The sequence below is a fragment of the Mesorhizobium sp. KR1-2 genome (assembly GCF_040045035.1).
Taxonomy (GTDB): domain Bacteria; phylum Pseudomonadota; class Alphaproteobacteria; order Rhizobiales; family Rhizobiaceae; genus Pseudaminobacter.
This window is the reverse complement of sequence record NZ_JBDZDS010000005.1, coordinates 168,603-330,962: the sequence shown is the minus strand read 5'-3', so window position 1 is coordinate 330,962 and position 162,360 is coordinate 168,603. Positions and strand designations below refer to the sequence as shown.

The 162,360-nt window shown below is 64.5% G+C and carries 166 protein-coding genes, 2 tRNA genes and 1 riboswitch (1 of these 169 cut by a window edge); of the genes, 82 read left to right on the top strand and 86 right to left on the bottom strand.

Going from position 1 to position 162,360, the window contains the following annotated elements:
* Positions 1–369: 369 nt before the first annotated feature.
* Complete coding sequence (locus tag ABLE85_RS13295) at positions 370–2,319, top strand: M23 family metallopeptidase (RefSeq protein WP_348793199.1); 1,950 nt, start codon at positions 370–372, stop codon at positions 2,317–2,319.
* Between the two features lie 58 nt (positions 2,320–2,377).
* Here ABLE85_RS13295 and ABLE85_RS13290 read toward each other — a convergent pair whose 3' ends face one another.
* From ABLE85_RS13290 to ABLE85_RS13255, 8 genes are all read right to left on the bottom strand, one after another.
* Complete coding sequence (locus tag ABLE85_RS13290; protein ID WP_348793198.1) at positions 2,378–3,817, bottom strand: MFS transporter; 1,440 nt, start codon at positions 3,815–3,817, stop codon at positions 2,378–2,380.
* Between the two features lie 164 nt (positions 3,818–3,981).
* A complete protein-coding gene (locus tag ABLE85_RS13285; protein ID WP_348793197.1) occupies positions 3,982–5,466 on the bottom strand; it encodes a L,D-transpeptidase in 1,485 nt (494 codons plus the stop codon).
* A 178-nt stretch (positions 5,467–5,644) separates the two neighbouring features.
* A complete protein-coding gene (gene clpB, locus ABLE85_RS13280; protein WP_348793196.1) occupies positions 5,645–8,260 on the bottom strand; it encodes an ATP-dependent chaperone ClpB in 2,616 nt (871 codons plus the stop codon).
* A 201-nt stretch (positions 8,261–8,461) separates the two neighbouring features.
* Entirely contained in the window at positions 8,462–9,259 is a 798-nt protein-coding gene (locus ABLE85_RS13275; RefSeq protein ID WP_348793195.1) for a DUF4167 domain-containing protein, read from the bottom strand.
* Positions 9,260–9,560: 301 nt separating this feature from the next.
* Entirely contained in the window at positions 9,561–10,448 is an 888-nt protein-coding gene (gene prmC / locus ABLE85_RS13270) for a peptide chain release factor N(5)-glutamine methyltransferase (RefSeq protein WP_348793194.1), read from the bottom strand.
* Positions 10,441–11,520, bottom strand: a complete 1,080-nt coding sequence (prfA, locus tag ABLE85_RS13265; protein WP_348793193.1) for a peptide chain release factor 1 — start codon at positions 11,518–11,520, stop codon at positions 10,441–10,443. The genes prmC and prfA overlap by 8 nt, the downstream gene beginning before the upstream one ends.
* Before the next feature lie 8 nt (positions 11,521–11,528).
* Positions 11,529–13,802 (bottom strand): phosphoenolpyruvate--protein phosphotransferase, encoded by a 2,274-nt coding sequence (gene ptsP, locus ABLE85_RS13260; protein ID WP_348793192.1) that lies wholly within the window; start codon positions 13,800–13,802, stop codon positions 11,529–11,531.
* 80 nt (positions 13,803–13,882) lie between these two features.
* Positions 13,883–15,136 carry an aspartate kinase gene (locus tag ABLE85_RS13255; RefSeq protein WP_348793191.1) on the bottom strand — a complete coding sequence of 418 codons (1,254 nt, stop codon included), beginning with the start codon at positions 15,134–15,136 and terminating at the stop codon, positions 13,883–13,885.
* Between the two features lie 340 nt (positions 15,137–15,476).
* Between ABLE85_RS13255 and ubiG the strand changes: the two genes are divergently transcribed.
* Entirely contained in the window at positions 15,477–16,226 is a 750-nt protein-coding gene (gene ubiG, locus ABLE85_RS13250) for a bifunctional 2-polyprenyl-6-hydroxyphenol methylase/3-demethylubiquinol 3-O-methyltransferase UbiG (RefSeq protein WP_348793190.1), read from the top strand.
* Between the two features lie 9 nt (positions 16,227–16,235).
* On the opposite strand, the gene ABLE85_RS13245 is transcribed toward ubiG, so the two are convergent.
* The 5 genes from ABLE85_RS13245 to ABLE85_RS13225 all read right to left on the bottom strand — a co-directional run bounded on the left by ABLE85_RS13245 (position 16,236) and on the right by ABLE85_RS13225 (position 19,750).
* Positions 16,236–17,126: a DMT family transporter gene (locus tag ABLE85_RS13245; protein WP_348793189.1), complete on the bottom strand. Its 891-nt coding sequence runs from the start codon at positions 17,124–17,126 to the stop codon at positions 16,236–16,238.
* Between the two features lie 136 nt (positions 17,127–17,262).
* A complete protein-coding gene (locus tag ABLE85_RS13240) occupies positions 17,263–17,688 on the bottom strand; it encodes a DUF1178 family protein (RefSeq protein WP_348793188.1) in 426 nt (141 codons plus the stop codon).
* Positions 17,685–18,554 (bottom strand): carbon-nitrogen hydrolase family protein, encoded by an 870-nt coding sequence (locus tag ABLE85_RS13235; RefSeq protein ID WP_348793187.1) that lies wholly within the window; start codon positions 18,552–18,554, stop codon positions 17,685–17,687. Before ABLE85_RS13235 ends, ABLE85_RS13240 begins: the two co-directional genes overlap by 4 nt.
* Positions 18,555–18,578: 24 nt before the next feature.
* Entirely contained in the window at positions 18,579–18,845 is a 267-nt protein-coding gene (gene grxC / locus ABLE85_RS13230; RefSeq protein ID WP_348793224.1) for a glutaredoxin 3, read from the bottom strand.
* Positions 18,846–18,976: 131 nt separating this feature from the next.
* A complete protein-coding gene (locus ABLE85_RS13225; protein ID WP_348793223.1) occupies positions 18,977–19,750 on the bottom strand; it encodes a ComF family protein in 774 nt (257 codons plus the stop codon).
* 74 nt (positions 19,751–19,824) lie between these two features.
* Here ABLE85_RS13225 and ABLE85_RS13220 point away from each other — a divergent pair, with 74 nt between their 5' ends.
* On the top strand, positions 19,825–20,697 hold the full coding sequence (locus ABLE85_RS13220; protein WP_348793186.1) for a methyltransferase domain-containing protein: 873 nt from the start codon (positions 19,825–19,827) through the stop codon (positions 20,695–20,697).
* Between the two features lie 10 nt (positions 20,698–20,707).
* Here the strand turns inward: ABLE85_RS13220 and ABLE85_RS13215 are convergent, their stop codons facing one another.
* The 6 genes from ABLE85_RS13215 to argJ all read right to left on the bottom strand — a co-directional run bounded on the left by ABLE85_RS13215 (position 20,708) and on the right by argJ (position 25,072).
* Entirely contained in the window at positions 20,708–20,896 is a 189-nt protein-coding gene (locus tag ABLE85_RS13215; protein ID WP_348793185.1) for a Flp family type IVb pilin, read from the bottom strand.
* 102 nt (positions 20,897–20,998) lie between these two features.
* On the bottom strand, positions 20,999–21,307 hold the full coding sequence (locus tag ABLE85_RS13210; RefSeq protein ID WP_348793184.1) for a hypothetical protein: 309 nt from the start codon (positions 21,305–21,307) through the stop codon (positions 20,999–21,001).
* Positions 21,308–21,388: 81 nt separating this feature from the next.
* Complete coding sequence (locus ABLE85_RS13205) at positions 21,389–22,642, bottom strand: multidrug efflux MFS transporter (RefSeq protein WP_348793183.1); 1,254 nt, start codon at positions 22,640–22,642, stop codon at positions 21,389–21,391.
* Entirely contained in the window at positions 22,643–23,047 is a 405-nt protein-coding gene (locus ABLE85_RS13200) for a (deoxy)nucleoside triphosphate pyrophosphohydrolase (RefSeq protein WP_348793182.1), read from the bottom strand.
* Positions 23,044–23,823: a GNAT family N-acetyltransferase gene (locus ABLE85_RS13195; protein ID WP_348793181.1), complete on the bottom strand. Its 780-nt coding sequence runs from the start codon at positions 23,821–23,823 to the stop codon at positions 23,044–23,046. Before ABLE85_RS13195 ends, ABLE85_RS13200 begins: the two co-directional genes overlap by 4 nt.
* Positions 23,824–23,830: 7 nt before the next feature.
* Positions 23,831–25,072, bottom strand: a complete 1,242-nt coding sequence (gene argJ / locus ABLE85_RS13190; protein ID WP_348793180.1) for a bifunctional glutamate N-acetyltransferase/amino-acid acetyltransferase ArgJ — start codon at positions 25,070–25,072, stop codon at positions 23,831–23,833.
* Between the two features lie 275 nt (positions 25,073–25,347).
* Here argJ and ABLE85_RS13185 point away from each other — a divergent pair, with 275 nt between their 5' ends.
* Entirely contained in the window at positions 25,348–26,751 is a 1,404-nt protein-coding gene (locus tag ABLE85_RS13185) for an MFS transporter (protein ID WP_348793179.1), read from the top strand.
* Between the two features lie 96 nt (positions 26,752–26,847).
* Here the strand turns inward: ABLE85_RS13185 and ABLE85_RS13180 are convergent, their stop codons facing one another.
* Positions 26,848–27,753 carry a peptidylprolyl isomerase gene (locus ABLE85_RS13180; protein ID WP_348793178.1) on the bottom strand — a complete coding sequence of 302 codons (906 nt, stop codon included), beginning with the start codon at positions 27,751–27,753 and terminating at the stop codon, positions 26,848–26,850.
* Positions 27,754–27,989: 236 nt separating this feature from the next.
* Here ABLE85_RS13180 and secA point away from each other — a divergent pair, with 236 nt between their 5' ends.
* Positions 27,990–30,716, top strand: coding sequence for a preprotein translocase subunit SecA (secA, locus tag ABLE85_RS13175; protein WP_348793177.1), 2,727 nt, complete (start codon positions 27,990–27,992; stop codon positions 30,714–30,716).
* A 67-nt stretch (positions 30,717–30,783) separates the two neighbouring features.
* Here the strand turns inward: secA and ABLE85_RS13170 are convergent, their stop codons facing one another.
* The gene (locus tag ABLE85_RS13170) at positions 30,784–31,122 is read right to left on the bottom strand and encodes an antibiotic biosynthesis monooxygenase family protein (RefSeq protein ID WP_348793176.1); all 339 of its coding nucleotides are present in this window, start codon (positions 31,120–31,122) and stop codon (positions 30,784–30,786) included.
* Positions 31,123–31,324: 202 nt separating this feature from the next.
* Here ABLE85_RS13170 and ABLE85_RS13165 point away from each other — a divergent pair, with 202 nt between their 5' ends.
* Together ABLE85_RS13165 and ABLE85_RS13160 are read left to right on the top strand one after the other, a co-directional pair.
* Complete coding sequence (locus ABLE85_RS13165) at positions 31,325–32,737, top strand: lipopolysaccharide biosynthesis protein (protein ID WP_348793175.1); 1,413 nt, start codon at positions 31,325–31,327, stop codon at positions 32,735–32,737.
* Positions 32,737–34,020 carry a GNAT family N-acetyltransferase gene (locus ABLE85_RS13160; protein WP_348793174.1) on the top strand — a complete coding sequence of 428 codons (1,284 nt, stop codon included), beginning with the start codon at positions 32,737–32,739 and terminating at the stop codon, positions 34,018–34,020. Before ABLE85_RS13165 ends, ABLE85_RS13160 begins: the two co-directional genes overlap by 1 nt.
* On the opposite strand, the gene ABLE85_RS13155 is transcribed toward ABLE85_RS13160, so the two are convergent.
* From ABLE85_RS13155 to ABLE85_RS13140, 4 genes are all read right to left on the bottom strand, one after another.
* Complete coding sequence (locus ABLE85_RS13155) at positions 34,007–35,668, bottom strand: AMP-binding protein (RefSeq protein WP_348793173.1); 1,662 nt, start codon at positions 35,666–35,668, stop codon at positions 34,007–34,009. The two genes, ABLE85_RS13160 and ABLE85_RS13155, sit on opposite strands and share 14 nt — an antisense overlap.
* Positions 35,669–35,937: 269 nt before the next feature.
* Positions 35,938–36,480, bottom strand: a complete 543-nt coding sequence (locus tag ABLE85_RS13150) for a hypothetical protein (protein WP_348793172.1) — start codon at positions 36,478–36,480, stop codon at positions 35,938–35,940.
* Between the two features lie 37 nt (positions 36,481–36,517).
* A complete protein-coding gene (locus ABLE85_RS13145) occupies positions 36,518–37,117 on the bottom strand; it encodes a hypothetical protein (RefSeq protein WP_348793171.1) in 600 nt (199 codons plus the stop codon).
* 46 nt (positions 37,118–37,163) lie between these two features.
* A complete protein-coding gene (locus ABLE85_RS13140) occupies positions 37,164–37,979 on the bottom strand; it encodes a hypothetical protein (protein WP_348793170.1) in 816 nt (271 codons plus the stop codon).
* A gap of 301 nt (positions 37,980–38,280) precedes the next feature.
* Between ABLE85_RS13140 and ABLE85_RS13135 the strand changes: the two genes are divergently transcribed.
* Both ABLE85_RS13135 and ABLE85_RS13130 read left to right on the top strand, forming a co-directional pair.
* Positions 38,281–39,768, top strand: a complete 1,488-nt coding sequence (locus tag ABLE85_RS13135) for an ATP-binding protein (RefSeq protein ID WP_348793169.1) — start codon at positions 38,281–38,283, stop codon at positions 39,766–39,768.
* A gap of 9 nt (positions 39,769–39,777) precedes the next feature.
* Positions 39,778–40,425 (top strand): response regulator transcription factor, encoded by a 648-nt coding sequence (locus tag ABLE85_RS13130; RefSeq protein WP_348793168.1) that lies wholly within the window; start codon positions 39,778–39,780, stop codon positions 40,423–40,425.
* Between the two features lie 36 nt (positions 40,426–40,461).
* Here the strand turns inward: ABLE85_RS13130 and ABLE85_RS13125 are convergent, their stop codons facing one another.
* The 3 genes from ABLE85_RS13125 to ABLE85_RS13115 all read right to left on the bottom strand — a co-directional run bounded on the left by ABLE85_RS13125 (position 40,462) and on the right by ABLE85_RS13115 (position 43,714).
* The gene (locus tag ABLE85_RS13125; protein WP_348793167.1) at positions 40,462–40,845 is read right to left on the bottom strand and encodes a low affinity iron permease family protein; all 384 of its coding nucleotides are present in this window, start codon (positions 40,843–40,845) and stop codon (positions 40,462–40,464) included.
* 205 nt (positions 40,846–41,050) lie between these two features.
* Complete coding sequence (locus ABLE85_RS13120) at positions 41,051–41,764, bottom strand: type 1 glutamine amidotransferase (protein ID WP_348793166.1); 714 nt, start codon at positions 41,762–41,764, stop codon at positions 41,051–41,053.
* Positions 41,765–41,902: 138 nt separating this feature from the next.
* Positions 41,903–43,714: an ABC transporter ATP-binding protein/permease gene (locus ABLE85_RS13115; RefSeq protein WP_348793165.1), complete on the bottom strand. Its 1,812-nt coding sequence runs from the start codon at positions 43,712–43,714 to the stop codon at positions 41,903–41,905.
* Positions 43,715–43,962: 248 nt separating this feature from the next.
* On the opposite strand from ABLE85_RS13115, the gene ABLE85_RS13110 reads away from it, so the two are divergent.
* From ABLE85_RS13110 to ABLE85_RS13100, 3 genes are all read left to right on the top strand, one after another.
* Positions 43,963–44,364, top strand: coding sequence for a hypothetical protein (locus tag ABLE85_RS13110; protein ID WP_348793164.1), 402 nt, complete (start codon positions 43,963–43,965; stop codon positions 44,362–44,364).
* 81 nt (positions 44,365–44,445) lie between these two features.
* The gene (locus ABLE85_RS13105) at positions 44,446–44,742 is read left to right on the top strand and encodes a YMGG-like glycine zipper-containing protein (protein ID WP_348793163.1); all 297 of its coding nucleotides are present in this window, start codon (positions 44,446–44,448) and stop codon (positions 44,740–44,742) included.
* Between the two features lie 227 nt (positions 44,743–44,969).
* Positions 44,970–45,350: an EF-hand domain-containing protein gene (locus ABLE85_RS13100; protein WP_348793162.1), complete on the top strand. Its 381-nt coding sequence runs from the start codon at positions 44,970–44,972 to the stop codon at positions 45,348–45,350.
* Between the two features lie 69 nt (positions 45,351–45,419).
* Here the strand turns inward: ABLE85_RS13100 and ABLE85_RS13095 are convergent, their stop codons facing one another.
* Complete coding sequence (locus ABLE85_RS13095) at positions 45,420–46,583, bottom strand: glycosyltransferase 87 family protein (RefSeq protein WP_348793161.1); 1,164 nt, start codon at positions 46,581–46,583, stop codon at positions 45,420–45,422.
* A 382-nt stretch (positions 46,584–46,965) separates the two neighbouring features.
* Between ABLE85_RS13095 and ABLE85_RS13090 the strand changes: the two genes are divergently transcribed.
* A complete protein-coding gene (locus tag ABLE85_RS13090; RefSeq protein WP_348793160.1) occupies positions 46,966–48,552 on the top strand; it encodes an HWE histidine kinase domain-containing protein in 1,587 nt (528 codons plus the stop codon).
* Positions 48,553–49,072: 520 nt separating this feature from the next.
* On the opposite strand, the gene ABLE85_RS13085 is transcribed toward ABLE85_RS13090, so the two are convergent.
* Positions 49,073–49,157 (bottom strand) — tRNA-Leu (locus ABLE85_RS13085).
* Between the two features lie 144 nt (positions 49,158–49,301).
* Between ABLE85_RS13085 and ABLE85_RS13080 the strand changes: the two genes are divergently transcribed.
* Positions 49,302–49,889 carry a YqaA family protein gene (locus ABLE85_RS13080; protein ID WP_348793159.1) on the top strand — a complete coding sequence of 196 codons (588 nt, stop codon included), beginning with the start codon at positions 49,302–49,304 and terminating at the stop codon, positions 49,887–49,889.
* Positions 49,890–49,924: 35 nt separating this feature from the next.
* On the top strand, positions 49,925–50,440 hold the full coding sequence (locus ABLE85_RS13075) for a disulfide bond formation protein B (RefSeq protein WP_348793158.1): 516 nt from the start codon (positions 49,925–49,927) through the stop codon (positions 50,438–50,440).
* 84 nt (positions 50,441–50,524) lie between these two features.
* Here the strand turns inward: ABLE85_RS13075 and ABLE85_RS13070 are convergent, their stop codons facing one another.
* Together ABLE85_RS13070 and ABLE85_RS13065 are read right to left on the bottom strand one after the other, a co-directional pair.
* Entirely contained in the window at positions 50,525–51,082 is a 558-nt protein-coding gene (locus ABLE85_RS13070) for an HNH endonuclease (RefSeq protein ID WP_348793157.1), read from the bottom strand.
* A 110-nt stretch (positions 51,083–51,192) separates the two neighbouring features.
* Positions 51,193–51,852, bottom strand: a complete 660-nt coding sequence (locus ABLE85_RS13065) for a DNA-3-methyladenine glycosylase (protein ID WP_348793156.1) — start codon at positions 51,850–51,852, stop codon at positions 51,193–51,195.
* A 73-nt stretch (positions 51,853–51,925) separates the two neighbouring features.
* Between ABLE85_RS13065 and gluQRS the strand changes: the two genes are divergently transcribed.
* On the top strand, positions 51,926–52,810 hold the full coding sequence (gene gluQRS / locus ABLE85_RS13060) for a tRNA glutamyl-Q(34) synthetase GluQRS (protein WP_348793155.1): 885 nt from the start codon (positions 51,926–51,928) through the stop codon (positions 52,808–52,810).
* Between the two features lie 9 nt (positions 52,811–52,819).
* Here the strand turns inward: gluQRS and ABLE85_RS13055 are convergent, their stop codons facing one another.
* Entirely contained in the window at positions 52,820–53,107 is a 288-nt protein-coding gene (locus tag ABLE85_RS13055) for a hypothetical protein (protein ID WP_348793154.1), read from the bottom strand.
* A gap of 174 nt (positions 53,108–53,281) precedes the next feature.
* Here ABLE85_RS13055 and ABLE85_RS13050 point away from each other — a divergent pair, with 174 nt between their 5' ends.
* Complete coding sequence (locus ABLE85_RS13050) at positions 53,282–54,181, top strand: DMT family transporter (protein WP_348793153.1); 900 nt, start codon at positions 53,282–53,284, stop codon at positions 54,179–54,181.
* A 5-nt stretch (positions 54,182–54,186) separates the two neighbouring features.
* On the opposite strand, the gene ABLE85_RS13045 is transcribed toward ABLE85_RS13050, so the two are convergent.
* Positions 54,187–55,038: a YihY/virulence factor BrkB family protein gene (locus ABLE85_RS13045; protein ID WP_348793152.1), complete on the bottom strand. Its 852-nt coding sequence runs from the start codon at positions 55,036–55,038 to the stop codon at positions 54,187–54,189.
* Between the two features lie 264 nt (positions 55,039–55,302).
* On the opposite strand from ABLE85_RS13045, the gene ABLE85_RS13040 reads away from it, so the two are divergent.
* From ABLE85_RS13040 to ABLE85_RS13015, 6 genes are all read left to right on the top strand, one after another.
* The gene (locus ABLE85_RS13040) at positions 55,303–55,500 is read left to right on the top strand and encodes a twin transmembrane helix small protein (RefSeq protein ID WP_348793151.1); all 198 of its coding nucleotides are present in this window, start codon (positions 55,303–55,305) and stop codon (positions 55,498–55,500) included.
* Between the two features lie 19 nt (positions 55,501–55,519).
* Entirely contained in the window at positions 55,520–56,098 is a 579-nt protein-coding gene (locus ABLE85_RS13035) for a cob(I)yrinic acid a,c-diamide adenosyltransferase (protein ID WP_348793150.1), read from the top strand.
* Between the two features lie 30 nt (positions 56,099–56,128).
* Entirely contained in the window at positions 56,129–56,899 is a 771-nt protein-coding gene (locus ABLE85_RS13030; RefSeq protein WP_348793149.1) for a rhomboid family intramembrane serine protease, read from the top strand.
* 243 nt (positions 56,900–57,142) lie between these two features.
* Entirely contained in the window at positions 57,143–57,892 is a 750-nt protein-coding gene (locus ABLE85_RS13025) for an electron transfer flavoprotein subunit beta/FixA family protein (RefSeq protein WP_348793148.1), read from the top strand.
* Between the two features lie 25 nt (positions 57,893–57,917).
* The gene (locus ABLE85_RS13020; RefSeq protein WP_348793147.1) at positions 57,918–58,847 is read left to right on the top strand and encodes an electron transfer flavoprotein subunit alpha/FixB family protein; all 930 of its coding nucleotides are present in this window, start codon (positions 57,918–57,920) and stop codon (positions 58,845–58,847) included.
* Positions 58,848–58,963: 116 nt separating this feature from the next.
* Positions 58,964–59,845, top strand: coding sequence for a 3-hydroxybutyryl-CoA dehydrogenase (locus ABLE85_RS13015; RefSeq protein ID WP_348793146.1), 882 nt, complete (start codon positions 58,964–58,966; stop codon positions 59,843–59,845).
* An 88-nt stretch (positions 59,846–59,933) separates the two neighbouring features.
* Here the strand turns inward: ABLE85_RS13015 and ABLE85_RS13010 are convergent, their stop codons facing one another.
* Together ABLE85_RS13010 and ABLE85_RS13005 are read right to left on the bottom strand one after the other, a co-directional pair.
* Positions 59,934–61,376 carry an FAD-binding oxidoreductase gene (locus ABLE85_RS13010; protein ID WP_348793145.1) on the bottom strand — a complete coding sequence of 481 codons (1,443 nt, stop codon included), beginning with the start codon at positions 61,374–61,376 and terminating at the stop codon, positions 59,934–59,936.
* Between the two features lie 106 nt (positions 61,377–61,482).
* Positions 61,483–62,190 carry a TlpA disulfide reductase family protein gene (locus ABLE85_RS13005; protein WP_348793144.1) on the bottom strand — a complete coding sequence of 236 codons (708 nt, stop codon included), beginning with the start codon at positions 62,188–62,190 and terminating at the stop codon, positions 61,483–61,485.
* 30 nt (positions 62,191–62,220) lie between these two features.
* Between ABLE85_RS13005 and argH the strand changes: the two genes are divergently transcribed.
* From argH to ABLE85_RS12985, 4 genes are all read left to right on the top strand, one after another.
* Complete coding sequence (argH, locus tag ABLE85_RS13000; RefSeq protein WP_348793143.1) at positions 62,221–63,621, top strand: argininosuccinate lyase; 1,401 nt, start codon at positions 62,221–62,223, stop codon at positions 63,619–63,621.
* Between the two features lie 114 nt (positions 63,622–63,735).
* Entirely contained in the window at positions 63,736–63,942 is a 207-nt protein-coding gene (locus ABLE85_RS12995) for a hypothetical protein (protein WP_348793142.1), read from the top strand.
* A gap of 16 nt (positions 63,943–63,958) precedes the next feature.
* Positions 63,959–65,224 carry a diaminopimelate decarboxylase gene (gene lysA, locus ABLE85_RS12990; protein WP_348793141.1) on the top strand — a complete coding sequence of 422 codons (1,266 nt, stop codon included), beginning with the start codon at positions 63,959–63,961 and terminating at the stop codon, positions 65,222–65,224.
* Between the two features lie 106 nt (positions 65,225–65,330).
* Positions 65,331–67,934, top strand: a complete 2,604-nt coding sequence (locus ABLE85_RS12985; RefSeq protein ID WP_348793140.1) for a TIGR02302 family protein — start codon at positions 65,331–65,333, stop codon at positions 67,932–67,934.
* A gap of 45 nt (positions 67,935–67,979) precedes the next feature.
* On the opposite strand, the gene ABLE85_RS12980 is transcribed toward ABLE85_RS12985, so the two are convergent.
* Positions 67,980–68,864, bottom strand: a complete 885-nt coding sequence (locus ABLE85_RS12980; protein WP_348793222.1) for a LysR substrate-binding domain-containing protein — start codon at positions 68,862–68,864, stop codon at positions 67,980–67,982.
* Between the two features lie 229 nt (positions 68,865–69,093).
* Between ABLE85_RS12980 and ABLE85_RS12975 the strand changes: the two genes are divergently transcribed.
* Positions 69,094–70,017, top strand: coding sequence for a DMT family transporter (locus ABLE85_RS12975; RefSeq protein WP_348793139.1), 924 nt, complete (start codon positions 69,094–69,096; stop codon positions 70,015–70,017).
* A gap of 45 nt (positions 70,018–70,062) precedes the next feature.
* Here ABLE85_RS12975 and hpt read toward each other — a convergent pair whose 3' ends face one another.
* Together hpt and ABLE85_RS12965 are read right to left on the bottom strand one after the other, a co-directional pair.
* Entirely contained in the window at positions 70,063–70,605 is a 543-nt protein-coding gene (hpt, locus tag ABLE85_RS12970; protein ID WP_348793138.1) for a hypoxanthine phosphoribosyltransferase, read from the bottom strand.
* Between the two features lie 4 nt (positions 70,606–70,609).
* On the bottom strand, positions 70,610–71,263 hold the full coding sequence (locus ABLE85_RS12965; protein WP_348793137.1) for a hypothetical protein: 654 nt from the start codon (positions 71,261–71,263) through the stop codon (positions 70,610–70,612).
* 191 nt (positions 71,264–71,454) lie between these two features.
* Here ABLE85_RS12965 and ftsE point away from each other — a divergent pair, with 191 nt between their 5' ends.
* The 4 genes from ftsE to ABLE85_RS12945 all read left to right on the top strand — a co-directional run bounded on the left by ftsE (position 71,455) and on the right by ABLE85_RS12945 (position 74,756).
* On the top strand, positions 71,455–72,114 hold the full coding sequence (gene ftsE / locus ABLE85_RS12960; RefSeq protein ID WP_348793136.1) for a cell division ATP-binding protein FtsE: 660 nt from the start codon (positions 71,455–71,457) through the stop codon (positions 72,112–72,114).
* The gene (locus ABLE85_RS12955) at positions 72,107–73,087 is read left to right on the top strand and encodes an ABC transporter permease (protein WP_348793135.1); all 981 of its coding nucleotides are present in this window, start codon (positions 72,107–72,109) and stop codon (positions 73,085–73,087) included. Before ftsE ends, ABLE85_RS12955 begins: the two co-directional genes overlap by 8 nt.
* A 182-nt stretch (positions 73,088–73,269) precedes the next feature.
* Positions 73,270–73,899, top strand: a complete 630-nt coding sequence (locus ABLE85_RS12950) for a YdcF family protein (protein WP_348793221.1) — start codon at positions 73,270–73,272, stop codon at positions 73,897–73,899.
* Positions 73,900–73,970: 71 nt separating this feature from the next.
* The gene (locus ABLE85_RS12945) at positions 73,971–74,756 is read left to right on the top strand and encodes a 1-acyl-sn-glycerol-3-phosphate acyltransferase (protein WP_348793134.1); all 786 of its coding nucleotides are present in this window, start codon (positions 73,971–73,973) and stop codon (positions 74,754–74,756) included.
* A 52-nt stretch (positions 74,757–74,808) separates the two neighbouring features.
* On the opposite strand, the gene ABLE85_RS12940 is transcribed toward ABLE85_RS12945, so the two are convergent.
* Both ABLE85_RS12940 and ABLE85_RS12935 read right to left on the bottom strand, forming a co-directional pair.
* Positions 74,809–75,756 (bottom strand): aldo/keto reductase, encoded by a 948-nt coding sequence (locus ABLE85_RS12940; protein ID WP_348793133.1) that lies wholly within the window; start codon positions 75,754–75,756, stop codon positions 74,809–74,811.
* Positions 75,757–75,879: 123 nt separating this feature from the next.
* Positions 75,880–76,401: a gamma-glutamylcyclotransferase gene (locus ABLE85_RS12935; RefSeq protein ID WP_348793220.1), complete on the bottom strand. Its 522-nt coding sequence runs from the start codon at positions 76,399–76,401 to the stop codon at positions 75,880–75,882.
* Between the two features lie 142 nt (positions 76,402–76,543).
* Between ABLE85_RS12935 and ABLE85_RS12930 the strand changes: the two genes are divergently transcribed.
* Positions 76,544–77,530, top strand: coding sequence for a DUF2125 domain-containing protein (locus ABLE85_RS12930; protein WP_348793132.1), 987 nt, complete (start codon positions 76,544–76,546; stop codon positions 77,528–77,530).
* Positions 77,531–77,609: 79 nt separating this feature from the next.
* Here ABLE85_RS12930 and ABLE85_RS12925 read toward each other — a convergent pair whose 3' ends face one another.
* Together ABLE85_RS12925 and hisC are read right to left on the bottom strand one after the other, a co-directional pair.
* Complete coding sequence (locus ABLE85_RS12925) at positions 77,610–78,554, bottom strand: prephenate/arogenate dehydrogenase family protein (protein ID WP_348793131.1); 945 nt, start codon at positions 78,552–78,554, stop codon at positions 77,610–77,612.
* A gap of 3 nt (positions 78,555–78,557) precedes the next feature.
* Positions 78,558–79,670: a histidinol-phosphate transaminase gene (gene hisC / locus ABLE85_RS12920; RefSeq protein ID WP_348793130.1), complete on the bottom strand. Its 1,113-nt coding sequence runs from the start codon at positions 79,668–79,670 to the stop codon at positions 78,558–78,560.
* 117 nt (positions 79,671–79,787) lie between these two features.
* Positions 79,788–79,866: riboswitch (SAM riboswitch) on the top strand.
* Positions 79,867–79,921: 55 nt separating this feature from the next.
* On the opposite strand from hisC, the gene metA reads away from it, so the two are divergent.
* On the top strand, positions 79,922–80,860 hold the full coding sequence (gene metA / locus ABLE85_RS12915; protein WP_348793129.1) for a homoserine O-succinyltransferase: 939 nt from the start codon (positions 79,922–79,924) through the stop codon (positions 80,858–80,860).
* Positions 80,861–81,131: 271 nt separating this feature from the next.
* A complete protein-coding gene (locus ABLE85_RS12910) occupies positions 81,132–82,292 on the top strand; it encodes an AI-2E family transporter (RefSeq protein WP_348793219.1) in 1,161 nt (386 codons plus the stop codon).
* A 25-nt stretch (positions 82,293–82,317) separates the two neighbouring features.
* Here the strand turns inward: ABLE85_RS12910 and ABLE85_RS12905 are convergent, their stop codons facing one another.
* Entirely contained in the window at positions 82,318–82,860 is a 543-nt protein-coding gene (locus ABLE85_RS12905) for a TetR/AcrR family transcriptional regulator (protein WP_348793218.1), read from the bottom strand.
* A gap of 160 nt (positions 82,861–83,020) precedes the next feature.
* Between ABLE85_RS12905 and ABLE85_RS12900 the strand changes: the two genes are divergently transcribed.
* The gene (locus ABLE85_RS12900) at positions 83,021–84,307 is read left to right on the top strand and encodes an MFS transporter (protein WP_348793128.1); all 1,287 of its coding nucleotides are present in this window, start codon (positions 83,021–83,023) and stop codon (positions 84,305–84,307) included.
* Positions 84,308–84,309: 2 nt separating this feature from the next.
* Here ABLE85_RS12900 and ABLE85_RS12895 read toward each other — a convergent pair whose 3' ends face one another.
* Complete coding sequence (locus tag ABLE85_RS12895) at positions 84,310–85,077, bottom strand: class I SAM-dependent methyltransferase (protein ID WP_348793217.1); 768 nt, start codon at positions 85,075–85,077, stop codon at positions 84,310–84,312.
* 155 nt (positions 85,078–85,232) lie between these two features.
* Here ABLE85_RS12895 and ABLE85_RS12890 point away from each other — a divergent pair, with 155 nt between their 5' ends.
* From ABLE85_RS12890 to ABLE85_RS12880, 3 genes are all read left to right on the top strand, one after another.
* Positions 85,233–85,733, top strand: a complete 501-nt coding sequence (locus ABLE85_RS12890; RefSeq protein ID WP_348793127.1) for a GNAT family N-acetyltransferase — start codon at positions 85,233–85,235, stop codon at positions 85,731–85,733.
* A gap of 90 nt (positions 85,734–85,823) precedes the next feature.
* Positions 85,824–86,591 (top strand): hydroxyacylglutathione hydrolase, encoded by a 768-nt coding sequence (gene gloB, locus ABLE85_RS12885; protein ID WP_348793126.1) that lies wholly within the window; start codon positions 85,824–85,826, stop codon positions 86,589–86,591.
* Complete coding sequence (locus ABLE85_RS12880) at positions 86,588–87,034, top strand: cupin domain-containing protein (RefSeq protein ID WP_348793216.1); 447 nt, start codon at positions 86,588–86,590, stop codon at positions 87,032–87,034. Before gloB ends, ABLE85_RS12880 begins: the two co-directional genes overlap by 4 nt.
* A gap of 19 nt (positions 87,035–87,053) precedes the next feature.
* Here the strand turns inward: ABLE85_RS12880 and ABLE85_RS12875 are convergent, their stop codons facing one another.
* The 3 genes from ABLE85_RS12875 to ABLE85_RS12865 are packed head-to-tail and all read right to left on the bottom strand — an operon-like array spanning position 87,054 to position 89,435.
* A complete protein-coding gene (locus ABLE85_RS12875; protein WP_348793125.1) occupies positions 87,054–87,725 on the bottom strand; it encodes a lysoplasmalogenase in 672 nt (223 codons plus the stop codon).
* Positions 87,722–88,609 carry an EamA family transporter gene (locus tag ABLE85_RS12870; protein WP_348793124.1) on the bottom strand — a complete coding sequence of 296 codons (888 nt, stop codon included), beginning with the start codon at positions 88,607–88,609 and terminating at the stop codon, positions 87,722–87,724. Before ABLE85_RS12870 ends, ABLE85_RS12875 begins: the two co-directional genes overlap by 4 nt.
* Before the next feature lie 31 nt (positions 88,610–88,640).
* Positions 88,641–89,435, bottom strand: a complete 795-nt coding sequence (locus ABLE85_RS12865) for a DUF3108 domain-containing protein (RefSeq protein ID WP_348793123.1) — start codon at positions 89,433–89,435, stop codon at positions 88,641–88,643.
* Between the two features lie 249 nt (positions 89,436–89,684).
* On the opposite strand from ABLE85_RS12865, the gene ABLE85_RS12860 reads away from it, so the two are divergent.
* The 5 genes from ABLE85_RS12860 to ABLE85_RS12840 all read left to right on the top strand — a co-directional run bounded on the left by ABLE85_RS12860 (position 89,685) and on the right by ABLE85_RS12840 (position 92,622).
* Positions 89,685–90,275, top strand: coding sequence for a biotin transporter BioY (locus ABLE85_RS12860; RefSeq protein WP_348793122.1), 591 nt, complete (start codon positions 89,685–89,687; stop codon positions 90,273–90,275).
* A 5-nt stretch (positions 90,276–90,280) separates the two neighbouring features.
* Positions 90,281–90,724 carry a DUF1284 domain-containing protein gene (locus ABLE85_RS12855; RefSeq protein WP_348793121.1) on the top strand — a complete coding sequence of 148 codons (444 nt, stop codon included), beginning with the start codon at positions 90,281–90,283 and terminating at the stop codon, positions 90,722–90,724.
* A 124-nt stretch (positions 90,725–90,848) separates the two neighbouring features.
* The gene (gene rpmB / locus ABLE85_RS12850; RefSeq protein WP_348793120.1) at positions 90,849–91,142 is read left to right on the top strand and encodes a 50S ribosomal protein L28; all 294 of its coding nucleotides are present in this window, start codon (positions 90,849–90,851) and stop codon (positions 91,140–91,142) included.
* 97 nt (positions 91,143–91,239) lie between these two features.
* Positions 91,240–91,923 carry a queuosine precursor transporter gene (locus tag ABLE85_RS12845; protein ID WP_348793119.1) on the top strand — a complete coding sequence of 228 codons (684 nt, stop codon included), beginning with the start codon at positions 91,240–91,242 and terminating at the stop codon, positions 91,921–91,923.
* A gap of 3 nt (positions 91,924–91,926) precedes the next feature.
* Complete coding sequence (locus tag ABLE85_RS12840; RefSeq protein ID WP_348793118.1) at positions 91,927–92,622, top strand: hypothetical protein; 696 nt, start codon at positions 91,927–91,929, stop codon at positions 92,620–92,622.
* Positions 92,623–92,654: 32 nt separating this feature from the next.
* Here ABLE85_RS12840 and ABLE85_RS12835 read toward each other — a convergent pair whose 3' ends face one another.
* The gene (locus tag ABLE85_RS12835; RefSeq protein ID WP_348793117.1) at positions 92,655–93,083 is read right to left on the bottom strand and encodes an Lrp/AsnC family transcriptional regulator; all 429 of its coding nucleotides are present in this window, start codon (positions 93,081–93,083) and stop codon (positions 92,655–92,657) included.
* A 127-nt stretch (positions 93,084–93,210) separates the two neighbouring features.
* On the opposite strand from ABLE85_RS12835, the gene ABLE85_RS12830 reads away from it, so the two are divergent.
* Positions 93,211–94,311, top strand: a complete 1,101-nt coding sequence (locus ABLE85_RS12830; RefSeq protein WP_348793116.1) for a saccharopine dehydrogenase family protein — start codon at positions 93,211–93,213, stop codon at positions 94,309–94,311.
* A gap of 173 nt (positions 94,312–94,484) precedes the next feature.
* Here the strand turns inward: ABLE85_RS12830 and ABLE85_RS12825 are convergent, their stop codons facing one another.
* The 4 genes from ABLE85_RS12825 to ABLE85_RS12810 form a co-directional block, all read right to left on the bottom strand.
* A complete protein-coding gene (locus tag ABLE85_RS12825; protein ID WP_348793115.1) occupies positions 94,485–95,504 on the bottom strand; it encodes an esterase-like activity of phytase family protein in 1,020 nt (339 codons plus the stop codon).
* Complete coding sequence (cobT, locus tag ABLE85_RS12820) at positions 95,501–97,402, bottom strand: cobaltochelatase subunit CobT (RefSeq protein WP_348793114.1); 1,902 nt, start codon at positions 97,400–97,402, stop codon at positions 95,501–95,503. The genes ABLE85_RS12825 and cobT overlap by 4 nt, the downstream gene beginning before the upstream one ends.
* A 5-nt stretch (positions 97,403–97,407) precedes the next feature.
* On the bottom strand, positions 97,408–98,394 hold the full coding sequence (gene cobS, locus ABLE85_RS12815; protein WP_348793113.1) for a cobaltochelatase subunit CobS: 987 nt from the start codon (positions 98,392–98,394) through the stop codon (positions 97,408–97,410).
* Positions 98,395–98,513: 119 nt separating this feature from the next.
* Positions 98,514–99,125, bottom strand: coding sequence for a J domain-containing protein (locus ABLE85_RS12810; protein ID WP_348793112.1), 612 nt, complete (start codon positions 99,123–99,125; stop codon positions 98,514–98,516).
* A gap of 155 nt (positions 99,126–99,280) precedes the next feature.
* On the opposite strand from ABLE85_RS12810, the gene ABLE85_RS12805 reads away from it, so the two are divergent.
* From ABLE85_RS12805 to ABLE85_RS12790, 4 genes are all read left to right on the top strand, one after another.
* A complete protein-coding gene (locus tag ABLE85_RS12805) occupies positions 99,281–99,583 on the top strand; it encodes a BolA family protein (RefSeq protein ID WP_348793111.1) in 303 nt (100 codons plus the stop codon).
* Positions 99,584–99,735: 152 nt separating this feature from the next.
* Positions 99,736–100,089 (top strand): metalloregulator ArsR/SmtB family transcription factor, encoded by a 354-nt coding sequence (locus tag ABLE85_RS12800; protein WP_348793110.1) that lies wholly within the window; start codon positions 99,736–99,738, stop codon positions 100,087–100,089.
* Positions 100,086–100,613 (top strand): arsenate reductase ArsC, encoded by a 528-nt coding sequence (locus ABLE85_RS12795; protein WP_348793109.1) that lies wholly within the window; start codon positions 100,086–100,088, stop codon positions 100,611–100,613. Before ABLE85_RS12800 ends, ABLE85_RS12795 begins: the two co-directional genes overlap by 4 nt.
* Entirely contained in the window at positions 100,613–101,326 is a 714-nt protein-coding gene (locus tag ABLE85_RS12790) for an MIP/aquaporin family protein (RefSeq protein ID WP_348793108.1), read from the top strand. Before ABLE85_RS12795 ends, ABLE85_RS12790 begins: the two co-directional genes overlap by 1 nt.
* Here ABLE85_RS12790 and ABLE85_RS12785 read toward each other — a convergent pair.
* Genes ABLE85_RS12785 through ABLE85_RS12775 form a run of 3 tightly spaced genes read right to left on the bottom strand, consistent with a single transcriptional unit; the run spans position 101,271 to position 104,292 of the window.
* Positions 101,271–102,569, bottom strand: coding sequence for an HlyC/CorC family transporter (locus ABLE85_RS12785; RefSeq protein WP_348793107.1), 1,299 nt, complete (start codon positions 102,567–102,569; stop codon positions 101,271–101,273). The genes ABLE85_RS12790 and ABLE85_RS12785 overlap by 56 nt on opposite strands.
* Complete coding sequence (gene aroB, locus ABLE85_RS12780; protein WP_348793106.1) at positions 102,566–103,687, bottom strand: 3-dehydroquinate synthase; 1,122 nt, start codon at positions 103,685–103,687, stop codon at positions 102,566–102,568. The genes ABLE85_RS12785 and aroB overlap by 4 nt, the downstream gene beginning before the upstream one ends.
* The gene (locus ABLE85_RS12775; RefSeq protein WP_348793105.1) at positions 103,684–104,292 is read right to left on the bottom strand and encodes a shikimate kinase; all 609 of its coding nucleotides are present in this window, start codon (positions 104,290–104,292) and stop codon (positions 103,684–103,686) included. The genes aroB and ABLE85_RS12775 overlap by 4 nt, the downstream gene beginning before the upstream one ends.
* A 116-nt stretch (positions 104,293–104,408) precedes the next feature.
* Here ABLE85_RS12775 and ABLE85_RS12770 point away from each other — a divergent pair, with 116 nt between their 5' ends.
* The 5 genes from ABLE85_RS12770 (at position 104,409) to ABLE85_RS12750 (ending at position 108,350) form a co-directional block, all read left to right on the top strand.
* A complete protein-coding gene (locus ABLE85_RS12770) occupies positions 104,409–104,558 on the top strand; it encodes a histidine kinase (protein ID WP_348793104.1) in 150 nt (49 codons plus the stop codon).
* Between the two features lie 7 nt (positions 104,559–104,565).
* The gene (locus ABLE85_RS12765; RefSeq protein WP_348793103.1) at positions 104,566–105,489 is read left to right on the top strand and encodes a site-specific tyrosine recombinase XerD; all 924 of its coding nucleotides are present in this window, start codon (positions 104,566–104,568) and stop codon (positions 105,487–105,489) included.
* Positions 105,490–105,579: 90 nt separating this feature from the next.
* The gene (locus ABLE85_RS12760) at positions 105,580–106,530 is read left to right on the top strand and encodes an acetyl-CoA carboxylase carboxyltransferase subunit alpha (protein ID WP_348793102.1); all 951 of its coding nucleotides are present in this window, start codon (positions 105,580–105,582) and stop codon (positions 106,528–106,530) included.
* 272 nt (positions 106,531–106,802) lie between these two features.
* On the top strand, positions 106,803–108,104 hold the full coding sequence (locus tag ABLE85_RS12755) for a murein L,D-transpeptidase family protein (protein WP_348793101.1): 1,302 nt from the start codon (positions 106,803–106,805) through the stop codon (positions 108,102–108,104).
* Between the two features lie 9 nt (positions 108,105–108,113).
* Positions 108,114–108,350, top strand: a complete 237-nt coding sequence (locus ABLE85_RS12750) for a sulfurtransferase TusA family protein (RefSeq protein WP_348793100.1) — start codon at positions 108,114–108,116, stop codon at positions 108,348–108,350.
* A 28-nt stretch (positions 108,351–108,378) separates the two neighbouring features.
* On the opposite strand, the gene ABLE85_RS12745 is transcribed toward ABLE85_RS12750, so the two are convergent.
* Complete coding sequence (locus tag ABLE85_RS12745; RefSeq protein ID WP_348793099.1) at positions 108,379–109,506, bottom strand: GTP-binding protein; 1,128 nt, start codon at positions 109,504–109,506, stop codon at positions 108,379–108,381.
* A 7-nt stretch (positions 109,507–109,513) separates the two neighbouring features.
* On the bottom strand, positions 109,514–110,662 hold the full coding sequence (locus tag ABLE85_RS12740) for a D-alanyl-D-alanine carboxypeptidase family protein (protein WP_348793098.1): 1,149 nt from the start codon (positions 110,660–110,662) through the stop codon (positions 109,514–109,516).
* 214 nt (positions 110,663–110,876) lie between these two features.
* Here ABLE85_RS12740 and ABLE85_RS12735 point away from each other — a divergent pair, with 214 nt between their 5' ends.
* Positions 110,877–112,040: a M20 aminoacylase family protein gene (locus ABLE85_RS12735; RefSeq protein WP_348793097.1), complete on the top strand. Its 1,164-nt coding sequence runs from the start codon at positions 110,877–110,879 to the stop codon at positions 112,038–112,040.
* Positions 112,041–112,320: 280 nt separating this feature from the next.
* Here the strand turns inward: ABLE85_RS12735 and ABLE85_RS12730 are convergent, their stop codons facing one another.
* The gene (locus tag ABLE85_RS12730; protein ID WP_348793096.1) at positions 112,321–112,800 is read right to left on the bottom strand and encodes a Spy/CpxP family protein refolding chaperone; all 480 of its coding nucleotides are present in this window, start codon (positions 112,798–112,800) and stop codon (positions 112,321–112,323) included.
* A gap of 337 nt (positions 112,801–113,137) precedes the next feature.
* Between ABLE85_RS12730 and ABLE85_RS12725 the strand changes: the two genes are divergently transcribed.
* The 3 genes from ABLE85_RS12725 to ABLE85_RS12715 all read left to right on the top strand — a co-directional run bounded on the left by ABLE85_RS12725 (position 113,138) and on the right by ABLE85_RS12715 (position 115,418).
* Positions 113,138–113,214 (top strand) — tRNA-Arg (locus tag ABLE85_RS12725).
* Between the two features lie 176 nt (positions 113,215–113,390).
* The gene (locus tag ABLE85_RS12720) at positions 113,391–113,732 is read left to right on the top strand and encodes a YciI family protein (protein ID WP_348793095.1); all 342 of its coding nucleotides are present in this window, start codon (positions 113,391–113,393) and stop codon (positions 113,730–113,732) included.
* 330 nt (positions 113,733–114,062) lie between these two features.
* Positions 114,063–115,418: a carbohydrate porin gene (locus tag ABLE85_RS12715; RefSeq protein WP_348793094.1), complete on the top strand. Its 1,356-nt coding sequence runs from the start codon at positions 114,063–114,065 to the stop codon at positions 115,416–115,418.
* Positions 115,419–115,536: 118 nt separating this feature from the next.
* On the opposite strand, the gene ABLE85_RS12710 is transcribed toward ABLE85_RS12715, so the two are convergent.
* Both ABLE85_RS12710 and ABLE85_RS12705 read right to left on the bottom strand, forming a co-directional pair.
* Positions 115,537–115,938 carry a diacylglycerol kinase gene (locus ABLE85_RS12710; protein WP_348793093.1) on the bottom strand — a complete coding sequence of 134 codons (402 nt, stop codon included), beginning with the start codon at positions 115,936–115,938 and terminating at the stop codon, positions 115,537–115,539.
* A 250-nt stretch (positions 115,939–116,188) separates the two neighbouring features.
* A complete protein-coding gene (locus ABLE85_RS12705; protein WP_348793092.1) occupies positions 116,189–116,356 on the bottom strand; it encodes a Thivi_2564 family membrane protein in 168 nt (55 codons plus the stop codon).
* A 520-nt stretch (positions 116,357–116,876) separates the two neighbouring features.
* Between ABLE85_RS12705 and ABLE85_RS12700 the strand changes: the two genes are divergently transcribed.
* Entirely contained in the window at positions 116,877–117,386 is a 510-nt protein-coding gene (locus ABLE85_RS12700; RefSeq protein WP_348793091.1) for a DUF1236 domain-containing protein, read from the top strand.
* A gap of 686 nt (positions 117,387–118,072) precedes the next feature.
* Here the strand turns inward: ABLE85_RS12700 and ABLE85_RS12695 are convergent.
* Positions 118,073–118,294: a hypothetical protein gene (locus tag ABLE85_RS12695; protein WP_348793090.1), complete on the bottom strand. Its 222-nt coding sequence runs from the start codon at positions 118,292–118,294 to the stop codon at positions 118,073–118,075.
* A gap of 326 nt (positions 118,295–118,620) precedes the next feature.
* Positions 118,621–119,124 carry a hypothetical protein gene (locus tag ABLE85_RS12690; RefSeq protein ID WP_348793089.1) on the bottom strand — a complete coding sequence of 168 codons (504 nt, stop codon included), beginning with the start codon at positions 119,122–119,124 and terminating at the stop codon, positions 118,621–118,623.
* 390 nt (positions 119,125–119,514) lie between these two features.
* On the opposite strand from ABLE85_RS12690, the gene ABLE85_RS12685 reads away from it, so the two are divergent.
* Positions 119,515–119,982: a YbhB/YbcL family Raf kinase inhibitor-like protein gene (locus ABLE85_RS12685; RefSeq protein WP_348793088.1), complete on the top strand. Its 468-nt coding sequence runs from the start codon at positions 119,515–119,517 to the stop codon at positions 119,980–119,982.
* A gap of 222 nt (positions 119,983–120,204) precedes the next feature.
* Entirely contained in the window at positions 120,205–120,927 is a 723-nt protein-coding gene (locus ABLE85_RS12680; RefSeq protein WP_348793087.1) for a DeoR/GlpR family DNA-binding transcription regulator, read from the top strand.
* Between the two features lie 11 nt (positions 120,928–120,938).
* Here the strand turns inward: ABLE85_RS12680 and ABLE85_RS12675 are convergent, their stop codons facing one another.
* Complete coding sequence (locus ABLE85_RS12675; RefSeq protein ID WP_348793086.1) at positions 120,939–121,475, bottom strand: cytochrome b; 537 nt, start codon at positions 121,473–121,475, stop codon at positions 120,939–120,941.
* Between the two features lie 168 nt (positions 121,476–121,643).
* Between ABLE85_RS12675 and ABLE85_RS12670 the strand changes: the two genes are divergently transcribed.
* Entirely contained in the window at positions 121,644–122,234 is a 591-nt protein-coding gene (locus ABLE85_RS12670; RefSeq protein ID WP_348793085.1) for a DNA-3-methyladenine glycosylase, read from the top strand.
* Here the strand turns inward: ABLE85_RS12670 and ABLE85_RS12665 are convergent.
* Genes ABLE85_RS12665 through ABLE85_RS12645 form a run of 5 tightly spaced genes read right to left on the bottom strand, consistent with a single transcriptional unit; the run spans position 122,198 to position 127,132 of the window.
* Positions 122,198–123,658, bottom strand: coding sequence for an aldo/keto reductase (locus tag ABLE85_RS12665; RefSeq protein ID WP_348793084.1), 1,461 nt, complete (start codon positions 123,656–123,658; stop codon positions 122,198–122,200). The genes ABLE85_RS12670 and ABLE85_RS12665 overlap by 37 nt on opposite strands.
* Positions 123,659–123,670: 12 nt before the next feature.
* Complete coding sequence (locus ABLE85_RS12660) at positions 123,671–124,669, bottom strand: branched-chain amino acid ABC transporter permease (RefSeq protein WP_348793083.1); 999 nt, start codon at positions 124,667–124,669, stop codon at positions 123,671–123,673.
* On the bottom strand, positions 124,666–125,577 hold the full coding sequence (locus ABLE85_RS12655) for a branched-chain amino acid ABC transporter permease (RefSeq protein WP_348793082.1): 912 nt from the start codon (positions 125,575–125,577) through the stop codon (positions 124,666–124,668). Before ABLE85_RS12655 ends, ABLE85_RS12660 begins: the two co-directional genes overlap by 4 nt.
* A complete protein-coding gene (locus ABLE85_RS12650; protein ID WP_348793081.1) occupies positions 125,574–126,323 on the bottom strand; it encodes an ABC transporter ATP-binding protein in 750 nt (249 codons plus the stop codon). The genes ABLE85_RS12655 and ABLE85_RS12650 overlap by 4 nt, the downstream gene beginning before the upstream one ends.
* Entirely contained in the window at positions 126,320–127,132 is an 813-nt protein-coding gene (locus ABLE85_RS12645) for an ABC transporter ATP-binding protein (RefSeq protein WP_348793080.1), read from the bottom strand. The genes ABLE85_RS12650 and ABLE85_RS12645 overlap by 4 nt, the downstream gene beginning before the upstream one ends.
* A gap of 181 nt (positions 127,133–127,313) precedes the next feature.
* On the opposite strand from ABLE85_RS12645, the gene ABLE85_RS12640 reads away from it, so the two are divergent.
* The 7 genes from ABLE85_RS12640 (at position 127,314) to ybaK (ending at position 133,692) form a co-directional block, all read left to right on the top strand.
* On the top strand, positions 127,314–128,036 hold the full coding sequence (locus ABLE85_RS12640; RefSeq protein ID WP_348793079.1) for a GntR family transcriptional regulator: 723 nt from the start codon (positions 127,314–127,316) through the stop codon (positions 128,034–128,036).
* Positions 128,029–128,379: a TIGR04076 family protein gene (locus ABLE85_RS12635; RefSeq protein ID WP_348793078.1), complete on the top strand. Its 351-nt coding sequence runs from the start codon at positions 128,029–128,031 to the stop codon at positions 128,377–128,379. The genes ABLE85_RS12640 and ABLE85_RS12635 overlap by 8 nt, the downstream gene beginning before the upstream one ends.
* A 9-nt stretch (positions 128,380–128,388) precedes the next feature.
* Complete coding sequence (locus tag ABLE85_RS12630) at positions 128,389–129,438, top strand: aldo/keto reductase (RefSeq protein ID WP_348793077.1); 1,050 nt, start codon at positions 128,389–128,391, stop codon at positions 129,436–129,438.
* An 86-nt stretch (positions 129,439–129,524) separates the two neighbouring features.
* A complete protein-coding gene (locus ABLE85_RS12625) occupies positions 129,525–130,790 on the top strand; it encodes an ABC transporter substrate-binding protein (protein ID WP_348793076.1) in 1,266 nt (421 codons plus the stop codon).
* A 253-nt stretch (positions 130,791–131,043) separates the two neighbouring features.
* Positions 131,044–132,243 carry an aromatic ring-hydroxylating dioxygenase subunit alpha gene (locus ABLE85_RS12620; RefSeq protein WP_348793075.1) on the top strand — a complete coding sequence of 400 codons (1,200 nt, stop codon included), beginning with the start codon at positions 131,044–131,046 and terminating at the stop codon, positions 132,241–132,243.
* 156 nt (positions 132,244–132,399) lie between these two features.
* A complete protein-coding gene (locus ABLE85_RS12615) occupies positions 132,400–133,122 on the top strand; it encodes a DUF1868 domain-containing protein (RefSeq protein WP_348793074.1) in 723 nt (240 codons plus the stop codon).
* Between the two features lie 96 nt (positions 133,123–133,218).
* A complete protein-coding gene (gene ybaK / locus ABLE85_RS12610; protein ID WP_348793073.1) occupies positions 133,219–133,692 on the top strand; it encodes a Cys-tRNA(Pro) deacylase in 474 nt (157 codons plus the stop codon).
* A gap of 49 nt (positions 133,693–133,741) precedes the next feature.
* Here the strand turns inward: ybaK and ABLE85_RS12605 are convergent, their stop codons facing one another.
* Positions 133,742–134,041, bottom strand: a complete 300-nt coding sequence (locus ABLE85_RS12605; RefSeq protein WP_348793072.1) for a putative quinol monooxygenase — start codon at positions 134,039–134,041, stop codon at positions 133,742–133,744.
* Between the two features lie 79 nt (positions 134,042–134,120).
* Positions 134,121–135,545 carry an aminotransferase gene (locus ABLE85_RS12600; protein WP_348793071.1) on the bottom strand — a complete coding sequence of 475 codons (1,425 nt, stop codon included), beginning with the start codon at positions 135,543–135,545 and terminating at the stop codon, positions 134,121–134,123.
* 249 nt (positions 135,546–135,794) lie between these two features.
* Between ABLE85_RS12600 and ABLE85_RS12595 the strand changes: the two genes are divergently transcribed.
* Genes ABLE85_RS12595 through ABLE85_RS12585 form a run of 3 tightly spaced genes read left to right on the top strand, consistent with a single transcriptional unit; the run spans position 135,795 to position 138,644 of the window.
* Complete coding sequence (locus ABLE85_RS12595) at positions 135,795–136,712, top strand: ABC transporter permease (protein ID WP_348793070.1); 918 nt, start codon at positions 135,795–135,797, stop codon at positions 136,710–136,712.
* Positions 136,709–137,530, top strand: a complete 822-nt coding sequence (locus ABLE85_RS12590) for an ABC transporter permease (RefSeq protein ID WP_348793069.1) — start codon at positions 136,709–136,711, stop codon at positions 137,528–137,530. Before ABLE85_RS12595 ends, ABLE85_RS12590 begins: the two co-directional genes overlap by 4 nt.
* Positions 137,531–137,570: 40 nt before the next feature.
* Positions 137,571–138,644 carry an ABC transporter ATP-binding protein gene (locus ABLE85_RS12585; protein WP_348793215.1) on the top strand — a complete coding sequence of 358 codons (1,074 nt, stop codon included), beginning with the start codon at positions 137,571–137,573 and terminating at the stop codon, positions 138,642–138,644.
* Between the two features lie 249 nt (positions 138,645–138,893).
* On the opposite strand, the gene ABLE85_RS12580 is transcribed toward ABLE85_RS12585, so the two are convergent.
* The 5 genes from ABLE85_RS12580 to ABLE85_RS12560 all read right to left on the bottom strand — a co-directional run bounded on the left by ABLE85_RS12580 (position 138,894) and on the right by ABLE85_RS12560 (position 143,994).
* A complete protein-coding gene (locus ABLE85_RS12580) occupies positions 138,894–140,183 on the bottom strand; it encodes a flavin monoamine oxidase family protein (RefSeq protein ID WP_348793068.1) in 1,290 nt (429 codons plus the stop codon).
* On the bottom strand, positions 140,180–141,253 hold the full coding sequence (locus ABLE85_RS12575; RefSeq protein WP_348793067.1) for an extracellular solute-binding protein: 1,074 nt from the start codon (positions 141,251–141,253) through the stop codon (positions 140,180–140,182). The genes ABLE85_RS12580 and ABLE85_RS12575 overlap by 4 nt, the downstream gene beginning before the upstream one ends.
* Positions 141,254–141,364: 111 nt before the next feature.
* Entirely contained in the window at positions 141,365–142,447 is a 1,083-nt protein-coding gene (locus tag ABLE85_RS12570) for a polyamine ABC transporter substrate-binding protein (RefSeq protein ID WP_348793066.1), read from the bottom strand.
* Positions 142,448–142,473: 26 nt separating this feature from the next.
* Positions 142,474–143,166, bottom strand: coding sequence for a transcriptional regulator BetI (gene betI / locus ABLE85_RS12565; RefSeq protein ID WP_348793065.1), 693 nt, complete (start codon positions 143,164–143,166; stop codon positions 142,474–142,476).
* 27 nt (positions 143,167–143,193) lie between these two features.
* Entirely contained in the window at positions 143,194–143,994 is an 801-nt protein-coding gene (locus ABLE85_RS12560; protein WP_348793064.1) for a methyltransferase domain-containing protein, read from the bottom strand.
* 170 nt (positions 143,995–144,164) lie between these two features.
* On the opposite strand from ABLE85_RS12560, the gene ABLE85_RS12555 reads away from it, so the two are divergent.
* From ABLE85_RS12555 to ABLE85_RS12540, 4 genes are read left to right on the top strand one after another with little or no spacing between them, the layout of a single operon-like run.
* Positions 144,165–145,784: an NAD(P)/FAD-dependent oxidoreductase gene (locus ABLE85_RS12555; protein ID WP_348793063.1), complete on the top strand. Its 1,620-nt coding sequence runs from the start codon at positions 144,165–144,167 to the stop codon at positions 145,782–145,784.
* Positions 145,771–147,342: an NAD(P)/FAD-dependent oxidoreductase gene (locus ABLE85_RS12550; RefSeq protein ID WP_348793062.1), complete on the top strand. Its 1,572-nt coding sequence runs from the start codon at positions 145,771–145,773 to the stop codon at positions 147,340–147,342. The genes ABLE85_RS12555 and ABLE85_RS12550 overlap by 14 nt, the downstream gene beginning before the upstream one ends.
* 2 nt (positions 147,343–147,344) lie before the next feature.
* Positions 147,345–148,598 (top strand): aminomethyltransferase family protein, encoded by a 1,254-nt coding sequence (locus tag ABLE85_RS12545; protein ID WP_348793061.1) that lies wholly within the window; start codon positions 147,345–147,347, stop codon positions 148,596–148,598.
* 2 nt (positions 148,599–148,600) lie between these two features.
* Positions 148,601–148,840, top strand: a complete 240-nt coding sequence (locus ABLE85_RS12540) for a hypothetical protein (RefSeq protein ID WP_348793060.1) — start codon at positions 148,601–148,603, stop codon at positions 148,838–148,840.
* Positions 148,841–148,867: 27 nt separating this feature from the next.
* Here ABLE85_RS12540 and ABLE85_RS12535 read toward each other — a convergent pair whose 3' ends face one another.
* The 3 genes from ABLE85_RS12535 to ABLE85_RS12525 all read right to left on the bottom strand — a co-directional run bounded on the left by ABLE85_RS12535 (position 148,868) and on the right by ABLE85_RS12525 (position 150,826).
* A complete protein-coding gene (locus ABLE85_RS12535) occupies positions 148,868–149,170 on the bottom strand; it encodes a GNAT family N-acetyltransferase (RefSeq protein ID WP_348793059.1) in 303 nt (100 codons plus the stop codon).
* Positions 149,167–149,805 (bottom strand): alpha/beta hydrolase, encoded by a 639-nt coding sequence (locus ABLE85_RS12530; protein ID WP_348793058.1) that lies wholly within the window; start codon positions 149,803–149,805, stop codon positions 149,167–149,169. Before ABLE85_RS12530 ends, ABLE85_RS12535 begins: the two co-directional genes overlap by 4 nt.
* A gap of 88 nt (positions 149,806–149,893) precedes the next feature.
* Positions 149,894–150,826, bottom strand: coding sequence for a VOC family protein (locus ABLE85_RS12525; RefSeq protein ID WP_348793057.1), 933 nt, complete (start codon positions 150,824–150,826; stop codon positions 149,894–149,896).
* A 215-nt stretch (positions 150,827–151,041) separates the two neighbouring features.
* Between ABLE85_RS12525 and ABLE85_RS12520 the strand changes: the two genes are divergently transcribed.
* Positions 151,042–152,589, top strand: a complete 1,548-nt coding sequence (locus ABLE85_RS12520) for an alkaline phosphatase family protein (RefSeq protein WP_348793056.1) — start codon at positions 151,042–151,044, stop codon at positions 152,587–152,589.
* Positions 152,590–153,098: 509 nt separating this feature from the next.
* Positions 153,099–154,640, top strand: a complete 1,542-nt coding sequence (locus tag ABLE85_RS12515) for an HWE histidine kinase domain-containing protein (RefSeq protein ID WP_348793055.1) — start codon at positions 153,099–153,101, stop codon at positions 154,638–154,640.
* Positions 154,641–154,702: 62 nt separating this feature from the next.
* On the opposite strand, the gene ABLE85_RS12510 is transcribed toward ABLE85_RS12515, so the two are convergent.
* The 4 genes from ABLE85_RS12510 to ABLE85_RS12495 form a co-directional block, all read right to left on the bottom strand.
* Positions 154,703–155,164 (bottom strand): hypothetical protein, encoded by a 462-nt coding sequence (locus tag ABLE85_RS12510; protein WP_348793054.1) that lies wholly within the window; start codon positions 155,162–155,164, stop codon positions 154,703–154,705.
* A 16-nt stretch (positions 155,165–155,180) separates the two neighbouring features.
* Positions 155,181–155,516 carry a hypothetical protein gene (locus tag ABLE85_RS12505; RefSeq protein ID WP_348793053.1) on the bottom strand — a complete coding sequence of 112 codons (336 nt, stop codon included), beginning with the start codon at positions 155,514–155,516 and terminating at the stop codon, positions 155,181–155,183.
* 157 nt (positions 155,517–155,673) lie between these two features.
* Positions 155,674–156,222 (bottom strand): RNA polymerase sigma factor, encoded by a 549-nt coding sequence (locus ABLE85_RS12500; protein ID WP_348793214.1) that lies wholly within the window; start codon positions 156,220–156,222, stop codon positions 155,674–155,676.
* A gap of 5 nt (positions 156,223–156,227) precedes the next feature.
* The gene (locus tag ABLE85_RS12495; RefSeq protein ID WP_348793052.1) at positions 156,228–156,425 is read right to left on the bottom strand and encodes a NepR family anti-sigma factor; all 198 of its coding nucleotides are present in this window, start codon (positions 156,423–156,425) and stop codon (positions 156,228–156,230) included.
* A gap of 211 nt (positions 156,426–156,636) precedes the next feature.
* On the opposite strand from ABLE85_RS12495, the gene ABLE85_RS12490 reads away from it, so the two are divergent.
* The 4 genes from ABLE85_RS12490 (at position 156,637) to ABLE85_RS12475 (ending at position 159,455) form a co-directional block, all read left to right on the top strand.
* Positions 156,637–157,431: a response regulator gene (locus tag ABLE85_RS12490; protein ID WP_348793051.1), complete on the top strand. Its 795-nt coding sequence runs from the start codon at positions 156,637–156,639 to the stop codon at positions 157,429–157,431.
* A gap of 130 nt (positions 157,432–157,561) precedes the next feature.
* Positions 157,562–157,729: a DUF1328 domain-containing protein gene (locus tag ABLE85_RS12485; RefSeq protein WP_348793050.1), complete on the top strand. Its 168-nt coding sequence runs from the start codon at positions 157,562–157,564 to the stop codon at positions 157,727–157,729.
* Positions 157,730–157,912: 183 nt separating this feature from the next.
* The gene (locus ABLE85_RS12480; RefSeq protein ID WP_348793049.1) at positions 157,913–158,965 is read left to right on the top strand and encodes an HWE histidine kinase domain-containing protein; all 1,053 of its coding nucleotides are present in this window, start codon (positions 157,913–157,915) and stop codon (positions 158,963–158,965) included.
* A gap of 172 nt (positions 158,966–159,137) precedes the next feature.
* Positions 159,138–159,455: a hypothetical protein gene (locus ABLE85_RS12475; protein ID WP_348793048.1), complete on the top strand. Its 318-nt coding sequence runs from the start codon at positions 159,138–159,140 to the stop codon at positions 159,453–159,455.
* A gap of 67 nt (positions 159,456–159,522) precedes the next feature.
* On the opposite strand, the gene ABLE85_RS12470 is transcribed toward ABLE85_RS12475, so the two are convergent.
* The 3 genes from ABLE85_RS12470 to ABLE85_RS12460 form a co-directional block, all read right to left on the bottom strand.
* Positions 159,523–161,169: a CHASE domain-containing protein gene (locus ABLE85_RS12470; RefSeq protein ID WP_348793047.1), complete on the bottom strand. Its 1,647-nt coding sequence runs from the start codon at positions 161,167–161,169 to the stop codon at positions 159,523–159,525.
* 90 nt (positions 161,170–161,259) lie between these two features.
* Positions 161,260–162,048, bottom strand: a complete 789-nt coding sequence (locus ABLE85_RS12465) for an ATP-binding cassette domain-containing protein (protein WP_348793046.1) — start codon at positions 162,046–162,048, stop codon at positions 161,260–161,262.
* A 14-nt stretch (positions 162,049–162,062) separates the two neighbouring features.
* Positions 162,063–162,360, bottom strand: partial view of a sugar ABC transporter permease gene (locus ABLE85_RS12460; protein WP_348793045.1) — the final stretch only. The gene runs 1,088 nt beyond the window's last position; 298 of the gene's 1,386 nt are visible here — the last part of the coding sequence; its start codon lies off the right edge, out of view; it ends in the stop codon at positions 162,063–162,065.

Sequence of the window (162,360 nt, the reverse complement as noted above, 5' to 3'; positions counted from 1 at the left end):
CGCGCCGCCCTCGTTGTTGAGGCGTATATAGGCCCCGCCCCCCAAAACTGTCAACGACCATTTTCGCCCTTTTTGAATTTTTTGCGACAAAAACAAACCAACCCTTGCAGACCCTGCGTAAGCGCCTCAGCGCCCTCACCCAACACCCCACCCGCCCCATTCGGGCCCTATTGCGGCCCCAATCGCGGTCGATCTCTTGCTCAACGCAGGTCAATTATCGGCCTCGCGCGCGTTCCTTGATTGGGGGACCGCTTCGACCAGGAGCGCCAACGGGGAGCTTTCGTTGACTTCGAGCGCCACGGCAGGCAATTGTCGCGGCCATAAGTTTGAACCGGGGCCGATCAGGGACGGGAAAAGCCACCGCTCTTCATGCAGGATGTGGATCAAGCCATAGCCGAACTCGGCAACGAGCCGCCGCTCATCGCGGACGGCCGCAGCGGTCCGCCCGATCGGCGCGAGGTCTCCGCTCGCTGGCTGTCGGGAACTTTCCTGACCGGCGTGACGTCGAGCGTCCTCATGGGGGTTGCCTTGTTTGCGGCTCTCGACGGCCGTGAGCAGCTGGCGACCCCGCCCGAGATCGCCGAACTGGCCACTATCCCCCAGAGCGACGATGGCGGCCAGAATGCCAAGGCCGACCGGCTGGTTCAGTCGCGCCAGATTGCCCGGGCAAAGGACCGCCGGCGCATGGAAGTGTCCATGTCCAGCCGCGTCGGCGATCGCGACGTGATCCGCACGGTCCCGTTCGTCGAGGTCAAGATGGCGCTGGCCGGCGGCTACAAGACAAACCGCAGCTATCCGCCCTTCGATCCGCTCGACGTCTTCGCCGAAGACGGCGCCGCCCAGACCGCCGCCGCACCGGCCGGCCAGGTCTACGGCGTCAAGGTGGAAAGCGAGATGAGCCTGAAGACGGTGGAGTTCCCCATGGACACCGCCGCCTTCGACGAGAAGAGCGATCTTTCCGCCGACGAGGTCGAGGAAGTGGTGCGGGTCACGGGGGCGATTCTCACCGATGGCGACGTCCAGGTCGCGGCCCTCCACTATGTCGACCCCGAACGATTCGGCGATTCGCTGGCCACCCAGGCGCTCACCGGCTCCTACGGTGTGCGGATCGTTCCCGAGAACGTCTCTGTCGCGACCAGGACTGCGAGCGATGATTCGGCCTTGGCCTATGCCGAGGAGATCATTCCGTTCTCGACCGAACAGGCAATCGCCGACGCCTTCGCCAATTCCGGATACACCGGCGAGGACGCGACAGGTATGGCCGAAGCGATCGGCAAGATGTTCAACGGTCCCTCCTTGAAGGCCGGCTCGGTGCTGCGGGTCGGGCTGGAAGTACGCGGCGAGGAAGCGCGGATCGTGCGCACCAGCGTCTACAATCGCACCCAGCACCTGCTGACCATCGCGCTCAACGACAAGAAACAATATGTCACCACGAACGAGCCGGAGCCGAATCCGGACCTGTTGACGGCGTTCGACGGTTCGCTGCCGGCGGTGTCGCGCGGCAACCTGCCCACCGTCTATGACGGCATCTACCGGGCCGCCTATTCCTATGACATGTCACGGGAGATGACCAAGCAGCTCATCAAGCTGCTGGCGTCGGACGTCGACTTCCAGTCCCGTCTCAACCCGTCTGACCGCCTTGAAGTGCTCTTCTCCGAGCCCGGCAGCGACGACCCTCAAGATTCGCAGCTCCTCTACGTCTCCGCAACCTTCAGCGGCACGACCCGCAATTTCTACCGCTTCCAGATGCACGACGGCGGCGTTGACTATTTCGACAGCGAGGGTCGTAGCGCCAAGCAGTTCCTGCTGCGCAACCCGCTGCCCAACGGCACCTTCCGCTCGGGCTTCGGCGCCCGCCGCCATCCGATTCTCGGCTACACGCGCATGCATACGGGAACCGACTGGGCAGCGCCGGTCGGGTCGCCCATCATTGCCACCGGCAATGGCGTGGTCGAAAAAGCCAGTTGGGCCGGCGGCTATGGCAAGCAGACCATCATTCGCCACCCCAACGGCTACGAAACCTCCTACAACCATCAGAACGGCTTCGCGGCGGGCATCGTGCCGGGCGCGAAGGTCCGCCAGGGCCAAGTCATCGGCTATCTCGGCTCCACCGGCCTCTCCACCGGACCCCACCTCCACTACGAATTGCTGGTCAACGGCACCAAGGTCGACCCGATGCGCGTGCGCCTGCCTGTCGGCCGCGTGCTGCAAGGCGACGATCTCGTCTCTTTCAAGCGCGAGCGCGAGCGAATCGACGATCTGCTGAAGGACGGCAATGGCGGCGCACTCAAGATGGCCAGCGCCAAGGCCAGCGGATAACGGGCAGCAACCGCCATCAGGCCCGCTTCAGGATTTTCCGGATATTACTCGCCGCGAATCAGCTCTTGCGGTCGGCCCATGAAGGCTGCGTGATCCACGCCACCACCACGGATGCCGCGCTGAGCGCCGCGGACGCCCAGGCGATTGCCTGGAAAGCCCGGTTCGTCGCCTCTACCCGCAAGGCCTCGATCACGGGGGCCAGAACCGATTGCGGCGCGGCGCCAAACTCCACGCCCGCTACCGGCGCGCCAAGCACGCCGGAAAAGACCAGCCCGGCAACGGCGCCGAGCGCGGCAACGGCCATCAGGCCCGCGGCGCGGGCCACCGCATTGTTCACGCCGGAGGCCAGCCCGGTATCATCGTCCGAAACCGCCAGCATGACGGCCGCCGAAAGCGGCGACACGACGATCGCCATGCCCAGCCCGTTGAGCAGAAGCACCGGAAAGGTCACCTCCCACAGGCGCATCAGCGGCATGGTCAGCGCCAGGAGCGCATAGGACACGGCCATGATTCCCGCTCCGACCGTCAACGGCAGGCGCGGGCCCCAGCGATCGGACAGCCGCCCCGAAAACCCCGAGAGCAGCGCGATGAACAGGGACAGCGGGATGAACAGAAGGCTCGCCTGCCATTCCTTCGCGCCCCAGGCGGTGATCACCGTCATAGGCAGGAAGAACAGCACCGCGTTGAACGCGAAGAACAGGAACAGCGTGTAGAGATTGGCGCCGGAGAAGATGCGCGAGCGGAAAAGCTGGAGCTTCACCATGGGCGTGCGCGTCTGGCTTTCCCAAAGGACGAAGCCGGCGAAGAGCAGCGCTCCGATCAGCAGCCATGTGCCCGGCCCGATGAGCTGTCCCTCGGACGGAAGGCCGAAGCTGGTCATCCCCCAGGCCAAGATGCCCAGGCTGACGGTTGCGAGGATGGCGCCCGGCATGTCGAGCCGGCGTTTCGCCGAGGGCCGGTCGGCCGGCACCCTCATCAGCAGCATCGCCAGGGCCACGATGCCGATCGGCACGTTGATGGCGAAGATCAGGCGCCACATCCATGGTTCGCCGAGCGAAAGCACGAGACCGCCGATGAACGGCCCCATCGCCGTGGTCAGCGAGGAATAGGCGGCCCATTTGCCGATCGCGGCGCCGCGAATGTCGGCCGGATAGGATTTGGCAATGATGGCGAGGCTGCCCGGAACCATGAAGGCCGCGCCGATGCCTTGCGCGGCGCGCATCACGACCAGCATCTCGGCGTCGATCGAGAGGGCGCAAAGCAGCGACGTGACCATGAAGACGGCGATGCCGCCGGCAAAGATGTTACGCACGCCGAACACGTCGCCGGCCACCCCGCCGAGCAGCACGAGCGCGGACAGGAAGAGCATGTAGCCGTTGCTGATCCACTGCGCATCGACCAGCGTCGCGCCGAGATCGGTGCGGATGATCGGCATGGCCAGCGAAACGACCGAGCTGTCGATGAAACCCATGCTCGAGGCAAGGATCGCCGACATCATCACGAATCGCCGCCCTTGCGGCGGGCAGAAGGTGCACCCGGCCGTCGGCACGCTATCGATGGTCGAATCGGATGTTTCCGGTGCAGACATCGCCGGAATCTATGTCGGCAGCGTTTTCCCGGCTAGCCCCGGTCTTCTTCGGCCGGACGCCGCGTTTCCGTGGCCTATTCGATGAACTCGACGGGAACGCCGGGGCTCACCAGTTTTGCCAGCTGCTCGGCATCCCAGTTGGTCAGGCGTACGCAGCCATGGCTTTCGGTCTTGCCGATCTTGGACGGATCGGGGGTGCCGTGGATACCGTAGGTCGGCTTGTCGAGCGCGATCCAGACCGTGCCCACCGGCCCGTTCGGACCGGGCGGAATGGTGAGGATCTTGTCGTTGTTGCCCTGCTTGAAATTGAGCTTGGGATTGTAGGTGTAGTTCGGGTTCAGCGCCACGCGCGACACGGCATGTGTACCGGTCGGCGACGGCGTGTCGGCCGAGCCGATGGTGGCCGGATAGGCGACGACCAGCTTGCCGGCCTCGTCATAGGCGCGGACCTGCTTGCGCCCCTTGTCGGCGATGATGCTTGCAACCTTGCTCGCAGCCTTCCGGTTGATATTTGCCACCCGGAGGATGGTGCCGGGGCGATTGAAATTCGCCTCTGGATTGAGCGACTTCAGGTAGCCCTCGTCCATGTGGAAGCGCGCGGCCAGCATTTGGAGCACCGAGGTGTAGCTCATGTGGTCGAGCTGCGCCTTCTCGCTGTAGTCGGCAGGCACCGACGCCACGAACGGGCCGGCGGCATCCTCGGGCGTGATCGTATAGGTGACGAACGGGTCGCCGCCCGTCGCGGCCAGAGCCGCTTTGATCTCGGCCGTGTCGGTCGACTTCAGATTCGTGCCGGTAATGTCGCGATAGGCGGCGAGCGCCTTGTCGACATTGCTGCCGAACTTGCCGTCGATGACGCCCGGCGAGGCGCCTGCCCGGTCCATCAGGATCTGGATCGAGGCAACGTCCTCGCGCGCCGTGAAGGAGGTCGGCGGCGCGACCGCCGTGCCGTCATCGACCTCCGGAACTTCGATGACCGTCGTCGGTTCCTGGCCCTCAGGCGCACGCGCGACAGGCACCTCCAGCGGCGCCCGCGTTATCGGGTCGCGCCGCACCACCTGCGGCTCGCTGTCGTAGCCGTCATCCGGATAGGGCTGCGCGCCCGGAAAGGCCTGCTGCGGCGCAGGCGGAAAATCGTTCGGCCCGCGGGTGTAGTCCCCGTAATCGTCGATCGGCGGCTCGGGATAGCGCTCCTGCTGCCACCGGCGCTCACGGGAATAGCGCGGCGCCTCCTCCGCATCGCCGTCATAGTAGCGCTCGCCACGGCGCGCATCGCGCAGGCGCGCGCCGCGCCATCCGTCCTGCCCGCCGATCACGCTGCGCGGCGGCTGGATGGCGATGATCTTGCCGGTGTAGGAATCCACGATGACACGGTTGCCGTTGCCGTCGAAATAGACCTCGATGTTGTCGGCCTGGGCAAGGCGCACGCCATCACCGGCCGTGCCGCTGATTCGCGGAGCGCTGCTCTGGCTGCTTATGTCCGAGACTGTGGCCGCTTGCGCGCCATATGCCCAAAATCCGGCTGCGATAGCCGCAAGAAGACTGATTTTTCCGACCATATTCGTCAAAAATTCCCCGGTCCGACACTGCCTCCGGCGGCAGCTTCCACCGCTTCAGTCGAGAAATATCGACTCGCCAATGCATTGTCAGGCTAGTGAGTTCCATATGAACCGGGCATGAAAATGGCCGCCCGTGGGCGGCCATTTTGTGATGGGGTTCGTGCTGCTGCTCGGACGCTCAGGCGGCCTTTTCGGCCTCGGCCGGCACAGCCGGCCTGGCGCGGAAGTTCAGCCTGTCGGAACCGGCGGTGATCTTCACCGTCGAACCGTCCAGGATCTCGCCGAGCAGGATCTTCTCGGCCAACGGGTCCTGCAGTTCCTTCTGCATCACCCGCTTCAGCGGCCGCGCGCCATAGGCCGGGTCGTAGCCCTTGTTGGCGAGCCATTCGATCGCCTCGCGGTCGAGGTCGAGCGTGATCTTGCGGTCGGCCAGCAGCTTCTCCAGCCGCTTGAGCTGGATCTCGACGATCTTGTCCATGTCCTGGCGGCGCAGGCGGTGGAACAGGATCACCTCGTCGACGCGGTTGAGGAACTCCGGCCGGAACGACGCCTTGACTACGGCCATGACCTCGTCGCGGACCTTGTCGACATCCTCGTGCTCGCCGAGGCCGACCAGATATTCGGCACCCAGGTTGGAGGTCATGATGATCAGCGTATTGCGGAAGTCAACCGTACGGCCCTGTCCATCGGTCAGGCGGCCATCGTCCAGAACCTGCAGCAGCACGTTGAAGACATCCGGATGCGCCTTCTCGATCTCGTCGAACAGGATCACCTGATAGGGCCGGCGCCGCACCGCTTCGGTCAGCGCGCCGCCCTCTTCATAGCCGACATAGCCGGGAGGCGCGCCGATCAGCCGGGCAACGGAGTGCTTCTCCATATATTCCGACATGTCGATGCGAACCATCGCGGTTTCGTCGTCGAACAGGAAGGAGGCAAGCGCCTTGGTCAGCTCGGTCTTGCCGACGCCCGTGGGGCCGAGGAACATGAACGAGCCGATCGGCCGGTTCGGATCCTGCAAGCCGGCGCGCGCGCGGCGCACCGCTTTCGACACCGCCTGCACCGCCTCCCCCTGGCCGACCACGCGCTTGCCGATCTCGTCTTCCATGCGCAGCAGCTTCTCGCGCTCGCCTTCCAGCATCTTGTCGACCGGAATGCCGGTCCAGCGAGAGACGATATGCGCGATGTTGTCCGGCGTCACCGTCTCCTGGACCATGCCGCCCTTGCCGTCCTTGTCCTGCGCCTCGGCCTCCTTCAGCTTGCGTTCAAGCTCGGGGATCTTGCCATAGGCCAGCTCGCCGGCGCGTTGGAACTCGCCCTTGCGCTGGGCGATCGCCAACTCGTTGCGCGCGTCGTCGATCTGCTTCTTGAGGTCGGCGGCCAGACCCAGCTTCTGCTTTTCGGCCTGCCACTTGGCCGTCAGCGCGTCGGATTCTTCCTCAAGCGAGGTCAGTTCCGTCTCGAGCCGGGCCAGGCGATCCTTCGAAGCCTCGTCCTTCTCGACCCGCAGCGCCTCGCGCTCGATCTTCAGCTGCATGATGCGGCGGTCGATCTCGTCCAGCGCCTCGGGCTTCGAATCGACCTGCATGCGCAGCCGCGAAGCGGCCTCGTCCACCAGGTCGATCGCCTTGTCGGGCAGGAAGCGGTCGGAGATGTAGCGGTTGGACAGCGTCGCCGCCGAAACCAGCGCCGAATCCGAGATGCGCACCTTGTGGTGCTGCTCGTACTTCTCCTTCAGGCCGCGCAGGATGGAGATCGTGTCCTCCACGGTCGGCTCGTCGACGAACACCGGCTGGAAGCGGCGGGCAAGGGCCGCGTCCTTCTCGATATATTTGCGGTATTCATCGAGCGTGGTGGCGCCCACGCAGTGCAGTTCGCCGCGCGCCAGAGCGGGCTTGAGCAGGTTCGACGCGTCCATCGCGCCGTCGGCCTTGCCGGCACCGACCAGCGTGTGCATCTCGTCGATGAACAGGATAATGCCGCCGGCAGCCGACGTGACTTCCGAAAGCACCGCCTTCAGGCGCTCCTCGAACTCGCCGCGATATTTCGCGCCGGCAATCAGCGCGCCCATGTCGAGCGCCATCAGCTGCTTGTCCTTCAGCGATTCGGGCACGTCGCCATTGACGATGCGCAGCGCCAGCCCTTCGGCGATCGCCGTCTTGCCGACGCCGGGCTCGCCGATCAGCACCGGATTGTTCTTGGTGCGCCGCGACAGCACCTGGATGGTGCGGCGGATTTCGTCGTCGCGGCCGATGACCGGGTCGAGCTTGCCCGCACGGGCGTCGGCGGTCAGGTCGCGCGCGTACTTCTTCAGCGCGTCATAGCCCTGTTCCGCGCTCGCCGAATCGGCGGTGCGTCCCTTGCGGATTTCATTGATCGCCTGGTTCAGCGCCTGCGGCGTCACCCCGGCCTTGGCGAGAATCTCGGAGGTCTTGGCCGACTTCTCCATGGCCAGCGCCTGCAGCAGACGCTCGACAGTGACAAAACTGTCCCCGGCCTTCTGGGCCAGTTCCTCGGCAGTGGAAAAAACCTTTGCCAGCGGCTGGGCCATGTAGAGCTGGCCGTTGCCGCCCTCGACCTTCGGCAGCGCATCGAGTGCTGCCTCGACACCGAGCTTGACGTCGCGGGCGCGGCCGCCGGCGCGCTCGATCAGCGACGCGGCAAGGCCCTCATCGTCATCGACGAGCACCTTAAGGATATGCTCGGGGGTGAACTGCTGGTTATTTCTGGACAGAGCAAGCGTCTGTGCCGACTGGATGAAGCCCCGAACGCGCTCGGAGTATTTTTCCAAGTTCATAATCGTCTCCTTGCATCACCGGCCCGCTTTGCGGCACCGGATCAGTTTGCGGTGACGGACCCGCCCTGTCGAGCCGGATCCAGTTTCCAGCCAGATATGGGTATGCGGGGGATTTCCTCAAGACGGCGCGAGGCGCTCGACAAACAAAAAACGACGGAGACTCGAGTCTCCGCCGCCTTGTATTTCGCAGTCGTCTGCCGGTCAGCCGTTTGCTGCCGCCAGGACGGTTTCCTCGGCCTGGCCTTCGGGAGCGGCCTCATCGGACGATCCGCCAGCGGCTTCACCGGCAGGCTGGCGCTCGCCACGGCGCGGACGACGGCCGCGACGCGGAGAGGCAGCCCTCTCCTCGGCTTCGGGCTGTTCGGACGCGGCATCAGCTGCCGGCGCCTGTTCGGCGGCCTGCTCTTGCGGCTGATGCGGCTGTGCCTGCGCCGGAGCCGGAGCCGGAGCCGGACGGCGGCCACGGCCGCGACCGCGGTTCTCGGCATTGCCGACGCTCGCCTCTGCGCTCAACGCCACCTCGACCGGCATGCCCTCGATGACGGGCTGGGGACCAGTGCCTTGGGCAGAAGCCTGCGCCTGAGGTTCCGGCTCGGCGTTGCCGGTCTGGACGTTGGCCGGCTGGGCATTGCCCTGATTGTCGAACTCGTCGCGCTCGGCGTCTCCGTCGTCATCGAGCTCGTCGCGGTGGCTCTGCATGTGCTGCGCCGGCATCTGAGCCTGCGCGGCTGCAATGATGCGATTGTAGTGCTCGGCATGCTGCAGATAGTTTTCCGCCATGACGCGGTCGCCGGCGCTCTGCGCGTCGCGGGCCAAGGTTGCGTATTTCTCGGCGATCTGCTGCGCGGAGCCGCGAATCTTCACGTCCGGGCCGTTGCTCTCATAGTTACGCGTGAGAGGGTTTGGCCCCTTGCGACCATTGTTGTTGTTGTTGTTGTTGCCGCCGCCGCCGCCATTGTTCCGGCCGCGCATACGCCTGTTCTGCTGTTGTGGCCTCATCAGACTCTCTTCATTTCGATAAAAACTCGCGAACGGGGCGCGTCAACGGCCAGCCGTTTCGTGTAGCTCCGACGATGTTCGCCCGCATGATTTGCGTTGGCGTCACGTACCAATCCCGTTCCGGTCTCATGTCACTTGCCGGGTGATCCCCGCACGAAGCAAACGCGTCGTCTACGCAAGGGGGCAGTCTGTTTCCAAGGGGACCGAATAGATAACAGCACTGCCTGCTTCGTCTCATCCGGTATCTCGAACGTAGCGGCATTCCCGAGACTTGCCAAGTATTTTTTCGGGGTCGTCCAACTTATTGCAACGCCTTGATTCGATTTCCGAAAAGCAGCACACGATCATTGCCGGCCAAGTCCTGTCCGGCAGCAATAAGGCCAAATCCGACCTTGTCGAAAATGTCCGTTACGCTCGCTTTTTGATCGAATCCGATTTCCAGGGCGACTGTTCCGCCGTCTTCCAGATACGCCGCCGCGCCGGCCGCAATGATGCGATAGGCCTCGAGACCATCGGCTCCGCCGTCAAGGGCACGACGCGGATCGAATCCGCGTACCTCCGGCTGAAGGGCTTCGATATCTTGGCTTCTTATATAGGGAGGGTTGGAGACGATTAAATGGAACCTCCCCGAAATTTTCGCGAACCAGCTGGATTCGAGTGCGACGAATCGCCCCCCCAGGCCGAGTTGCTCGGCGTTCCGGCGCGCTGTCGCCAGCGCGTCCTGCGAAACATCCACCCCCACCGCCGCGGCTTGCGGAACCTGACTCAGCAACGCCAAGGCGATCGCGCCGGTGCCGGTGCCGAGATCCAGGATGCGGCAGCCCCCTTCCCGCACGGCGGCCTCGCGCGCGAAGGGCAGCGCCATGTCGACCAGGGTTTCGGTGTCCGGCCGCGGCTCCAGCGTCTCGGGCGACAGGGAGAGTTTCAGCCCATAGAACTCGCGGAAGCCGAGGATGCGGTGCACCGGCTCGCCCGCCTCGCGCCGCCGAAGCGCGGCTTCGATCGCATTCGACGCCGCTTCACCGAGCAGCCGATCGGGAGACGCGATCGCATCGGTGCGGGTGGTGCCGGAAAAATGCTCGACGATTAGCCTGGCGTCCAGCGCCGGGTCCTCGATGCCGGCCTCGGCCAGCCGCGCCCGCGCCGCGCGCAGCGTCCGGCCCAGTGTGCGTTCGGCCGCGTCAGGCATCCAGCCCCATGTCGGCCAAAAGTTTGGACTGATGATCCGAGATCAGCGCGTCGATGATCTCGTCCATCTCGCCCATCATCACCCGGTCGAGCTTGTAGAGGGTCAGGTTGATGCGGTGGTCGGTCACGCGGCCCTGCGGAAAATTGTAGGTGCGGATACGCTCCGAGCGGTCGCCCGAGCCCACCTGCGCCTTGCGCGATTCGGAGCGTTCGGCATCAGCCTTGGAACGCTCCATGTCGAACAGGCGCGCGCGCAGGATCTGCATGGCGCGGGCCCGGTTCTGGTGCTGCGACTTCTCGGCCTGGACGACCATGATGCCGGTCGGGATATGCGTGATGCGCACCGCCGAATCGGTAGTGTTGACGTGCTGGCCGCCCGAGCCCGAGGCACGCATCGTGTCGATGCGGATGTCCTCCGCCCGGATCTCGATGTCGACCTCCTCGGCCTCCGGCAGCACGGCCACCGTCGCCGCCGAGGTGTGGATGCGGCCGCTGCCTTCCGTTTCCGGCACGCGCTGCACGCGATGCACGCCCGATTCGTATTTCAGCTTGGCGAACACGCCCCTGCCCGAGACGGTGGCGATGATTTCCTTGAAGCCGCCGACCTCGCCTTCACTGGCCGAGGCCACTTCCATGCGCCAGCCCTGCTCGGCCGCGTAGCGCTCGTACATGCGGAACAGGTCGCCGGCGAACAGGGCCGCCTCGTCGCCGCCGGTTCCGGCGCGGATTTCGAGGATGGCGTTCTTCTCGTCCGCTGCATCCTTGGGCAGCATCAGGATCTGGATGTCCTTCTGCAGCGCCTCGATCCGTTCCTCGACCTCCGGCAACTCGCCCTCGGCAAGCGCCCGCATCTCGGCGTCCGTGCCCTTGTCGGCCAGCATCGCCTCGAGGTCGGAGACTTCCTGCTCGGCCCCGCGCAATTCCCTGATTTTGGCCACCATGTCCTGGATGTCTGAATATTCCGAGGCCATCTTCACATAGGTTTCGGGGTCGGGGCCGGCCGCCATCTGCGCTTCGAGCATGTCGAAACGCTTGACTACCTGGTCCATTCGGTCGCGGGGCAGATTGATCATTACAGTCGTCAGAGTGGGATGGAGCGGTCGTCAGCGAAGGTTTGCAACAGCGCGCGCATCGGCAGGTCCACTTTCGGGCCGCCGAGATTGTCGTCAAGGAACGACTTCAGCTCGCTCACCGGCAATTCCGCCAGCATCGCCTTCACCGGGCCGATGGCGGCCGGCGACATAGAGATGGAGCGGTAGCCGAGCCCGATCAAGGCCATGGCCGAGATCGGCTTGCCGGCAAGCTCGCCGCACAGCGTCACCGGCGTGTGGTTGCGGCGGCCGGCGTCGGCGATGTGCTTGAGCACCCGCAGGAACGGCACCGACAGCGGGTCGAACCGGTCGGCAAGCTGGGTGTTGCCGCGGTCGGTCGCCATGACGAACTGGAACAGGTCGTTCGATCCGACGGAAACGAAATCCACCTCCTCCATCAGTTCGTCGAGCTGCCACAGCAGCGACGGCACTTCGAGCATCGCACCCAGCTTGAGGCTGGTCGGCAGGAGATGGGCGAAGCGCGACAGATGCCGCACCTCGCGGTCGATGATCTCGCGCGCCTGCGCGATCTCGCCCAGTTCGGTCACCATCGGCAGCATCAGCTTCAGCTCGCGGCCGCCTGCCGCCTTGAGCAGCGCCCGCACCTGCGAGCGCAGCAGCCCCGGACGATCCAGCGTCAGGCGAATCGCCCGCCAGCCGAGCGCCGGGTTTTCCTCATGCGCCGTGCCCTTGAAGTACGGCAGCACCTTGTCGCCGCCGATATCGATGGTGCGGAAGGTGACGGGCTTGCCCTGCGCGGCATCCAGCACGTCGCGATAAAGCACTTCCTGCGCCTCGGCGCGCGGGAAGGTCGAGGCCACCATGAACTGCAGCTCGGTGCGGAAAAGCCCGATGCCGCCCGCGCCCGCCTCGGCAAGCTGCGGCAGGTCGACCGCCAGACCGGCATTGATGAGAAGATCGATGTGGACACCGTCCTTGCTCTTGGACGGCTGGGTGCGCAATTCGCGATAGAGTTCCTGCCGACGCGCCCGGAAGCGAACCTTTTCCGCATAGGCCGCCTCCACATCGGCCTGCGGACGCAGGTGGATGGTACCGTCCTCGCCGTCGACGATCATGGCGTCGCCGTTCTCGGAGAGCGAAACGGCACCCTTGGCCTGGCCGACCACGGGAATGCCCATGGCGCGCGCGACAATCGCGACATGGCTGGTCGCCGCGCCGTCCTCCAGCACCAGGCCGCGCAGCTTGTCGCGCGGATAGTCGAGTAGCTCGGCTGCCCCCATCGAGCGGGCGACGATGATCGCATCCTTCGGCAGGCTTGCGGCCACGTCTTCGGGCGCGCGGCCCATCAGCTGGCGCAGCAGCCGGTTGGCCAGGTCGTCGAAGTCGTTCATCCGCTCGCGCAGGTAGGGGTCGGTCATGTGCAGCATGCGCGCCCGCATGTCGCTCTGCACCTTCTCCACTGCGGCTTCCGCCGTCAGGCCGTTGCGGATCGCCTCTTCCAGGCGGCGCACCCAGCCACGGTCATTGGCGAACATCCGGTAGGCTTCGAGCACGTCGCGATGCTCGCCCTCGAAGGCCACTTCGCGACGCGACAGCATGTCGTCGATCGACAGCCTGAGCGAGCCGAGGGAAGATTCGAGGCGGCGCAGCTCCTGCTCGCTGTTCTCGTTGAACAGGTTGGTGACGACGATGCGCGGCTCGTGCAGCACGACATGGCCGAGGCCGACGCCCTCGTTGAACGACATGCCCTTGAAGCTCGCCGGCCGGCGCAGGTCCAGCTCCAGGCCGCCATGGCGCGTCAGCCGCGCCAGGTCGCCGGTGGCGATCATCTCGGCGATGACCATGGCGGTGGTTTCCAGCGCCTCGACTTCGTCCTCGCGGTAGTGGCGCTTGGTGCGGTTCTGGACCACCAGCACGCCCAGCGTGCGCCCTGCGCGCAGAACCGGCACGCCGAGGAAGGAGTTGTAGATCTCTTCGCCCGTCTCCGGCAGGTAGGCGAAGGCCGGGTGCTCCTGCGCGTTGGAAAGGTTGAGCGGTCGCGCGCTCGCTGCGATCGTGCCGACCAGGCCCTGGCCGAGCCGCAGTTGCGCGAGGTGGACGGAGCCCGGGTTCAGACCTTCGGTGGCGTAGAGTTCGAGCACCGAATCGGCGCGCAGCACATAGAGCGAGCAGACCTCGGCCACCATGTTCTGGGCGATGTCGTGCACGATGCGGTCGAGTCGCTCCTGCGGCTCGAGCGGCTCTGCCATGAGCTCGCGCAGCCGTTTCAAGAGAACGCGGGGACCGCCAGCCGTGTCACGCATCAGGCGCCGTCTCCAAATGTCATTGGCCGGCGTGCATTCTGCCACACGCCGGTTAATGCGAGGACGAAAATTTCGTCTGTCTACTGCTTATCGAGGCCGTAGACGGAATGCAAAGTGCGAACGGCCAGTTCGGTGTAGGGGCCGTCGATCAGGATCGAAATCTTGATCTCGGAGGTGGTGATCGCACGGATATTGATGCCCTTCTCGGCGAGCGCCTTGAAGGCGGTGGCCGCGACGCCCGCGTGGCTGCGCATGCCGATGCCGATGACCGACACCTTGGACATGCCCTCGTCGTGCTGGACCGCATCGTAGCCGATGGTCGGGCGGATCTTTTCCAGCACCGCCAGCGCCTTGTCGACGTCGCCCGACGGCACGGTGAAGGTCATGTCGGTCGACTTGCCGTCCTCGGAGATGTTCTGAACGATCATGTCGACATTGATGTTGGACTCGGCCAGCGGGCCGAAGATGCCGGCTGCCACGCCCGGCCTGTCGGAGACGCGGCGCAGCGACACCTGGGCCTCGTCCTTGGCGTATGCGATTCCGGTTACGACCTGCTGTTCCACGATTTCATCCTCGTCGCAAATGAGCGTTCCGGGCGGATTGTCGAAATCCCCCATTCCGGGCGCGTCCGGATCCACAAAGGAAGACCGCACGAAGGTCCGCACCCGGTGCACCATGGCAAGCTCCACCGAGCGCACCTGCAGGACCTTGGCGCCGAGGGATGCCATTTCGAGCATCTCCTCGAAGGTGATCTTGCTCATGCGGCGCGCCTTCGGCTCGATGCGCGGATCGGTGGTGTAGACCCCGTCGACATCCGTGTAGATGTCGCAGCGATCCGCCTTCACGGCGGCGGCGATGGCCACCGCGCTGGTGTCGGAGCCGCCGCGTCCGAGCGTCGCGATGCGGTTGTCGGGGCCGAGCCCCTGGAAGCCGGCGATGACCGCCACCTGCCCCTGTTGGAAGCGCTCGATCAGGAACGAGCCGTCGATGTCGAGGATGCGGGCAGCTCCATGGGCGTTGTCGGTGCGAATCGGAATCTGCCAGCCCTGCCAGGAGCGGGCATTGACGCCGATGTTCTGCAAAGTGATCGCCAACAGGCCGGCGGTCACCTGCTCGCCCGAGGCGACGACGGCGTCATATTCGCGCGCATCGTGCATGGCTGAAGCCTCACGAGTCCAGCCGACCAGCTCGTTGGTCTTGCCTGCCATGGCGGAAACGACGACGGCCACCTCATGGCCCGCATCGACCTCGCGTTTGACATGGCGAGCCACATTGCGAATGCGGCTGATGTCGGCGACGGAAGTTCCGCCGAATTTCATCACGATACGCGCCATGGAAGCCGGTCGCCCTTTACACTGTCCCCAGGGCTGTCACGGCCACCGGAAAGTCCAAACGAAAGCGCTGCGGAATCCGGGCGCCAAGTCGCGGCCTCCATAGCCAAAAGCTTGTCATTTCGCAAGACGCGCAATGCCGCGTCCGACATGCGGCAAAGGATGGCAGGCGCTGGCCGCTGCCACCCCCCATCCTCGTCATCCTCGGGCCGGAGCACGAGCGACAGAGAAGTAGGTGCAGAACCCTCCCCTCAACGGGACGGGGGCCTCACCCCGTGATAAAATTGTTGCCTTGACATTCGCCGCCTCACCGCCGACTTCCTTGCGACGAAGGAGACGAGCCATGCCCGAAGCCACGCGATCGACGATCGATACCGCAGAGGTGGAACGCTTTTCGGCCCTCGCCGCCGAATGGTGGAATCCGAACGGGAAATTCCGTCCGCTGCACAAATTCAATCCTGTTCGCCTCGCCTATGTGCGCGACCAGGTGGCCGCGCGCTTCGGCCGTGATTCGCACCAGGCACGCCCGTTCGAAGGATTGCGCATCCTGGATATCGGCTGCGGCGGCGGCCTGTTGTGTGAGCCGATGGCCCGGCTTGGGGCCGAGGTCGTCGGCGCCGACGCCTCCGCGACCAATATCGAGGTGGCCAAGCTGCACGCCGCCGAATCCGGCGTGACCATCGACTATCGCGCCACCACGGCCGAAGCGCTGGCGGACGCCGGCGAAAAGTTCGACATCGTGCTCAACATGGAAGTCATCGAGCACGTGTCCGACCCGCAACTCTACATCACCAAATGCGCCGAACTGGTGAAGCCGGACGGCATCATGTTCGTGGCCACCATCAACCGCACGCTGAAGGCGCTAGGGCTGGCGATCCTCGGCGCGGAATACGTCCTGCGCTGGCTGCCACGCGGCACGCACCAATACGCCAAGCTTGTACGACCCGAGGAACTGGAGCAGTACCTGGCCAATGCCGGCATGATCATCACCGACCGCACCGGCGTCGTCTACAACCCGCTTGCCGACCGCTGGCAGCGCTCCAAGGACATGGACGTCAACTACATGGTGCTGACGGAGAAGCGGCGCGGTTGACGCGCAAGTTCAGGCTGTCCGCAACTGCGCCTTGGTGGTCATGGCCAGCCCGATGGAAATCAGCACGGCGCCCAGCCAGGTCTCGACCCGGTAGCTCTCGCCCAAGAACAACATGCCGGAGATCAGGCCGATGGCAGCGGCGACATAGCCGATCTGGCTGAGATAGACCGGCCCGCCCACCGCCTGCAGGCGAAAGAACACGGCAAACATCGCCGACGAGACGATCACCTGCGCCACGACCAGCCATGGCACGCCTGCAAGCGGGGCGAAGGGAACGCCCCCGGTAACTGATGCGGCTGCCACCAGCAGCATCACCGCCGCCGCCAGGTGACTTCCGGCGGCGAGCTGGATCGGCCCGCTGCCTTCGGGCCAGTCGACCGTGCGGTAGACATTGCCGACCGCGAGGCTGACAGGGATGAGCAGGCCGGCGGCAACCCAGATGGGGTCGGCGGGCTGGCTCGCTTCCCCGCGCGTCGTGGCAACCACCAGCGCACCGACAAAGCCCACACCGATGCCGGCAAGGCCCAGCATGCTCGGCCGGCGCAATTTCAGCATCAGCGAAAAGGCGAGCGTGAACAGTGGCGACATGGTGAACATGATGCCGGTGAAGCCGACGCCAAGGTGCGGGATCGAGGCGAACAGCAGCAGGTTCGGGATCGCATAGGACACGGCTGCCACGACGACGTAATAGCGAAGCCTGCGCCGGTCGAGACCGAGGCTTCCGCCGTTCATCAACAGCGCCGAAAGCAGCACCGCGCCCGCGCCGAAGGAGATGACAAAGGACCAGATTGCCGGCGGAACCCCGGCCGTTGCCGCCAGTTTGCCGAATGGCAAGGTGAGACCGAGCAACAGGCCGTTGACGAGCAGGAGGCCGATGGCCGAGTTCCACAAAGCTTTCATCGCGCGTCCTTGCCGAGTTCAACCTGACCTGAGCGGAAAAACGGCAAAGATGAATGCGCCAGCAGGGCGGAAATATGAGGGGCAACGAAAACGGCCTGCCTGGAACCTGGTGTCTGGCAGGCCAGCCGGCATCGGCTCAGTTCCGATCCTCTGGAAACACCGGGATCGGCATGAATTCCACGCCCTCCTCGACCAGGCTCTTCGCCTCCTCGGGCGTCGCCTCGCCATAGATGCCGCGCGCCTCCGTCTCGCCGAAATGGATCTTGCGCGCCTCTTCAGCAAACTTATCGCCGACATAGTCGGCGTTCTCGCGGATCTTTTCCGACAGCGCCTTGAGCTGCGCCAGCGCCTCGCGCTGCTGCGCGTTCATGGCCAGCGCCATCTTTTCCTGCTTGCGGCTGGTGGAAACGGCCGGCGCCATCAGCGCCTTTTCCACCTTGTGCGAGCCGCAGACCGGGCAGCCGACGAGCTTGCGCTTCTTCTGCGCCTCGAAGTCGTCATTGCTGCGGAACCACCCCTCGAACTCGTGGGCGCTCTCGCAGGTAAGCGAAAAACTGATCAAGAGGCTGCCCCCCGCAGCGGCTCTCCCTCGCTCGCCGTCACCGAACTGACGGAGAACTCGCGTGCATTCTTCAGGTTGGGGATTTTTCCACGCGCGGCGGTCGACAGCGAAGTGTCGATCTCGGCCACGATCACGCCCGGCTCGTCGTGGTCGGCCTCGGCAAGGACCTTGCCCCAAGGATCGACGATGATGGAATGGCCATAGGTTTCGCGGCCATCCTCATGCTTGCCGCCCTGCGCGGCGGAAATCATGAAGGCGCCGTTCTCGATGGCGCGGGCGCGCTGTAGCACGTGCCAGTGCGCCTCGCCGGTCTGTCGCGTGAAGGCGGCCGGGGCCGAGAGCACGTTCGCACCGGCCAGAGCCTCGGCGCGGAACAACTGCGGGAAACGCACGTCGTAGCAGATCCCAAAGCCCAGCTTTGCAAACGGCAGCTCGGCGACCACCGCCTGCGTGCCCGGCTCATAGGCCGAGGATTCGCGCCAGCTCTCGCCATTGTCGAGATCGACGTCGAACATATGGATCTTGTCGTAGGTAGCGATGGTCTTGCCCTCGGGCGACAGCAGCAGGGCGCGATTGGCCAGCTTGCCGTCCTCGCGCACGATCGCCGTGGAGCCCACGTGGATGTAGATGCCGAGCTCGCGCGCCAGCCGCGCGGCGGTTGCAGCGATGAGGTCCTTGTCCTCAGTGGTGAAGGCCGTCTGCCGGGCTTCAGCGTCGCGCACCATGGCCCCGGTCATTTCCGGTGACTGCACATAGGTCGCGCCCTTGGCTGCCGCTTCCCGCACCAGCGCTTCGAAGGTCTCGGCGTTCTTCTTCGGGTCGGTGCCCGTCCGCATCTGGATGGCGGCTGCCTTGAATTTGCTCATGATCGTCTCCTCGGGGGTCAGCGCCTATGCCAGCGTTCCGGTAGCGAGCAGCTCGTCGAGCCGCCCCTGCGAATCCAGGTTATGCAGATCGTCGCAGCCGCCGACATGAAAGCTACCGACAAAAATCTGCGGGAAGGTAAATCGTCCCGAGCGCTCGATCATCTCCTGCCGCAGGTCCGGCTCGGAGGTAGCGTCGCGCTCTTCATAGGCGACGCCTTTCTTGTCGAGCAGCCGCTTGGCGGCGCTGCAATAGCTGCACAAGGCACGGGTATAGATCGTTACATCGACCATCATCAGCGTTCCCGGCGCAATCCGTCCTGTTCGAGGCGTCCCTCCGACGAAACGAAAATGCGCAATCAAATCAAACTCCCGGCACCCAAGCTATCCTGAAGGCAGCCTTCGGTGCGCCGGCTATCATCCGCTTATATAGTCGTTGCCTCGTCGGGCCGGAAGTCCCCCGGCAGGACGCGTGCAAAGGTCAGCACGTCGACCGCGCTGGCCCCGCCTTTCTTCAGCGCCCTTGCGACAACCGAAACGGTGGCGCCGGTGGTGTAGACGTCGTCCACCACCAGCACCCGCCGGCCACGCACTTCGATTTCGCGCCCGGACGGCACGCGGAAGGCGGCACGCACATTGGCCTCGCGCTCGTTGCGCCGCAGCCCTACCTGCTGGCGCGTGACCTTGACGCGAGTAAGTGCCATCGGCGCGAAAGGCAGACCGGAAAGCTCGGCCACCACGCGGCCGAGCTCCGCCGACTGGTTGAAACGCCGCTGCAGGAAGCGGCGCCAGTGCAGCGGCACAGGCACCACGACATCGGCGTCGGCCACCAGTTCAGCGCCGGCGCGCAACATCCAGCGCGCCATCCATGGCGCCAGATGCGTGCGGTCCGAATATTTCAGGCCTTGCGCCATCTGCCGTGCTACGCCCGTGTAGGAAACAGCCGCGCGCGCTCGTTCGAAGGGCGGCGGATTGGCGATGGCCTCGGCAGAGAGGAAACCAGCCCCCATATCATGGGTGAAGGGCGTGCCCATCACCTCGCACCAGGGCTTTTCGAGGAAGCGCAGTTGCGGCCAGCATTGCGCACAGAGCGAGCCCGGCTGCGAGACATGCCGCCGGCAGCCGGCACAGACCGGCGGAAACAGCACGCGCGCCGGCCAATCCAGCGCGGCAAGGGCAAGGCTCTTGAATTGCGGCATCGGATCGGCCACGAGGTTCAGGCTGCTTGCCGACCATAGGCCGGGCGCAGCCACAACATCAAGGATTTCGGCACTTGCAGCCCCTGTTCGACACCAAGCTCCTCATCGCCCGCAAGCGCCGCGCCCTGGCGCGGCCGGTTGCAGGCGCCGATTTTCTTCTGACGCGCGTTGCGGAGGAGCTTTCCGACCGGCTGGCGACGGTGGAGCGCCGCTTCGAGAACGCTGTCGCCGCATTCTGCGTTACCCCTGCCGCGCGCGATGCCGTGCTCGCCAGCGGCAAGGCCGAGAAGGTCCAGCGCATCGAGGCCGACGAGGCTTTCCTCAACGGCGAGCCTGGACTTGTGTCCGTGCCTGAAATCCTGCCGCTGGAGCCAGAAAGCGTCGACCTCGTCGTATCGCTCCTGGCGCTTCAGGAGGTGAACGACATTCCCGGCATGCTGATCCAGACGCGCCGGGCGCTGAAGCCGGACGGCCTGTTCCTGGCCGTCATGGCCGGGGCCGATACGCTGACGGAACTGCGCGAGAGCCTGCTGGCGGCCGAGACCGAGCTTTTCGGCGGGGTCAGCCCCCGGGTCAGCCCCTTCACAGACGTGCGCGACGCCGGCGCGCTCCTGCAACGTTCAGGATTTGCATTGCCCGTCGCCGACATCGACACGGTGACGGTCCGCTACGACCACATGTTCGCGTTGATCCGGGATCTGCGCGCCATGGGCGCAACCAACGCTTTGATCGCCCGTTCGCGCCGGCCGGCGACGCGAGCCCTTTTTGCGCGCGCGGCCGAAATCTACGCGGAACGCTTTTCCGACCCGGACGGGCGCGTGCGCGCCACTTTCTCTTTTGTCTGGCTATCGGGATGGGCGCCGCATGCTTCGCAGCAGAAGCCGCTGAAGCCGGGCTCGGCGCAGGTTTCGCTGGCGAAGATCCTGAACGAACGGAAAGAAGGCTGAAGCCGCCGCGCTACTTGGGCGCGCCGGAGAAGGCTTGGACGAGCCGGCTGTTCGAATTGCTGAACAGGAATTCCAGAGCATCGGCGGCCTTGCCGACGCCCGCCACAATGGTGAGCGACAGAACCGCGGCAATGAGCCCATACTCGACGGCGGTTGCCCCGCGTTCGTCATGCAGGAACAGCTGGATCAATGATGGCATCGGTCTCTCATCCCTTTGCCACCAGCATAGCGACCACCTGTTAACAAAGGTTAACGGAACAGCCTTAACCAAGAATGAAATGCGCCGGAAGCCGAAGCGAGGCTAGCAATCCCCCCGCCGCGCGCCGTCGTTGCGGATAACGCAGACGGCACTCGGCGACGACTGCAGCACGCTACGCCGGATGGTGTAGCCGCCGCGGTCGATCGACCCGGTGATGGTCATGTCGAGATCGGCGCGCATGACCTGCGGGCGAGCCCGGGTGCGGGCATCGAGGATGGGCACCGCCAGCAGCGCGAAGGCAACGGCGGCGGAGCCGAACAGCAAGGTGATGCGCAAGGCTCCGATGCCGGCGCTCTCGATGCGGAAACCGCGTCCGCCGCGAACCAGTTCCCACTGCTCCTCAGGCTTCATCCGACCTTCCTTTCGCGACCAACGCCGACCTGGATGGCCGGCAATTTCCGCTTAACTTTTCACGATCGGTTAAAGGATTTATTAACGGCCGGAGAGGTGGTCCCGCGAGACCGGCCGCGCCAGCCAATTGCAGGCTGCGCCGACAGCCATCAGCACCGCCGTACCGAGAAACACGGCTCGCATGCCGACATGCCCGCCGATGAAACCGCCGGCGAGCGGGCCGATCACCTGGCCGGCATATTGAGCCGAAGTGGAAATACCGAGCACGTTGCCGGCGAAGCGGTCGGGGACGTTGTGGCGGATGACACTGGCGATGCAGGGCAGCAGTCCGCCCAGCGCCAATCCCATGAGGAAGCGCAAGCCGACCAGTTGCCAGCCAGCAGTGACGAAGGCCTGCGGCACCAGCAGCACTGCGGAAACGGACAGGCAACCGACGATGACTGTCCAATGGCCGATGCGGTCGGCGAGCTTGCCCAGCCGCGAGGCCGACAGGATCGCGCCAAGTGCGGCCGCCGACATTGCGAGACCGGAGACCATGGTCACGCGACTGGCGTCGGGCACCAGCTGGGCAACATAGACGGTGATGATCGGCTCGATCGACATGGTGGCCACCATCAGCAGCAGGCCGGTGGCGAACATGGCCAGGATCGGCCGCTTGTCGGGAATCGCCGCCCAGCCGCCCTCCCCCTTTCTCGGCTTTTCGCGCCGCGGGCGCGCCTCCTCGCGGATAAGAAAGGTAGTCGCCAGGAAAGCGATGAAGATCACGCCGCCGGCCAGCAGAAAGGTCTGGCGGATGCCAAAGAGCTGCGGCAGTGCGCCGCCAATCAGCGGTCCGACCAGATTACCGGCCATGACGCCCGACGACAGCATGCCGAGCGCCCAGCCGGAACGCTGCTTGGGCGTCTGCGTGGCGACAAGGATGACCGAGCCGGAGGCATAGCCGCCGGCGATGCCGGCGAAGAGGCGCAGACCCACCAGCTGCCACACATTCTGTGCCATGCCGATCAGCGACATGGACACGGCCATGCCGAGGCTGGCCCGGATCAGCATCGATTTCCGACCGTAGCGGTCGCCGAGCTGGCCCCAGAGCGGCGCGGTGAGCGCGGCGGAAAAGAAGGTCGCGCCATAGGCGACGCCCGACCATTGCACGATGGCCGCATGGTCGGTGACGCCGAGCTGCTCGACATAGAGCGGCAGGAACGGCAGCAGCAGCGTCATGGCGATGATGGTGGTGAAGGAGCCGAGCAGGCAGACGACCAGGTTCTGCCGCCAATGGACAGAGTGGCCCTCCTCGGCAACCTTAGCCTGAAACGCGTTGCCGGACAGCCGCGCCACCTAGAGCAGGTCGATCAGGAAGGGGATCAGCGGCTCGTCGGCCGGCGGCATCAAGTAGTCGCGCATCTGGCGCGGGCGCACCCATTTCAGCACCTGCCCTTCCTTGGGATGGGGCGTGCCCTCAAACCGTCGGCACACGTAGAGCGGCATCAGCAGGTGGAAATCGTCGTAGGTGTGGCTGGCGAAGGTCAGCGGCGCCAGGCAGGCCGCCTTGGTCTCGATGCCGATCTCCTCGTGCATCTCGCGGATCAGCGTTTCCTCGGGCGTCTCGCCGGGCTCGACCTTGCCGCCGGGAAATTCCCAAAGGCCGGCGAGCGCCTTGCCCTCGGGGCGCTGCGCCAGAAGCACGCGGCCGTCAGCGTCGACCAGCGCGCAGGCCGCGACCAGGAGAATGCGCTTGCTCATGCATCGGCTCCCGGCGGTCTGCGATAGTGATAGCGGTAGACCTCGGTGAAACCGAGCGACTCGTAGAGGTGGCGAGCGGCCTCGTTGGACGCCTCGACCTGCAGCCAGGCTTCGCGGGCGCCCCGCAGCCGCGCCCACTTCAGTGCCGAGCGGATGATGCGTCGGCCATGGCCCTTGCCGCGCTCGGCAGCCTCGGTGGCGACCTCGAACAGGCCGGCAAGGTCGCCGTCGTGGACGCATATGGCGGTTGCCAGCGGCTGGCTGGCGTCTTCCTGCACGAACAGCCCCGCCTCGGGCTTGATCGCGCCGATGATCTCGGACAGGCCGGGCCGCAGTTCGGCCGGCAGGTCATGGACCTTCAGCGCAGCCCCGATGAAGCGGCCGATGTCCTTCAGCGGAATCTGGTCCATGGCGTCTTCGACGCCGGCTTGCTCAAGCGGCAGCCGCATAACCAGCGACTCGTCAAAGACACCCCAACCCTCGGCATCGAGATAGGTTGCCAGCACCGGGCCGGACAGGGGCGAGAGCCGGAAGGTCAGCGGGCGGCCATAGGCGTCGAAGCGGCGGGCCGCGCGGGCAATGCGCTCCTCCAGATTGCCGACATCGCCCGGATCGAGCGGATTGACCGAGTTGAGCCGTTTGGCCGGATGGCCGGCTGTGAGCCGCACCACCCAGGTGCCGTCATAATGGACGGCGGCCGCCGGCCAGGCGCGGAAGGCCGCCGCCTCGAAGCGACGGACGCGCGCCAGTTCCGGAATCGGCGTTGTCTCGGTCACGCCGCCATCAGCTCCGGTAGTCGCCGTTGATGGCGACGTATTCCTTGGTGAGGTCGCAGGTCCACACCGTGGCCTTGCCGCGGCCGATGCCTATGTCGGCGCGGATGCGGATCTCGTCGCGCTTCATATAGGTCGAGGTCTGCTCCTCCGAGTAGTTCGGGTCGCGCTCGCCTTCGACCGCGAGGCGATTGTCGCCGAACCAGATCGAGAGCCGGTCGCGGTCGGCCGGCTCGCCGGACTTGCCGACGGCCATGACGACACGGCCCCAATTGGCGTCCTCGCCGGCCACCGCCGTCTTGACCAGCGGCGAATTGGCGATCGACAGCGCGATGCGCTTGGCCGAGCGCGCCGACTTGGCGCCTGTGACGGTGACTTCCACCTGCTTGCGCGCGCCCTCGCCATCGCGCACGACCTGCAGAGCAAGATTCTTCAGGATCTTGTTCAGCGCTCGCTTGAAAGGCGCCAGCCGCGCATCCTTGACATCGGAGACCTTAGCCGCGCCGCGCTTGGCCGCAGCGCCCGTGGCGAACAGAAGCAGCGTGTCGCTGGTCGAGGTGTCGCTGTCGACGGTGACCGAGTTGAAGGTCGGGGCAACACCCTTCGACAAGAGTGCCTGCAGCACCGGCGCCTCGATCGGCGCATCGGTGGCGACAAACGACAGCATCGTGGCCATGTCGGGCGCGATCATGCCTGCACCCTTGGCGATGCCGTTGATGGTCACGTCGACATCTCCGAGCTTCACCGTGGCGGTGGCGACCTTCGGATAGGTGTCGGTGGTCATGATCGCCTTGGCGGCTTCCGTCCACAATTCCGCCTTAGCGTCCTTGACCATGCCGGCCAGAAGGTGGCTGAAGCGGTTGGCGTCGAGCGGCTCGCCGATGACGCCGGTGGAGGCCTGGAACACCTCGGCCGGCGTGCAGCCGGCGGCTTCCGACGCTGCCTTGCCGGTCATGCTCGTGGTCTCGCGGCCCTTCTTGCCGGTGAAGGCATTGGCGTTGCCGGAATTGACCACCAGGATGCGCGCCTTGCCGCCGGCGAGATTTTCGCGGCAGAAGTCGACCGGCGCCGACGGGCACTTGGAACGGGTGAACACGCCAGCGACGGCAGTTCCCTCATCGAACACCATTGTCAGCAGATCGGTGCGGTTCTTGTACTTGATGCCGGCCTCGGCCGTGGCGATGCGCACGCCATCGACGGGCGGCATCTTGGGGTATTTCTTGGGTGCGAGGGGGGAAATCGTCTCGGACATGGGACCTCGTCGAGCATGAAGCGCAAACCGAGGCCCCGTTTGCCCGATAGAACGTGGCCGCGCAAGGCGTTTTCACGCGTAACTGCCTGGAAGCGCCGGGGATTGATAGAGCTGGAGAACAGGTTGGGCACGCGGGGATTGCGCCCGCGCCATCCAAGCTGTCATGACGCTACGACGAAGGATCCGCAAAACTGGACCGGCTCTTCCGCCCCTCTGAGGCATTGCGATCTGCTGCCCGACACCTCAGGCTTGGATTTCCCACGAAAGGATATCGCATGACGGAACTGTCGGAACGCGCCGAAACAGGATGGGCTGACCTGCTTGCGGAAGGCAGGCTGCCGCGTTTTGCGCTGATCTGCCTGGGCATCTGGCTGAATGCCGCCGACACGCTGGTTACCGCCACCATCATGCCAAGCGTAGGCGCGGAGCTGGGCGGCTATGCCTATTTCAGCTGGGCCGTCGCCGGCTTCCTGGTAGGCGCGATCCTGGCCGGCGCGAGTGCCGGCAGGCTTTCCGAAATCTTCGGCCTGCGGCTCGCAACCACCATCGCCGGCCTGGTGCTCACCGGGGGCTGCGTGCTCAGCGCGGCCGCGCCCGACATAGGTTCTTTCCTCGTCGGCCGGCTGCTGCAGGGCATAGGCTGCGGCTGGATCGCCGGCTTCGCCATGGTAGCCATCGCCGTGCTCTTTCCCGGGAGGCATCTGGCGCGGGTTTTCGCCGCTATCTCGGGCGTGTGGGGCATCGCCACCGTACTCGGCCCCCTGGTCGGCGGCCTGTTCGCCGAGACCGGCGGCTGGCGCTGGGTGTTCTGGCTGTTTGCCCTGCAGGCTCTCATTTTCGGTGCCGCCGCGCCCTTTCTGCTCAAAGGCACGAAGAAATCGGAGACGAGCACCGGCGTGCCCTGGCTCCAGCTTCTCACGCTGGGGCTCGGCGTCAGCGCCATTTCGTTGGCCGACACCATTGCCCAGCCGTCGATCACGATCGGCCTGGTGGTGGCCGGCCTTGCCATCCTCGCCCTTGTTCTCTGGCTCGATGGCCGGACGGGCGTTCGCCTGCTGCCGCACCGGGCCGGCGACATGCGGACCATCTGCGGCTCGGGCTATGCGGCAATCTTTGCGCTAACCGCCTCCTCGATGGGGCTCACCGTCTATGGCCCTGCGATCCTGCAGACGCTGCGTGGGCTCTCGCCGCTTGCGGCCGGCTATATCGTCGGCGTGCAAGCCCTCTCGTGGACACTGGCCGCATTCGTGGTGGCGGGGGTAGCCGACGGCGGCGAACAGCGCTGGATCCGGCGCGGCGCGACCGGCATTCTTGCCGGCGTAGCCCTGCTGGCATTGCTGCTGCAGAGCGCTCCGCTCGGCTTCGTCATCGCCTCGGCGGCAACCGTCGGCGCGGGGTTCGGCTTCTCCTCCAGCCTGATGAACCGGCGCATCCTGGGCGCACTTGCCGACGAAGATCGCGCCATCGGCGCCTCCGCCTTCATTGCCGTTCGCCAGTCGGGCGGCGCGGTCGGCGCAGCGATCGCCGGTGCGACCGCCAATCTCGTCGGCTTCGGCTCCGGGCTGACGGTCGCCAGCGCCGAGGCGACCGCGGTGTGGGTCTTCGTGACCGCGCTGCCCATGGCGTTCGCCGGCTTCCTGGCCGCCTGGCGGCTCAGCGGATCGGCGGTCCGCGCCTGAAAAGGCCGACGTGCAGCAGAGCTGACGCCAAGAAAAAAGGGCCGCGAATGCCGCGGCCCTTTTTCTATTCGTCGCTTCAAGATCAACCCGAAACGCTTACTTGTCCTGATCCATGTGGTCGACGGCCTTCTTCAGTTCAGGATCGGCCACGTCGATCTTGGCCGCGCCGCGCAGCGACTTGACCAGCTCGAAATACTTGTCGCGCAGGAGCAGCGAACGCACCTGGCCCTTGACCTGATCGAAGGCCGGCGGCTGCTGGGCGCGCTTGTCCTCGACCTTGATGACGTGCCAGCCGAACTGGGTCTGCACCGGCTCCTTGGTGTAGGCGCCCGGTTCTAGGGCGAAGGCGGCCTTCTCGAATTCCGGTACCATCTGGCCGGGGCCGAAATAGCCAAGGTCGCCGCCATTGGCGCCCGAGCCGGCATCGCTGGACTTCTCCTTGGCGATGTCCTCGAACTTCGCGCCGCCATCGAGCTGCTTGATGATGGCCTCGGCCTCTTCCTTGGTCTTCACCAGAATGTGACGAGCATGGACCTCATTGACGGGCGGTGCAGCGGCGATTTCCTTGTCGTAACGGGCGCGAACCTCGTCATCGGTGATCGCCTTCGACACTTCCTGCTCGACCACCTGGCTGTGCAGGGCGCGGTCCTGCAGGAACTGCATGCGGCGCTGGAATTCCGGGTCCTTGTCGAAGCCCTTGGCCTTGGCCTCGTCGGCCAGCAGGCGGATCTCGATGATCGCCGAAAGGGCGGCAGCGCGGCGCTGTTCGGCCGGAAGCTTCGAAAACTGCTGATCCAGGTCGCTTTCGGCGAGCGTCAGGTCAGCCTCGGTGATGGACTGGCCGTTAACGGTCGCCACAACAGCGGCAGGATCGACGGGCTTGGCAGGCGCCTCCGCGGCGGGCGGCGTTTCCTGCGCGAACGCCAGATTGGCGGCAGGAACTGCCAAAGCGAGCATCACGCCGAGGCCGGCTAGTGAGGCACGTCTGAACGAAAGGGGCATCGGAAGTCTCCGGTAGGAATGATGAAACCTTCTGATCAGCACAAATATGGCTGAATTAGGCGCGGGCAACAGGCACGCTGCCAAGTTGACATCGCTTCAGGCCCCTCTTATCTGTCCTTCGACTTCGCGTCCAGAACCGTTTTCCGGGCGCTTTTCGGTGTTACCTGCTCTATATGGACCTTGTGTGGGTTCCGCCGCCACCCGGTCGGCAAGAATTCGAACTGAAAGGCCTTTTGATGGTCAGTCTCGGCGGCATCGCCCGTAAGATTTTCGGCTCCTCCAACGATCGTCGCGTCAAGGCGACACGCCCACGCGTGGCGGCGGTCAATGCTCTCGAAAATGAAATCCGCGCTCTGTCGGACGACGAGTTGCGCGCCCGCACCGTGAAGTTCCGCGAGGAACTGGCCAACGGCGCCAATATCGACGACCTGCTGGTTCCCGCCTTCGCCACCGCGCGCGAGGGCGCCCGGCGTGCGCTGGGCTTGCGTCCCTTCGACGTCCAGCTCATCGGTGGCATGGTGCTGCATGACGGCGGCATCGCCGAGATGCGCACCGGCGAGGGCAAGACGCTGGTGGCCACCCTGCCCGTCTACCTCAACGCGCTGACCGGCAAGGGCGTCCACGTCGTTACCGTCAACGACTACCTCGCCAAGCGCGACTCGGACTGGATGGGTCGCATCTACAAGTTCCTCGGCCTCACCGTCGGCGTGATCGTGCACGGCATGAGCGACGACGAGCGCCGCGCGGCCTATGCCTGCGACGTGACCTACGCGACCAACAACGAGCTCGGCTTCGACTACCTGCGCGACAACATGAAGTATGAGCGCGCGCAGATGGTGCAGCGCCCGCACCATTACGCGATCGTCGACGAGGTGGACTCGATCCTGATCGACGAGGCGCGCACGCCGCTGATCATCTCGGGCCCGCTCGAAGACCGGTCCGAGATGTACAACACGGTCGACGCCTTCATCAAAACGCTGCTGCCGGTCGACTACGAAGTCGACGAGAAGCAGAAGACCGCCATCTTCACCGAAGAAGGCACCGAGAAGGTCGAGAACCTGCTGCGCGATGCCGGCCTGCTCAAGGGCGAGTCGCTCTACGACGTCGAGAACGTCGCCATGGTGCACCATGTGAACAACGCCCTGAAGGCGCACCAGCTGTTCCAGCGCGACAAGGACTACATCGTCAAGGACGGCGAGATCGTCATCATCGACGAGTTCACGGGCCGCATGATGCCCGGCCGCCGCTTCTCCGAAGGCCTGCACCAGGCGCTCGAGGCCAAGGAGCACGTGCAGATCCAGCCCGAGAACCAGACGCTGGCGTCGGTCACCTTCCAGAACTACTTCCGCATGTACGAGAAGCTGGCCGGCATGACCGGCACGGCGTCGACCGAGGCGGAGGAGTTCGGCAACATCTACGGCCTCGAGGTCACCGAGGTGCCGACCAACCTGCCCGTCCAGCGCATCGACGAGGACGACGAGGTCTACCGGACGGTCGAGGAAAAGTACAAGGCGATTGTCAAGGAGATCCGCGAAGCCAATTCGCGCGGCCAGCCGACGCTGGTCGGCACGACCTCGATCGAGAAGTCCGAGCACCTGGCCGCACGCCTGCGCAAGGAAGGCTTCGCCGATTTCGAGGTGCTGAACGCCCGCCATCACGAGCGCGAGGCTTCCATCGTCGCCCAGGCCGGCAAGCCCGGCGCCATCACGATTGCCACCAACATGGCCGGCCGCGGCACCGACATCCAGCTCGGCGGCAACGCCGAGATGCGCATCGCCGAGGAGCTTGGCGACATGCCGGAAGGCTCCGAGCGCACCGCCCGGGAGCAGGCGATCCGTGATGACATCGCCGTGCTCAAGGAAAAGGCGCTGGCCGCCGGCGGCCTCTATGTGCTTGCCACCGAACGCCATGAAAGCCGCCGCATCGACAACCAGCTTCGCGGCCGTTCCGGCCGTCAGGGCGACCCCGGCCGCTCGAAGTTCTTCCTGTCGCTGCAGGACGACCTGATGCGCATCTTCGGCTCCGAGCGCATGGACGGCATGCTCCAGAAGCTCGGCCTGAAGGAAGACGAGGCCATCATCCATCCCTGGATCAACAAGGCTCTCGAAAAGGCGCAGAAGAAGGTCGAGGCGCGCAACTTCGACATCCGCAAGAACCTGCTCAAGTACGACGACGTGATGAACGACCAGCGCAAGGTCGTATTCGCCCAGCGTCTCGAACTGATGGACGGCGAGAACCTGTCCGAGACCGTTGCCGAGATGCGCCAGGACGTCATCGACGACCTCGTCGCCAAGCATATCCCCGAGAACGCCTATGCCGAGCAGTGGGACTCGACCGGCCTCAAGGAGGAGGCGCTGCAGTTCCTCAACCTCAACCTGCCGGTCGAGGATTGGGTGCAGGAAGAAGGCATCGGCGAGGAGGTCATCCGCGAACGCGTCACCGAGCAGGCAGATTCTGCTGCTGCCGACCGCGCCGAGCGCTTCGGCCCCGAGGTGATGGCCTATGTGGAACGCACCGTCGTGCTGCAGACCCTCGACCATCTCTGGCGCGAACACCTGGTCAACCTCGACCACCTGCGCTCGGTCGTCGGCTTCCGTGGCTATGCCCAGCGCGACCCGCTGAACGAGTACAAGTCGGAAGGCTTCGAGCTGTTCCAGGCCATGCTCGGCAATCTGCGCCAGGCGGTGACCGCACAGCTGATGCGTGTCGAGCTGGTGCGCGAGGCAGCCGACGCCCCGCCGCCGCAGGCGCCGGTGGCGCATGGCCACCACGCCGACCCGCTGACCGGCGAGGACGATTTCGGCGAAGGCGCCGCCACTCTGGTTCTGGACGACACCCGCGTCGTTCCTGCCGAGGAGCGCGACCCGAAGAACCCGTCCACCTGGGGCAAGATCGGCCGCAACGAGGCCTGCCCCTGCGGCTCCGGCAAGAAGTACAAGCACTGCCACGGCGCTTTCGCCTGAGCGACAGCGAACAGCGAGCTCTAACGCCTCTTACAAAGGCCCGACCTTGAAGGGTCGGGCCTTTCTGTTATTGGCGGACATGGCCGTAGGTCGCGATGGCTGCCCTTATGCCAAGCCTTGCCATGAATTCCGGTGGGTTGAAACCAATCTGCCGGTGCATGTCCCGCACGGCGGACTTGGCGCGTTCCACGACAGCCTCGTCTTCCCACTCGACGATGGTGACGAGATTGTATTCGCCCTCGCCCGAAGACCGCTCCAACACGAAATCCTGCAGGAAGCCGGGCTGCGTTCGCAGCACTTCGTGCGTCTGGCGCACCCTCTGCAGAAATTCGTCGCGCGCCCGGTTGGGAACGGCGAACTGATCCATTCGGTAGACGCGTCCGTTTACAGTCTTGTCTTGAAGCATGATGTCCTCTCTGAGATGGGCTCTCTCCAGCAAGTTCATGCAAGCGAGGCCTGAGCGGACACAGCTATGCGACCTCAACCAAGGTTGAGGTCAAGACGGAATTTCACGCCGTGGAAACCGCCCGCCAGACACGACCCCGAACCGTTTCTTAAAGAGTCTCGCCTATGGCTCAGAGATCATGTGGAAGATCGGAGAATAGTGCGTGCGCTTTTCCGCAGCAATGACGGCCGAGCGTTTCCTGCCGGCGCCGCTGGCGCTTCGCCTGCGGCCGCTGCTTAGCCGGATCGACGCAATATTGTTCTCCGCCGACGAGCGCGGCGAAGCCGGCCGCATGTCGCTGATCGCCTTCGCCATCCGCATCGTCAGCGCCGTCATCGCCTTCGTCAGCCAGGTGCTTCTGGCGCGCTGGATGGGCGGTTTCGAATACGGCATCTTCGTGCTGGTCTGGGTGACGATGATCATCATCGGCAACCTGGCCTGCCTCGGCTTCCACACCTCCGTCATCCGCTTCATCCCCGAATACCGGGAAAAGGGCATGCTGGCGGAACTGCGCGGCATGCTGCTTGCCAGCCGCCTGTTCTCGCTCATCTCCGCCACGCTCATGGCCGGCCTCGGCGCGCTGGGCATCTGGCTGTGCTCCGACCTGATCGAGAGCTACTACGTCATACCCTTCATGCTCGGCGTCATCTGCATGCCGATGATCGCGCTGTCGGATGTGCTGCAGGGCATCTCGCGGGCGCACTCCTGGGCGATTTCGGCGCTGTCGCCGACCTACCTCACCCGCCCCGTCCTCATCCTGGTCTTCATGGCCGGCGCCCTGCTCGTCGGCTATCCGCCCACGGCGACGACGGCCGTGTTCGCCGCGATCCTGGCCACCTACGCCACGACGATCGTGCAACTCGTCAGCGTCACCGGCCGTGTCGACGCCAAGGTCGGCCCCGGGCCGCGCAAGACCTATCTGCGCAGCTGGTTCATAGTCTCGGTGCCGATCTTCCTGGTCGAAAGCTTCTTCTTCATCCTGACCAATGCCGACGTGCTGATGGTCGGCGCCTATATGGAGCCGCAGGACGTCGCTGTCTACTTCGCCACGGTGAAGACACTGGCTCTGGTCCACTTCGTCTATTTCGCGGTCAAGGCAGGCGTCGCTCAGCGCTATGCGCAATTCACCCATGGCGACCCCGACCGCCTCGCCGACTTCGCGCGCGAAACCGTGTCCTGGACGTTCTGGCCCTCGGTCGCGATGGCGCTCGCCGTTCTGGCGCTCGGCAAGCCGATGCTGATGCTGTTCGGCCCCGGCTTCGACACGGGCTATCCGCTGCTGTTCCTGCTGACGCTGGGGGTTGTCGCCCGGGCTGCTGTTGGCCCCTGCGAGAGCCTGCTGACCATGAGCGGCAACCAGAACATCTGCGCGCTGGTCTATGCGCTGACGCTGGCGATCAATATCGGCCTGAACGTGCTGTTCATTCCGCATTTCGGCCTGTGGGGCGCCGCGATCGCCACCACGGTTGCCATGGCCTTCGAGGCAAGCGCGCTTTCCTTCACCGTCTGGCGCAAGCTCGGCATCGTCATGGCGATCTTCATGCCTGCAACGCAAGCCCGAGAGGAGGCCCTCTGATGGCAGCCGTTCCGCTTGTCGAGGAAACCAGCGCCGGCCCGGCCGGCACGATGATCTCGGGCTTCGCCGACCTCGGCGGCAAGGCTGTCGACCCCGCCCATGTGGAGCTCGCGGCCAACAGTCGCCCGCCGCGCCGGCTGGCAATCTATCCCGCCTCGGCCGGGTTCGACCTGATCGAGGAACTCGACCATCTGAGCACGCGGACGGTGGAATCCAACGTCTTCTTCAACCCGCGCTTCCTGGCGCCAGCGATGCCGCGCCTGGAAGACCGCGAGGTGCGCCTGGCGGTCATCCGCGACGGCGACGAATATCGCAGCCGCCTGCGCCTGTTGGTGCCCTATTCGGTGGAGCGGCCGAGCATCCCGCTCGGCGTCCCGATCCTGCGCAGCTGGGCGAGCCCTTTCGGCCCGCGCGGCACGCCGCTGCTCGACCGCGACGACCCCGAAGGCGTGGTCGAGGACTTCTTCGCGATGCTGGCACGCCCGCATCTGAAGCTGCCTAAGGTCTTCGTCGTGCCAGATATGCTGCTTGACGGGCCCGTCGCCGGCGTTCTGCGGCGCGTGGCCGAGACACGCGGCCTGCCGATCGCCATCACCAACGAGGTGGAGCGACCCTTCCTCCAAAGCCAGCTCGAAGGAGACGACTATCTCAAGGCCTCACTGCGGCAACACCACTACCGCGAGTTCCGCCGGCTGAAGCGGCGGCTGGCCGAACACGGGCAGCTCGAGCATGTCGTGGCGCGCGGTGAGGACGAGATCCGCAACGCGCTCGAGACCTTCCTCACGCTCGAGGCTGCCGGCTGGAAGGGCCGCAGGCGCACCGCCATGGCCGCCGACCGCTACCGCGCCGCCTTCGCGCGCGAGGCCGTGCATTGCCTTGCCGAGCGCGATCTGTGCCGCATCCACCTGCTGACGCTGAATGGCGAGGCCGTCGCCTGCCTCGTCGTCTTCATCGAGGCGGGCGTGGCCTATACCTGGAAGACGGCCTATGACGAACGCTACAGCGCCTATTCCCCCGGCACGCTGCTGATGATCGAGGTGACCCGGCAGCATCTCGACGATCCCAACGTCGTCATGACCGACTCCTGCGCTGTGCCGGATCACCCGATGATGAGCCGGCTATGGTCTGAGCGGCGCACGTTCGGCACCGCGCTGATCGGGCTAACCCCCGACGCGGACCGCGCCACCCGCCAGGCGGCGTCGCAGCTTCACCTCTACACCGAAACGCGCAACCTGGCGCGCTTGCTGCGCAATCGGATGCGCGGCCTGCTCAAGCGGGACTGACGGTTTCGGGGGTCGAGAGCTTGGCCTCGCGCCTTGCCCGTTCGCGAAAGATGCGTCGGATGACCTTGCCGCTGGTGGTCAGCGGCATTGAATCCACGAACTCCACCTCGCGCGGATATTCATGCGCCGAAAGGCGCTCGCGCACCCACAGCCTGATTTCCTCGGCCAGCGCCGCGTCGCCGGCAAAACCGTCCTTCAACACGACATAGGCCTTGACGATCTCGGTGCGCAGCGCGTCGGGCTTGCCGACGGCGGCGGCCAGGGCCACTGCCGGATGGCCGGTCAGGCAATCCTCGATTTCACCGGGGCCGATGCGGAAGCCGGCAGAGGTGATGACGTCGTCGTCGCGGCCGAAGAAATGGATGTAGCCGGCTTCGTCCTCCACGCCCTGGTCGCCGGTGGTCATCCAGTCGCCGATGAATTTTTTCGCGGTGGCATCCGGGTTTTGCCAGTATTCGAGGAACATCACCGGGTCCGGGCGCCGCACCGCGATCTGGCCGATCTCGCCGGCGGGGAGGCGGCGTCCTTCGCCGTCGATGATCCCGACCGAATGCCCCGGCACGGCCTTGCCGATCGCACCCCCACGGGTCACGCCGAGCGCAGCGCAGGACGACAGCACGATGTTACACTCGGTCTGGCCATAGAATTCGTTGACCGTCAGGCCAAGCTCGGCCTGCGCCCACTCATAGGTTTCGCGCCCGAGCGCCTCGCCGGCCGAACCCACGCTGCGCAGGCCGAGCCGGAAACGCTTGCTTGCGCCGGAAACGCCCTTCAGCATCCTCAGCGCAGTCGGCGGGATGAAGGCGGTGCGCACCTGCATCTTCTCGATGAGGCCGAGGGCGGCCTCCGGATCGAACTTGTCGAAGCGGCTCGCCACCACCGGCACGCCGAAATAGAGCGCCGGCAAAAGAGCGTTGAGCAGGCCGCCGGCCCAGGCCCAGTCAGCCGGCGTCCACATCAGGTCGCCCGGCTGGGGCAAGAATTCATATGCCGTCTGCACGCCCGGCAGGTGGCCCAGCAACACGCGATGCCCATGCAACGCGCCCTTGGGCGGCCCGGTCGTGCCCGAGGTGAAGATCATCAGCGCCGGATCGTCCGGCGACGTGTCCTCGGCAGCGAACGACGCCGGCTGGCTGGCAAGGATACGGTGGAAATCCTGCGCGCCGCGCTCCGCTCCGTCGATGGAGACGATGTCTTCCAGCCCGCCAAGGCGGCCGGCGATGGCGGCGAGCTTGGCGCAGCCGGCCGAGTTGGTGACGACAAGCTTCACGCCGGCCGTTTGGAGGCGGTATTCCAGCGCCTCGACGCCGAACAGGAGCGCCAGCGGAACCGCGATGGCGCCGAGCTTGTAGATGGCGACGTGGGCGATGATCGTCTCGAAGCACTGCGGCAACAGCAGCGCGACGCGGTCGCCGCGCCGGACGCCGAGCCGGTGCAATCCATTGGCGAAGGCGTTGGAGCGGGCCGCAAGCTCACCGAACGTCAACCGGGCGGCCTTGCCTTCGGCGCCGTAGTCGAGCAGTGCGGGCCGGTCGGGCTCGCGAAATGCCCAATGGTCGGACACCGCGACGCCGATGTTGAAACGATGCGGAATCCTCCAGCGGAAATCGCGGTAAAGACTTTCGTAGTCGTCGCGCCGTTCGAGCAAGCGTAAACCCTGGTCTGCGCCCTGACGGCAGGAAGGCCGCCAGGCTGGACAGGACGTGGATAAGGCTGCGGAACGACGACGTCAACCAAACCCCTCGCCCGAGGCGTACCGGGGCGGAGCCCAGCGCCTCGCAAAGCCAAAGGCCTGGCACCAAAGAAACCTCTTCTTGTGAAAGAGGCTCCCTCAGCAGCCAGGCCTTCGCGCCGGCGCGGGGGACGGGCGCGGGCGGGAATAGGACCGTTAGCGGCCAGTCCTATTCCATAGGGAAATCAAAAGTGAAGGTTCGGCCAAAGTGGCTGGCCCGTGAAACCGCAGCCAAACCAGGTACCGGTGTAGTCCGAGTAACCCGTGATGCAGCCGCCGCCGCTACCGCCACCCCCGCCGGAAGCGTCAGTCCCGGCGATTGGCTTGACCGGATGCGGAGGCGTTGGCGGCTTGGGGGGCTTTGGGGGCTTGGGCGGCTTGGGGTGATGATGATGGCCGTTGCTATTGCCATTACCGTTGCCGTTGCCGTTTCCGTTACCGCCGTTACCGTTGCCGTTGTTGTTGCCATTGCCATTGCTGGCATTGCCATTGCCATTGTTGTTCCCATTATTGGAACCGGTATTGTCGTTGCCGTTGCCATTCCCGTTGTCGGAACCGACATTGCCGTTTCCGTTGCCATTGCCGTTGTGGCTGCCAGCATTGCCGCTGCCATTCGCGTTACCGTTTCTGTCGGCGGAATGGACGGCACTGAGGAATGGCGAAGACAAGAACAATGATGTTACCAGGATCAGCGGCAGACGCTGGATCGCTGTTGGAACCTTTGTCATCTTCGCCTCCTTTCTTTCGCTAAATGTTTATTTCCTGTTACTTATTGCGATTACCGTTTCCGTTATTGTTGCCGTTGTTTGAACCAATGTTGGAATTGCCGTTGCGATTCCCGCCATTGTAGTTGCCGTTCAACGAACCGATATTGTGGTTGCCGTTGTACGAACCCTTGTTCAGGTTGCCGTTCAGGGCACCAACGTTGCCGCTGCCGTTATGCGAACCCTTGTTCAGGTTGCCGTTGAGCGCACCAACGTTGCCGTTGCCGTTGTCCGTTCCCCTGTTCAGGTTGCCGTTGAAGGCGCCGACGTTGTTGTTGCCGCTCGTCGAAGAGGCATTTCCGTTACCGTTGAAAGCGCCGACATTGCCGGTGCCGCTATTGAAGGCGCCGATATTGCCGGTGCCGGTGTTGCCATAGCCGTAGTTGCCTGATGACGAATAATTGGCCGCGGCCGCGCTCATGCTGGCAATATCGGACATGGAAACCGGGCCGCTCGAGGCGGTTTCCGTTCCCAGAGAAAGACAGCACACGGCCGCAGCCGCGCCGGTGAGAAGCAATTTGAATTGGTTCATGGTTTTTCCCCATACTTGCGCAGGGCCAGACCACTGCGTCGAAAAATGGTGCTTGGTGATTGCCGGCATGGGGCCGCCGCGCAGAGCGGGCGACGACCCCTGATCGCTACGCGGATCAGTTCCAGTTGCCGTTCCAGTTACCGTTCCACGAGCCGCTGTTCAGCAGGCCGTTGATGTTGCCGTTGAGGTCGCTGCGGTTGTGGTTGCCGTTGTAGTTGCCGTTGTACCAGCCGCTATTCAGTATGCCGTTGGCGTTGCCGTTGGCGTTGCCGCGGTTGTAGTTGCCGTTGTAGTTGCCGTTGTACCGGCCGCTATTGGCAATGCCGTTGCCATTGCCGTTGCCGCCGCCGCGGTTGTGGTTGCCGTTGTAATTGCCGTTGTACCAGCCTTCATTGGAAATGCCGTTGCCATTGCCGTTGCCATTGCCGCGGTTATGGTTGCCGTTGTCGTTGCCGTTGTGCGAGCCTTTATTGTCGATGCCGTTGGCGTTGCCGTTGCCGCTGCCGCGGTTGTGGTTGCCGTTGTCGTTGCCGTTGTAGCTACCTTTGTTGCCGATACCGTTGGCGTTGCCGTTGCCGCTGCCGCGGTTGTGGTTGCCGTTCTGGTTGCCGTTTTGGCTGCCACGGTTGTCGTTGCCGTTCATGTTGCCGTTGTCACTGCCGCGATTGCCGTTGCCGTTTTCGTTGCCGTTGCGCGAGCCTTTATTGTTGTTCCCGTTTTCGTTGCCGTTGTTGCTGCCCCGATTGTCGTTACCGTTGTTGTTGCCATTGTCCTTCCCGGTATTATTATTGCCGTTGTTGTTGCCGTTGTTGTTGCCAACATTGCCGTTGCCATTGCCGTTGCCATTACCGCCGCTGCCACCGCTACCGTCAGCAGCCGCAAGCGCCGTCATTGCCAAAAGTGCAGTCGCGGCGAGGAAAACCTTCTTCATGTCACGTTCCCTTCGTTGCTAAGATAATTTGGATGTTTTTCAAAAGATAAATTGCTCTTAGAAACCTCACAAAAGAAGCTTCTCTTGCAACTTGCTCATCGTTGCTTTTGATGAGCTTAATAACAACTCGGGATAAATACCTTTATTTGTAGGGAGATGCAGAAAAAGCCTTCGTAATTTTACGAATGCGTGTCAGGGAAAAACCTGACGGGTACATTTCCCACAAATGAATTAGGTCATTATAGTTTAGTCTGCTTTCACATCCGGCATTTCGGAGGCGATGATAGGATCTACCCTGAAATTGCCGTGTTTCGGCAGTATCCTGACTGAGGGTAGAGGGTGCATGCAGTTCAAGCGGTCGTCGGGGATCGCCCAATTTTCCACGATCGACTTCAGCATTCAGCAATTGCCGCGCAACTCAGCGCTCAGGAATGGGGGTATCTCAGTGCCGGAATCTTTCCATTTCCCCGATTTTGCCGGAGCAACCGTAGTCAGAAACTTGGGAAATCGCCAAAAGCTTATCGCAAGCCTGACCCTCACAATCGGCTTCACTGTCCTGCTCACCAAGATCTTCTGGGTAGCCTTTCTCACTCCCACCTACCGTCCTTATGGCGAGGAAGACTGGCTGCTCATCTTCTCGCTTACGCTGATCACGATGCTGGTTTTCGCGCTGGTGCGCTCGGCGGGCCGCGTGGCGGCAGCCGAGGCGGAGTGGCAGGAGGTCCAGCAAGCCCTGCAGGAAAGCAGGGCGCAGCTGCATGCGGTGGTCAAGAACCTGCCCGTCGGCGTGGCTGTTGCCGAAGCGTCGAGCCGGCGGATCGTGCTCAGCAACGACCAGTTCCGGCATCTGTGGCGGTTTGCCGCCGCCGACTGCCAGAACGTAGCCGACATCGCGCCCTATATCGGCTACCGCCCCGACGGCAGCCGTTATGACCAACGAGAGTGGCCGCTGACGCGTGCGATCGAGACCGGCGAGGTCACTCACAACGAGGAAATCTGGATCAAACGCGGCGACGGCACGCGCGGCTGCCTGTCGGCAAATGCCGCCCCGATCCGAACCGAGGCAAACAATATCACCGCCGCCGTGGTGACGTTCACCGACATCACCGACCGCAAGGAGTCCGACGCCGAGCGCGACCGGCTGACCCGCAGGCTGCTCAAGGCGCAGGAGGAAGAGCGCCTGCGCATCGCTCGCGAACTGCATGACCAGCTTGGCCAGGATCTCACCGCCCTTTCGCTCGGCCTGAAAAATCTTGAACCGGCGCTGGAATCCCGAGGGAAGGAAGCCGAACTCGTCGAGTTGCGGGCGATCGTCGATCATATGAGCCTCGAGGTTCACAGCACCGCTTCCTCGCTGCGGCCGACCTCGCTGACCGATCTTGGCCTGCGCGAGGCGCTGAATTGCCTGGTGGCATCATGGGCCAGCCGTCTCGGCATATCGGCGGATGCCCACCTTGAGGTACTCGACGAACAGTTGAGCGAGGAAGACCAAGTGGTGATCTACCGCGTCGTGCAGGAAGCGCTTACCAATGTTGCTAAGCACTCCGGTGCCAATGCCGTCAGCGTCACTGTGCAATGGGTGGGCGGCGCCGTCAGGGTGGCCATCGAGGACAACGGCCGCGGCTTCGATCCCAACCCCGACGAGCTCAGGCGAGCCAACTCCCTCGGCCTGTCGGGAATGCGCGAGCGGCTTGCCCTGGTGGGTGGCGATCTCACTGTCGAGACCGCGCCCGGACAAGGCACGACTGTCTACGCTGCTTTGCCCCTGTCAAACGCGTGTCAACTTTGAGCTTGTGTCATGACCAAGGCTCCCTCGCCCCGACGTGTCTTCCTGGTTGACGACCACCCCGTGGTTCTGGCCGGGGTCAAGACCATGGTGGAAGCGCAACGCGACCTCAAGGTGGTCGGCGTGGCAGGAGACGCCGAAAGCGCGCTGCAAGGCATCAGCGAAACCGACCCTCATATCGCCGTCGTCGACGTCTCCCTGCCGGGGACCAACGGCGTGGCGCTGATCGACCGCCTTCGGAAGGACTTTCCGCAACTGGCCGCCCTGGCGCTTACGGTCCACGAGGATTCGGCCTATGTCCATCAGCTGCTGGAAGCGGGCGCTCGCGGCTTCATCCTCAAGCGCTCCGCGGCGGAGGAACTCATCCATGCAATCCGCTCGGTCCTGGCCGGCGGCATGTATATCGACCCGGTCATGGCGGCGAAGGTTTTGAGCGTACCCAAGCCTCAGGCCACCAGCGCCGAAGCGCTGAGCGAACGCGAGATCGCAGTGGTCAAGCTGGTGGCGAAGGGCTACAGCAACAAGGAAGTTTCCGCGCAGCTCTCGCTGAGCGTCAAGACGATCGAGACCTACCGCGCCAGGGCCGCCGAAAAGCTCGGCCTGCGCACGCGGGCCGCGCTGGTGCGCTATGCCACTCTCGAAGGGTGGATGGTCGAGTAGCAGACAGCCAGCGAAAGGCCTTTCAGACTGCTTCACTCAGGCAGCATCATTTCGCCGCGCGTCTCGCCTCCCGGCCGCCTTTTCACATAGCAGCCTGAACTCTTCCACCTCTTCCTCGGTCAAGTGTTCTATGCCGATGAAGCGGTTGCGCCCTTCGCTGACACGGATGAGCTCGTCGAGCTTGGCCTGGATCGCAGCACCGTCGCGATTCTGGGTGTTCTGAATCAGAAACACCATCAGGAAGGTGACGATGGTGGTTCCCGTATTGATGATGAGTTGCCACGTGTCGGAAAAGCCGAGAAATGGTCCTGTCACCGCCCACACCAAGATGATCAGGCAACAGACAATGAAGGTCACGGGCGTGCCCGCGGCATGCGCCACCTGATTGGCGATGCGGCTGAATATTTTGGACGAGGTCATTCGTTTTCTCGAAGGCGGCAAATGCACTCGTCGGCCAACCATGTCGGCAACCGGCGCCTGGAGAAACGTGAACCAGTGCCGATTGTTCCAGCTGACGACCTGAACCGCGACGCAGAAGACCGAAATCAAATGCAGCCGAGGGGAGGTACGCGACCGCCAAGCTTAGTCCGCGCATAGGGCACGAGGCCGGCAAAGGGACCGAGATTCAACGGGCCAGTGCCATGAGATTGTCGTTCAGTCGTCGCGCGGTCTGCCGGAAGCGCGGCAGATGCAGTGCCACCGTTTCGGCAAGCCGCGACGCCTGGACGGGACCCAGAGCCTGGTTGAGGCTCGCCCTGTATTCGGGGATGCGTTCCCAGTCCGCCACGGTTCGCTCGGTGATTTCCATGTGATACTGGAAACCATAGGCAAAACGGCCCCAGCGCATCGCCTGCACCGGGCAGGCGGCGTTGGCCGCCAGCGACACGCTGCCTTGCGGCAGGACCGATACTTCCGCGCCATGCCACTGCAACGTGTCGAGCGCTGGATCCACGCCGCCGAACAGGGGATCCTCCCTGCCGACCGCCGACAGCTCAACACTGGCAAGGCCGACCTCCGGCTGGCGCATCAACGAGACGGTACCGCCGAGCGCATCGGCAAGCAGCTGATGGCCGAGGCAGATGCCGAGATAGGGCCGCCCCAGTTCAGCCACCCAGCGTCGGATCGCCGCCTTCTCGGTCACCAGCCAGGGATGAACGTCCTCCTGCCAGACATCCATCGGCCCGCCCATGACGGCAAGAAGATCGAAATCCTGGAGGTCGGGGATGGGCTCGCCCGCATCGAGCTCTACGACGCGCTGGTCATGCCCCGCCTCTCGCCAGAACTCACCGAAAATGCCGGCGTGCTCCACCGCAAGATGCTGGAATATGAGAATGCGCATGCCGTTCCCCCAACTCCTCCGCGCCGGTCATGCATCGCCTGCCCGCTGGCAATAGCGTCCCGGCTCTCCTTGCGTCAGCTTCAACCGGTGCTCGAAGCTTCGCAAGATGCGGCCAGCAAAATATTCAGGCAGCCGGCGTCAGACGCTGGGGCTTGCCGCGGCCATGTCCGACGGCGCGCGGCTCCCCACGCGCATCGGCCGGAGCGCCTGGCCCTCCGGATCCTTGGCCAGATGCAGGACCCGCGTGAAGAAATGACCGTTCTGCCCGGCGGTGCCGACATTGATAATGGCGGAATCGGCCAGATCGCGTTCCAGGATGGTCAGGATCCGACGTCGCGTATCGCCCGGCATCGTGTCCAGCGCGGCGTCGATCACGACCCAGCGTGGCTTGTGCAGCCCCAGGCGGGCAAAGGCCAGCAGGCGCAGCTCATCCTCGCCCAGCTCGCGCTCCCAGCGAGCGTCGCGGTCGAGGGAATCGTTCAATCGTCCAAGGCCGACGTCACCCAGCACAGCAGAAAGGTCCGCCTGCGGGAACGCATCGCGGCCGCGAGGATAACACAGTGCCTCGCGCAAGGAGCCAGGCGGGATATAGGGTTGACGCGGCACGAAGACCGGCACTTCCCCCGCCGGCAGGCCGATGCGCCCGCTACCCCACGGCCAAAGGCCCGCAAGCGCCCGGAAGAACAGGGTCTTTCCCGCGCCGGGATCGCCGGTGAGCAGGACGTGATCGCCCGGGACGATCTCGACGTGCTTCTCGACAAGCTTGGTGCAGCCGATGGGAGAAACAACCTCCACGTCGTCGAAGGTCATGCGCTCGCCATCGACCTCATCGAGCGTGATGCGCTTTTCCACCTCGTGGAGTTCGTCCGTCTGGAGCACGGCCGTGCGGAAGGTCGCCACGCGCTGCAAAGTGGCCCGCCAGTCAGCAATGCTGCCGATATTGTCGACGAACCAGCGCAACGCGGCATTCACCTGGTTGAAAGCTCCTACCGCCATCATCAGTCCCCCGAAGCTGATGTCGCCGGAGAAATAAATAGGAGCCGCGATCACGATCGGGGCCACCGTGGTGATCCAGCCATAGCTGGCGGTCACCCAGGTCAGCCGGGTCAGCGCCACCGCGATGCGCCACATGGCCTCCAGCACGGCGCTAAGGTCGAGTTCTAGCCGCCGCTTCTCGTCGGCCTCGCCAGCCGTCAGCGAAATGGCGTCGATGTGCTCGTTGACGCGCATCAGCGAGAAGCGCAGCTCGGCCTCTCGCGCGTATCGATCGACGTTGAGCCTGATCAGCGGGCGACCGAACAGCCAACTCAGCCACGACGCCGTTCCGGCATAGATCACCGCGGCCCAGACCATGTAGCCGGGAACGGCGAAGCTCTTGCCCGCGACATGGAAGACGAACCCCGACGAGATCGTCCACAGCACGCCTACGAAAGTGACCAGGAGAATCGTCGCCTGGAGAAGGCCGACACCGAGATCCGTGGAAAGATCGCTGAGATGGCGCGCATCCTCATGCAGTCGCTGGTCCGGATTGACGCCGATGGCGCCGGCATTGGCCAGCCGGAAGGCACGCCGCGGCCGCAACCATTCCGTTATCAGGTCGAGGGTCAACCCTTCGCGCAGCCTCACGCGGATGCTCTGGTTGAGCCAGGTCTGCACCACATTGAGCAGCAACAGGAAGATGGCGATGGCGGCAAATACCGTAAGCTGATGGAAGAACTCGTGAAGGTCACGCCGCTCCAGCGCGTCGTAGAATGGACGGTTCCAGCGGTTGAGCAGCACCTGCCCGTATGCCGTCCCCAGGACAGTCACCAACATCCCTGCCCCCAGGCCAAGCAACAGGTAGCGTAATGGCGAGGCTATGAAGGCCCGCAGCATCATGATGGTCTGGTCGCGCAGGCGCACTTCGCCCGGCTGTGTATTGATGGTCTTTTCTTCTGCCTGATCCGCCATGGGCGCAGGTCCTTTCCTCGGCCCCTTCAAGTACGCTGGGTACCAAGTGGAATATAGGGTGCCTTGGACGCCGCTGCTCACGCGCGATCCTTGCCAAAGGAGGGGGCCAACGATCTTTGCCCCTGACCTTGCTGCAGGTTCCGAAACGATTGCGCCGCGTTGAGGTGCCTGGGAACCGCTGAGCCCGCGGCCGGTTATCTGGACCGAAGCCATCCTACTCGGTTGGCCGCTGGAGGAGGACGCATATCATGATGCTCAGAACGCTATCGGTAGTCGCGGTCGCGACGGCGCTGGCCTCAGGGGCTGCAGTCGCCAAAACAACCAAGGTGCATCGCAAGCATGTTCATGTTCATGTTCAGGCCGATCCGGTCCCGCAGCGGGTGATCTCCGACCCAGAAATCGTCGGAAGATACTTCGCCGACAGGCACATGTTCTACCTCGCCCCGTCCTACGCCGTTGCAGCGCAGTGGCAAAACACTCCGGACGACCTGCACCGCCGCATCCGGGCAGACTGTAGAACGCCTGAGAACCCGTGGGAATTCAATCTCTGCGCCGCGCTAAGCGCCGTCGCGCTCGCCCCGCCAGTTACGGTCCTGACAACGTGGCACTCACCATTTTTCGAAAATTGGATCATCCCGCACGGATTTTGAACGCAACCTGAACGAACCATTCACGGTTCGTCAATCTCATGCCCTCTAGACCTGTCCGAAGTTATTTTACGGAGAGGTCACATGAAATTTCGCATCACCGTGTCGGCGCTGGCTGCCGTCGCCACGATCGCTGTGGCGGGGTGCTCGGCAACCGACCAGCAGATCAACCGCGCAGGCACCGGCGCAGCGGTAGGCGCGATCGGCGGCGCTCTGGTTGGTCAGGCCGTCGGCAGGAATACGAAGAGCACGCTCATCGGCGCCGCCAGCGGCGCGGCTCTGGGCGGCATTGTCGGTGCCGCGAGCGCGCCGCAGCGGCAGACTTGCCGCTATCAGGGCGTCAACGGCGTCTACACCGCACCCTGCACCGACGGATACTGATCCTCGATCGCCCCGTCGCCGCACCAAGGCGGCGGGGCGCGCCGCAAAGCATGCCGACACCGAAGCTCGGCTTCGACAAATGGGCGAAGCCGGCAAGCCGCTTCTGCCCGCGATGCGCCGGATAGCGGATAACCTGACTGGATTTCCCGGGCCGAGCACTCTAGCTCTTTCGACACACGCAATTGGGGGACGTGCACCGCATAAACGAGCAAAGAGAGGATTCTTTGATGTTTACCGGGATCACGCGCGTCACAACCATCGTCGCAGCCGTTGCAATCAGCACGATCGGTGCTGCGGCACAGACACATCAAACCGCTCCGCAACAATCCAATCTGACCGTCGCGCAGGCAAACCCGCCCGAGGACGAAGATCAGGGCGCGCCGCCTAGGATGATGCAAGGCGGGCACCCGGGCATGATGGGTCGGCGGCCAGGGATAAGCCTGCCCATGCTGAAAATCTTGTTCGCCATCATCGACACGGATGAAGACGGGTCGATCTCCTTCGAAGAGGTGACGGCGGTCCACAAACGCATTTTCGATGCGATCGACACGGACAAGGACGGCAAGATCACGCTCGATGAACTAGAGGCCTTCATGCGGGGGCCGTGAGCCCCATTTGAGGCTGACGCCGGCAAAACACTGGATTGAACTGTCGGGCAAACGGTGCCCGGCTCTCGCTCAGCCGTAGGCGCGGGATTCGACGGCGGTTGTTCCCTCGCGGCCCCTGCCCCACAACCACCACAGCAGAGGCAGGCTGATGAGGGTCATGGCAATGGGCCTGAACCAGAGATTCAGAAGATCATGGAGATGCCGCTCTATGCCGGTGGCGCCGCAAAGGACAATCGCAACTGACAGGACAACGCGCAGAAGCCCACGCTGCTCCTGCCGCCACAGCCAGGCAATGGTAATGGCTGCTGGCACCGCCAGCATGATGTAGGTGTTGGATTCGACGCGGGGGTTGAACACGGTCATGTAGACGGCCGCGGCCAGGAAGATCGCCAGGGCGGCGAGGCCCTTCTCAGTCCGGCGGTCGAACCATATCACGGCCGCCAACGTCAGTGCAGCGGCGGCGATGCGCACCAAAGTGGCGCTGGATTCGTCGAGAGGCGCGCCAAACGCCAAGAATGGCGCCGTAAAGTCGGCCGCAAGGAACGGCCCCGACTTGTGCACGCCCATGGACGTCAGCAAACGGATGAAATCGTGATGCTGGGCGTTGACGTAACCGAAGGGCGCAAATGCATAGGGGATAGCAAACACGAACAGCAGCGCCAGGACCAGCACCGTGATCAGCCTGGGACGCAATGCGCCAGACAGCAGGAGAATGACAATTGCCGTCGGCTTGGCGATCAGCGCGACCGAGGCCCAAAAGAACGTTTCGGCCCGCCGCCCTTCCAGTACAGAAAAGGTCAGGAACCAGCAAGCGCCGGCCAGAAGGACGGTAGCCTGGCCTGAGCGCATCGCGCCGAGCGAGATCGGCAGGGCCAGGAACAGGCTGTAGGACAGAAGCCAGACATTGTCTGGGCCGCCAAGCTTACGCGCCTGCTTGGCGGCGGCGGCGGTCAGCACGGCGATGCCGACAAGCCGCCACAGCAAATCGCCAAGGACCGGTCCAAGCATGAGGAAGGGCGTATAGAGCACGGCAAAGGCCGGCGCATAAAGAAACCCCATCGACAGCTCGACATTGTAGAGCTGCTCGTAGGCGGAGAAATGCTCCACGCTACGTCGGTAGACCGGCACCACGGCGCGATCATCGGTCACTGCCGCCTGAATCGCAGCGCCCAGAAATCCCAAGCCCCAAAGACCAAGGCCGAGACGGTCGAACAACTGCCTCATCCTCAGCATCAGCGCTCCGACCGCTTCGAGACGTTCACGTCGGCCTGTTCATGACGGTCTTTAAGCAACGGCAAACTTGATCTTCCCCACAATTCCCCCCCCCGCAGCGATTACGGGTAGATCCAGGGCGACTAGAAGCAAGATGCTTCCAAAAAAGCAAGTGGAATCAATGGCCGGGCGCCGGCTTCTGCTGGCGTGACGATGATTATCTGAGCTGCGGCCGTCTGCGGTCGCGTCCGCGCCGCGGAACCCGTGGAACTTGCGCCGCCGCGCCTCTTGCGGACAACGCAAATGCGGTCTGCGCCTTGTCGGGGAGGATCATTGGTGATTACCTAAACAATAGCCCAACGATGCCTGGGGAGCGCGCCGCTGCCCCCCTGGGATGCGGATCATGCTCAGCACCGGTGAAGTCGACACCAGAGTAAGGAAGCTGCTCACCCCCAACCGGGCCTGGATCCTTTACCTGATGTTCGGCGCCGCCTACGCCGCCCTCTTCATGCTCGGCGTTTACACGGCGAACAATGCCGTGTTGGCGTTGGTATGGCCTGCCAACGCGTTCATGCTCGGCATGCTCGTGCGCTTTCCTGTTCTGGCCCGTCCACCGGGCTGGATTGCATGCCTAGCAGGCTTCGCGATCGCGCTCGAGTTGATCGACTACAGGTTCGTCGTGGACGCGAAGCTGCTGGTATACAACTTCGGCATCGTCGTGATCGGTTATCTGCTGCTCTCCAGGCTGGAGCGGGACGACCAGCGCTTGGAGCGGCCGATCTCGGTTTTCTACCTTTTCACCGCCGTAGCCGCCGCATCCCTGTTCGCCGGCATTGCGGGATCGCACCTTATCGGCGCGCTGTTCAGCAGAGTGGCCGAAGTAAGCGCCTTCCGGTATTGGTTTTCGGTCGAGCTCTTGAACCAGCTTGCCTTTGTGCCGATGATCCTGGCCTTCCCCGAAGACCGTCACTGGGCGCGGGAGCTGCCGCTCACACTGCACGACCAAGCGCCGATCATTGTGTTGATTTTCTCGGCCGTCGCCGGAACGTTCTTCGGTGGGATAGCCGCCCTCGCGTTCCCAATCCCGGCCCTTCTATGGTGCGCAATTACCTATCGCGTCTTCCTGACGGCTCTCCTGACATTCTCGTTCTGCGCCTGGGCGATCATTGCCACGACATTGGGCTTTGTCGACTTGTCGAACTTCAATCAGTCGCTGGTACTTTCCATCAGCATGGGAGGCGCGCTCATCACCTTGGGGCCGCTCATCATCTCCACGACGACCGCGACGAGGAACGAGGTTTTGGAGCAATTGAGATATCTCGCTGCCGAGCGCGAGATCGTGTCCAATGAGCTCGAGCACCGGATCAAGAATTTGTTCGCGCTGGTCAACGGACTGATCACCCTGTCCGTCCGCGACGACCCCGAAATGAGGCCGCTGGCAAATAGGCTGAGAAACCGGCTCGTCGCGCTACAGCAGGCACATAGCCTTGTACAGACCGGAAGGGCATCTTCTGACATCATGGGCGGCCTTGCTTCGTTGAAGCGAGTCATCGGCATTCTGCTGAAGCCTTACGAGGGCAGCGCGGCCGCGCGTTTCGTCGTGGAGGGCGACGAGGCATTCGTCGATAGCGGAATCGTCACGCCCCTGGCCTTGGTCTTCCACGAACTGGCAACGAACTCGAGCAAATATGGGGCCCTGAGTGATCCGGACGGGACTCTCAATGTCGACCTCAGTCGCGACACCCACGAGATGCACATCAAATGGACGGAAACGTCATCGGGGCTGAACGGCCAAGCCGGGAGTGAGGCCGGCTTCGGCTCGAAGCTGCTGGATCTCACGATCAAATCTCAATTGCAGGGACACTACACACGCAAATGGACGGCCGGCCGCATGGACATCGAGATCGATCTCCCCGGCAAACTGTTCCGCACCATTCCGGAGGAGCCGGACGACCTCAGCCGTGAGAATCAACGACTTCGCCACCAGTAGAACGGCCGAGCCATCGGGGAGTGCGAGGCAAAGAAAATCAGCGAAGAAACCTAATGCCGTCTTGCGGCGGCGGCGTCCCTTGCCGGCGTGACATAGCCAATATTTTTCAATATGTTACGGTTATTTCGCGCGACCGACCTTCTACGTTGAGGACCGCCCCGCAACCGTTGGCCTGAAGTTTTATGAGCGGTTTGGCAAAACGACCAACGGGTTGTTGACCGGCAACATGCTGACCCGCATGGAACTGACGTTCAAACGATCAGGGACAAGCTTGGCGGATGCCGCGTGACGGACCTTTTGAGGGCCGATCTGTTAAATGTCGTGCGGAGACAGCTACGCCTTGAGCGGGTCGACGAAGCGCGGGACGGATGGCGAAAAGTTACCTCAAGGAATCATCAGCGCAGTGAGATGCAGTGAGACAATCGCGCCCAACCAAGCCTCTTTGGGTGGGCTAGAAGGTGGATGCTGATTTGATGAGTTCGTGCATCCTACTGAAAACAAATAGTTTCCAGGAAGTAAATGGTGCCCCCTGCCGGGATCGAACCAGCACTCCTCTCGGAACCTGATTTTGAGTCAGGCGCGTCTACCAATTCCGCCAAGGGGGCCCTGCCCTTTCGGGCGGACGGCTGCGGACTATACGGTCCCGCGGGCCTTCGTCAACTGCCCGTTGATGGATTTCGTGCAGCATCCGCCATTGTGAAGCCACGGAATTCTTTCTAGACAGGGTTTGCCCACCAACGGAACGCCTCATGCTTCGCAGACTCTACGACTGGACCCTGTCGCTGGCCGCACGCAAGTCCGCCGAATGGTGGCTCGCCTTCATCGCCTTCGTGGAAAGCTCGGTCTTCCTGATTCCGGCCGACGTGCTCTATTTGCCGATGGCGCTGTCGCGGCCCGAACGCGCCTATCGCTACGCGCTGGTCGCCACCGTTGCCTCCGTGCTGGGCGGCATTTTCGGCTGGTATATCGGCTATCATGCCTATGAAAGCATCGCCAAGCCGGTGCTTGAGTTCTACGGCAAGCTCGATGAATTCGAGGCGCTGCGCACCTCTTCCGGCATCGGCTTCATCCTGTTGATGCTGGTCACCTCCGGCGCCGCCCACCTGCCGCCGATCAAGGTGGTGACCATTCTGGCTGGCGTCATGCACGTCAATCTCGGCCTGTTCATCGTCTCGGCCATCGTCGCGCGCGGCGCCCGCTTCCTCTTCCTCGCCTGGCTGCTGCGTACCTACGGCGAACCGATCCGAGATTTCGTGGAGGAGCGCCTAGGCCTCATCGCCGGTGCGGCCGCCGGCGTCCTCATTGTGCTCTACCTCGCGGTCAAGTACGTCCTGTGACCAACCGACGAACCACGCCGCAACGGATGCAACCAATGTCCAGCCTCACCCAGCCCACCGGCAGCGTCCAGACCGTCACCGCGCTTCTGCTTCTCGTCGCCATGGCCGCCGTCGTCGGCACTGCGCTCGGCTTCGAGCACATCGGCGGCTACATCCCCTGCAAGCTCTGCCTGGAGCAGCGCACGCCCTATTATATCGGCGTGCCGCTGATGGCGGTAGCTGCGCTATCCTCCTCGATGCGCTGGCCGGCTCTGGCGACGCGCGGTCTTCTGCTGATCGGCGGATTGCTGATGCTCTACAATCTCGGCCTCGGCGTCTACCATTCCGGCGTCGAGTGGAGCTGGTGGCCGGGGCCGACGGATTGCACCGCGGCCGTGCTGCCGCCCAGCGGCGGCACCGGCGGCGTCCTCGATTCGCTCAACACGGTCATGCCGCCTTCCTGCGAAAAGGCGGCGCTGCGGATCCTCGGCCTGTCCATGGCCGGCTGGAACGCCATCGCCAGCCTGGTGCTGACGATCATCGCCTTTCGCGGAGCGGTCGGGAAACCCTGAGGCACAATCTGAGAGCGCCAAGGCCATCCCCTGGCGGATCATCTGCCAGGAGCCGGAACCGCTTCAATCCGAACGTGAAACGCCTTACGGCTCCAGTTCGACATCCCAGTAGAGATAGTCGAGCCAGCTTTCGTGCAGATAGTTGGGCGGGAACAGCCGGCCATTGTTGTGCAGATCGTGCACGGTCGGCTGATAGGGTGTCTGTTTTGGCCACATCTTGGCCTGCGCTGGCATCATGCCGCCCTTCCTCAGATTGCAGGGAGAGCAGGCGGCTACGACGTTTTCCCAGGTGGTCGCCCCGCCGCGGTGGCGCGGGACGACGTGGTCGAAGGTCAGGTCTTCCGACGTGCCGCAATACTGGCACTCGAAGCGGTCGCGCAGGAACACGTTGAAGCGGGTGAAGGCCGGAAAGCGCGACGGTTTGACGTAGCTCTTCAGGCTGACCACGCTCGGCAGTCGCATCGAGAAGGAAGGGGAAGACACCGCGTGCTCGTATTCGGCCACGATGTTGACCCGGTCGAGGAACACCGCCTTGATGGCATCCTGCCAAGACCAAAGCGACAACGGGTAATAGCTGAGCGGGCGGTAGTCCGCGTTCAGCACCAGTGCAGGAAGGCCATCCGGGGATACGGCGACCGTCACTAACTTACCTCCTTGTTCATAGAACCGTTCGGTGCCGATACTGTAAGCTCGACATGACAGGGATGTGAAGCGGTTTCACGGCCCTGTCCCATCACCAGAGTCCACGAATTTCAGGCTTTTTTTGGCATTTGCGACGGTGGCGCACCGTCGCGACCCCGCATCTCACGATAATATGACCAGAAGAGCCGCGCTGCGACGCCCCGCCACGGGCTCCATGATTCGGCCACTCCGATCAGCGCTTTCTCACCCGGACGCGTGTCGAATCCGAGCGCATGGCCCACGGCCGTCTGGAGCGCCACGTCTCGTGCCGGGAAGATGTCGGGGTGGCCGGCAGCGAACAGCAGATAGACTTCTGCCGTCCACGGCCCGATGCCGGGCACGGCCGTCATGTGGCCGATCGCCTCGGTCGCGTCGAGCCGGCACAGGTGGTGCAGGTCGAGCCCGTCCTGCACCGCCTGCGACACGGCAAGCAGGGTGCGGACCTTGGGCCGCGAAAGGCCGGCTTCGCGAAACAGCGCCTCGCCGGCGTCGAGCAGTGCCTGCGGCGTCAGCGGGTCAAGCAGCCTGGCCAGCCGCCCGAAGATGGCGTCGGCGCTGGCGCGCGACACCTGCTGCGAGACGATGATGGAGGCCAGGCTGACGAAGCCGGGCTCCGACAGCCTCAGCGGCACCTCGCCCGCCAGCGCGCGCACTCCACCCAGGCGCGGGTCGATGGCGCAGAGCGCGTCGAGCCCCTCGGAAATGTCGTCCAGCGATTTGATGCGGCGCATGCGTCTTGTTCCGGCTTCAACGGCAAAGTAGCAATCGGAGCATGGTCCGTTCAATCCGATATAAGCATTGCCGATGAGCATTCCTGCCACGCCCGTCTTTCGTTTCGCGCCGAGCCCGAATGGCGAGTTGCATCTCGGCCATGCCTATTCGGCCATGCTCAACGCACGCCTGGCCGAAGCGACCGGCGGGCGCCTGCTCGTGCGCATCGAGGACATCGACGTCACCCGCTGCACGCCTGAATTCGAGGCCGACATCTTCCGCGACCTGGCCTGGCTCGGCATCGAGTGGGAAGAGCCGGTTCGGCGCCAGTCCGAGCATTTTGCGGAATACGAGGCGCTATTGCTGAGGCTGATCAACGCCGAGCTCGTCTATCCAGCCTTCATGAGCCGCGGCGAAATCCGCGCCCATATCGCGGAGGTGGAAGCGAAAGGCAGGCCGTGGCCGCGCGACCCCGACGGCGCGCCGCACTACCCTGCCGCGGACAAGAAATTTTCACGGGCCGAGCGCCAACGTCGTATCGCGAAAGGCGCACCCTTCGCCTGGCGCCTCGACACGCAGGCAGCAATCGACCGGCTCGATGAGCCCCTGTTCTGGCAAGAATTCACCGACGAAACGCTGGCCGAGACGCTCGCGATCCAGGCCCGACCGGAGGACTGGGGCGATGTCGTCATCGCGCGCCGCGAAATCCCGACCAGCTATCACCTCTCCGTGGTGGCCGACGATGCGCTGCAAGGCATCACCCATGTCGTGCGCGGGCGCGATCTCTATGCCGCGACCGGCATACAGCGCCTGCTGCAGCACCTGCTCGGCCTGCCGGCGCCCGCCTATTTCCATCACCGGCTGATCGTGGGGTCCGACGGGCGCAAGCTCTCCAAGAGCCTGGGCGCCAGTGGGGTCGCCGCACTGCGTCAGGCAGGCGTATCGCCGGCCGAGGTCAGGCGCATGGTCGGGCTCTGAGCGGGCGCGTCACAAGCGCGCCATGCCAGCCTTGACGAGAGCCAGCATACCGATGGTCACGAAGGCGCCAGCAAGCCCGGTCGCCATCGCAAAGGTCAGATCGCGCATGGCGATGCCGCGGCAATTGGCGGCTAGGATCGCGGCGAAGAAGCCGGCCGTGAACAGCACCATGTTGCCGACTGGGCCAAAACCGTCGTCGTCCATGATGGCGTCGAGCGCAGTGCCGAAGAACAGCGCGATGACGGCCACGGACGCCACCGCCATCATCAGCCAGCCTGGTTCGAGATTCCACAGCATGCGTGCTCCTTTCGAAGCCTCGACAACGCCAGTCCCGTATGGTGATGCGAATTTCAGTTTTGCTGAATATAAGGCACAATCCTTTCGCTTTGCTTGATGGAATGATTGGCATTAGAGCAATCGCGCCAGGATCGGCTTCTGGTCCACCACCAACGCAAGCAACAGGCAATCACAATGTCAGGCCTCAAGAGGCTCGTACCCGCCACCTTCGTCCTTTTGTGGTCCACCGGCTTCATCGGCGCCCGCTACGCCATGCCGTGGGCGGAGCCCTTCACCTTCCTGGGGGTTCGCTTCGTGCTGGCCTTCCTGCTCTTGGGGCTGGTGGCGATGCTGATCGGCGTACGCCGGGCCAGTCGCCGGGTGGCGCTGCATTCGGCGATCGCCGGCGCGCTGATGCACGGCGTCTATCTGGGCGGCGTGTTCTGGGCGATCCACCGCGGCCTGCCGGCCGGGCTCGCTGCGCTGATAGCGGGCCTGCAGCCGCTGGTCACCGCGCTGGTGGCCGGCAAGGTGCTCGGCGAGGACGTGCAGCCGCGCCACTGGGCCGGGCTGGCCGCCGGCTTTGCGGGTGTCGTCATCGTGCTCTCGCCTAAGCTGGGCGCGATGGACGGCGGCGTGACCTGGCAGACGCTCGCCGCCGCCTTCGTCGCCATGACCGGCATGACCGCCGGCACGATCTGGCAGAAGCGTTTTGGCGCCGGCGGCGACCTCATCACCGGCACGATTTACCAGTATCTCGGCGTTGCCGTGCTGATGATCCTGGCCTCCTTCGCCTTTGAAACACGTACGGTCACGATCAATGGGGAGCTGGTCTTCGCCCTGATTTGGCTGACGCTCGTGCTGTCGATCGGCGCGATCTGCCTGCTGATGGTGATGATCCGCGACGGCGAGATGTCGAAGATCTCGTCGCTGTTCTATCTGGTGCCGGTCGTCACAGCGATCATGGCCTGGGCGCTGTTCGGCGAGGCGCTGACGCCGGTCCAGATCGCAGGCATGGTGCTGACGACGCTCGGCGTCGGCCTGGCGACGGCCCAGCCGTCCCGGAGACCGTCGCCCGTCCGGTCAACGGAGTAAGACGCTCAGCCGCCGACCTGCGCCCGCGCCTCGCGGTAGCGGCTGATCGAGGCGTTGAGCTCGCCGCCAAGGATGAAGATCGCCGAGATGATGTACAGGAACACCAGAGCGATCATGATCGACGCGAGACCGGCATAGGTTGTCACATAGGACGAGAAATGGTCGATATAGGTGGCGAAAGCCGTCGAGCCGATCAGCCAGCCTATCAAGGTGAAGATGATGCCCGGCACGATGGTGACGAACTTTCGCTTGCCGTCCGGCAGCCAGAAATGCACCGCAATCAGGCCGAGCACGATCACCGCCGAGGCGATGATGAAGCGCCAGAGCGTGATGGTGCCCATATAGGGGCCGATCCATGAGATCTTTGCTTCGAGCAACCGCGCAAGCAGCGGCGCAAAGACCAGGAACACGCTGATGACCATGAAGCCGAACGTCGCGATCAGCACGAAAAGCAGGCTCTGCAGGCGGCGATAGATGATGCCGCGAGTCTCGGTCACGCGATAGGCGCGGTTGAGCGAAGCGCGCACCGCCTCGATGCCGTTGGAGGCGAAGTAGCCGGCCAGGAGACCGCCATAGGTCAAGAGGTCGCCGCGCTGTACCGTCAGGACCTCGACCACCTGTCCGGCGATCGGCTCGGCGATCTGCTCGGGCCATGTGTCGAACACCAGATGGACGGCGGTGTCGGCAAATGCCTTCGCACCGAGAAAGCCCGCCAGCGTGGTGGCGAAGATGAGGAAGGGAAACAGCGCCAAAAGCGCCGACAGCGCCAGATGGCTCGCCATCGCCCAGCCATCGTCATAGTTGAAATGGCCGAGCGCATCGAAAAGAACCCGCTTTATCGCGACGATGGTCCTCACAGTGCCTGCATCCGCTTGTTTCCCTTAGATGTCTCCGGCCGAGAATATGGGAAGGGACTGCTGCAAATGGCAACCCATTGAAGCGCCACCGCAGCCGGCTTCCCCCCGCTCATGCGATATTGAGCCACGCCCTCCTATCGTCCCGGCCCGGATCGCGTTATGTCAGGGCGTCGCCTGCCGGAAACGTGCAGCCGGATATCCGGTTTCGCGCAGCCTGTCAGCACCCGCCAAAAAAAGCCTCACCGACACGGAGCTGGAACCCTAATGGCAACCGTCTTCAACATCTTCGCCATCATCGTCATGTTCGCCGTCGTGGTGGTGCTGCTGCGCGGCTTCAGGAACATGATGCGCGGCGGCTCCGGCAACACCTCGAACAAGCTGATGCAGCTGCGTGTGCTTCTCCAGTTCGTCGCGCTGGTGTTGATCCTGCTCGCCCTTTATTTCAACGGCCGCGGCGGCTGAAGCCGTTCAGGGGGAGGAAATGGTAAAGCTCAACAAGATCTACACCCGCACCGGCGACGACGGCACCACCGGCCTGGGATCCGGCGAGCGGCGCCTGAAATCGGACCTGCGCGTGGAGGCCTACGGCACGGTCGACGAGGCCAATGCCTGCATCGGGCTGGCGCGGCTGCACACCGCCGATAACCACGAGATCGACGCCATGCTTGCCCGCATCCAGAACGACCTGTTCGACCTCGGCGCCGACCTGGCGACGCCCGACACCGGCAAGCCGCTCGGCTACGAGCCGCTGCGCATCATTGCGGCGCAGACCAGCCGCGTGGAAGCCGACATCGACCTGTTGAATCAGAACCTGCAGCCGCTGCGTTCCTTCGTTCTTCCCGGCGGATCGCCGGCCGCGGCCGCGCTGCATCTCGCCCGCACGGTGGCGCGCCGGGCCGAACGCATGATGGTGGCGCTGGCGCAGCACCCGGCCGAGCACGTCAACCGCGACGGCATCAAGTACATCAACCGCGTCTCCGATCTGCTCTTCGTCGCCGCCCGTGTCGTCAATGACAACGGAAACGCCGATGTGCTATGGGTTCCCGGCCAGAATAGATAGCGGCATGCCAGGGGAGCGGACGACAAGCCGATGTTCATTCCGCTCTACGATTCCAATCACCTCAGGCACATCAAGCACCAGTACGTGACGATCGCGCTGATCGCGGTCAACGTCGTCGTCTATTTCCTCACCTCGTCTTCCGACGAATACACCGCCCAGGCGCGAATGCTGGGCCTGGGCTACATCCCCTCGGTGGCCTTCGACAATGCGGTACTGCCCGCCGAGCTGGCGCTGGTCCCGACCCTGCTCACCTATGTGACCTACGCATTCCTGCACAACGACATCTGGCACCTCGGCGGCAACATGCTGTTCCTGTGGGTGTTCGGCGACAATGTCGAGGATGCGCTCGGCTATGTCCGTTACCTGATCTTTTACCTGCTGTGCGCGATTTCGGGCGCCGTGGTGCACGGCCTAGTCGCGCCGGATTCGCAGGCGCCCCTGATCGGCGCTTCCGGCGCCATCGCGGGCATCGTCACGGCCTATCTCATCCTCTACCCGCGCGTGAAAATATGGGTACTGGCCTTCGGCCGCATTCCGCTGCATATCCCGGCCTATATCACGCTCGGCCTGTGGATCCTTTTCCAGCTCTCCATGCTCATGCTGGGCAGCGAGGACCAGATCTCCTGGGCCTGCCACGCTGGCGGCATCGTCGCCGGCGCCGTGCTGGTGGTGTTTTTGCGCAGCCGCGACGTGCCGCTGTTCGACCAGGATGACGCGGAAGCTCCGGCGGTCGAGACTGCCCGGCACGAGCCGAAGTCGCCGCCGAAGGGTGAAGGCCCGTGGCCCTGGGGCCACCCCTAGGGAGTTTGGACCTATCGAAACGGGTGCGATCACGCCACGTTCAATCGATTTGGCACGGTTCGGATATTGACGCGCATTTCGCCGCTAACTAGGGTCCGGCCGCTTGCGGGCGCCTAGGTTGCCAGCGGAAGTGCACATCGGAATTTGCCGATTTTTCGACTAATATGTCGTCAATCGGCAAATGGGAGGAGCCTCGCTCTGATAGTGAGCGCTCCAAAGTATCATCAGAGAGGTGAGAAACACATGAAAGTTCTCGTCCCGGTCAAGCGGGTTGTCGACTACAACGTGAAGATCCGCGTGAAGTCGGATGGCTCGGGCGTCGAGCTCGCCAATGTCAAGATGTCGATGAACCCGTTCGACGAAATCGCGGTCGAGGAAGCGATTCGCCTGAAAGAAGCCGGCAAGGCCGAGGAGATCGTCGTTGTGTCGATCGGCCCGGCGCAGGCGCAGGAAACGCTGCGCACGGCGCTGGCCATGGGCGCGGACCGCGCCATCCTGGTCAAGACCGACGGCGACACCGAGCCGCTGGGCGTGGCCAAGGTGCTGAAGGGCGTGGTCGAGGCCGAGAAGCCGGGCCTGGTCATCCTCGGCAAGCAGGCGATCGACGACGACGCCAACCAGACCGGCCAGATGCTGTCGGCGCTGCTCGGCTGGAGCCAGGGCACCTTCGCCTCCAAGATCGAGATCGACGGCGACAAGGCCAAGGTCACCCGCGAGGTCGACGGCGGCCTGCAGACGGTCGAGCTGAAGATGCCGACCATCGTGACGACGGACCTGCGCCTCAACCAGCCGCGCTACGCCTCGCTGCCCAACATCATGAAGGCCAAGAAGAAACCGCTGGACGAGAAGACGCCGGCCGATTTCGGCGCCGACGTGACGCCGCGCCTCAAGGTGCTGAAGACCGAGGAGCCGAGCGGCCGCAAGGCGGGCGTCAAGGTGAGCTCGGTTGCCGAGCTGGTCGACAAGCTGCGCAACGAAGCCGGCGTGCTCTAAGGTTCGGAAGGAAAGGGAACAGACAATGGCAATTCTCCTCATCGCCGAACACGACAACGCCTCGCTGTCCGACCAGACGGCAAAGGCCCTCTCGGCCGCGCTGAAGATCGGCGCGGACGTCGACGTGCTGATCGCCGGCAAGGGCGCCAAGGGCGCAGCCGACGCCGCCGCCAAGCTGAAGGGCGTGCGCAAAGTGGTTCTGGTCGAGGCCGACGAGCTCGAACAGCGCCTGGCCGAGCCGCTGGCCGCCACCGTGGTGGCGCTGGCCGGCAACTACGACACGATCCTGGCGCCGGCCACCGCCTCGGGCAAGAACGTCGCGCCGCGCATCGCCGCGCTGCTCGACGTCGCACAGATCTCGGAAATCATCGAGGTCGTGTCGTCCGACACCTTCAAGCGCCCGATCTATGCCGGCAACGCCATCCAGACCGTGCAGTCGCCGGAGGCCAAGAAGGTCATCACCGTGCGCACCGCCGGCTTCCAGGCAGCCCCCGAGGGCGGCTCGGCGACGGTCGAGACGGCTTCGGCCGCGGCCAACCCCGGCCTGTCGACCTTCATCGAGAACAAGCTGTCGGCAAGCGACCGTCCGGAGCTGACGTCGGCTCGCATCATCATCTCCGGCGGCCGTGCGCTCGGTTCCTCGGAGAAGTTCCAGGAGGTCATCCTCCCGGTCGCCGACAAGCTGGGTGCCGCCGTCGGCGCCTCGCGCGCTGCGGTCGATGCCGGCTATGCGCCGAACGACTGGCAGGTCGGCCAGACCGGCAAGGTGGTGGCCCCCGAGCTCTACATCGCCGTCGGTATCTCGGGTGCGATCCAGCACCTCGCCGGCATGAAAGACTCCAAGGTCATCGTCGCCATCAATAAAGATGAGGAAGCGCCGATCTTCCAGGTGGCCGATTACGGCCTCGTGGGCGACCTCTTCACCATCCTGCCGGAACTCGAAAAGGCGCTTTGACGCTTTAACCTCAAGCGTATTAAATTACCGTGGCCGGGGTAGACGAAACTACCCCGGCCATTTAGTTTGCACTGCACAATAAGTGGCCGGCAAGGCCTTTGGACGGGATCAGTGTAATGAGCAATACCATCGAGACGATCGGCATCATCGGCGCAGGTCAGATGGGGGGCGGCATCGCCCATGTCGCGGCGCTCGCGGGCTACAATGTATTGGTATACGATATCTCCAGCGATCGGATCGAGAAGGGCATCGCCACCGTCAGCGGCAACATGGCCCGTCAGGTCGCAGGCGGAAAGCTCGCCGAAGAGGATCGCAAGGCAGCCCTGGGACGCATCTCGGCCGCCCACAACATGGCCGATCTCGCCGGCGCCGACCTCGTCATCGAGGCGGCCACCGAAGATGAGACGATCAAGCGCAAGATCTACGCCCAGCTCTGCCCGCTGCTCAATCCCGAGGCGATCCTTGCCACCAACACCTCGTCCATCTCGATCACGCGACTGGCCGCCCAGACCGACCGGCCGGAGCGCTTCATCGGCATCCACTTCATGAACCCGGTGCCGGTGATGAAGCTGGTCGAGCTGGTGCGTGGCATCGCCACCGAGGACAAGACCTTCGAGGCGGCCAAGGAATTCGTCCACAAGCTCGACAAGACCACCACCGTTTCGGAAGACTTCCCGGCCTTCATCGTCAACCGCATCCTGTTGCCGATGATCAACGAGGCGATCTACACGCTTTACGAGGGCGTCGGCACCGTCGAGGCGATCGACACCGCGATGCGGCTCGGCGCCAACCATCCGATGGGCCCGCTCCAGCTGGCCGACTTCATCGGCCTCGACACGTGCCTGTCGATCATGCAGGTGCTGCACGAAGGCCTGTCGGATTCGAAATACCGTCCCTGCCCGCTGCTGGTGAAATATGTCGAAGCCGGCTGGCTCGGCCGCAAGACCGGCCGCGGCTTCTACGACTATCGCGGCGAACACCCGGTGCCGACGCGCTGATCCCGGCGCGGAAATGCGGCCCGCTATGAAGCAGGCCGCTTCCAATTCACATTGAAGACGCCATGGAACGCGGCGAGCGCCGCGCGCCCTATTCCGCCGCGCGCAGCCCTTTCTTCGGCTGCACATTCTGGTTCATCCGGAACATGTTGAGCGGATCGTAGCGCTGCTTGATCTCGGCAAGCCGCCGATAGTTGGCGCCATAGGCCGCCTCAACCCGGTCCACCTCGTCTTCCGGCATGAAATTGATGTAGGCCGTGCCGATGGCGAGCGGCTTGGCGTCTTCGTAGAGGCGCCTTGCCCAGTCGATGCAGGCCTTGTCCATTGCCGGATCGCGCCAGCGGGCATGAACGTTCATGACGAAATGCGGCAGGCGCTGCGGGAAGGCCGTTGCTTCGGCAGGAACCCGGCTGGCCGCGCCGCCGACATAGCCGATGAATATCTCGCATTCGGGTCCGGGCAGTTCGCGCACCGCTCCGATCAGCAGATCGATCGCCGCGTCCGACACCTCGGCGAAGTCATGGCTCTTCCAGTAGTTGCGCGCGCCCGGCGCCAGCAGCGGATCGAAGGCCTGTTGCCAGGCGACGAAGGAATGCGGGCTGACGACATCGGCGATCGGGTTTCCGATCGCCCGCATCCTTGCCGCAGCTTCCTCGCCCTTTTCGATGGGCCCGCAATAGCACATGGCCAGAACCACGACCTCCTTGCCGTGCCACTCGACCGGCAGGAACGGCAGCGGCGGCGCCTTGCGCATTACCACCCAGGTGGTGAACTCCTCGGGCGCGGCTGCAAACGCCTCGCGATACTCGCGCAGGACCTCACGGGCATCCGCGAACGGATGCACGACAAGCCCGGACAGGACCTCGGGCCCGACCTTATGCAGCTGGAACTCGAAGGCCGTGACGATACCGAAATTGCCGCCGCCGCCACGCAGCGCCCAGAAGAGATCCGGATTTTCCGTGGCGCTGGCGCGCAACAGTTCGCCATTGGCCGTGACCACATCCGCCGACAGCAGACTGTCGAGCGTCAGCCCGAATTTCCGCGTAAGCCAGCCGAAGCCGCCGCCCAGCGTGAGCCCGGCAATGCCGGTGGTCGAATTGATGCCCGTCGGCACCGCCAGGCCAAAGGCCTGCGTTTCCTTGTCGACGTCGGCAAGCGTGGCTCCCGGTTCGACCCATGCCCGTTGGGTCGCCGGGTCGACGCGGACAGACTTCATCAGCGACAGGTCGATCATCAAGCCGCCTTCGCAAAGCGCGCTGCCGGCTATGTTGTGCCCGCCCCCGCGCACGGCGACGAGCAGCCGGTTGTCGCGCGCAAAACGCACCGCGTTGATAACGTCCGACGCTCCGGCACAGCGCACGATCAGCCCAGGCTTGCGCTCGATCATGGCGTTCCAGATCGCGCGCGCCTCCTCATAGGCGGCGTCGTCTTCGCGAAGCAGGCTTCCGCGCAGCCCGGCGGGAAACGCCTCGATGGTTTCCGCGCTGATGACGGTCTTGCCTGCTGCGAGTGTCGTGAGGTTCAGGTCGGTCATAACAGTTCCTCCCGGTTGGGTGATGACCGTCCCCCAACTGGGATTGTGCGCCTCTCAAGGCCGGTGCACAAGAAGCGCCGGGAAGGCGCGCGAAGCGTCTGCGCGATTATTTGCCGATGGCCGCGTCGACCAGGCGCTTGGCGTCGGCGCTTGCCCATTCGGCCGGCCCGTTCATGTGGGCGAGCAGGCAACCGTCGCCGTCGACCAGCAGCGTCACCGGCAGGCCGAGCGCCAGGCCGCGCGTCTTCAGCTCGTTGAAGAGGCCCATTGTGCTGTCGCGGTAGAGCGCGAGCTTGTCGACCCCGACCTCGGTGAGGAACTTTTTCGGCTTCTCGTTGTCGCCGGTGTCGACATTGACGGCGACGACCTCGAACTTGTCGCTGCCCTGCTCCTTCTGCAGCGCGTTCAGCGCCGGCATCTCGGCGCGGCAGGGCGCGCACCACGTCGCCCACAGATTGACCAGGAGCGTCTTGCCGGCATGGTCGGCGAGCGTCATCGGCTTGCCGTCGGGCGCGGTGAAGGCCAGGCTCTTGAGCGACTGCGGCGGATCGGCCGGCAACATCGCCGCAACCTCGCCGGCAGCGGCATCGGCCGTAGCCCTGGCCTTGTCGGTCTTGGCCGCACAGGCGGCATTGTCGGCGCTGTTTGCGCCAGCGACGGGCGCTTTAGCCGCCACTTGCTGGGCCACGACGGGCGCGTTGTTGCCAGACAGGGTGTTGCTGACATATACCGCGATCGCGCCGGCGACCGCGCCGGCCAGAGCCGCCATGACCAGTAGACGCGTGGTGGGTATGAGTTTCTTTCCGTCAGCCATTCACTTTATCTCCGGAGCCCGGTTACCACGATGAGCGACAAGAAGGCCAGCAACGCGATGTGGGGCGGACGATTTGCCTCGGGTCCGGCCGCGATCATGGAGGCGATCAACGCCTCGATCGACTTCGACAAGAAGCTTTACGCGCAGGATATCCGTGGCTCGATCGCCCATTCCGAGATGCTTGCCGAGACAGGCATCATCGAGGAGCAAGATCAAGAAAAAATAGCTCACGGCCTGAACACGATTTTGAAAGAGATCGAGGAAGGCAAGTTCGAGTTCTCGACCCGGCTGGAAGACATCCACATGAATGTCGAGGCCCGGCTTGCCGAACTGATCGGCTCGGCCGCCGGCCGCCTGCACACCGCCCGCTCGCGCAACGACCAGGTGGCGGTCGATTTCCGCCTCTGGGTAAAGGACGAGTTCTACCGCGTCGCCGCCGCGCTGAAGGGCCTGATCGAGGTCTTTTTGACCCGCGCCGAGGAACATGCCGCCACCGTCATGCCCGGCTTCACCCACATGCAGACGGCGCAGCCGGTGACCTTCGGCCACCACTGCATGGCCTATGTCGAGATGTTCAGCCGCGACCTGTCGCGCGTGCGCGACGCCATCGAGCGCATGGACGAAAGCCCGCTGGGCGCGGCAGCGCTCGCCGGCACCGGCTTCCCCATCGACCGCTTCCGCACCGCCAAGGCGCTCGGCTTCCGCGAGCCGACCCGCAATTCGCTGGACAGCGTTTCCGACCGCGATTTTGCGCTGGAGTTTCTGTCGATTGCCGCCATCTGCGCCACGCATCTGTCGCGCCTGGCCGAGGAGATCGTGATCTGGTCGACGCCGCAGTTCGGCTTCGTGCGGCTGTCCGACAGCTTCTCGACCGGCTCCTCGATCATGCCGCAGAAGAAGAACCCCGACGCCGCCGAGCTGGTGCGGGCCAAGACTGGCCGCGTCAACGGCCATCTGATCGGCCTGCTGACCGTCATGAAGGGCCTGCCGCTCGCCTATTCCAAGGACATGCAGGAAGACAAGGAAGCGGTGTTCGACGCCGCCGAGACCCTCGACTTGATGCTGGCGGCCATGACCGGCATGGTCGGCGACATGACCATCAACGACGCTGCGATGAAAAAGGCCGCTGGCTCGGGCTATTCCACCGCGACCGACCTGGCCGACTGGCTGGTTCGCACGCTGGGCCTGCCCTTCCGCGAGGCGCACCACGTCACCGGCCGCGCCGTCGCGCTCGCCGAGAGCAAGAAGGTCGGGCTGGAGAAGCTTTCGCTGGAAGACCTGCAGTCGATCCATTCCGGCATCACGGCCGACATCTTCTCGGTCCTGTCGGTGCAGAATTCGGTGAAGAGCCGCACCTCCTTCGGGGGCACGGCGCCGGCCGAGGTGCGCCGCCAGATCCGCTACTGGAAGAAACGGATCGCCAAGGCCTGAGGTCTATCCCCTCTCTCACGGCCGCCATTTGCGCGGCCGTGGATTTGCCGGGGTGCAAAGGCGCGAAAATTTCGCTAGAAGCATGCAACGGATTTTCTCGCACGGATGATACGGATGACCGGCAGCAGACTTCTCACCACGCTCGTGCTTCTGGCGGTGGTTGCCGCCGCCTCGGCCTGCGGGCGCAAGACCGGCCTCGACTCGCCCTACGAGGCAGCCGTGCAAGCGCGCAAGGATGCCGAGAAAGCCAACCAGCCGCTGCCGCCGGAGCCGGCGCCGCCGGTCGTCGACAAGCCCTTCATCCTCGACGGCCTGATCTGACCGGAAGCAAACTGCCGTGAACCATTTCGAATACCGTAACGGCGTGCTGCATGCCGAGGATGTGCCCCTGCCCGAAATCGCGGCGGCTGTCGGCACCCCGTTCTATTGCTACTCCACGGCGACACTGACCCGCCATTTCAACGTCTTCCGCCAGGCCTTCGCCGAACTCGACGCGCTGGTCTGCTACGCACTCAAGGCCAATTCCAACCAGGCGGTGCTGAAGACGCTGGCAAAGCTCGGCGCCGGCGCCGACGTGGTTTCGGAAGGCGAGCTGCGCCGGGCGCTGGCCGCCGGCATTCCCGGCAGCAAAATCCTGTTCTCCGGCGTGGGCAAGACAGCCCGCGAGATGGACCTGGCGCTCGCCAACGACATCCTCTGCTTCAATGTCGAGTCCGAGCCCGAGCTTGAGCTCCTTTCGGCCCGCGCGGTTGCCGCCGGCAAGAAGGCACCTGTGTCGCTGCGCATCAACCCGGATGTCGACGCCAAGACCCACAAGAAGATCTCCACCGGCAAGGCCGAGAACAAGTTCGGCATTCCGTGGCAGCGTGCTCGCGCAGTCTATGCCCGCGCGGCCGAGCTTCCGGGCATCCGCGTCACCGGCATCGACATGCATATCGGCAGCCAGATCACCGAGCTGCAGCCCTTCGACGACGCCTTCGCGCTGCTGGTCGAACTGGTCGACACGCTGCGCGCCGACGGCCACGCCATCGACCATGTCGACCTCGGCGGCGGCCTCGGCATTCCCTACCGCACCGGCAACTCGCCGCCTCCCCTGCCGGACGCCTATGCGGCAGTGGTGAAGAAGCATGTCGGCAAGCTCGGCCTGAAAGTCATGTTCGAGCCCGGCCGGCTGATCGTCGGCAATGCCGGCATACTGGTCTCGGAAGTCATCTATGTGAAGGAAGGCGACGCCAAGAACTTCCTGATCGTAGACGCCGCGATGAACGACCTGATCCGGCCGACGCTCTACGACGCCTTCCACGACATCCAGCCCGTGGTGCAGCCGCCGGCAAACGCGCCGCGCATGACGGTCGACATCGTCGGCCCCGTCTGCGAGACCGGCGATTTCCTCGGCCAGGACCGCGACCTGCCGCGCCTGAAGGTCGGCGATCTGATCGCCGTCGGCACCGCCGGCGCCTATGGCGCGGTGCAGGCGGGCACCTACAACACCCGGCTGCTGGTACCGGAGGTTCTGGTGAACGGCGACAGCTTCCATGTCATCCGCCCGCGGCGAACCTTTGACGACCTGATCGGGCTCGATTCGCTGCCCGAATGGCTTTGAGCGCGGCAGGGCGAGACCATCACGATTTCTTGCCCGGCCTCGTCTTTGCCGCGTTTGCTGCTATGCTTTTCTATAGGGTTGTGCCTTTGCGCGCCTGGAAAGGCCAATGACGGAAACGCCAGCAAGAACCGCCGATAACAGATTTGCCCGGCGCCTGCGCCGCGCGAGGCTGGCGACGCTCGCCTCGATGATGGTGGAGCGCGGCTGGCCGCTGGTGTTGCCGCTCCTGGTGGTCGCGAGCCTATTCGTCAGCCTGTCCTGGCTCGGCGTCTTCCGCATCCTGCCCGAGCTTGCCCGCTTCGGGCTGCTGGGCGCATTTGCCTTGGGCGCACTCGCAGCACTTTATCCGCTGCGCTTCTATCGCCATCCCTCGCCTGCGGAAGTCGACCGGCGCATCGAGGCCGCAAGCCAACTGCCGCACACGCCGGTGCTGGTGCAGACCGACCGGCCGAGCGGCCCGCCCAGCGCCTTCTCCCAGGCGCTGTGGCGCGAGCATCAGAGGCGCATGGCCGAGCAGCTCGGCAATGTCGACAGCGACCTGCCGCGCACGCGCGTGCCAGAACGCGACCCCTGGGGCCTGCGCGATGCCGCCGCCCTGCTCCTGGTCGTCGCCTTCGCCTTTTCGCAAGGGCCTCTCGGCGGCCGCATAGCGGATGCATTCCGGCCGGGAACCGCCTTCGAGACCATTCCGCCGCGCATCGACGCCTGGGTGACGCCCCCGGCCTATACCGGCAAGCCGCCGCTTTTCCTGACCGCCGAGGCGAACAAGCAGGAGAACACGCCCTTCACCGTGCCGCAGGGCAGCGAGGTTTCGCTGCGCATCACCGGCGGTTTCGGCGACGAGGCGCTTTCCTTCACCGACGCCGGCGGCGCGGAGCACGAGATCGCCACCAAGACCGCTGCCGGCCAGGAGCAACCGTCGGCCGCACCTGCCAAGATACGCGAGTTCGCTGGCAAGCTTGACGGCGACGGCGTGCTCAGCCTCACTTCGGGGCAGCGCGAGCTGCGCCGATGGGCCTTCTCGATCGTTCCCAACACGCCGCCAACAATCCGCTTCCTCGCCGATCCGAAACAGGCGGCGAACGGCGCGCTGGAGCTCAACTACGAGATCCTCGACCAATACGGCGCCGCCTCCGCCAAGGCCCAGTTCAAGCTTGCCGACCCGCAAGCCCCGAACGCGCACCCGCTCTACAAGGCGCCCGAGCTGCCGCTGGCCCTGCCGCGGCGCGGCGGTGACGGCAAGGTCAAGATGTCACGCGATCTCACCGACCATGCCTGGGCGGGCAGCACCGTAAAGCTGACCCTCAAGGTGACCGACGCCGCCGGCCAGGAGGCGACAAGCGAAACCAAGACCTTCCGCCTGCCTGAACGCCCCTTCGCCAATCCGCTCGCGCGGGCGGTGGTGGAGCAGCGCCGCATCTTCTCGGTCGACGCCAACCGCAAGCCCTATGTGCTCGACCTCATCGACGCGGTCACCTCGCGTCCCGAGGATACGATCGAAAATCTCGCGACCTTCCTCGGCCTCATGGCCGGACGCACGCAGCTCAAGCTTGCGAAGAGCGACGACCAGCTTCGCGCCACCGCGGACTATTTCTGGGAGATGGCGCTGGCCATCGAGGACGGCGCGCTGTCGACCGCCGAAAAGCGCCTGCGCCAGGCGCAGGAGGCACTCAAGCAGGCGCTGCAGAACGGCGCCAGCGACGAAGACATCGACAAGCTCATGCAGGAGCTGCGGCAGGCCATGAACGACTACCTGCGCGAGTTCGCCGAGCGCGCCAAGCGGGACCCGAACCTGGCGCAGCAGATGCAGCAGCAGGGCGCACAGGAGCTCCGCCAGAGCGACCTAGAACGAATGATGGACCAGATCGAGAATCTGGCCAAATCCGGCAATCGCGACCAGGCCGAGCAGTTGCTGTCGCAGCTGCAGGACATGATGAACAACTTGCAGGCCAACCACCAGCAGCAGCCCGGCCAGGGCGGCGGGCAGAGCGAGATGCAGCAGCAGATGAACAAGCTCGGCGAGATCATGCGGCGCCAGCAGCAGATGATGAACGAGACGTTCAGCCTGGACCAGATGCAACGCGGCCATCAGGACGATGAATTCAATGATTGGCAGCAGGGCGCGCAGGGCAATCGCGATCGGGAAGCCGAGCGCGGCAAGCAAGGCCATGGGCCGCAAGGCCAGCAGGGCCAGAACGGCCATCAGATGACGCCCGAGGAATATTCTGATGCACTGAAGCAGCTGCAGGAAGGCCAGGGCAACCTGCAGAAGGACCTTCAGGGCTTGACGAAGGGCCTCCAGGACCTTGGCATCCAGCCCGGCAAGGGGTTCGGCGAGGCCGGCGACGCGATGGGTCAGGCCAAGGACGCGCTCGGCGAGGGCGAAGGCAACCGCGCGGTCGGCGAACAGGGCCGTGCCCTGGAGGCGCTGCGCCGCGGCGCGCAGGACATGATGAAGCAGATGCAGGCACAGGAAGGCGACGAGGGCAAGAACGGCTCCGGCGGGCAGCGGCAGAACGCCGGCCGCGATCCGCTCGGTCGCCCGCAGGGCACCACCGGGCCGGATTTCGGCAATTCGGTGAAGGTCCCCGACGAGATCGACGTGCAGCGCGCCCGCCAGATCCTAGATGCGATCCGCAAGCGGCTCGGCAACGCGATGAGCCCCGAGGTCGAAAAGCGCTATCTCGAGCGGCTGCTCGACATGCACTGAAGCGCGGGCCGGGCGAAGCTCCCTGCAGACAGCCCTTGATCAGGCTCACGTGCCAGGCGGTACGGTGACGGTGAGTCGCGAATAAAAAGCGTCGCGGATCGCTTCGGCCATACCGTTGATCGCCTCGCTCGTGGCCCCAGGCGCGCGGTGCAGCACGACATTAGAAGCGTCGATGTCGCCGAACCCTTCGGCGACGGTCAGTTCGCGGCAGTCCAGCGGAATGTTGGAGCGCGACACCGGCGCGATCGCAAGACCGGAAGCCACGGCCAGCTTCAGCCCGCCGGTGGTGTCGCTGGTATAGGCCACCCGGTAGTCGTGGCCGCGATCCTCCAGCGACTTCAGGGCAAAGTCCCTGCACCAGCCGTCGCGGTTGTAGAGGGCGACCGGCAGCGGCCTCTCCTCATGCTGGAGATGCAGGTTGGACGTCACCCACACGGTGGGATCGCGCATCAGGATCTCGCCATCGGAAAAGTCCTGCCACTCGAAGACCACGGCAAGGTCGAGCTCCCCTGCTTCCAGCGCCGCCATCTGCGAGGCGGAATGGGCATATTTGACCGTGATCTCCACCTTCGGATGCATCTTGGCGAAGGCGCCAAGCGCCCGCGACAGGACCGAATAGCTGTATTCCTCCGGTATGCCGATCCGCACCGGCCCGTCGAGCGGCTCTGCCCGCATGGAGGCCGCCGTCTCGTCGAGCAGCGAGACGATGCGGCGCGCATTCTGGATCAGGTCCAGCCCCTTGCGCGTCAGCGACACGCCGCGCGAGCCGCGGTCGAACAACGGCTCGCCGACCATCTCCTCCAGCCGCTTGATCTGCATCGAGACGGCCGATTGCGTGCGGCACACCTGCTCGGCTGCCTTGGTGAAATTGCTGGCCTCCGCAACTGCCACGAAGGTGCGCAACAGGTCGCTGTCGAGGTGAAGGGTCATGTCGCTGGGCATAAGAATTTCTGATGCCTGGCATCATCCCAATTCGTTTGAAACATGTCAATCGACGGCCGATAGTGCGACCGAGTTCCAGATTCACGCCGATGCGCAACCGTTGCAGGCGTGGAACTGAGCAAAGGTCCTCACTCACCCGCTGTCCTTCCGGGACCGCGGGTTCTTTTTGTCTGGTCGCCGGACCCCTTCCGGTAGTTGTGCGAGGGCGCTGAACGACATGCAGAACCGGATCGTCCTCGGCATCGCCTGCCTGTGCATCGGCGTGCTGGTGTTTTCCCTGCAGGACCCCATCATCAAGGCGGTGTCGGACCGCTACCCGGTCATGGAGGTGATGGCGATCCGCTCCATCGTGGCGCTGCCGATCCTGCTCTTCATCGTCCGGCGGGATGTCGGTCTGGCCGCGCTGGCCTCGCGCCGCTTCGGCCTGCTGACCCTGCGTGCAACCACCTTGTTCGCGTCCTACACCGCCTACTACCTGGCACTGGCCGCGCTACCGCTTGCCGATGCGGTGGCGCTCTATTTCATGGCCCCGTTGTTCATCATGATCCTGGCCGGCCCCTATCTCGGCGAGCGGGTCGCCTGGCAAAGCGTCGTCACCGTCTCCGTCGGGCTCGTAGGCGTGCTGCTGATGCTGCGGCCGGGCAATTCGATGTTCGAATGGGCCGCGCTTCTGTCGCTGCTGTCCGCCGCCCTCTATGGCTTTGCGCAGCTCACCGCGCGCAAGCTGGGCTCGACCGAATCCTCGACCGTGATGAGCTTTTACCAGAACGGCGCCTATTTGCTGGGCGCGATCGTGGCCGGGCTGGTCTTCACCATCGCCGACATCGGCGAGGTGACCCATCCCAGCGTGCGTTTCCTGACGCGCGCCTGGGTGTGGCCGAACACCGCCGACTTCGTGATGATGGCGTCCTGCGGCTTCATCGCCTCAGCCGGCATGATCCTGCTTTCACAGGCCTACAGGCTGGCCCCGGCCAACATCGTCGCCACCTTCGAATACACCGGCATCCTCTGGGCGCCGCTGTGGGGCTTCCTGTTCTTCGCCGAGGTGCCGCAGAGCACGACCACGATGGGCGCGGCGCTGATCATCGGCGCCGGCATCTTTGCCCTCAACGCAAGGCAGCGGTCGAAGGTACCGGCCTGAATCGGGCCGGTCCACTTTCAAAAAATCTTGCGGCGAGGCTTTGCTTTACAGATCGCCCTTGACGACGCCGACGAAAGGCAGCTCGCGGAAGGCGTGGGCCACGTCCATGCCATAGCCGACCACGAAGGAATCGGGGCAGTCGAAGCCGACATAGTCGGCGTTGAGCGTGGTCTGGCGGCGCATGCGCTTGTCGAGCAGCACGGCGATCGAGCAGCTCTTGGCGCCGCGCGACAGCATCAGGTCGCGCGTGTAGGACAGCGTCTTGCCCGACTCCAGAATGTCGTCGATGAGCAGCACGTCGCGGTCCTTCACCTCGTTATCGATATCGCGCAGCACGCGGACCTCGCCGCTGGTCGTTCCGGTGCCGTAGCTGGAGATGAAGATGAACTCGACCTCCGGCGAAAGCCCGACATCGTGCATGGCACGGATGAGGTCGGCGGCGAAAATGAACGAGCCCTTCAGGACGGAAATGACCAGGAGGTCGGCATAGTCGCGCCCGGCAATCTCCTTGGCCAGCTCGAGATTGCGCCGGGCAATGGCCGAGGCGCTGAACAGAACTTCGATATCCTTGCCGCGGACAGCCGGCATAATCTTACTCTCCAAAGGCGACCGTGACGGTCTTTACGCCGTTCTTAGGCACCGAGAGGCGAGACGAAAAGGCGAATCTTCCACCCGGCGCCAAGGGCGTCTGCGATGTCCCCAGCTTGTAGAAGGTAGCGCGGCCGTCTTCGCCGGTCACGCGGATTTCCAGCGCGGGCAGCAGCCCGGCGAGAGTGCCGCCATTGCTGGCCTCGCCATCGACAAACAATACCGGCCGGCCCGAGGCGGTATCGATGCGCGACGTGACCCCGGCGATGCTGAATGCGGGAGCCGCCTGCGCCGCGCCCGGGAACGGCAGCTGGCGCACCAGAACATGCCCGCCCGACACCCAGAAAGCGGCGAATGCCAGGCCGAAGCCGAAGCTCCAAAAGGCGGGGCCGGCGCGGTTGGCGAAGGGACGGAAGGCGCCTCGCTGCCTTTGACGGTCGCGGCGCAGCATCTCCATGCCGCCGGCCAATGCGGGCTTTGATGCCGCGGATGCCGAATCCGGCTCAGATACGGCGCGGCGTTGCTCGGACGGAAGCACGACCTCGAAGTCGGCATCGACCACATCCGCCTCGGCGGCCAGGCGCGGCATCATGGCGTCGGCGGGGGCGGACGTCATGATCTCACCGGAAACCGGGCGTGCGGCGTAACCGTCTGCCATTTGCGGATGGGACATCCTTTTTGAAACAACCCGGATTCCGGAGGTAGCCGGAATTGGTTAATGCTTCGCCACCAGACAGCGAATCAGGCCGCTTTTGCCGTGAAAATTAACCGACTGTTAACCACCCGACCCGAAGGTCGTTCCGAACAATCGGCCCGCCAGGCGGCCCCGAACACCCAAGGTTTCTGCAATTGATCCGCTTCGAGAATGTCGGCCTGCGATACGGGATGGGTCCGGAGATTCTCCGCGACATCTCGTTTGACATCCCCGAGCGCTCGTTCCAGTTCCTCAGCGGCCCGTCGGGCGCGGGCAAGACCACGCTGCTGCGACTACTGTTTCTGTCGCTGAAGCCGACGCGCGGGCTGATCACGGTTTTCGGCAAGGACCGCTCGCGCATCTCGCGCCAGGAGCTGCCGCTGATGCGCCGCCGCATCGGCGTGGTGTTCCAGGATTTCCGCCTGCTCGACCACATGACCACCTATGAAAACGTGGCCCTGCCACTGCGAGTGCGCGGACGCGAGGAGGCAAGCTACCGCAACGACGTCACCGAACTGCTGAAATGGGTGGGGCTGGGCGAACGCATGCATGTGCTTCCCCCCGTGCTTTCGGGCGGCGAGAAGCAGCGCGCGGCGATCGCCCGGGCTTTGATCGAGCAGCCCGAGATCCTGCTTGCCGACGAGCCCACCGGCAATGTCGATCCGCCGCTGGCGCGGCGGCTGCTCAGGCTTTTCATCGAGCTCAACCGGCTGGGTACGGCGGTGGTGATCGCTACCCACGATCTCGCTCTAATGGACCAGGTCGACGCCCGGCGCATGATCCTCGCCAATGGAAGGCTCGACATCTATGAATGACCTTCCGGTCGAAGACGACGTCCATGAAGCCCCGGCGCCCCGCGCGCGGACCCAGCGCAAGACCGCGCCGATCGTGCCCCCGCAGAACATCGCCGGGCGCGCCCTGGTCTTCGTCATCGCGATCATGACCTTCCTGTCCTGCCTGACGCTTGGCGCCGTCACGCTGGTGCGCGACACCGCCTCGGTGTGGGAAAACCAGATCGCCCGCGAGGCGACCATCCAGATCAAGCCCGTCGACGGCGTCGACATGGAAGCCTCGCTGCAGAAGGCGGCCGACATCGCCGGCCAGTTCGCCGGCGTGCGCGGCGTCAAGACCGTCGACCGCCAGGCCACCGCGCGCCTGCTGGAACCGTGGCTAGGCTCCGGTCTCGATCTGGACGAGCTGCCGGTGCCGCGTCTGGTCATCGTCACCATCGACGAGGACAATCCGCCCGACTTCGCCACCATGCGCCAGCAGCTGGAGGCGGCCGTGGCCGGCGTCGCGCTGGACGACCACCGGACATGGGTCGACCGCCTGGTCGCCATGGCCCACACCACCGTCACGCTGGGCATGGCGATCCTGGTGCTGATGCTCTCCGCCACGGTGCTGACCGTGGTGTTTGCCACGCGCGGCGCCATGTCCGGCAACGGCCACATCATCGAGGTGCTGCACTTCGTCGGCGCCGAGGCGCGCTTCATCGCCGCCCAGTTCCGCAGTCACTTCCTGCTGATGGGCATGAAGGGTGCGGCCGCCGGCGGGATTGCCGCCATGATCGTGTTCATCGCCTTTTCATGGTGGTCGTCACGCAATCTCGCGACGCCTGAGGCCGACCAGGCGACCGCGCTGTTCGGCAACTTCGCCATTGGCGCGGCAGGCTATGGCGGGGTCGCCCTCATCGTGCTGGTCATCGGCGTGCTGACGGCCGCCACCTCGCATGTCACGGTGGTCACCTATCTGAAAGACATCGACGTGAGCCATCACGAGGGGCTTTAGTCTCCTCTCACGAAAGCGCGACCGGCTGTAATGCAATGTGCGGAGACAGTCGACGGTTGGCCGCCAATCACTAATTTACATGATATGATGACGTGGTCGAAATGAAGGGTGCCAACGGCGGCATGAGGGACGATTTGGCAATAGCCGGGACATGCTCCAAGCGCGGCAGCGCATTTCTTCGCATGTCCATCCTCGGGTTGGCCGGTGCAGGCATCCTCTTTGCCGGCGGCTTCGCCCTGTTCGCACACCATGTCAGCCAGCTGACCACGCCCGAGAACCCGCCCAGCGCCGATGCGATCATCGTGCTAACCGGCGGCCAGGCGCGCCTCGACGCCGCTCTGGACCTGCTCAAGTCGGGCAAGGGCAAGCGCCTGCTCATCAGCGGCGTCAATCCCGCCGCCAGCCTCAAGTCGCTGCAGCGGGCAACCGGCGGCGACACCGAGCTGTTCACCTGCTGCGTCGACATCGACCACGCTGCGCTGGACACGATCGGCAATGCCGAGGAAAGCGCCAAATGGGTCGAGGACCACGCCTATTCGAGCGTCATTCTCGTCACCAACAATTATCACATGCCGCGCAGCCTGCTGGAGATGAGCCGCTTCATCGACAGGGCCGAACTCCAGCCCTACCCGGTCGTCAACTCGCGCCTCGACAACGGCAGCTGGATGACCAGCCGCGCCGCCTTGCGCGTGCTGTTCACCGAATACACCAAGTATCTCGCGGCGCTTGCCCGCGCGATCGTGCCGCTGCGCTCGACGCCGGACGGCATGACGCTTGTCGATGCCACCCGCACCGTGACCAAGACCAACTAAGATCAGTCCTGCCGGTTTTCCTTTCGGCACACTTGGTGTAACCAGCCCTGACATTGTCTTCAGGCGCAACCATGATCCAACTTCGCTCGCTGGCGTTCAACTTCGTCTTCTACGTCAACCTGATCGCCCAGATGATCTTCTGGACGCCCTTCTACTTCCTGGTGTCGCGTCAGCGCGCCTGGCTGGTGCCCAAGGTCTGGGCCCGCTCCAGCCTGTGGCTGCAGGCAAAGATCGCCGGCACGAAAAGCGAGATCACCGGGCAGGAGAACCTGCCAGAGGGCTCCTACATCATCGCGCCCAAGCACCAGTCGTTTTGGGATACCATCGCCTTTCTCCCCCACATTCCGGATGCGCTCTACATCCTCAAGCGGGAACTGACCTGGATACCGCTCTTCGGCTGGTACCTCGCCAAGATGCGCATGATAGGGGTCAATCGCGGCAGCCGTTCGAAGGCGCTCAAGGCCGCCGTGGCCGCGACCAAGGAAGAGCTGGCCCGCAACAGCCGCCAGCTCATCATCTACCCCGAAGGCACGCGCCGCCCGCCCGGTGCCGAGCCGGCCTACAAGTGGGGCATCGTGGAGCTCTATTCGCAGCTCAACCTGCCGGTCGTGCCGGTGGCGCATGTCGCCGGGCTCTACTGGCCGCGCCGCAAGTTCATGCGCTATCCGGGCACCATCCATGCCCGCTTCCTGCCGCCGATTCCGCCGGGGCTGGGCAAGGAAGAGTTCATGCAGCGGCTGATCGCCGAAACCGAAGCCGCCTGCGACCAGCTGCTGATCGAGGCAAGCAGAACGGACCAGCCGCCGCTGCCGCCGACCGCCGTGGAGCGGCTGAAGGAGCTGGGCGTCAGCGCCTGAAGAAAAGCCCGCCCCGGACTGATCGGGACGGGCTTTTCAATTCTATCGATATTTAAGCACTCGCCGCGTCCAGTTCGGCAATGTCGGCTGCGTCGAGCTTCAACTCGGCCGAGCGGATCAGGCTGTCCATCTGCGGCAGCGAGGTGGCGCTCGCGATCGGAGCGGTGACGCCGGAGCGCGCGATGACCCAGGCCAGCGCGACCTCTGCCGGCTTGGCCGCATGGCGCGTGGAAACCGCGTCGAGCGCAGCCAATATGCGCATGCCCCGCGCATCGAGATATTGCTTCACGCCCTCGCCGCGCGGGCTTTTGCCGAGATCGGCCTCGCTGCGGTATTTGCCGGACAGGAAGCCCTTGGCCAGGCTGAAATAGGTGATGACGCCGATGTCCTCGGCCATGCAGAGGTCGCGCAGCGGACCGTCATAGCTAGCGCGGTCATAGAGATTGTACTCCGGCTGCAGCACGTCGTAGCGCGGCAAGCCCTTTTCCCTTGCCACCTTCAGCGCCGCACCAAGCTGGTCGGCGTCGAGGTTGGAGGCGCCGATATTGCGAACCTTCCCCTGCTCGATCAGCTTCTCATAGGCGCCGAGCGTTTCCTCGTAGGGCGTGCTCGCATCCGGCCAGTGCGACAGGTAGAGGTCGATGAAATCGGTCTGCAGACGCGTCAGCGAGGCCTCGACCGCGCGGGCGATGTACGCGGCGGAAAGATCGACCTTTCCCTGCCCCATGTCCGAGCCGACCTTGGTGACGACGATCACCTTGTGGCGATTGCCGCGGCTCTTCATCCATTTGCCGATGATTGTCTCCGACTCTCCGCCGCTGTGGCCCGGCGCCCAGCGCGAATAGACATCCGCGGTGTCGATCGTGTTGAGTCCGGCCGCGACGAAGCGGTCGAGCAGGTCGAAGGAAGTTTTTTCGTCCGCGGTCCAGGCGAAGACATTCCCGCCGAGCACCAGTGGCGCGATTTCGAGGTCGGTGCGTCCGAGACGTCGTTTCTGCAAGATCAGCTCTCCATGTTCTCCGGACCGCAGGGTCAGTGCGGCCTCACGGAAAACTATGCCGCGGCAGACAATCGTTCAAACCCGAACGAGTGAGTTTTCCCGTCACATGAGCGCGAGCAGCGCTCAGCCCATGCCGAGCCGCCGCGCCACGCCCTCCAGCCAGTGGTCGCGGATGCCGAGCGCTTCCAGGTGCTGGAGCGTGTTGAGCACATATTCTTCGTTGGGCCCCGACTGCCCGACCGCACCGGCGACGATGCTCGCCGCCTCTGCCTCGTGGAGATTGCCAGCATACTGCTCATGCGCGCGGTCGACGATGTAGCAGAGTGCCTCCACCTTGCCGCCGGCGGCGAGCCGCACGACATGGGTGCGCTCGACATAGACGTTGGTGACCAGTTCGCGTTCGCGCAGATAGGTCACCACCTCCTCGCGCAGATCGCCCGGCACGCGGAAGGCGAGGCCCACGCAGGAGCCGCCGCGGTCGAGCCCCAGCACCAGGCCGGGGCGTTCCTTCGTGCCGCGATGGACGTAGGAATGCACGCACAGCGAACGGCGAAATCCGTGCAGATGCGCGCGCTGCGTCTCGATATGCGCGAAACCTGGGCGCCAGATCAGCGAACCGTAGCCAAAAACCCAAAAATCGCCCATATCGACAAGCCAACTCCGCATGCAGCGCTCCGCTGCCCCGGAGCCATGGATAAAATATCGACGCCGAAAGGGGAAACCGGATTTTGCCTTGCCGGCCCCCGGTTCTGAAAAGATCGCCCAGACAAGAGGATCGACGCGAAAAATGTCGTCAGACGAGAACCGCAAGCCAAACTACAGCCGCCGCTTCCTTTGGCTGGCACTCCTGGTGGTCGTCCTGTGCGTCGGCTACACCGCGGGCTGGTTCTACCTCGCCGACAAGCTCGAGGCGAAGGCCAAGACCAGCGTCGCGGCGCTGAACCACGACGGCGTGACAGCCGAATGCGCCAACCCGGTGGCGCGCGGTTATCCCTTTCGCCTCGGCCTGTTCTGCGACCACGTCGCCTTCGAAGACAGCCAGCGGGGCATCAGCGTCTCGGCCGGCGGCTTCCGCTCGGTGGGCCAGATTTACGATCCCGCCCACCTCATAGCCGAGCTCGACGGCCCGGCCAGTGTCGCCGTGCCGCATTTGCAGCCGCTGGCGTTCGACTGGGGCAATCTGCGGGCAAGCGTGCGGCTGGCCCATCCGCTGCCGGAGCGGGTCTCGGTGGAAGGCAGGCAGCTTCGCGCCGCCACCGCCGCCGGCGCGCAACTGGCGACCGTCGAAACCTTCGAGGGACACATGCGCCCCAACGGCGAAAACGTCGACCTTGCCGGCACCTTCTCCGGCCTCTCCCTCGACCCTGTGCTGGTCGACGGGCGCACCGTGCCGCCTCTGTCGGGGGAGACTGACCTCACCCTCAACAACGGCGTCCAGCTCATCGCCAGCCGGGCGCAGAGCCTCCGCGGCCAGTCCGGCGTCATCCGCACGCTCGACCTCTCGACCAGCGAGACGACCGGCATCTCGCTGAGCGGGCCGTTCTCGGTCGATCAGGACGGGCTGGTCGACGCCCAGTTCAAGGTGACCATGCGCGATCCGCAAGGACTTGCGACAGTGCTGGGCGGCGTGCTTCCGGAAAAGAGCCGGGAAATCCACCAGGGCTTCATGGGCCTTTCCATCCTCGGCAGCTCGCCGTCGCTGCCGCTGAAGATCGTCAAGGGCAAGGCCTCGCTCGGCTTCATCAAGCTGGGCCAGGTGCCGCCGCTGCAGTAGACCTGCAGACGTCAGCTCACGCTGAAACGCTCCTCACCCGGATGCCGGGTGAGGAGACAAAACCTGAGCGGCGTGCCGCTCAGCCCTTCGCCAGCTTCTCCGGATGCGCGACGACCTGGCGGCCAAAGTCGGGCGCGTCGATATCCTGACCGGCGTCGATGATCGAGCGCCGGATGGTGCGGGTGCGCGTGAACAGGTCGAACAGTTTTTCGCCGTCGCCCCAGCGGATCGCGCGTTGCAGCGAGGCGAGATCCTCCGAGAACCGCGCCAGCATTTCCAGGATCGCGTCCTTGTTGTGCAGGCACACGTCGCGCCACATGGTCGGGTCCGATGCGGCCAGGCGCGTGAAGTCGCGGAAGCCGGACGCCGAATACTTGATCACCTCGGACTTGGTCACCGTCTGCAGGTCGTCGGCGGTGCCGACGATGTTGTAGGCGATGATGTGCGGCAGGTGCGACACGATCGCCAGCACCATGTCGTGGTGCTCGGGGTCCATCGTGTCGATGTTGGAGCCGCAGCGCCGCCAGAATTCCGACAGCTTCTCCAGCGCTTCCGGGTCGGTGCCCGGCAGCGGCGTGAAAATGCACCAGCGGTTCTCGAACAGCTCGGCGAAGCCGGCGTCGGGGCCGGATTTTTCCGTACCCGCCAGCGGATGGCCGGGAATGAAGTGCACATGCGCGGGCATGTGCGGCTTCATCTGCGCGATCACCGAGTTCTTGGTGGAACCTACGTCGGTGACGATGGCGCCGGGCTTCAACGTCGGCGCGATCTCCTCGGCGACAGCGGCGGACGAGCCGACCGGCACCGAGACGATGACCAGGTCGGCGTCGTTCACCGCCTCGGCAGCGCTGGTGGTGTAGGAGGAGCCGAGCTGCAGTTCCTCGGCGCGCTTCAGCGTGTCGGGGCTGCGGGTGGCGATGGCGACATGGCCTGCAAGGCCTTCACGGCGAATGACCCGCGCCAGCGACGACCCGATGAGGCCGATGCCGACGAGGGCGATCTTCTCAAACAATGGAGCGGACATTTTCTAGCTTTTCAAAAACTCGGTGAGAGCGGCGACGACGCCGCGGTTGGCTTCTTCGGTTCCGACTGTCATCCGCAGCGCGTTGGGAAAACCGTAGCCTGCAACGCGCCGCAGAATATAACCGCGAGCGGTCAGATAGTCGTCGGCCGATGCCGCCGAGTGCTTCCCATCGTCCGGGAAGTGAATGAGGATGAAATTGCCGACGCTGGGCGTGACCCTCAGGCCAAGTTGCGTCAGATGTGCCGCAAGCCAGGGAAGCCACTGCTCGTTATGCTCAACGGTGCGCTCGACATGGGCGCGGTCGCGCATGGCGGCCACACCAGCCTCGATAGCCGCGGCATTGACGTTGAACGGCCCGCGCACGCGGTTCAGCGCATCCACGATGTGCGTCGGCGCATAGGCCCAGCCGATGCGCGCGCCGCCAAGACCGTGGATCTTCGAGAAGGTGCGGGTCATGACCACGTTCTGCGAGTTCGAGACGAGCTCGATGCCCGCCTCATAGTCGTTGCGGCGCACATATTCCGCATAGGCCGCGTCGAGCACCAGAAGCACGTGCTTGGGCAGCGCGGCGTGCAGCCGGCGCACCTCCTCGTAAGGGATGTAGGTGCCCGTAGGATTGTTGGGATTGGCCAGGAACACGATCTTGGTCTTGTCGGTCACCGCCGCGAGGATGGCGTCGACGTCGGCCGTCTCGTTGCTTTCCTTGGCCACCACCGGAACCGCGCCGGCGGCCTGGATGTAGATGCGGTAGACCAGAAAACCGTGCTCGGTGAAGATGCCCTCGTCGCCCGGCTGCAGGTAGGTCTGCGCCAGGAGGCCGATGATCTCGTCGGAACCGTTCGAGCAGACGATGTTTGCCGGATTCAGGCCATAGACCTCGCCGATCGCCTCGCGCAGCTTGGTCGCCGAGCCGTCGGGATAGAATTCGAGCCGTGCGGCCACGTCGCGCACGGCCTCGATCGCGGCCGGCGAAGCGCCAAGCGGATTTTCGTTCGACGACAGCTTGTGCACCTTGGCGACGCCGGCAGGCGCGCTGCTTTTGCCGGGCACATATGCGGCGATGTCCATGATGCCGGGCTTCGGCTGCGGGCGGCTCATGTCATTCGCTTGCGTCATGGCTGAAAATCCGGCTTTCCAAGGTCAAAAAGGGACGCGAGGGAAATACTCGCCAGGGCGCGGATTGTCGAGAAAAAGCTTTGCCGTTGACGCCGCCCAGGCGCGGACGTAAAAGGCTTGACGTTCCGTGGTGATTTGGCCGGTCGGCTTGCAGCCACGTTAAATAAGTCGCTAAAGGGACCGATGACGACAAATTCGTTCGGACCGGTCGCGATTTCGCCACCGGTCTTTTTTGTTTTGGAGTTTGTGCGATGCCGATCAAGATCCCCGATCAGCTCCCTGCCCACGAGGTGCTTGTACGCGAAGGCGTATCCGTGATGGACGAACGGACGGCGCTGCGCCAGGACATCCGTCCGCTGCAGATCGGGCTCCTGAACCTCATGCCGAACAAGATCCGCACGGAGACGCAATTCGCCCGTCTGATCGGCGCCTCGCCCCTTCAGGTTGAGCTGACGCTAGTGCGCGTGGGCAATCACAAGGCGAAGAACACGTCCGAGGAGCATCTCATCTCCTTCTATCAGACCTGGGAAGAAGTCAGGGACCGCAAGTTCGACGGGTTCATCGTCACCGGCGCGCCCATAGAACTGCTGGACTTCGAAGAAGTCACCTACTGGGACGAACTCAAGCGCATCTTCGAGTGGACGACCACCCACGTCCATTCCTCGTTCTTCATCTGCTGGGGAGCCATGGCCGCGGCCTGGCATTTCCATCGCGTCCCGAAATACACGCTCGACAAGAAGGCCTTCGGGGTTTTCCGTCACAGCAACAATGCGCCCGCCTCGCCTTACCTTGCGGGCTTTTCGGACGATTTCGCCATTCCCGTCTCACGCTGGACGGAGGTGCGCAGCGCCGACATTCCCTCGGGCTCGGGCTTGGACCTGTTGATGGAATCGGACGTGACCGGCCCCTGCCTGCTGGCTGAGACGACCGGCAACCGGCTCTATATGTTCAACCACATCGAATATGATTCCACGTCGCTCAAGGAAGAATATGACCGCGACGTGGCCGCCGGTACGCCGATTGAGGTGCCGCACGGGTATTACCCCGACGACGATCCGGCCCGCCGACCGCTCAACCGGTGGCGCTCGCATGCCCATCTGCTTTTCGGCAACTGGATCAACCAAGTCTATCAGACCACGCCTTACGACCTGGAACATGTCGGAAGGCCCCTGCAGCCCGACATGGCATAATCCTCGCCTGGGCTGAGCGAACTGGCGCGATAGAACAAGCCGCGCCAGCAGGTCGCACACATCGTCACAAAGCAGCGCATTTCCGCAGCTATGATCACTAAATCGTACCGTGGCCGGGCTCCGCATTTCGCCCGACCCGGCGAATACCTATATCTGCGCGAAACCCCTTGGTGCGGCCCGCGCAACAGGGTAGTGAAGAGTGCACCGCCCAGCCGAGGAGAACTTTCTTTTGAGCGAACTGGAATCCGGGACCTCCAAACGGGAACCCCGCCTGCTCGGGCTTTCCACACCTGCCCGTATTCCGCTCATCCCTCCCCTGACCGCCGCGCGCTGGCTGCTCGTGCTCATCGTCGCGGCCGGCATTTACTTCTTCCATGGCTTCCTGGTGCCGGTGCTGGCCGCACTCGTCATCGCTTTTGCAAGCTGGCCGCTCTATCGCAGACTGCTCGACGGGGTTTCCGGCAACCGCACCGTTGCCGCCACGCTGGCGATCCTGTTCATAGTCGCCTTCCTGGTGGTGCCGATCGTTCTGGCCGGCATCTACACGGTCAACGAAGTTCGCGAGTGGTTCACCTGGGCGGTCGAGACCAATCGCAACGGTGCGCCCACGCCTGAATGGATCAGCACACTCCCGGTCGTCGGCGAATGGGCCAACGAGCAGTGGACGCGCTACATCGGCCACCCCGGCGCCATCGGCGAGCTCATCCAGATCGTCAGCGGCGCCAATATCGGCAGCATCTATCGCGGCGTGCTGGCGGCCGGCGGAGGCGCCTTCAACCTGCTGCTGACGCTGCTGTTCATGCTGATCGCGCTGTTCTTCGTCTATCGCGACGGCGAGGGCTTCGCCAAGCAGATCGGCAAGCTCGGCGAGCGCATCCTACCGACGCGCTGGGATCGGATCTCCGGCGTGGTGCCGGCCACGATCAGTTCCACGGTCACCGGCATGACGCTGATCGCCATCGGCGAAGGCGTGGTGCTGGGCATCGCCTACTGGATCGCCGGCGTGCCGTCGCCGGTCACGCTCGGCGTGCTGACCGGCGTCATGGCGCTGATCCCCGGTGGTGCACCGCTGTCGTTCACGCTGGTCTCGGCCTATCTGGTGGCGCGCGGCACGCCGATCGCCGGCATCGCCCTGCTTGCCTGGGGCTCGATCGAGCTGTTCATCGTCGACAAGACGCTGCGGCCGAAGCTGGTCGGCGGGCCGATCAAGCTGCCCTTCCTGCCCACCTTCTTCGGACTGATCGGCGGCGTGAAGACCATGGGCTTCCTGGGCCTGTTCATCGGCCCGGTGCTGATGGCGCTACTGGTTGCGATCTGGCGCGAATGGCTGCGCGAGGTCGAGCAGACGGACAGCCCTGTAGCTGGCGTCGCGCAGGTCACGGATGAGCTCTTGCCCGAACATGAGCCGAAACGGCTCGTGGGCTCGGAGTAATCCCGCCGGGCGTCGGACGCACTCGTCAACGCGCCTTCAGGCTTGCGGCAATCAGCCGATCGGCATTTTCAGCGACGGAAGCAGCGGGACCGCCGGGGCCGAACAACTGGCCGGAAACATAGGCACCCTCGATCAGAAGCAGCAGGCCGTCGCCCAGCGTGTCGGCGTCTTCCGCGCCCATTTCGGCCGCCATGGCGCGCAGGCGCCGGCGCAGCTCGCGTTTGTTGGCCTCGCCCACCAGGCGCGCCGGGTGGCCATGCTCGGGATATTCGATCGCCGCATTGGTCATGCCGCAGCCGCGATAGTCAGGCTGCACCGCGCGGTGGCCGACCCTGGTCAGGAAGGCACGGATCTGGCTGCGCGGATCGCCAGGATGCGCCGCCACCGCCTGGTCGAAACGCTCCCAGAACTCGACCTCGTAGGCGCGCAAATAGGTGGCCGCGAGCTCGTCCTTGGAGGAAAAGCTGCGGTAGAGGCTCGGCTTGGTGACGCCCGCCTGCCGAACGATCTCGTCGACGCCGATGGCGCGGATGCCCTGGCGATAGAACAGGTTGCGCGCCACGCCCAATATGCGCTCGGCCGCGCGCGGCTGGTGCTGTCCCGCCTCGCCAGGCTTGGCAGTTTCTGTCAGCTGTGTGGTGCTCGTCTTGGTTGGCATGCACGTGCTCTCTTGACTTTGTTACTGACCGGTACGTACATAGGCGATCCGCAACGTACCGGTCAGTAACATGAACATAGTTCAAAATCGTCCCTTTGGCCAGCGTTACGCCTTCGTGGTCGTGGCGGTGATCTTCCTTTCGCTGCTGATCGCGGCCGGCTTGCGCTCGACCCCGGGCGTTCTGATGCTGCCGCTGGAGGAAGCCTTCGGCTGGCGCCGCGACACGATCTCGCTGTCAGCGGCAATCGGCATCTTCCTTTACGGCCTGGCCGGCCCCTTCGCCGCCGCTCTGATGGAGCGGGTGGGCCTGCGGCGCACGCTGCTGGCCGCGCTTGCGCTGATGTCGGCCTCGACCGCCCTGAGCCTGACGATGAGCGAGCCCTGGCACCTGATCGCCACATGGGGCGTGCTTTCCGGCATTGGCTCGGGCGCGGTCGCTTCCGTGCTCGGCGCAACGATCGTCAACCGCTGGTTCAAGACCAATCGCGGCCTGATGATGGGCTTGATGTCGGCCTCCAGCGCCACCGGCATGCTGGTGTTTTTGCCCTTCCTGGCGGCGCTGGCCCAGTCCGGCGGCTGGCAGCCGGTCGTCATCGCGGTTTCGGTCGCCACCGCCGCGCTCCTGCCGCTGGTCTATTTCCTTGTGCCCGAGCGCCCGGCCTCCATCGGCATCACGCGCTACGGCGCCGAGCCTGGCGAGGCCGAGCAGCCGCCCCTGGCCGCCAGCGGCAATTTCCTGACCATGACCCTCGGCACGCTGCTGCAGTCGGCCAAGACCCGCGTGTTCTGGTATCTCTTCGCCACCTTCTTCATCTGCGGCTTCACCACCAACGGGCTGGTCGGCACCCATCTGATCGCCTTCTGCGGCGACATGGGCATTCCGGAAGTGCGTGCCGCCAGCCTTCTGGCCCTGATGGGCATATTCGACCTGATCGGCACGACGCTATCGGGCTGGCTGACCGACCGCTTCGACCCGCGCAAGCTTCTCGGCGTCTATTACGGCATACGCGGTCTTTCGCTGGTCTATCTGCCCTATTCCGGCTTTTCCGGCGTCAGCTTGACCATCTTCGCCGTGCTCTATGGGCTCGACTGGATCGCTACCGTACCGCCCACGCTCAGGCTCTCCAACGAGGCCTTCGGCGATCGCTCGGGGCCGCTGGTGTTCGGCTGGATCGTCGCCGGCCACCAGGTCGGTGCGGCCACCGCCGCCTTCTTCGGCGGGGCGTTGCGCGAGATGCAGGGCGACTACGTGCTGGCCTTCCAGATCGCCGGCATGACGGGCATTGCCGCCGCGGCCCTCTCGCTGCTGATCGAGCCGAGCGAGACCTTGCGCCGGCGGGCCGCCCAGCCGGCGTAACGTCAGCTTCTGGACGGGCTGGCCTTGTCTGCGGCCCGTGCATGACCGCGAACGCCCTGAGGCGTCAGCACCGGCACGAAGACACGGCGCGAGGCGCGCTGCGCCACCGGCAGGCCCTGGTAGAGGCGCTTCTGCGCCTCTACCACGATGACACCGGAAAAGATCGGCCAGCAGCGGCGGCCCACGCGCTCCAGAACATTGTGGAAGCGCATGACCAGACTGCTGTGCGTGGGCGGGAACAGCAGCGCCTCCGACCAGGAGGCAGGCGTGAAATTGGCGTCGCGCAGCAATTCGTTGAGCTGGCCGCGTGAGAACGGCCGCCCGGTGCCGAAAGGCGTGTGCTCGAAACGCGCCCAGACGCCGCGGCGGTTGGGCACCACGATGACGACCCGGCCCGCCGGCGCCAGCACACGCCAGATCTCCTTCAGCGTTTCGCGTGGGTTCTCTGCATGCTCGAGCGAATGCACCAGAAGCATGCGGTCGATCGAAGCGTCGGGCAGCGGCAGTTCCTCATCGAACACGAGCGCGGTGGCCGACGGCCGCGCCGGCGGCCAGCTCACCGCGCCCTGCGTCGCCGGCATGAAGGCGAAGACGCGCTCGGCATCGGCGCCGAAGCGGTCGAGCCAAGGCAAGGCATAGCCGAGCCCCACCAGCCGCTCGCTGGGAATGCTGGCCCAGATCGATGCCAGCGCCATGCCGATCGACTGCTCGGCGACATGGCCAAGCGGGGTGCCGTAGAAGGATCGCAGGTCGACGATATCCGAATTCATGCTCATGACGGTAGCGACGTTGCCCGGCGAGTTCAACAAAGCCGTCGTCTGACGGCCCAAGGCGCCCCGTTGCAGATGCCCCTGATGACGTGCTCTACGAGTTCCACGACGATCGTCGTCGGTTGCGCCACACTGCTGGCAGTTCGTGAGGACACATGGTCGACCTTCTCGTCACCTATCTGGAAATGACGGACGCGCCGCAAGGAGCGGTATTTCCTGCGCCTGTGGCCGCAGCCAGGATAGAGCGGGAAACGCTTGATCCGGCAGAATATGTTGCGCTCTACCGCGCAGTCGGCGAGCCGCTGAACTGGGATATGCGATTGCGGATGCCTGCGGAAGAGCTTCGAGACTTCCTCACCAATCCCGCCACACATGTCTACGTGCTGCGCGTCGATGGCCGGGCGGTCGGCTTGTGCGAGTTTGACGGCGTCGGCCAGCCGGAGGTCGAACTCGTCCATTTCGGGCTGATTGCCGATGTCCAAGGACAAAAGCTCGGTCCTTGCCTGCTGGATCGGGCGCTCCGGGAGGTCTGGTCGCATGCGACGCAGCGCGTCTGGCTGCACACCGACACCAGCGATCATCCCAAGGCGAAATCGACATACCAGCGCGCTGGCTTCCGGATATTTGCCGAGCGCATGGAGACGTTTCCCGACTAGAGGCGACCATTCGTCGACCCAATAACGCTCTGCCGGGGATGACAGTCACCACTCGCCGCCCTATCGTCCCCCGCGACAAGGAGACCACCGATGACGCTCGAGATCGAACAGTTCATGTGCCGCAGCGACAATTTCGGCGTTCTGGTGCGCGATACCGAGAGCGGTCAAGTTGCGCTCATCGACGCGCCGGAGGAAGCGCCGATCCTTGCCGCCGTCCAGCGCACCGGCTGGAAGCCGACGATGATCCTCACCACCCATCACCACGGCGACCACGTCGAGGCCAATCTGGCGCTGAAGCAGCGTTTCGGCCTGCGCATTGTCGGCCCGAAAGCCGAGGCCGGGAAAATCCCCGGCATCGACGAAGCGGTGGAAGAAGGCGCGACCATCCCGTTCGGCAACCACCTCATCTATGTGATCGAGACGCCGGGCCACACCGCGGGGCATGTCTCCTACTACATTCCCACCGCGCAAATGGCCTTCACCGCCGACACGCTGTTTGCGCTGGGCTGCGGGCGGCTGTTCGAAAAGCCGGCGGCGGTCATGCTCGAATCGCTGAAGAAGCTTGCCGCGCTGCCGCCCGAGACGAAGGTCTATTGCGGCCATGAGTACACTCAGGCCAATGCGCGCTTCGCGCTGACCGTCGACCCGACCAATTCGGCGCTGAAGGAGCGCGCGGCGCAGATCAACCGGCTGCGCGCCGAGGGCAAGCCGACGCTTCCCACCACCATCGGCGAGGAGCTTGCCACCAACCCCTTCCTGCGCTGGCACGACCCGGCCATCCGCAGGAACCTCGGCATGGAGAACGCCGCCGACGAGGCCGTGTTCGCCGAAATCCGCAAACGCAAGGACGTGTTCTGATGTCCGCTGAGATGACTGCTGCATCCATCATCGAAAAGCTGGGCATGCGGCGCCACCCCGAGGGCGGCTGGTATGTCCAGACGTTCCGCGACGCCACCGCCTTCAACCCGCGCGGCCACTCGACCGCCATCTATTTCCTGCTCGAGGCAGGCGACGTCTCGGTCTGGCACCGGGTGAAGGACGCGGCCGAGATCTGGCACTTTTATGCCGGCGCCCCGCTCGAGATCGCCATGCACGAGGAAGGCCGCGGCGTAACCCGCCACCGCCTCGGTCCGGACCTTTTCGCCGGCGAGCACCCGCAGCACATCGTGCCCGCCGGCTTCTGGCAGACGGCGAAAAGCCTTGGCGACTGGACGCTGGTGGGCTGCACGGTTGCGCCGGGCTTCGAGTTTTCGCAGTTCGAGATGGCCGAGGAGGGTTGGGAGCCGGGCGCCGAGGAATAGTTTCCGCGGTTCGCCAGGTTCACACCGCCGTCAAGAATCCCAGCGCGATCAGCGCCTGCGCGACGTAATAGAAAGCCCACACCGCGTGGAGCATCCAGAAGCGCTGCGACGAGCCTGGCGCAAGCAGGAACCTCTCCGTCGCCAGCAGCGCGTCGGAGGCGATGAACAGCACGGCGCCGACGATGATGCGCCGGTCGGGCAGCGTCAGCGCGGCGAGCCCCATGGCCAGGATCGCCACGACATAGACCGCGATCGGCATCCGGAGGCCGGCCTCCACCCGTGGCCACAGCACGGCCAGCATGACAACGGCGAAGATCGCGATGGCGATGCCGATGAGCAGCCGAGGCGACGACAGGAGCACGTCCAGCCCGCCACCGGCATGCGCGAACAACACGACGTAAAGCACATGCGCGGCCAGGAAGCTGGCGAGCCCGCCCAGGAAAGCCTTGTCGCCCTGGCGCGACAGGAAGGCGTCGCCCAGCGCGCTGAACCCCAGCGCGCCTACCAGCAACAGTGGTCCGCCGTGCATCAGCGCCAGCGCCGCCAGCAGCAGCACAGGAACCGTCTTGACCACCGAGCGCCGCAATGAAACCGGAGCGTCGAGCAGGAAGAAATAGACACAGGCCGCAGCCACCGAAAACAGCAGCATGCCGTTGGCCGTCGCTTCGAGACCGCCGGCAAAGGGCATCATGCCTCGGCTCCCGCCGGCTGGCTCTTCCCGAACAGCATGGACTTGGCGGCCAGCACCGCGCCGCCGGTGATCAGGATACAGGCGGCGATGATGCTAGGCGTCGGCTCGGCGAAGCCGGCGGCGATCAGCACCAGCGTCGACAGAAGCGGTGCGGCATAGCTGGCCGCGCCCAGAACCTGGATGTTGCCGCGCTTGACGCCGTGGTCCCAGGCATAGAAGGCCGCCCCCACCGGCATCAGCCCGAGGCCGACGACCGCCAGCCACTGGCCGGCATTAGCCGGAAGCACGGTTTCCTCCAGCATCAGATGGCAGAGGAAGGACAGGATGGAGGTCGCCGCACAGAACCAGGTGACGATCGTGGTGGGCACGGCCGGGAAGCGCCGGGACAGCAGCGAGTAGCCCGACCACAGGAAGGCGCAGACAAAGGCCATGGCGTAGCCGAAGGTGTAGCGGCTGTCGAAGGAAAGCCCGCCGCCCTTGGTGACGATCATGAAGGTTCCGGCAAGTCCCAGCAGCGCCCCGGCGATATGGTTCCAGCGCAGCCGCTCGCCCGGCATCAGCGCCGAGCCGAGCACGATGAACAGCGGCCACAGATAGGCAATCAGGCTCGCCTCCACCGCCGGCGCGTTGCGCAACGCGGTGAAGTAGAAGAAGTGGTAGCCGAACAGGCCGGCAATGCCGATGAGCCAGACTTGCGGCGGGATCTTCGGCTGCGCCGCCGGCTGCGGCATGAACAACCGCGCAACGAGGCCGACACAGGTGCCTATGGCGAAGGTGATGGCCGACAGCAGGAAGGGCGGAACCTGGCCGGACGCGTCGGTCAGGAGCGCCAGAAGCGCCCACATGGCGACAGCCGAAAAGCCGATCAGCGTGGCACGACCCATATTCCCCCCCGGTCGGGGCTCCATCCGCCCCCTAATTCACAGCCTCGAACTTCCGCGCCCGGATTGTTATAGTGCCGATCTGCGTACCGACCGTGGCGTAGACAGGCGCATATACCCCGGTTGTGCCGATCGGCGCAAACGAGATGGCGATCTTGCTGCGGTTTTTCAGGTACTCGATCGACTTGTGGCCGCTGCGATAGCCGCCGACCGGCACGAAGCGCGCGCTGCAGGTCACGGCCTCGCCCGAATAGCCGGGGATCGAAACCGGCCCGGTCGAAACATAGCTGAGCACCAGGTTGGCGCGCATCTCGCCGTCGAACATCTTGACCGTGCGGCTGCAGACCTGGTCCGGCTTGTCGGCGCGGACCAGCGTCGCCGAGAGCGGGTCGAGCACGGACCGAAGGTCGGCCTTTGCAACGGGGACCCAGTCGTCGTCGGGCTTCTTCAGCGGCGGCACGTTGACCACCTTGCTCACATTGCCGCCGGAGAAGCCGATCTCGGTCTTCTTCGCCTTGCTGCCCGACACATAGTTGGTGACGAAATCGTCCGGGCGCGGCGAGGTGCCGGAGAAGCGGCCGGAGGCGGAGACGGTGCCCTTGGTGTCGTCGAATATCTGCGCGATGCCCGCGCTCGACATGCTGCCGCGCAGCGAAAAGCGGTCGCCGTCGAAGGTGCTGTCGAATTTGGAGCGCGCGATGGTGAGCCCGAGGAAGGAGATGGTGTATTCGCTGCGGAAGGATTGCGCCGCCGCCGCGCCTGCGGAACCCGAAGTGAAAAGAACGGCGACCGCCACCGCGGCCGGAACTGCCTTGAACTTGCTCGCCATGACTGGCGCCCTCTCTGCCTGGCGCGCCGAAAGCGCGACGCGCGAAAAATCCCTTCGCGGCGATCAACCGCGCAATTCCGGCGGATATATGGACCAGTATCGGGGCGCGGCCAGTCCCGGTCCGCCGGTAGCCAGGATTTACAGCCGCCTTATTGCACTGCATCATCGGACTGTGGAATACCTTGCGCCCGCGATGCGCGGCCGGAGGCCGGCACGTTGCTCGGACCACCCCATTTCTGGAGACCCAAGATGAATAACCTTTCTGCCGCGACCGCCCGTAGCGCCTTCGTGCCGCTTCGCCTGCGCGACCGTCCGCTTGCGCTGCGCGCCGCCGTCGTGGCGCTGGGCACGCTGTTTCTGGCCGCCTCGTCCTGGGTCGAGGTGCCGATGGTGCCGGTGCCCATGACCATGCAGACCTTCGCCGTCACCCTCATTGGCGCGCTCTATGGCTGGCGCCTCGGCGCCATCACCGTCCTGGCCTGGATGGGCGAAGCTGTCGTCGGCCTGCCGGTGCTGGCGGGCGGCGCAGGCGGCCTCGCGCACTTCGCCGGCCCGACGGCTGGCTATCTCTTCGCCTTCCCGATCGCGGCCGCCATGGTCGGCTGGCTGGCCGAGCGCGGCTGGACCGGCAACGGCAACCTGCTGCGCAGCTTCGTTGCCATGCTTCTTGGCAACGCCTTCATCCTGGTGATGGGCGGCGCCTGGCTGGCGGCGATGATCGGCGTCAACGATGCCATCACCTACGGCGTTACCCCCTTCATCCTCGGCGGCATCGTCAAGTCGGCGCTGGCCACGGCAAGCGTCGAGGCCACCCGCCGCGCCGGCAAGCCCAAGGCCTGAGCCTAATGACCATCCGTATTCGCGCCCACCATCTCCTGTGCATGCTGACCTATGCCGGCAAGGGATATAGCGGCGCGTTTACGGCAAACTACGACAAGATCGTCGAAAGGCTCGGCGGCGGCGAAGACCTGATTCTCGTCGCCGGGCCGGACGACATCTGCGCCCCACTGCTTGCCGACAAGGACGAACACTGTTTCGGCCAGAGCGTTGTGGAGCGCGACGAAAGCGCGGCGCGGGCGGTGGAAACGCTGCTCGGCCGGCCGGTGCGGCCCGGCGAGCGATTCTCGCTGAATGCCGATTGGATCGCCAAAATGCGCCACGCATTCCACGCCGGAGAGACCCGGCAAGCCTGCATCGGGTGCGAATGGCACGACCTCTGCACCGCAATTGCCGACGAAGGTTACCAAAACACCCGTCTTGTGATCGGGCCGCAGGCGCCCCACCCTTGACGGGTGAGCCAAACCCGACTATGCAACGCCAACTTTTCCATGCGGCCGCTTGACCAGACTGCGCGCCATGCACTTTTGGTGCGCCGCAGTCGCATTGGCCGTCTCGAACCGAAGGTAAGTAATTATGTCTCGCGCTTGTGAATTGACCGGCAAGGCCGTTATGACCGGCAACAATGTCAGCCACGCAAACAACAAGACGAAGCGCCGGTTCCTGCCGAACCTGGTCAACGTCACGCTGATCTCCGAAGCGCTGAACCAGAACGTGCGCCTGCGCATTTCGGCCAACGCCCTGCGCTCGGTCGAGCATCGCGGCGGCCTCGACGCCTTCCTGGCGAAGGCCGATGTCAGCGAGCTGTCGCAGCGCGCCCGCCTGCTGAAAAAGCAGGTCGCAAAGAAGCTGGCCGAGCAGGCTGCCTGATCGACTTTCCGGCGGGGGACAACCGCCTGACTGAGAGCGCGATCCGGCCATTTTGCCAGCGTCGCGCTCCACTGGTTCCATCACCCAGGCTAAAAAAATGAATTCTTCCGCACGTTATCTGCCCTTCGTGGTCGCCATGGCGCTTGTCGTCGTGGCGTCGAATATTCTTGTGCAGTTTCCCGTACGGGGACAGTTCGGCTCGCTTGCGCTTGCCGACCTCCTGACCTGGGGCGCCTTCACCTACCCCGCCGCCTTCCTCGTCACCGACCTTGCCAACCGCCGCTATGGCCCGCAGATGGCGCGCCGCGTCGTCTTTATCGGCTTCATGACCGCGGTGACCTGCTCCATTATCGTGCCGCCGCTGCTGTTCCGCTATGGCCTCATCGAATACGGCACCGCCGCCGATCGGCTGGCGCGCATCGCCGCTGCCTCGGGCGCGGCGTTCCTGTTCGGCCAGCTGCTCGACGTCACCGTGTTCAACTGGCTTCGCCGCAAGAGCTGGTGGCGCGCGCCGGTGTTCGGCTCGCTGGTCGGCTCGGTCATCGACACGATCATCTTCTTCTCCCTCGCCTTTGCACCGGCCTTCTTCTTCGTCGGCCCGAGCGACGACTTCGCGCTGGAGATGGCGCCGCTGTTCGGCGTCCTGCAGCATGAGGCGGCCCGCTGGCAATCCTGGGCGCTGGGCGACCTGTCGGTAAAGCTCATCATCGCCGTCGTCGCGCTGATTCCCTATCGCCTCGTCGTCGCCCGCTGGAGCCAGCCAGCAACGGTCACGGCATAGTCGATGCTGCCCTGGGTCCAGCTCGATTCGGCGACGACGCCGGGCGGCGGAGAGCTTCGCCTCAAAAGGCGCGGCAGCGAATTCTCGATCATGCTGGGAACCAACGAGCTGATGAACAGCCGGCTCAGCGGCTCGGAAGAGGCGCTGGCGACGCTGTCTTGCCAGCGGATCGGCGGCCGCCGATCGCCCCACATTCTCATCGGCGGGCTGGGCATGGGCTTTACACTTCGCGCCGCCCTTTCCGCGCTCGGCGCCGACGCCCATGTCACCGTCGCGGAGCTGGTGCCTTCCGTCGTCGCCTGGGCGCGCGGCCCGATGGCAGAGGTGTTTGCCGGCTGCCTCGAAGACCCGCGTGTAACCATCCGCGAAACCGACGTCGGCCTCCTGATAAAGTCTGCCTCGTCGACCTACGACGCCATTCTTCTCGACGTGGACAATGGCCCGGAAGGGCTGACGCGGGAGGCCAACGACGCTCTCTACAGCGTAGCCGGCCTGCACCGTGCGCGCTCCGCCCTGCGGCCGGGCGGCGTGCTGTCCGTGTGGTCGTCAGGGCCGGATCGGTCCTTCACGAGCAGGCTGCGTCAGGCAGGTTTTTCGGCCGAGGAAGTGAAGGCCCGCGCGGGCGGCAAGCGCGGCGCGCGGCATGTCATCTGGCTCGCCACCAAGCAGGGCGAAGTAGGCTCCCAGCGAACCGGCTGATTTCTATCCTCCGAGCCTGACCACCAACCGTTTCAGCGGTCGATTCGCGTCGACAGGATGATGGACGAGAGCGTGCGTTCGACGCCTTCAAGCGCGCCGATCCGGTCGATCAGCGCATCGAGATCCCTGACCGATGGCGCTTCCACCACGATGATCATGTCGAAATTGCCGCTCACGGAATGCAAGGTGCGCACCTCCGGAATCCGCTTGAGAACCACCTCGACCGCCGCCGCGAGCTTCGGGAGCGCCGTGACCAGTATGTGCGCGCGCACAAGGTTTTTCTCGTGGTCCGCCGACAGCTTGACGCTGTAGCCTGCAATAACTCCGTTTCTTTCCAGCCGTTCCAGGCGGCTTTGCACGGTCGTGCGCGAGACACCCAGCCGGCGCGCCAGCTCGGCGGTGGAGGCGCGCGCGTCCTCTCGCAGCAGGGCGATCAGGGCGCGGTCGGCGTCGGTCGTCATTATGCTTAATCCCCTCGGCAGATTGCTCAATATGTACTGTTGTTTCGCGCAAAGTGATACTGCCTTCCGACGTGCCGGGGGATTATCATTTGCCATTATTCGCATTTGCATTTCGAGGGGCACTACCATGCACGAGATCGTCATCGTCGGCGCGGGAAAGATCGGCGCAACCATAGCGGACATGCTGGCCGGCACGGGCGACTACAGCGTCACCGTCGTCGATCGGTCGCAGGCACAGCTCGACGCATTGGAGGTCGGCAGCAACATCGCCACCCGCCAGCTCGACATCGGCCAGGAAGGCGCACTCGAAGCCGTGCTTGCCGGCAAGTTCGCCGTGCTGAGCGCAGCCCCTTTCCACCTCACCACGAAAATCGCCGAGGCGGCTGCCACGACCGGCGTGCACTATCTCGACCTCACAGAGGACGTCGCCAGCACCCGCCGCGTCAAGGAACTGGCCGAAACCGCCTCCACTGCGTTCATTCCGCAATGCGGACTGGCGCCGGGCTTCATCTCCATCGTCGCCCACGACCTGGCCCGGCAGTTCGACACGCTGGACAGCGTGCGCATGCGCGTGGGTGCCCTGCCCCAGTACCCGTCGAACGCGCTGAACTACAACCTCACCTGGAGCACGGACGGCGTCATCAACGAATATTGCGAGCCCTGCGAAGCCATCGTCGACGGCGAGCTGACCGAAGTGCCGCCGCTGGAGGAGCGCGAGGAGTTCTCGCTCGATGGCGTCACCTACGAGGCCTTCAACACGTCAGGCGGGCTCGGCACGCTGTGCGAGACCTATGAGGGCAAGGTGCGCACGCTGAACTACCGCACCATCCGCTATCCCGGCCACGCGGCGATCATGAAGGCGCTGCTCAACGATCTCGGCCTGCGCGACCGCCGCGAAGTGCTGAAGGACATTTTGGAAAACGCCCTGCCGGCCACGCTGCAGGACGTGGTGGTAGTGTTCGTGACCGTCTCCGGCCGAAAGAACGGCCGCCTGATGCAGGAGACCTACGCCAACAAGATCTATAGCCGCCGCATCGGCGAGGCCGTGCGCAGCGCCATCCAGATCACCACGGCCTCCGGCATCTGCGCGGTGCTCGACATGCTGGCTTCCGGCGCGCTGCCCGCCAAAGGTTTCGTCCGCCAGGAAGACATCGCGCTCGATGCGTTCCTGGCCAACCGCTTCGGCCGCAACTACGCCCACGCCATCAGCGCCACGCTGGCAGCCTGAGACGCCTTGGGCGGCAAAGGAGGGGATGAACGCGTCCCCTCCGTCCCCCAGCCTCGCTCACATTATCGGCTTTGCCTCACACCTCTCCTCCACCTAGCGGGGGAGAGGTGAATTTTTTCGTTGAACATCGAAGCAGGCCCTCCAGCCGCTTGCCCCCTGAGAAGGAGAGATGCTCACTCTTCCCGCAGCAAAAATTCCAGATAGAGGCTGCGCTGCAGAATGGACTGGTTGTCGTCGGACATCAGCGACACCATCAACGCGCCGTCGGCGCGGCGCCAGACATCCATCGCTTCCATATTGTCGATCTGGTAGTTCATGTCGGCCTGCATCAGCACGGGCCCGTCGGCCACCTTGCCCTTGCCGATACTGTCGGCGGGAAGACGGCGCAGGCGCATCCTTACGCCCTGCATGATGGTGAAGCTGCGCTCCAGCAAGAGCAGGTCGCCGTTCGGCAGGAACGCCCCGTCCGTGACATCGAAGCCGTCGCTGCGCACCACGGTAAAAACACCCTTACGCGGGCCGTCGAGCACAGCTGCAAAGACATTGCCCTGTTTGTCGAGGCTACGTTCGGTGACAACCACCAGAGCTCCCTTGAGCGCGCCGCTTTCCGGTGCATAGGCCACCGCCTCGAAGCTGCGGTTCATGCGCAGCTCATGCTTCGGCACGAGGAAATCGAGCCGCCGGAAGGCGGCCCGCATGTTGTCGGGATCGATGCGGAACTGGGCGACGCGGTGATCGCGTTCGAAGCCGACGGTGGCAACGCCGTCCTTCACCGCCAGCCCCTCGGCATCCACCCGCCACTTGTCGTCGATCGGCTTGCCGGCCTCGTCGACCATTTGCACCATGCGGAAATCGGTCACGCCGGTGGGGCGCTGCTCGGCGTCGCGCGTCACACGCCCGAAGAACCAGAAACCGGTATCGGCCACGCCGATGAAATCCTTGCCCGGCGCCAGGAAGCGCATAGCGGAAAAGCCGCCGAAATGGCGCGACGGCGACACCATCTCCAGCCCGCCGACAAACTCCAGCGGTCCGAAGCGCGTTTCGTCCCGGCCTATGTGGAAGCGGGTGATCTGCCGCGTCGTGACATCCATGCGCTCGACGCGTGCGGGCTCGGCATGAAGCGGCGCGACCCTTGTCGCGCCCAGCGCCGCTGCCAGCAACAAGCCAAGCAAACGCGCTGGGAACAGTCTCATCCCGCGCGCCGGCGGCCGCCGCTGCGGCGCGTGTCGCGCACGGTCTCCTCGCCGAACAGCGAGGCAAGTTGCTCGGTCATCGCGCCGGCCAGTTCCTCCGCGTCGACGATGGTGACGGCGCGGCGGTAGTAGCGGGTCACGTCATGGCCGATGCCGATGGCCAGCAGTTCGACCGGCGAGCGCGTCTCGATGAGGTCGATGACCCCGCGCAGGTGGCGCTCCAGATAGTTGCCCGGATTGACCGACAGCGTCGAATCGTCGACCGGCGCGCCGTCCGAGATCATCATCAGGATCTTGCGCTGCTCGGGCCGGCCGATCAGGCGCTGATGCGCCCACAGCAGCGCCTCGCCGTCGATGTTCTCCTTGAGCAGGCCCTCGCGCATCATCAGACCGAGATTGCGCCGCGCACGCCGCCACGGCGTGTCAGCGCTCTTGTAGATGATGTGGCGCAGGTCGTTCAGGCGGCCGGGATTGGCCGGCTTGCCGTCCTTCAGCCACTTCTCGCGCGCCTGCCCGCCCTTCCAGGCGCGGGTGGTGAAGCCGAGAATCTCGACCGAAACTCCGCAGCGCTCCAGCGTGCGGGCCAGGATGTCGGCACAGGTGGCCGCCACCGTGATCGGCCGGCCGCGCATGGAGCCCGAATTGTCGAGCACCAGCGTGACGACCGTGTCGCGGAACTCGGTGTCGCGCTCCTGCTTGAAGGACAGCGGCTGCATCGGGTCGATGACCACGCGCACCAGCCGGGCGGGATCGAGATAGCCCTCTTCGAGGTCGAAGTCCCAGGAGCGGTTCTGCTGCGCCATCAGGCGGCGCTGCAGCCGGTTGGCCAGGCGCCCGACCACGCCCTGGAGGTTGGCGAGCTGCTTGTCGAGGAAGGCGCGCAGGCGGTCGAGTTCCTCGGCCTCGCACAAGTCCTCCGCGCCCACTGTCTCGTCGAAGGCGGTGGTGTAGACCTTGTAGTCGATGTCGCGCGGCAGGTTGGCGAAGGGGTCGTCCTTGCGGCGCGCCTCGCCCGGCGTTTCGGCGTCGGCATCGTCGTCGTCCGACATCTCGTCGGACGTGGCGTCGGCCGCTTCCATCTCGCCGGTCTGGTCCTCCTCGGCGGAGGCTTCCGATTCCTCGGGCTGCGACTGGTCGGCGCCGGTATCGTCCTCGCCGCCTTCCTCGCTCTTCTCGCCGCCCTCGGGCTGCTCCTCGCTCTCCTCCTCGCTTTCCTCGGACTGTTCCTCGTCGCCGAGTTCCTCGGCCATGTTCATCGAGGCCAGCATGTCGCGCACGACGCGGGCGAAGGCGTTCTGGTCGTTCAGGTTCTGGGCCAGGTGGTCGAGATCGGCGCCGGCCTTCTCTTCCACCCAGTCGCGCCACAGCGACACCAGCTTCTCGCCGCTCCTGGGCACTGGCCGGCCGGTCAGCTTCTCGCGAACCAGCAGCGCCATGGCTTCCTCGAGCGGCGCGTCGGCCTGCTCGCGCACGTCGGCGAGATTGGCCTTGGCGTATTTGTCCTCGAGCATCTGGGAGATGTTGTCGGCCACGCCCGCCATGGCCCGGCTGCCGATCGCCTCGACGCGGGCCTGCTCGACGGCGTCGAACACGGCGCGCGCCTGCTTGCCCTCAGGGGCCAGCCTGGTGTGGATGCGGTTGTCGTGGCAGGCGCGCCGCAGCGCCATGGAGTCGCCAAGGCCGCGCGTGATCGCGATGTCGGCCTTGGACGCTTTCTTCGGCAGCTCCGGCAGCCGCGCCCGGTTGCCGGCAAGGGCCGGACGGTCCTTGGCAAAGGCGACCTCGAGCTCATTGTCGCCGGAAATGGCACGCATGCAGACGGTGACGGCTCGCTTGAACGCGTCCGTATCGGCGCCCGTCTTGGACTTGCCGCGTATGTTATCGCCCGGACCCGCCACCCTGCTTATCCCAGAACGACGTTGGCCGAAGATTCCGGCAGGTCCTCGCCGAAGGCGCGCTGGTAGAACTCGGCCACGATCGGCCGCTCCAGCTCGTCGCACTTGTTGACGAAGGTCAGGCGGAAGGCGAGGCCGACATTGTTGAAGATCTCGGCGTTCTCAGACCAGGTGATGACCGTGCGCGGGCTCATCACGGTCGACAGGTCGCCGTTGATGAAGGCCGAACGCGTCATGTCCGCCACGCGCACCATCTTGTTGACGATCTCGCGGCCCTTCTCGTTGCGGTAGTGCTTCGACTTGGCCAGCACGATCGCCACTTCGTTGTCATGCGGCAGATAGTTCAGCGTGGTCACGATCGACCAGCGGTCCATCTGCGCCTGGTTGATCTGCTGCGTGCCGTGATAGAGGCCGGTCGTGTCGCCAAGGCCGACGGTGTTGGCGGTGGCGAACAGGCGGAAGGCCGGATGCGGGCGGATCACGCGGCTCTGGTCGAGCAGCGTCAGGCGGCCCGACGATTCCAGCACGCGCTGGATGACGAACATCACGTCCGGACGGCCGGCGTCGTACTCGTCGAACACCAGCGCGACATTGTGCTGATAGGCCCAGGGCAGGATGCCGTCACGGAATTCAGTGACCTGCTTGCCTTCCTTGACGACGATGGCGTCCTTGCCGACGAGGTCGATACGGCTGACATGGCTGTCGAGATTGACGCGTACGCACGGCCAGTTGAGGCGTGCGGCGACCTGCTCGATATGGGTCGACTTGCCGGTGCCGTGATAGCCCGACACCATGACGCGGCGGTTGTAGGCGAAGCCCGCCAGGATGGCCATGGTCGTCTGCTGGTCGAATAGGTAGTCCGGATCGATGTCCGGCACGTGTTCGGTGGCCACGGAATAGGCGGGCACCACCATCTTGGACTCGAAGCCGAATTTCTCTTTCACCGACACAGTCGTATCGGGCAGGTTTGCGATGTCGCGTTCGACCTTGTTCATCACATCTCCACGCGCGGAAGCAGATCTTCCGCCGTCACTCTAGCCTTGTTCGGGAGTGGTCTTAGAGCTTTTTCCTTTCAGGCGAAAGCCGTAGCGGAACGCTCATTCAAACCTGTCGCTCAACACAAGCCAGCTTGCCTGAGCACGCGATACGCCTGAAGCACATCGCGGAATCGATCTTCCGAACCCCTGTCTCCACCATTGGCATCCGGATGGTGGCGTTTCACGAGTTCCTTATAGCGCGCCTTGATCTCCGTTCCAGTCGCCTTTGTGGTAAGGCCAAGCGTTTCCAGCGCCTTGGCCTCAAGGGGCTTGGCCTTGCGTTCGCGCGGGGCACCTTGGTCGGCGCCGAACATGTTGAAGGGATCGCGAATGTTGCGATAGTAGCCGGCGCGTCCCGAGCGGTGCTGGGCCATCTCGGGCGACGAGCGGTAGCCGGCATTGGTGCCCATGGTCCAGGTCGGGCGATGGCCGGTCAGCGCCTCCTTCTGGAAACGGGCGATCTCGCTGTCGGCCAGGCCGGAGAAATAGTTGAAACCCTTGTTGTATTCGCGCACGTGCTCGAAGCAGAAGCGGAAATACTCGCCTTCCTTCATCCGCCCCACCGGCGCGCGATGGGTGCCGGCCTCCTGACAGCCGTCCCACTGGCAGATCGGCGCATGTGCCTTGGCCTCGGCCTGCGGGTCCGGGCGCACGCGGATCTTCTCGAAATATTTCGGATAGGGTTTCATACCGGCCCATTTAGGGGATGTTGGCCCCTCGAAACAAGAATTGACATTTCTATAATGATCACCCCAAACCGCTGAATCGGGTGTGAACGGTCGATCGACCGCCAGTTGGCGCTTACATTGCGTGAACTGGACATATTTGGGCGAAGGAGACGGCAATGTCCATAAAGACGACGATGGAAACCAAGCTGAGGGAGGCCTATGCGCCGCAGCGGTTGGAGGTCATCGATGAAAGCCATCTCCATGCCGGCCACCATCATGAGGAATCGGACCATCACGTGACCTATGACGGCACCGGCGAGACGCATTTTCGCGTGCGCATCGTGTCCGGCGTCTTCGAGGGCATGAGCCGCATCGACCGCCACCGCTCGGTCAACACGTTGCTGGCCGACGAGCTGAAGGCCGGCGTGCACGCGCTGGCGATCGAACCGGCGGCGCCGGGCGAAAAGACGCGCTGGTAACCGCCTTCCCGCCCGAAGCGCGGGCGGGAAACCAAACCGACCTCGGTTTCTGAATGACCCTCGCCGTTGTGCGTTCCGCGCTGCCCTCCCGGCATTGGAGAGCCCACGCCCGTTGTCACGCAGCCATCACACATATCTATTAATCTGGATATATGGATGAAATACGCACCATCGACGCGCTATCGGCCCTTGCCCAGCCGACCCGGCTCGACGCCTTCCGCAGGCTGGTCGCTGCCGAGCCTGAGGGCATTGCCGCCGGCGAACTGGCCCGCCTGCTGGCCGTGCCCCAAAACACCCTGTCGGCTCATCTCGCCATCCTCGCCCGCGCCGGGTTGGTGACGAGCGAGCGCCGGGGCCGATCGGTCATCTACCGGGCCGGCGTCGGGACATTACGCGAGATGGTGCTCTTCCTCGTGAAGAACTGTTGCGACGGCAGACCCGAGATCTGTATCCCCCTGGCCGCCGAGCTAACTCCTTGCTGCCCTCCCACACGAGCCAAGCCATGACCGACCGGCCCTACAACGTGCTTTTCCCGTGCACTGGCAACAGTGCCCGCTCCATCCTCGCCGAGAGCATCCTGCGCAAGGACGGCGCACCCCACTTCAAGGCCTTTTCGGCCGGCAGCCAGCCGAAGGGTGCCGTACATCCCCTCGCTTTCAAGGTTCTCGAAAGCTACGGCTATCCCGCCGATGGATTGAGGTCGAAGAACTGGGACGAGTTTGCCGCGCCCGGTGCTCCGCAAATGGATTTCATCTTCACAGTCTGCGACAGCGCTGCCGGCGAAGCTTGCCCGGTCTGGCCCGGCCATCCGGCCACCGCCCACTGGGGCATCGATGATCCCGCCCATGCCGGAGGCACCGAGCTCGAAAAGGAGGCAGCCTTCGTCACCGCGTTCAAGCATATGAGAAACCGCATTTCCGCTTTCATCGCGCTGCCACTGGCCAGCCTTGACCGCATGGCGCTTGCCAGTCACCTGACCGACATCGGCAGGCTGGAAGGCGCTTCGGCTAAGACGACGGGGGATGAATGATGAGCGAGCCCCTCGCCCGCCGTCTGCTCGCCGAAGCACTGGGAACCGCGATGCTGGTCGCAACCGGCGTCGGTGCCGGGATCATGTCGTCCAGGCTTGCCGGCGGCAACGAGGCCCTGGCGCTGCTTGGATGCACCTTGCCGACCGGTGCGATGCTGGTGGTGCTCATCCTGACCTTCGGACCTGTTTCGGGCGCCCATCTCAATCCGGCCGTCAGCCTCGCCCTTGCCGCCCGCCGGCAGTTCCCCATGCCGGAGTGCGCGCCCTACATCCTGGCGCAACTCGCAGGCGCGGTTCTGGGCGTGTGGGGCGCGCACATGATGTTCGAGCTTCCGCTTTTGCAGGTGTCCACGACGGCGCGCACCGGAACCGGCCAATGGCTCGCGGAGGCAATCGCCACTTTCGGGCTGATGCTGACCATATTCGGCTGCGCGGCGCGGACGCCGGCCTCCGTACCGCTCGCGGTCGGCCTCTACATCACCGCCGCATACTGGTTCACCGCGTCGACATCTTTCGCCAACCCGGCGGTGACGATCGCCCGCGCCCTGTCCGACACATTCGCCGGGATTGCGCCGGCAGACGTCCCGGCATTCGTCGCGGCGCAATGCATTGGCGCGTTCGCCGGCGCTGCGGCCAGCATGCTCCTGTGGCCGGCGCCTAGTGAGGAGAGCGCGGTGCCGGCTGCGCCTCCAGAGACGCCGGCCGGATCCTGATCCGCGTGATTCGGTTCTTGTCGCGCTTCATGACGATGAAGCGCATGCCGTGGAAGGTGAAGGCCTGCTTTTCCTCGGGGATAGACTGCGTCTCGTGGATGACCAGGCCGGCGATGGTGGTCGCCTCCTCGTCGGGCAGGTTCCAGTCGAGCGCGCGGTTGAGGTCGCGGATCGGCACCGAACCGTCGACGACGACGGAGCCGTCCGATTCCTGGCGCACGCCCTGCACGTCGACGTCGTGCTCGTCGGCGATCTCGCCGACGATCTCCTCGATGATGTCCTCCAGGGTCACCAAACCCTCCAGTTCGCCATACTCGTCGACCACGAGCGCGAAATGGGCCTTGCGGCGCAGAAAGGCATTGAGCTGGTCCTGAAGCGTGGTCGTGTCGGGCACGAACCATGGCTTCGAGGCGATCTTCATCACGTCGATCTTGGAAAAGTCGTTGCCGACCTCGTTGAGCGCGCGCAGCAGGTCCTTGGCGTGCAGGACGCCGACAATGTTGTCGGTGGAGCCGCGCCACAGCGGCATGCGCGTGTGCGGGCTCTGCAGGATCTCGCGCACCACCGCCTCGGGCGGGTTGTCGGCATTGACCGAGCGCATATTGGTGCGGTGGACCATGACATCGGAAACTTCCAGCTCGTGCAGGTCCAGCAACGCGCCCATGCGGTCGCGGTCCTGCTTGACCACGCCGCCCTCACGGTGAAGCACCGCCACCGTGCCGCGCAACTCGTCATGCGCCGACAGAAGCGGCTCGTCGTTCGACAGGCTGACGCCGAACAGCCACAGCAGCATGCGCACGATCCAGTTGGCAGCCACCGAGAGATAGCCGAACACGGCCACCGCCAGCCGCGCGAACGGCGCCACCCGCAGCGCGAACTGCTCCGGCCGCGCCAGCGCCCAGCTCTTGGGCAGGATTTCGGAGAAGACCACCAGCATCACGGTCATGACGATGGTGGCGTAGGCGACACCTTTGGCCCCGAACAGCTCCAGCAGCAGGCTGGTGGCCAGCGCCGATGCCAGGATGTTGGCGAGATTGTTGCCGATCAGGAGCGCCCCGACCAGCCGGTCCTTGCGCTCGACCAGCCGCTGGACCAACCCAGCGCGCTTGTTGCCCGCCTGCTCAAGCGAGTGCAGTCGCGCGCGCGAGGCGCCCGTCATGCTGGTTTCGGTCCCGGAAAAGAGAAAGGACAGGACCAGAAGCACCAGGATGATGCCGATCGTTATCCAGATCTCCAGGGTCATCCGGGATGGTTCTCCTTCAGGAAGGCCAGCACCTCGGAAGCAGGCACGTCCTTGGCGATGAAGGACTGGCCGATTCCGCGCGTAAGAATGAAGGTCAGCGCGCCGCGCGACACCTTCTTGTCCTGCGCAATATACTCCAGAAGCCGCTCGGCGTCGGGCAATTCGCCCGGAATATCGGCCATGCGCCAGGGCAGGCCCACGACTTGCAGATGGGCTTCCACGCGGGCTGCATCGTCGGGCGAGGCAAGATTCATGCGGGCCGAGAAGCGGTGCGCCAGCGCCATACCGATGGCCACGCCCTCGCCATGCACGAGGCGGGTGCCGTCATAACCCGTCGCGGCCTCCAGCGCGTGGCCGAAGGTATGGCCGAGATTGAGCAGCGCGCGGTCGCCAGTCTCGAACTCGTCGCGCGCCACGACATCGGCCTTGGCGCGGCAGGATTGCGCGATGGCCTCGGTGCGCGCCGGGCCGCCCGAGAAAACCTCTTGCCAGTTCTTTTCCAGCCAGGCGAAGAAATCCGGCCGGTCGATCAGGCCGTATTTGGCGACTTCGGCATAGCCGGCGCGGAACTCGCGGGCCGGCAGCGTGTCGAGAACGTCCGTGTCCGCCAACACCAGCCGAGGCTGGTGGAAGACGCCGACGAGGTTCTTGCCGTGCGTGCTGTTGATGCCGGTCTTGCCGCCGACCGACGAATCGACCTGCGCCAAAAGGGAGGTCGGGACCTGCACGAAATTCATACCGCGCCGCACGATGCCGGAGGCGAAGCCGGAAAGATCGCCGATGACGCCGCCGCCCAGCGCAATCACCGCGTCGCGGCGCTCGAGCCGGGCCGCCAGCACGCCGTCGACCACTTCCTGAAGATGAACGAAGCTCTTGGTCTTCTCGCCCGCCGGCAGCACGATTGCGGTCGACGAAATACCGGCCTTGTCAAGCGAGGCCGTCAGCGTCTCCAGATGGGCGGCCGCGACGTTCTCGTCGGTGACGATCGCCGCGCGAATCCCAGGTAGGCGTGCGGCGATTTCCTCGCCTGCGCGGGCGACGAGTCCTGAGCCGATCAGGATGTCGTAGGCCCGTTCGCCCAGCCCGACCTCGACCTTGACCGCGCCGCTACCCGTCATTCCGCATTCTCCCGGGCGCCCTGCCCCTGTCCGTTCAAGTATTCACCGAGCGCCGCGATCACCTCGTCAGCGATGACCTCCTTGCGCTCCTCGCGCGTCAGCACGGTCACATGCGCCGTCTCATAGACGGGATAGCGCTCGGCCATCAGCCGCTCCATCACCCCGCGCGGATCGGCATTCTGCAGCAGCGGCCGGGTCGGCTTCTTGCCGACGCGATCCATCAGCGTATCAAGGTCTGCCTTGAGCCACACGGAGATGCCCAGTTCGGCAATCGCAGCGCGCGTCTGCGCGTTCATGAAAGCCCCGCCGCCGGTCGACAGCACCTGCGGCCCGCCTTCCAGCACGCGCTGGATGACGCGCTGCTCCAGCGCCCGGAACTCCGGCTCGCCGTAACGCGTGAACAACTCGGGGATGGTCATGCGCGAGACGGTTTCGATCTCGTGGTCGCTGTCGATGAAGGGCAGTTCCAGCGCCGCCGCGACACGCCGCCCGATCACCGTCTTGCCGGCGCCCATCAGGCCGACGAACACGATCGAGCGATTGCCGAGCCGCTTCAGCAGCTCCGCCTGATTGTCGGCCGTGGGTTGAGGCGTGTCGCTCGTCATGCGAGCGTTTCGACATGAAAACATCTTGCGCGTCAAGGGTTAGGCCGCTGCCCTTGAAATGACATGATGGGTGACCCATAACGAGATCAGCAACCAGCGACGGGACGCGCCGAAAGATGCCGACATTATTCCGGTTCCTGGTGACACTTGGCGTCCTGGCCGGCCTCGCCTACGGCGCGATGTTCGCGCTCGTAACCTTTGTCCAGCCCAAGCGGGGCGAGATCACCATCCGGATTCCGGCCGACAAGATCAATCCCAAGAAGTGATGCAAGGATGAGAGCCGGCGCGCGCATCGAGGCGTTCCTGGAGATGATGAGCGCCGAGCGGGGCGCGGCCGATAACACGCTCGCCTCCTATCGGCGCGACCTGGAAGACGCCGCCGAGCATATCGGCGATCTCGCAGGGGCAGACAGTGCCGGCATCCGCGACTATCTCGGCGACATCGCCGCGCGCGGCTTCGCCGCCAGTTCGCAGGCGCGCCGGCTTTCGGCGCTGCGCCAGTTCTACAAGTTCCTCTATGCCGAGGGTCTGCGGCCCGACGACCCCACCGGCACGCTCGACAGCCCCAGGAAGGACCGCTCGCTGCCCAAGACCATGAGCGAGGCCGAAACCGGCCGCCTGCTCGACCGGGCAGCAGTGGAAGCGGCCGATGCCTCGCTCGACGACGGCACCCGCATCGCGGCGCGGCGCATGCATGCGCTGGTGGAGGTGCTCTATGCCACGGGCCTGCGCGTTTCCGAGCTGGTCGGCCTGCCCGTGACGGTGGCGTTGCGCGACGAGCGCTTCTTCATCGTGCGCGGCAAGGGCAACAAGGAGCGCATGGTGCCGCTCTCGGGCAAGGCGCGCGAGGCAATGCGCGCCTGGCTTGCCGAGCGCAGCAACGTGCCGGCGCTGGCCGAAAGCCCGTTCCTGTTTCCCGCCGCATCGGAAAGCGGCCATTTGCCCCGGCAGGTCTTCGCCCGCGATCTCAAGGGGCTGGCCGCGCGCGCCGGCATTCCGGTCGCCAAGATCTCGCCCCACGTGCTGCGTCATGCCTTCGCCAGCCACCTGCTGCAGAACGGCGCCGATCTGCGCGCGGTGCAGCAATTGCTCGGCCATTCCGACATTTCCACCACGCAAATCTACACCCATGTGCTCGAAGAACGGCTGGTACGGCTGGTCAATGACCATCATCCGCTTGCCGATGGCGGGCGCTAACGTTATGTGAAGGCAAGTTTCGCGACGCCGGGCGTGTCTTTTCGAGGCGTCGGCCGTCTTTTTTCTTCAGGCGTATCGGTCAGCTCACGCATGTACAATTACCTCGATTTCGAAAAACCCGTCGCGGATCTCGAAGGCAAGATCCTGGAGCTCAAGAAGCTCGCCGAGAATGGTGAGGCCGTGGACGTGGCCGACGAGATCTCCCGGCTGGAAAAGCGTTCGCGCGATGCGCTGCGCGATGCCTACAAGTCCCTGACGCCCTGGCAGAAGGTGCAGGTAGCGCGCCATCCCGACCGGCCGCACTGCCTCGACTATATCGACGCGCTGTTCACCGACTTCACGCCGCTTGCCGGCGACCGCGCCTTCGGCGAGGACAAGGCCATCGTCGGCGGCTTCGCCCGTTTCCGCGGCCAGCCTGTCGCCGTCATGGGCCAGGAAAAGGGCTCCGACACCAAGAGCCGTCTGGCGCACAATTTCGGTTCGCCGCGGCCGGAAGGCTACCGCAAGGCGGTTCGCATCATGGAACTCGCCGACCGCTTCTCGATCCCGGTCGTGACACTGGTCGACACCGCCGGCGCCTATCCTGGCGTGGGCGCGGAAGAGCGCGGCCAGGCCGAGGCGATTGCCCGCTCCACCTCCGCCTGCCTGGCGCTCAAGGTGCCGTCGATCTCGATCGTGATTGGCGAAGGCGGCTCGGGCGGCGCGATCGCGATCGCCACCGCCAACCGCGTCTTCATGCTGGAGCACGCGATCTATTCGGTGATTTCTCCAGAAGGTGCGGCCTCGATTCTCTGGCGCGACACCACGCGCTCCAAGGACGCCGCCACCAACATGAAGATCACCGCGCAGGACCTTCTGGCGCTCAAGATCATCGACGGCATCATTCCCGAGCCGCTGGGCGGCGCGCACCGCGCGCCGGAAGCGGTGATCAACTCCACCGGCGACCTCATCGCCCGGACGCTTGCCGAATTCTCCGCCAAGCCCATCGATTTCCGCGAGCAGCGCCGCGAGAAATACCTCGCGCTCGGCCGCAGCCTCTGACCTTCATTTGCCGGCGCGGCTGCCCGTCGACGGGCGGCCGTTCGGGGCAATTTTGCGGCCGATTGGGGCCATGCGGCGCGCGATTGCGACGACATTGTCGATTGTCGCCACAATATTGCCGCCTCTTTTTCGTCAAAAGGCCGTATGCCGCAGAGCGGCGTTGACCCTTGCAGTAATCAATTCGCAAGGTTAACGCTTTATGGTCGACACCTTGAACATCAAGGCCGGTGGGGGGATTCCGCCGGTATCGACGGAAACGAAGACGACATTTGATGCCGAAACTCGCCAGTATAGCCCGTTCCGGTTTGCTGATTGCGGCCCTCGCTCTGGCCGGCTGCAACAACGATGTGCAGTCCACCTTCGCGGGTTTGACGCCCAGGGGCGAACTGCATATTCCGCCAAAAATCCTGGCCGAGATGAAGGCCAAGGACATGCCGCGCACCTCGCCGGTGATGGCGCGCATCTTCAAGGAAGAAGGCAAGCTGGAGATCTGGAAGCAGAAGTCCAACGGCCGCTACGACATCATCGCCAGCTACGACATCTGCAAATGGTCGGGCAAGCTCGGCCCGAAATACATCGAGGGCGACCGCCAGGCGCCCGAGGGCTTCTACACGGTGCGCCCCGGCCAGATGAAGCCGAACTCGCAGTATTATCTCGCCTTCAACATCGGCTATCCCAACGCCTATGACCGGGCCAACGGCCGCACCGGCTCGAACCTGATGGTGCATGGGGCCTGCTCCTCGTCCGGCTGCTACTCCATGACCGACGCGCAGATCGAGCAGATCTATGCCTTCGGCCGCGACGCCTTTGTCGGCGGCCAGAGCGAATTCCAGGTGCAAGCCTTCCCCTTCCGCATGACGGCCGCCAACATGGCGCGCTATCGCGACGACCCGAACTACGAGTTCTGGAAGATGCTGAAGGAAGGCTACGACCAGTTCGAGATCACCAAGGTGCCGCCCAAGGTCGATGTCTGCGAGAAGCGTTACGTCTTCAACCAGATTCCCGAGAATGGCGCCGCCTTCTCGCCGGCCGGCGCCTGCCCGGCCTCGACCATGCCCGATTCGCTGAAGATGGCCTATCAGAGCTACCAGGCGGACTATGAGAAGGCCTTCACCAGCGCCATCAAGAGCTCAACCCCTGAGCCCGCGCCGACGATCGCCGGCCTCAAGGAAGCCAACATCGTCTCCGACTGGAGCAAGCAGCGCGCCCGCGGCGAACGCGTGCCGATCGAGCCGCCGTCGCTCGAGGCGGATGGCACCATCAAGGTGACAAACCATATGGGCCGCATCGACTCGCCTGCCGGCCGCCGCATGGCAGCGCTGGAGGCGGCCGAAGCGGAAAAGAAGAGGCTCGCCGAAGAGAAGAAGCGCGCGGCCGAGGAGAAGGCGGCTGCAATCGCTCTCGCCAAGGCGGAAAAGGCCGCGGCGGAAGCACTCGCCAAGGCCGGCCCCGCGCCGGCCCCCGCACCCGACGCCAGCCAGGTCGCGGAGGCGCCTGCCGACGCCGCTGCGGCCGAAAAGCCGGGCCTTCTGGGCGGCGTGCGCAAGCGCATGGCCAACCTCTTCGGAGGCTGAGCGGCCTACGTGACAAGCAATCCGGACGTCTACGACCTCAAGGGGCTGAACTGCCCCCTGCCCGTCTTGAAGGCGCGTAAGCGCCTGGCGGGAATGACGCCCGGCAGCCTGCTCTGGCTCGAAACCACCGATCCGCTGGCGGTCATCGACATTCCTGCCTTCTGCTCTGAAAGCGGCCACCGGCTGGTGGAAACGCAGGCGCAACCCGACGGCCACCGCTTTCTGGTCGAGCGCGGGGCCGCGTAGCCCCATTTTCTCGAAGTGAAGACGCCGCTTAACGGCGCATACCCGCTATCGCCAGCGGGTTGTCCTCCACCGCGGCACGGTCGGGCGTGTCGATCGCCGGCCGGTTGGTGATGGCGGCAAACAGCCGCCGCACATAGTCTTCCGGCATGTCGAGCGTGATCAGCACCAGCCGCGTGCCGCGCACCGCGTCGGGCCAGAAGGGCAAGCGCACCGGCGGATGCAGGATCTTCTGCACGCCGTGAACGACCAGCGGCCGGGCCGGGTCTTCCGCAAGCTCGACGATGCCCTTCATCCGCAGGAGCCGCTCGCCATGCGTGGAGCGCAGCAGATCGAGGAACATCTCGATCGCCCCGTAAGGCACCGGCCCGTCATGCACCAGGCTGAACGAACGCACGCGCCCGTCATGGTGGTGATGGTCATGATGGTGGTGGTGATTATGATGGTCGTGGCCGTCATGGTGGTGGTGGTGCGCGGCATGCGCCGCCTCCTCGCCGAGCCAACGGCGCACGTCGGCGGTCTTCGTCTCCGGGTCATAGAGCCCGCACTCGAACAGCGCGGCCACGCCCGTCGCCTCATTCGCGACGTCGAGCTGCGGCGCCGACGGGTTGATGCGGCCAAGCCGCTCTTTCAGCCCCCAGAGCGCGGCGGCGTCGCTCGCCAGATCGGTCTTGGTGATCACCAGCCGGTCGGCCACCGCTGCCTGCTTCACGGCCTCGACATGGGCGTCGAGCGTCGCTTCGCCATTCACCGCATCGACCAGCGTGATGACGCCATCGAGCCGGAAGGCCTGCACCAGCGCGGGATGCCCCATGATGGACTGCAGCACCGGTGCTGGATCAGCCAGACCGGTGGTTTCGATGATCACCCGCTTCAGCCGCGCGATGCGGCCGGTCTGAAGCCGATCGACCAGGTCGGCCAGCGTGTCGACCAACTCGCCACGCACAGTGCAACACAGGCAGCCGTCGGAAAGCTGGATGACGCCGTCGGATGCCTGCTCGACCAGCAGGTGGTCGATAGCGACATCGCCGAATTCGTTGATGATGACTGCGGTGTCCGACAGCGCCGGGTCCTTCAGCAGCCGGTTGAGCAGCGTGGTCTTGCCGGCACCGAGAAAGCCGGTCAGCACCGAGACGGGGATCGGATGAAAGTCGCGCATTATTTTGTTACTGGTGCGTGGCGTCGCCTTGCGCAGGCACCGGCGCGCTAGGAGCCGGCCTGTCGGGCCGCCAGGTCGGGATCGGCACGTTGGCCTGGTTGTTCTTGGCGTCGATCGCCGCGAAGGCTGCCGGCGCCGGGCCGGTAGCCCCGCCGAGGCCGACGCGCACGAGCCGCAGGTCGCGATTCAACTCGGCCATGTAGGGCGACTTGAACTTCGGCTTGCCCTGCGCATCGAGCCCGTCGGAGCGCTCCGAGGCGCCCTGCTTGCTGCAGACGATGTCGCGCATGTCGGTCGGCGTCGTCAGGTTCTCGCCATAGGGCTGGAGATTGGTCAGCGTCGCATTCGCGCTGGCCGAGGTGGAGAAGCCCTGCCCCAAAAGATCCGCAGCCCTGTCCGCGCGGCCCCATGGCGTGCGCGCGCCCAGAACCACCGCCGCGAGCGTGCGCCCGTCGCGTGTGGCCGTACCGACGAGATTGTAGCCGGAAGCGCAGACGAAGCCGGTCTTCATGCCGTCGGCGCCGGCAAAGCGCCCGAGCAGCGGGTTGTAGCCGTGTATCCGGTTCTTGCCGTTGGTGGTCAGCCCCTCGATGGAGAAGTAGGAGGCATATTGCGGGAAGTCGAGGCGGATCGCCCGAACCAGCAGCGCCAGGTCGAGCGCGGTGGTGTAATTCTCCGGGTCGTGCAGCCCGTTGGGATTGGTGAAGTGGCTGCCCGTCATGCCCAGGCGCCGCGCTTCCGCGTTCATGCGATCGGCGAAGGCGGGAAGCGTGCCGCCGACATTCTCGCCGATGGCGGCGGCGATGTCGTTGGCGGACTTGCCGAGCATCATCTTCAAGGCGTTGTCCAGCGTCATCACCGAGCCGGGCTTGTAGCCCATCTTGCTCGGCGGCTCGGCGGCGGAAATCTTGGTGATCTTGATCGGCGACTGCAGGGTCAGCTCGCCCGCCTGCACGGCGCGGAAGGCGACATAGGCCGTCATCAGCTTGGTGAGCGAGGCCGGATGCCAGCGCTTGAAGGCATCCTCATGCTCCAGAACCTGGCCGGTGCGGACGTCGAACAGGATCGACGGGTTGGCGCCCGCCGGCCCCGCCGTCAGCGCGCACAGCGTCGCCAGGCCGGCAAAAAGTCCTTTTGAAAAAGCGAGATGCCGCATCATAAATCCCGAAATCACCTCTTGCCGTAGCCGCCTCGGGGTCCTTAAGATTTTCGGATCGGGCCAACTCTCAACAGTGCGGGATTTGGCTTTTCATGCTCCGGCCCGCGCCTTGCGTGCTATTTAGCCTATGTGACGTGAAAATGGCAAAGCGTATACCGATCACGATTGCGAATAGCCGGGCAAAACCCATGAACAGCGAAAGTCTTTCATCATGCCGATTCTGAACCGAGCCGCCGAACTGCAAGACGAAATCGCCGGCTGGCGCCGCACCCTGCACCAGACCCCCGAACTGAACTATGACGTCCACCAGACGGCGGCTTTCGTGGCCGAGAAGCTGAAATCCTTCGGCTGCGACGAGGTGGTGAGCGGCATCGGGCGCACCGGCGTCGTCGGGCTGATCCGCGGCACGCTCGGCGCGGGCGCAACCGTCGGCCTGCGCGCCGACATGGATGCCCTGCCCATCACCGAGGCCACCGGCAAGCCCTACGCTTCGACCAACCCCGGCAAGATGCATGCCTGCGGCCATGACGGCCACACCGCCATGCTGCTGGGGGCCGCGAAATATCTGGCCGAGACGCGCAATTTCGCCGGCGCGGTGGCGGTCATCTTCCAGCCCGCCGAGGAAGGCGGCGCCGGCGGCCTGGCTATGGTCGAGGACGGCATGATGGATCGCTTTGGCATCGCCCAGGTGTTCGGCATGCACAACATGCCCGGCCTGCCGGTCGGCCAGTTCGCGCTGCGCCCCGGTCCGATCATGGCGGCGACGGCGGAGTTCACCATCACGGTGAAGGGCAAGGGTGGCCATGCCGCCATGCCGCACCGCGCCATCGACCCGATCGTCGTCGGCAGCCAGATCGTCACCGCGCTGCAGACCATCGCCTCGCGCACCATCGACCCGATCGATTCGGTCGTGGTGACAGTGACCAAGTTCCACGGCGGCGACGCCTACAACGTCATTCCCGAGCAGATCGAGCTTGCCGGCACGGTGCGCACGCTGAAGAAGGAGGTGGCCCAGGCCGCACGCGAACGCCTGCACGCCATCTGCGCCGGTATAGCCGGCGCCCACGGCGCAAGCGTCACCATCGACTACGACTCCAACTATCCGGTGACCTTCAACCATGCCGAGGAAACGGTGCTGGCCGGAAACGTCGCCGCCACGATTGCCGGCGACGGTCAGGTTCATCGCGAAATCCAACCTGTAATGGGCGGCGAGGATTTTTCCTACATGCTGGAGGCCCGCCCGGGCGCCTTCATCTTCATCGGCAATGGCGACACCGCCAACCTCCACCACCCCGCTTACGACTTCAACGACGAGGCGATCCCACACGGCGTCAGCTACTGGGTGCGGCTCGCCGAGACGGCCCTGGCCGCCTAGGACATGATCCCGAGAAGTTGCAGACTTTTCGGGTTCATGCTCCAAAAACAAAAGCTTGGAGCGAGTTGGCATTTCAAGAATGCCACCGCTCCAGGGGCGTTGGCGCACACGCGGCCCGATTGCCGCCAGGGCGTCTCGGACCCGAGTTGCCGTAGCGGGCGCGCGAGCACAAGGCACCCAACGAAATGAAGCCCGCCTCGGTTCGCCGGGGCGGGCTGTTTACAGCCGGTGCTGACAGACGCAGTGCCAGGATTACGGCTGACCATGAGGGGCTGCGTTATTACTCGTCGCCGCCACCGTCGTCGTCGCCATACCCCTCTTCCTCGCGCTGCATGTGGTGCTTCTCCATGCCGCCTCTGATCTCATGCATGATGACCGATGCCACGACACGCAGCCGCATCTTCTGCTTGTCGTCGAGCGTCTTGTAGAGAGGCTCCCAGGCGTCGACGAGCTGCTTCAATCCCGCAGCGCGCTGCGTCATGTTGTCGGCACGGCTACGCAGGATCTCGAACAGGTCCGGCCGCTCTTCACGCATCTTTGCCAGGGCTTCGACGCGGGCGCGGCGCGCTTCAGCCCTGGCGCGAATGGCCTGCTCGACGGCCGGCCAATATTTTTCCTGGTCGGGCGTTAGCTGCAACGCGCCCTTGAGCACGTCGATCCGGGCATCGGTTATTTCCTTCCAGTCGACGGCGTTCGGAGCCTCCTGCCCCTCCTTGGGAGCAGGCGCTTGTTGCGCATAGGCCAGGTTGGGCGCAGTCATGAGAAGGGCTGTGAACCCTACAATTGCTGTCCTTAGCATCGTGATCTCCATTTTGCTTAGCAATGCAGGTCGCGCTCAACGCTTGGTGGGGTCATCCGTTCCTGCAGCGGCGCCAAATATTCGCCTGCTCCGGAGGCCCCCGACGCGGCATTTCAGCCCCGCGGGCAAAGAAAATCGGCCAGATGGGACCACCGCGGGCCATCGCCTGGGCGCGACCGCCCTGCCGGCCCTACCCCACCGCTACCTCGACCGCGTCGCGAACCGGACGGTGCCGCGGGAAAAAACGTCCGAAAACCATTGGCGAAATCGTCCGAAGCGGCTATGTGTCGTCTCGGTTGGTCCCGTAGCTCAGTAGGATAGAGCGACAGATTCCTAATCTGTAGGTCACAGGTTCGATTCCTGTCGGGATCACCAGCAAATCAGGGCTTACAGCACTCGTTCCGCCAAATTCTCGCTCATGGCGCCTCCCACGCTTCCCCCTTCGGCGGCACGACGACTTGGACGATTTGTCGGAATCCGGTCCGGGCGTTCGTCAATATCGTGAAGGCAGGTCAACCGGACTGCCCGAAGATCTCTGCGGGAGAGAAGCCATGACGCGGTACCTGGTTGCTATTCATCACCCCGACGACTACGACCCGTCCGTCGCAGAAGACGAAGCGATGTCCCGCGATATCGACGCTATCAACGACGAGATGAAGGCTGCCGGTATCAGGATTTTTGTTGGCGGCCTGCACCCGGCAAGCAGCGCGAGGTCACTGCGGGCTCAGCCCGGCGGCGAGGTGGTCATCACCGAAGGGCCGTATCTCGAGACCAAGGAGCACGTGGGCGGCTTCTGGGTGCTGGAAGCCGCCGACCTGAACGAGGCGCTGGCGTGGGGGCGCAAGGCCGCTGTCGCCTGTCGGGCGCCGGTCGAGGTGCGTCCGTTTCACTGAGAGCCGCGAATCACCCTTTGACGACTTTCGCCAATCGGCAACGATCCCGCCAGCCACTTTGCCGGCGTCCGCTGTTCATCTCAAGCAACGGTAATAATGCGCACTCATCTAAGCTGATCCGTTATTGACAATAAAATGCAGTGCGCGTGATATTTTTCCAATTATCTTTCGGATAGCGTTACCGAAATAGGCGCCTGCAGTTGCGCACCGGCGGCTAGCTGAGCCAGTCCTCTCGTGCGAAGACCTCTGGCTGCGGGCACGCACGGCTCTCAGGTTGGTACGGGGGGCTTGGAATTGCATGAAGGGCTCAAGCGTGGACTTGTCGGGGCAATGCTCTTCAGCAGCATGGCGCTCGTCGCGCTGCGGCCTGTGCTGGCCCATGCCGATGCCGCCAGCAGCAGCGCACCCCAGAGCATCTGGGAATGGGGGACCCTGACCGGCGATTGGGGCGGGCACCGGACAGCCCTGAAGAAGAAAGGCATCGAGTTCACGATCAATTATATCGGCGAGATCATGAACGTCGTCTCGGGAGGGCGAAGACGCGGCACCACCTACGAGGGCCAGTTGAACGTAACCGTGGACGTCGACCTCGCAAAGCTGATCGGTTGGAATGGCACTCGGGCGCAAGCTATTATCTACCAGTTGCACGATGTGGACGACCGCGATGTGGAGGACAATGTCGGGAGCCTGGCCGACCCAAGTGACATAGATGCGCTTGCGACTACCCGGCTCTTTACGGCATGGCTGGAACACGACCTGAACAAGTCGAGTTCGCTCCGAATTGGCCAACTGGCGGCCGACAGCGACTTCATCATAGCTCCGACGTCCGTAGTCTTGATGAACTCCACCTTTGGCTGGCCGGCTCTCAACATGGCGGATCTGCCGAGCGGGGGGCCTGCGTATCCCCTTGCCACGCCCGGGGCGCGACTGTCTTGGAAAGACAAGCATTGGTCGTTCCTCACCGCGATCTACAGCGGCAACCCGGCCGGATCGCATTGCATGACCAATCCGCAGGCCTGCGATCGCTATGGCCTGACATTCAGCTTCAGCGGCGGTGCACTCATTTTTGCAGAGGCGGGCTACTCTGCCAATGCGGCGGATCACGATGCAGGTCTTGCCGCAACCTACAAACTCGGAGGCTGGTATCACACTGCGGAATTTCCTCAACTGCCGTTCGGTCTGAACGGTGCCGACGATCAGGCCTTCCTTGCGGCGACGCCCATTTCTCCGCACATGCATCGCGGCAACTGGGGCATCTACGCGGTCGCCGACCAGGCGCTGTGGCGTTCCGGCTCGCGCGCGCTGAGCGTCTTCCTGCGAGGGCAAGTCGTCCCCGCCGACCGCAACCTGGTTTCCTGGCAAGTCGATGGCGGCTTCGGCATCAAGGGGCCGTTCAAGTCGCGTTCCAAGGATACTTTGACGGTCGGCCTCGCCTATTCCCGGGTCAGCAACGACGCCATTGCGCTCGACAGGGAGCGGGTTGCGGCGGGCGGCACGGGCCCGACCCGTTCCGGTGAATTGGTGCTGGAAGTGAATTACGTTGCGCAGATAAGCCCTTGGTGGTCACTCCAGCCGGACTTTCAGTATATCGTCCGCCCCGGTGGGGGAGCCGCCAATCCTGCAAATCCATCGGAAAGCATACCCAATGCGACAGTGATCGGACTGCGGAGCACGATCAAATTCTGACGCCCTGCCGGCGACGTTGCAAGGCCCCGAAGCACCGAGGCGCTCAAGTTCACCTCGGCGGGCGAGCAAAGCACGGCATCAGGGCAGCCATGATTGCCGCCTGCCCCGTGCCGATCCATCATGCTGCTTTGAGCCATCGCGGATCGAACCAGCGGTCCGCCGGGCCGTCATAGGGCAGCCGCGTTATGTCCCAGTGGCTGACGAAGCGCCCGTAAGCGTCCCAGACCGGCGGGCCACCGCCGATGAAGACGATGCGGCCAGCAAAGCGCCTGAGCGTCTGTTCCGGATCCATGATGGAGCGCAGGACGAACAATTCCCGGTCCTCGCGGGCAAACTTCGGAACACTGGCAATGGTCTTGGGTCCGGCAGCCAGCACCTGTCCTCTGGTGATGTCAAAGAAGCGGGCAACGTCCGCCTTGTATTCCGGCGATCGGTTGCCCTCCCAGGGGAGATGCCCATCCAGGCCCATCTGTCCCGACTGGCCGACGGCACAAATCACCCTGACGATTGCTATTTGCATCTATGCTCTCCAAGCGCGTGAGCGGTGCTTTATGTTCCACCAGGAGCTGGGAGCGAGACCCAAAGACACCTGCACCGAAGAAGAATGACCAAGAAGGTCGACCTGAAGAGCATCCGGAAGTTCCTGACAAGCCGGTGCCGCTCGGTCCGCCACCCTCGCCCCAACCCAGCCAGACCTGACGCCCGAGCCTCCCGATCTTCCAGGCGGATGAGAACGGTCCTGAGCCGCCGCGTAAGACGCCTGCCTAAAATCAGAAAACCGCAAGGTATTTGAGCAGCGACACGATGCCGATGATGATGACGATGATCTGAATGATCCGTCGCAGGCCCGCATCGATAGGCAGACGCTGAACGAGATACAGCACCAGGATTACGACGAGAAAAGTAATCAGTATGCCGATGATCGCTGACGAGGCCATGGCGGCTCTCCTTAAGGAAACGGATCGCGATGGATGTCCGCCGACCGTGAACTCGGAGCAGCTAATTCCCAATAGTCCTGGCGGCCAGAACCGTTACTGGCCTCGATCGCTTCGCGGGCAAGCGGGCCCCCCTTTGCTCAATGGAACTATTGATCTTGCTTATCTCGCCGCGCAGTTCTGCGATCTGCTTTTCGAGCGTCTTTTGAACGTCCTCGATGTTCGGGCCCGCTGGCTTGGGAGCATTAGCCATCGACTTATCCTTCGCATATATCCGGAAAACGGCAAGTAAGGCGAAACGTTCCGCCGGCGGCGAGATCGCCGCGCGCGGGAAGTCGATGCGGCTGGAAGGCGGCAAGGATCCCGGACAAATGGTGGCGCCATACTGTGATGGAACAGCAACATCTGCCCGGCGTTGGCCCCGATCAGCCTAGGGAGCACGACCATGAGACAGATCCTACTCAAAAGTATCCTTGCCGTAACCCTTGGTACCGCGCCGGTTCTCGCCCATGCCCAAGGCGAGATGCTCAGGAAAAAGCCGGCCGAACAATCGGAAGGCCAGGGAGGCGGGCAGGGGCCGGCCACGGAAGGACAGCAGAAAGGCCAAAACCCGCAATCCGAGGAAAACCGGAACGAAGAGGGCGGCGAGCAGAAGCAGCCAATGGGCGAAGAGCAGATGCGACCCGGCGAGCACAAGCAGGGCGAGGAGCAGAGGCGGCCAGGCGAGAACCAGGGCGAAGAGCATCGCGGCGGAACCAGCGAACGCCATGTCGAACGTGGACACGTGAGCGATGAACAGCGTACCGAAATCAAGCACGTGTTTGGCGAGCATCACGTCGAACCCGCTCACGGTGTCAATTTTTCAGTCGACGTCGGCGCCCGGGTACCGCGGGAAATCCACCTCTATCGGCTGCCCCCGCGCATCGTGGAAATCGTCCCCAGCTATGAGGGCTACATGTATTTCGAACTGGCGGATGGGCGGATCGCGATCGTCGACCCTCAGACCTTGGAGATCGTATTGATCATCGCGTGACCTCGTGGCCGCGTTGCGCTTCATGCCGAAGCCGCCTTCAGTGCCGGCACCGGGGCGACTTTGAGCGGTGCGCACCAGCAACGACGGCGGGTACTCGACGCGGAGGGGTCTTGCATGCCGCTCAATCCTACCTGGCAGGACATAGCGCTTCGGCTGCTGCTCGCGGTAGTGGGCGGCGCAGTGATCGGGTTTCGTGGGTCCGTTCCGAAGAAACCTAGCTTCCACCCAATTTATTAGATCCATATTTCCTCTAATCCCACCGACTAGCTCGTGCTCATCGTCGGCGGCATTTCCGGCCGGACGTCTCCGGGATCATCGTTTTCAGCGGCCCTCGTACTTGAACTCCGGGGCGGACTTGAGCTGGTCCTTGGTCGCGTCCATCGTCGCGGCCATTTCTTGCCATCGGGTTGGTGATGACCAAGGACGTAAAGATCGTCGGCAACTCTCCCGCGAGACATGACACTCGGGAAAAGAAGAGTGCGCGTCTGTTGAGCTATGACCGGCGCTTCCGATGACGATCCCAGCGGCACCGCCACCGCATGCGTATCGCTGCGGTTCCGATCATGGCTCGCGGCGGCGCACTACCGCACGCTCCCGAAAAGTCCTCGCTCCTCGGGGCCATGGCTCAAACGACAATCTCCGGGGCATGCTTACCGATGCCATCTCACCCTGAGAACCGTCGCCATTCACTTGCAGGCGCCGAGTTCCTTCAGCGCCCTTTGGGCATTCGCCTGGCTTGCATACGTCTTGTTTCCGGCGTCGATCATCTTCTTCCCGTCCGGCTTCTTATCGACGACCTGACACTTTTGCGTATCTGAGTCCTTCGCAACCCAGAAATGGGCAGCCGCGAACGCGGGCATGCTGAAGGCGACGACGAGTGAAGCCGCGACTACAATTTTGCTGATCATGATTTCCTCCTGGGGAAGCCCTCGCGCATTCGCTGAACTAGCGCAACCGAGCACTTTTTCCACTGCGGCCGCTCACCGCGTTCTGTTTCGCTGCCGCGCCGTCCTCTGATCCAGATGGCAGAAGGCTGTCCTCAGTGAGAGACAACAGACTGAACAGAGCCGGGCCGTAGCGCAGGGCAGAGGCAATGTTCCGGCGAAACCCGGACTCGAAGCGGGCGCAACCTGAAATAAATCGCCGGAACACGAACATGGTCGATCACACCGCCAGGGTGTGGTCGACCACGCGCTTCCTTGCGCAGTTTTTGTCCGGTTATCCGACTATCCCGTTAATAAGGCTGGTGGTCGCCACCACCGCCACTACCCGTGACGACCGGAATCTTGTTGTTGTTACCATTGTTCTGGCCGTTGTTGCTGCCGGAGTTGTGGTCACCGTTGTTGATACCGTTGTTGCTTCCGGTATTGTTGTTCCCGTTTCCGGTTCCGTTGTTGTTGCCGCTGTTGAAATTGCCATTGCCGGTACCGTTGCCAGATCCAGCGTTGCCATTACCGTTATTAACACCGTTGCCATTTCCGCTGTTGTTGTTGCCGTTGTTGTTTCCGTTGTTAGAACCGGTGTTGTTGTTGCCGTTCGTATTACCGTTGTTGCTGCCGGTGTTGTTGTTGCCGTTGTTATTCCCGTTGTTGTTGCCGCTATTGCCGTTGCCGTTGCCATTGCCGTTGTTGGACCCCTGGCTGCCACCACCGCCGCCACCGGGCTTGCCCGCGAAGCCGTCGGCGGCAAAAGCGGTCATGGCCAATACTGTCATTGAGGCAAGGAGAAGTTTCTTCATAACAGGATCCTTTCGTTGAATGCGCATTGGAACGATTAACATACGGTCTTCTCGCCGCCCGCCGACGCAAGTATTGTCACAGACATATCATCGTTAACTATTTGTATAATTGCCGCAATTGGGGGATAATACCAATAAGTCCTGAAGTTGATGTCAGGTAAAATTCGGAAATATTTATTGCTGTGCGGAAAAATATGACATAAGCGTCAGGGAAAACACGGTCCGGCGGCGAGCAACGCCTCGACGCCCCTTCAGTCGCCGTAGCGGCGTCTGCTTGAGCCGGCCGCTAACCGGACCTCACCCACATTGACCCGCATCAAGGACGCGGGCCCGAGACGCGCGCATCGTGCTTCGGAGCCGTAGCGATCATGGGCGAAGAGGAGAAAGGTCATGACTTTTCGGCTGACGAGCCCTGCGTTCGACAACAACGCCGTGATACCGAAGCGGCACACATGCAGCGGCGAGGACCTGTCGCCGCCGCTCGAGTGGGACGGAGCACCCGAAGGCACCAGGAGCTTCGCCCTGGTCTGCGACGATCCGGATGCGCCGGGCGGCACGTTCCATCATTGGGCCGCCTTCGACATCCCGGCCGACTGGAGCCAGCTTCCCGAAGGGCTGGCGCCCGCGGAGACCCAGATCAGCGGTTTGCGGCAGGCAATGAACGATTTCGGCAGAAGCGGGTATGGCGGCCCCTGTCCGCCGAAGGGCCACGGCATCCACCATTATCACTTCCGGCTGCTGGCGCTCGGCGTCGATCGGCTGGATCTGGCCGGGCGGGCCTCCTGCTCCAAGGTGGCGGAGCGGGCGCGGGCGCATCTGGTCGGGTCGGCGGAGCTGGTCGGCCTGTTTCAGCGTTAGATGGGAGGGCTCCGGAGCCTTCAAATCTGCGCATGAGGCCCGGAGGGCTTCCGGAAATGCCGCTCGCATGTGAGCAATCGACGATCTGTTGCGATCCAATCATTATGTTTGGATCACGTCATATTGACCTGAAGCCGGTCGAGGGCGCATCTATCGGTTGCGGAATGGATCGGCTTCTGGCCGGCCAAGCTGCCAGGATTTTGTGACCCAGTCGGAGGCCATGTGAGCAGAACGGGACGCAGGGACGAGCGCCTGGACACGCTCGGCGCGGTGCTAGAGAAAGAAGGCGTTCTCAGGATTCGCGATGCCGCCGCCCAGCTCGGCGTCTCGGAGATGACGATCCGGCGTGACATCACCGAGGCCAGGGGCCGCTTCACCTGCCTTGGCGGCTACATCGTCGGCGCCTTCGACGGCGTGGCGGCCAGCGACTATGTGCTCGACAAGGAGAAGGACAGCCACGCGGCCGCCAAAGCGGCGGCCTGCGCGCAGGCGGTAAAGCTCATCGAGGAAGACGACACGATCTTCATCGATTGCGGCACGACGACGCCGCATCTGGCCGCGCGCATCCCCGACGGCATGCGGCTGACGGCGATCTGCTACTCGATGAACGTGGCCGAGATCCTGTCGCATCGCGAGAACGTCAGGCTGATCATGCTCGGCGGCCTCTACCATCCCGCGGCCGCGTCCTTCGCGGGCGAGGAAGGGCTGGAAACGCTGAAGCGCATCAACCTCAACAAGGCCTTCATCTCGGCCGGCGGCATACACGAGACGCGCGGCGTCACCTGCTCCCATTTTCACGAGGTGCCCATCAAGCAGATGGCGATCGACCGCGCGCTGGAGGCGCACCTCGTCGTCGATGCGAGCAAGTTCGGCAAGGTCAGGCCGGCGCATTTCGCAGAGATCGGCGCCTTCACCTCGATCATCTCGGATCGCCCCGCGCCCTGACTCCAGGCGGCCTACGTTCCCGGCAGCATCCGCCGCAAGACATCGTCCTTGCGGACGAAATGGTGCCAAAGCGCCGCAACCGCATGCAGCCCCGCCACGATCAGGATGGCGTTAGCGCAGACGCTATGCACCTCCCGGATGAAGCTGGCAATCGCCCGGTCGGGCGCCACAAGCGACGGGATGGTGAACAGGCCGAAGAAAGTCAGCGCATCGCCACGGAACCAGGTGAGGAAGATACCGAGGAACGGAATGACGACCAGTAGGGCGTAGAGAAGAAAATGTGCGGTGTGGGCGAGCTTCTTTTCGATTTCCGTCATCGAAGGCGGCATCTGCGGCGCTCCGCGCGAGAGGCGCACTCCCACGCGCAGCACGACGAAGACGGCGAAAAGCAGCCCGAATGAAATATGCAGCCACCAGACCGCATCGCGCCCGGGATCGCCGCGTGGAAAGAAATCCTCGCCGAAGGTGAGGCCATAGAGACCGATGACCAGCAGGAAGATCAGCCAGTGGAGGGTCTTCTGGGCAGGCGCGTAAGTGTTTGACGTCATCTCGGTGTTCCGGGTTGAGGTACTGCAAGACCGCTATCAAAATTTGTCAAAGCTATGTCGCGCAGGCCAATATGGCGGCCCGCAACTGTGCGCACGGTTGCGGAACGGGAAGGCGCCGCGCATAACGTTCGTCGGGCGGAACCGGACGCCGGAACCGATAGCACAGGAATGGACAGAGCATTTTTCGAACGGGATTCCGTAGCCGTCGCGCCGGACCTGATCGGCGTTGAAATCCGCGCCCATGGCGTCGGCGGCATCATAGTCGAGACCGAGGCCTATCGCCGCGACGATCCGGCTTCGCACGCCTTTCGCGGGCCCACCGAGCGCAACGCTGCCATGTTCGGGCCGGCAGGCCACGCCTATGTCTACCGGTCCTATGGCATCCACTGGTGCCTGAATTTCGTCTGCGAGCCGGGCAGTGCCGTGCTGATCCGCGCACTGGAGCCCACCGCAGGCATCGAGACGATGCAAGCCCGGCGGGGACTCTTGGATATCAGGCAACTATGTTCCGGCCCCGGAAAACTCTGCCAGGCGCTTGCCATCGACCGCTCGCATGACGGACTGCCGCTCGACGGGCCGGAGATCACGCTATCGCCGCGCAACGGCACCGTCGGCATCGTAGCGGGCCGCCGCATCGGCATCAGCCGCGCGGTCGAGCATCCGTGGCGCTTCGGGCTCGCCGGCTCACGCTTCGTCAGCCGGCGTTTCGCCCATGAGGAAACTCAGACGATCGCCTCGGCCTCGATTTCCACCTCGTAGTCGCCGATCAGGTCGCCCGCCTCGATCAGCGTGTTGGCCGGCAGCACCTCGCCGAACACGCGGCCATGCGCGCGCGACACCGGCTCCCACTTGGCAGCATCGCGAATGTAGATGCGGGTGCGCGTCACGTCCTCGATGCGGCCGCCAAGTGCTGTGATGGCGGCGGCGATCTTGTCGAGGATGTAGGTGGTCTGCGCGCCGGCATCGCCCGGCGCGACGCAGCGGTCGGTGCCGTGGGTGGCGGTGGTGCCGGAAACGCGGATCGCGTCCTTCACCCGCACCGCACGGCTGAAGCCGGCGATCGGCTCCCAGATGCTGCCGGAGGAGACACGCAGCCTGTCGGGCCGGCCGGGCATCGGCTCTGCCTTGTAGACCGAAGGGATGGCGTCGAGATGGTGGCTGAGGTCGCCCGAGGCGGTGAGATAGGGCGGCTTGCGGTATTCGTCGCCGCAGTCTCCCTGGATCGGTTTTGTCCCTGCAAAAGCTTCTTCCAATCGCGCCTTGTCCTCGGCATCGAGCGAAAAGCTGAACACGTTGAGATTGTCGGCGCGGTGCTCGTTCTCGCTGATGCGCGCGCCGATGATGGTCGCCGCGACCGCCTCGTGCTCCAGCACCCAGCGCGACGCGACATTGGAAATCGATACCCCATGCTTCCGGCCGATCTCGGCGGCGGCGGACAAAATACCCTGGAACGACTCCCAGCCGCCGGCGGTGTCGATGAAGCGCTTGTATTTCGAGCGGCTCCAGTCGGGAATCTCGGTCGGCTCGGGCTTGCCCAGCCATTTGTCCGACAGGAAGCCGCCGCACAGCGTGCCATAGGCGAACAGTTTTGTCCCGGTGCGGGCGCACAGCTCCGAGAGCGCGCCGGCGGCGCGGCGGTCGACCAGCGAGAACGACACCTGGTTGGTGGCGAGCGGCACGCCGTCGGCCAGCGCCACAGCCAGATGCGCGGCATCGAAATTAGTGACGCCGATGGCGCCGATCAGCCCCTCCTCCTTCAGCCGCGCCATTTCGTGCAGCGCGTCCAGCCAGGCCGGATGCTCAAAGGTCCACCAATGGAATTGAAGCAGGTCGACCTTGTCGACGCCCAGCCGGTCGAGCCGCTCCTGCAAGCCCTTGCGGACGATCTCGGCGGTCATCGGCCCCGGCTCGGGGCACCATTTGGTGAAGGCCAGCAGGCGCTTTTCGCCCTTGCCGTAGCGGGCCAGCAGCCGCCCGGTGATGATCTCGGCGCTGCCGTAATGGTCGGCCATGTCGAATGTGTCGAAGCCCGCCTTGGCATAGGCTTCCAGCGCGTCGGCCGCCTTTTCGGGGTCGAGCGTGGTGCCGTCCTTCTCGAGGTCGGCCACCTGCCACAGCCCGCAAACCAGGCGGCTGATGTTCAATCCGCCATCGAGCTGGATGCGGTCAGGAATTCTCTGCATGGAAGGCACCGTTCATTGCTTGGGAGTTGCCGGCTTCGCGTCGACGCGCAAAGCGGAGGAAAGCTTGCCGAGATGGCGCGACACCACCTTCTCCTCACCGAGGATGCCGCGCGGACGCAGGAGCAGGATGGCGCAGAGCGCAACGCCGATCATGACGATCTGCAGCGAGGCCGCGCGCGCCTGCTGACCGGGCGGGAAGAGCCCTGCCACCGCGCCGGCCGAGGCCGCCCACAGGCCCCATACCAGCACCGCGCCCAGGATGGCGCCGCGATTGTTGCCCGAGCCGCCGACGATCAGCATCGCCCAGACCTGAAAGGTCAGCATCGGCAGGTAGTTTTCCGGGGCGATGAAGCCGATGAAATGCGCCTGCACCGCGCCCGCCAGCCCCATGATGCCGCCGCCGATGGCAAAGGCCTGCAGCCGGAATTTCACCGCGCTCTTGCCCAGTGCAAGGGCTGCCGTCTCGTCCTCGCGGATGGCGCGCAGCACGCGTCCCCAGGGGCTGCGCACCAGCCGCTCCAGCGCGATGTAAAGCAGCGTAATCACCACGATGAGCACGCCGAGATTGAACAGCGAAAACAGCAGCGGATCGCCCGCGAGGCTGGCGAAAGGCCGCGGAATGAAGCCGATGCCGAAGGGACCGCCGGTGATCCGCTCGAGATTGAGCGCGCAAAGCTGCACCGTCACCGCAACGCCGAAGGTGGCGATGGCGAGATAGTCGGACCTGAGCCTGATCGTCAGCGCGCCGATCAGGAAGGCGATCACGGCGGCTGCAAGCGCCCCGCCCAGCCAGCCGACGAGGATCGGCATGTCGAAGCCGCCGAAGCGGTTGGCGGTGTCGGGCGTGGTCAGCAGCGCCGAGACATAGGCGCCGATGGCAACGAAGCCGGCGATGCCGACATTGAACAGGCCGGTCTGCCCCCACTGCACGTTGAGGCCCAGGCACATGATGGCGTAGGTCAACGCCATGGTGAGGAAGAAACAGCCGTAGCCGATCAGTTCGACGCTCATTCGGGCCTCCCGAACAGGCCCTGCGGCCGCACCAAAAGCACCAACACAAGAATGACGAAGGCAACCGCCGCGCGCCATTCGGCACCGACGAGTTGCACCGCGAAGGCCTCCGCGAGCCCGACGATCAGGCCTGCCAGCATGGCGCCCGGCACGCTGCCGATGCCGCCCAGGATCGCGGCGGCAAACAGCGGCAAGAGAAGGTCGAAGCCCATATAGGGACGGATCTGCACCAGCAGGCCGGCCATGACGCCGGCAACGCAGGCCAGCCCCGCGCCGAGCACCCAGACCGTGCGCACCACCTTGCGCACGTCGATGCCGACGACGCCGGAAAGCTGCTGGTTTTCGCTGACGGCGCGCATGGAGCGGCCGATGGCCGTGCGGGTCAAAAGCAGGTGGACCGCAACCACCAGCACCACGGCAAGCCCGAGCGACAGCATCTGGTCGGGCGTGGCGCGCAGGCCCCCGCCAAGCGGCAGCGCGATCTGCAATGCCTTGCTGTAATAGGCCGGCTTGGAGGTGAAGATGAATTCGAGCAGGCTGCGCAGCGTCAGCGCCGCGCCAAAACTCGCCATCACCATGATGATGACCGTGCCGCGCTGTGCCCGCAGCCGGCCGAACAGCAGTGCATCGACCACCAGCGCCAGCCCGCCGGTGAGCGCGACCGCCACCACCGCCGAGATCGGCAGCGACCAGCCGAAGGAGAACGGGCCGATCGGCGTCAGCAAGCCGCCGGACAGGTAGCCAAGCGCACTGCTGACGGCGAGCGCGAAATAGGCGCCCCAGGAGATGAACTCGCCATGGGCGAAATTGGCAAAGCGCAGGATCGAATAGGTCAGCGTGACGCCAATCGCGCCGAGCCCGATCATCGAGCCGGTGATCAGCCCGTCCATGAGTGCCTGCGGGTTCATGGTGTCACCGTCTTCGGTTCGCGGCGCGCGCCGAGATAAAGCTCGGCAACGATCGGGTCGTCGCCAAGCGTCGCGGCGGGGCCTTCATGGCGCAGCCGCCCTTCGACGAGGATGACGGCGCGGTCGGCAATGGCAAGCGCTGCCTTCACATTCTGCTCCACCAGGATGATGGTGACGCCGGTTTCGTTGATCTGCTTCAGCCGGGCGAAAACTTCCGACACGATCTTCGGCGACAGGCCCGCCGAGGGCTCGTCGAGGATCAGCACCGACGGCTCGACGATCAGCGCCCGCGCCACTGCCAGCATCTGCCGCTGGCCGCCCGAGAGTTGGCCCGCGCGCAGCGAAGGCCGCGCGGCAAGGTCGGGGAACATGGCGTAGAGCTCGGCGATGCGCCGGGCGCGCTTTTCCTTGGGCAGGATGTTGGCGGCCAGCAGCAAATTGTCGTTGATCGACATCGTGCCGAAGATGTTTTCGGTCTGCGGCACGAAGGCCAGGCCGTGCCTGATCTTCTTATGCGCCGGGACAGTGGTGATGTCGAGGCTGCCGAGTGCGGTCGTGCCCGAATGGATCGGCACAAGCCCGGCAATTGCCTTGACGAAGGTGGACTTGCCGGCTCCGTTCGGGCCCAGCACCACCACCAGCTCGCCCTGCTTCACGTCGAGGTCGACGCCGCGCACGATGGGCAGGTCGCGCTCGTAGCCGGCCACCAGCGCGCGCGTGGAAAGGGCAACGACTTGTCCGCTCATGCCCCGACCCCGCCGAGATAGGCTTCGATGACGGCGGGATCGCGCGCCACGACGTCCGGCGCACCTTCCGTCAGATATTTGCCGGTGGCCATGACGACGACGCGCCCGCACAGCCGCGCCACCATCTCCATATTGTGCTCGATGAGCAGGATCGACTTGCCCTGCGCGTTGAGCTCCAGCACGCGGTCGATGATGAGTTCGAGAAGGCTCGGATTGACGCCGGCGGCCGGCTCGTCGAGCAGGATCGCCTCGGGATCGGCCATCAGGATGCGCGCGAGTTCCAAAAGCTTGCGCTGGCCGCCGGAAAGCACCCGCGCCGGCTCCTGCTCCAGACCCGAAAGCGTGACGAAGTCGAGCAGCGACCGCGCCTTCTCCACCGCGGCCCTCTCCTGTGCCGCCACGCGGCCGGGCTGCAAAAAGTTCTTCCAGATGTGCTCGCCGGCCTGGCCCTGCCCGCCGGTCAGTACGTTTTCCAGCACCGTCATCTCGGCAAATGGCCGCGGGATCTGGAAGGTGCGGCCGACGCCGCGTGCGATGCGCCGCTCCGGTCCTTCCTGCGCCACTTCCTGACCCGAGATGCGGATGGAGCCGGAACTGGGCTTGAGGCTTCCGGCCAGAAGATTGAACAGCGTGGTCTTGCCGGCGCCGTTCGGGCCGATCAGCCCCGCCATCTCGCCACGCCGCAGAGTGATCGACATGCCGTCGACGGCGCGCACGCCGCCAAACTTCCGCACCAGATCGCGTGCCTCGATAAGCGGCTGCGCTTCGGCGTCCTTCGGACCGTTATGTGTGGGGGCGGCGGTCGGCATCCGGCTTCTGACACCAAATTCTGATCGATGATGTTTGATCAAACTTTACATCCAATCCGATTGCAACTAAAAATTTGCCGTCGCAGCAAGCGGCATCCGAGTTTCGAATGGCGGTCCTCATGCGCGATCGGAGACATCAGCAACGCACGCAGGGCGGCTCGCCCAGCCGGGAGCCGTTGCCATGAGCAGCCGCGGCGCACTCTCCCCCGTCGGCCGCGAAACGCTGCAGGACCGCGTCTATGCCGAGCTTCGCCGTTCGCTGATCTACGGCATGTTCGATGCCGGCGAGATGCTGCGCATCCTTGACCTTGCGGCCACGCTGCAGACCAGCACCATGCCGGTGCGCGAGGCGCTGGGCCGGCTGGTGTCGGAGCAGGCGCTGGAAGCGCTGCCCAACCGTTCCGTGCGTGTCCCCCTGATCAACCGCGAGCGGCTGGAAGACCTCGCCCGTGCCCGCTGCCTGATCGAAGGCCAGATCACCGCGCTCGCAGTGCCGAACCTCACGGAAGAGGATTTCGTCCAGCTGAAGAAGCTTACCGTCGCCTGTGAAGAAGCCTTCCGCAGCCACGACGACGAGATCGACAAGGCGCAGGCCACTTCCGAGCTGAACCACGCCTTCCATTTCTACATTTACCGCGCCGCCGGCTCGGCCGTACTGATCCCGATCGTGGAAAGCCTGTGGCTGCAGTCCGGCCCCTATGTGCGCGCCGCAGCCCACATCCATGACGAATTCCGCGACATTTCGGCGACCCATCATCACTGGGCGCTGATCGAGGCGCTGGAACGCCGCGATACCGCAGGCTCCGTCAAGGCGCTGACCGACGACATCACCCGCTCTTTCAATCTCATTCGCGGCCGGCTCGATGCCGAGGAAGCCGCAGAAAAGGCCTCGCAGAATGGCTGACGCCAAGGATGATTCCTTCGAGCTCTACGACCTGCGCGTGGAAGTGGTGGCGCCCGAGGGCGGCGCCATCTACTGCGGCGCCAATGTAGGCGACTATTTCGATCTGCGCGGCGAGATGCTGCACCTGCCGCCCGGCCAGGCTTTTTCCATCTATTCGCTGGCGTCGCTGCTGCCGCTGCTGCCGGCCAAGCAGCGGCCGACCCACAAGAACGACTGGATGACCACCGACGCGGAAGTGGCCTGCCCGGACCCCAACTGCAGCTCGCGCTTCCGCATCACCCGCACCGGGCTGCGCCGCTTCAGCCACGCCGCCACCACGGCAGTGCCGCTTCAGGACGATTGAGACAAAAGCATGCAACGAACCAAACTGACACCGGACTACGAAATCTCGCGCGTCATCCGCGGCGGTTGGCAGATGGCCAGCGGCCATGGCGCGCTGGTGAGCGAGGACCCGGTGTCCGATATGGTGGCCTTCGCCGATGCCGGCATCACCACCTTCGACTGCGCCGACATCTACACCGGCGTGGAGGAGATGATCGGCCGCTTCCGCGCGCACTACCGCGACCTGCGCGGACAGGAAGCGCTGAGTCGCATCGGCGTCCACACCAAGTTCGTGCCCGACCTCAACGTTCTGCCGCGCATCACCAAGTCCCATGTCGAGGACGTCATCGACCAGTCCCTGCGGCGGCTCAATGTCGAGCGGCTCGACCTCGTCCAGTTCCACTGGTGGGACTATGCCGCGCCACGCTGGGTTGAAGCCGCGCAATGGCTGGGAGAGCTGCGCAAGGCAGGCAAGATCCGCAACGTCGGCGCCACCAATTTCGACACGCAGCACATGCTGGACATCATCAAGGCCGGCGTGCCGCTGGTGTCGATGCAGGTGCAGTATTCGCTGCTCGACAACCGCCCGGCCAGGCAAATGGCGGCGGCCGCGGCCGAGCACGGCGTTTCCTTCCTCTGCTACGGCACGGTGGCCGGCGGCTTCCTCAGCGACCAGTGGCTCGGCGTCAGCGAGCCGACGGACGCTCTCGAGAACCGCTCACTGGTCAAATACAAGCTCATCATCGACGATTTCGGCGGCTGGGACCTGTTCCAGGCGCTGCTAAAAACCTTGCGCGGCATTGCCGACCGGCACGGCAGCGACATCGCAACGATAGCGAGCGCGGCGATGCTCGAGCGGCCGGGTGTCGCCGCCGTCATCGTCGGCGCGCGCAACCGCACGCACCTGCCCTCCAACCTCGCCGTCTCCAATCTCAAGCTGACGGCCGAGGACCATGCCGAAATCGCCGGCGTTCTGGCGCAGGCCAACGAGCTTGACGGCGATGTCTATACGCTGGAGCGCGACCGCCACGGCCGCCACGGCTCGATCATGAAATACAATCTCAACAAGGGCGCAGCATGAGCGCAGCGCCTTCGACGGAAGCCTGAAATCGAAACAAGACCGGCATCCGGACGGCAAACCGGCGGCCACAACCAAGGGGAACTGACATGCGCAAGACACTTCTCGCCACCACCCTGCTGACGGCGCTCGGCGCCTCGGCCCTGCCGGCGCTCGCCGCCGAATGCGACATCACCGTCGGCCTCGTGATGGAACTCACAGGACCCGCCGGCGAATACGGCCAGGCCGGCGCCAAGGCCGTCGAAATGGCGTTTCGCGACGTCAACGAGGCCGGCGGCGTCGACGGCTGCAAGCTGGTGACCGACACCCGCGACAGCCAGAGCCAGGGCAACGTCGCGGTCGACCAGGCCACCCAGCTCGTCAACATCAAGAAGGTGCCGGTCGTCATCGGCGGCATCATCTCCTCGGTGTCGATCCCGATCCTGACCTCGGTCACGGCCCCTGCCGGCGTGGTGCAGGTTTCGCCCGCCTCGTCTTCGCCGACGCTGACCGCGCTCGGCCGCGAGGGCAAGACCAATGGCGTGTTCTTCCGCACCATCACCTCGGACGCGCTGCAGGGCACGGCGGCGGCGAAATACGCGCTCGACCAGGGCCTGAAGAAGATCGCCATCATCCACGTCAACAACGATTTTGGCGTGAACATGGTGCGCGAGTTCAAGGCGGCCTTTGAAAAGCTCGGCGGCACCATCACCTCGGTCACGCCCTACAACGAGAAGCAGGCCAACTACTCGTCTGAAGCCAGTGCCGCCATGCAGGGCGATCCCGAAGCGCTCTACCTCGTCAGCTATCCGGTCGACGGCGCAACCATCGCCCGCGCCTGGATTTCCGGCGGCGGCGCCGCAAAATTCCTGCTCAATGACGGCATGAACTCGTCCGAGTTCATCGAGAGCGTCGGCGCGCAGTATCTCAACGATGCCTTCGGCACTTCGTCAGGCACCAGCCCGACGGCCTCGACCGAATATTTCAATGGCAATTTCGAAGCCTTCTCCGGCGGCATCAAGGCCGATGCACCGGCCGCCGACCGCTCCTATGACGCGGGCGCCATCGTGGCCCTTGCCATTGCCAAGGCCGGCAAGCCGGAAGCCGCGGCGATCAAGGCTGCGATCCCGCAGGTGGTTGCCGAGGGCGGCGAGCCGATCCACGCCGGCAAGGACGAATTCGCCAAGGCGCTGGCCCTCATCAAGGAAGGCAAGCCGGTCAAGTACGAAGGCGTCATCGGCCCGGTCAGCTTCGACCAGTATGGCGACATCACCGGCCCGTTCCGCCTGTGGCGAATCCAGGACGGCACCGTGACCACGGTGGGCGAGATGAGCGCCGACGAGGTCGGCAAGATCAAGGCCGAAACCGAAAAATAAGGCCGCTTCCGCGCCACTTTCCGACAACCAGAATCCCCTCTGCGCCGGCTTTCGAGCCGGCGTTTTTTTGTTGCGCCTGCCTTCGATTAACGCCCGGAAAAGTCGCGGCTTTTTCGGCTGTCGACGGCTCGGAAACCCGGCCGGCAGACGGCAAGGATCGGCCTCCCAAAACGATCAAAATCCATAAGCTATTGCAATTAATAGATAAATATGTTTATATTGAACAACAATTCAATATAAGGGAGGTCGGGCCATGAACCCGCACATTCGCGACATAAGGGTTCCAACCGACTGGGATCGCCGTGGGCTTCCCGGCTGGGCCTATCACAGCCCGGCCCTGCTTGAGCTGGAAAAGGAGCACCTTTTCCGCAATCACTGGCAGATCATCGGCCATGTTTCGGACCTGCCCGAGCCCGGCGACTACCTCACCATGGACATGGTGGGCGAGCGCGCGCTGGTGGTGCGCGGCAAGGACGGCGTGGTGCGCGGCTTCCACAACATCTGCCGCCATCGCGGCAGCCGCGTGGTGGCCGACGAGCGCGGCAACTGCAAGAACGCGCTGGTGTGCCCATTCCACGGCTGGGTCTACAATCTCGACGGCACGCTGCGCGGTGCAGCACGTCCGAAATCCTTCCCCGAGCTCGACAAGAACGAGTTCGGCCTGCCCCCGCTCGATCTGGAGATCTGGATGGGGCTGATCTTCATCCGCTTCCGCAAGGGGCCTCAAGCCTCGGTCGCCGAGCTGCTAAAGCCCTTCGAGGAAGAGCTGTCGCACTATGGCGTCGCGGACATGGTGCCGACCAACGGCGTGTGGACCCAGACCAGCCCGGTCAACTGGAAGTCGGTGCGCGACGTCGACAATGAAGGCTACCACGTCGCCATGGCCCACCCCGCGCTGCAGGACCTCTACGGCGCGAGCTATTACGACGAGCCTTTCGTCAACGGCGTGTCGCGCTCATTCGCCACCTACAATCCGCATGCCGGCCGGCGCTGGAGCGTGGGGCGCTACATCAATGTTGCGCCCGAGCCGACGCACCTGCCCGAGCGACTGAAGAAGGCCTGGATCTATTACGGCATGTTCCCCAACGCGGTGATCGCGGTGACGCCGGAGGCCGCGCAATTCTACCAGGAGTTTCCGCTCTCGACCGGCGAGACGCTGCTGCGCAGCGCGGTCTACCGCTACCGCGACGAAAGCCGCGAACAGGCAGCCGCGCGTTATCTGTCCTACCGCATCGACCGCGACACCCAGGCGGAGGACGTGCAGCTTTCGGTATGGTCGAACGAGTCCATGCTGTCGAAGGGGTTTGCCGGCTTCTACCTCTCCGACCTCGAATATGGCGTGCGCACCCACCACGACCATATGCGTGCGCAGATTCCGGTGCTGAACCTGGAGACGGCGCCCGACGAGAAGGAGATGACGAGCATCAATGAAGAGATGCGGGCGCGGGGGTAACCGCTACGCAGGATGACGCGGGTCAGCCTGCGGCAGGCCAACGCGGTCGCAGGCTTGCGGCGGACATCGATGTCCCCGACTTTTCCGCCGGATCGTCATCCATCCTTCTTGGTCGGCACGTAAAGGCTGGCGGTCTTCCAACCGATGGATACCGCGATGCGCCTCGATTCCCTTTCTCCCGAACTGCTTGCCTATTCCAGGACCCGCAATTCGGCTCCGCCGCCACATCTCGGAACCCGCTACCGCAAAACCGGGGGCTTTCTGCCCGAACCCGGCAACACCATTGTCTGCCACGTGACGAAGGGTTCCCGGACGCAGGATGTCCTGATCGAGGCACGCGAGAAATTCCTCGCCATGCCCGAAGCCCCGCAATTCGTCTTCACGCCGATCACCAGCCTCCACATGACGCTGTTCCAGGGCGTCATCGAATATCGCCGGCTGGCGGATTATTGGCCGAGCGATATCCCGCTTGATGCCCCGCTCGATGAGATGACCGAGATCATGGGGGAGCGGCTGGAGGCCCTTTCGGTCTTCGAACCGTTTCAAGTAGAAGTGACGCATGCCCGGCCGTCCGGCCTGCTGGTCGAGGGCGCAACGGAGCATGACCGCAAGGTCATGCGGGACTGGCGCAACTCTCTCGCCGATCTTCTCGGCTATCGTCATCCTGACCACGACGACTACCCCTTCCACATCACCTTCGCCTATGCGATCGATTGGCTGGAAGATGAAGCGCTGCCGCGCTGGCAGGCGATGCTGGACGAGGTTGCGGCCGACATCCGCCGCCAGGCGCCGATCCTCGAGCTCGATCCGCCGGCCTTTTGCTGGTTCGAGGACATGAACCACTTCAGCGAATTGCTGATATTCGATTTCGAGCGCTGAGACCCGTCGATCACTATCCGGCTTGTTGGGCCACCCGGTGCTTTATTCCCGGGTGGCCCATCTTGCCCACCGCGATGGCTCTGCTACAGAAAGGCCATGTCCAAGACCACGCCCGCCACGCTCGCGCTGAGCAAAGCCGGTACGCCCTTTGCGGTGGCTACCTACGACTACGATGCCAATGCCGAGCGCGTGGGGCTGCAGGCCGCCGAGGCGATGGGCGTTTCGGCTTCCATCGTGCTGAAGACGCTTATGGTCGAGGTCGACGGCAAGCCGGCCTGCGTGGTGGTGCCCTCCGATCAGGAGGTCAACATGAAAAAGGTTGCGGCTGCGTTCGACGGCAAGTCGGCCAACATGATGAAGCCGGCCGACGCCGAGCGGCTGACCGGCTACAAGGTCGGCGGCATCAGCCCTTTCGGCCAGCGCAAGCAAGTGCCGACGGCGATCGAGGAAATGGCGACCCTGGAGGACGAAATCTTCCTCAACGGCGGCCAGAGAGGCCTGCAAATCCGCATGCGCCCGGACGATCTTGTTCAGGCGCTGGAGGCCAGGGTAGCGGATCTCATTCGGTGAAATTCTGAGGCGAGTAGCCGGAGCGAACGTCCGGATTAAGTTTCCCTGCTCAGGTCGAGCGAGGGGCTCCCACCTCGTAAACTCGCAGGTTACGCTCGCCGATCCCGAGTTCCTGCCATGTCGCGCGCCATGTCGCGATGTGCTCCGAGGCGAAGTGCCGATCCAGCGCCGCCTGGTCGCGCCAGATCTCTTTGACGTGTATGAGTCCGGGATCAAGAACATCTTCCGCGTAGGAATATTCCTCGCAACCATTCTCTGCGCGGCTGGCCAGAACCATCCGAGCCATCACTGGACGCGCAGCCATCAGATTATCAGGCGGCAACCGGATTGTTCCAACGATCAGCAACATGCGGCATTCATATCGCGGGGCTTTACGTCCGTGAAGGGTTCACACCAGCGTTCGTCGCCGTTGCAGCCATCGCTACCCCTCACCCCCGCCAAACACCCTCTTTCCTGAGATCGTCCATCGTGCGCGAAATGCCTTCGCGCAAAATGCCCACCATGTCGTCGATCTGCTCCTTGGTGATGGTGAGCGGCGGCGACATCACACACATATTGATCAGCGGTCGCACAAGCAGGCCGAGCTCGTGGCAGTGCGCGTCGATGCGCATGCCCACATTGCGGTCGAGCTCCAGCGGGTTCTTGCTGTCGCGGTCGGCCACGCATTCCACGCAGGCCATGAGGCCGACGCCGCGTACCTCGCCCACAAGCGGCAGCTCTTCGAGCGTCTTGAGCTGGGCCTGGAAATAGGGCGCCACGGCCCGTGCATGGGCGAGCACGTCGCCCTCGAGCAGGTCTAGGTTTTTCAGCGCCACCGCGCAGCCCACCGGATGGCTGGAATAGGTCAGCCCATGGGCATACATCGCCGTCGGATGGTTCGAGCGGCGCAGCTCCTCCAGCAGGCGATCCGACACCACCATGCCGCCGAGCGGGAAATAGCCAGAGGTCACGCCCTTGGCGAAGGTGATGATGTCGGGCTCGATGCCGAACACGTCCTCGGAAGCGAAGATGTGGCCGAGCCGGCCGAAGGCCGTGACGACCTCGTCGGAGACATAGAGGATATCGTTGTCCCGGCAGATTTTCCGGATACGTGACAGATAGCCATCCGGCGGAACGATGACGCCACCCGAGGCCTGCACCGGCTCGCCCACGAAAGCGCCGATCCTGTCGGCGCCGATGCGCTTCACGGTTTCCTCGAACTCACCCACCAGGCTGTCGGTGAAAGCGGCAATGCTCATGCCCGCCGGCCGGCGGAACGGGTCGGGCGACGACAGCTTTATCACCAGTTCGTCGGCGCCATCCATCCAGTCGCGGTCGCGGGGGCGGCCGTTCAGCGAGGCCGACAGATAGGTCGAGCCGTGATAGGCGCCGCCGCGCGACAGGATCAGCTTCTTCTCCGTCCGGCCGCGCACATTGTTGTAGAACTGCATGAAGCGCAGCGCGCTTTCCACCGCCGACGAGCCGCCGGTGGTGAAGAAGACGTGGTTGAGGTCGCCCGGCGCGTGGCCCGCAATGCGCTCGGCAAGCACCGCCGAGGCCTCGTTCATCGTGTACCAGGGCGTGTTGTAGGAAAGCTGCATGGCCTGGTCGTACATGACCCGGGCCAGCTCCTCGCGGCGGTGGCCGACATTGGTGCACCACATGCCCGCCGGCCCGTCGATCAGCTTCTTGCCGGTGCCGTCGATGATGTAGATGCCGTCGCCCTCGCCTATCAGGCTGCGCGCCTCGGCGCCGATCTCGCCGGCGGTCGGCCATGGCTGCACCAGATGGCGCTTGGCGAGATCGACCGACTCCTCATGGCTCAGCGGCCCGGAAGCTCCGTTCGCCGTGGTCATGTCCTGTGCCGCTGCCATCTTCCTAGCCCTTTCACAAGCCTGGTTTCGCTTTGCCGGACAGTGCCGAGCGTCGGAAACAACGGATGCGTCCTCGCCCTGATATTGAATGTCCGTTCAATCAATATCACAGAAATAGCGCTTGATTTCAATCCACGAATGGGCTCTTCTTGAGGGAAAGAAAGAACGGCGCGCGCCGGGAAGCGCGACGCCGGCAACGAATGGGTGGATCATGCCGGAAGCCTGCGCACCTTTGCGAGAGCCGCACCAATGACGGCCGCCGCGGAAGGGTCGCCGCCTCTCAGCCTTCGAAGGCGTCGCCGAAGCTCCCTTCTGCAATCGGAACCCGTGCAGGGCTTTGCCCTGATCAGCCCGACTTTCCTTTATGCGCTGGTGCTTCTGGTGGTGCCGATCCTGGTGGTGGTTGCGCACAGCTTCTGGACCCAGCACTACCTCACCATCGACCGCACCTTCACCTTCGAGAACTACCGCATCGCGCTGACGGAGCCGATCTATCGCGATCTTCTGGTGCGCTCGCTGTGGATCTCGCTGCTGGTCAGCTTCTTCACGGTCGTGCTGGCCTATCCCATCGCCTACTTCATTTCCTTCCACGGCGGCCGGCACAAGGGGCTGTGGCTGTTTCTTATCACCATCCCCTTCTGGACCAGCTATCTGCTGCGCGTCATGTCGTGGAAGGTCATACTCGGCTACAACGGCGTGCTGAACTCGGGCCTGATGGGGCTCGGCCTCATCAGCGAACCCTCCACCGCGCTGCTCTACAACACCAGCGCCGTGGTCATCACGCTGACCCATGCCTGGGCGGCCTTCGCGATATTGCCCATCTTCGTCTCGCTGGAGAAGGTCGACCGCTCGCTGATCGAGGCTGCCACCGATCTCGGTGACGGGCCGCTGCGTCGCTTCCTGCGTATCACGCTGCCGCTGTCGGTGCCGGGCGTCATCTCGGCGCTGCTCATCGTCATGATCCCGACCGTGGGCGACTTCGTCACGCCGCGTCTCGTCGGCGGCAAGGACGGCGTCATGATCGCCAATGCCATCCAGGCGCAGTTCAGCAAGGCCGCCAACTGGCCGCTGGGCGCGGCCCTGTCCGTCACCACCATGGTCATCGTCACTGCCATGGCGGCAGCCACGGTCCTTATCATCCGTAGCGCAGCGAGGCTGGCACGATGAAAGCTCTGCGCAAGATCTTGTCCAAGTGGCTGCCGGCCTACGCCTTCCTCTACATCGCTTTTCTGTACCTGCCGGTGATCTTCCTGCCGATCTTCTCGGTCAACACCGCGGTCTCGCCCAAATTCCCGCTCGCCGGGCTTACCCTCAAATGGTACCAGGAGCTGCCCAACACACCAGCGCTTCTGGACGCGGCCTGGAACAGCCTGCTCGTCGGCATCGCCGCCGCCATCCTCTCCACAGTGCTCGGCATCTGCGCGGCGCGCGCCATCACCCGCTACCGCTTTCCCGGCCGCCGCACCATCAACGGGCTGATCATGGCCCCGCTGGTGCTGCCAGAGATCATCGTGGCGGTGTCGATGCTCCTGGTCATGCTGCAGCTGGGGCTCGACCTGTCGCTGGTGACCGTCGTGTTCGGCCACGTCCTGGTCTGCATCCCCTATTCGCTCACCGTGCTGACCTCGGGCTTCGAAGGCTTCGACCGCAGCCTGGAAGAGGCCTCCGCCGACCTCGGCGAAACCGCCTTCGGCACCTTCCGGCGCGTGACCCTGCCGATGGTCACGCCGGCCATCATCTCCAGCCTGCTGGTGTCCTTCACCATCTCGCTCGACGAGTTCATCATGGCCTTCTTCCTGACCGGAACGAAGCCGACGCTGCCGATCTACATCTGGGGCCAGCTGCGCTTCGCTTCCAAGCTGCCCGGCGTGCTGGCGCTCGGCACGCTTCTGCTGGTCGGCTCGTTCCTACTGCTCACCATCGCCGAACTGCTGCGCCGCCGCGCCGCGCGCCGCACCCAGAACACCGGAGGCGTCTTTGCCTGAGAAACCGATGCCCGAACGCCAGCCCGCCGATCATCGCACGATGATCGAGATCTCGCATGTCACGCGCAGCTACGGCGCCTTCAAGGCGCTGGACGACGCCTCGCTTACAATCCGCGAAGGCGAGTTCTTCTCGCTGCTCGGGCCGTCCGGCTGCGGCAAGACCACGCTTCTGCGGATGATCGCCGGCTTCGACAACCCGACCAGCGGTACCATCGCCGTCGACGGCCAGCCAATGGACGGCATCCCGGCCAACCGGCGCCCCACCAACATGGTGTTCCAGAGCTACGCCATCTTCCCGCATCTCAATGTCGAGCAGAACGTCGCCTACGGGCTGAAGCGCCTGAGGCTAGGTGCTGCGGAGGAAAAGCGCCGCGTCGAGGAGGCGCTGGCGCAGGTATCGCTTACCGGCCTGGGCAAGCGCGGCGCCACCGAGCTTTCCGGCGGTCAGCGCCAGCGCGTCGCGCTCGCCCGCGCGCTGGTCATGCGGCCCAAGGTGCTGCTGCTCGACGAGCCGCTGTCGGCGCTGGACAAGAAGCTGCGCGAGCAGATGCAGGTTGAGTTGCGCCGGCTGCAGCAGGCGGTCGGCATCACCTTCATCCTGGTCACCCACGACCAGTACGAGGCGCTGGCCATGTCCGACCGCATCGCGGTGATGTTCGGCGGCCGCATCGCGCAGGTCGCCTCGCCCAAGGAAATCTACCAGCGCCCCGTCGACCGCCAGGTCGCCGACTTCCTCGGCGGCATGAATTTCGTCAAGGCCGAGATCGTGGAGGAGCACGGCTCCTCGCTGGTGGTAGACACGCTGGGCTTCGGCCGCGTCAAAACCGACAAGCCGGCCGCCTTCGTGCGCAACGGCAAGGCGGCCACGCTCGGCATCCGGCCCGAGCGACTGCGTGTCTTGTGGGACGACGCGAAAGCAAAATTCGAAGTGGCCGGCCGCGTGGTCGAGCGCCACTATTTCGGCGAGATCACCCATCTGATCGTGGAGATACCAGGGCTGGAAAAGCCGCTTTCCGTCACCGAGACCAACGATTTCGGCGCCGACGACATTCCGGTCGGCGCACCGATCCGCCTCGCCTACGATCCCGACGCGCTGGTGGCGCTGGCGGATTGAGGTGCGTCCTTCGAGGCTCGCCCTGCGGGCTCGCACCTCAGGATGAGGGAGGTCGGTGTGCTTCAAGCCAAGTCCTGTGACGCTCTGCCTGGTAGCTTTGGGTAGGACGGTCTGTGCGTTTCGAGCCAAGTCCTGAGACGCTTTGCCCAGTAGGCTTTGGGTGAGACAGGCTCCAACGGCCCTCATCCTGAGGTGTGAGCCCGCAGGGCGAGCCTCGAAGGACGCACCTGATAACTTAGGCAACCTGCTTCAGACCCGCTCTTCCAGCCGGGAAATGACCTTCCGCGCCGCAATCCGGCCCGCCACGATCGCCCCCTCGATATAGCCGGGGAAGGACGGCGACAGTTCCGACGACGCGAAATGCACCGGCGGGGCGCCGGCCAGAAGCACGTCTTCTGCATCCGTGGCATTTACATCGAGGATAAGGTCGCTGTAGGCGCCGCCGCTCCACGCATCGTCGATCCAGCTTCTGTAGCTGAAGTCGAGCACGGCCCCGGCCTCTGGCCCCAGCGCCGCCACCAGCCGCGACATCACTTCCCCACGCAGTGCGGCCTCGTCCAGCCCGCCCCAGCGTAGCGCCAGCGGCCCGCCTATGAAGACGACCAGCGCCGGATGGCTTTCGTCCTTGCCGACATCGCAGGCGAACAGACCCGGCAGGTTGCGCCACATGACCATGCCGTTTAGGCCGCGCTCGCGCCAGAAGGCGCGGCCAAAGCGGACCAGAACCTTGATCACCATGCCGCTGTGCCAGACCCCAAGCGCCCGCGTCAGGCGAGCCGGCAGCGGCGGGGAAAAGGCGAGCTTCGACGCCATCATCGGCGGGACCGCGACCAGAACCGAGCGGGCTTCGAAGACGCGCTCACCCGCCACAACCCGCACGCCGCCCGGCCCATGCTCTATGCTCGTCACCGCCGCGCCGAGCCGCAGCCGGTCGCCGAGATCGCGCGCCAGGTCGTCGGCCAGCGACTGCATGGTCTCGGCCAGAAAATACTGCAGCTCCGACTTGTCGTTGGTGATGCGGCGGTCATTGTCGATGAGGTGCCAGAGCGGAATTTTGTCCAGCGCCTGGCACCACAGGCCCTCGATCATCGAGCGGAAACCTGCCTTGGCATCCGCCGGGTCGTGCTGGCGCTCCAGCCATTCGGCAACGGTCAGGCCGGCTATCTCCGGATCGTCCGGCTCGATGCCGTTCATGCGCTCGCGGATTTCCATGACGCGGAGATAGTTCCGCTCGGCCTCATCGCCCGGCAAGGGTGGCTGGGCGATGAATTCGCCGTCGACATGGGCCTCCACCAGTGTCTTGCCGCGCGCCTTCGCAAGCGCCATCAGTTCCGGCATGTCGTCGCACAGAAACTGCCCGCCCGTGTCGACCAGCTCGCCGAGGCCGTTTCGATGCGCCTCGACGCGCCCACCCACCCGGTCGCGCGCCTCCAGCACCACGAAGTTCACGCCTGCGCGGCGCAGTTCCTGCGCCGCCGAAAGGCCGGTGAACCCGGCCCCGATGATGACGACGTCCGTCTTGGCCTGCTCGCGGCTCAATAGCCCGCCTTTATCTTCTCGAACTCGGCGATCATCTTCAGCTTGAGGTCGTTGGGCAGCGGCGACTGGAACAGCGTCTTGTCGAGGAACTTGTCGACATCCGCATAGCCTTTCTCCTCGAGCACCGCCGGGTCTATCTCCGCCATGCCCTTGGCGTTGGCATGGCCGTAGCTGAATTCGCTCACCATGAATTCGGCCACTTCCGGCGAGATGCGCGCGTTCAGGAGGTCGTAGGTCTTGTCGATATTGCCGGGCGCATCCTTGAGCAGCACATAGCCGCAGACCCAGGTCGAAAGCCCTTCCTTGGTGTCGCGCATCATGTCGACCGCCAGCCCCTCCTTCTTCAGCGAGGCCACGGTCTCGTTCCAGCCCCAGGCCATGTCGATCTCGTCATTGCTGAAGGCCTGGTTGATGTCGGTGCTGTCGGTCCAGTAGAGGCGGACGTTCTTGTGTACCTGGCGCAGGAACTCGGACGCCTCCTTGAACTGCTCGTCGGTCATCTGCGTCCAGTCGCGCAGGCCGAGGGCCAGCGCCGCCAGCGCATAGGCGTCATCGACATTGTCGCCGATCGAGACGCGACCCTGGAATTTCGGGTCTGCGAAGATCCGCACGGACTGCGCCTCCTCCGGCGTCAGCTTGTCGGTGCGGTAGATGAGGGCCGTGTTGCCCCAGTCGAAGGGCAGGAACCAGGCCGTTCCATCGGCGGCGGTCATCAGGTCCTTCATCGCCTTGATGCCGGGCAAGATGTCGTTCCAGCCGGTTATGCGGCTGGCGTCCAGCGGCTGCAGCAGGCCTGCGTCGCGCCACTTCACCACGTTCTGCGCGCAAGGATGCGCCAGGTCGGCCTTGAAGCCGGCGCGCAGCTTCTCGAAGGCCTCGTCCTCGTCGCCGAAGAAGGCGAATTCCGGCGCATGGTCGTATTTGGTATTGTAGGCGGGGTTGAGGGCCGGGTCCTCATAGCCCGACCAGTCGAACACGATGGGATCGTCTCCTGCCCGTGCCGCCACAGGGGCGGAAAGGACGGCTGCGAAGACGGCGGCGAATGCAAGGCGGCGAAAGTCTGACTGCATGGCTGGCTCCCCCTTCTGACTGCAGTTCAGAGAAAGCCTTCCCCGCCGGTTCGTCAACGGGAAAGGCAGATTTCGTCCTTCAGTGGGCGCGGGCCTGGCCCGCTACTACTCTCAGTAGCCCGCCTTGATCTTCTCGAACTCGGCGATCATCTTCTGTTTCAGTTCGGCCGGCACCGGCGTCTGGAACAGCGTCTTGTCGAGGAACTTGTCGACGTCGGCATAGCCCTTTTCCTCGAGTACGGCCGGATCGACCGAGGCCATGCCCTTGGCGTTGGCATGGCCGTAACCCCACTCGCCCACCATGTAGTCGGCGGTGGCCGGGTCGTTCACCGCGTTCAGATAGTCGTAGGCCTTCTCCTCCGAGCCCGGCGCGTCCTTGTAGCGGACATAGCCGCACACCCAGGTCGAGATGCCTTCATCGGTGTCGCGCTTCATCTTCACCGGCGCGCCGCCCGCCGCCGACTGCACGGCCGCGTCGTTCCAGGCCCAGGCGAGATCGACCTCGCCGCCGCTCATCGCCTGCACGATCTCGGTGGTGTCGGTCCAGTAGAGGCGGACGTTTTTGTGCACCTGGCGCAGGAACTCGGACGCCTGGCCGAACTGCTCGTCGGTCATCTGCGTCCAGTCCTTCAGGCCGATGGCGAGGCTCGCCAGCGCATAGGCGTCGTCGACATTGTCGCCGATGGAGACGCGGCCCTGGAACTTCGGATCGGCGAAGGCCTTCAGCGACTGGATGTCCTTCTCGTCTACCTTTTCGGCGTTATAGGTGACTGCGGTGTTGCCCCAGTCCCAGGGCATGAACCACACCTTGCCGTCCTCGGTGGTGGCGAGGTTCTTCATCGCCATGATGCCGGGGTTGAGATCGTTCCAGCCGGTGATCTTGGAGGGGTCGAGCGGCTGCAGCAGCCCCGCCTCGCGCCACTTCACCACGCTCTGCGAGCAGGGGTGGCCGAGATCGGCCTTGAAGCCGGAGCGCGTCTTCTCGAAAGCCTCGTCCTCGTCGCCGAAGAAGGTGAAGGTGGGGGAGTCCCCGTGCTTTTCCGCATAGGCGGGATGGAAGGCGGGGTCCTCGTAGCCGGCCCAGTCGAAGATGATCAGATCCTTGTCTGCAGCCGCGGCAAGACCGGCAGCGAACACGGAGAGCGCTCCTCCCAGCGCCAGCTTGATCGAAAGTCGTCTGGTCAATTCCCTCATCGTTCCACCCTCTGGTTGTTATCGAGTCATGAGATCTTCCGCCGGCCCACGGCTTCCCGCGAAAAATGCTTCGGAAAGACCGAGGCCAGATAGTCCGTCGCGGCCTGATGGGCCGTTTCGCGGGTCACGCTCTCGGCGCTGATCATCAGGCGCAGCCACAGCCCTTCCAGCATGGCGCTCAGGCCCAGCGCCGTCGCCTCCGCGTCGTAGTCGTAGCCGGCATCGTGCTTCAGCTGCGTGCACAGCTCGACGATGGTCTGCTGGTAGACCTCGTCGCGCGCGCCGCTCAGCATCTGGTAGGTCGGGCGCGACTTGGCCTCACCCCAGAAGGCGCACCAAGCGGCCAGCTTGCGCTTGTTGCAGATCGCGCGGTCGAAATCGGCCGCCACCAGCGCCTGCAGCCGGCGGGCCGGATCATCTCCGGCCTTCTGCAGGGCGTTGCGCCAATGCGCGGAATATTCGTCGTACATGTGCTGCAAGGTGGCGACGAGCAGCTTTTCCTTGCTTTCGAAATGGAAGTTGACGATGCCGCGCGACAGCCCCGCGCCGTCGGCCACGTCGGCCATGGTGGTGTCGGCATAGCCGCGCTTGGCGAGGGAATCGATCGTCGCCTCGATGAGCTGCAGCTGCCGCGTCTCTTTGGAAGCCTTGCGGCCGCGCCGTTCCGCGTCGCCCTTGCCGGCGGCCTTGTCGGCCTCCTTCTGTGTCGTCGATCCCATCGTTGCCGCCATGCTCCACATCGCCGGCTAACGACCCTCGTCCGGCTTCCATCCGCGCAGATGAGTGGGACGGTGCTCCCCAGTGTCAAGCACCTTTTGCATGGCCTCCCAGGTTCTGATGTTCTTGTCGACATAGGCAGCCCCCACCACCGCCACGACCGGCGCGTAGAGCGGACCTCTCAGCCTTTCGAGCTCGCCGCGCGCCACCTCGCGATACCAGGGATTGCGGTCGGTGACGCTGATGTTCTGGAAGCCCGCCGCCTCCATCGCCTTGCGGTAGTGCGTGGGCGAGCGCATGGCGAAGCTCAGCCCTTCCGCCGCCACATAGGCCCTCATCTCCGGCGAGGGCTCGCCGTCATGGCCGATCATCCAGTTCGAAGCGGCAAACACGCCACCCGGCTTGAGCACGCGAAAAATCTCGGCAAACAGCGCCTGCTTGTCCGGCACATGCAGCAGCGCATCCTTGGAAAAGACAACATCGAAGGAAGCGTCCGCGAAGGGCAATGGGCCGGGCGGCGCCTGAACGAAGTCGACACGGTCCGCAAGGCCGCGCTTTTCCGCACGTCCGCGCGCGACTTCCAGCACCGGCGCCTCGACGTCGAAGCCGGTCACGTGCGCCGCGCCATGCTTCTCCACCAGATGCAGCGCAACGCCGCCAGCCCCGCAGCCGATGTCGAGGATTTTCGTCCCCGCCAGCGACAGGCTTGCGACCACCCGATCGACCTCCTCCGGCCCCCCGGGCGACAGATAGCCTTCGCCCCACAGCGCCTCCAGGAAGCGGATGGCGGTGTCGTCATATTCCGGCTCTGCCTCGGCCCTTTCGATCATTGTTCCACCCCTCCCAGCGGAAAAGTCCAACGTCGAATTTTCCCGAAGCCTACTCCACTTACGACAAAACGCAACTCTCATTTGTTGAACATTCATTCAAAATGGCTAGACAGGAGCGGCAGCGGCGTGTCAGATTTGTAACCAACAAAAGGACAAGAGCGGGAACCGGAATGAAGACTTGGGACGCCATCGTCATCGGCGCCGGGCACAACGGGCTCGTCAACGCCTGCTACCTGCAGCGCGCCGGGCTCGACGTTCTCGTGGTGGAGAAGAACGACTGGATCGGCGGCGCGGCCACCAGCCGGTCGCTCACGCCCGGCTTTCTCTACTCCAACTGTTCCTATGTCTGTTCGCTGTTCCGGCCCGAGATCATGCGCGACCTCGAGCTGCCGCGCTTCGGCCTGCAGGTCATTTCCTATGAGGGCGGCGCGGTGTTCACGCGCGAAGGCGACTATCTCGCCAACTATCGCGACCACCACGCGCATCGCCGCGAATTCGCGCGCTTCTCCGCTAGAGACGCCGAGGCCTATGACCGCTACGCCCGCGACGTGACGCGCCAGTGCCGCTTCATCCAGCCGCTTCTGATGCGCACTGCGCCCGACCCGACCAGCTTTCGCCCCCGCGACATCGGCGAGCTCATCTATCTCGGCAAGAAATTCGCCGGGCTGGGTGCCGCCGAAATGGCCGACACGCTACGCTTCTGGACCATGTCGATCTCCGACTTCCTCGACGAATATTTCGAGACCGACGTCATCAAGGCCAATTTCGCGCTTTCGGGCATCATCGGCACCGCGCTCGGCCCCATGTCGCCCGGCACGGCCTACGTGCTGTTGCACCACTATATGGGCGAGGTGGACGGCTCGGTCGGCGCCTGGGGCTATGCGCGCGGCGGCATGGGCGCTGTAACCAAGGCGCTGGCCGACAGTTTTCGCGCGTCCGGCGGCACCATCCGCACCGGCGCGGAAGTTGAACAGGTGCTGGTGAAGAACGGCAAGGCGCGCGGGCTCGTTTTGGCCGACGGCGAGGAGATTCTCGGCAAGCTCGTCGTCTCCAACGCCGACGTCAAGCGTACCTTCCTGAAACTCGTCGAGGAGAAGGAACTGCCCGACACGTTCCTGCGCCGGGTGAAAAACTTCAAGATGCGCGGCTCGTCGGGCAAGGTGAACATCGCGCTGGATTCGATGCCGGAATTCCCGGCCCTGCCCAAGGATTCGCCCTGCTATCGCGGCGACATGCACTTCACCGACTCGGTCGAGCGCATGGAGCGCGGCTATGACGACTGGAAGGCCGGGCGCTGGTCGGCCGATCCCTTCCTCGACATGATGATGCCCACCATGCTCGACCCGACCATGGCCCCACCGGGCAAGCATTTCATGAGCTGCTTCGTGCAATACTGCCCGCCCAAGGTGGAAGGCCGCGACTGGACCGACGCCGACCGCGACGCCTTCGCCGAAACGGTGATCTCCCAGATTGCCGACTATTCGCCCGGCTTCCGCGATCGCATCGTGCACATGGAAGTGCGCACGCCGCGCGAGATCGAAGCCGAGGTCGGCCTCACCGAGGGCAACATTTTTCAGGGCGAGCTGACCTTCGACCAGCTGCTGTTCAACCGCCCGGTGCCCGGCTACGCGCAATACCGCTCGCCCATCGACGGGCTCTATATGTGCGGCTCCTCCACCCATCCCGGCGGCGGCGTGATGGGAGCGCCCGGCCGCAACGCCGCAAACGAAATCCTGCGCGACCTCTCGAAGCCCACCAAGCATATGAGCCCGGCCCATGACGTCATTTGATGCACCAAAATGGGATGTGCTTGTCATTGGCGGCGGCCACAACGGCCTCACCGCCGCAGCAACGCTGGCCAAGAGCGGACGCAAGGTTCTTGTGCTGGAGGTCGCCGGCGAGATCGGCGGCGCGGCCCGCGCGCACGAATTCGCGCCCGGTTTTCGCGCCTCGCCCGCGCACCTGCTGAACCGCCTGCATCCGGAAGTGGTGAAAACGCTGGAGCTGGAGCGCCACGGCCTCGCCTTCGGTCCGATCGCGCCGAGCGTAGCGCTCTCGCGCGACGGCAAGCCGCTGACGCTCCATGGCGCTTATGGCGAAAGCCTCTCCGGCGCGTCGGCCTCGGAAGCAGCGGCGTGGCAGGACTTGCGGGCGCAGCTTCTGCGCTATGCGGGCATCCTGAAACCGCTTCTCGTGCGCCGGCCGCCCGACCTCGGCAACATGTCGCTGATGGAGACCTCGGCCTTCGCCATGACCGGCCTGTCGCTGCGCCGGCTCGGCAAGGAAAACATGCGCGACTTCCTGCGCATGCTGCTGATGAACGTTTCGGACGTCGCCGACGAACATCTGGAGGACGACCGGCTGAAGGGCCTGCTCGCCTTCGACGCCACGCTCGGCAGCCATCTCGGACCTCGCTCGCCCACCTCGCTGCTCGGCCTCTATTATCGCTTTGCCGGCGAGATCGGCGGCCAACCCGGCGCACAGGCGCTGCCTGCCGGCGGCATGGGCGCGGTGGTCGCTGCGATCCTGCGCGCGGCAAAGGCTGCCGGCGTCAGCATCCGCGCCGACGCGCCTGTGGCAAGAATATTGGTCGAGAAGGACCGCGCCGCTGGCGTGGCTCTCGACAGCGGCGAGGAGATCCGCGCCCGCACGGTCGTGTCGGCCATCAACCCGCGCAGCACTTTTTTGGACCTCGTCGGCACGCGTGAGATCGACACCGGCTTTGTCCGCCGGATCAAAAACATCCGCATGAAGGGCGATGCGGCGAAGCTGCATCTGGCCCTCGACCGGCCGCCTGAATTTACGGGCGTCGACGCCGCCGGCCACCGCGGCCGCCTCGTGATTGCGCCTTCGTCCGACCATGTCGAACGCGCCTTCAATCCCGCAAAGTATGGCGAGTTCTCGCCGGAGCCGGTGATGGAAATCACCTTGCCGAGCCTGTCCGACCCGACGCTGGCGCCGAGCGGCGCCTGCGTGCTCTCGGCCGTCGTTCAATATGCGCCCTATGCGCTGAAGGAAGGCTGGGAGACCGGCAAGCCAAAATTCCTGACCGCCATCATGGCTCAGCTCGAGCTTTATGCGCCGGGCATCGGAAAGACGGTCCGCCATGCCGAACTCCTGACGCCCGCCGACATCGAAGCGCGCTACCGCATGCCCGGCGGCCACTGGCACCATGGCGAATTGCAGGCCGACCAGATGATGATGTCGCGCCCCGCCTTCGGCGCCGCCGGCTACGACACGCCTGTGGACGGGCTTTTCCTCTGCGGCGCCGGCTCGCATCCGGGCGGTGGCATTTCCGGCGTGCCGGGCCTGAACGCCGCGCGGCGCATCATCGAGATGAGGGGTTGAGCATGTCAAAGACGGCCGTAAAACCCGTGGCTGCGCAGCCGACAGTCCAGCCTGCTCCGCACCCCGCCCAGCTCCATTTCCGCACGCTGCGCCTCGACACGCCCTTCCAGCCGCGCATCGACGCGCTGATGAAGACCAATGACTGGTATGACTGGGGCGGCTATCGCGCCCCTGCCTCGCTGTGGGACGAGGAGCTGGAATATTTTGCTATACGCAGCCAGGCGGCGCTGTTCGACATCTCGCCGATGACGAAATACCGGATAGAGGGGCCGGACGCCGAACGTTTCCTCAACCGCCTAACCCTGCGCGACGTGACGAAACTGAAACCCGGCCGCGTCCACTACACCGCCTGGTGCGACGACGAAGGTTTTGTCCTCGACGACGGCACGCTGTTTCGCCTCGCGCCAAACCGTTTTCGGCTCTGCTGCCAGGAGCGGCATCTGCCCTGGCTGCTCGACAGCGCCATCGGCTTCGATGTCACCGTCACGGAAGAAACTGAAGCAGTTGCCGCACTCGCCCTGCAAGGCCCGACCTCCTTCGCCATTCTGCGCGAAGCCGGTTTCGAAGGTGTGGAGCGGCTGAAAGTCTTCGACCTTGCGGAGTTCGCGCATGAAGACGGCAGCGTCACCATCTCGCGCACCGGCTTTACCGGCGATCTTGGTTATGAACTGTTCGTCGAGACGCGCTTGGCCGTCAGCCTCTGGGATCGTCTCTGGCAGGCCGGGCAGTCGCGAGGAATCCGCGCCATCGGCTACACCGCGCTCAACCGCGCGCGGCTGGAGGCCGGGCTGATCGTCGCCAATGCCGATTTCGTCACGGCCGAACACGCCATCCGCGCCGACCGCGTGCGCATGCCCGACGAGATCGGGCTGGGCTTCATGGTCGATCTGGAAAAGGGCCATTTCAACGGCCGCCGCGCCATCGTCGAGGCGCGCGCCAAGGGCAGACTGCAGCACGTCCTTGTCGGGCTGGAGATCGAGGGCAACATTCCCGCCGAGCACGCCATCGTCTATCATCGCAAGAAGAAGGAGGTCGGGCTGGTGAGCGCGGCCATCTGGTCGCCCATGGCCAAGCGCAACATCGCGCTGGCAAGCCTGGAGCGGCCCTATGGCGACACGGTCACCGACGACCTCTGGGTCGAGATATATGCCATGCGCGAGCTGAAATACGAACGGCTGATGAAGCGGGCAAAGGTGGTGGCGCGGCCCTTCATAAAGCTCGACCGCCGCACCGCGAGCCCGCCTGCGGAGTTCTGAACATGAACGACGCCGAATTCGCCGAACAGTGGCGGCTCGTAAACACGCCGCTCGGTGAGGAATGGTCCGGCCGCACGCGCTATGCGGCGGCGATGTGGTTCCACAAGCGCGGCGACATGGATGCCGAGACGCTGGAGGTCTACCGCATCTGCTCGCGGCTGGACTCGACAGACCCGCTGCCGATCATCCGCGACCGCGGCGTCGGCAGGGAGTGGTTGAAAAGGATGGAGGCGCAGCAATAGCGCCGCGCCTCGCGTCTTGGGGACAAATTACCCCTCCAGCACATCCGCCCATTCCGGATGCCGGCGGAACTGCGATGCCGCGAAGGGGCAGAGCGGGATGATCTTTACCCCCGACGCACGCGCATCCTCGACCGCCCGCGTCACCAGCCTCAGGCCGGCGCCCTGCCCACGAAACGCATCCGGCACGCCGGTGTGATCGATGATGATCCGGTGCTCGCCGATGCGGGTGAAGGTCATTTCGGCCTCGGCGCCGTCCGGCCCCCGCAGCACGTAGCGCCCCTTGGAGCCATTCTCCTCGAGTTCGATCCCGGCTGTCGTATTCTCGCTCACGTCCGAACCTCCTGACCTTGTGCGGCGCGATAGGGCGCCAGAAAATCCCTGGCCGCGACAAGCTCGTTCTGCCGCATCTCATGGCCGCCCTCGTGCCATTCCAGTGTGACATCGGCGCCGTCGGCGCGCAAATAGCTGGCCAAGCGCGTGGTCAGCTCGGGCGGACAGATCGGATCGCGGCGTCCAGCGGTGACGAGGATGCGCTTTCCGGCAAGGCTGCCCTTCACTTGCGGCTCGAACGGGATCAGCGGATGCATCAGGATCGCCGCGTCGAACAGCTGGGGCTCGGCAAAGACCAGCGATGCCAGGATATTGGCGCCGTTGGAAAAGCCGATGCCGATGACCGAGGAAGGGCGCGCCTCTTCGACATGCGCCTTAACGAAGCCTGCCATCTTGGCCGTGCGCGCGGCAAGGTCGGCCATGTCGTAGACGCCTTCGCCGGTGCGGCGGAAGAACCGCGCCGCGCCGAATTCCGAAACGTCGCCGCGCGGTGAAATCGCGGCGACGCCGGGCAGCAGGTCCAACCCCAGCCCCAGCATCTGGTTTTCGTCGCCGCCCGTGCCGTGGAACAGGAAAGCCAGCGGGCCGCCGGGCTTTCCTCGCAACTGCGTGTAGGTGTAGCTGTCCTTTGCCATATCGTTCTCCTGCGCGGGCTTCATGGCCCGTTCCGCAGCCCTCGCTTCGAGTTCTCTCAAAGCGTGGGCTGCCGTTTGTCGGTTCACATCAATCGCCCAGCGGCTGCAGATGCTGTTCCAGCCACGGGCGCAGATGCGCATGCTGGCTCGGCAGCTTCAGCGCTTCGCCGAGATGGGCGGTGTCCTCGTCGCGGTTGAAGCCGGGCTCGTTGGTCGCCACCTCGAACAGCACGCCACCGGGGGTGCGGAAATAGATCGCCCAGAAATAGTCGCGGTCGATCACCGGCGTCACCTGATAGCCTGTGTCCATCAGCGCCCTGCGCACCTCGAGCTGCTTGGCCCGGTTCTCCACCGCGAAGGCCACGTGGTGCACCGAGCCCGCGCCGAGATCGGCATAGGGCACGCCGGGCAAGGTCTCGATGTCGACGAAATCGGCGCCGTTGCCGTCCTTCACCGCTAGGCGCTTCACATTTCCGGCAGTGTCGACCTCCTCATAACCCATGAACTTCAACAGCTCCTCGGTCGCGCCGGCGTCCTTCAGCCGCAGCGATACCGAATGGAAGCCGTGGATGGCGTCGTCGCCCGGCACCCCGCCCTTCAGCCAGGGCAGCCGTTTGTCTTCCCTGACCTCCACGAGGGCAAAGCTGTCGCCGTCGGGTCCGTCGAAGACGAGCCGGTTCTCGCCGAACAGCGCCTCGCGCTTCAGCCCGGTCACGCCCTGTTCGGCAAAGCGCTTCTCCCAGTAGCCGAGCGTGCCTTGCGGAACGGAATAGATCGTGGTGCCAACCTCGCCGGTGCCGGGGCGGCCCTTGCCGATGTTCGGGAAGGGAAAATAGGTCATCACCGTGCCCGGCGTGCCTACCTCGTCGGCATAGTAGAGGTGATAGACGTCGGGCGCGTCGAAATTCACCGTCTTCTTCACGCGGCGCAGGCCGAGCTTGTGGGTGAAGAAATCATTGTTCTGGCGCGCATCCTTGGCCATCGAGGTGACGTGATGCAGGCCCTTGATCTGATCCAGCATGTTTTTTTCTCCCGTGTTCGCCGTGCAGCGCTTGCTGCTTTCTGCCCCATATGTCGGTCAAAACGGCTCGGTGGGAAGACGCCGATAGCAGAATGGACTGTATACGATATTTGAACGATCAAACATATGTCGTTCACTATTAGTGGGACCGGTTCGACTTGCGCCGTGCCGAAAATTCGGCTCCATGTTCTGGACGCATGATGGGGGAAGCGCGCGTGGCAGGCAAAGGCAATCGTCCAAACATTCTTCTGATCACCTGCGACCAGTGGCGCGGCGAATGCCTGTCGGCGGCCGGGCATGGCGTGGTGAAGACCCCCAATGCCGACGCGCTGGCCGCCGAGGGCGTGCTGTTCCGCCGGCATTATGGGGGTGCTGCCCCCTGCTCGCCGGCGCGCGCCTGCCTCTACACCGGCCTCTACCAGATGACCAACCGCGTCTGCCGCAACGGCACGCCGCTCGGCGCCCGCCACGACAACATCGCACTCGCCGCCCGCCGCCTCGGCTACGACCCGACGCTGTTTGGCTACACCGACGTCGCGCCCGACCCGGGAATGCTACACCCCGGCGACCCCTTCCTGCGCAGCTACGAAGGCGTCCTGCCCGGCTTTTCCGTGCGCCAGCTGCTGCCCGAGCACCAGAAGCAATGGCTCTCCTGGCTGGCCCAGCGCGGCATAGATATCAGTGCCGGCAGCCCGGATATCCATCGCCCCGCCAACGGCGCTGCCGGAAACGAGGTGACCAACGCCCCGCCCGTCTATTCGAAGGACGAGACGCCGACCGCCTTCCTCGTCGGCGAGTTCATCCGCTGGCTGGGCGAGCAGGAAAAGGCGCAAGCGTGGTTCGCTCATCTCTCCTTCATCAGCCCGCATCCGCCCTTCATCGTGCCCGAGCCCTACAACACGATGTACGACCCGGCCGACGGCCCGGCCTTCCACCATGCTGGCAACTGGGAGGAAGAAGCGGCAGCGCACCCCTACCTCGCCTATGAATATGAGGCCCAAAAGCGCTCGAAATTCATCCCCGGCGCCGAGGGCAAGGTGCGTGATTGGGGGGACAAAAACCTCCGGCAGATCCGCGCGCTCTATTACGGCATGATCTCGGAGGTGGACGCGCAACTCGGCCGCATCTGGGGCGCCGTCAAGGCCGCCGGCGCGTGGGAGGACACGATCATCGTGCTCACCTCCGACCATGCCGAGATGATGGGCGACCACTTCATGCTCGGCAAGGGCGGCTTTTACGATCAAAGCTACCATATCCCGCTGATCGTCCGCGACCCGTCGCGCCGGCAGGCCGCAGGTACCCAGGTGGAACACTTAACCGAAGCGGTCGACATCATGCCGACGCTTCTCGACCTGCTGGACGAGCATGTACCGGTCCATCTCGACGGAAGCTCGCTAAAACCCTTCATCGAGCGAAAGACGCCGAAAGACTGGCGCGACGCGGCGCATTGGGAGTTCGATTTTCGCTCCGTCTCGAAGGGCACCGCCGAACAGCATTTCGGCATCGGCCCGCGCGACTGCAATCTTTCAGTCATCCGCGGCGAGCGCTTCAAATATGTCCATTTCGGCGGCGGGCTGCCGCCGCTGCTCTTCGATCTTCAGGAAGACCCCGGCGAGCTGCGCAACCTCGCCGACGACCCGGCCTTCGCCGGCGTCCGGCTGGAATTCGCAGAGCGCCTACTCGCCTGGCGCGCCCGCCATCTCGACCAGTCGCTGGCGCTGGTCGAGTTGACCGAAGAAGGCCCCGTCGCCTACGGGCCCTGACGCGAAAAGACCGGCGTGATTGCCGGTGCTTTGCGGCCCGCGCCGAGCCGCGTCTCCGGGCCGTAGCGAATTTGTATAGTCCTACGGAACCTTTTGTCGGCGGCTGCATTTATCCACCGAAAGTCGTATTTTGGCGGTCTTGGACGGAGCCGCCTCCCCAAACGAAAGTGGAGATCGGAAATGCTTTTTGTTGCGGCGCCCAGCCTGGCGGGGGATGCGTTGCGGATCGCGGTGGTCGACGCACATTGCCCTTCCTGCGCGTGAGACGCGAAGATTCGCGTCAAGCTGATTGAAGCAGGTAGAAGAGCGGTGAGGCTCAAAACCTTCCCAAATGTACGGTCTTTACGGGCCGCCGTCCTGGTGGCGTCGGGAGCCTTGGCGCGCCGTCCATATCGCATGCACAGGCGCCTTATGCTTCGGTCGATGAGTTCACTCGCGCGCGGTTCCCGCCGCAGCCGAGATGGCTTTTCAAGACCGTTGCGGACGCTTACAAATGCAGCGGGAGAGGGGTGGGCGTGCAGGTGACTACAGCACCAGATTTACCGGCCGACGTTTTGCTGGCGGTCAATGACGATCGGCGAAACGCGGTATTGCGTGGCCTCGAGGTGCTGGAAACGGGAGACGATCACGATTTCGACCGGGTGACGGAGCTCGCCGCCTCGCTGATGGGCACGTCGGCAGCTTTCATCAGCCTTCTCGACACGGAACGCCTGTGGTTCCGGGCAGGATTCGGCGTGGGGAAGCAGGAGATCGAGGAAGTCCAAATCCCGGTCGGCCTATCCTTCTGCGCCCATGCTGTCGCAGCCGGCGACACGGTTCTGGTGGTGCCGGACGCCGCCGCCGACCCACGCTTCACCGGAAATCCGCTGGTGGCCGGCAAGCGCCTTCGCTTCTACGTAGGCGCACCTATCATCGTGTCGGGCCAGCCCATTGGCACCTTGTGCGCAATAGACTGCGTGCCGCGGTCGAGGCCGGATGACACACGGCTCAGCCAGTTGCAGGCGCTCGCCGCCCTCGCCGCCAGCCTGTTCAAGCTGAAGGAGGACAACCACGCCGGCTTGGCCGCTCGGGCCGCCCTCGCGCACGAGCAGGAGCGCCGCGTCGTCGCCGTCGAAGCCGCTTCGCTGGCAAGCTGGGCCTGGGATTTGCGCACCGACACGATCGAGTGCGACCCGCTGTTTGCCGAACTGCTCGACCTGCCGGCCTCGTCGCGGCTCACCGCCCGCCACATCTTCCGCGCCATCGACCGCCGCGACGTCAAGAAGGCCGAGGCCGAATTCCGCACTGCGCTGGCAAGCGGCGAGGACTATGTCGGCGAATATCGCGTCGCCGGCGCGCACCCGACGCGCTGGGTGGCCGCACGCGGCCGTGTCATCGAGCGCGACGGGCATGGCAGGCCGACCCTGGTCTTCGGCGTCAACTTCTGCATCACCGAGCGCAAGGCGGCCGAGGAGCGCCAGCGCCTGCTGCTGCGCGAGCTGAACCATCGCGTCAAGAACACCCTGGCGACGGTGCAGGCGCTGGCCACGCAGACCGTGCGCCATTCCCGTGAACCCCGCGAATTCCTGGAGGCCTTCGGCTCCAGGCTTCGCGCGCTCGGCCTGGCGCACGGCCTTCTATCCGACCACGAATGGCGCGGCATCGCGCTTTCCGAGCTGATCCGGTTGGAGGTTCTGCCCTTCGACGACGCCGAGAGCCCGCGCATCCGCGTCTCGGGCGAGCACCTGCTGCTGTCGCCCGACCAGGCGCTCGGCCTCGGGCTCATCCTGCACGAACTCGCGAGCAACGCCCTGCAGCACGGCGCACTCGCCAGTCCCGACGGCGTCGTGGACCTCACCTGGAAGATCGAAGGCCACCGCAGGGCACGGAAGCTGGTGATGGTCTGGCTGGAGAGCGGCGGGCCGCCGGTCGAACCGCCGCGGCGCCATGGCTTCGGCTCGATCCTGATCCGGCGCAGCCTGGCGAAAGTCATTTCCAGTGAGGTCAACCACGAATTCCTGCCCAGCGGCGTGCGGGCGGAAATCTCCATGCCGCTGGCAATGCCGGGTTGAAACCTCCCAGTGCCGCCGGCACGCCCGAGACGACGCATCGCGAGACGCGACGCAAAGGTCCCTCAGCCCTCGCCGCTAATATTCCCGTCGCCGGGCGTGCGCCTGTTCTCGCGATAGATGGCGTAAGCCATGGCCGCCGCCGCCGGTGCGATGACAGCGCCCAGCCCTGCCCGGCTGCGCAGCAGCGCAGGCAGGACGGCAAGCGCCGACGTGGCCGCGATCATGGCCATGTCCTTGTTGCGCCGACGTATCTCAAGCTGCCGCCGGCGGCTCGCCGCCAGCTTGTAGGCGGCCAGCACGAGCCCGCCCAGCACGAGGAAGCCCACGCCGAACGCCAGCGCCGCCTCGATGGAGCCGATCCGGCCCGCCGTCCAGATATAGGCAGCCCCGATCAGGAAGCCGATGCCGCAGAGCGCTGCCGCGCCCGCCAGCAGATAGGCGATCGCCGCTGCCCGCGCCCGACGCACGGCCAGCGCCGTTTCGCCGGAGGCGAAACCCGCGATCAGGGATGCCAGCATCTCCATCCCCCTCGTCCGAGACTCAGCGGCGCGACATCATGGCGAACAGAAAGCCCAGCCCGGCCGCAATCGCCAGCGAGGTGACCGGCTTCTCGCGCACTGTGGACAATACCTGCTCCTCAAAATCCTTTGCATTGCCGCGCAGGCCTTCCATCGCAGCTTCACCCTGCACCCGAAGCTGCTCGACGCCCTCCTTGGCCGCGCGGCGCGCGGCTTTGTAGGAATGCTCGCCGGTCACGTTCAGCTGTTCGGCGAGCTTGGCGATATCGGCCCGCAGCTGCCGGATGTCTTCCTCAAGCTCGGGAACGCTGCCCATGCCGTTGTCGGACTTGGGGGTTCTGCCTGCTACTCCTGCCATGATTCCAACTCCTTGGCTTTGCCTTGCTGCAACGCCGTAACCGGCGATGAAGTTCCCCCGCGTGGCAGAGTTGGGCAGTGAAAGCGCTTCAGAGCCGGTTCGACGGCTCGCACCGGAGGTGGATCGACTTCGGCAATGCCGACCTTATCGCGGCGGTTCAGGCGGCGTTGGATCCGGTGACCTGCGCGGAGATCGCGTCAGGCCCGTATTCGGCCTCTCCGGAAATCTTGAGTATTTCCTGGAGCCGGTTGCGTGCGCGACTGACCCGGCTCTTGATCGTACCGACCGCGCAGCCGCAGATTTCGGCCGCCTCCTCGTAGGAAAAGCCTGAGGCACCGATCAGGATGATCGCTTCGCGCTGATCCTGCGGGAGCTGCTCCAGCGCACCGCGAAAGTCCTTGAGATCGAGAAGGCCGTGCTGGCTGGGATGAACCGCCAGCCGTTCGGTCATCACCCCGTCGCTGTCCTGAACCTCGCGGCCGCGCTTGCGCATCTGCGAGTAGAACTCGTTGCGCAGGATGGTGAACAGCCAGGCCTTGAGGTTGGTCCCCATCTGGAAGCTCTCGTGCTTGTCCCAAGCCTTGACCAGCGTTTCCTGAACGAGGTCGTCCGCCTTGTCGGCGTTCTGCGTCAGGGACACGGCGAAGGCACGCAGGTTGGGGATAGACCCGAGCAGTTCCGCCTTGAACGCAGGAGACACGGACATGCCGATCAGCCCTTCTTCTGACAAGGTTCGGCTTCTTCCAGCTGGGCTAGCAACTGGCTGAAGCGCTCCGGCACCTCGTCGCTCAACAACTGATCATAATATTGCTTCAGTTTGCGGCCAATTTCTGAATTTGCGCCGAGCGGGTCGCCCGAACCCTGCCGGCGCAAAGCGGTGTCTTCCGCACCGACCTGCTGTTTAGTCATTAATATGGTCGTCCCTGTTTCTACCGATGCCCGCTCGCGTCCCAAAAACAAGGCGAACGAACCCGCTATTCGGTTGCCCAATTCCACCCCCCAACGCCGCATCGGCAACTTAGTTCCTCCAAGGCCGGAACTTTTTCGGAAATGCGTCGTTGAAGCCGGTGGTGTTTCAAATTATCAATTCATCTCCATCATGTGAGGGAAGCATCCTATCATGAGTCTGTCGGCAACCATCGCCCCTCATCTACCTTATCTGCGTCGTTTTTCGCGCGCGGTCTCCGGATCGCAACAAAGTGGCGACGCGCTGGTTGCGGCAGTGCTGGAGGCGATCATTGCCGACGTCAGCATCTTCCCCGAAGCATCTAGTGAGCGCATCGCGCTCTACAAGGTCTTCGCCCGCCTGTTTACCACGGTCGCCATCCGTGTGCCGCAGGAAGAAGCGGATTCACCCTGGGAGCAGCGCGCCGCGGCCAATCTGACCGCCCTTTCCCCGCTGCCGCGCCAGGCGTTCCTGCTGGTGGCGGTGGAAGGCTTCAACAATGAGGAAGCCGCCGAGATCCTGGGCGTCACCGAAGCCCAATTCGTCGAGCTTCTTTCCCAGGCCAGCAACGAGATTTCGCGTCAGGTGGCTACCGACATCCTGATCATCGAGGACGAACCGCTGATCGCCATGGACATCGAGGAAATGGTCGAAAGCCTGGGCCACCGCGTTGTCGGCACGGCGCGCACCCACACCGAAGCGATCGCCATGTTCAGCCGGACGCGGCCGAAGATGATCCTGGCCGACATCCAGCTCGCCGATGGCAGCTCCGGCATCGACGCCGTGAACGAAATCCTGACCAGCGCCTCGGTGCCGGTCATCTTCATCACCGCCTTCCCGGAGCGGCTGCTCACTGGTGAACGCCCTGAACCGGCCTTCCTGGTCACCAAGCCGTTCAATCCGGAAATGGTCAAGGCCTTGATCAGCCAGGCACTTTTCTTCGATCGGCAGGCCAAGGCCGCTGCTTGACCTGACCCACCCGGACGCTTGAAAAGGTCGTCCCCGAGGCGGCCTTTTCTTTGAGTCGGCGCGACTTAAGCGCGTGGAACAAAGGCCGCGCTCACACGTTTCAACACCATACCGGCTAAGGAGATGATTGATGCTGTACTGGGCCCTCGTATTCCTCGTGGTCGCTATCATTGCCGGTGCACTCGGCTTTGGCGGCATCGCGGGAACGTCCGCCGGAATCGCGCAAATCCTCTTCTTTATCTTCCTGGCGTTCCTGGTGATCTCGCTGATCGCCGGTCTTTTTCGCAGGGCCCAGTGACATCGAACTTTGCCGAAAATGACGCATTGCTGGCGGCTTTCGAACGGCTGCCGGAGGGTTATCGAACAGCGGCGGTCAGCAAGCTCGGCTCCAATGCCGATGCTGAGCCCGAGCTAACGCAGGGCATAGCGGGAACCCATCACAGATTGAATCGTTCAACCTGCGCGTGGGGAAAGTTGAACGATGATCACGGTCGCCAGCGGACACGAGAAGCACGAAAAGAATGAAAACGGCGGTCGCGCCGCGGTGAAACCCCACACCGGGGGAATCCCTGACCTTGGCCGAGCCCTCGTCCACGCGTTGCGGAACACCGGTATCCTCGTGCTCTATCAGGATCAGGATCTGCGTGTGCTGTGGGCGCAGAACGTACCCAAGGCCTGGGCCGCGGGCGACGTCACCGGCAAGACGGACAGCGATTTCCTGCCTCCTGCGCAGGCTGAACGCATGATATCCGCCAAGCAGGCCGTTCTCGACACCGGCCAGCCGGAAAGCCTGGAAATCACCTTTCCGAACGACGGCGGCCAGCGCTGGTTCGAAGTATGGATCGACCTCGACAAGACCCCGGAGGCTGACACCAACGGCATCGTCACCACCGCCGTTGACATAACCGAGCAGAAGCGCCGCGAGCAGACGCTGAGGGCCCTGCTGCGCGAACTCAGCCACCGTTCGAAGAACCTGCTTGCCATTATCCAGAGCATAGCCACCCAGACCGGCCGCTATTCCGGCTCGATCGACACGTTCCTGTCGCGTTTTCGCGGTCGCCTGCAATCTCTGGCCTCCTCGCAGGACCTGGTCACCTCCTCCAACTGGCGCGGGGCCGATCTGCGAGAGCTCGTCATCAGCCAGGTCGCGCGCTACAGCCCCGATACCAAGCGTGCGGTCGTGTTCGAGGGGATAAACCCCTATCTCAACCCCAACGCCGCGCTGCATATCGGACTGGCCCTGCACGAACTCGCGGTCAATTCGGTCAGTTACGGCGCGCTGTCGCAGAGCGGGGGCTTCGTCACCGTCGCCGCGGAGAAGATAGAGGGGGCGGAGAACGAGCCCTCCCTTTCGCTCTCCTGGACGGAGACGCTCGGCCGTCCGGCCAACAAGCGCGGCGAGAAGCGGTTCGGCAGCGTTGCGCTCGAACATGTCGTGCCGACCTCGCTGAACGGCACCGCCAGCTTCAGCATCGACAACGATACGCTTCGCTACGAACTGGTGGTCCCCGGCGACAGCTTCGAGATCGACTGAGGGCCGTTGCATCTATGCTGGCAGGTCGTGGCTTAGGCCGCTCATGTGCGACAAGCCATGCCCTGCTTTCTCCCAAAAGTACGCTCGATCGGACGTCATTTTTTGGCGCCGACGCCCGAATTGCGGGAACCTGCCGCGCACGGGATCGTTCCCTCGCGGAGAGGAAGCCCCCATGGAACACATCGCTGCTCTTCTGCTCATCATCGGATGTTCGGGCGATCTCAAGCAATGCGGCGAACTGCCGGCTCCGGTGCCGCTCTATGAAACCGAGGAAGAATGCGCCAGCATGCTGCCGAGCGCCTTGCGCGACGCCGAGGGCCAGCGCCCGCGGGTCTACGCCAAATGCGTTTCCGTCGATCCCGCCATGGAGGAAGAGGACGCCCAGCTGACCTGGAAGGTGACGCCGGATGGCACGCTCGATGCGTCGATCTACACATCGGAGCCTGCGCCTGCACCCAGTGAGGTCCATTTCGAAAAGGCCGGTCGCTAGCTAGTAGCCCGGCAAGTGGCAGAGTTCCGGACCGCGCCCAGCTGGGCTGCCGACGCGATAAGCCGTCCTACTTTCTCGAGTTCAGCGGAATGTCAATGTCCACCGAGAGGCCGCCTGCGCCGTAATCGCGCGCGATTGTGCCGTAGAGCTCCCGCTCGATGTTCCGGTCGATGAGCTTGGTGCCGAAGCCCGTCCGGGTCGGCGGGATGACCGGCGTGCTGCTTTGTTCCACCCACGACAGGCGTAGTCGCTTCGGATTGCCCTCGTCAATGATCTCCCACGTGACCTTCAAGGCAGCCATGGAGTCGCCGACCTCGCCGTATTTCAATGCGTTGGTCGCCAGTTCGTGGAACGTCAGGCCAAGCGCCTGGGTCATGGTCTGGTCCAGGAGCACGGTCGGGCCAGAAAGCATGTCGTCAGGCAGTTCCTTGCCGAATACCTGCTGCAGCTCGGTCTCGACCAGCTCGCGAAGATCGGCCTTCTGCCAGCGCGAGCGGGTGAGCATGTCTTGCGAGGCAGCCATGGCCTGGAGGCGCGCGGCGAACGACTTTGAAAATTCCTGGAGATCGGTCGAATGCGCCGCCGTCTGGCGGGCCATGGCCAGCACGCGGGTGATCGAGTTCTTGATCCGGTGCTTCATTTCCTGAAGCATCAGGTCCTTTTCCAGCAGGCTCTTTTCAGTCGTCTCGTGCAGCTGTGAAACGGCGTCGTAGGCGCGCTCCTGGTAGAGGGCGACCATGGCCACCGCCCCGGCCAAAAGCAGGCCGAACAGCCCGAGCATGAGCGGGATGGTGGGCGACGATGGCTCTGAAAAGGTATCGGCCGGGCGGAACCGCAGCGTCCAAGGCTTGCCGCCCAGGACGATGGTCCGCGTCACGCGGAAGTCCTGGCCATAGGCATCCGAGGGCGGTGGCGGCGTCCGGTAGAACAGGTTTTCGTCCTCGATCGGCCCGTCGAACACCTCGGCGCTGATAGGCAGCAGAGGCGCCGACCCCATCGCGGCCTGGAACAGGTCCCCCGTGCGGAAACCCACGAAGACGAGGCCAGTTACCGGCGGCAGGCCGCTGGCGGCCTCCTCCGGCGTCGGCTTGTGGGTGATGCTGGCAAAGATCAGGAAGCCCGGCACTGGTTCCTGTCCGACCCGGCTTTCCTTCCCTAGCAACACGCGCCCCGTGGCCCGCTGCTTGCCGGTGCGGACCGCCAGCTCGATCGCCGAGCGGCGCGCGGGATCGGCGAACATGTCATAGCCGATTCCATCGAGATCGGGGCCGCTCATCGGCTGGTAAAGCAGCAGCGGAGTCCGCCACTTTTGCATCGAGGCCGGAAAGATCTCCCGGTGCACGCCGTAGAGGTGCTTGATCTGGCCTTCGAGCTCGGGCTCGCTCCCCGCCTTGCCAAAGCCCAGGAAGCCGATGCCGCGCAGGCCAGTGAAGTTGTTCTTGATGTCGAGCGCGTTGAAGTATGCCCGGAACTCGTCAGGCGTGACATTGCCTCCGCGTACCTGGAAGATCGCCTGGGTGGATCGCAGCAGGGACAGATGCAGGTCGAGGCGGCCTTCGATGCGGTTCATCGCATCGTCCACCGTCGCCTCGAACTTGAAACGTGCTGCCTCCTCCGAGGCGACATAGGCAAAGCCAGCCATTCCGAGGCTGGCAAATGCGACAGCCAAGAAAGCCGCAAGAGAAATGAATTTCTTCAACGGGCGGGCGCTCATACCCCACCCTTTGTAACGGGTGCCGGAACTATTGCAATCCGCAGCCTGTCAGAACGTTTGTCTATGGTTTCTACGCCGAAACGCGTACCGTCACACCGCATTGACCAAGGCGCCCGGCCCCGGTATCGCGCCGGGCGGACATTTGCCGAGGATGATCATGCCGAGCACCTCGTCCTTGGTCACATCCTCGGTGCGCGCCGTGCCGACGACCTGGCCGTTTTTCATCACGCAGACCCGGTCGGCGAGGTCGAAGACATCGTGGATGTCGTGGCTGATCAGGAAGATGCCGATACCGTCGGCCTTCAGCTGCTTGACGAGTTCGCCGACCTGCGCCGTCTCCTGCGGCCCAAGTGCTGCCGTCGGCTCGTCCATGATCAGGATGCGGGCGTTGAACAGGATGGCGCGGGCGATCGCCACCGACTGGCGCTGCCCGCCCGACAGCTTGCTCACCGGCTCCTTGAAGCGCTGGAAGCGCGGGTTGAGCCGCCCCATCACCTTGCGCGCCTCGGCTTCCATGGCGACGTCGTCCAGCGTGCCCCAGCCGGTCCTGAGCTCGCGGCCGAGGAACAGGTTGGCGGCGGCGTCCACATTGTCGGCCAAAGCCAGCGTCTGGTAGATCGTCTCGATACCGTATTTCTTGGCATCGCGCGGATTGCCGATCGTGGCATCCTCGCCACTGACGAGGATGGTACCGCTGTCGCGCTTGTAGGCGCCCGACAGGATCTTGATCAGCGTCGACTTGCCAGCGCCATTGTGGCCGAGCAGTGCCACGACCTCGCCCGCATGCAGGTCGACCGAGGCGTCGTCCACGGCGCGGATGCCGCCGAAGGCGATGGAGATGTTGCGAAGCTCGACGAGCGGGGTGCGTATCTGGTCCATCGTGGCCTCCCGGTTCAGTGCACGCGGCGGCGGTAGAGCGTGTCGAGCCACACCGCCGCGACCAGCACGATGCCGACGACGATGTTCTGCAGCGGCGTGTCCACTCCCAGCAGCACCATGCCCGACTGCAGCGACTGCATCAGCATCGCGCCCAGCATGGCGCCAGCCACCGTGCCGACGCCGCCCGAGAGCGAGGTGCCGCCGATGACGGCCGCGGCGATCACGAGCAATTCGTCGAGCGTTCCCTGCGCATTCGTGGCCGCGTTCAGGCGCGCGGTCGAGATCGCCGCGCTGATGGCCGCGAGGAAGCCC

Bases quoted from the DNA above. Each gene is read 5' to 3' on its own strand.
- ybaK (WP_348793073.1), top strand. From the start codon at position 133,219: ATGTCCAAGACCACGCCCGCCACGCTCGCGCTGAGCAAAGCCGGTACG.
- ABLE85_RS12585 (WP_348793215.1), top strand. From the start codon at position 137,571: ATGATCGAGATCTCGCATGTCACGCGCAGCTACGGCGCCTTCAAGGCG.
- ABLE85_RS12495 (WP_348793052.1), bottom strand. From the start codon at position 156,425: ATGACTAAACAGCAGGTCGGTGCGGAAGACACCGCTTTGCGCCGGCAG.
- ABLE85_RS12690 (WP_348793089.1), bottom strand. From the start codon at position 119,124: ATGAAGAAACTTCTCCTTGCCTCAATGACAGTATTGGCCATGACCGCT.
- ABLE85_RS12560 (WP_348793064.1), bottom strand. From the start codon at position 143,994: ATGATCGAAAGGGCCGAGGCAGAGCCGGAATATGACGACACCGCCATC.
- ABLE85_RS12840 (WP_348793118.1), top strand. From the start codon at position 91,927: ATGCTGCCCTGGGTCCAGCTCGATTCGGCGACGACGCCGGGCGGCGGA.
- metA (WP_348793129.1), top strand. From the start codon at position 79,922: ATGCCGATCAAGATCCCCGATCAGCTCCCTGCCCACGAGGTGCTTGTA.
- ABLE85_RS12835 (WP_348793117.1), bottom strand. From the start codon at position 93,083: ATGACGACCGACGCCGACCGCGCCCTGATCGCCCTGCTGCGAGAGGAC.
- ABLE85_RS12755 (WP_348793101.1), top strand. From the start codon at position 106,803: ATGCCGAAACTCGCCAGTATAGCCCGTTCCGGTTTGCTGATTGCGGCC.
- ABLE85_RS12510 (WP_348793054.1), bottom strand. From the start codon at position 155,164: ATGGAGATGCTGGCATCCCTGATCGCGGGTTTCGCCTCCGGCGAAACG.
- ABLE85_RS12505 (WP_348793053.1), bottom strand. From the start codon at position 155,516: ATGGCAGGAGTAGCAGGCAGAACCCCCAAGTCCGACAACGGCATGGGC.
- ABLE85_RS12550 (WP_348793062.1), top strand. From the start codon at position 145,771: ATGACGTCATTTGATGCACCAAAATGGGATGTGCTTGTCATTGGCGGC.
- ABLE85_RS12635 (WP_348793078.1), top strand. From the start codon at position 128,029: ATGGCTGACGCCAAGGATGATTCCTTCGAGCTCTACGACCTGCGCGTG.
- ABLE85_RS12490 (WP_348793051.1), top strand. From the start codon at position 156,637: ATGAGTCTGTCGGCAACCATCGCCCCTCATCTACCTTATCTGCGTCGT.
- ABLE85_RS13030 (WP_348793149.1), top strand. From the start codon at position 56,129: ATGTTCATTCCGCTCTACGATTCCAATCACCTCAGGCACATCAAGCAC.
- ABLE85_RS13290 (WP_348793198.1), bottom strand. From the start codon at position 3,817: ATGATGTCGGCGATCCTTGCCTCGAGCATGGGTTTCATCGACAGCTCG.
- ABLE85_RS13200 (WP_348793182.1), bottom strand. From the start codon at position 23,047: ATGAGCAAGCGCATTCTCCTGGTCGCGGCCTGCGCGCTGGTCGACGCT.
- ABLE85_RS12795 (WP_348793109.1), top strand. From the start codon at position 100,086: ATGACCGACCGGCCCTACAACGTGCTTTTCCCGTGCACTGGCAACAGT.
- ABLE85_RS13160 (WP_348793174.1), top strand. From the start codon at position 32,737: ATGGCAGCCGTTCCGCTTGTCGAGGAAACCAGCGCCGGCCCGGCCGGC.
- ABLE85_RS13010 (WP_348793145.1), bottom strand. From the start codon at position 61,376: ATGACCGACCTGAACCTCACGACACTCGCAGCAGGCAAGACCGTCATC.
- ABLE85_RS12645 (WP_348793080.1), bottom strand. From the start codon at position 127,132: ATGCCGACCGCCGCCCCCACACATAACGGTCCGAAGGACGCCGAAGCG.
- ABLE85_RS12745 (WP_348793099.1), bottom strand. From the start codon at position 109,506: ATGCGCGACTTTCATCCGATCCCCGTCTCGGTGCTGACCGGCTTTCTC.
- ABLE85_RS12670 (WP_348793085.1), top strand. From the start codon at position 121,644: ATGGACAGAGCATTTTTCGAACGGGATTCCGTAGCCGTCGCGCCGGAC.
- ABLE85_RS13015 (WP_348793146.1), top strand. From the start codon at position 58,964: ATGAGCAATACCATCGAGACGATCGGCATCATCGGCGCAGGTCAGATG.
- ABLE85_RS13170 (WP_348793176.1), bottom strand. From the start codon at position 31,122: ATGCTTCAAGACAAGACTGTAAACGGACGCGTCTACCGAATGGATCAG.
- ABLE85_RS12525 (WP_348793057.1), bottom strand. From the start codon at position 150,826: ATGCTGGATCAGATCAAGGGCCTGCATCACGTCACCTCGATGGCCAAG.
- cobS (WP_348793113.1), bottom strand. From the start codon at position 98,394: ATGAACAAGGTCGAACGCGACATCGCAAACCTGCCCGATACGACTGTG.
- ABLE85_RS12955 (WP_348793135.1), top strand. From the start codon at position 72,107: ATGAATGACCTTCCGGTCGAAGACGACGTCCATGAAGCCCCGGCGCCC.
- ABLE85_RS13130 (WP_348793168.1), top strand. From the start codon at position 39,778: ATGACCAAGGCTCCCTCGCCCCGACGTGTCTTCCTGGTTGACGACCAC.
- ABLE85_RS12555 (WP_348793063.1), top strand. From the start codon at position 144,165: ATGAAGACTTGGGACGCCATCGTCATCGGCGCCGGGCACAACGGGCTC.
- ABLE85_RS12605 (WP_348793072.1), bottom strand. From the start codon at position 134,041: ATGTTGCTGATCGTTGGAACAATCCGGTTGCCGCCTGATAATCTGATG.
- ABLE85_RS13095 (WP_348793161.1), bottom strand. From the start codon at position 46,583: ATGCTGAGGATGAGGCAGTTGTTCGACCGTCTCGGCCTTGGTCTTTGG.
- ABLE85_RS12575 (WP_348793067.1), bottom strand. From the start codon at position 141,253: ATGCAGTCAGACTTTCGCCGCCTTGCATTCGCCGCCGTCTTCGCAGCC.
- ABLE85_RS12465 (WP_348793046.1), bottom strand. From the start codon at position 162,048: ATGGACCAGATACGCACCCCGCTCGTCGAGCTTCGCAACATCTCCATC.
- ABLE85_RS12675 (WP_348793086.1), bottom strand. From the start codon at position 121,475: ATGACGTCAAACACTTACGCGCCTGCCCAGAAGACCCTCCACTGGCTG.
- ABLE85_RS12870 (WP_348793124.1), bottom strand. From the start codon at position 88,609: ATGGGTCGTGCCACGCTGATCGGCTTTTCGGCTGTCGCCATGTGGGCG.
- ABLE85_RS12765 (WP_348793103.1), top strand. From the start codon at position 104,566: ATGAGAGCCGGCGCGCGCATCGAGGCGTTCCTGGAGATGATGAGCGCC.
- gluQRS (WP_348793155.1), top strand. From the start codon at position 51,926: ATGAGCATTCCTGCCACGCCCGTCTTTCGTTTCGCGCCGAGCCCGAAT.
- ABLE85_RS12805 (WP_348793111.1), top strand. From the start codon at position 99,281: ATGTCCATAAAGACGACGATGGAAACCAAGCTGAGGGAGGCCTATGCG.
- ABLE85_RS12975 (WP_348793139.1), top strand. From the start codon at position 69,094: ATGCAGAACCGGATCGTCCTCGGCATCGCCTGCCTGTGCATCGGCGTG.
- ABLE85_RS12500 (WP_348793214.1), bottom strand. From the start codon at position 156,222: ATGTCCGTGTCTCCTGCGTTCAAGGCGGAACTGCTCGGGTCTATCCCC.
- ABLE85_RS12720 (WP_348793095.1), top strand. From the start codon at position 113,391: ATGACGCGGTACCTGGTTGCTATTCATCACCCCGACGACTACGACCCG.
- ABLE85_RS12925 (WP_348793131.1), bottom strand. From the start codon at position 78,554: ATGTCCGCTCCATTGTTTGAGAAGATCGCCCTCGTCGGCATCGGCCTC.
- ABLE85_RS12865 (WP_348793123.1), bottom strand. From the start codon at position 89,435: ATGGCGAGCAAGTTCAAGGCAGTTCCGGCCGCGGTGGCGGTCGCCGTT.
- ABLE85_RS13225 (WP_348793223.1), bottom strand. From the start codon at position 19,750: ATGCCGCAATTCAAGAGCCTTGCCCTTGCCGCGCTGGATTGGCCGGCG.
- ABLE85_RS13295 (WP_348793199.1), top strand. From the start codon at position 370: ATGCAGGATGTGGATCAAGCCATAGCCGAACTCGGCAACGAGCCGCCG.
- ABLE85_RS13020 (WP_348793147.1), top strand. From the start codon at position 57,918: ATGGCAATTCTCCTCATCGCCGAACACGACAACGCCTCGCTGTCCGAC.
- ABLE85_RS12830 (WP_348793116.1), top strand. From the start codon at position 93,211: ATGCACGAGATCGTCATCGTCGGCGCGGGAAAGATCGGCGCAACCATA.
- ABLE85_RS13285 (WP_348793197.1), bottom strand. From the start codon at position 5,466: ATGGTCGGAAAAATCAGTCTTCTTGCGGCTATCGCAGCCGGATTTTGG.
- ABLE85_RS12595 (WP_348793070.1), top strand. From the start codon at position 135,795: ATGACGGCCGCCGCGGAAGGGTCGCCGCCTCTCAGCCTTCGAAGGCGT.
- prfA (WP_348793193.1), bottom strand. From the start codon at position 11,520: ATGATCAATCTGCCCCGCGACCGAATGGACCAGGTAGTCAAGCGTTTC.
- ABLE85_RS12985 (WP_348793140.1), top strand. From the start codon at position 65,331: ATGACGGAAACGCCAGCAAGAACCGCCGATAACAGATTTGCCCGGCGC.
- betI (WP_348793065.1), bottom strand. From the start codon at position 143,166: ATGGGATCGACGACACAGAAGGAGGCCGACAAGGCCGCCGGCAAGGGC.
- ABLE85_RS13245 (WP_348793189.1), bottom strand. From the start codon at position 17,126: ATGAAAGCTTTGTGGAACTCGGCCATCGGCCTCCTGCTCGTCAACGGC.
- ABLE85_RS12650 (WP_348793081.1), bottom strand. From the start codon at position 126,323: ATGAGCGGACAAGTCGTTGCCCTTTCCACGCGCGCGCTGGTGGCCGGC.
- ABLE85_RS12980 (WP_348793222.1), bottom strand. From the start codon at position 68,864: ATGACCCTTCACCTCGACAGCGACCTGTTGCGCACCTTCGTGGCAGTT.
- ABLE85_RS13090 (WP_348793160.1), top strand. From the start codon at position 46,966: ATGCTCAGCACCGGTGAAGTCGACACCAGAGTAAGGAAGCTGCTCACC.
- ABLE85_RS12630 (WP_348793077.1), top strand. From the start codon at position 128,389: ATGCAACGAACCAAACTGACACCGGACTACGAAATCTCGCGCGTCATC.
- ABLE85_RS12860 (WP_348793122.1), top strand. From the start codon at position 89,685: ATGAATAACCTTTCTGCCGCGACCGCCCGTAGCGCCTTCGTGCCGCTT.
- ABLE85_RS13150 (WP_348793172.1), bottom strand. From the start codon at position 36,480: ATGACAAAGGTTCCAACAGCGATCCAGCGTCTGCCGCTGATCCTGGTA.
- ABLE85_RS12845 (WP_348793119.1), top strand. From the start codon at position 91,240: ATGAATTCTTCCGCACGTTATCTGCCCTTCGTGGTCGCCATGGCGCTT.
- ABLE85_RS12695 (WP_348793090.1), bottom strand. From the start codon at position 118,294: ATGATCAGCAAAATTGTAGTCGCGGCTTCACTCGTCGTCGCCTTCAGC.
- rpmB (WP_348793120.1), top strand. From the start codon at position 90,849: ATGTCTCGCGCTTGTGAATTGACCGGCAAGGCCGTTATGACCGGCAAC.
- ABLE85_RS12760 (WP_348793102.1), top strand. From the start codon at position 105,580: ATGTACAATTACCTCGATTTCGAAAAACCCGTCGCGGATCTCGAAGGC.
- ptsP (WP_348793192.1), bottom strand. From the start codon at position 13,802: ATGCGTGACACGGCTGGCGGTCCCCGCGTTCTCTTGAAACGGCTGCGC.
- ABLE85_RS12740 (WP_348793098.1), bottom strand. From the start codon at position 110,662: ATGCGGCATCTCGCTTTTTCAAAAGGACTTTTTGCCGGCCTGGCGACG.
- ABLE85_RS12775 (WP_348793105.1), bottom strand. From the start codon at position 104,292: ATGACGAGCGACACGCCTCAACCCACGGCCGACAATCAGGCGGAGCTG.
- ubiG (WP_348793190.1), top strand. From the start codon at position 15,477: ATGCCCGAAGCCACGCGATCGACGATCGATACCGCAGAGGTGGAACGC.
- ABLE85_RS13075 (WP_348793158.1), top strand. From the start codon at position 49,925: ATGTCCAGCCTCACCCAGCCCACCGGCAGCGTCCAGACCGTCACCGCG.
- ABLE85_RS12705 (WP_348793092.1), bottom strand. From the start codon at position 116,356: ATGGCCTCGTCAGCGATCATCGGCATACTGATTACTTTTCTCGTCGTA.
- ABLE85_RS13110 (WP_348793164.1), top strand. From the start codon at position 43,963: ATGATGCTCAGAACGCTATCGGTAGTCGCGGTCGCGACGGCGCTGGCC.
- ABLE85_RS12700 (WP_348793091.1), top strand. From the start codon at position 116,877: ATGCTCAGGAAAAAGCCGGCCGAACAATCGGAAGGCCAGGGAGGCGGG.
- ABLE85_RS12475 (WP_348793048.1), top strand. From the start codon at position 159,138: ATGGAACACATCGCTGCTCTTCTGCTCATCATCGGATGTTCGGGCGAT.
- ABLE85_RS13215 (WP_348793185.1), bottom strand. From the start codon at position 20,896: ATGCCATCATTGATCCAGCTGTTCCTGCATGACGAACGCGGGGCAACC.
- argJ (WP_348793180.1), bottom strand. From the start codon at position 25,072: ATGTCCGAGACGATTTCCCCCCTCGCACCCAAGAAATACCCCAAGATG.
- ABLE85_RS13025 (WP_348793148.1), top strand. From the start codon at position 57,143: ATGAAAGTTCTCGTCCCGGTCAAGCGGGTTGTCGACTACAACGTGAAG.
- ABLE85_RS12655 (WP_348793082.1), bottom strand. From the start codon at position 125,577: ATGAACCCGCAGGCACTCATGGACGGGCTGATCACCGGCTCGATGATC.
- ABLE85_RS12590 (WP_348793069.1), top strand. From the start codon at position 136,709: ATGAAAGCTCTGCGCAAGATCTTGTCCAAGTGGCTGCCGGCCTACGCC.
- ABLE85_RS13275 (WP_348793195.1), bottom strand. From the start codon at position 9,259: ATGAGGCCACAACAGCAGAACAGGCGTATGCGCGGCCGGAACAATGGC.
- ABLE85_RS12600 (WP_348793071.1), bottom strand. From the start codon at position 135,545: ATGGCAGCGGCACAGGACATGACCACGGCGAACGGAGCTTCCGGGCCG.
- ABLE85_RS13100 (WP_348793162.1), top strand. From the start codon at position 44,970: ATGTTTACCGGGATCACGCGCGTCACAACCATCGTCGCAGCCGTTGCA.
- aroB (WP_348793106.1), bottom strand. From the start codon at position 103,687: ATGACGGGTAGCGGCGCGGTCAAGGTCGAGGTCGGGCTGGGCGAACGG.
- ABLE85_RS12965 (WP_348793137.1), bottom strand. From the start codon at position 71,263: ATGGCAGACGGTTACGCCGCACGCCCGGTTTCCGGTGAGATCATGACG.
- ABLE85_RS13065 (WP_348793156.1), bottom strand. From the start codon at position 51,852: ATGCGCCGCATCAAATCGCTGGACGACATTTCCGAGGGGCTCGACGCG.
- ABLE85_RS12470 (WP_348793047.1), bottom strand. From the start codon at position 161,169: ATGAGCGCCCGCCCGTTGAAGAAATTCATTTCTCTTGCGGCTTTCTTG.
- ABLE85_RS13235 (WP_348793187.1), bottom strand. From the start codon at position 18,554: ATGAGCAAATTCAAGGCAGCCGCCATCCAGATGCGGACGGGCACCGAC.
- ABLE85_RS12530 (WP_348793058.1), bottom strand. From the start codon at position 149,805: ATGGCAAAGGACAGCTACACCTACACGCAGTTGCGAGGAAAGCCCGGC.
- ABLE85_RS12930 (WP_348793132.1), top strand. From the start codon at position 76,544: ATGTCGTCAGACGAGAACCGCAAGCCAAACTACAGCCGCCGCTTCCTT.
- ABLE85_RS12995 (WP_348793142.1), top strand. From the start codon at position 63,736: ATGACCGGCAGCAGACTTCTCACCACGCTCGTGCTTCTGGCGGTGGTT.
- ABLE85_RS12640 (WP_348793079.1), top strand. From the start codon at position 127,314: ATGAGCAGCCGCGGCGCACTCTCCCCCGTCGGCCGCGAAACGCTGCAG.
- ABLE85_RS12735 (WP_348793097.1), top strand. From the start codon at position 110,877: ATGCCGATTCTGAACCGAGCCGCCGAACTGCAAGACGAAATCGCCGGC.
- ABLE85_RS12625 (WP_348793076.1), top strand. From the start codon at position 129,525: ATGCGCAAGACACTTCTCGCCACCACCCTGCTGACGGCGCTCGGCGCC.
- hisC (WP_348793130.1), bottom strand. From the start codon at position 79,670: ATGACGCAAGCGAATGACATGAGCCGCCCGCAGCCGAAGCCCGGCATC.
- ABLE85_RS13035 (WP_348793150.1), top strand. From the start codon at position 55,520: ATGGTAAAGCTCAACAAGATCTACACCCGCACCGGCGACGACGGCACC.
- clpB (WP_348793196.1), bottom strand. From the start codon at position 8,260: ATGAACTTGGAAAAATACTCCGAGCGCGTTCGGGGCTTCATCCAGTCG.
- ABLE85_RS12950 (WP_348793221.1), top strand. From the start codon at position 73,270: ATGTCCATCCTCGGGTTGGCCGGTGCAGGCATCCTCTTTGCCGGCGGC.
- ABLE85_RS12660 (WP_348793083.1), bottom strand. From the start codon at position 124,669: ATGAGCGTCGAACTGATCGGCTACGGCTGTTTCTTCCTCACCATGGCG.
- ABLE85_RS12620 (WP_348793075.1), top strand. From the start codon at position 131,044: ATGAACCCGCACATTCGCGACATAAGGGTTCCAACCGACTGGGATCGC.
- ABLE85_RS12540 (WP_348793060.1), top strand. From the start codon at position 148,601: ATGAACGACGCCGAATTCGCCGAACAGTGGCGGCTCGTAAACACGCCG.
- ABLE85_RS12665 (WP_348793084.1), bottom strand. From the start codon at position 123,658: ATGCAGAGAATTCCTGACCGCATCCAGCTCGATGGCGGATTGAACATC.
- ABLE85_RS12715 (WP_348793094.1), top strand. From the start codon at position 114,063: ATGCTCTTCAGCAGCATGGCGCTCGTCGCGCTGCGGCCTGTGCTGGCC.
- ABLE85_RS12485 (WP_348793050.1), top strand. From the start codon at position 157,562: ATGCTGTACTGGGCCCTCGTATTCCTCGTGGTCGCTATCATTGCCGGT.
- ABLE85_RS12825 (WP_348793115.1), bottom strand. From the start codon at position 95,504: ATGAGACTGTTCCCAGCGCGTTTGCTTGGCTTGTTGCTGGCAGCGGCG.
- gloB (WP_348793126.1), top strand. From the start codon at position 85,824: ATGACGCTCGAGATCGAACAGTTCATGTGCCGCAGCGACAATTTCGGC.
- ABLE85_RS13145 (WP_348793171.1), bottom strand. From the start codon at position 37,117: ATGCCGGCAATCACCAAGCACCATTTTTCGACGCAGTGGTCTGGCCCT.
- ABLE85_RS13255 (WP_348793191.1), bottom strand. From the start codon at position 15,136: ATGGCGCGTATCGTGATGAAATTCGGCGGAACTTCCGTCGCCGACATC.
- ABLE85_RS12900 (WP_348793128.1), top strand. From the start codon at position 83,021: ATGAACATAGTTCAAAATCGTCCCTTTGGCCAGCGTTACGCCTTCGTG.
- ABLE85_RS12935 (WP_348793220.1), bottom strand. From the start codon at position 76,401: ATGGGCGATTTTTGGGTTTTTGGCTACGGTTCGCTGATCTGGCGCCCA.
- ABLE85_RS12570 (WP_348793066.1), bottom strand. From the start codon at position 142,447: ATGAGGGAATTGACCAGACGACTTTCGATCAAGCTGGCGCTGGGAGGA.
- ABLE85_RS13120 (WP_348793166.1), bottom strand. From the start codon at position 41,764: ATGCGCATTCTCATATTCCAGCATCTTGCGGTGGAGCACGCCGGCATT.
- prmC (WP_348793194.1), bottom strand. From the start codon at position 10,448: ATGCCTGACGCGGCCGAACGCACACTGGGCCGGACGCTGCGCGCGGCG.
- ABLE85_RS13185 (WP_348793179.1), top strand. From the start codon at position 25,348: ATGACGGAACTGTCGGAACGCGCCGAAACAGGATGGGCTGACCTGCTT.
- ABLE85_RS13210 (WP_348793184.1), bottom strand. From the start codon at position 21,307: ATGAAGCCTGAGGAGCAGTGGGAACTGGTTCGCGGCGGACGCGGTTTC.
- ABLE85_RS12810 (WP_348793112.1), bottom strand. From the start codon at position 99,125: ATGAAACCCTATCCGAAATATTTCGAGAAGATCCGCGTGCGCCCGGAC.
- secA (WP_348793177.1), top strand. From the start codon at position 27,990: ATGGTCAGTCTCGGCGGCATCGCCCGTAAGATTTTCGGCTCCTCCAAC.
- ABLE85_RS12945 (WP_348793134.1), top strand. From the start codon at position 73,971: ATGATCCAACTTCGCTCGCTGGCGTTCAACTTCGTCTTCTACGTCAAC.
- ABLE85_RS12710 (WP_348793093.1), bottom strand. From the start codon at position 115,938: ATGCAAATAGCAATCGTCAGGGTGATTTGTGCCGTCGGCCAGTCGGGA.
- ABLE85_RS13115 (WP_348793165.1), bottom strand. From the start codon at position 43,714: ATGGCGGATCAGGCAGAAGAAAAGACCATCAATACACAGCCGGGCGAA.
- ABLE85_RS12615 (WP_348793074.1), top strand. From the start codon at position 132,400: ATGCGCCTCGATTCCCTTTCTCCCGAACTGCTTGCCTATTCCAGGACC.
- ABLE85_RS12685 (WP_348793088.1), top strand. From the start codon at position 119,515: ATGACTTTTCGGCTGACGAGCCCTGCGTTCGACAACAACGCCGTGATA.
- ABLE85_RS12800 (WP_348793110.1), top strand. From the start codon at position 99,736: ATGGATGAAATACGCACCATCGACGCGCTATCGGCCCTTGCCCAGCCG.
- ABLE85_RS12480 (WP_348793049.1), top strand. From the start codon at position 157,913: ATGATCACGGTCGCCAGCGGACACGAGAAGCACGAAAAGAATGAAAAC.
- ABLE85_RS13080 (WP_348793159.1), top strand. From the start codon at position 49,302: ATGCTTCGCAGACTCTACGACTGGACCCTGTCGCTGGCCGCACGCAAG.
- ABLE85_RS13040 (WP_348793151.1), top strand. From the start codon at position 55,303: ATGGCAACCGTCTTCAACATCTTCGCCATCATCGTCATGTTCGCCGTC.
- ABLE85_RS12895 (WP_348793217.1), bottom strand. From the start codon at position 85,077: ATGAATTCGGATATCGTCGACCTGCGATCCTTCTACGGCACCCCGCTT.
- grxC (WP_348793224.1), bottom strand. From the start codon at position 18,845: ATGGTCGATGTAACGATCTATACCCGTGCCTTGTGCAGCTATTGCAGC.
- ABLE85_RS13140 (WP_348793170.1), bottom strand. From the start codon at position 37,979: ATGAAGAAGGTTTTCCTCGCCGCGACTGCACTTTTGGCAATGACGGCG.
- ABLE85_RS12545 (WP_348793061.1), top strand. From the start codon at position 147,345: ATGTCAAAGACGGCCGTAAAACCCGTGGCTGCGCAGCCGACAGTCCAG.
- ABLE85_RS12855 (WP_348793121.1), top strand. From the start codon at position 90,281: ATGACCATCCGTATTCGCGCCCACCATCTCCTGTGCATGCTGACCTAT.
- ABLE85_RS13105 (WP_348793163.1), top strand. From the start codon at position 44,446: ATGAAATTTCGCATCACCGTGTCGGCGCTGGCTGCCGTCGCCACGATC.
- ABLE85_RS13180 (WP_348793178.1), bottom strand. From the start codon at position 27,753: ATGCCCCTTTCGTTCAGACGTGCCTCACTAGCCGGCCTCGGCGTGATG.
- argH (WP_348793143.1), top strand. From the start codon at position 62,221: ATGAGCGACAAGAAGGCCAGCAACGCGATGTGGGGCGGACGATTTGCC.
- ABLE85_RS12890 (WP_348793127.1), top strand. From the start codon at position 85,233: ATGGTCGACCTTCTCGTCACCTATCTGGAAATGACGGACGCGCCGCAA.
- ABLE85_RS12875 (WP_348793125.1), bottom strand. From the start codon at position 87,725: ATGATGCCCTTTGCCGGCGGTCTCGAAGCGACGGCCAACGGCATGCTG.
- hpt (WP_348793138.1), bottom strand. From the start codon at position 70,605: ATGCCGGCTGTCCGCGGCAAGGATATCGAAGTTCTGTTCAGCGCCTCG.
- ABLE85_RS13055 (WP_348793154.1), bottom strand. From the start codon at position 53,107: ATGCTGTGGAATCTCGAACCAGGCTGGCTGATGATGGCGGTGGCGTCC.
- ABLE85_RS12790 (WP_348793108.1), top strand. From the start codon at position 100,613: ATGAGCGAGCCCCTCGCCCGCCGTCTGCTCGCCGAAGCACTGGGAACC.
- ABLE85_RS12770 (WP_348793104.1), top strand. From the start codon at position 104,409: ATGCCGACATTATTCCGGTTCCTGGTGACACTTGGCGTCCTGGCCGGC.
- ABLE85_RS13050 (WP_348793153.1), top strand. From the start codon at position 53,282: ATGTCAGGCCTCAAGAGGCTCGTACCCGCCACCTTCGTCCTTTTGTGG.
- ABLE85_RS12730 (WP_348793096.1), bottom strand. From the start codon at position 112,800: ATGACTGCGCCCAACCTGGCCTATGCGCAACAAGCGCCTGCTCCCAAG.
- ABLE85_RS12785 (WP_348793107.1), bottom strand. From the start codon at position 102,569: ATGACCCTGGAGATCTGGATAACGATCGGCATCATCCTGGTGCTTCTG.
- ABLE85_RS13005 (WP_348793144.1), bottom strand. From the start codon at position 62,190: ATGGCTGACGGAAAGAAACTCATACCCACCACGCGTCTACTGGTCATG.
- ABLE85_RS13125 (WP_348793167.1), bottom strand. From the start codon at position 40,845: ATGACCTCGTCCAAAATATTCAGCCGCATCGCCAATCAGGTGGCGCAT.